Source organism: Kluyvera sp. 142486 (assembly GCF_046569695.1).
Taxonomy (GTDB): Bacteria; Pseudomonadota; Gammaproteobacteria; order Enterobacterales; family Enterobacteriaceae; genus Kluyvera.
On the sequence record NZ_JBKHUI010000002.1, the window covers coordinates 170,114 to 381,615 of the forward strand.

The following is a 211,502-nucleotide window of genomic DNA, read 5'->3' on the forward strand; positions in this document are numbered from 1 at the left end:
CGCCAGATCGATGATGTGCTCTTTGTCGTGAGAAATCAGCGGACGCAGGATCAGGGTATCAGAGACGTTATCGATAAGACGCAGGTTGGTCAGCGTCTGGCTGGAAACCTGGCCCAGCGCTTCGCCGGTCACCAGCGCCTGTACGCCGTAGCGCTCAGCCACTTGCGATGCTGCACGGACCATCATGCGTTTCAGCACGACGCCCATCTGGCCGTCTTCCACTTTCTCAAGAATTTCGCCAACCACCGGCTCGAAGTTGATCGCCACGAAACGCACGCGGTGTGAGCTACCGAAACGGTTCCACAGATAATGCGCAACCTGACGAACGCCGATTTCATGCGCAGCACCGCCGAGGTTGAAGAAGCAGTAGTGCACGCGACAGCCGCGACGCATCAGCATATAGCTGGACACGCCGGAGTCGAAGCCGCCGGAGATCAGCGACAGCACATCTTCCTGCGTACCAATCGGGAAGCCGCCAATGCCTTCGTAGCGCCCTTTCACCAGCAGCAGACGATCATTCTCGATTTCGAGGTTAACGGTCACGTCTGGATTAGTCAGCTTCACGCGCGCCGTCTCGATGTGCTGGTTCAGGCCGCCGCCAACGTAACGCTCCACTTCAATTGAGGTGAATTCGTGCTTACCGCGACGCTTAACGCGCACGCAGAAAGATTTGCCTTCCAGTGCTTCACGCCACAGCGGCAGCGTCTGCTCAAAAATATTGTGCAGCGAGGTAAACGGAACGTCTTCGACTTCCAGAATATGGTGAATACCCGGAATACGGGTCAGCGCGTCGCGAAGCACCAGACGTTTGTCTTCATCTTTGGAACGCACTTCGATGTGGTCCCAATGGCGAACGACGGCAAGCGTTTCATCGTAGTTTTTAAGAACGTTACGAATATTCCCGGTTAAAATTTTAATAAAGCGCAAACGCACAGTTTGGCTTTTGATGGTGATTTCCGGGAACAATTTAATGATAAACTTCATGGCGGCAATGGTTCGTTGGCAAGCCCGACGGGGCTTTGAGAAAAAAGATGTATCGCAGCATACCAAGGGTCGCTACGTCCAGGACGCGGAGTATACCATCATCCCGCTTACCATTGCGTGTTATTTGCTTCACACCCAGACTCCGTTACCATAGACGCAGTCGCGACATAACAAGAGCCAAACATTCACTATGCCAAAGAAAAACGAAGCCCCGGCCAGTTTCGAGACCGCTTTAACCGAGCTGGAGCAAATTGTTAACCGTCTGGAAAGCGGCTCCCTTCCTCTGGAAGAGGCGCTGAACGAATTCGAACGCGGCGTGCAGCTGGCACGTCAGGGGCAGACGAAGCTGCAGCAAGCGGAACAACGCGTGCAGATCCTGCTGGCCGATAACGAAGATTCCCCACTAGAGCCTTTCACGCCGGACGCTGAATAAATGGATTTTTCGCAACAGCTGAATGCCTGCGTTGAGCAGGCAAACGACGCGCTGCGCCGTTTCATTGCGCCACTGCCGTTTCAGAACACTCCACTGGTTGATGCCATGCAGTATGGCGCATTATTAGGCGGTAAACGCCTGCGCCCTTTCCTGGTGTACGCCACCGGCCAGATGTTCGGCGTTAGCCTTGCGACGCTGGACGCGCCCGCTGCGGCAGTCGAATGCATTCACGCCTATTCGTTGATGCATGACGATCTCCCGGCGATGGATGACGACGACCTGCGCCGTGGCCAGCCGACCTGCCATATTAAATTTGGTGAGGCGAGCGCGATTCTGGCTGGAGATGCGCTACAAACGCTGGCGTTTTCTATACTGAGTGATGCGCCGATGCACGAGGTCTCTGACCGCGATCGTCTGGCAATGCTCTCCGAGCTGGCAACCGCCAGCGGCGTGGCGGGCATGTGCGGGGGTCAAGCGCTGGATCTGGAAGCCGAAGGGCAACAGGTTAATCTGGAAATGCTGGAGCGCATCCACCGTCATAAGACCGGTGCGCTGATCCGTGCCGCCGTGCGCCTGGGCGCACTCAGCGCGGGTGAACAGGGCCGCAGGGCGCTGCCGTTGCTGGATAAGTATGCTGAAAGCATCGGTCTGGCGTTCCAGGTTCAGGATGACATTCTGGATGTGGTGGGCGATACTGCGACCCTCGGAAAGCGCCAGGGTGCCGACCAGCAGCTCGGCAAGAGCACCTATCCTGCACTACTGGGCCTTGAGCAAGCCCGGACTAAAGCCAGTGACCTTATTGCCGATGCCCGTCAGTCTCTTACCGAGCTGGCCGCACAATCACTGGATACCACAGCACTGGAAGCGCTAGCGAACTACATCATCCTGCGCGACAAATAAACTATAAATGAGTCTCAGATGAGTTTTGATATTGCCAAATACCCGACCCTGGCGCTGGTCGATTCCACTCAGGAATTGCGCCTGCTGCCAAAAGAGAGCCTGCCGAAGCTGTGTGACGAGCTACGTCGTTACCTGCTCGACAGCGTGAGCCGTTCCAGCGGACACTTCGCCTCCGGGCTTGGCACGGTGGAGCTCACCGTGGCGCTGCACTACGTCTACAACACGCCGTTCGACCAGCTTATCTGGGACGTCGGCCACCAGGCCTATCCGCACAAAATTCTGACCGGCCGTCGCGACAAGATTGACACCATTCGCCAGAAAGGTGGCCTGCACCCGTTCCCGTGGCGCGGCGAAAGCGAGTACGACGTGCTGAGCGTCGGTCACTCCTCCACCTCGATTTCCGCCGGTATTGGTATTGCAGTTGCGGCGGGCAAAGAGAACAAACAGCGTCGCACCGTCTGCGTGATTGGCGATGGCGCGATTACCGCCGGGATGGCGTTTGAAGCGATGAACCACGCGGGCGATATCAAGCCCGATATGCTGGTGGTGCTGAACGATAACGAGATGTCCATCTCTGAAAACGTCGGCGCGCTGAACAACCATCTGGCACAGCTGCTTTCCGGCAAGCTCTACTCTTCCCTGCGTGAAGGCGGTAAGAAAGTCTTCTCTGGCGTACCACCGATTAAAGAGTTGCTCAAGCGTACCGAAGAACATATCAAAGGTATGGTGGTGCCGGGCACGCTGTTTGAAGAGCTGGGCTTCAACTACATCGGGCCGGTTGACGGTCACGACGTGCTGGGGCTGGTGAATACGCTCAAGAACATGCGCGACCTCAAAGGCCCACAGTTCCTGCACATCATGACCAAAAAAGGCCGTGGCTATGAGCCGGCCGAGAAAGATCCTATTACCTTCCACGCGGTGCCGAAGTTCGATCACACCAGCGGTAAGCTGCCAAAAAGCAGCGGCGGCCTGCCGTCGTATTCGAAAATTTTTGGTGACTGGCTGTGCGAAACCGCGGCGAAAGACAGCAAGCTGATGGCGGTCACCCCGGCGATGCGCGAAGGCTCCGGCATGGTGGAGTTCTCGAAAAAATACCCTGACCAGTATTTCGACGTCGCCATTGCCGAACAGCACGCGGTGACCTTCGCGGCAGGCCTGGCGATTGGCGGCTATAAACCGATCGTGGCTATCTACTCCACCTTCCTGCAGCGCGCCTACGATCAGGTGATTCACGATGTGGCTATCCAGAAGCTGCCTGTACTGTTCGCGATTGACCGCGCGGGCATTGTTGGCGCCGATGGGCAGACGCACCAGGGGGCATTCGATATCTCCTATCTGCGCTGCATTCCGGATTTCGTCATCATGACGCCAAGCGATGAAAACGAATGTCGTCAGATGCTCTATACCGGCTACCACTACAGCAACGGCCCAAGCGCGGTGCGCTATCCGCGCGGCTGCGGTACCGGCGCTGAGCTTCAGCCGCTGGAAAAACTGCCGCTCGGCAAAGGGGTGGTGAAACGCGAAGGCGAGAAGCTGGCGATCCTCAACTTCGGCACCCTGCTAGCCGAAGCAGAAATCGTCGCCGAGAAACTCAACGCCACGCTGGTGGATATGCGCTTTGTGAAACCGCTGGATGAAAGCCTGATCCTCGAGATGGCCGCACGCCACGACTCGCTGGTGACGCTGGAAGAGAACGCCATCATCGGCGGTGCGGGCAGCGGCGTGAACGACGTGCTGATGGCGCATCGTAAACCGGTGCCGGTGCTCAGTATTGGCCTGCCTGACTTCTTCATCCCGCAGGGCACGCAGGAAGAGGCGCGCGCCGACCTCGGTCTGGATGCCGCCGGTATCGAAGCGAAGATCGCGGGCTGGCTAGCATAATCCTTCCCATCGCTCCTGCTATGCTTAAAGGTAAACCGCTTACCCGCTAGCAGGAGCTGATTCATGCAATACGATACGTTAGGACACACCGACCTTCGGGTCTCTCGTCTTTGCCTTGGCTGTATGACCTTCGGCGAACCGGATCGGGGTAAACACGCCTGGACACTTCCGGAAGACAGCAGTCGCCCCATCATCCAGCGCGCCATCGAAGGCGGCATCAACTTTTTCGACACCGCAAACAGTTACTCTGACGGCAGCAGCGAAGAGATCGTCGGCCGCGCGCTGCGAGACTTCGCTCGCCGTGATGACGTCGTAGTGGCGACTAAGGTTTACCATCAGGTGGGCGACCTGGAAGAGGGGCTGTCCCGCGCGCAAATTCTGCGCTCCATCGATGACAGCCTGAAACGCCTTGGGATGGACTACGTCGATCTGCTGCAAATTCACCGCTGGGACTATCGTACGCCGATTGAAGAGACGCTGGCAGCGCTGGATGAGGTGGTGAAATCCGGTAAGGCGCGCTTTATTGGCGCGTCGTCAATGCACGCTCGTCAGTTTGCTCACGCGCTGGCGCTGCAAAAAACCAACGGCTGGACGCCGTTCGTCACCATGCAAGATCACTACAATCTCATCTACCGGGAAGAAGAGCGCGATATGCTGCCGCTCTGCGCACAGGAAGGGGTAGCGGTAATTCCGTGGAGCCCGCTGGCGCGTGGTCGCCTGACGCGCCCGTGGGGCGAGACGACGGCAAGGCTGGTTTCCGACGAGTTCGGGCAAACGCTGTACAGCTCGACCGAAGAGAACGATGAGCAGATTGCCGGGGAGCTGGAGCGAGTCGCGCAGGAGGTTGAAGCCAGCCGGGCGCAGACGGCATTAGCATGGCTGCTGAGTAAACCCGGCGTTGCGGCACCGATTATTGGGGCGTCCCGCGAGGATCAGTTGGATGAGTTGCTGAACGCGGTGGATATTACGCTGACGCCGGAGCAGATTGCGTCGATGGAAGCGCCGTATCAGCCGCATCCGGTGGTTGGGTTTAAGTAACGAGCGGGTTGTCCCCCTCACCCTAACCCTCTCCCCGGACTGTACACCCCAAAGGGGCGAGGGAACCGTTCGCTGCGGTTTTCACCCTCTCCACCAAAAGGCGGCGAGGCGGTTTTCTCCCTCTCCCTTTTAGGGAGAGGGTAAACGCACTACAGAATGTAATGCCCCACCACAAACAATATCCCCGCTGAAATCACCCCAGCAATAATATCGTCGACCATAATCCCCATTCCACCGTGGACGTTTCGGTCGAACCAGCGAATGGGCCAGGGTTTCCACATATCAAAAATACGGAACACCACAAACCCCGCCAATACCCACCGCCAACTGATGACCGGAATCGCCATCAGCGTGATCCACATACCAATAAACTCATCCCAGACGATGCTGCCGTGGTCGTGCGTGCCCATATCACGCGCCGTGCGGCGGCAGATATAAACACCGATACAGATACCGAACATCACCACCAGTGAATAGAGCTGCAGCGGCAGAAACGTCAGCACATACCAGAAGGGAATGGCGGCAATCGAGCCAGCCGTACCCGGCATTATCGGGCTCAGGCCGCTGCCAAACCCCGTTGCCAACAGGTGCCAGGGATTGCGTAAATTAAGACGACTTTTTGCTTCGTCACGCTTAGCCAAAATGATCGTACCCCTTCCAGTCGAGCTGCACCGCTTTCCCATCCTGGGTGAAATGCAGTCCTTCAACATCGGCGCTGATTTGTCCGATGCAGGTAAACGATGTACCCAGTTGACCCAGCGCCACTTCTAGCGCGCCACGGTTCAGTTCTGGAACGGTAAAGCAGAGTTCATAGTCTTCACCGCCGGAGAGCGCCCAGCGACACGCCTGTTCCGGCTGCACGTGACGACGCAGTGCGTCGGAGTACGGCAGCAAATCAAGATCAACGCGTGCCCCAACGCCGCTGGCGTTAAGGATATGCCCCAGATCGGAAATCAGACCGTCGGAGAGATCGATAGCCGAGCTTGCCAGGTCACGCAGCGCCTGCCCTTGCAGGATACGCGGCGTCGGGCGCAAATGACGCTGACGCAGATAGGTCGCATCTTCAGGGTTATCAATCGTCAGTTGGTTCAGAATCAACGCCAGACCCGCCGCGCTGTCACCTGGCGTACCGGTCACGTAGATCCAATCCCCCGGTTTTGCCCCCGAGCGTTTCAGCGCGCGCCCTACCGGCACGTAGCCATGAATACCCAGCGTCATCGACAGCGGCCCTTTGGTGGTGTCGCCGCCGATCAACTGCATATCGTAATAGCTTAACAGTTCAAACAGTTTGTCACTGAACGCCGCCAGCCAGGCTTCATCCACCGCAGGCAGCGTCAACGCAAGCGTCAGCCAGGCCGGATCTGCACCCATTGCGGCTAAATCGCTAAGGTTTACCGCCAATGCTTTGTGGGCCAGGTCAGCCGGGTCGATATCAGGAAGGAAATGGTTGCCCACCACCAGCGTGTCGGTGCTGATAGCCAGGGTCTGTTTTTCGGGAATATTGAGTAACGCGCAGTCGTCGCCGATTCCGGTTTCTACATCAAGACGGGCGTTTCTTACTCGGTCAAAATAACGGGCAATCAGGGAGAATTCGCCGCATGCCATACGTTATGCCTCAGCAGAAGGATAAAACAAGGCCGGGATTTGCCAGAAAGAGATTCGGCAAAACCCGGCCTGAAGATTACTTTTTGTGGGGACGAATGACAGGAGCGGCTTTATCCAGCACGCCGTTGACAAACTTGTGGCTGTCTTCAGCGCCAAAGGTTTTTGCCAGTTCGATAGCTTCGTTGATAGCCACTTTGTATGGCACATCATCACGCTTCGACAGCTCGAACAGCGCGATGCGCAGTACGGCTTTCTCTACCTGACCCAGCTCTTCGAGCATACGAGACAGGTATGGCTTCATCAATCCGTCGAGGTACGCGCTGTTAGTCGCCACCCCGGACAGCAGTTCACGGAAGTACACGACGTCGACATCTTTAACGTCTTGTTCCGCCAGGAACTGGTATTCAACATCGGAGATGTCGTTCTGGGACAACTGCCAGGAGTAGAGCGCCTGGACGGCACACTCACGGGCGCGGCGACGAGCAGCAGGTTTCACGGATTTCCCCTTACAAAAATCAGGCCTTGATGGCTTTCAATACATTAATCATTTCAAGCGCGGTCAGTGCAGCTTCTGCACCTTTGTTACCGGCTTTTGTGCCAGCGCGTTCGATGGCTTGTTCAATACTTTCGGTGGTCAGAACACCAAAGGCTACCGGGATTTCGCTGTCCTGAGCGACGTGCGCCAGGCCATTGCTTGCCCCGCCAGCAACATATTCGAAGTGCGCAGTACCGCCACGGATAACTGTACCCAGCGCGATCACCGCATCGTATTTACCGGTTTTAGCCAGTGCGCCAGCCGCCAGAGGCAGTTCATAAGCACCTGGAACCCAAACAACGGTGATGTTTTCATCTTTAACCTGACCAATGCGCTTGAGGGCGTCGATAGCACCTTCCAGCAGGCTGTCATTGATAAAGTTGTTGAAACGCGCGATGGTGATGGCGACGCGAGCGTCCGGGGTAGCAACGTTAGCTTCAATAATGTTCATACTCTTCCTTTGGGTTCATTTGCCCCGCAGGGGGGCGGATTTTATCATAATATTCTGGGCGCTGCTTCCTCTAATTAGGAAAGCCTCACGCAGTGGTTAAATGCAGGCACACATCCGGGCCCACCTGGCGTATCTCGTTGAATTTGAAATGGGGGGCGTCGGCCAGTTTCTCAAGGCCTGGCAGCATACATAATCCGCGCGCATCACTTCCTAACAGTTTAGGCGCGATATAGACGATAAGCTCGTCAACCAGCCCCGCCTGAATCAACGCGCCGGCAAGCGTTGGCCCCGCCTCCACCCAAATGCTGTTAATCTGCTGTTTGCCCAGCTGCATCATCAGCAGCACCAGATCGAGATGGCCGTTGTGCCCCGGTATTTTCAGCGTTTGTACGCCCTCCGGCCAGACACGGGTATCGTCCTTCGTGCGCGCAAACAGCGTTTCACCAGGTTGCTGCACAATACGGTGCTCCGGCGTCACGCGGTTGCCGCTATCGATAACGATACGCAGCGGCTGACGCAGATTTTCCTGCGGGTAGAGCGCCTGCGTTTCGGCATTGAGCTCGTCCCAGCGCACGGTCAGTGCCGGGTCGTCTGCCAGCACCGTGGCGCTGCTGGTTAAAATGGCGTGGCTTTCCGCGCGCAGGCGCTGCACGTCGCGTCGCGCCTGCGGCGAGGTAATCCACTGGCTTTCACCGCTGGCCATCGCCGTGCGGCCGTCGAGCGACGCGCCAAGCTTCAGCTGGATATACGGGAAACCGGTACGCATCCGCTTGAGGAAGCCTTTATTCAGCGCTTCAGCTTCGCTCATCATCAGACCGTGGCTGACTTCAATACCCGCCTGCTGCAGACGATACAGCCCGCGCCCCGCGACCTGCGGGTTAGGGTCCTGCATGGCGGCAACGACGCGGGAAACGCCCGCGGCGATCAGCGCGTCACAGCATGGCGGTGTGCGGCCATGGTGACTGCACGGTTCTAGCGTCACGTAGGCGGTAGCGCCTTTGGCTTTGTCACCCGCCATGCGCAGCGCGTGCACTTCCGCATGCGGTTCACCAGCGCGATAGTGGAAACCTTCGCCGACAATCTCGCCCTGATTGACAATCACGCAGCCCACGCGCGGGTTGGGATGAGTAGTAAAGCGACCGCGTTGCGCCAGTTTTAGCGCGCGCGCCATGTACATTTCATCGTGCATAGCTTAGTCCTGTAAGCGGGCGATCTCTTCGCCAAATTCTTTAATATCTTCGAAGCTGCGGTATACCGACGCAAAGCGGATATAGGCCACTTTATCGAGCTTTTTCAGCTGTTCCATAACCAGGTTACCCAGCAGCTTGCTCGGCACTTCGCGTTCACCGGTCGCGCGCAGGTGCGATTTGATATGGTTAATCGCCATTTCCACATCATCGGAACTGACCGGACGTTTTTCCAGCGCGCGCAGCATACCGCTACGCAGCTTATCTTCATTAAACGGTTCACGCACATCGTTGCTTTTCACCACGCGCGGCATCACTAGTTCTGCCACTTCAAAGGTGGTAAAGCGCTCGTTGCACACCAGACATTGCCGGCGTCGGCGAACGGAAGAACCTTCTCCCACAAGACGGGAGTCAATGACTTTAGTATCTACGGCGAAACAGAATGGGCAGTGCATACGACGTCCTGACGATGAGGTGATGGGAATCTATTTTACCCTGAACTGCGGATACAACAAAGGCGCAGCGCTTTTTGAGACAAAGGATCGATGCCAGATGCCATATTGCGCGCTACCATTGCGTTATCCCGAAGAGAAGGAAACAGACAGCATGACAAGACGTTACCTAAGAATCGCCCTGCTGGGAAGCCTCGTCAGCCTGAGCGCCTGCGCGCAGCAGTCTGAAGTCAAGCAGATGCACCAAAGCATCAGCGCGCTCAGCACCGAGATGACGCAGCTCAATAAAGAGACGGTGAAAATCACCCAGCAAAACGCGCTGAATGCGAAATCAACGCGCGGTGTCTACCTGCTTCCCGGCGCTAACACCCCTGCCCGTTTGAACAGCCAGGTGGGCACCCTCCGCATGTCATTGCGCAATATCGCCGCTAACGCTCAGGGCACGGCGGTCACGCTGCGCATTCAGGGGGAATCGAACGAGGCGCTCCCGGCCTTCACCGGCACCGTAGAATGGGGCCAGATTCAGGGCACAACCGAGCAGTATCAAGAGGTCAACGTGCAGAATCAGCTCTTCTCCGCGCCGGCAAGCGTGCTGGCACCGAGCGACGTCAATATCCCGCTGCAGCTTAACGGTGTTACCCCCGATCAGCTCGGCTTTGTTCGTATTCACGACGTGCAGCCTGCCAACGCACAGTAACCGTTCTACAGGGGGAAGTTGTAACAATACTCCCCCTGAATTCGCCTTCTCTGTCCCCCGCCTGAAACACATTTCTCGTATGTAAACATTTGCAATAATTCACCCCATCAGTACAATCGCGGCGTCTAAACTACGCAAACGTGAACGCAATCGATTACGCGTTTGAAAAATGTGTGAACTGTGACTGATTTTCGTGAGCAAGGATTCATATAATAGGCTCGCAGAAACACGAAACATTTAGAAAAACTTCGGTGATAAAAATCACTCTCTTTCGATTTTTTTTATTAGTGGCACAAATATGAAAAAAACATTATTAGCAGCCGGTGCTGCACTGGCGCTCTCCGCATCTTTCACTGCTAACGCAGCAGGCGACTCTCAACCTCAGTATGTTTCCGACTGGTGGCATCAGAGCGTAAACGTGGTGGGTAGCTATCACACCCGCTTCTCGCCAAAGCTGAACAACGACGTATACCTGGAATATGAAGCGTTTGCCAAAAAAGACTGGCTCGACTTCTACGGCTACATCGATATTCCTAAGACCTTTGACTGGGGTAACGGCAACGATAAAGGCGTATGGTCTGACGGCTCCCCAATGTTCATGGAGATCGAACCGCGCTTCTCTATCGACAAGCTGACCGGTGCTGACCTGAGCTTTGGTCCGTTCAAAGAGTGGTACTTCGCGAACAACTACATCTACGATATGGGTGACAACAAAGCCAGCCGCCAGAGCACCTGGTATATGGGTCTGGGTACCGATATCGACACCGGCCTGCCAATGGGTCTGTCCCTGAACGTGTACGCCAAATACCAGTGGCAGAACTACGGCGCCGCGAACGAAAACGAGTGGGATGGCTACCGCTTCAAAGTGAAATACTTTGTGCCAATCAGTGACCTGTGGGGCGGTAAGCTGAGCTACATCGGCTTCACCAACTTCGACTGGGGTTCCGATCTCGGTGACGAACCGAACCGTACCAGCAACTCCATCGCGTCCAGCCACATCCTGGCGCTGAACTACGATCACTGGCACTACTCCGTGGTCGCTCGTTACTTCCATAACGGCGGTCAGTGGCAAGGTGGCAATACCCTGAACTGGGGCGAAGGCGATTTCAGCGCCAAGTCTACCGGTTGGGGTGGTTACTTTGTTGTAGGTTACAACTTCTAAGTTCGATACCGCAAAACAGGCCAGAGGTTTCCCTCTGGCCTGTTTCGGGCGCATACTGCCACGCGGGCGGCAGGGCCATCGGGGATAAAGCCCCCGCAACACTGCGCCTCACCGGGAGACCCGGCTTGCCGCTGATTCTACTCTGCTCACCACTATCTACATGACGTAAAAACAAAAAAATCCCGACCTTGCGATCGGGATTCCAGCAACGGTGTACGCGTTACAGCACGTCGGCTATTTCTTTTTGTTCAGCATCGCTTTCAGGTCAGCGAACGGGTTGTAGGTCGCCTCGCCCACGTCTTTCTGCGCATCTTCCCCGGCGACAACCGTGGAACCGTACTGGTCAGCCTCGGTGTATTTCGAGTGTTCGTGATCGTGACAGAACAAGCACAAAAGCTCCCAGTTGCTGCCATCTTCCGGGTTATTAGTGTGGTCGTGGTCCATATGGTGAACCGTCAGCTCACGCAGATTGGAGTAAACGAACTCGCGAGAACAACGCCCGCAGACCCACGGGAACAGTTTCAGCGCTTTTTCACGGTAGCCGCTTTCCAGCCGCACATAGTTTTTTGGGATGATGGCCATAATGACTCGATATGTCGTGTTCAATGTAAGGGAATACGCACAGTCTAAATGGGCAATAAAAAAGCCGCAACACCCTAAGGCGTTGCGGCTTTATTCGTGCGCTAAGTGCGGCAGGTTAAGGCAGAATTGACGGCTGATCCGCCCCTTCTTTCTCGACTTTCTGCTGCAGCATATGTTCACGCTTCATACCCAGCTTCAGCGCCAGCGCCGAGGCTACGTAGATAGACGATGCGGTACCGATGGAGACACCGATAAGCATAGTCAGCGAGAAGCCTTCCAGTACCGGGCCACCGAAGAGGTACAGCATCAGAATAACCACTAACGTGGTACCGGACGTAATCAACGTACGGTGCAACGTCTGGGTCAGCGACACGTTAAAGATTTCGTACGGCGTACCGCGACGAATCTTGCGGAAGTTTTCACGGATACGGTCAGATACCACGATACTGTCGTTCAGCGAGTAACCGATAACCGACATCAGCGATGCCACGATAGTCAGGTCAATCTCGATATGGAACAACGACAGGATCCCGAACGTAATGATAACGTCGTGCGCCAGCGCGATAACCACACCTGCCGCCAGTCGCCACTCAAAGCGGAAACCGACGTACACCAGGATAGAGATCAGCGCCACCATCAGCGCCATGGCACCTGTTTGCGCCAGATCGGCACCCACGCTTGGCCCGACGAATTCGATACGCTTCACGGCAGCATTCTGACTGGTGGATTCGTTAATCACACTCAGCACCTTGCTACCCAGCACCTGGCCACCATCCGCACCTTTGGTTGGCGGCATACGTACCATGATGTCATGGCTGCTACCGAAGTTCTGCAGAAGCGGATCAACGAAGCCCGCTTTCTCCAGCGCATCGCGCATTAAGTCCATGTCCGCCGGTTTTTCCAGCGTAATTTCAATCACCGTACCACCGGTGAAATCGAGACCCCAGTTAAACCCGCGTACGCCCATCACCACGATGGCCGCAATCAGCAGTAAACCGGAAATGCCGAAAGCCCAGTAGTCCCAGCGCATAAAGTCATAGACTTTACGGCCGTGGTTTAATTGTTCAACACTATATTCCTGTGCCACATCGCACTCCTCAGATTGACAGCTTTTTGACGCGCTTGCCGCCATACAACAGGTTTACGATGGCACGCGTACCGACAATCGCGGTAAACATCGACGTTGCCACACCGATACCGGTAGTAATCGCGAACCCTTTAATTGCCCCGGTGCCGACTGCATACAGGATCAGGACTTTAATCAGCGTCGTAATGTTCGCATCGAAGATGGAACTGAACGCGCCAGCATAGCCCTCGTTGATTGCCTGTTGTACCGAACGTCCGTTACTCAGTTCTTCTTTGATACGTTCGTTGATCAGTACGTTAGCATCGACCGCGACCGCAAGGGTTAACACAATCCCCGCGATACCCGGCATGCTCAACGTCGCGCCCGGCAGCAGTGACATGATACCGACGATCAGTACCAGGTTAGCCAGCAGTGCGCTTGTCGCGATCAGACCGAACTTCTTATAGAAGAAGAGCATGAACAGGATAGAGACCACCAGACCGGCCAGACACGCTTCCAGACCTTGCTTGATGTTCTGCATACCCAGGGTTGGGCCGATAGTACGTTCTTCAACAATCTGAATTGGCGCAATCAGCGCACCGGCACGCAGCAGCAGAGAGAGCTGACGCGCTTCGTTCGGGTTGCTGATACCGGTAATACGGAAGCTGTTGCCCAGGCGAGACTGGATGTTGGCGATGTTAATCACCTCTTCCTGTTTCACCAGAATGGCGCGACCGTTAGCATCTTTCTTACCGCTGTCTTTGTACTCCACGAACAGGGTCGCCATCGGCTTACCGATGTTGTCCTTGGTGAAGTTAGACATGATGTTACCACCCGCACTATCGAGCGAGATGTTAACCTGCGGCTGGTTGTATTCATCCTGGCTTGAAGTGGAGTCGGTGATATGGTCACCGGTCAGGATCACACGCTTGTACAGCACAACCGGCTGGCCTTCACGGGTATCTTTCACTTCAGAGTCGCCTGGCACGCGGCCAGATGCAGCAGCAGCCTGGTCAACGTTGGTGTTTACCAGACGGAATTCCAGGGTTGCAGTGGCACCCAGAATCTCTTTCGCACGCGCGGTGTCCTGAATACCTGGCAGTTCAACCACGATGCGGTCAGCACCCTGGCGCTGAACCACTGGCTCAGCAACGCCCAGTTGATTAACACGGTTACGCAGAATATTGATGTTCTGCTGAACCGCGTATTCGCGGGCTTCGCTCAGGCGAGCATCGGTCATCACCGCACGCAGCGCGGTGCTACCCTGGCTGGAAATCACCAGGTCCTGATGGCGTTTGCTCAGATAAGAGATCGCGTCATCACGCGCATTGCTATCACGGAAAGCGATGCTCAGACCGTAGTTGTCTTCTTTGCGAACGGTAGTATAAGGAATGCCTTTTTCACGCAGGTCACTGCGCAGGCTATCGATATTTTGCTCCTGGAGTTTACCCAGCGCAGTGTCCATATCCACTTCCATCAGGAAGTGCACACCACCACGCAGGTCAAGACCGAGCTTCATTGGCTCTGCGTTAATCGCAGCGAGCCAGCGCGGTGTTGCCGGAGCAAGGTTAAGCGCCACGACGTATTTGTCACCCAGCACGTTTACCAGCGCTTCACGCGCACGCAGCTGGATGTCGGTGGTGTCGAAGCGCGCAAGAATAGCGCCCTCTTCCAGTGCCACAGACTTAGCGGTAATTTTTTCTTCTTGTAACGTTTTCTGGACCTGGATCAGCGTTTGCTCACTGGCGGCGACGCCGCGCACGCCAGTGATTTGAACGGCCGGATCCTCACCATACAGGTTGGGAAGCGCATACAGCAGACCGACGACAATTACGACGATCAGCATGACATACTTCCACAAAGGATAACGGTTTAACACGGCAGTTCCCTTTGGGAAAACGAAATATTACAGCGCCTTCATGGTGCCTTTCGGCAGAACGGCAGCTACGAAGTCACGTTTGATAACCACTTCAGTGGTGTCGTTCAGTGCGATAGCAATGTAGCCAGTTTCCGCTACTTTGGTCACACGACCCACCAGGCCACCGTTAGTCAGCACTTCATCGCCTTTCGCGATGGAGCTCATCAGGTTTTTATGCTCTTTGGTACGTTTTTGCTGTGGACGCAGGATCATGAAATAGAAGATCAGGCCGAAAACCACCAGCATCAGAATCAGAGACATCGGGCTGCCCTGCGACGGAGCCCCGGTTGCTGCTACCGCATCAGAAATAAAAAAGCTCATTCAAATTCCCTCATTATTAAAATTAATCAACGTTCAAAGGTGGAACGGTACGCCCCTGGCGTTGGTAGAAATCGGTCACGAAGCTCTCTAATTTACCCTCTTCAATAGCCTTGCGTAAACCAGCCATTAAGCGCTGATAGTAGCGAAGATTATGAATGGTATTGAGGCGCGCGCCCAATATTTCGTTGCAACGGTCAAGATGATGCAAGTATGCACGCGAATAATTGCGACAGGTGTAGCAATCACACTCGGCATCAAGCGTGCTGGTATCGCTCTTATGTTTGGCATTACGGATTTTCACCACACCGTCGGTCACAAACAGATGACCGTTACGGGCGTTACGCGTTGGCATAACGCAGTCAAACATATCGATACCGCGACGAACGCCTTCAACCAGGTCCTCTGGTTTGCCAACGCCCATCAGGTAACGCGGTTTGTCAGCAGGGATCTGCGGGCAAACGTGCTCCAGGATACGGAGCATGTCTTCTTTCGGCTCACCTACCGCCAGGCCGCCGACAGCGTAGCCATCAAAGCCAATCTCCACCAGACCTTTGACGGAGATATCACGTAAATCTTCGTAAACGCTGCCCTGAATGATGCCAAACAGCGCATTTTTGTTGCCGAGGCCATCGAAACGGTCGCGGCTGCGTTTGGCCCAGCGCAGAGACATTTCCATCGAGCGCTTGGCGTAGTCCCAATCCGCCGGGTACGGCGTACACTCGTCAAAAATCATCACGATATCGGAACCGAGATCGTACTGAATTTCCATCGATTTTTCTGGATCGAGGAAGATCGGGTCGCCGTTAATTGGGTTGCGGAAGTGCACGCCCTGCTCGGTGATTTTGCGGATATCACCCAGGCTGAAGACCTGGAAACCGCCGGAATCGGTCAGAATTGGCCCTTTCCACTGCATGAAGTCGTGCAGGTCGCCGTGCAGTTTCATGATTTCCTGACCCGGGCGCAGCCACAGGTGGAAGGTGTTGCCGAGAATGATTTGTGCGCCGGTCGCTTCAACTTCTTCCGGCGTCATACCCTTAACGGTGCCGTAGGTACCTACTGGCATAAAGGCAGGCGTTTCGACTACGCCACGATCAAAAACCAGGCGGCCGCGGCGGGCGCGACCGTCTGTGGTGTCCAGTTCAAATTTCATCTTTACTCCTGCGTCAGAAAAACAGTCCGACGTTAAATTCTCATGCCGGGAACTTATTCCCCGACACGCTCAAAAATAGCCTGCGGATTGTACGTGATAAACATGGCATCACCGTAACTAAAAAAGCGATATTTTTGTTCTACAGCAGCCTTATAGGCGTTCATGGTGTGCTGATAACCGGCAAAAGCGGAAACCAGCATGATAAGCGTCGATTCCGGCAGGTGGAAGTTGGTCACCAGTGCATCAATCACCTGGTATTGGTAGCCCGGGAAAATAAAGATTTGCGTGTCGCCGAAGAACGGCGCAATCAGCTCATCTTTTGCCGCCTGCGCCGCGCTCTCAAGGGAACGAACCGAAGTCGTCCCCACCGCAATAACACGGTTGCCACGCGCTTTCGCCGCCAGCACCGCATCAACCACTTCCTGCGGCACTTCCGCGTATTCGGAGTGCATGATGTGGTCTTCAATGCTGTCCACGCGCACCGGCTGGAAGGTACCCGCGCCCACGTGCAGCGTGACAAACGCCATCTCGATGCCCTTTTCGCGAAGCTTCGCCAGCAGCGGTTCGTCGAAGTGCAGGCCCGCGGTCGGTGCCGCAACGGCGCCCGGTTTTTCGCTATATACGGTCTGATACAGCTCGCGGTCCGCGTCTTCGTCCGGGCGGTCGATGTACGGAGGCAGCGGCATGTGGCCGATAGCGTTCAGAATATCCAGCACGCTGCGCTCGTCGTCGAACTCGACTTCAAACAGCGCGTCATGGCGGGCAACCATCGTCGCCTTAATACTTTCATCATCGCCCAGCAGCAGCTCCGCACCCGGCTTCGGCGCTTTAGAGGCGCGAATATGTGCCAGAATACGTTTATCATCCAGCATACGCTCGACCAGTACTTCAATCTTGCCGCCGCTGGCTTTACGGCCAAACAGGCGCGCCGGGATCACGCGGGTATTGTTAAAGACCAGCAGATCCCCAGGGTTGAGCTTATCGAGCAAATCGGTGAAAGTACCGTGCGTCAGCGCGCCCGTCGGCCCGTCCAGAGAGAGTAAGCGACAGCTGCTACGCTCGGCTTGTGGATAGTGGGCAATCAGGGATTCGGGTAGTTCAAAGGAGAAATCGGCAACGCGCATGACTGTGACTCTGGGCTTAATAATGAGGCGGGTAGTCTAGTGCCGGGGAGACATCCCTGCAACCCTTACCCCTCTGGATAAACGTTTAACAATGAATTTTCTCGCTCACCTGCACCTCGCTCACCTGGCCGACAGCTCGCTATCGGGAAACCTATTGGCGGATTTCGTCCGCGGCAACCCGCAGCAGGATTATCCGGCCGATATCGTTGACGGTATCTATATGCATCGCCGCATTGATGTGATGACCGACAATCTGCCACAGGTAAAAGAAGCGCGCGAATGGTTCCGTCCCGAAACGCGCCGCGTCGCGCCGATTACGCTCGATGTGATGTGGGATCACTTCCTTTCACGCCACTGGGCGCAAATCTCGCCAGAAATTGCCCTACCCGAGTTCACCCGCTACGCCCGCAGCGAAGTCGCCACGATCCTTCCTGACGCTCCAGAACGCTTTCTGACGCTGAACCAGCACCTGTGGTCCGAACGCTGGTTGGAGCGCTACGGCGAGATGGATTTTATCCAGCGGGTGCTGAATGGGATGGCCAGCCGCCGCCCGAAACTGGATGCGTTGCGCGATTCATGGCATGACCTCGACGCGCACTATGATGCGCTGGAGACGCGCTTCTGGCAGTTCTATCCGCAGATGATGGCGCAGGCGAAAAACAAAGCGCTGTAGGGCTTGCATCGGGCCACGGAACGGCTATGCTTATTCCTTTGGTAAAATAATAATTGATAGGTGAATCCTATCTTATTAATCGTCATAGTCTTTTTGTGTTCCCCGCTTACCCTCCCTATACTGGCCCGCGTTGCGTTCCATTAACCTTATAAATTCAAAGGAGAACCCCATGGTTCTGGTTACTCGTCAAGCGCCTGACTTCACCGCAGCAGCGGTACTGGGCAACGGTGAAATCGTTGAGAAATTCAATTTCAAACAGCACACCCAGGGTAAAGCCACCGTTCTGTTCTTCTGGCCGATGGACTTCACCTTCGTCTGCCCGTCCGAGCTGATTGCCTTCGACAAACGTTACGAAGAGTTCCAGAAGCGCAGCGTTGAAGTGGTTGGCGTCTCTTTTGACTCCGAATTCGTTCACAACGCATGGCGTAACACCCCTGTCGACAAAGGCGGCATCGGTGCTGTGAAATACGCAATGGTTGCTGACGTTAAGCGTGAAATTCAGAAAGCTTACGGTATCGAACACCCGGACGAAGGCGTTGCGCTGCGCGGCTCCTTCCTGATCGACGCTAACGGCGTGGTTCGCCACCAGGTAGTTAACGACCTGCCGCTGGGCCGTAACATCGATGAAATGCTGCGTATGGTTGATGCGCTGCAGTTCCACGAGCAGCACGGCGAAGTGTGCCCGGCGCAGTGGGAAAAAGGGAAAGAAGGCATGAATGCGTCTCCGGACGGCGTTGCTAAGTACCTGAGCGAAAACGTATCCAGCCTGTAATCGGCTGACGTTTCGTCAAAAAAGGCTCGCATTGCGAGCCTTTTTGTTTTCCTGGAACTGGTGATACGCCACGTTATGATGCCTGCTGCACATACACCGCCCGCTTCGGCGCAAAGAAAATCATGATAATCACGCTCACCAGCAGCACCGCCGCAATGCTGTAAAGCCCTGCATTACTGTTCCCGGTCATATCCCGCGTCACGCCCATTACCCATGGTGCAAAGAAGCCGGATGACGTGGAGATCATGCTGATCATCGCAATTCCCGCCGGGGCTTTCGCCGGATCGAGATAGGTAGATGGGAAGGTCCAGGAGATCCCCGATGCACCGCTAAAGCCAAACCCGGCAACGCCCAGCAGCACCAGCTTCAGGTACATCGGCACTTCCAGATAGCCCACCGCAATCAGGCTCACGGCAGCAAGCGTCGCGCCAAAGACAAAATGCCAACGGCGTTCACGACGAATATCGGAGCTGCGGCAAATCGTAAGCTCACCGAGAATCGCCATGGCGAACGGAATCGCCCCCAACAGTGCGATAACCGCAATATTGCCAACCCCCATCTCCTTAATCATCGTCGGCAGCCAGAAGTTAAACGCATAGGCGCCGCAGTTGGTGGCAAAAATAAAGGCAATCAGCAGGAACACTTTCGGGTCAGCCAGCGCCCCCAGCATCGCTTTTTTACCGTGCATGCCATAACCCGACGTGATGCCCTGCTTTTCCCGGTCTTTCTGCATCATCTGCTGGTGCAGCGCCTTTTCCTGCGGGCTTAACCATGTCGCCTCTTCCGGCTTATCGGCGAGATTAAAATAGATAACCCCCGCGATGAAAAAGACCGGTAGCGCGTCCAGCAGGAACATCCACTGCCAGCCCTCCAGCCCGTGCCAGCCGTGCATATATTGTAAAATCACCCCGGAAACCGGGCCGCCAATCATCGGCGCGGTTAGCGTGGCGACCAGGAAGATAGCGGTGATACGCCCGCGAATATGGCTCGGGAACCAATAGGTAAAGTAAAGGATCACTCCCGGTACAAACCCAGCTTCAAAAATACCCAGCAGGATCCGCAGCGCATAAAGCTGGTTGATAGTCTGCACAAACATCGTGCAGGCGGAAAGCGTGCCCCACAGCAGCATGATGCGGGTCAGCGTTTTACGCGCGCCGATTTTATCCATCAGCATATTGCTGGGAATTTCGCATAGCGCATAGCCGATAAAAAAGATCCCCGCCGCAATCGCATATTGCGTATCGGTAAAACCAATCGCGCTCTGCATCTGCAGCTTGGCGTAGCCAATATTGACGCGGTCAAGGAAAGAGAAAAAGTAGGCGATAAACAGTACCGGCATGATTTTCCACACCACTTTCTTTAATAACCGCTGCTCTGCTTCACTGCCGGTCAGGCTGTTTAATATTGGTTTATCGGCATAAACGTGACTCATCTGGCATCCCCATTGGTACGTAAAAACGGTGACCAGCGCGATATTGCGCTTGCCTTGCTCAGTTCTGATATATACAAATCCATTGATTATTATCTAATCATTAAGATGTTAATGACATTAGAAGAGGCAGGCGCAAAGATCCAGATGGAACGCACCAATAAAGATCACAAATTTGAAATATATTGATAACAACAAGGTGGGGATCACAAGAAAAGGTGGTCATTGAACCTGACCACCTGAGAGCGGGTTAGAACGAGAAGCAAGAGCAGCCGAGTGCGCCCCAGAAGGCGCGATCGTCAGACACCGGAATGCCGGACTGACGCGCAATATCGTGCTGATGCCCGTGTACGCCGCAGCTGCCGCAGCACTGGTGCATCTGAACTACCGCGCCGATATGCTCAGAACCCGGAGGCGCGGAACGATAGTGACCCGGCACTTTCACCACCGGCGACCAATCCGGCACTACCGGAATCGACGGCGGGGCGATCGGCGTGAAGTGCCCGGCGGCGTAGACCACGCGGCCATCGACAATCGTCATCACCGACTCAATACCTTTGATCTCTTCTTCCGGCACGCTGAAGTAGTCCTTCGACAGCGCCACCAGATCCGCCAACTGCCCGGCGGCAATGCGTCCCTTTTTCCCCTGCTCGCTGGAGAACCAGGCGCTGCCTGCCGTCCACAGTTCCAGCGCGACATCGCGCGGCAGACGGTTTTCATCGTCATACATCGCCATACCGCCGACGGTACGCCCGGAAACCAGCCAGTACAATGCCGTCCACGGGTTATAGCTCGCCACGCGGGTCGCGTCCGTCCCTAAGCCAACAGGAACGCCCATTTCCAGCATTTTCGCCACCGGTGGCGTGTGTTTCACCGCATCTTTGCCGTAGCGATCGACAAAGTATTCCCCCTGGAAGGCCATACGATGCTGCACCGCAATCCCGCCGCCCAGCGCCTTCACGCGCTCAATATTACGCTCGGTAATGGTCTCCGCGTGGTCAAAGAACCAGTGCAGGCCGTTGAACGGAATATCACGGTTAACCTTCTCGAACACGTCCAGCATACGGCTGATCGACTCGTCGTAGGTGGCGTGCAGGCGGAACGGCCAGCGATGCTCGACCAGGTGACGAACCACACGCTCAAGCTCATCTTCCATACCCGGCGGCAGATCCGGACGCGGCTGCAGGAAATCTTCAAAGTCGGCCGCCGAGAAGACCAGCATCTCACCCGCACCGTTGGCACGGTAGAAGTCGGTGCCCTGCCCCGGTTTGAGCATATCCGTCCAGCGTTCAAAATCCTCAACTTCCTGCTTCGGACGCTGGGTAAACAGGTTATAGGCGATGCGGATAGTCATCTGCTTGTTGGCGTGCAGCTGCTCAATAATTTCGTAATCTTCCGGGTAGTTCTGGAAGCCACCGCCCGCATCAATGGCGCTGGTCAGTCCGAGCCGGTTCAGCTCGCGCATAAACTGGCGGGTGGAGTTGACCTGCATCTCCAGCGGCAGCTTCGGCCCTTTGGCCAGCGTCGCGTAGAGGATCATGGCGTTAGGTTTGGCAATCAGCATCCCGGTCGGGTTGCCGTTGTTATCGCGGACAATCTCGCCGCCCGCGGGGGCTGGCGTATCTTTGGTGTAGCCCACCGCCTTCAGCGCGGCGCGGTTGAGCAGTGCGCGGTCGTAGAGGTGCAGCACAAACACCGGCGTATCTGGCGCGGCGTCGTTAAGCTCCTGCAGCGTTGGCATCCGGCGTTCAGCAAACTGGAACTCGCTCCAGCCGCCCACCACGCGCACCCACTGCGGCGACGGCGTACGGTCGGCCTGCTCTTTGAGCATGCGTAGCGCATCCGCCAGCGACGGTACGCCTTCCCAGCGCAGCTCCAGGTTGTAGTTCAGCCCGCCGCGAATCAGGTGCAGGTGCGAGTCGTTAAGCCCGGGGATCACCGTGTGGCCGTGAAGGTCAACAATCTGCGTGCCTTCGCCCGCCCAGGACATCATCTGCGCGTCGCTGCCGACGGCCAGAATTTTGCCATCGGCAATGGCCACCGCGTCCACTAGCGGCTGTTGCGGGTCAAGCGTGTGAATCTGCCCCTGGGTTAAAATCAGGGTAGCGATTTGTGACATAGCGTTCTCCTCGTGCCGTTTCAGGCTTTTTTCAGCCAACCGGCAAACAGGCGGGTCACGATGGGCATCCAGAACCAGACCACCAGCGCGACCACACAGGCATCATTAATAAAATGCAGCGACAGGGTTCCCTTTAACGACGGTAGCAGCATGCCGGTAATCGCGGGCACCAGATTGGTACTGGGGAAAATCACCAGCAGCGTTATCAGAAACTGTTTCCAGCGCTTCGGCTGGCGAACGTTGGCGGCGGGCGGGGTAAACCAGAAGGCGGCTTCGGTGCGCACTTCAGTACGGTCGCCCTCCCCGAGCACCGGGGCAATCTCCTCCACCAGCTTGCGTCGCACATCAGACTGGGTCCAGGCGTAAAGGTGTTCGATGGTGTCGAAGCGGATGATGATATTCCAGGCCGTTTGCCCATCGACCGGGCGAATAACGTTGGCCCCAAGATGGCCGGGATAGTTGGCGGCGATAGGCATAATCTCCCCCAGCCAGGCTTCATACTGCGCAACGTGTTCGGGGCGAATAGCGTGGGTAATAACCAGCGTGACATGCTTTTGCGTCATGACGATAGGTTCCTTGCGCTTGCAAACCGGCGGGGTGATCACCCCACCGGATCTCTTGCCTTAGGCTTTGCGCTCAGGCGCGCCGTGCACCATGGTATAGGCATAGTCCACGCCCATCCCATACGCGCCGCTGTGCTCACGCACCAGATCCATCACCGCGTCGTAGGTCTCTTTACGCGACCAGTCACGCTGGTACTCCAGCAGCACCTGCTGCCAGGTCACCGGCACCGCACCGGCCTGCACCATGCGGTCGATAGAACGTTCGTGGGCATCCACGGAGGTACCGCCGGAAGTATCGGTCACCACGTAAACCTCGTAGCCCGCTTCCAGCGCCATCAGGGCCGGGAAGGTCAGGCAGACTTCGGTCCACAGCGCGGAGATAATCAGTTTTTTACGCCCGGTCGCTTCCACCGCTTTTACAAAAGCAGCGTCTTCCCAGGAGTTCATTGAGGTGCGTTCGATAGGCTTCACGTCAGGATGAACAGCGAGTAATTCTGGCCAGATATAACCACTAAAACTTTTCGTTTCGACGGAGGTATAAATGACCGGAACATTAAATATTTTCCCGGCTTTCGCTAACGCTACGGTATTATTTTTCAATGTCTGGCGATCAATATTCGCCACGCCGAATGACATTTGTGGCTGATGGTCAATAAAAATAAGCGCAGAGTTCTTAGGGTCAATCAGTTCCCGGATAGACATAACACACCTTCTTAATCAATAAGTTAAAAGGTAACGGTCTTAAACTGCCGTCAGCAGCAGGATCCTGAATCAGAAAGCTTGTTGAGTATAGCGGGAAATTTCTAACGAGTTATTAAAGAAAACTTACCATCCTGTGACGGTTATAAATCAGCATCAAAAAAATGCGATGCTTATATCTAATTTATTCACTGGCTTTGTTTTTCACTATTCGTTACAACGTAGTGGTTTAATTTTCAGGATATTTTCCCATTATGCGAATCAATCTGGACGTACTGCTTATTCTTGATGCTCTTGAGAAACACGGGACCTTTGCCGCCGCTGCCGATTCGCTGTTTAAAACCCCCGCCGCGCTTAGCTATATGATTCAAAAGCTGGAAAGCGATATGAACATTACGCTGCTCGACCGCTCTGGGCATCGGGCAAAATTCACCGATACCGGACGGATGATGCTGGAAAAGGGCCGTCTGCTGCTCAATGCAGCAAAAGATCTGGAAAAACAGGCGATACAGTTGACCTCAGGCTGGGAAAAAGAGCTGGCGATTGCGCTGGACGACTCGTTTCCCTTTGCCGCGCTATTGCCGACGATCGACGCATTTTATGCGCTGAATAAACAGACGCGCCTCAACTTTACCCACCACACGCTGGCTGGTTCCTGGGAAGAGCTCACCCATAACGGCGCGGATATTATTCTTGGTGCGATTAACGAACCGCCAACCTCGGCGGCCTGGTCATATCGCATGCTCGGCACGCTGGATAACGTATTTGTCGTCGCCCCGAATCATCCACTCGCAACCGCATCAGAGGGCTTAACCAATGAGCAGCTCTGTTTACATCGGGCAGTGGTGATAAGCGATAGCGCACGGGTATGCCACCCCTTGCAGACCAACCTGATGGATGAACAGCCGCAGATTCGCGTCGATGATTTTCACAGCAAGGTAACGCTGCTTCGCGCCGGGATGGGCTGCGGGTTCCTACCCCGCCATATCGCCAGCCCGTGGCTGGCGGCAGGAGAACTGGTTGAGAAAACGGTAGATTCGTTTCGCCAGAAAGATGTTGCCTATATCGCCTGGCGCAACGGCAGCGACGGGCTTGCTCAGCGCTGGTGGCGTGAAACGCTGCTCGCCAGCGCTGAGATCCGCCGTCTCTATCAGTGACCGGTCCACACCGACGCGGAGATGGCCGGTAGCGCTAGCGTCTCGCCCGCAAGCTCCGCCTCACCTTCGCGACGCTGCCAGCCTGAAACGTCCAGCAGCGGCGAATCCGGCAGCGTCACGTTGCAGGCTTCCCCGCGGTTAATCGCTACCAGCACACGCTCTGCGCCAAGCACGCGCAGGAACACTACAACGTCTCCCGCCGCATAGAGCACCTGGCAAGCGCCAAGGCGCAGCGCTGGCGTCGCTTTGCGCAATGCGGCTAAACGTTGGTAGAGCGCCAGCAGATTTTTATCCTGCTTGCTTTCATCCCACGGGAACGGCTTGCGGCAGAACGGGTCGTTATCGCCGTCCAGCCCCACTTCATCGCCGTAGTAAATACAAGGCACGCCAGGCCAGCTAAACAGCCAGACCACCGCCAGCGGCAGACGCGCGACATCACGACCCAGCAGCGATTTGAAACGCGCCGTATCATGACTATCAAGCTGGTTAAACATGCGCAGCTGCTGCTGATGCGACAGCCCGGCACGGTAATCTTCCATCCACGCGATGCAGGTCTGCGCATCAATTTTCTGCGGGTCGTAGGAGATATCGGTATTGGCGAGGAAGCCCCACAGCGGGAAGGTAAAGCCACGGTAGTTCATCGCCGCATCTTCCGCATCCTGCTGCAACCACTGGCGCGCATCACCAAAATGTTCGCCAAGTACGTAGGCGTCCGATCGCGTGGCTTTCGCCGCCTGGGTTATCGCCGCAACGTGCTGCAAGTTGTTTTTCGCACCGCCCGATTCGCCGAGCATATGCACCACATCCAGTCGCCAGCCGTCCATATTCCACGGCGCTTTCAACCAGTGACGAACGATGCTGTCTTCGCCTCGGTAGATTTCGTCAATCAGCGCCTGAGACTGGTAATCCAGCTTCGGCAGGCTGGCGTAGCCCAGCCAGTCGAGCGCTTTCCCCTCAACCGAGAAGCTGTAGTGGTCGCGCCATGGTGAATCGGGGTGATAGCAGGCTCCGCTCGTCGTGCGGCTATGGCGGTCAAACCAGGCATGGGTATCGCCGCTGTGGTTAAACACGCCGTCGAGGACGAGGCGCATTCCTTCGCGCTGGGTGTTTTGCCGCAGGCGCAGCAGCGCGTCGTTGCCGCCGAACCGCGGGTCGACCTGACGATAATCTTCAGTGTCGTACTTGTGTACGCTTGGCGCGGTAAACACCGGATTCAGGTACAGCGCGGTCACCCCAAGCGCTTTCAGGTAGGGCAGCTTTTCGCTGATACCGTCCAGATCGCCGCCGTAAAAGGTCGAGCCGCCTGCTTCAGCGGTAAGCGGTTCATCCCAGTCGCGCAGAATGATGTCGTGACCGGCCGCGTGATGATGGTAGACGTTGTCCTGCTGGTCGCTGCGCGTCGGGCTGCGGGCAAAACGGTCCGGGAAAATCTGATAGAAAACCTGTTCGGTCACCCACTGCGGGCCTGCATCCGGGCTATCAAAGGCGAAAAGCTCCAGCTTGGCTGGCGGAAAGGCGCTAAAGCCTTTTGGCGAAAACCACTGCTGGCGGTCATCCCACAGCAGTTTAAAGGCGTAGCGGCGGCGCGGCTGGCCCTCAAGCAGGCTAATTTCCGCGCGCCACTGCACAATATTATGGCTCGGCGCTTTGCCGCTGCGGCGCATCGGCACCGCCATCTCTTCGTTATCCACTTCCGAGCGCATCGTCACCCGCTGCGGCAGGTCATCGCCACGTAGCCACAGCGTGATAATGAGTTTGTCCTGCTGCTGTTTAATAAAGGGAGCAACAGGAAGGTGCCAGGCGTTCAACATCATCTATCCCCTATCCTCAAAGTGAGCCCACCTTGCCATACGACTATTGCACCCTGCTCATCTTTTGTATTTTTTTGTAGGGAGGAGGACGGGGGCGGAGAATGGAGGGTCAAAAACGTTGTAACCCGGCCGAACGATGCAACGCAGGGAAAGCCCCGGAGTCGGTGCTAGCGCACCTCGTCCGGGCTACGTGATAGAGGAGATTACTTGCTGCGACGGGTTTTAAATGCCCAGCCGACTAACAGCAGCAGGATCCACGCAAAGCCCACGTACAGAGAAATGCGGGTATCCGGGTGGTAACCAATCAGCGCGATAATAAAGACCAGGAAGACGATACCGACAATAGTCGTCGCCACGCCGCCAGGCACTTTAAACTTCAGCGCTTTGATTTCATCAGCCGACAGGCGGCGACGGAAAGCTACCTGCGAGAGCAGGATCATAATCCACACCCACACGGTGGCGAAGGTCGCCAGCGACGCAATCACCAGGAAGACGTTTTCCGGCATGATGTAGTTGAGGTACACCGCAAACAGCAGCGCGATGGTCATCACCATCACCGTCACCCACGGAATACCGCGACGGGAGGTTTTCGCGAACACCTTCGGCGCGCTGCCCTGCTCAGCCATACCGTGCAGCATACGACCCACGCCGAATACATCGGAGTTAATCGCCGACAGCGACGCGGTCAGTACCACAAAGTTGAGGATGCTGGCTGCGAAGGTGATCCCCAGATGCTGGAAGGTCATCACAAACGGGCTACCGTTAGTGCCGACCTGGTTCCACGGGTAAATGGACATAATGACGAACAGCGTACCTACGTAGAACACCAGAATTCGCATCGGCACGGAGTTGATCGCGCGTGGAATAGAGGTCTGCGGGTCTTTCGCTTCACCAGCGGTAATACCGATAATCTCGATACCGCCGTAGGCGAACATCACCATCTGTAGCGACATCACCATACCGAGCCAGCCGTTACTGAAGAATCCGCCGTTGCTCCACAGGTTATGAATCCCCGTTGGCTGCCCGCCGTTACCAATACCCCAGATAATGATGCCAAAACCGGCGACAATCATGATGATAATGGTGGCGACTTTGAAGAACGAGAACCAGAACTCCAGTTCACCGAACACCTTCACGCTCATCAGGTTGATGGCGCAGATAATCAGCACCACGCTGAGCACCCATATCCAGTGTGGTACCGCCGGGAACCAGACGCCCATGTAGATACCGAAGGCGGTGACGTCAGCTATCGCCACAATCAGGATCTCAAAGCAGTAGGTCCAGCCGGTGATGTAGCCCGCCAGCGGACCCAGGTTATCCTGCGCGTAGCGAGAGAAGGAGCTTGCAGAAGGGTTGTGCACGGACATTTCGCCCAGCGCACGCATGATGATATACGCGGCAACGCCGCCAATAATATAGGCCAGCAGAACGCTAGGCCCAGCCATCTTAATCGCATCGGCAGAGCCGTAGAACAGCCCCGTACCAATGGCCGATCCGAGGGCCATAAAGCGAATGTGTCGGGTGCTTAACCCGCGCTTCAGCTTGTTGTTTTCCATCGTTTCCAGTGCCATGTCATACCCATCATCATCGCGCCGCAACGCGAACGACTTAGGTGAAAGTACCCAAAATAAAAAACCACGGAACATCACGTTCCGTGGTTAAAACACCTTGATGCAAACGCCGATTAGTGGGCGCTTGATGTCACCTGACGACCTGCTGTACGGTCCCAGATAATCGCCAGAACCGCCATCACAACCGTCGGCATCAGCCATGCAAGGCCTTGCTCGGCCATCGGTAAACGGGCAGTCCACGCTGGCAGCACATCCGCAAAGGCAGAGGCTTTGATGCCGTCAAGGATACCAAATACCAGGCTGATAAACATCGGTGGTGCAATAACGCGGCCCGAATTATGCCACCAATTGCGGGTAAAACTCAGCACTACGAGTGCGATACATGGCGGATAAATCGCGGTCAGCACCGGAATAGAGATTTGAATCAGGTGGCTCAGCCCCAGATTCGACACCGCCATGGAGAACAGACCGAGGATAAACACCAGCGTGCGGTAAGAGAACGGCAGATACTGCGCGAAGAACTCAGCACAAGCACAGGTCAGGCCCACCGCGGTTACCAGACAGGCGATGAAGATTAAGGCCGCCAGCATAAAGCTGCCCGCACCGCCGAAGGTGTGCTGTACATAGGCATGCAGAATAGCGGCACCGTTGGCGTTCTGATCGACCAGCGTCGCGCTGTCGGAGCCCAGACGGAACAGCGCCAGGTACAGCAGCGTCAGGCCGATACCGGCCATCAAGCCAGCCCAGATGGTATAGCGGGTCAGCAGACGTGCTTCGGTCACACCGCGGGAACGCGCGGCGTTTACGATAACGATACCAAACACCATTGCGCCCAGCGTATCCATGGTCAGGTAGCCGTTAACGAAGCCGTTGGAGAACGCAGCGGTTTCATAGGCTTCCATCGCGTGGCTAATTGGGCCAGCCGGCCACATCACGGCGGCAACGGACAGCACAATCAGCGCCAGGATTTTCAGCGGCGCCAGGAAGTTACCCACGGTATCCAGCAGTTTACCCGGATAGAGCGACACCAGAATCACCAGCGCGAAATAGATAACGCTGTAGATGAACAGCGGCAGTTCACCGCTGCCAGTCAGCGGCGCGATACCGATTTCAAACGAGACGGTCGCGGTACGCGGGGTCGCAAACAGCGGACCTACCGCGAGGTAGCAGACGGTAGCAAGCAATACGCCCGCCACTTTACCAATTGGCGTGCTCAGGCTATCTACACCGCCGCCCACTTTTGCCAGCGCGACTACGGTCAGTACCGGAAGACCAACGGCGGTAATCAGGAAGCCGATAGCGGCAGTCCAGACGTGAGGACCGGCCTGCAAACCAACCATAGGAGGGAAAATGATGTTGCCTGCGCCAACGAACAACGCAAAGGTCATAAAGCCCAGAGCGATGATGTCACGCGATTTCAATTGATGGGTCATATGTAACTACTGCCTGTGGATGTGGTGTTGTAAAACAAATTTATCGTGTCGGCCCCTGTGGAATGATGCAGAGGAAACCAACAACAAACTCAGCGGGATATGCTCCCTTCGCGGCGTAGAGAAGAATAGTTTTTTGATTTACCGCGAATATACAGTCTGTTTACGACTGCATGGGGGCCAATTTAAACGCTTATAACGTTTTAAAGCAACACGGGATCGCAAAACCAGATGATTATATCGATAGTGAAAAATTAACCAGACTTATTAACTGGATTTAAGAAAAACATCCGGCTTATCATGCGAACAAAAAATAATCAGACGTTCGATAATCAGGCGACGTTAACTTGACTGCAAAGCAAACAGACCAGCCGAGGCTGGTCTGTGGAAAGTTAAGCTGACAAGCGCGAAATTACTCGCTATTTCTGGCAATTAAACGTTCCGGCAGCAGGAAACTGAAACACGAACCTTTGCCCAGCGTGCTGGTAATATCCAGCCGGCTGTCGTGATGATTAACCGCATGTTTAACAATTGCCAGCCCCAAACCGCTGCCGCCGGTCTGCCGCGAACGCGCTTTATCAACGCGATAAAAACGCTCGGTCAGCCTTGGCAGGTGCTCAGGCGCAATACCCGGACCATTATCCTCTACGCTGAACAACGCTCCGTGCGGTGCGCGCTGCCAGCGTACGGTAATCAACGTGCCTTCCGGGGTATGATTTACCGCGTTATAGACCAGGTTCGACATCGCGCTTCGCAGTTGTTCTTCGTTACCCAGCGCTTTTAGCGTCTCATCAATCTCAAAGTGGAACTGGTGCTTATGCTGGCTGAGCGTCTGCGCCTCGCGCTCCACCACCTTCAGCATCATCGGCACATCAATCTTCTCGTTCAGCGCCAGCGTCGGTGAAGCCTCGATTTTAGAGAGCGTCAGCAGCTGTCGCACCAGCCCTTCCATCCGCTGCGTTTGCTCACGCATGGTGTGGAGCGCTTTCTCACGCACATTCCCTTCCAGCACCTGCTCCTGCATCATCTCCAGGTAGCCCTGCAGCACGGTCAACGGCGTGCGCAACTCATGGCTAACGTTGGCGAAGAAGTTCCGCCGCGCTCCTTCCAGCTGATGCATCTGCGTAACGTCGCGCGCCACCATCAGCAGCTGACGGTCGGTGTACGGCATCACCCGGATCTCCAGATGGCGACCGCTGTTCAGCACCAGATGTAACGGCTTTAAGAAATCGCGCTTTTTGAGGTGTTGGGTAAATTCGGGGTAACGCAGCAGGTTGAGGATGTTCTGCCCGCTATCGTCGGGCCAGCGAAGCCCCAGCAGCTGCTGGGCCAGACCATTACACCAGAAAATGGCCCCCTCTTCGGTGGTAAGCACCACCGCATCCGGCAACGACTCAGCGCCGCTCCGAAAGCGCTTAATCAGATTACCCAGCTCGCGGCGGCGTTTTTTATTACGCAGCTGCATCTGGTTGAGCCCATAGAGCAAGGGCTCCCAGCTGCCGCGCCCCGGCGGAGGGGTCATACTTCGGTCGACCCAAAGCCACCAGGAGAGTCGCAGTAAATTCCAGAAATGCCAGATGAGCAGTCCGGTCACCGCCGCCAGTAAAAACCACGGCAGATAACCAAAAATCAGTCCCAGTATCGCGGCAGGGAGACAGCATAACAGCAGCTCCAGCACCAGCCTTTTCCATGACAGCCGTTCCAGCACGCGTCACACTCCTGTCAAAAATTAGAAACGGGCAGAGAAACGATAACCCGTGCCGCGAACGGTTTGCACCATGCGGTCATGACCACTGTGTTCCAGCGCCTTACGCAGACGACGAATATGCACGTCGACGGTACGGTCTTCAACATAAACGTTGGTTCCCCAGACGTGGTTCAGCAGCTGTTCGCGGCTATACACGCGCTCCGGGTGCGTCATAAAGAAATGCAGCAGCTTAAATTCGGTTGGCCCCATATCCAGCGGGTTTTCACCGGTCATCACGCGGTGAGAGGTCGGGTCAAGGCTCAGCCCCTGCATCTCAATGACCTCTTCCACCGCCATCGGCGAAATACGGCGCATCACCGCTTTAATACGGGCGACCAGCTCTTTTGGCGAGAACGGTTTGGTGATGTAATCGTCGGCGCCGGTTTCGAGGCCCCGCACGCGGTCTTCTTCTTCACCACGGGCGGTCAGCATCACCACCGGAATGTCACGCGTCAGCGCTTCACGTTTGATATGCTTAATAAATTGCAGTCCCGAGCCGCCCGGTAACATCCAGTCGAGCAGAATAAGGTCGGGCCAGGGTTCATTCAGTTTGCTGATAGCGGTATCGTAATCTTCTGCTTCCACCGGCTGAAAACCATTTTGCTCCAGAACGAAACAGACCATCTCGCGGATTGGCGCTTCATCTTCAACGACCAGAATACGTCTTGCCATTATTTGCCCTGTTTTTAGACATCAGTATTATATACGGCGTCATTATGCGTCAGATTTATGACAGATTTATGAAAAACATGACCGTTAGATGATCGCGGTTTACCGTTTATGACACACGCAAAACGCGCTCATCGACCTCAACGTAGGCTGATGTTTATAATCAACTTTACGCCACTTCTCACGGAACCGCTATGCGCATCATCCACACTTCGGACTGGCACCTTGGCCAGAACTTCTACAGCAAAAGCCGCGCGGCTGAACACGACGCGTTCCTGAACTGGCTGCTCACCACCGCCGAACAGGAGCAGGTGGATGCCATTATTGTGGCGGGCGATATCTTCGATACCGGCTCCCCGCCAAGCTACGCGCGCGAACTGTACAACCGATTTGTGGTCAATTTGCAGCAGACCGGCTGCCATCTTGTGGTGCTGGCGGGCAACCACGACTCCGTGGCGACGCTAAATGAATCCCGCGATATTCTCTCATTTCTGAATACCACGGTAATCGCCAGCGCCGGCCATGAACCCTTTATTCTGAACCGCCGCGACGGTACGCCCGGCGCGGTGTTCTGCCCGGTGCCGTTCCTGCGCCCGCGCGACATTATTACCAGCCAGGCGGGGCTTTCCGGCGGCGAAAAAGTCCAGCAGGTGCTGGCGAGCATTACCGATTATTACCAACAGCAATACCAGCAGGCCTGCGAACTGCGCGGCGATGCCACGCTGCCGATTATCGCCAGCGGCCATCTGACCACCGTCGGGGCCAGCAAAAGTGACGCGGTACGCGACATTTATATTGGCACACTGGACGCGTTTCCGGCGCAACACTTCCCGCCCGCCGACTATATCGCGCTGGGCCACATCCACCGGGCGCAGAAAATCGGCGGCAGCGAGCATATTCGCTACAGCGGTTCGCCTATCGCCCTCAGCTTTGATGAAACCGGCAAAGCCAAAAGCGTCAATCTGGTGAGCTTCGCCGACGGCAAGCTTGCCGAGGTCACGCCGCTTACCGTGCCCGTAACTCAGCCGCTGGCGGTGATCAAGGGCGATTTTGACGCTATCAGCGCCCAGCTCGCCGAATGGCGCGATGCCGCCGCAGAGCCGAGCACCTGGGTGGATATTGAAATCACCAGCGACGAGTACCTGCATGATATTCAACGTAAAATTCAGCTTATCACCGACGATCTGCCGGTCGACGTGCTGCTGGTGCGCCGCAGTCGTGAACAGCGCCAGCGCATTCTGGCAAGCCTTGAGCGCGAAACCTTGAGCGAGCTGAGCGTCGAAGAGGTATTTCAGCGTCGTCTGGCGCTGGAAACGCTGGAGGAGCCACAGCAGCAGCGCCTGCACGCGCTGTTTAATGACACGCTCCAGAGCCTTGGCGAGGAGGAACAACCATGAAAATTCTCAGCCTGCGCCTGAAAAACCTCAACTCGCTTAAGGGCGAGTGGAAGATTGATTTCACCCAGGAACCGTTCGCCAGCAACGGTCTGTTTGCCATTACCGGCCCTACCGGCGCAGGGAAAACCACGCTGCTGGACGCCATCTGCCTGGCGCTGTACCACAAAACGCCGCGCTTAAGTAACGTCTCCCAGTCGCAAAACGATCTGATGACCCGCGACACCGCCGAATGTCTGGCGGAGGTTGAGTTCGAGGTTCAGGGCGTGGCCTACCGCGCTTTCTGGAGCCAGAACCGCGCCCGCAACCAGCCGGATGGCAACCTACAGGCGCCGAGAGTCGAACTGGCGCGCTGCGGCGACGGGCAAATTCTGGCGGATAAAGTGAAAGACAAACTTGAGATGACCGCCTCGCTGACCGGCCTCGATTACGGTCGTTTCACCCGCTCGATGATGCTCTCACAGGGCCAGTTTGCCGCCTTCCTCAACGCCGAACCGAAAGAGCGCGCCGAGTTACTCGAAGAGCTGACCGGCACCGAAATTTATGGCCAGATTTCAGCGCAGGTCTTTGAAAAACATAAGCAGGCGCGCGGCGAGCTGGAAAAGCTTCAGGCGCAGGCCAGCGGTGTGGTGCTGCTGAGCGAAGAGCAGCAGCAGACCTTATCACAGAGTTTGCAGGCGCTTACTTCTGACGAGCAGCAGTGGCAACAGCAACAGACCGTCGCCGCGCAGCATCAGCAGTGGCTCACCCGTCAGCAGGAGCTGGAACAGGACGGGAAGATTCACCAGCAGTCGCTCAATGCCGCACGCCAGGCGCTGGAAGAGGCGCAGCCACAGCTTGCTGCACTCAACCGGGCGCAGCCTGCGGAAGCGTTACGCCCCCGCTGGACTCAGCTGCAGGAGCAGGCCGCCACGGTGGCAAAAACCCACCAGCTGGTGGAGCAAGTAAATACTCGCTTACATGATTCCCGCCGCCTTCGTGACCGTATTCGCCTAAGCGCCGAACAGCAGGCCACCACGCTCCAGCAAAGCCAAACCCAGCTTCAGCAGTGGCTGCAGGAAAACGAACACATCCAGCACTGGCTGGGGGAACTGACCGGCTGGCGTAGCGCCTTTAGCCAACAGGCCCGCGAACGCACTCAGTTGGAGACCGCTGCGCAGCGTCTGGCTGAGCTGGAAAAACAGCTCGCCCAACTGCCGCCCTCGGCGCTGACGCTGACTCAGGAAGAAGTGGCCGGGCAAATCGCCCAGCATGCGGCCAGCCGCCCGCTGCGCCAGCAGCTAAGCGCGCTGTATTCACAGTTCATACCGCTGCAAACGCGCCGCCAACAGCTTTTGCACGCGCAACAACAGCGCCAGCAACAGCTGGAGGCGCTGACCGCCGGGCTCACCCAACTCCGTCAGGTCTATAAAGAGAAAAAGCAGCAGCGAGACGACGTGAATGCCATTTGCGAGCTGGAGGCGACGATTGTGCGCCTCGAGGCAGAGCGTGCCCGTTTGCAGCCAGGCGCGCCCTGCCCGCTGTGCGGCTCGACCAGCCATCCTGCATTGGCGGAGTACCAGGCGTTAGCCCCGGATGCCAACAAAACCCGCCGCGATGCGCTGGAAAAAGAGGTTGCCCAACTGGCGGAAGAAGGCGCCACGCTGCGCGGTCAGCATGCAGCGCTGGAAAAACAGCAGCAGCAGGAAAATGCCGAGCTAGAGACGCTTTATGAGCGAGAGCAAGCACTTACATCACAGTGGCAGACGGTCATTCAGGGGTTGGATATCACGCTACAGCCTGCTGACGATATCAACGGCTGGCTGGCAGCGCAGGAAGAGGCCGAACAGCAGCGCTATCACTACAGCCAGCGCCTGACGCTCGATGCGCAGATCCGTGAGCTACGCACCCAGTACACCCTGCAGCAGGCTGAACTGGCGCAGCGTACCGCTTTGCTTACCCAGACGCTCGCCGGCTTCGGCCTTGCCCTTCCGCAGCCCGATGAAGCGCACCGCTGGCTGGCTGCTCGTGAAGCGGATACCCAGCGCTGGCAGCAGCAGCAAAAGCAGAGTCAGGAGATTCAGCAGCAGCTCGTGCAGATCCAACCGCTGCTCGACACCCTTCCTGCAGTGCAAAACCCTGAAGACACCCAACCGGTCGCGCTCGACGGCTGGCAGCAGGTGCACCATGACTGCGTGTCGCTGGAAAGCCAGTGGCACACCCTCCAGCAGCAAGAAACGCAGGAGAAACAGCGTCTGCAGCAGGCCGAACAGGCCTTCGACCAGGCGCTTGCCGAATCGCACTTTAGCGATCGCCAGGACTTCCTCAGTGCGCTGTTGGATCAGCATGAACGTCAGCGTCTGGAGCAGCTAAAACAGACGCTTGAAACGCAGCATCAGCAGCGCCAGACCTTAGCGGCACAGGCGCAAGAGGCACTACAGCGCCATCTAACCCAGCGCCCGGAAACGCTGAGCGAGGCGTTGACGCTGGCAGATGCACAGACGCAGCTCCAGCATATATCCCGCCAGCTGCGTGAAAACAGCGAACGCCAGGGCGAGCTGCGCCAGCAGTTGAAGCAGGATGAAGAGAACCGTCAGCAGCAGCAGTCGTTGTTCCTGGAGATTGAAAAAGCCAGCGCCGCGCTGGAGGACTGGGCGCATCTGAACGCGCTGATTGGCTCTAAAGAGGGTGATAAGTTCCGCAAATTTGCCCAAGGGCTGACGCTGGATAATCTGGTGTGGCTCGCCAACGAACAGCTCAGCCGCCTGCACGGTCGCTATCTACTGCAGCGTAAAGTCAGCGACGCGCTGGAGCTGGAAGTGGTCGATACCTGGCAGGCGGACGCGGTACGCGATACCCGAACCCTCTCCGGCGGCGAAAGCTTCCTCGTCAGCCTTTCGCTGGCGCTGGCGCTCTCCGACCTGGTGAGCCATAAAACGCGCATCGACTCCCTGTTCCTCGATGAAGGGTTCGGCACGCTGGATAGCGAAACGCTGGACACGGCGCTGGACGCGCTGGATACGCTCAACGCCAGCGGCAAAATCATCGGCGTGATTAGCCACGTGGAGGCGATGAAGGAGCGGATCCCGGTGCAGATTAAGGTGAAGAAGATCAACGGATTGGGTTACAGCCGGTTGGATAACATGTTTAGCGTAGCGTGAGATTTCCCTCACCCCGGCCCTCTCCCAAAGGGAGAGGGTGAAAAGTGGCGTCGCGTGGTTCGCTCTCCCTCCGGAACAAGGTGAAAAACAGCGCCGAACGGTCCCCTCTCCCTTTGAGAGAGGGTTAGGGTGAGGGGCAAATCACGCCGGCCACAGCCACGCCGCCCCACGTACCCCGCTGGAGTCCCCGTGCAGCGCCTTGCGAATCGGCGTTTCGCACTCACCGCCAAATACCCACTCTTTCACCAACTCTGGCACCGTCTGATACAACCGCTCGACGTTGCTCATTCCCCCGCCCAACACAATCACATCAGGGTCAAGAATATTGACCACGTGCGCCAGCGATTTTGCCAGCCGCTGCTCATAGCGGTGAAGCGCCTGCTCCGCCAGCGCATCGCCCTCGTCAACCAAGCGCATAATCTCATTGCCCTTCAGTGCATTACCGCTTAAACGCTGATAGTCAGTGGCAAAGCCAGTGCCGGAAATAAAGGTTTCAATACAGCCTTGCTTACCGCAATAACACGGTACTTCCGCCCGGAAGCGCAGTTCGTCGTCGTTCATCCACGGCAGCGGATTATGCCCCCACTCGCCCGCCGTGCCGTTACCGCCGATATGCGCGCGGCCGCCCAACGCTACGCCCGCGCCACAGCCGGTACCGATGATCACCGCAAACACCGTCTGCGCCCCTGCAGCCGCGCCGTCCACCGCTTCAGACACCGCCAGACAGTTAGCATCGTTCGCCAGTCGCACCTCGCGATTCAGACGACGACTCAGGTCTTTATCAAACGGCTGACCGTTGAGCCAGGTAGAGTTGGCGTTTTTTACCACCCCGGTATAGGGGGAAATTGAGCCGGGAATGCCCATGCCAACCGTGCCCGTTTGCCCGGTCGCCTCTTCGGCGAGAGCAACAAGATGCGCAATGTTCTCAATGGTTTGCTGATAATCACGCGGCGTAGGCAAGCGGTGACGATAAAGCTGCTCGCCCTGGTCGCTTAGCGCGATGACTTCGGTTTTCGTTCCACCCAGATCGATACCAATTCGCATTCATAACTCCTGTTTAAAACAATGCAAGGGCGAGGACAATTCGTTATCATTGCCCGCTGATTTAACGACAACACCGTGGAAATTATCATGCTGTGGTTCAAAAATTTAATGGTTTATCGTCTCAGCCGCGACATCTCCCTGCGCGCGGAAGAGATGGAAAAACAGCTCGCTGAGATGACCTTCACCCCATGCGGCAGCCAGGATATGGCAAAAACCGGCTGGGTACCGCCGATGGGTTCACACAGCGATGCGCTGACGCACACAGTAAATGGTCAGATCATCATTTGCGCCCGCAAAGAAGAGAAGATCCTGCCCTCTCCGGTGATTAAACAGGCGCTGGAAGCGAAGATCCAAAAGCTCGAAGCCGATCAGGGCCGCAAGCTCAAGAAAACCGAAAAAGATTCGCTGAAGGATGAAGTTCTGCACTCTCTGCTACCGCGCGCGTTCAGCCGCTTCAGCCAGACGATGATGTGGATCGACACCGTTAACGATCTGATTATGGTCGACTGCGCCAGCGCCAAAAAGGCGGAAGATACGCTAGCGCTGCTGCGTAAAAGCCTAGGCTCGCTGCCGGTGGTGCCGCTGACGCTGGAAAACCCGATCGAACTGACCCTGACCGAATGGGTACGTTCTGGCTCCGCCGCGCAAAGCTTCCAGATTCTGGATGAAGCCGAGCTGAAAGCGATCCTCGAAGACGGCGGCGTGATCCGTGCGAAGAAACAGGATCTGGTGTGCGATGAGATCGCCTGCCATATCGAAGCTGGTAAGCTGGTGACCAAGCTAGCGCTTGACTGGCAGCAGCGTATTCAGTTCGTGATGTGCGATGACGGCTCCATCAAACGTCTGAAGTTCTGCGACGAACTGCGCGATCAGAACGAAGATATCGACCGTGACGACTATGCTCAGCGTTTCGATGCAGACTTTATTCTGATGACCGGCGAGCTGGCGGCGATGATTAAAAGCCTGGTAGAAGGGTTAGGCGGCGAAGCCCAGCGCTAAGCGAGATATTCCCTTCCTGCCGCAGCAGGAAGGGAATGCATTACAGATAGCGGCACAGATAAGAGGTTGGCTCTGCAACCTGCAGGTTAAATTCACTGTGGCCCGGCACATTGAACACTTCCCCAGCGGAATAGACTTTCCATTCGATTTCACCCGGTAACAGCACGTTCAGCGCGCCGCTAATCACGGTCATCTCTTCCGGCTGCGCGGTACCAAAGGTGTATTCGCCTTCCGCCATCACGCCCACGCTGGCACGACCCGTGCTGCTGCTGGTAAAGCCAATGGATTTCACTTTTCCGTCAAAGTATTCGTTGCTCTGAAGCATAAACAGGCCCTTATTATCTCGTCGTCAAAAGACCAATATAGGGTTGCGAACAGAAACCTGTCACGCGAAATCATACGCTTAACACAATAATTCTGCCGCCAGTCTGGCCACCAGCACATTCGACAAGAGAACCGGCACATCCAGCGCCTTTTGTAGCAGGTCCCGGTGACGCTGGTGATAGCTCAGTGAGTCGAGCACCAGCACATCGGCGCCTTGATCCAGCAGCGAGTTGCCGGCTGAAATCAGGTGCTGGTCGGTATCACGAAGGGGGTTAGCCAGCGCGTAGTAAGGCAAATTGGACAGCATCTGCCACTTCTCCTGCTGGGCATCGAGAATGGCTTCCACGGGGACCAGAACCCCGACCTGATGTCCCTCAACGATAGAGGCGACCAACGGTGGAATAATACGCTGGGGTTCCAGCAGAATCGCATTGCGCGCCACCATACTGCGTAATTTAAACGTATTCAGTAGCAGAATGACGTCATAGGATTGATTGTCCAGCACCTCAATCACGCCCTGCAGGCTGTGCTCGACTTTCAGACGGGAAACTTCAGCAAACTGGTTATCATTTAACAGAACCAGCAAACGTTCTTCACCGGGTTCTGGTGCATACTCTTCCATGACTTCCACACGACTCATTTTGCCTAACAGGCTAATGTGGGTGATTTGATCTTCCCTGATGTGCTCGGTCAATAGCGGCAAAACTTCACTCACGGGCACTACCCCAATCGTAAGAATCGCCATCGTTGCACTCATGTTATCTACCTTCTGCTTCTCTTATGTTTGCTTTACACATAGCCACCTGGATGGATGAAAAATACCGCTCAAAAGCGTAGCAGTTCATCCGCCGGGCAGAATGTAAAGATTCCAGTTATTTCCAGTACTCTCCTGATAAATTTTGATTTTAACGTTTCTATAACATTAATGATAAGCCAAAAATGTGACTTACGCACAATATAACCACGAAATATAAGTGGTTATATTGGCAATCAGAAGGGGTAGCTGAAGCGGAGTAAGCGTAAAAAAAGGAGGGGAAAAGCGCCCTGCTAGCTGGCCGTTGCCAGATGCAGAGCATCAAGAATCAGCGTGACAACGTGCTCAGGCGTCGCAGAGGCATCAACAACGTAGTGGGCGGTTTCGCGGTACAGCGCATCTCGCTGCGCCAGTACTTCCGCCACTTCTTCGCTAATCGGTTTACCGGTCAGCGTTGGGCGCTGGGATTCTTCTGGAAAGGCTTCCAGACGACGCGCCAAAACCGGCACCGGAGCGTTCAAATAGATAACCACCCCGTTCTGACGCATAAATTCGCGGTTAACTGGCGCAAGAATAATGCCGCCGCCCGTTGCCACCACCGTGCTCGGTTGGGTGACCGACATCAGCGTCTGGGTCTCGCGTGCGCGAAATCCCGCCCAGCCTTCGAGGTCGACAATCTCCGCTACGCTCATACCGGACTGCTGCTGTAACGCCAGGTCAGTATCAACAAAGTGAAAATGGCAGGCATGGGTAAGCGCTTGACCTATCGTCGTTTTTCCGCAGCCTCGGGCTCCGATAAGAAAAATCGGCTGTGTCATGACCTGGAATTCCCCCTGATGACGCGTAAATGCGGGATGTGTGAATGAAGCGGCAATGATACCACCAAACTAGTACACAAGTAAGTGTAAACTTTTTATTACACAATAATGCAATATGAGACCGCTTTAGCCGCTACATACTGCCGTATAGAGCAATTTGAGCGTAAAAAAAACATGCCACAAAGCGTGTCGCTAACAGTACATGAAAGTGTCTTGTTTTGACAAGCCGGATAACGCGGCAAAAGGTAGCACATTTATGTGACAGAAATCACGTCAGCCGCGTTTTACCGCCAGCAGCCATTTGTCGAGTTCAGCGGCAAACTGCTGGCGATCGCGCTGGGAAAGCGCCGCAGGCCCGCCGGTCTGAATACCGCTAGAGCGCATGGTGTCCATAAAGTCACGCAGGGTTAAGCGCTCTTTGATGGTCGCCTCGCTGTAGCGTTCACCGCGAGGATTGAGCGCCGCGCCGCCCTTTTCCAGCACCTCAGCCGCCAGCGGAATATCGGCAGTGATCACCAGATCGCCGGGCTCGCAGAGACGGACAATTTCGTTATCGGCTACGTCGAACCCTTTTGGCACCACCATCGCGCGGATGAAACGCGACGGCGGCACGCGCAGATACTGGTTGGCGACCAGCACCAGCTCAATCTGCGTGCGGTCCGCGGCGCGAAACAGCACCTCTTTAATCACGTTCGGACAAGCGTCCGCATCAACCCAAATGGTCATCGATACTCCAGAGTGAATATTATCGCAAAGCGTGATTATACAGAGAGCTGGGATGCGTACGTAATAATTGCCGCCTGAATGATAAAAGTAGGTTACCCATCGCCGGGAATCGCCTATAACAGTAAACTACGAAAAAAACAGACAGAGGGAGAGAGAAATGGAGAAGAAGATTGGCTTCATTGGCTGCGGCAACATGGGGAAAGCCATTCTTGGTGGCCTGATTGCCAGCGGCCAGGTACTTCCTGGGCAGATTTGGGTCTATACGCCGTCACCGGATAAAGTGGCCGCGCTGCGCGACGAGTTCGGCATTAATGCGGCGCAAAGCCCGCAGGAAGTGGCTCAGGTGGCTGACATCGTGTTTGGCGCCGTGAAGCCGGGCATCATGGTGAAAGTACTGAGCGACATCGCCTCCAGCCTGAACAAAGATTCGCTGGTTGTGTCTATTGCGGCGGGCGTAACGCTGGAACAACTGGCCCGCGCGCTGGGTCATGACCGTAAAATCGTGCGCGCCATGCCGAACACGCCATCGCTGGTGAATGCCGGGATGACCTCCGTCACCCCGAACGCACTGGTGACGCCGGAAGATATCGCCGATGTGCTGAATATCTTCCGCTGCTTCGGCGCGGCTGAAGAGATTGCCGAAGCGATGATCCACCCGGTAGTGGGCGTCAGCGGTTCAGCGCCAGCCTACGTGTTTATGTTTATCGAGGCCATGGCCGATGCGGCCGTGCTCGGTGGTATGCCACGCGCTCAGGCCTATAAGTTTGCCGCGCAGGCAGTTATGGGATCAGCAAAAATGGTGCTGGAAACCGGTAAACATCCGGGTGAGCTGAAGGATATGGTCTGCTCGCCTGGCGGAACCACCATTGAAGCCGTGCGCGTACTGGAAGAGAAAGGCTTCCGCTCTGCTGTCATCGAAGCGATGGCCAAATGCATGGAAAAATCTGAGAAGATGAGTAAGTCATAAGCCGCAGGCCCGGCATCGCGCCGGGCCTGATGTTCTTGCCATAAAAAAAGCGCCCACGGCGCCGTTATTTATTTGTTTTTCAGACAGGTACTCATAAAGGTTTTACGTTCATCGCCTTTCAAGGTTTTGGTTGTCGCCTGCGCGTTACAGTCCTTCATTTTTTGCTGCTGCGGAGTGAGTTTTTTGCCATCAGCGGCCATCCCCTCCCCTTTCAAACAGCTGCTCATAAAGGTTTTACGCTCATCACCTTTCAGGGTTTTCGATGTCGCCTCGTGATTACACGTACTCATGCGCTGCTGCTGCGGCGTCATGGTTTTCTCCGGCGCGGCTGCGGTCGTTGCCGCAGACACGGCACCCGCCGTAAACAGACCACACAGTAGGGTAACCAGTAATGTTGTTTTCATTGCACCATCCTTTTGTGAGTAGAACACTGTAAGTCTGGTCGCTGGAATGAATATTACCAACCCGACGACAAAATATTGCCGTCGGGCGGGTGCCAGGGCTTAAAGCCCCAGCGCCGCTTTCATGGTGTAGTAGAGATCGGTCTGGTCGGTCAGGCCAACCACGTTCGCCGCATGCGGACCATAGGCCGCGATACGCAGTTGGGTACCAGTATGCTCCATCGACTCCTCTTCTGAGTTGCCGTAGCTCATCACCATCACCGAACCATCTTTGGTGTTCAGTGCCTGAGTCAGGCCAGGCGCTTTCGTTTCTGGTGGGATAATCTGGCTGGCGTGAGCGTGATCGGCGGTGACGATCACCAGCGTATTGCCATCTTTCCTGGCAAATTCCAGCGCTTTCTGTACCGCTTCATCAAGATCGACCGTTTCGCCAATCTGGCCGCACGGGTTTGCCGCGTGGTCCTGTTTATCAATAGAAGCACCTTCTACCTGCAGGAAGAACCCTTTTTCACTGGTGCTCAGCAGGGAGATAGCTTTATCGGTCATCTGGGCGAGAGTCGGTACGCTGGCATCGCGTTTCGGGTTAGGCGCACAAGTCACGGCAGGTTTATCCAGATTGCCGTGGAAGGAGGCTTTTGGCCCTTCCCAACGCACCGGCATATTGCCGTCAGAGAACAGACCCAGCAGCGGTTTATCCTGATTTGCCTGAGTAATGGCATCCAGAGTCGTCACATTGTCGACAAGTTGATAGCCCCTTGCCTGCGCCTGTTCACGCAGCGTTTTCCCCTGCCATTCCCCCGCGGTCGCGGTTTCCGCAAAGGTCTTCGCGCCGCCACCAAGCGTCACGTCGGCACGGGTATTGAGCAACTGCTCAGTGATGGAGCCCTTGCCGCCTTTCTCCAGCGCGTTGGTTGGGCATTTTTCACTGGTCACGCTCGGGCCGTAGCATTTACGCGAAGTCACATGCGATACCAGCGCCGCTGGGGTAGCGTCCTGCAGTTCGGCGGTAGAGACGTTGCCCGTCGCCAGACCAGCGGCTTTAGCCAGCTCTAAAATAGTTTGGTGATCTTTTTCGTGAATGTCCACGCCGAGCGCACCGTTATAGGTTTTCACCCCGGTACTCCAGGCCGTTGCAGACGCCGCAGAATCGGTTACATAGTCCGGCTTGCCGGTTTTCTTATTCAGCGCGTAGTGCGTGTACTGCCCGGTTAACGGCAACGCATCGATACCTTTGAAATAACCGCCCGCCCCTTCGGCATAGTTACGCGCAGCGGTAATTTCAGAATCACCCATCCCATCGCCAATCAGCAGAATAACGTTTTTGGCCTGTTTATTATTCAAAGAGGCGCGAATGGCTTCGGTTTGATCGGCAGATAAACGGCGGGCACCGCCAGGCTGGGTAATATCCCCTTGCGCTGCACGGTTATCAAGGACGGCAGTTGATGTGTCCGCGTGTGCGGCGGATAAACCCAGCAGAGGTAATAATGCGGCAAAAATAGCACTGTATTTCACGTTAGTTTCTCCATGTACAAATACTTTAAAAATGAAACATAGAGACTGTAAGAAAAGTGCGTGACATTTTAATGACACCCCAAATGATGTCATTACCTACTAATTTTAAGGATGCAGAAATAACCGTTTAACGTGGTTATATAAGAGTTCGCTATTATGGTCGCTGGCGTGTTCTGCAGGAGCGAGTTTATTCAACGTCTCGGCTATTTCATCCTCCAGTGCCGGGCCAGAACCCTGCTGTACATGCTGTAAAAGCGTGGTCACCACCACTTCAAGCGCATCGACCTGAATACGTAACGCGTTTGCTTCATCTTCCTTTTCGGCTAGTTTGACCAGCAGTTCTGCAATGAAATTTTTCATCGCGCGTTTTCCTTGTATGACGGCGTGGGCAGGACTCAAGCCCTGAAAAAATAAATAGGCCACAAAACCTTACGGCGCTATTCCCCCTTCAGCAACACCGAATAGAATTACAATATATTACGTATTCTGCAATAGTTCTCAGCAAAAATATAATCCTCATCAATATCATGGAATTACTTACTGATATCGCCAGCGAAACGTTTTTCTCATTAAATAATGCACGGCGCAAAGAGTAATATGAAGAGTTTAGTGTGGAAATCAGGGAATAAACACCGCAGCGTTTATTCCCCTCTCAATGTCGGTATTACTGACGTACCGGTTGAGCCCGACGCAGCATTACCGCTAATTGCCAGAGGTTAATCAGGACAATCACCGCGGTGACAATAAATACCCAGCGGAAACCGGCCATCGCCGAAATGGATGCACCTATTAACGGACCGGCCACGTTACCCAGATACATAAAGGATTGGTTATAACCAAAAATACGCCCGGTGACGCGCTCGCTAATATACTTCAGCAGCAGCGTTTGTACCGCAGGTAGCATCGCGCCATCGGCAAAGCCAAGAATAAAGCGCAGCACGCCCAGCTGGAACGGCGTGGTGACAAACGACATGGCAAAGAACAGCACCACTGCAAACGTCAGCGTTCCCAACAGTATGCGGCCCGTGCCGATACGATCGCCAAGCTTACCCAACCTTGGTGCCGAAATGAGCGCCGATACGCCGGGGACAGCGGCAATCATGCCGCTCAAGAAGGCGATATTACTGCTGTCCGGCGACATCGATTTAATAAACAGCGCCAGAATAGGGCTGATAGACCCGTTACATAGCTGGATAACCATGGTCGTGATGAACAGGCTAATCACCAGCCCCGGATAAGGCAACGTTGCAAATACCGCTTTTCCGCTGAGCTTTTCCCCTTTATTAAACTGTGGTCGCGGGCCTTCTTTAATCAAGAAAAACGTCACCAGGAAGCTCACCAACAGCAGGAACGCAGTAATGTAAAAGACCATTCTCAGGCCAACGTGGTCGGCCAGGAAGCCGCCAAGCAGCGGCCCGCCGATAACGCCAGTGATTTGCGCCGTGGACAGCGTGCTTAGCGCCCACCCGCTGCGCTCACGCGGTACCTGAGAGGCCACCAGCGCCATCGCGTTAGGAATATAGCCAGAGGTTAAGCCCATTACCGCACGCAGGAAAAAGAGCTGCCAAACGTTGGTTGCAAAAGCCTGCAGCAGGATAGCTATCGCCATCCCCAACGAAGCACGCAGCAGCATAAGCTTACGGCCTTTACGGTCGGCCAGGCTGCCCCACATAGGCGAAACGATAGCAGAAACCAGGAAGGTGACGCTGAAGGTTAACCCGGACCACATGGAGAGAGATTCATGGGAGGTGACGCCCAGCTGCGCGACGTAAAGCGGTAAAAACGGTAAGATCTGGCTGATAGCCAACCCGGTGAAAAAACAACCGAGCCAAACAGAAATAAGGTTAACCTTCCAGGATTCCATAACTACACGTATTCGTTTTTTTTGCGGGGACAAGTGAACAGGTTAGCAAGTTGCGCTTTGCGCCGTATTGTCAGAGATGCTTAATCCATTATTTCAGAACAATATCAGCCACTCAGCGCTTTTGTGTGATAAATATCACGCTTCAGGCGCTATTATGCAGTCACTTATTCTTAAGCCTTGCCTGCGATTTACGCACTTTGGTATGGAAAAGGCAGATGCCTCCCCACACCCGTGGTATGTTATGTGCTTTGCGTTTGGAATGGATGGAATTTGAGATGGCAAAGTTGCGGGTTGGGATTGTTTTTGGCGGCAAATCAGCGGAGCACGAAGTCTCCCTACAGTCTGCTAAAAATATCGTAGAAGCGATTGATAAGACGCGTTTTGAGGTCGTTCTGCTGGGGATCGATAAACAGGGTCAGTGGCACATCAGCGATGCGCAAAACTACCTGTTAAACGCCCACGATCCAGCCCATATCGCGCTACGCCCTTCCGATATCACGCTGGCCCATATCCCTGGCAAAGAGCATCAGCAGATGATCAATGCTGCAAGCGGCCAACCGCTGGATGCCATCGATGTGATTTTCCCGATTGTTCACGGCACCCTGGGTGAAGACGGCTCCCTGCAGGGCATGCTGCGCATGGCAAACCTGCCGTTCGTTGGCTCTGACGTTCTGGGTTCCGCCGCCTGTATGGATAAAGATGTCACCAAACGTCTGCTGCGCGACGCTGGCCTTTCTATCGCTCCGTTTGTGACGTTAACCAGTCGCACTCGTGACAGCTTCTCGTTCGATGAGATTAAAGCGAAGCTCGGTCTGCCGCTGTTCGTTAAACCGGCAAACCAGGGGTCGTCCGTCGGCGTCAGCAAAGTGAACAGCGCCGAGCAGTATCAGCAGGCCGTGGCGCTGGCCTTTGAATTTGACCACAAAGTGGTGGTTGAACAGGGCATTAAAGGGCGTGAAATTGAGTGTGCGGTGCTCGGCAATGATGACCCGCAGGCCAGCACCTGTGGCGAAATCGTCCTGAACAGCGAGTTCTACGCCTACGACACCAAGTATATTGACGATAACGGCGCGAAAGTGGTGGTACCGGCGGCGATTTCCGCCGAAGTGAACGACAAAATTCGTCACGTTGCGATTGAAGCCTACCAAACCTTAGGCTGCAGCGGGATGGCGCGTGTTGACGTGTTCCTGACCGAAAATAACGACGTGGTGATTAACGAAATCAACACGCTACCGGGCTTCACCAATATCAGCATGTATCCAAAATTGTGGCAGGCCAGCGGTCTGGATTACACCTCGCTGATTACGCGTTTGATTGAACTCGCGCTGGAGCGTCATCAGGCCGATAAGGCGCTGAAAACGTCGATGAACGGGTAAGGATTTTCCCCGACGTCGCTGCGCCGGCCGGGCTAACGGTCGTGCGGCGACGTCAAAAATGCATTTGTAGAATGAATTACTCTTCCCGACGGCGAATGATAAAACTGGCCAGCCAGAAGCTAATCACCCAGGTCACCATCCCCACGGCATAGGTTTGCCAGCCCTTAGCCTCGAACCCAAGTAGCCCAACAATCCCGTTCAGAATAAAGATAAGACCAATGGCGAAGGCATAGTAATGCCAGTCGCGGCGAATTTTTGCAGGCAGGTTCATAGCGGCTCCAGCATAAAAAATCGATGATGCCATAAACCCGCGCCAGCGTCTGTGGTGTAAACAACAATTCGCAGATGTTAAATCAATTAACGTCAAGCCGGAAACGGATAATCAATAAACCAGAGTGATAAACCAGGACTATTCCTGCTCAAAATTTACCATAAATCCGATATTGACAATCCCTTTCTGCTGCCACACTCACCCCAGCATCACGAAACGATCGGCATTTACGTTATCCTGGAGGTCTCAATGACAGATTTCACCTTGTCAAAACTCATGTTCAGTGGGAAAAAGAGGGACTCCTCCGCCTCAGGCAATCTGGCCTACGCGCTTTTCGTTCTGCTCTGCTTTTCGGTCGGCGCGCAGCTATTAACTCTGGTGGTTCACGCACCCGGTGTCTATGAGCATCTGATGCAAATGCAGGACAGTGGTCGCCCGCGCGTTGAAATTGGCCTTGGCGTGAGTACGCTATTTGGCGTGGTGCCGTTCCTGGCAGGCTGCGCTATTCTGGGCGTTGTCTCCCTCGTGCGCCGCCTGCGTCATCACGATTAATTGATAGCCATACATTTGGCCCGACGCTCATCCACCCGTTTTGCAAACCACGCTGTGGTTAACTTACGGGTGATCTTCGGGCTCTCAAGCTGAATGCCTGGCAGCATTTCTCTCGCCAGCGGTTTACCTGCCTTCTGTTCCGCAATTTTATAAACGCCTTTGTAGAGCGCCGTGGTCTCAAACGCCTGGCTATCGCCTTTTTGTAGCTGACGGTGGATGTCACCGTTGCTCAGCGATAGCTGATTAGCCAGCTTTCTGACCGCCATTTCCGTGCTGCCCGGTTCATCGCTTCCGTAAAGAATCACGTCACCGTCGAGGGCCAGCTTAGCCCCGGTCGCCTTGCTGACCGCATACTGGAACGCCGCATTGCGACTGGCGTACCAGCCTGCGTTAAAATCAGCAAAGCGATAAATCGACGCCGTGTAGTTGGCCGGGTAGTTCAGCAGATGATAAGTGCCAAACCACAGGCCACCGCGCAGGGTAAAGACCTCCTGACGCACGGTGCCGTCCATCTTCCACGGATAGCCGTTCTGGTGCTGCTCGGCAAAGGCAATGCTGACCTGCATCGGCCCTCCGGTGTGTACCGGGTTGAGCGAGCCAAACAGCTTCTGCCCCATTGGCACCATCCCGATAAAGTCATCAAAAATAGCGCTGAGCTGTTTTTCTGTTTTGACCGTATCCAGCCGTTCGCTGTAGCTCTTACCGGTAGGAGAGTTAATCTTCAGCGCCGTGTGCACCAGGAAGACTGGGATATGCATCTTCTCGGCACGACGATCGATCTCCTGCCAGGCAATTTTGCTTAGTCCCGGCACCGCCGGGTCTGCCTGGTAGTTAGACTCCTGCTGAGCCACCGCCAGCACCGAACAGATATTCTCTTCGGTTGGCGCAAGCTTCTGGCTTTCGAACGTTTTCGCCAGCGCCTGCGCCCAGGCATCACGGTCCTTCACGCTGGCCGGCATTTTTTGCCGCACGACGCTTGCCACATCTACCGGTTTTTCTCCCGCCTTCATCGTAGGTGCCTGCTGGCTGGTACAGGCGCTGAGCAGTACCGCCAGTAAAGGCACAGGGAGCGCAAGGTAGCGCGATGCGGCAATCGCCATGAGATATCCTTATAAAATGAAAGCGTTGTTATTAAACCTGCGGTTGAGCGATTTCATCTGGTCGTTCTTTGTCATCCAGTTCTCGTTCAAAGCTGCGCAGACGTTTGTAGATGGACATCAGTTCCACCAGCGTCGTCCAGGAGTTAATGAGGTACTGGAAAGAGCTGCGAACCTGGTCAAAAACGTTACTGATCTGGGTCATTAAGCCCAGCGTAATCGTACCGGCAACAATCGATGGGAACAGCAGGAACAAACCGAAAACGGCATCCGCCTGAATATAAATAATACGGGCGATATTAAAATAGGTGTAATGGAAATAGAGCTTGAAGTAGTTACGACGCACGGCGCTAAAGAGCTCTTTTACCGTTGGCGGCGTGGCGCGTTCAGCATCGTCTTCCCCATATACCAATTCTTTACGGTAGGCCGCTTCCACACGCTGGTTCTTAAAGTTCAGACCAGGGAGTTTGATCCCCACTACGGCTAATAAACCGGTTCCCAACAATGACCACACGATAGCGGCAATCACCAGACCATATGGTACATAGCCCACAATCGGCAACTCACGGACATGCGGGGAGAGCGCGACCAGAACCGGTAAAAACGCAATCAGCTTCATCACGGCGTTAAGCAAGCTAACGCCCATATCTTCGAGAGTAGAGGCAAAGCGCATGGTATCTTCCTGCACACGCTGAGCGGCACCTTCAATATGGCGCAGATGCTGCCAGTGGACCATGTAGTATTCGTTCATCGCCGTACGCCAGCGGAAGACATAGTGGCTGATAAAGAAATTACTCATGACGCCCACAATCACGGCAATAAGCGCAATCCCCAGGAAGATACCTACTTCATGGTAAAACTGCGATATCGTCGTTTTATGCGGTGCCGAGAGGGCTGATTGGATCAGATCGTAAAACGGTGCGTACCAGGCGTTAATCGCCACGCTAACTTCGACCTGGAACCAAGTGACGAAAATGATCAACGCGGTTCCCAATATTGACCACAGCTGCCAGCGGTGTGGGCTACAAATAAACCAGTAAGCCGCGAATAGCCCAACGCACGCCACATAGTAGGCGTAAAAGACCATAAAATTCGGCGACCAGAAGCGCGACGCGCTGATTGGTACATCACGACTTGCCCCGGTCACGTGCAGCAACCAGCTGCCGCCACCCACCTGCCAGAAAATGACCGTTATTAATGCCCAAATAAATGCCGAGAGAAAAAATGGACCCGGCTTAGGGAAAAAAGACTTAAACATAGTGCTCTCCTGCTAACTTCTTATGATTCTGCTTTGTGCTGTGACAACAGAATACCGCTACGGATCATTTTTACCGTAAAGAGGTATTAGGCGATGTAACTGTGCAATCAGACCGGAAAATGGCGATAGAGTTCGCCAGACGGCATCGTATGTATCATACGCGCCGGATCACAAAAGTGCGTATCCACCTCAATGAATAATCACTGCATTTACGCTCGGTTACGTTTTTCCCGCTATCATACCGTTTAATGGCGCTGCGCCAGATGCCGATTCATTGTATTTTTAGTATAAATACGCATTACTTCCCCATTTCTATTTATGGATGCCTCCGTTGAAACGTAGTCTGCTTTTTTCTGCCGCGCTCTGTGTGGCGTCATTGACCTCGGTGCAGGCCGCACAGCCTCTTACCACCCCCGCATTTGCGTCCGATATTGTTGACCGCTACGCCAATCATATTTATTACGGCAGCGGTGCGACCGGCATGGCACTGGTGGTTATCGATGGCAATCAGCGGGTGTTCAGAAGCTTTGGCGAGACGCGCCCAGGCAACAACGTGCATCCCCAGCTCGATTCCGTTATCCGTATTGCCTCACTGAGTAAGCTAATGACCAGCGAGATGCTGGTAAAACTGCTCGACCAGGGCGTGGTGAAGCTTAACGATCCGCTCAGCAAATATGCCCCGCCGGGTGCACGCGTTCCAACCTATAACGGCACGCCGATAACGCTGGTCAATCTGGCAACTCATACCAGCAGCCTGCCACGCGAAATGCCAGGCGGTGCGGCTAATCGCCCGGTCTTCGTCTGGCCAACGCAGTCTCAGCGCTGGAGCTATCTCTCCACGGCAAAACTGCACGCTGCGCCAGGCTCACAGGCGAGCTATTCGAACCTGGCGTTTGACCTGCTGGCCGACGCGCTAGGCAACGCCACGCATAAACCTTATCCACAGTTGTTTGAAGAGCAAATTGCCCGTCCGCTGGGCATGAAGGACACCACCTTTACCCCCTCACCGGATCAATGCGGTCGTCTGATGGTGGCGGAAAAAGGGGCAAGTCCGTGCAATAACACGCTCGCGGCAATGGGCAGCGGCGGTGTTTATTCCACGCCGGGCGATATGATGCGCTGGATGCAGCAGTATCTTTCATCTGATTTCTATCATCGCAGCAGTCAGGCAGATCGCATGCAAACCTTGGTTTACAAGCGTAATCAACTCACTCGCGTGGTGGGGATGGACGTTCCGGGTCATGCTGATGCGTTAGGGTTAGGTTGGGTCTATATGGCGCCGAAAAATGGCCGACCGGGTATTATCCAGAAAACCGGCGGTGGCGGCGGTTTTATCACCTATATGGCGATGATTCCTCAGGCTAACGTAGGCGCATTTGTGGTGGTCACGCGTTCTCCGCTTACCCGTTTTGTGAATATGAGCGACGGTATCAACGAGCTGGTGACCGAACTGAGCGGCAACAAAGCTGCCGTCATTCCGGCATCTTAGTAGTGAGTAGGCAAGCGCGTGATGCTAACGAGTTTGCCTTTATCCATTTCGATATACTCCCCTTTGCGTAACGCGGAGAGCACTTCGGCTATGACTGAACGTGAGATTCGCGTGCGCTGCTGAATATAGTTCAGCACCCCCATTCGCGAACGGATATCTTCATCCCAGTCGATCATCGTCAGCAGCGTCGAGCGGATCTGCTGGTAATGGTTGGTGCCAATGAGTTGTCTGTCACGCATTTCTAGCATCCGGGTTTGCCATGTCATCCAGTAAAATGCTTCTCGCCATAGCTGATAGCGTTCCAGACACTTGAGCGTTTCCCCTGACGGAAGATAGTAACCACGGCAGTCGCTCTCTGCGACCATCGTGTAGCTATTACGGATAGTATTCGCTGCAGCACCCAGCCCAAAAATCGATGGGCTTTGCAGAATGCCACAAAGAACATGGCCTTCGTTTCGATGCAACGACACCACACCCTGCTGAATGACAACAGTGACATCGTTCAGAGTACAATTGGCTGGGAGTAGCATTTCCCCTGGAGAGACCTGAAAATGCGTTGCCGTGTGTGAGAGTTTTTTATCAAGAGCCATAAATTCACGGAGCGGCTTGCTTGAATGAGGCATGTTATGCAATCCCTGCAAAAAAGCCCGTCATCATGACGGGCGTTGAATAAAGCGTAAAACACCGGGAAGTCTCCTTCCCGGTGTGATGAGGATTACCAGGTGTATTTCACACCGGCATTAGCCGCACAATCCTGATCGCCAACCTTCATCTTGTTGCTCAGACGATAGCTATCACCAGATTGGAACAGACCAGAAATCGCACCGTATGGAATCAGGTAGCCCGACTCATTATTCTGCCAGTCATAGCCCAGTTTCAGACCAAAGCCAAATGCATCAGAAGCGCTATTGCCATCTACATAAGCGCCATTACTCATGGTTGCGCTCAGGTCGTTGGTGAAGTGGCTGTAGCTCAGGTTGCCATCCAGGAAGACATTGTTGGCAAAACGCGCTGAAGGTCGCGGTAGTGTTAGCATCCCACACATAGATAAGCTCTTTACCTTTGTAGTCAGCAATGTTGCCTGCGCCGGTAGAGTTGTTGATACGAACGTTGTAGTTACCAGATGCAGCATTTACGTTGTCTTCCGCATCATGTTGGTCCATCAATTAACAATTGCAATAAAACATTTCTTTGTATGGGGAGAGGATTATGTGACGCGCATGACAAATGGTTCAATCATAGTTTATGCATAATTCTAATTCGGACGCATTAAATATAAAACAACATTCACAAAGTAAAAGCAAAAGCAATAAAATCAATAAGATAAAAAATAAATGCAAAACCAAAACGAATAAATAAAACAAGAAAAATTCAATTAATAAATAAATGACCGCTCATGAAAATCGCGCACAACAGATTTTTTAAAAATAAAAAATACAAATAAAACAAAAACCAAATAAATAATATATATCTTATAAGGCATTAAACAAGGATAAACATTATTTATTCTGATTGCTGTTGAGTTATATCTTATACTCCCTCCACATCTCTGCCGTTCGCATAACCCCCACTTTGGTAAAACATCCTCGCCCTGATTCGGTTACAATAGCGCCCCTTGTTTCACAAACATCAGGCATACCATGACAGACTTACTCCATCGCCCCCGTCGCCTGCGCAAATCTCCTGCGCTGCGCGCTATGTTTGAAGAGACAACACTGAGCTTAAATGACCTGGTGTTGCCGATTTTTGTTGAAGAAGAAATCAACGATTACAAAGCCATCGAGGCTATGCCGGGCGTGATGCGCATTCCAGAGAAGCATCTGGCACGCGAAATTGAACGCATCGCCAACGCCGGTATCCGCTCGGTGATGACTTTTGGTATCTCTCACCACACCGACGACACCGGCAGCGATGCCTGGAAAGAAGACGGCCTGGTGGCACGTATGTCTCGCATCTGCAAGCAGACCGTACCGGAGATGATCGTCATGTCCGATACCTGCTTCTGCGAATACACCTCTCACGGCCACTGCGGCGTACTGTGCGACCACGGCGTTGATAACGACCTGACCCTTGCCAACCTCGGCAAACAGGCCGTCGTTGCCGCAGCGGCAGGCGCAGACTTTATCGCACCTTCCGCGGCAATGGACGGTCAGGTACAGGCCATTCGCCAGGCGCTCGACGCGGCAGGCTTCACCGATACCGCCATCATGTCCTACTCCACCAAATTCGCCTCCTCCTTCTACGGCCCGTTCCGTGAAGCTGCTGGCACCGCGCTGAAGGGCGATCGTAAAACCTATCAGATGAACCCGATGAACCGCCGCGAGGCGATTCGCGAGTCGCTTCTGGACGAAGCTCAGGGCGCCGACTGTCTGATGGTGAAACCGGCGGGCGCGTACCTCGATATTCTGCGTGATATCCGCGAACGTACAGAACTGCCGATTGGCGCTTACCAGGTGAGCGGTGAATACGCGATGATTAAATTCGCCGCGCAGGCCGGCGCAATTGATGAAGAGAAAGTGGTTCTGGAAAGCCTGGGCGCCATTAAACGCGCGGGCGCGGACCTTATCTTCAGCTACTTCGCGCTCGACTTAGCCGAGAAGAAAATCCTGCGTTAATCACGCGCTGGGTTTCCCGGCGGCGCTATGCCTGGACGGGCTACGCTTGTGTAGGTAGCCCGGACGAAGCGTTTACGCCGACGCTTGGCCGGGCTACGTTTCAACGCCCCTCAAAACGTCACCAAACCGCCATACAACCGACACATCCCCCTTCTACTGTCACAGCAGGACAGAGGAGGAGCCGCTATGTTTAGTCTCGACAATGTCATCGACGACCTATGGCCTCAGGCGAGGCCCGCCCCCTGGCAAAAAAAAGTACTGAAGAAGCTGCTGCATGAAGAAGAATTTCAACAGTTTGCCGCACGCCATCGCCACCTGAAAGGGTTAGATACCGTCGAACAGGTGCTGGAACATCTCAATATTGACTGCGCGGTTCCGGTTCGCTGCCTGGAACAAATCCCTGAAAATGGCCCACTGGTCATCGTCGCCAACCACCCTACCGGCACGCTCGATGGTCTGGCCCTGCTCTACGCTGTCTCCCGCGTACGTCGCGATGTGAAAGTCGTCACCAACCGTATGTTGACCCACCTTGAACCGCTCAGCTCGCTGTTTATTCCGGTTGATAACATCAACGGCCGCACCTCAAAAGCGGCGCTCCAGCAGATGGACGCGCAGTTGCAAAATGGCGGTGTACTGATTTTCTTCCCGGCAGGCGAAGTGTCACGGCTGACGCGTAGGGGGATCCGCGATAAAAAATGGCATTCCGGCTTTATTAAGCTCGCAGCCAAATACCGTGCGCCGCTGCTACCGGCATGGATAGACGGTCGTAATAGCGCACTGTTCTACGCCAGCACGTTGATATCTCAACATCTGCCGCTGCTGCTGTTGATGCAGCAGATGTTCCGCCGCCGTAACGGCAGCCTGCCGGTAACCATTGGCGAGCAGATCGCCTGGTCCGCGTGGTTTAACCCGCAGTCCACGCCGCGTGAAATGACCGAGAAGTGCTATCGCCACCTTCATCTGTTGGGTAAAGGACTACCGGGAATTTTCAAAACCGAAAGCGCCATCGCCCGCCCGGAGGCCCGCGCCTTACTGAAGCGCGAGCTGAGCCAGGCCGAATGTCTGGGGCGCACGGCTGACGGCAAAGTCATTTATCTGTGGCAGCGTAACGGCCAGGAGGACGCGCCACTGCTGCGTGAACTGGGCCGCCTGCGTGAAATTGCCTTCCGGGCCGTGGGCGAAGGGAGCGGTAAGCGTCGCGATGTCGATGGCTATGATGATGATTATTTGCATCTGATCCTCTGGGATGAAGAGGATTTAGAAATCGTCGGCGCCTATCGTTTTATGCCTACCGCTATGCAGTTAGAAAAGCGCGGACTGGATGGCATTTACAGCTACAGCCTGTTCCACTACGACGCGCGCATGGACGATATTCTGCAACACGGGATTGAGCTGGGACGCAGCTTTATTCAGCCGCGCTACTGGGGCCGTCGTGGGCTGGACTATCTGTGGTCCGGTATTGGTGCCTATCTGGCACGCTATCCGCACTATCGTTACCTGTTTGGCCCGGTCTCGATTTCAGGCGGACTGCCGCCGTCGGCACGGGATCTACTGGTCGCCTTCTACCGTCTGTGGTTCCCGGCCACGCATCCGCTGGCGGAGTCACGTCGCCCGTATCCGGCCTCGTTGCCCGATGTGCTGGCGCAGTTTGGCGGTGAGGATTACAGCGAAGACCTGACGCGGCTCAAATCGCTGCTCGGCAACCTTGGCTGCGGTATTCCACCGCTCTACAAGCAGTATTCGGAAGTCTGCGAACCCGGCGGCGTGCAGTTTATCGATTTTGGCAGCGACCCGGAGTTTAACAACTGCGTGGATGGGCTGGTGTTGGTGGATTTAACCTATCTGAAGGCGAATCGGTATCAGCGGTATATCGGGGCGCATTTAGGTTTGTAGGCCGGATAAGGCGTTTACGCCGCCATCCGGCACGGTGCCGCATCGTGCCGGATGGCGCTACGCTTATCCGGCCTACAATCGGCACCCGTCGGGATTTCATGGCGCACGATAAAACGGCTTATCCCCCAGAATCGTCGCCCGATGCATAATCCGTCGCTGCGGCAGATAATCGGCATTCGCGTAGTGCTGCGTTACCCGGTTATCCCAAATCGCCACATCGTTCGGCTGCCAGCGCCAGCGCACCTGAAACTCTGGCCTGGTGACGTGGTTAAACAGGAAGCTCAGCAGCGCCTCGCTCTCTTTCTCCGTCACGTCGACAATGCGGGTGGTAAATCCTTCGTTAACAAACAGCGCCTGCTTGCCGGTCACCGGATGGGTACGCACCACCGGGTGCAGCAGCGGTGGATTTTTGGCGACCGCCTCCTGCCAGCGCTGATGCTCCTCTTCGGTTTTGCGGTACTTGTACTCCTGGAACGATTTACGGAAATCGTGCTCTGCACGCAGGCCGCTCAGCAGCGCTTTAAACGGTTCGGAAAGTGCATCATAGGCCGCAATGCCGCTGGTCCACAGCGTATCGCCACCGGTAGACGGCAGCTCTTTCGCCGCCAGAATCGCCCCGGCAGGCGGCGTCTCAATAAAGGTGACATCGGTATGCCAGTTGTCGTTATCCGGCGGATTATTGTCGTGCGTATCCAGCACGATAATCTCGTCCACGCCCGGCGCATGCGGGTAAACCGGGTGGATATGCAGATCGCCAAAGCGCAGCGCCAGTTCGCGCTGTTGCTCCGGGGTGATCAACTGTTCACGCAGGAACACCACCTGATGGCGAAGCACCGCGTGATACAGCTGTTCAAACTGGTTATCGCTCAGCGGGCGGGTCAGGTCCGCGCCGGAAATCTGCGCGCCAATATATGGCCCCAGCGGGGTAATTGCCAGACGTTCACTCATTGTATTTCTCCATGCCAGGGGGTCAGACGGCGCTGAAGCGCACGCAGCCCGAGTTCCAGACTAAAAGCGATAATCGCGATCACCGCGATGCCAGCCAGCACCACGTCAGTGGCTAAAAACTCCCCGGCGGACTGCACCATAAAACCTAAACCTCGGGTCGCCGCGATAAGCTCGGCAGCCACCAGCGTCGACCAGCCCACACCTAATCCAATGCGCAGCCCGGTGAGAATCTCCGGCAGCGCGCCGGGTAAAATCACCAGCCACAGCACCTGAGCACGTTTAGCACCGAGCGACTGAGCGGCGCGAATACGCACCTGCTGCGCGCTTTTCACCCCCGCCAGGGTCGACATCGCCACCGGGGCGAAAATCGCCAGGTAGATCAGCAGGATCTTCGAGGTTTCGCCGATCCCAAACCAGATAACCATCAGCGGCAGATAGGCCAGCGGCGGCACCGGGCGGTAAAGTTCAATTAATGGATCGAGAACACCGCGCACCGTTGGGCTCAGGCCCATGGCGATCCCCACCGGAATACCGATTATTGTCGCCGCCAACAGCGCCACGACAATACGTCCAAGACTCGCCGCCAGATGCTGCCACAGCGTGGCATCCATAAATCCCTGCGGGCCGGCAATAGTCAGCAGCTTATTCAGCACCTGCCCCGGCGCGGGTAAAAACAGCGGGCTAACCCAGTGCGCGGCCGCGACCGCCCACCAGATAACCAGCAGCACCGCCAGCGTGACAAGGCTCAGCGTCAGATGGCGCGAGAACGGCCAGCGCAGCTTCAGCGTGCGCGTCCGCGGTTTATCGTTAATCACCACGCTCATGAGAAGGCCTCCCGTTGCTCAAACACTCGGCTCAGCACGTATTCGCGCTGGGCAATAAACTGCGGGTCAGACTTAATGCTGCGACACGACTCACCGGCCACAAACCGACGGGCAAAATCGAGGGATAAACGCTCCAGCACGCGGCCAGGCCCCGGAGACAGCAGCACCAGTTCGGTCGCCATAAACACCGCTTCTTCGATGTCATGGGTAATCAGCAGCACCTTTTTGCCCGTTTCATGCCACAGCTTGAGCAGCAGGGTTTGCATCTGCTCGCGGGTAAAGGCATCGAGCGCGCCGAACGGCTCATCCAGCAGCAGCAACTGCGGGTTGGCCGCCAGTGCGCGGGCAATGCCAACCCGCTGGCGCTGGCCGCCGGAGAGCTGCCAGATAAAGCGCCTCTCAGCCCCCTCCAGCCCGACCTTTTTCAGCATCAGCGCGGCAATATCCCGACGCTCGGTTTTGTTTACCCCGGCCAGTTGCAGTCCCAGCGCGACGTTATCCTGCACGTTGCGCCACGGCAGTAGCCCTTCATTCTGAAAGACCACGCCGCGCTCGGCCCCCGGGCCATCAACATGTTTTCCATCGAGGATGATGCTGCCGTGCTGATACGGCACAAATCCGGCGATCAGGTTCAGCAGCGTGGTTTTACCGCAGCCAGAAGGCCCCAGCACCACCAGCAGTTCACCGCTGTCCAACGTGAGATTGATATCCGCCAGCGCAGGTTTACCGCCGTAGTCAGCGGAAAGATGCGAGATTTGCAGCATCATGGCCCCCTTATTTCACGAAACGGTCGGTAACGTACTGGCTGTAGTCGGTCGCCACCGCCGGGACTTTGCCCTGCTCTTTGAGGAACTGCGCGGTGTCGACAATTGCCTTATTCACCGGGCCATTAAGTTCCTGCGCCTGCTGTTCGGCGGTGAGATAGGTGTTGCCCTTCACCAGCCCCGGAACGTCCGCTTCCGGTACGCCGCTCAGGCGCGCCAGCTTGCTGATGTTCTCGGGTTGAGCCAGCCATTTATCCGGGTTATCGATATAGCCGCGCTGGGCATCAATCGCGCTTTTGGCGAAGGCTTTCACCACCTCAGGATGTTTGTCGGCGAAGTCTTTACGCACCACCCACACGTCGAGCGTTGGCGCCCCCCACTCGCCCACTTTGGACGAGTCGGTCAGTACGGTGCCGTCTTTTTCCAGCTCGTTCACCGCCGGTGCCCACACGTAAGCACCGTCAATATCACCGCGTTGCCAGGCGGCAATAATTGCCGGTGGCTGCAGGTTCAGGATCTGCACCTGACCCGGCTTAATGCCCCAATGTTTGAGCGCCGCCAGCAGGCTGTAGTGGGTAGTGGAGATAAACGGTACGGCAATGCGTTTACCAATCAGGTCTTCAGGTTTGGTGATGGCTTTTTTCACCACCAGCGCTTCGGAGTTACCGAGCTTTGAGGCCAGCAGGAAAACTTCAATCGGCACCTGCTGGCTGGCGGCCACCGCCAACGGGCTGGAACCGAGGTTGCCAATCTGAACATCGCCAGAGGCCAGTGCGCGGACGATGCTCGCGCCGCTGTCAAACTTGCGCCAGTCCGGTTTTGCTCCGCTCAGCTTTTCGAAGGTATTGTCCGCCTGCGCCACCTTGGCGGGCTCGGCGGAGGTTTGGTAGGCGATGGTGACGTCCACGGCCTGTGCCTGGAATGCCAACAGTGCCAACGTAGCGGCGATAAGGGTGAAACGCGATGCGATTGCCATAATGTCCTGCTCCCATGTCTTGTTATGGAGGCAGTATTTCCGGCGCGGGGTATTTGATAAAGGAATTAAAAATGCTTGTTAATTCCAATTCGTTTTTAGAAGAAAAGTGGCAAAAGATAGTTGGGGAGTGGGATTTCCCCGGAAAAGTCCCGGGGAGATCGTAGGCCTGATAAGCGAAGCGCCATCAGGCAGTCCGGCGCACTTTGCCGGATGGCGGCGTCGCCTTATCCGGCCTACAGGTACCCCCAGGAATACTCAGGTTCAGCAGTGCGCCTTCAGTGCCGCAATATCCTTCGGCGTGGTCCTGCAGCAGCCGCCAATCAGCTTCGCCCCGGCCGCCAGCCACTGCGGCAGATAGCCTTCCAGCGTCGCGCAGGCCTCACCGTGGTGATGCCAGGTTTTGCTGACCGCATCGTAATGCTCACCAGAGTTAGGATAAACCACCAGCGGCAGCGGCGTCAGGCCGTGCAGATATTCCAGCGCCTCAACGGTATTTTCCAGCACGATACAGTTAATGCCCACCGCCAGAATCTGCGGATAGTCCGCCAGCAGCGCCAGCACATCACGCAGCGGCGTGCCGTCGCTCAGGTGCTGAGCATCGCGCAGGGTAAACGAGAACCACGCCTGTGCCACCGGGTAGGCTTCCAGCAGTTGCGCCAGCGCGCGAATTTCATCAAACGACGGCAGGGTTTCGCAGGCCAACAGGTCAACGCCCGCCTCCAGCAAGGCTTCAACGCGTGGGCGATGGAAATCCTGAAACACCTGCGCGCTGCGCTGGTAGTCGCCGCGATATTCCGAACCGTCCGCCAGGTAAGCCCCATACGGCCCCACGGAACCGGCAATCAGCAGCCCCTTCGCCGCCGGGTTTTCTGCGTAGTACGAGTCACGAGCCTGCTTCGCCAGCTCCACGCTTTTGGCAATCAGCGAGCGGGCCTGCGCTTCATTGAGCCCACGCGCGGCAAAGCCGTCCGGGGTCGCCTGATAGCTGGCGGTGATCGCCACCTGCGCCCCGGCGCGGAAGTAGTCGAGATGCACGTCGTAAATCAGCTGTGGGTTTTCCATCAGCACTTTCGCCGACCACAGGCTGTCGGCCAGGTCGCAGCCGCGCGCCTCAAGCTCGGTCGCCATCGCGCCGTCGAGCAGTACAAAGGGATGGTCAGTCAGAATTGTGGTTAAGGGATTATTCTGCGGCATGCTGCGGCGCCTCCTCGGTCAGGCGTGAACGTGTGAGATAGTAGGCACCATAACACAGCGCCACAAACGGGATCCCGCACCACAGCGCAATCCGCTGCGAAGGGTCAAACGCCAGGCCAAGACAGGCCACCAGGCAGAGCACAAAGCCCAGCACCGGCACCAGCGGATACCATGGCGCGCGATAGTGCAGTTCGCTCAGCGCTTTCCCCTGCTGCAAATGACGACGGCGGAACATAAAGTGCGAGGCGCAGATGCTAATCCACACCGCCACCACCGCAAAACCAGAAATCGCCGACAGCGCGACAAACACGGTATCCGGCGCGACGATGCTGGAAAACAGCGCCAACAGCCCGCCGAGCATACTCACCGACAGCGCCACCAGCGGCACGCCGTTTTTGGTCAGCTGCGAGAAGCAGCGCGGCAGCGTACGTTCGTTGGAAAGCGACCATAACATGCGGCCAGAGGCATACAGCCCGGAGTTCGCCGCCGACAGAATCGCCGTCAGGATCACGAAGTTGAAAATGTCCGCCGCGTACGGAATCCCGACTTTCTCAAACACCAGCACGAACGGGCTCTTTTCCACCCCCGCCTGCTGCATCGGGATCAGCGCTGCCAGCACAAACACGGTGCCGATAAAGAAGATAATCAGCCGCGCAATGGTGGTACGAATGGCAACCGGGATCACCTTGTGCGGATTCTCGGTTTCACCGGCGGCAATGCCGATAAGTTCGGTGCCGGAAAACGCAAAGTTCACCGCCACCATGGTCATCAGAATTGGCAGTCCGCCGTGCGGGAACCAGCCCTCGGCGGTAATGTTCGACAGCCCCGGCGCGGGCGAGCCGTCCTGCATCGGGATAAAGCCAAAGATAGCCGCGCCGCCCAGGATAATAAACGCGATGATGGTTATCACCTTCACCAGCGAGAACCAGAACTCCCCTTCGGCAAAGAAGCGGGTCGAAATAACGTTGAGGCCGAAAATAAGTACGCAGAACAGCAGGCACCAGATCCACACCGGTACCTGCGGGAACCAGTACTGCATACAGAACCCGGCGGCGGTAAAGCTCGAGCCGAGCGCCACCGTCCAGGTGAGCCAGTAGAGCCACGCCACGGTGTAGCCGGTCGCCGGGCCAAGATAGCGAGAGGCGTAAAGATGGAACGCGCCGGTTTCCGGCATCGCCACCGACAGCTCGCCAAGACACTGCATCACCAGCCAGACAACCAGCGCGCCAATCAGATAGGCCAGCAGCGTACCCGCCGCGCCGGTGGTGGAGATGATATAGCCGGTATTGAAAAACAGCCCTGTGCCAATAACACCACCCAGCGACAGCATAATCAGGTGGCGGGTTTTCATGGTGCGCTTTAACTGCCCACCTTGTTGTTGTGTTGTGTTTTGCATTATTACCTTCTAAACGTATGGACATCTAAACATCCAAATAAGAAGGAGGTTATACAACGATTGTGAATGAATTGCAAAACGGGGGGATCACCAGAAATGAGGGAGAGTGCGGGGGTTCCCCCTCTCCCCAAAGGGACGAGGGAACCGATCGCATCGTTGGTGAGGCTGGTTTTCCCCCTCTCCCTTTCAGGGAGAGGGCCGGGGTGAGGGTACAACGCGCACCCTCACCGCTTACTCGTCAAAGAACCAGTACCCCTGATTAATCAACGCCGTCAGTTCCACCACAAACGCAGGATTATGCAGCGCTTCGCCAAGCAACGTGCTATCCACTTCGGTATAGCGGCTCAGCACGTCCAGCGCCTGCGGCGCACAGGTTTCTACCCGTTCGCTGTTAATAAAGAAACAGCCGCCAATATTCAGCACCCGCAGGCCGTTCAGACGACGCAGGGTTTCCCCACCTTCCAGCGCGGCAGCAACCTCTTCCGGCTCGTACGGCGGCTCGGCTGGCGCAAGATCCAGCTCATGACGCGGCGTGCTGATAAAGCTGCCGAACCACTGCTTGAAATCATCCGGCTTACGGATCATATCGATCATCATGGTGCGCAGACGCTCCAGTTCATGATCTTCCACTTTACCCGCATGTTCCCGACAGGTGAGATCAGGGTCGGTGTAGTACTTCTCGCCCAGATCGTTTTCCAGCGCATAATCGGCAAAGCTGCTGATCAGATCGCGACCGTTCGGCCCACGGAAGCCAACGGAGTAGTTCAGCGTGGCTTCGAAGGTGTAGCCATCGTGCGGGAATCCTGGCGGAATATAGAGAATATCGCCCGGCTCCATTTCCACTTCGATAATCGGTGTAAAGGGCTCAACGTGCAGCAGCGCCGGGTGCGGGCAGTGCTGTTTTAACGTCAAGGCATCGCCTACGCGCCAGCGGCGGCGGCCCATACCCTGGATAATAAATACGTCATACGGGTCGATATGCGGCCCCACGCCGCCGCCCGGCACCGAGAAGGAGATCATCAGATCATCCAGCCGCCAGTCCGGCAGCACGCGGAATGGACGTACCAGTTCGGCGGAAGGTTCATGCCAGTGGTTCACCGCCTGCGCCAGCAGCGACCAGTTTTCCTCACCCAGATGGTCAAAATCTTCGAACGGGCCGTTGCTGGCCTGCCATTTACCGTCGGCGTGGCTAACCAGGCGGCTGTCGACTTCCATCTCCATCGCCAGACCGGCCAGTTCATCCGGGGTAATCGGGTCAACGAAGTTCGGGAAGGCGTTCTTCAGGACGACCGGTTGCTTCTGCCAGTATTTTTCTAAAAATTCCGGCCAGTTGAGGTTCAGTTGATAAGCCATGTTTCTTTACCATCACAGTAGAGGAGTAGGCCCGATTATAAAGAGGCCAGCGATTGGCCTCTTTGTGGTGAATCAATTGCCGAACGTTCCGCTTACACCGCCACGACGCGATTACGCCCCTGCTGTTTGGCACGATAGAGCGCCGCATCGCTGCTATGGATAAGCTCGGCGCCAATATCCGCCGGGCTCTGGATGCTGCAAACGTACAGCGGCGCATCCCAGGTCATCACGCCAAGGCTGATGGTCAGCACGCCGCCAAGCGGGTTGGTTTCATGTTCAATATTCAGATCCATCACCCGTTCGCGCAGACGCTCGGCCACCGTTCGTGCCCCCTCTGCCCCGGTGTCCGGCAGCATAATTAAAAACTCTTCGCCGCCGTAGCGGCTGACGCTATCGTCCGGCCTCAGCCCTCCCCTCAGCGCGTCCGCCACCGCCTTCAGCACGCGGTCGCCCGCCTGATGGCCATAGGTATCGTTATAGCGTTTGAAAAAGTCGAGGTCGGCCATGCACAGTGAGAGTGATGCCCCTTCACGCTGGGCGCGGGTGATCTCATAGTTCAGCCGTTCGTCCATATAACGGCGGTTGAACAATCCGGTCAGATGGTCCCGCTCGGCGTACTGCAGCAGTACCTGGTTGGCGCTGGCGAGCTGCTGCTCCGCCAGCTTGCGGTCGGTAATATCCATCCACGCGGAGGAGATCCCCGCCACGTTTCCGCCCGCGTCATACACTGGCATTGGCTTAATGTAGAAGTAACGTCCGTAGAGAAAAACCTCTTTGCTAGCGATCTCTTCTCCGGCATCAAGACGAATAAAATCCTGCTGAAACAACAAATTCCATTCCGGCATGATATCTCGCAGGCACTGACCAATCAGCACATCTTCCGGCTGACCAAGCAGTTCGCCCATCGCTTTATTCGCTTTCGTGAGCTGCCCAAAACGGTTAATCACGCACAGCGCCAGCGGCGTGTTCTGGTAGATAGACTCCAGCTGCAACACCCGTTCGCCAAGCTGCGAGATGTCGCGGTCGATACCGCGATACCCGATTAACTCTCCCTGGGCATCAAAAAGCGGAATACCGCTGGTTTCGATGATCACCGCGCTGCCATCTGCCCGACGGTTGCGGTTAATCATGCCGTTGAAGGGCTGCCGGGAAGCCAGCACCTCGCCAAAGCATTTCTGCACCCGCTCCGATTCTGCCGGTTCCATAAACTCAAACGGCGCGCGGCCAAGCACCTCTTCAGCCGAGTAGCCCAGCAGGTTATTCACCACGTTGGATACCCACACGTAGCGCCCCTGAGCGTCTACCTCCCAGATCCAATCCGTGTTGTGGTTAATAAGATCCGCGAGCTTATCGGCTTCGCTCGTACTCCCCTGCGCAAATTGCTTATCCATTGCTTTCCCGTCCTTTTCCGTTAGCGCTCCGCTTGCTTTAACTGTGCGGTTAAAAAACAACCACTTTGTCAACCAACACATAATGAGCGGCTATTTAATAATCATAAATGCTTTAACAATATGTGCTATTGAACTATTTTATGGCAAGAATAAAGGAGGCCGGTTTGTGATTTTAATAAAATATTTATGCCCTAAATGTAACCATACAACAGAAATTACTGATGTTGAAAAAATAACGAACTCCGCTGATGAATATCCTTTATGCTGCCCCGCCTGTGGTCAGCATTTTAGTAAAACGACGCTGGCAAAATTTGCCCGTCAGCGGGCGGAAGAGATGATAAATGACGCATTATCGCGATTAAAAAAACAGACCTCGCAATAACATCGCCGTACGCGTTTAGACTGATTAATAGCACTAATTAATTACTCATTGAGATAAATAACGTCAGGCTAATACAGAATACGGCTGAATTATTTCGGTAATCCAGAATTATTAATCTATTCAATATTAAAAATACGTCCCCTGCCCGCCATTCATTCCCTCACCACACATTGCCAGCCCAACCACGGTCGACATCGAAAGTCGTCTCCCCGTCCGATCCAACAAAATTTGATCCGCGATCGCATTTCTAAATTATACATATGCAAAACAATTGATCACTATCAAACCCATTGCTAGCTTGCATGACAACTGACCAGAAAATGGCCGTCGGTGGTAAACGGAGAATGTCATGTCAAATGCTAAAGAATTTCGCTGTGATGTAGTGGTGGTGGGCACGGGTGCGGCGGGGATGTCTGCCGCCGTAACCGCGGCGCATCAGGGGCTCGATGTACTGATGATTGAAAAACGTGACCGCTTCGGCGGCACGGCGGCGCGGTCAGGCGGATGGCTGTGGATCCCCTGCACGAAGCTGGCGCACGCCTACGGCCACGATGATTCACCGGAGGCGGTGAAAACCTATCTGCGCCACGAAGGCGGGGCGAGCTACAACGATGCCCGCGTCTCAGCCTTCTTGCAGCACGGCCCGCAGGCGGTGGACTTCTTCTTACAAAATACGGCGGTCGATTTTGAAATGCCGCTGACCTTCCCCGACTATCATGCGGAAGCGCCGGGGGCGATGCAGGGCGGGCGCTCGATGGTGGCAAAACCGTTCGATGCCCGTGAACTGGGCGACAACCTCAAGCACCTGGAGCCCGCGCTGCCTGAACTGACGGTATTCGGTATGATGATTGGCTCCGGCAAAGATATTCGCCATCTGATGAACGCCACTCGCTCGCTGCAGTCGGCGGTCTACGCCGCAAAGCGCCTGTCGAAGCATTTCTGGGAAACCCTGACGTTAGGCCGCGGGATGCTGTTGACCAACGGCAATGCGCTGATGGGACGTCTGGCAAAATCAGCATTGGATAAAAACATCCCTATCTGGCGCAACTCACCGATTCAGGAACTGCTCTATGAAAACGGGCGCGTAGTCGGGGCAAAGGTTAAAAAAGAGAATGAAATCATTACCGTCTACGCCGACAGAGGGGTCGTGCTGGCCGCCGGTGGGTTCTCGCATGACGTCGAGCGCCGTAAAGCCAACTATCGCCACGCGCCTACTGGCAAAGAGCACTGGAGCCCAACGGTGGAGTCTAACACCGGCGATACCTTCAGGCTGTTTGAGGCGCTCGGCGGCAAGATTGATAGCCATCTGGCGAATGCCGCCGCGTGGTCTCCGGTCTCGCTGACGACCCGCGCCGACGGCAGCCAGGGCGTGATGCCGCACTTTATTGACCGCGCCAAGCCCGGCGTGATTGCAGTCACCGCCAGGGGTCAGCGTTTTACCAACGAGGCCAACTCTTACCACGACTACGTGCAGGCGATGATCAACGCCTGTGAAGGGGAAAGCGAAACCTGCTCGTGGCTTATCTGCGATCACCCGACCCTGCGCCGCTACGGTTTAGGCAGCGTCGCCCCGTTCCCGCTGCCAATAGGCCGCCATCTCAAATCAGGCTATCTGCTGAAAGGGGCAACGCTGGAAGCGCTGGCAAATAAGGCCGGAATTGACCCACAGGGTCTAACCCAAACGGTCACCGTCTTTAACCAGGGCGCCATCAGCGGTCATGATCCAGCGTTCGGTAAAGGCTCGAAAGCCTACAACCGCTATCAGGGCGATGCTCTGCACCAGCCAAACCCGTGCCTGAAGGCTATCGAACGGGGGCCGTTCTATGCGGTGAAAATTCATCCAGGGGATATCGGCACCTACAACGGAATTCCGGTTGATGAACACTGCCGGGCGCTGGCCGAAGACGGTACGCCTATCGACGGGCTGTATGCCATCGGCAACGACGCCACCAGCATTATGGGCGGCAACTATCCCGGCGCCGGGATCACCCTCGGCCCGGCATTAACCTTTGGCTACGCCGTCGCGAAGTATATTGCCGGGCAGACGGTTGCCGGTGCAGACCCCCTCATCAAAAAAGCGTCATAGCCCTGGAGCAAAAAAGATGAATAGCGAATTTAGTCTGAACGATAAGCTGGTATTAATTACCGGCGCGGCGCGCGGTAACGGTGCGGCGATGGCGGAAGGAATGGCGAAGGCCGGCGCGCGCGTGCTGCTGGTCGACGTGGATAGCGCGGCAGTCGAAGAGACGGCGGCGGCACTGCGTCATCAGGGTGCGAAGGTCTGGAGCTTTGGCGTAGACGTCAGCGATATTGAGAGCTGCGAAGCGCTGGCCGAAGAGGTGACGGCCAATATTGGTCACCTCGATGTGCTGGTGAATAACGCCGGAATTTTAAAGCGCATCCCATTTGATTCTGACGACGCCCACGAGGCGCTGCACCTGACGCTGTCGGTGAACGTGCTCGGGCCGTTTAATATGTGCAAGGCGTTCTTATCGTCGCTGATTGCCAGCAAAGGGAATATTATCAACGTCGCCTCGATTCAGTCCTTCGTGGCGGCCCCTACTGCGTTTTCTTACGCCGTTTCCAAAGGCGGCCTGGCGCAGCTGACCCGCACGCTAGCGGCGGAACTGGCCGAGCACGGCATTCGCGTAAACGCCATCGCGCCGGGGGTCGTGAATACCGATATGACTACCGCCACACGGGAAAATAAAAGCACGCTTGAAAGTTATTTAACCCACATCCCGCTGCGGCGCGTGGCGTCGCCGCAGGAACTTGTGGGGCCGGTGACCTTCCTTGCTTCCAGCGCTGCAAGCTATGTTACTGGTGTGGTGCTGCCGGTGGATGGAGGCTATCTGGTTAGCTAACGAGCCCTCCCGGCGTCGCGTCACTCGGCCGGGCTACGGGCCCGAGCGACGCGACGCCGGGAAATTCCCCCCTCTCCGATGACTATGCTAGAGTACCTATCCTCTTCTTTCAGAAGCCAATCTGGAGCGCAGCGTCATCATGAAGTCGGAACAACGAGGGATTCAGAGCGTTGAGGTCGCCGGGCACATTCTGCGGATGATGGTCGAACAGTCCGCACCGATGAGCCTGACCGAAATCGCCGAACGGGTCGACTCCGCCCCCGCCCAAATTTTCAGCTATCTGGTGAGTCTGGAACGCACCGGCATGCTCAAGCGCGACCCGGTGACGCAAAAGTACGAGCCCGGTTCGCTGTCGCTGCGTCTGGGGATCAACGCGCTGTACGCCGCGCCAAAAGTGAAAGCCGCGATTGCCGCCGTCGAACGTCTGGGCCAGCAGCACCAGTTGAACGTTTTTGTCGCCGTCTGGACGCGCTTTGGCCCGGTGGTCATTTTCTACCGCGAATACGGCATGGTGATGAACCTCGGCTTTAAACAGGGCTCCGCCCTCTCTCTCACCCGCACCGCCACCGGCAAGCTGTTTGCCGCCCTGATGCCTGAAGCGGCGTGCAACGAGATTATCCAGGCGCAAACCTTCACCCGCGATGACCGCCAGCTGTTTAGCCACGACGACTTCCAGCAGGCGCTGGCGCATATCCGCGAGCAGGGCCTGTCGATTTCCCGCAGCGTACCTACGCCCTCCGTCTCGGCGCTCTCGGCCCCGGTGCTGGACGGAGACGGTAACCTGCAGCTGGCAATCAGCGCCTTCTCGGCCTCCCATCAACTGGATGAACAGAAACTCGTAACGATCGGCAACCTGCTAAAAGCGGAAGCCCTGGCCCTGAGCGGAGATTGCCAATGAGCGAAAAATCACAGCGTCGGGTACAGTCGGTGGAAGTCGCCGCCGATATTCTGGAATCGCTTATCGCCAGCGGTACTCACAAAAGCCTCAAAGAGATTGCCAGCACCGCACAGATGAGCTCGGCCAAAGTCTTCCCCTACCTGATTAGCCTGGTGCGCGCGGGTCTGGTGAGCAAAGACGAGCAGAGCGGTCTGTACAGCGCAGGTTCACTGTCGCAGGAGCTGGGGATTTTAGGGCTGCACTATCTGAATCTGCAGCGCGAAGGGGAACGCGTCACCCGACTGCTTGCTGAAAGCACCGGGCACGGCGTGGCCTTAAGCGTGTGGGGCAACCATGGCCCGACGGTGATTAGCTTTACCGAGCCGCGCCATACCCTGTATAGCGAAATTCGTCTTGGGTCAGTGATGTCGCTAGCGTCGTCGTCCATCGGGCGCACCTTCTGCGCCTGGATGCCTGACGATATCATCGCTAACGCCTATAAAAACGCGACCGGTCAGGCGCTGAGTAAGGCGAAACGTGAAGAGTTTCCGCAGATCCGCGCGCTCGGCCTGGATATGCAGCATGACGCGCCGGTGCCTGGCATTAGCTCGGTCAGCGCACCGGTGTTTGAACTGAGCGGCGCAATCTATTTTGCGCTCACGCTGTTTGATGAGACGCAGATACTGAACCTCGATGCCGACAGCCCTACCCTTGCCCTGCTTCGCCAGCAGGCGGCGGCGCTTTCAGAAAGCCTCGGCTTTAAACCGTAAGTTGTAGGCCGGATAAGGTGTTTACGCCGCCATCCGGCAATCGGCACCGAATTGCCTGATGGCGCTACGCTTATCAGGCCTACAAGACCCGTATCTGTAACCGACTCCACGGAGCCCTCAAGCCAGGGCTTCCGCTTCCATCATCACCGGATGAAAACGGCGTTTAAAATAGATAAGCCCGTGGCTCTCCGCTTCCCCCAATGCAATGTTCTGAATCTCCACCAGATAGACCAGATGACTACCAATGGTCTGCACCTGACGAATTTCGCCTTCCAGACTTGCCAGCGACCCTTTCAGCACCGGCTGTTCCAGCGCGCCGCGCTGCCAGCCAGAAAGCCCGAAGCGCTCGTCCATCGCCATACCGGTCATCCCGGCGAAATGGCGAGCCATGATCTCCTGCTCGTGGTTGAGCACGTTGATGCACAGCTTGCCGTTGCCCTGGAATACCGGGTTCATGGCGCTGTTGGCGTTGATACAGACCATCACCGATGGCGGTGAATCCGTGACCGAACAGACAGCGGTGGCGGTGATGCCGCAGCGGCCCGCTTCCCCTTCGGTGGTGACGACGTTAACGGCGGCCGACAGGCTGGCCATGGCATCGCGAAAACGCAGACGTTGTTCATCTAATTGCATTGTGACCTCCCGCTGCGAATTACTTCAGCAGCTTATCCAGCAGATTAATATCAGCGTTGTTGTGCAGGTGTGGCACCGTCCAGCCGTTCTGGTCGTATTCCGACAGGCAGCGATCGACCATCGCCATCATTTTGTCCATGTTGCCGGAGGTCTGCGCCTGACGCAGACACTGCAGGCGAATTTCATCCTGGCTACCGGAGTAGTTAATTTCATACAGTTCGTGACGGCCGCCGAACTCGCTGCCGATGGCGTCCCACATCAGTTTTAAGATCTTGATACGCTCAACGTGATCCATCCCGTTGGAGCCACGCACGTATTTCGCCAGATACTGGTCGATCTGCGGATTATTGAGATCGCGGGCACTCGACGGCAGATAGATCAGGCCGCTGGTGACGTTACGTTCAATGATGTTTTTGATCTTGGCGTAGGCCATCGGCGCCATCACGCGGTAAGTTTGCAGCGCCGCGTGGTCCGGCAGGTACGCGCCATTAACCCACGGGGTCGCTTCGGAGCACATCGAGTCGCTCAGCGCCCAGAACATGTTGCGCCACGCCACCACTTCACCCAGATCCGCCTGCACGCCGCGGAACTCAGAGGTACCGGTACACTCCAGCGATTTCTTCAGCAGGCCGGTAATAAAGTCGAGCTTCACCGCCAGACGTACGCACGCCTGCAACGGATACATACGGGCGAAACCGCCTTCCATCGTCCAGCGACGGCAGCGATCGAAATCGCGGTAGATCAGTACGTTTTCCCACGGGATCAGCACTTTATCCATCACCAGGATCGCGTCGTTCTCGTCAAAGCGGCTGGAGAGCGGATAGTCGTACGGCGAGCCGGTTGCGCCCGCCACCAGCTCATAGGAAGCGCGGGAAATCAGCTTCACGCCTTCGGCATCCATCGGCGCGACGAACATCAGCGCGAAGTCCGGATTTTCCCCCATCACCTGCGCGGAGCCGAAACCAATCATGTTGTAGTGGGTCAGCGCCGAGTTGGTCGCCACCACCTTCGCACCGCTGACGATAATCCCGGCATCGGTCTCTTTTTCCAGCTTGATGTAGACGTCTTTCACTTCATCGGCCGGCTTGTGACGGTCAATTGGCGGGTTAACGATCGCGTGGTTGAAGTACAGGCCGGTTTCCTGAATGCGCGAGTACCAGTTGCGGGCGTTCTGCTCAAACTGGCCGTAGAACGCCGGGTTTGCGCCCAGCGCGCTGCCGAAGGCCGCTTTGTAGTCCGGGGTGCGCCCCATCCAGCCGTAGGAGAGACGTGACCACTCGGCGATGGCGTCGCGCTGCTGACGCAGGTCGTCGGCACTTTTCGCCACGCGGAAGAATTTATGGGTGTAGCCGCCGCTGCCGGTATCGGTGTTCCAGCACAGCTTGTCCTGCATTTCCGGTTTGTGCAGCGCATCGTACAGCTGGCCCACGGACGCCGCCGCGTTGCGGAACGCAGGGTGGGTGGTGACATCCTTGACGCGCTCGCCGTAGATGTAGATCTCACGGCCATCCTGCAGGCTTTTCAGGTACTCTTCACCGGTTAACGGGCGTTTGGTGTCTGCGCGGAAATCTTCAGGTTTCATTCGGGTACACTCCAGTATTCATCGGATTTGTTAAATTTATGTTTTGTTCTTGTTTCGTAATTGAAGCGTTTAAAGGGCAGACGGTGAAGAGACTTTTGGGTCAACGGCTGGTACTTTTCGGGCGAGGGGTGGATCTGTGATCTGGGTAGGGTTTGGTGCCGTTCCCGGCGGCGCTTCGCTTGGCCGGGCTACATCGGGTTTGGTGTGCGATGGCCCCTCACCCCGGCCCTCTCCCCAAAGGGGCGAGGGAGAAAAACAAAACGGCGGCGCTGTAGGTGGAAACCGCACGGTCGGTCCCCTCTCCCCAATGGGGAGAGGGAGAAAAACAAAACGGCGGCGCTGTAGGTGAAAACCGCACGGTCGGTCCCCTCTCCCCAAAGGGGCGAGGGAGAAAAACAAAACGGCGGCGCTGTAGGTGAAAACCGCACGGTCGGTCCCCTCTCCCCAATGGGGAGAGGGTTAGGGTGAGGGGGAACTACGACACCGGTACTTTCTGCGCGCGAAACGCGCTCGGCGAACACCCCACTAAGCGGTTAAAAAAGCGGGCAAAATAGGCCGGGTCCTTAAACCCAAGCTGCCAGGCAATCTCATTCACCGCGCTGTCGGAAAACAGCAGCAGCCGCTTGGCCTCGCGCAGTTGCCTATCGAAAATCAGCTTTTTCGGCGGGCGGTTGGCGAAGCGGCGGCAGATATCCGTCAACCTGGACTCGGTCAGGTGCAGCTCGCTGGCGTAATCCGGCACCGTCCAGTGACGGTGATAGTGGTTATCAATCATCTGGTTAAAGCGCTGGAACAGCTTCAACTCACCGCGCACGCCGCTGGCCGCATGGTCATCCAGCGGCGCGTTGCGCAGCAGCAGCGTGAACACCGCCTGCGCCAGCAGCACCAGCGTGTGCTCGCGCCCTGGCAGCTCGGAGGTCGACTCGCGCTCAATCAGCCGCCAGTAGTGCGCCAGCGCCGCCAGCTCATCGGGCTTGTCCGCCAACGACAGGCACATCCCCGGCAGGCCGAACGCCTCGCGAGTGCCGGGGTACAGCACCTCCAGCAGCGGCCAGACCAAATCTTCCCGCACCGTCAGTACGTGGCCGTCGCTGTCCGACTGGGTAATAAACGCGTGCGGTACCGACGGCGGCGTCAACACAAACAGCGGTGCCTGCACCGAATAACGGTGATCGTCGAGCTGCAGCTCAATCTGCCCGGTATCAAGAAAGTGCATCTGGAAAAACTGATCGTGTCGATGCGCCTGCATATCACGGCCAAAAAACGCCGCCATACGGGCAAACGACTGATAGTGCACATCTTTGCTGCCGAGGCTCTCTTCATACTCGGTACTGATGTCGATATTGGTAATCGCACGCTGACACATCGCGACGGCTCCTTACGGCGTGGCGCGCGGGCGCGAGGACTTCATCGGGATCGCCCAGATAATCACCGCCCCAACCACCAGCAGCGCCGCGACAAACCATAATCCGCTGTTAAAGCTGCCGGTCACATCTTTCAACCAGCCGATCATAAACGGACTCAGCGCCGATCCGATGTTGCCGGTGGCGTTGATCACCGCAATGCCGATCGCCCTCGCCCGCAGGCTGATGGACTGATCCGGCGTGGTCCAGAAGATCGCCATCGCGCTAAAGGAACCGGTCGACGCCATCACGATCCCCAACAGTTGGATCAGGCTATGGTCGGTCGCCGACGCCAGCAGCCAGCCGGCGGCGGCAAACAAGAACGGCAGCGCCGTGTGGTGCTTACGCTCCTGGTACTTGTCCGAGTGGCGGCTCCAGTAAATCATACCCAGAATAGTGCACACCTGCGGGATAGCCGCTAGCAGGCCGATGGTGATGTTGCTACTGCCCTCGTTAAAGCTCTTGAGGATCTGCGGCGTCCAGATGCTGATCGCACTCAGGGTATTGGTCAGGCAGAAGTAGGCCAGCGTGTACATCAGGACGATCGGCGTAAACACTTCGCGCCACAGGCTGCGCTGCTGCATGGCGCTGTGGCTAATCGCGCCCTCCGGCTGCACCAGGGTCAGATGGTCTTTATCCATCATCTCCTGCAGGCATTTTTTATCCTCATCGGTCAGCCACTTGGCCTTCGCCGGGGAGTCATCAAGCCAGTACCAAACCATCACGCCGAGCAGCACCGCCGGGAAGCCTTCCAGCAGGAACAGCCACTGCCAGCCGTGCATGTTCAGCAGGCCGTCCATCGACAGAATATAGCCCGAGACAATCGAGCCCAGCGCGGTGGTTACCGGCATGGCAATCATAAACAGGGCATTGGCGCGGGCGCGGAAAAACGCCGGGAACCAATAGGTTAAGTACAGCAGAATGCCGGGCAGGAACCCGGCTTCAGTGATACCCACCAGCATACGCAGCACGTACAGACTTTTTGGCCCGACGGCGAACATGGTAGCGGTAGAGGCGATGCCCCACAGCACCATAATGGTGGCAATCCAGCGCCGCGCGCCGACGATGCTCAGCATAATGTTGCTGGGGATGCCGAAAATCACGTAGGTGGCGTAAAACAGCGTGGTGGCGAGGCCGAACATGGTGGCGTTGAGGCCGAGATCCGCCCCCATCGTCAGCCCGGCAAAGCCGATATTAATACGGTCTAAGAATGAGAAGATAAACAGCACAAACAAAAACAGAACCAGACGACGAAACAGTTTGTTGATAACCGATTGTTGGCCCGCCGTCAGCTGCTTGTGCTGGTCGGCCGGGTTGAGTTGCTCCGGGATTGCAGGTGATGTGTCGCTCATTATCCTTTCCTCTGATGGGAATTTGCGTAGGGTGAAGCAGGTTTTGCCCGGGCGCTGCGCTTGCCGGGCCTACGGTAGGCCGGATAAGCGCAGCGCCATCCGGCAGGGGTCAATACACGCCGGACGAGCCCAGCGAGGTTTTCTCCGCGCCAAAGCGCGCCGCCAGCGCTTCTGCGCCACGGGCCAGCAGCGTGGTATCGACGCCGACGGCGACAAACAGCGCCCCCAGTTCCAGATAGCGCTTCGCCAACTGTTCGTTAGCCATCAGAATGCCCGGCGCTTTCCCCGCCGCACGAATCTGCCCGATGGCCTTTTCAATCGTCGCCTGCACTTCCGGGTGCTGCGGATTACCGGCAAAGCCCATATCAGCGCTGAGATCCGCCGGGCCAATAAACACGCCGTCTACGCCGTCAACGTCGAGGATCTGCGCCAGGTTACTGACCGCTTCGCGGGTTTCAATCTGCACCAGCACGCACATCGCGTCGTTGGCCTGATGGAGATAGTCCGGCATACGGTTCCAGCGGGACGCACGCGCCAGCGCGCTGCCCACGCCGCGAATGCCCTGCGGCGGGTAGCGGGTCGCGGCAACGGCGGCCCGCGCTTCATCGGCGTTCTGCACCATCGGCACCAGCAGGGTCTGCGCCCCCACGTCGAGCAGCTGTTTAATTTGCACCGCATCGTTCCACGACGGGCGCACCACCGGCTGGCTTGGGTATGGGGCAATCGCCTGCAGTTGGGTCAGCACGGTCTGGACGTTGTTCGGTGCGTGTTCGCCGTCAATCAGCAGCCAGTCGAAGCCCGCCCCTGCCAGCAGTTCGGCGCTGTAGCTGCTGGAAAGCCCCAGCCACAGGCCCATCTGCGGCTGGCCGGCTTTCAGCGCGTCTTTAAAACTGTTCTTCATCATCGTTTTTTCCTTTATACGAACCGGCAGGTGATCGCGCCCATGTTGCCGTAGTCGACGTGGAAGGTGTCGCCCTTACGCGCCGGAACCGGACGGGTGAACGAGCCGCCGAGAATAATCTGCCCCGCTTCCAGCTGAACGTCGTACGGTGCCAGTTTGTTCGCCAGCCACGCCACGCCGTTGGCCGGGTGGTTAAGCACGCCCGCGGCGACGCCGGTCTCTTCAATCACACCGTTGCGATAGAGCAGCGCGGAGATCCAGCGCAGGTCCAGTTCGTCGGGCTTAATCGGGCGACCGCCGAGGATCACGCCCGCATTGGCGGCGTTGTCGGAGATGGTGTCGAACACCTTGCGTGGGCGCTGGGTTACCGGGTCCACGTTGTGGCTACGGGCGTCAATCAGCTCCAGCGCCGGGATCACGTAGTCGGTGGCGTTATAGACATCAAACAGCGTGCAGTTCGGTCCGCGCAGCGGTTTCGCCAGCACGAACGCCAGCTCTACTTCAATGCGGGGGACGATAAAGCGATCGGTTGGAATGTCGCTGCCGTCATGGAAGAACATGTCGTCGAGCAGCGCGCCGTAGTCCGGTTCGCTAATCTGCGAGCTGGCCTGCATCGCTTTGGAGGTCAGGCCGATTTTGTGGCCTTTGAGCGTGCGCCCTTCGGCAATCTTCATTTCCACCCATTCGCGCTGTACGGCGTAGGCGTCTTCGATGGTGATGTCCGGGTAATCCAGCGACACGGCGCGGATCTGCTCACGCTGTTTTTCGGCCTGATTCAGCCGCTGGGCAATCAGGGTACGGGTTTGTTTATCGAGCATAGTGATTCCTGTGGCTGTGTTTTCTCCCTCTCCCTGTGGGAGAGGGCCGGGGTGAGGGCATCAGGCCGCGGAGGTCTCCCCCCTCACCCTAACCCTCTCCCCAAAGGGGCGAGGGGACCGACCGTGCCGATGTCTTATTTAAATAACGCGTGCACGTTGTTCTGTTTGTAATTCAGCGTCGGGTGCAGTTCGTCTATCTCAAACGACAGCGCCAGATAGCGGCTGTCCATCAGCGTGGCGAAGTGGGCTTTAATCAACCCAAACAACATCTCCCCCACCTCCTGACGGCTCTCCAGGCTGCGCCCGGTGCCGATTTTCAGCGTCATATGCACAAACGCGTAGTCGTGCTTCCCGTCGGCCATCTGCCAGGTATCCAGCCAGTGGGCGCGGCTGCGGATGCCGCCTGTCGGGAAAACTCCGGTGGCGGCCAGCGCCTCGTTCACCTTGCTGAACAGGCCCGGTAAATCAGCCTGTTCGCGGATGTTGGTGGTGCATTCAGCAATAAAGTGCGGCATGGTTGTTCCTCACGCAGGCAGCGGGAATACAGCGTTCACCTGCCCGGTACCGGAGCTGGCGAACAGGTCGGTGATGAACTCCACCTTGCCGTCGAACTTATCCCAGCCCAGCATCCCCAGCAGCATCACGGTGTCGTGCATATTGCCTTCGCCGTAGCAGTAATCGGCGTACTCCGGCAGCATGGTGCAGAACTCCTTGAACTTGCCTTCGCGCCACAGCTTGACCACGCGCTCGTCCATCTGGTGGTCGAACTCGCGGGTGTAGCTGTTCATCCCCTCTTCCGCGCGCTGGTCGTCGATAAAGCGGTGCGACAGCGAGCCGCTGGCAAACACCGCCACCGTCCCATCGTATTTCTCGATGGCTTTCAGAATGGCTTCGCCCAACCTGCGGCTGTCGGCAAAGTCGTGCACGGTGCAGAACGCCGAGATAGAGACCACTTTGAAGTGCTTATCGGCGTTCATATAGCGCATCGGCACCAGCGTGCCGTACTCCAGCTTCAGGCTCGGAATGTTGTGCGCTTTGGCGCGCACGCCCAGCGCCACGGCTTCGTCGGCAATCAGCTGACCCAGTTCCGGGTTACCGTCATAGTCGTAGGTCATGTCGCGGATAAAGTGCGGCAGCTCGTTGCTGGTGTAGATGCCCTTAAAGCTCTCCGCGCAGTTGATGTGATAGGCGCTGTTCACCAGCCAGTGGGTATCGAACACGATAATGGTGTCGACGCCCATCTCGCGGCAGCGCTTGCCAATCTCTTTATGCCCATCAATCGCCGCCTGACGGCAACCGAAGTTTTTCCCCGGAATTTCAGAAAGATACATCGACGGCACGTGCGTGATTTTTGCTGCTAACGCTAACTTACCCATATCAAACTCCCCATTTCGGGATTGGATGGTCGCCCATTGAGATGCAGACGTTTTTCATCTCCGCGAACACTTCAAAGCTGTACTCGCCGCCTTCGCGGCCGGTGCCGGAGGCCTTCACGCCGCCGAACGGCTGGCGCAGGTCGCGAACGTTCTGGGTGTTGACGAACACCATCCCGGCCTCAATGCCGCGCGCCAGGCGCAGCACTTTGCTGATGTCCTGGGTCCAGATATAAGAGGCCAGGCCGTACTCAATGTCGTTCGCCAGACGCAGCCCTTCCGCTTCATCTTTGAACGGCAGCAGGCAGGCGACCGGGCCAAAAATCTCTTCCTGGGCGACGCGCATGCGGTTGTCGACGTCCGCCAGCACCGTTGGGCGCAGGAAGTTGCCGCCACGCAGATGCGCCGGCAGATCGGTCGGTTTTTCCGGGCCGCCGGCCAGCAGGGTCGCGCCCTCTTCAATGCCGAGGCGGATATAGCCGGAGACTTTTTCCCAATGCTGCTGGCTAATCAGCGCGCCAACCTGAGTATTTGGGTCGTTCGGGTCGCCGACGCGTAGACGGTTGGCGCGTTCGGCAAAGCGTTTGACGAACTCCGGGTAGATGCTCTGCTGGATAAAGATGCGCGAACCGGCGGTGCAGCGTTCGCCGTTGATGGAGAAGATGGTGAACAGCGCGGCGTCCAGCGCGCGTTCAATGTCGGCATCTTCAAAAATCAGCACCGGCGATTTGCCGCCCAGCTCCATCGAGTATTTCTTCAGACCGGCGTTTTTCATGATGTTGCGCCCGGTGGCGGTGCCGCCGGTAAAGGAGACGGCGCGTACATCATGATGGCGCACCAGCGCATCACCGGCGCTGGCGCCGTAGCCCTGCACCACGTTCAGCACGCCCGCCGGAATGCCCGCTTCCAGCGCCAGCTCGCCCAGACGGTCGGCGGTCAGCGGCGACAGTTCGGACATCTTCAGCACCGCGGTGTTGCCCAGCGCCAGACACGGCGCGACCTTCCAGGTGGCGGTCATAAACGGCACGTTCCACGGCGACACCAGCGCACACACCCCCACCGGCTGCACGAGGGTGTAGTTGAGCATCTTGTCGTCAACCGGGTAGGTTTTGCCGTTCATCTGCTGGCACACTTCGGCGAAGAACTCGAAGTTATGCGACGCGCGTGGGATCAGCACGTTTTTGGTCTGGTGAATCGGCAGGCCGGTGTCGGCGGTTTCCATCGCCGCGATTTCCGGCACGTTCTGGTCAATCAGGTCGCCCAGACGGCGCATCAGGCGCGCGCGCTCTTTCATCGGCAGGTTAGCCCACTTCGGGAAAGCCTCTTTCGCTGCCGCCACCGCCTGGTTCACTTCCGCTTCACCGCCGGAGGCCACTTCCGCCAGCACTTCACCGGTCGCCGGGTTGGTGGTGTGGAAATAGTCCTGACCGGCGACGTTTTTGCCGTTGATCCAATGGTTAATCTTTTTCATTTTGCAGACTCCTCGCTGACAATCCGGTTCACCAGGCGACCCACGCCCTCGACTTCCACCACCACTTCATCACCCGGTACCACGTCGGACAGCCCTTTCGGCGTGCCGGTGGCGATCATGTCGCCCGGTTGCAGGGTCATAAATTCGCTGAGGTAGGAGACCAGGAACGGCACGCTGAAAATGAGATCTGCGGTGGTGCCTTCCTGACGCAGCTCGCCGTTAACGTAGGTGCGCAGGGTTAAGTTGTGTGGATCGGGAATCGCCGCTTTTGGCACAACGTTAGGGGAAATCGGCGTCAGCCCATCGCGGCTTTTTACCCGCAGGTTCGGGCGGTAGTAGTTTTCCAGGTAGTCGCGGATGGCGTAGTCGTTGCAGACCGTGTAGCCCGCGACATAGTCCATCGCATCGGCTTCGCTCACCTTGCGCGCGGTTTTGCCAATCACCACCACCAGCTCAGACTCGTAGTGCATGTACTCGACGTTATCCGGGCGCACCGAAGTCTGGTTGTCGCCGTTGAAGGTGTTCGACGCTTTGATAAACACCAGCGGCTCTTCCGGCGGCTTAAAGTCCAGCTCGCTAGCGTGGTCGGCGTAGTTCAGCCCCAACGCAAACAGCGTGCCGTGGTCATGCGGGCGCGATATCGGGCGGGCGTCCGCTTCGGCAACCACCGGGTTTTCCAGCGGCGGGAAGCCTTCCGCCAGCACTCGCACCTGGTCGCCTGGGCGCAGTGCAACACGGCTGTGCGGAGTGCCAATCAGAATGGCATCGCCGGGGTTCAGGGTGGCGAAATCACTCAGAGCGCTCAGTAGCTCGGCGGCGCTACGCGTGAGGTCGGCGGTGCTCCACTGGTCAGCGTGACGACCGTTAATTTCGGTAATGATGGTCAGGTTGTCGACGTTATCAACGCTCACCACCTCGCCCAGCGGGCAGAAGCCGTCGCGGCATTTGGCTTTAATTGCCGGGCGGTAGAAGCTCTCTTCCGGCAGGCTGACTTCGTTCGCCAGCGCGTAACCAGCGATATAGTCTGCCGCCTCTTCCACGCGGACTTTACGGGCCGTTTTGCCCACCACCAGCGCCACCGTTGCGCCGCTTAATACCGTTTCCCCCTCTGGGAACGGAATCGGCTGACCGCCTTCAGTGACGGTATTGTGCGGTTTGATAAACCAGACGGCGGTTTTAGGCGGTGCCTTGTAGGGGGCCTGCTCGAACGCGTCGCGCCAGGCATCAAGCTGGCTGCGGTGGTTGAGCGCCACGGCGAAAACGGTACCTTTCATTTACAGCTCCTCAGAGACGACGAACACTTCATTAATATGTTAATGATCTGTTTTATTCCTCCATCGACTATTTAGCAAACGAATGTCATTTTTTTGTGACTTGATTAACAATAATTTCACATTAAATTAATTTAATCATTATTTATCAATGAATTATAAAACGCCGTTGCGTTAAGGGCTGGTTTTAGGTAAAAATCATCTGTTGATAAAAGCAACATTGCTATATTGTTCATATATTAATAATGAGAAGGCTGGAGAGGCAGAATGCACGATTCTTTAACCATCGCCCTGATGCAGGCGCGGGAAGTGGCGATGACCTATTTTCGGCCGATCGTAAAGCAGCACAACCTGACAGAGCAGCAGTGGCGCATTGTCCGCGTACTGGTCGATAACCCGTCGATGGATTTCCACGACCTGGCCGCCGCCACCTGTATTTTGCGCCCGAGCCTGACGGGAATTTTGACCCGCATGGAACGCGATGGTCTGGTGCTGCGTTTGAAGCCGGTGAACGATCAGCGCAAGCTGTACGTCTCGCTAACCAAAGAGGGGTATGCGCTTTACGAGCGCGCGCAGGCAAAAGTGGAAGAGGCCTATCAACAGATTGAAAAACAGTTCACGCCTGAAAAAATGAAGCAGCTCACCGCCCTGCTGCACGAATTCATCTCCCTGCAAAAATAGTTTCCAAAATCTGCCTGTTTATTGATGTAAATCAGGCAGCATCCCACTCTCTTCACGCCTCATTACGCCGTTACTTACCTTGATACACTTAGGTGGTATGCCATCTTAATAATTTTGAATTGGATCACAAAAATTTCTGAAACATGAGTTTAGTATTCGGAAAAAATGTGACACGGATTCACTAAATCTCATAAATGGACCGCAGTGCGTTGCTCCCGCCTCTTTTTGGCCCAGCAAATTATCTTCTCTCTGTATGACCGTAGTTGTGCCTGTCGACCCAGCACAGGCCGTTTCACATTCTAAGAAGTAAAGGAAAGTTTTATGCGCACCACTGGTCATAAGCGCTGGTTTATGGTGGCTCTTGTCACGCTTGGCACAATCCTGTGTTATTTAACCCGCAATACTATTTCGGCCGCCGCGCCTACGCTGCAGAGCAATCTCCACATCACGACCCAGCAATATTCCTGGATTGTGGCAACCTTCTCCGCTTGTTACACCATCGCACAGCCTATTGCCGGCTATGTGCTGGATACCCTTGGCACCAAAGTCGGCTACACCCTGTTTGGTGGTATGTGGGCCATCTTCTGTATTGGCGCCGCCTTCACCAACAGCTGGCAGGGTCTGGCGCTGTTCCGCGGCCTGGGCGGCTTCGCCGAGAGTGCGATGATCCCAGCGGGTCTGAAATCCGTAACCGAATGGTTCCCGGATAACGAGCGTTCCGTTGCCGTCGGCTATTTTAACGTCGGCTCCTCCATGGGGGCGATTATTGCGCCGCCGCTGGTCGCATGGGCCATCTTCATTCACAGCTGGCGTCTGGCGTTTATCATCGTCGGGGTTGCCAGCATGGTCTGGGCGCTGGGTTGGTACCTGGTTTATAACCGCCCGGGGCAGTGCAAAAGCCTGAGCAAAGAGGAATTCGACTACATCACCGACGGCCAGCCGGAGCGCAAGGTGGTGGATAAGGTGCATATCGGCCAGTTGCTGCGTCAACGTAAATTCTGGGGTATCGCCCTGCCGCGCTTCCTGGCTGAACCGGCATGGGGGACGTTCAACGCGTGGATCCCGCTGTTTATGGTGCACACCTACGGCTTTAACCTGAAAGATATCGCCATGTTCGCGTGGATCCCGATGCTGTTTGCCGATATGGGCTGCATCATCGGTGGCTATCTGCCGGGGATCTTCCAGCGCATCTTTGGCGTGAATATCGTGGTGTCCCGTAAACTGGTAGTGACCATGGGCGCGGCGCTGATGATCCTGCCGGGCATGGTCGGCCTGTTCAGCAGCCCGTTCGTGGCTATCGCCCTGCTGTGCGTCGGCGGCTTTGCCCACCAGTCGCTGTCCGGTGCGCTGATTACGCTCTCTTCCGATATGTTCGATCCGGGCGAAGTAGCCACCGCCAACGGTTTTACCGGCATGGCAGCCTGGACGGCGAGCACGCTGTTCGCGCTCGTGGTTGGCGCACTGGCCGACACCTTAGGCTTCAGCCCGCTGTTCGCGGTGCTGGCGGCGTTTGACGTGATTGGTGCAATTATTCTGTGGGCGCTGCTGCGTTCGCCGGAGCCTGAGCTGGAAATGAACCCGGCCAGCTGACCTAACCCCCCGGCGGCGCTACGCTTAGCCGGGCTACCGTTCATGTAGCCCGGGCGAGGCGCTAGCCAACCCCGGGGTGGTTCGAAAACTTATCCCATAATGGTCGCGACACCCATATGCGTGAAGGAGGATTTCACCGTCTGACCGCTGCTGACGCTTTTCACCACGGCATAGGCTCCGGTGGTATCGTAATCCGTGTCTGTGATCCCAATACCATTATCGTCGTAGAATGCGCTTTGCGGTGCATTCATGGTAATCGGATGACCTACTTCGCTCGCGGTCACCGTGTGGACCGAAGAGGTCCAGGTCTGGCTACGTGGGTTATAGGACGGGCCACCATCATCGCCGTATACCTGGAAGTGCAGCACAATCTGGTCCCCTTCCTTCATCCCCTCATAAGGCGTTATCTGGAAATCAACGCCGCCGCTGGATTCATTGATATTGACAACATCATCCGATCCGATGCCAGTAGGAATCGGCCCATCAACTTGACCAATAGATTCAGCGGTAAAGTTCGATGTAAAACTCCTTTGGTGCTTGCCGACTTTCACCTGCACCTGTACGTCTTCTGCCGATGTGTCCGCTAAGCTGACATACGCATTACCCTTCGCATCCGTCACCGTTGTCGAACGTTTAATCTCGGCCTTAGAAGACGGCGACACCAGCGACCAGCTCACTGTTTCACCGACTGCTGGTTCGTGCTGACCATTTTCAACCGATACCTGCACGACATTCTGGTGAACGCCATCGGCAATAACGCCATTTTTCACGGCAGACATCTCAACGTTGGTAATAATCTGCGAGCCCTGAATAAACGTTACGCTGCCGGAACCGCTGATATCATCCATTTTCGCCGTTACCGTCACTTTCTCCGGAACGGTATCCGTTAAGGCAAAGAGCGCGACGCCGCTATCATTGGTCGTGGTTTCCGTTTTATTGCCCTGCGCCGTATTCGAGCTATCAGACCATGACACGGTCTGATGACTCATCGGCTTACCGTTTTCATCGGTGACGACCGCTTTCAGTACACCGCGATCCTGGCCATCAGCGCTTGCAGCCCCCCTCACCGTGCTGACCACGATGTGCTTGGTCTTATCACCACCGCTTCCCTCAACAAACGTGGCTTTCGAGGTCTTCGTTTGCTGTTCTACGGTCGCGGTCACGTCCACCGTTTCTGCGACCCCATCAGTTAAGCCCACGGTAGCAAGACCGTTGCTATCCGTTATGCTGGACGCTCGGGCCAGCTTCGCAGAACCGCTAACAGACCAGTTAACGGTTACGTTTGCCATCGGCGTACCGTCAGAATCGGTGACCCGCGCCACGGCGATATCTTTGGTCGTACCATCAGAATCCACCCCGTTACGTACGATTTGTATTGCTAAAGTCGTGGTCGTCACGTCTGGCGTTGGTTTTTCCTGCTTGCGGTAATCCAGTACAATTTCGTTATTACGATCGACCAGATCGTAACGGCTGCCTGCAAGGCTTCGACGATACGCCACCTGATCGCCCGACAACTGTGATGACAATGATTGTCCCAGCACGTAGTGGAAGGCTAAGGAGAACTGGGTGTCATCCACCGAATCCTCACCGCGTTTATAGTCAATGCCTGCGGTCACCAGCGGAATCGGCGTATAGTTCAGACCAACAGTGACCGCAGATGGATCTTTTTGCAGGTGGTCGGTATCAAATAGCGCCACGTTATCGCCGTAATACTGCTCGTACATGAGCTTTGCGCCAAGCTGCGGATAAGTCGGTAAATAACCTTCAGCACGAACATCAAAACCATCTGCCGGTTTTTCATCGTAATCATCAAAATCACGTGAACTGTGCCAATCGGTAATACCGACATAGCCGTTTGCCGATAGTTTTAAATCATCGGTCCAGGCTTCGCCACCAAATCCAGCACGACGGTTACCACCAGTAAAGTCATCATCAATAAAGCTGTTAATACCAAACATCCAGTTGGATGAATTAAATGTTCTGACACCAAAACCAAGGTTTCCGGTAAAACGGTCGTCCGGTGCACGCATCCCCAATTGAGTGAAGATCACCGTTTTTTTGTTATCGTAAAATGGCAGCAGAAAATCAAATGCGCTATCGTCCCAGTTACCATTGTCATCCACATTCAACTGCACGCGGGCAGTACCGAACTGCGAAAGCCAACCTTCCACGGAGGAAGAAGCATAGCTTGATGCGACGGACGACGCAGCCGCTGCGCCACCATTTGAATCGGTTGATGCCAGCGCGGAAGCCGTCTTGCTCAGCGTATCACTAAAAGGATTAACGTCAGCATTTTCCGTCGTTGGCACATCTGCCATCGATTGCAGCGGGATCAGTAACAACAACGGAGATAATACACGCTGAGCCTGCTTCAATTGAGCTAAAGAATAAGACACGCCATAACGACATAATAAATATAATTTATTCATTTTATACAGTATTAATTTTAGAAATGATAAAAAATAGAGCATCAAGAGATACTCCGCAGTTTATTAAATTATTTCCATTTATTTTAAATACAAAGATCCAACCGAAAGGAATATCGGATATATAAAAAGCAACAATAATTGTCGCTGAATAATATTATTTATAACAAAAGTTATTTAGCCGTTATTTTATCAACTTTAGTACAAATTGGCTCTATATTTAGGTATCCAATTCTGGACCCATTTCGAAATATAAAAAAACGAGGCAGAACAGTCGGTAAGGTAATACTCGAAAAGAAAGAGATGCTTAAGGCGGCGTTTGACGTGATTGGGGCGATTATTCTGCAGGCGCTGCTGCGCTCGCCGGAGCCTGAGCGGGAAGTGATGCGTTTATCTGAATGTGAGGGGCTTTCTGCCCGCACATTCGGTCCCCTCTCCCCTGAGGGGAGAGGGTTAGGGTGAGGGGTAACCCTACTCAAGATTCAACAACTGACTCACCAACGCAATATGGGTCTTAATCCCCACCGCCAGCGCATCTTCATCAATGCGGAAATGCGGGTTATGCACGTTCCACGTCGCCCCTTTCTCCTTATTACCGCAGCCGATAAACAGGAACGTCCCCGGAATTTTCTCCTGATATGAGGAGAAATCCTCGCTGCCGAACAGCGCCTTATCTTCCAGCTTCAGCGTGCCCGCCGGGAAGTGGCGGTCAATCGCTTCGCGGGCAATAATGTTGGTCGCCTCGTGGTTATTGCCCACCGCGTAGCCTTTCTGCCACTGGATATCGCAGCCCGCGCCGTGCGCTGCCGCAATACCGTTCACAATGCGCGACATCAGCCCCGGCACTGCTTCTCGTACCTGCTGATTGTGGGTGCGAAGCGTGCCCGCCAGGCGCGCGCTGTCAGGGATAACGTTATAGCTATCGCCCGCCTGGAAGGTGGCGATGGTCAGCACCGGCGCGGTGCCGGGGTCGATATTGCGGGCCACAATCTGCTGTAATGCGCCGACCATTTCAGCGCCGATGGTCACCGGGTCGATACAGTGCTGCGGCATCGAACCGTGGCCGCCTTTACCGCGAATGGTGATATCAAAGTTGTCGCTGGAGGCCACATAAACGCCCTCTTTTAAGGCGATCGTCCCCACCGGGCTGGTTGGGAAAACGTGCAGACCAAAAATATGCTCCACATCGTCCACCACGCCCAGCTCCACCAGTTCGCGCGCGCCGCCCGGCGGCACCTCTTCGGCAGGCTGGAAAATAAACTTAATACTGCCATGCAGCCGGTCGCGCAGCTGGCAGAGCACTTTGACCGCCCCCATCAGCATCGCCGCATGGGCATCGTGGCCGCAGGCGTGCATCACGCCGGGCACGGTTGAACAGAAGCTTTCACCGCTCTCTTCCTGTAGCGGCAGCGCGTCGATATCGGCGCGCAGCGCCCACATCGGCCCCGGATGCGCGCCGCGCAGCACGGCAATCACGCTGTTTTCCACCGGGCGGCTGATCTCCAGACCAGCAAACGACGCCAGTTCGCGGGCGATATAGTCCGCCGTTGGCTTCTCCTGAAACGATAAATCCGGATGGGCGTGAATATGGCGACGCCAGCGCAGCGCATCTTCAAAGGCCGCAGAGATTAACTGTTCAGTGGTGTGATTCATCAGATTTTCCTTCTACTCAACAACAGGCAGGCTGGCGACGGTACGGCGCTTCATCAGCGGCAGCACCGCCAGGGCGGAGCAGACCATCGCCAGTGACAGAAACGTAAACGCGCTGGCGTAACCGTGGGTGTTCTCCACCAGGTAGCCAATCACGATAGGTGAGACAAAGCCGCCCAGCGTGCCGCCGGTATTGATCAAGCCAATCGCCGAGCCCATCATATTTTCCGGCAGCCGCTTCATCGGCAGCGTAAAAGCGGTGACAAACGTCGCCATCAGGAAGACCTCACCGACGAACAGCAGCAGGCTGGCAGCCAGCGGCGTGGTGGCATGGAAGATGGCGAAAATCGCCACCGCGCTCAGCACCGCGCTGATGGCAATCACCAGCGGTTCGCGGTTGAGGAAATATTTGCCCACCAGCCAGCCGGTGCCGAGTGAGGAGATCCAGATCCCTAATCCTCCCGCCGCCACCACATAGCCGGAAGCCGACAGCGACATCCCCATATGCTGGACGAAGAATTTCGGCAGCCACGCCATCAGGCCATAGCTGGGGATGTTGACGCAGAAAATCGACAGAAACAGCAGGATAACCGTTGGGTTACGCCACAGCGCCGCGCCGGAAACGGACTGCTTTTTCACGCTCGGCATCACCTGCTGGCGCGGAACGCGCAGGGCAATCAGCGCGGCAATCACGCAGACCATCACCCCCAGTACGGTAAACGAGGTGTGCCAGCCCATCATCGCTAGCGCGTTCACCGCGATAATCGGCCCGATGGTCATCGCCAGCCCCGCAGAAGAGAGCAAAATCGACTGGGCGAAGGTGCGCTTCTCGACGCTGAAATTACTGACCACCGCCTTGGCGCACGAGCACGGGTAGCCGGAATGGCCCACTCCCGCCAGAAAACGAAACAGCAGCAGCAGGCCGAAACTCGCGCCCAGCGCGCCGAAGCAGAGTGCGAAAATACCCAGCGCCGCCAGCGACAGCACCAGCATGGTTTTGTAGCCAATTCGGTCGTTCAGCCAGCCGGCAGGCACCTGAAACAGGGAATAGGCGAGGAAGAAGATCCCGGTGATATAGCCCAACTGTTCGGCGTTAAGGCCAAACTCTTTTTCGATCGGCAATAACGCAAAACCGGTCACGGTCTTGTCGATGTAGACAAATACGTAGCCAATAAACAGCAAAAAGATCATTTGAGACTGACTTTTCATTATTTTTCCGCCTTGTGTCTCATGAAGATAGATGTTGTGTGAGGACGATTGCCCCTACGTATCCTGGCGCTTTACCCGAAAGGCGGGAAGATGTAATTTTTCTATAGGTGATGCTTTTTTCTGATAGGGGTAAGCGGTGAAATATTTACCAAAAGTGAACCAGCTGCAGGCGCTAAAGCAGGTGGCGCGCAGCGGCAGCATCCGTGCGGCCGCCCGCGAACTGGGGCAGTCTCAGCCCGCGCTTAGCCGCACGTTGCGTGAGCTGGAGCAAACCCTGGGGACGCAACTTTTACTGCGCAGCAAAGAAGGCATCACCCTGACCGAAGCAGGCTGCGCCTTTTCGCAGCGCGCGGAGTGGGTGCTGGAGGAGCTGCGTCGCGCCGCCGATGAGGTGGAGCAGATAAACCATGCCACTCACGGACGGCTGACCATCGGCTACTCGTCGCTCATTGCGCTAACGGTGTTTCCCGCCGTCGCCGACGCCTTTAAGCAGGCGCTGCCGCAGGTGGCGCTCACCCTCAAAGAGGGGCAGCTCTCTTCGCTGCTGCCCGGCGTGCGTAGCGGTGAGATAGACCTGGCCGTCGGTTCCATCGACCCGATGCACCCGCCGGAAGGGGTGATGATTGAGCCGCTGTTCACCACCCCGTTTTGCGTGGTGGCGCGCCACAGGCATCCGCTGGCGAATGAAGGAGATTTGATGGCGCTGCGGCGGGCAAAATGGCTGCTGCCGGAGTCGCCGATGGGCTACTACCAGCAGCTACAGAACGAGCTCGCCCACTTTTATCGCCAGTTGGCGATTGCGCCGCTGCGTACCGATTCGGTAATAACCGGGCTGAATATGGTGCTGGAATCCGACTACCTGACCATCGTCGCTCGCGCTATGAGCCAGCCGCTTAAGCTCGAAGGAAAAATCGTCACGCTGCCGGTCTCCACCCTGCCCGCCGCGCAGTATTGCGCGGTCTGGTCGCAGAAATCGGCGCTTACGGCCAACGCCCAGCAGTTTTTATCGCGGCTGCGCGGGGCGTGTCAGGGGTATAGCTGGTAGGGCTGATAAGCGTAGCGCCATCAGGCCATTCGGCGCACATTGCCGGATGGCGGCGTTGCCTTATCTGGCCTACCACGGCCCCACCGTTATATCGCCACCAACTGACGCACGCCCTGCGCTTCCATCTCTTCACCGCGCCCGCGCTGCACGATGGTGCCGCGCGACATCACCAGATAGCTGTCCGCTAGCTCGGCGGCGAAATCATAAAACTGCTCCACCAACAGGATCGCCATATCGCCGCGGTTGGCGAGGCTGCGAATCACCGCGCCGATCTCTTTGATCACCGACGGCTGGATCCCTTCAGTTGGCTCGTCGAGGATCAGAAGCTGCGGCTTGCACGCCAGCGCCCGGCCGATCGCCAGCTGCTGCTGTTGCCCGCCAGACAGATCCCCACCCCGCCGCTGCTTCATTTCGCGCAGCACCGGAAACAGTTCGTAAATCTCCTCCGGCACGCTTTTGGCCTGCGAGCCGGAAAAACGCGATAGCCCCATCAGCAGGTTTTCCTCGACCGTTAGCCGTGGAAAAATCTCGCGCCCCTGCGGCACGTAGGCAATCCCCTGCTGCACCCGCTGGTGCGGCTTGTAGTGGTTAATCAACTTACCCTGCCAGTGCAGCGTGCCGGATTTCGCCGGGATGATGCCCATCAGGCATTTCAGCAGCGTGGTTTTACCCACGCCGTTGCGTCCCAGCAGGCAGGTAATCTCGCCCGGCGTGGTCTCAAACGACAGGCCGCGCAGAATATGGCTGCCGCCGTAATACTGATTTAAATCACTCACCTGTAACATATTAGCGCCCCAGATAGACGTCGATAACCTGCTCGTTGGCCTGCACCTCGCGCAGCGAGCCCTCGGCCAACACCTGCCCCTGATGCAGCACGGTAACGTGGTCGGCAATGGTCTCAACAAAACCCATATCGTGCTCCACCACCATCAGCGAGTGCTTGCCCGCCAGCCCGCGAAACAGCTCGGCAATATAGTCCGTTTCGGCGTCGGTCAGACCGGCGGCGGGTTCATCAAGCAGCAGCAGATGCGGCTCCTGCACCAGCAGCATGCCGATTTCCAGAAACTGCTTTTGCCCGTGGGAAAGCAGCCCGGACGGGCGATGGCGATGGGCGGTCAGCCGCAGCAACTCCAGCACTTCGTCAATACGATCCCGCTGGCTGCCGTTGAGCGTGGCGCGCAGGCAGGTCCAGACCGATTTATCCATCTTCAGGGCGATTTCGAGGTTTTCCATCACGCTCAGCGCTTCAAACACCGTCGGCTTCTGGAATTTGCGACCAATGCCCGCGCGGGCAATCTCCACCGACGACAGCCCCATCAGGTCAACGTTTTGGTCGTAGGTGACCTTACCGCTGTCCGGCCGCGTTTTACCGGTGATCACATCCATCAGCGTGGTTTTCCCCGCGCCGTTGGGGCCAATCACGCAGCGCAGTTCGCCGACGCCAATCGACAGCGACAGGTCGGTCAGCGCGCGAAACGAGTCGAAGCTGACGTTGATATTTTCCAGCTGCAGCACCGGGTCGGTGGTCTCGCGGTAGCGGTCCTGGGGCTGCGGCTGGGTGAACAGGGAATCAGTCATGCTTTCTCCTTTTGAGCAGGCCAATCACGCCGCGCGGCAGGAACAGGGTGACGAGAATAAACATCAGGCCGAGGAAAAAGAGCCAGAAGTCCGGGAAGGCGACGGTGAAGAAGCTTTTCGCCCCGTTGACGATCCCCGCGCCGAGGATCGGGCCAATCAGCGTGCCGCGCCCGCCGAGCGCCACCCAGATAGCGGCCTCAATCGAGTTGGTTGGCGACATTTCGCTGGGGTTGATAATCCCCACCTGCGGCACGTACAGCGCCCCCGCCAGCCCGCACAGCACCGCGGAGAGCGTCCAGACAAACAGCTTGAAGCCTTTTGGGTCGTAGCCGCAGAACATCAGGCGGTTTTCCGCATCACGTACCGCGGTTAATACCCGGCCAAACTTGCTGCGGGTGAGGATCAGGCCAATCGCCAGCGAGCCCGCCAGCAGCAGCACGGTGGCGACAAACAGCGCGATGCGCGTACCGGTCGCCGACACCGGGAAGCCCAGCAGCGTGGTGAAACCGGTAAAGCCGTTGTTGCCGCCAAAGCCCGTTTCATTGCGGAAAAACAGCAGCATTCCGGCGTAGGTCAGCGCCTGGGTCATGATTGAGAAGTAGACGTCCTTAATGCGCGAGCGGAAGGCGAAGTAGCCGAACACCAGCGCCAGCAGGCCGGGGACGAGGATAATCAGGCACAGCGCCCAGGCAAAATGTTGGGTGCCGGCCCAGAACCACGGCAGCTCGGTCCACGACAGGAACGACATAAACGCTGGCAGGCCGTCGCCCGATGCCTGACGCATCAGGTACATGCCCATCGCGTAGCCGCCGAGGGCAAAGAACAGCCCGTGACCCAGCGACAGCAGCCCGGCGTAGCCCCAGACCAGATCCAGCGCCACCGCCACCACCGCGTAACACAGAATTTTACCCAGCAGCGTCAGCGTGTAGGTGGAGATAGCCAGCGGATTCTCCGCCGGTAGCAGCGCCAGAAACGGCAGCACCAGCAAAACCACCAGCGCCAGCGCCGCCAGCGAGCAGGTCAATCGCGGCGCACGCCGCGCGAGAGTTAACGTAATAGGTTGGCTCATCAGTCAATTACCCGCCCTTTGAATGCGAACAACCCCTGCGGCCGTTTCTGAATAAACAGCACGATCAGGACCAGAATGGCAATTTTGCCCAGCACCGCGCCTATCTGCGGCTCCAGCACTTTGTTCAGCACGCCCAGCCCCAGCGCGGCCACCACGGTGCCTGCCAGTTGCCCCACGCCGCCGGTCACCACCACCAGGAAGGAGTCGATGATGTACCCCTGCCCCAGCTCCGGGCCGACGTTGCCAAGCTGCGACAGCGCCACGCCGCCCAGCCCGGCAATGCCGGAACCAAGGCCAAACGCCAGCATATCCACGCGCCCGGTGGGCACCCCGCAGCAGTCCGCCATACGGCGGTTTTGCGTCACCGCCCGCACGTTCATGCCAAGACGGGTTTTGTTGAGCAGCAGCCAGGTCAGCGCCAACACGCCAATCACGAAGAGGATCACCGCAATGCGGTTGTACGGCAGCACCAGGTTTGGCAGCACGTTCCAGCCGCCGGAGAGCCAGGCGGGGTTCGCCACTTCGAGGTTCTGCGTGCCGAACAGCACGCGCACCAGCTGGATAAGCATCAGGCTGATGCCCCAGGTTGCCAGCAGCGTCTCCAGCGGGCGGCCGTAGAGGTGGCGGATGATGGTCCGTTCCAGCAGCATCCCGACCGCCGCGGTCATAAAGAAAGCCACCGGTAGCGCCACCAGCGGATACAGCGCCAGCCACTCGGGCGCCAGGCGTTGAAACGCGTCCTGCACCATCCAGGTGGCGTAGGCGCCAAGCATCAGCATCTCGCCGTGGGCCATATTGATAACCCCCAGCAGGCCGTAGGTGATCGCCAGCCCCAGCGCAGCAAGCAGCAAAATGGAGCCGAGCGAAATGCCGCTAAACGCCTGCCCCAGCCAGTCGCCCCACTTCAGGCGTTGCTGCACCTGCTTAAGGCTTTCGGCGGCGGCGGCGCGCACCGCCGGGTCGGGTTCATTTTGCGGCTGCGTCAGTCGGCTGAGGCTCGCCTGCACCTGCGGGTCGCTGGCTTCACCGAGCAATTTCACGGCGTTGAGACGCTGCGCCGCACGGCTATCGGAGAGCTGTAAATTGGCGACGGCAATCGCCAGCGCGGTATGTACACCGGCATCGGCTTCCACCGACAAACGCTGGCTAAGCATCGGCAGCTGGTCCTGTTGCGCGCTATTTTGCAAGGTGAGCGCCGCGTTCAGGCGCACCTTCACGTCGTTGCTGACCAGTTGATGCGAGGCCAGCGCGCTAGCCACCAGTCCGCGAATGCGGTTATTCATAAACACTTTTTTGGTGCTGCCAGCAGGCATTGCACTCCCTTCCAGCGGCGTTAGCTGACCATTTTTTTCCGTAAACAGCTGGCCCTCGGCATCGCTGACCACCGTTTCCTGGCTTAGCGCCTGCAATAGCGGCAGACGGTCAGCCTGCGGGGCGGCGGCCCACGCCTGAAGCAGCTGTGCCTGCTCGGCGCGGCTGGCATGACCGTAATCGGCCGCCGCACCGGCCCGCGCCGGAAGGCTGGTTAACAGGCCGCTTAGAAAGAGAAAGAGCAAGGCGGGGAAGTACAGCGCCGCGCGTTGTCTCATCATTATATTCATCGTTGAATTCCTGTTGGTATACAAGATGGAATTCAATTAGCAATGCCCATGCCAAATATATAAACAACTGATTTTAATCATATTAAAATAAAAACAATATCATCATTAAATATTCTATCGCACCGCCACAGCACATCCGCGCACGGTAATAGCGCAGTTCGTCATAGGGAAAATAAATAGATCTAATGACGGGTCAAAATAATTATTTATGCCCACACCATGGCTTATTCCACGTTATTACCATGGTTATTTCAGAGCGAAAAAAAATAAATCAAAGTGTGAAGAAATTAGCAACTATCAAAATCAGTTATTGATAATGAGAAACGTTATCTACAAAATTCCCATTTTCATTTTTTACCTCACTTGCTGCGTTCCGATCTTTCCCGCTATCGGCGCGGTTGCACCAGTCTCAGGCGATCGCCGTTCCCATCGAACGCCGTGCTCGCCGGGAAACATGCAGCATCACGCTGCTTCTTTAACTCACTACGCGCATCTTTGGGCCGATCGTTGTCTGCCCGTGCGCAGGAATGATGATGATTAATAAGAAATATACTCTCTGGGCGCTTAACCCCTTGCTGCTTGCCATGATGGCGCCCGCCGTCGCCCAACAAAGCGATGACGAAAATATGGTGGTATCTGCCAGCCGTAATAACCGCACCGTGGCCGAGATGGCGCAAACCACCTGGGTTATCGAAAATGCCGAACTGGAACAACAGATTCAGGGCGGTAAAGAGCTGAAAGACGCGCTGGCCCAGCTGATTCCCGGCCTGGACGTCAGCAGTCAGAGCCGCACCAACTACGGTATGAACGTGCGCGGTCGCCCGCTGGTGGTGCTGATTGACGGTGTGCGCCTCAACTCCTCGCGCACCGACAGCCGCCAGCTCGACTCCATCGACCCATTCAACATCGAACACATTGAAGTGATCTCCGGCGCGACCTCGCTGTACGGCGGCGGCAGCACCGGCGGGCTTATCAATATCGTGACCAAAAAAGGCCAGCCGGAAACCCAGGTCGAGTTTGAAGCGGGTACGAAGAGCGGCTTCAACAGCAGTAAAGATCACGACGAGCGTATTGCCAGCGCCGTCTCCGGCGGTAACGAACATATCTCCGGGCGCATGTCGGTGGCTTATCAGAAGTTTGGCGGCTGGTACGACGGCAACGGCGACGCCACCCTGCTCGACAACACCCAGACCGGGCTACAGTATTCCGACCGTCTGGATCTTATGGGCACCGGGACGCTGAATATTGATGAAAACCAGCAGCTGCAACTGGTCAGCCAATATTATAAAAGTCAGGGCGATGATGATTATGGCCTGAATCTGGGGAAAGATTTTTCGGCGCTGAACGGCACATCTAAGCCGTACGTCAGCAGTGGGCTGAACTCAGATCGTATTCCTGGCACCGAGCGTCACCTGATAAGCCTGCAATATTCCAACAGTGACTTCCTCGGCCAGGAATTAGTCGGTCAGGTTTACTATCGTGATGAGTCGTTGAAGTTCTATCCTTTCCCGACTGTCACAAAGGTCAACGATATCAACACGCTGTCGAGCTTCTCTGCTTCGCAGCAAAAGACCAACCAGTACGGTGCCAAGCTCACGCTGAACAGTACGCCGCTGGACGGCTGGCAGCTTACCTACGGACTGGATGCCGATCACGAGCGCTTTACCTCAAACCAGATGTATTTCGATAAAGGTCTGGCGAACGCTTCCGGCGGGATGAACAACCAGCAAATTTACACCACCGGGCGTTACCCTTCCTACGACATCAGCAACCTGGCGGCATTTTTACAGTCAAGCTACGACATCAACGAGATCTTCACCCTCAGCGGCGGCGTGCGTTACCAGTACACCGAGAATAAGATCGATGATTTTGTCGGTTATTCCGAGCAGCAGAAGATTGCCGACGGTACGGCCACTTCTGCCGATGCGATACCGGGCGGGTCTACCGATTACGACAACTTCCTGTTTAACGCCGGGCTACTGATGCACATCACCGAGCGACAGCAGACGTGGTTTAACTTCTCTCAGGGCGTGGAGTTACCCGATCCGGGGAAATACTATGGCCGAGGGAAATATGGCCCAGCGGTCAACGGGCATCTGCCGCTCGTCAATAGCGTTAACGTCGATGACAGCAAGCTGGAGGGGATCAAGGTCAACTCTTATGAGCTTGGCTGGCGCTACACCGGCGACAACCTGCGTACCCAAATCGCGGCCTACTACTCGCTGTCTGATAAAAACGTAAAGGCGAATAAAGATCTGACCATCAGCGTGGTGGACGACAAACGCCGCATTTACGGCGTGGAAGGCGCGGTGGACTACTTTATTCCGGACACTAACTGGAGCACCGGCGGTAACTTCAACGTGCTGAAAACCGAGTCGAAGGTCAACGGCAGCTGGGAAAAATATGACGTGAAGGTTGCCAGCCCGTCGAAAGCCACCGCCTATATCGGCTGGGCGCCGGACCCGTGGAGCCTGCGCGTGCAGAGCACCACGTCGTTTAAGCTGCGTGACGAAGCGGGCAATGAGATTGACGGTTACACCACTATCGACCTGCTCGGCAGCTACGCCCTTCCGGTGGGTAAGCTGAGCTTTAGCGTCGAGAACCTCTTCGACCGTGACTACACCACCGTGTGGGGTCAGCGTGCGCCGATGTACTACAGCCCTGGCTATGGCCCGGCGTCGCTGTATGACTATAAAGGCCGTGGGCGGACGTTTGGGTTGAACTATTCGGTGCTGTTCTGATAGTTGCACCGTGCATCAACCCTCACCCCAACCCTCTCCCTTAAAAAGGGAGAGGGAGTAGATTGTGCCAGAACAAAAATGGTGCACCTAACGGTTCCCTCTCCCCCTTGGGGAGAGGGCTAGGGTGAGGGGGTATTGCCCCTCACCCACAATCAAACCTTACTTCCCACCCGTTTTCACCGGCGTATCCGGCTTCTTATCATTCCCCGGAATATACGGGCTCCACGGCTGCGCACGCACCGGCTTATCGGTGTTCCACACCACGTTAAACTGACCGTTCTCTTCAATTTCACCAATCATCACCGGCTTATGCAGATGGTGGTTGGTCGCGTCCATGGTCAGCGTAAAGCCGCTCGGCGCTGCAAAGGTCTGCCCGGCCATCGCCGCACGCACTTTATCCACATCGGTGGTTCCCGCTTTCTCAACCGCCTGCGCCCACATATGAATACCCACATAGGTCGCTTCCATCGGGTCGTTGGTCACCACGGTATCGGCGTTCGGCAGCTTGTGCGCTTTAGCGTAAGCGCGGTAGTCCGCAACAAACTTCTCGTTCACCGGGTTGCTCACCGACTCAAAATAGTTCCACGCCGCCAGATGCCCCACCAGCGGTTTGGTATCAATACCGCGCAGTTCCTCTTCGCCAACGGAGAACGCCACCACCGGCACATCGGTAGCTTTAATGCCCTGGTTCGCCAGCTCTTTATAGAACGGCACGTTAGAGTCGCCGTTGATGGTGGAGATCACCGCCGTTTTACCGCCAGCGGAGAATTTTTTGATGTTAGCCACGATGGTCTGATAGTCGCTGTAGCCAAACGGCGTGTAGACCTCTTCGATATCTTTATCCTGAACCCCTTTCGAGTGCAGGAAGGCGCGCAGGATCTTGTTGGTGGTGCGCGGGTAGACGTAGTCGGTGCCGAGCAGGAAGAAGCGCTTCGCGCTGCCGCCGTCTTCGCTCATCATATATTCCACCGCCGGAATCGCCTGCTGGTTTGGCGCCGCGCCGGTGTAGAAGACGTTTGGCGACATCTCTTCACCTTCATACTGCACCGGGTAGAACAGCAGGCCGTTCAGCTCTTCAAACACCGGCAGCACGGATTTACGCGATACCGAGGTCCAACAGCCAAACACCGCCGCCACTTTATCCTGGGTCAGCAGCTGGCGCGCTTTCTCGGCGAACAGCGGCCAGTTGGAGGCCGGGTCAACCACCACCGGCTCGAGCTTTTTGCCCAGCACGCCGCCCTTGGCGTTGATCTCATCGATGGTCATCAGCGCCACATCCTTCAGCGGCGTTTCGGAGATCGCCATGGTGCCGGAGAGCGAATGCATAATGCCGATTTTAATGGTGTCTGCTGCGTATGCCTGCAAAGAGAAGCCCATGCTCAAAAAGGTGGCCGACAGGGCAAATGCTTTCAGTAAAGAACGTCTTTTCATGACCAAAACCCCTAAACGATATTGAGTGATAAAAGTTCCCCACCAGGATGGGGCGGATGCCACAACTACGGTGAAACGGGTTGTAAACGGGCCTGCTGTAGCCGATGTAGGGTTATTTTTCTGACCTCGGCCTTACTCTGTGAAATATGCGCAGTGAGGACCCGCTGCGCCTCTTCAGTTTGCTGCTGCACAATGGCGCGAAGCACCTGCGCATGTTCGCTGTAGGTCGCATCCACACGGTCCTCGCGGGTGAAGTCGAGGTGGCGAATAATGCGCATTTTTTCCGTCAGATCGACGTGCACGCGCGCCATCTCGCCGTTGCCGGTGGCGCTCACCAGCGCGGTGTGAAACGCCTCATCGTGACGAGAGAGTTCCTTGCCCGGCGGCATCTGCGGCGCGTCGCACCAGAAAGCGAGCAGCGGCGCGAGGTGGGCCACGCGCTCCTGCGACGGCATGGCGCACAGGCGTTTCACCGCCTCCATTTCCAGCACGATGCGAAAGTCGTACAGCGCTTCGAAATAGGTGAAGTCGAACGGTTTAACCTGCCAGCCGCTGCGTGAATAAACCTGCACATAGCCTTCATGCTCGAGCCAGAACAGCGCCTGACGCACCGGCGTGCGGCTGGCCGCCATGCGCTCGGAGATCTCGTTTTCACTAAAGTGTTCGCCGGGCATCAGGCGGAAATCAAAAATGTCGTTTTTCAGCGCCAGATAGATGCGCTCCGCCAACCCCGCCGCGCGCTTTTTGCCGTTCGTTTCCGTCATACGCCGCTCCCTATTCCATCCACAGCAGTGCGTCGCCCGGGCTCACCGGGCGGCCCGGCTGGCAGCCGATGCGTTTAACGATGCCCGCCTGCGGGGCGTGAATCGCCAGCTCCATTTTCATCGCTTCCACGATGATGAGCGGTTGACCGGCCTCCACCGCCTCACCCGGCGCGACCAGCACTTTCCAGATATTGCCGTTCATATCGGCGGTAACCGGCAGCGCACCATCGTCGATGACCTCTTCCTGCATCGGCAGCAGGCTTTCAACGTCAGCCTCCTGGTCGTCCAGATGCCAGCGCTCCACCTCCGCTTCAAACGCCGCAGACTGCAGTTGACGGAAACGGGCGATATCAGCAGCGTTGTCATCGAGGAACTGCAGGTGCTCGGCAAAGTCGAACACCGTCTCTTCAATGCGCACCGCCGCGCGGCCTTCGCGGAAATCATCACGTAGCTGAGTCAGCTCCGCTTCGCTCACCGGGTAGAAACGCACCTGGTCGAAGAAGCGCAGCAGCCACGGCTCGCCGTCGTTGAACTGCGCGTTTTTAAGGAATTTGTTCCAGATGGGCAGCGTGCGCCCCACCAGCTGATAGCCGCCCGGTGAGTCCATGCCGTAGATGCACATGTACATGCCGCCAATGCCCACCGTGCCTTCGGCGGTAAAGGTGCGCGCCGGGTTGTACTTGGAACTTAATAGGCGGTGACGTGGATCAACCGGCACTGCGCACGGCGCGCCGAGGTAGACGTCGCCCAGCCCCAGAATCAGATAGCTGGCGTCAAACAGGGTCTCCATTACCGCTTCACGGGTCGGCAGGCCGTTAATACGTTGGATAAAATCGACGTTGTTCGGCAGCCACGGCGCGGTCGCACGCACGGTATCGGCGTAGCGGCTGACGGCGTCCAGCGTGGCGCTGTCTTCAAAGGCCATTGGCAGATGGACGATGCGCGACGGCACCTTCATGCGGGAAACGTCGCCAATACGCGCCTCCTGCTCCAGCAGCAGTGCCACCAGCGCGGGCTGGCTGATTTCACGGCTGTCGTAACGTACCTGCAGCGAACGCACGCCGGGAGAAAGCTCTTTAATCCCCGGATGCGCCCGTTCGCGCAGCTGCTCCATCAGCACGTGAACGCGCAGGCGCAGCGCCAGATCCAACACGTTTTCGCCGTACTCAATCAGGATGTAGTTGTCGCCCGCCTGGCGATAAACAATCGCCGGGGTGCTGAAGGTTGCTGGCAGCGACACCAGCCCGGCGGCGGAAACGCCGTCGCGGTCGGCAAGTGACGGCATGGCAAACTCTGGCAGCGCGGTGGTTTGCAGGGTTTCCACACTGCGGTCCTGGGCGTTTTCCCGCGCCACCGCATCTTCCACGCTAATCGGGTAGAAGCGAATGCGGTCGCCCGGCTTCACCTGCCCCACTTTCCACAATTCCGCTTTGGCGATGGTCACCGGGCAGACAAAGCCGCCGAGGCTTGGGCCGTCGCGGGTGAGGATCACCGGGAAGTCGCCGGTAAAGTTGATCGCGCCAATGGCATATTCGCAGTCATGAACGTTTGACGGATGCAGCCCCGCCTCACCGCCGTTCGGGCGGGTCCAGCTCGGTTTGGGGCCGACTAAACGTACGCCAAGGCGGTTGGAGTTGTAGTGCACCTGCCAGTCGCTGGCGAAGAACTCGTCGATAGCTTCCTGGGTGAAGAAGTCCGGCGCGCCGTGCGGCCCGTAGAGCACGCCAATGCGCCAGACGTCGCCATATTCCGGGATCAGCGCCGTCGAGAGCGCCTTCGGCTCAGAAATGGGCGCAGGCGTAGTGCAGGCCGCCAGCTCAGGACGTGAGATGGGCAGCAGGTCCGCGACCTTCAGCGTGCGCCCCGCGTGGCCGCCAAACTGCCCCAGCGCGAAGGTAGAACGGCTGCCAAGATAGACCGGCACATCGAGGCCGTTACGCACCGCCAGATAACCACGACAGCCGCTTTGGGCACGCCCCAGGCTCAGGGTTTGCCCTGCTTTCACCGCTACCGGTTGCCACATCGGCACGCCTTCATCGTCCAGCTTCGCCTGACAATCTGCCCCGGTCAGGGCAATCAGCGCGTCGGCGTGGAACTGCAGCACCGGCCCCTGCAAGGTGAACTCCAGCCCGGCCGCCGATTCGTGGTTGCCGACAATGCGGTTCGCCAGGCGGAAGGCGAAATCATCCATCGGGCCGGACGGCGGCACGCCAATATCCCAGTAGCCCTGACGGCCCGGATAATCCTGCACGCTGCTCCAGGTGCCGGGCTGCAATACTTCAATCACCGGCGACTGCGCCACCACGCTATCAAGCATGCGCGTCCAGGCGGTGCCGCTGACAAAGGCTTCACTGGCGGTAATCTGCCGCAGGTAGTCGAGGTTGGTGGCGATACCGTGCAGCCGCGTGGCGTCGAGCGCCGTCGCCAGTTTTGCCAGCGCCGCCGCGCGGGTTGGTGCATGGACAATCAGCTTGGCGATCATCGGGTCGTAAAACGCAGAAACCTCGCTGCCGGTGGTGACGCCGGTATCAATACGCACATCGTCCGGGAAAACCACTTCGCTCAGTACGCCGGGGCTCGGCTGGAAGTTTTTCAGCGGGCTTTCGGCATAAATGCGCACTTCAATCGCCGCCCCCTGCGGCGCTCTTGCCAGACGCGTCCAGTCGATAGGTTCATCGGCCGCCACGCGCAACATGCACTCCACCAGATCCAGCCCGGTCACACATTCGGTTACCGGGTGTTCAACCTGGAGACGAGTATTCACCTCGAGGAAATAAAACGCGTCCAGCGCCGCATCGTAGATAAACTCCACCGTCCCGGCGCTGCGGTAGTTCACCAGCTTACCGAGCTGCACCGCGGCATCAAGAATCGCTTTGCGGGTCGCCGCCGGAAGATTTGGCGCAGGCGTCTCTTCCACCACCTTCTGGTTGCGGCGCTGGAGCGAACAGTCGCGCTCGCCGAGCGCCACCACGTTGCCTTTGCCATCGCCAAAAATCTGCACTTCGATATGGCGCGCGCGGTCCACGCAGCGCTCGACAAACACGCCGGCATCGCTGAAGAACTGCTCGCCCAGACGGCGCACGCTCTCCCAGCCCTGCGCCAGCGCCTGTGCGTCGGCGCAGCGCGTCAGGCCAATCCCGCCGCCGCCCGCCGTGCTTTTCAGCATCACCGGGTAACCAATGTTCTGCGCCGCTGCCAGCGCGTCGTCGAGGGAATTGAGCAGTCCGGTCCCCGGCGTCATCGGTACGCCCGCTTCGGCGGCCAGTTCACGAGCGCGGTGCTTCAGGCCAAATTCGCCAATCTGCTGCGCAGTGGGGCCGATAAACACGATACCCGCCTTGTCGCAGGCATCGGCAAACGGCAGGCTTTCTGAGAGAAAACCGTAGCCGGGCCAGATGGCCTGCGCGCCGCTTTCCCGCGCGGCGGAAATAATCGCGTCAATCTTCAGGTAGCTGTCGCTGGCCTTTTCGCCGCCCAGCGCCAGCGCGATATCGGCCTGCTTAACGTGTTCGGCGTTTTTATCGGCGTCGGAGTAGACCGCGACGCTGGTGATGCCCAGACGTTTCAGGGTTCGGATCGCGCGGCAGGCAATTTCGCCACGGTTGGCAATCAGCACGGTGTTAAACATGGTGGTTCTCCTTACGGGCAACCCAGTGCCGCCAGCCCTTAAATTCGGTAATGTCCACGGCGTCGTTCAGCGCCGCCGGTTCACAGATAAAGCCTTTCACCCAGCGGCCATCGCAGAGTTCCAGCGAGCCAATGCCCAGCGGCGACGGAATTTCCGCCACGAACTCGCCAAAGCGCGCCAGCGGGATATCCCACAGCTCCACCTCAATCGCCGCGCCGGAGGCATCACGCGCCAGCCCCGGCTTTTGCGGCTGGGTATTGGCCAGCGCGTACAGGCGGTAGGTCGCCGCCGTCTGCGTGGCTTCAACGAAGACCGCGTTGCGGGTGGTGAGCTGGAAGTTGAGCGGCATACCGCGCAGGTGCGCACCGACCACGGCAATGCGCGCGTGGTGCGGCGATGGCGGCAGCGTGGCGGCGCTTTGCATGAACGCCAGCCCGGTCGCCCCTAATGGCAGCGCCAGCTGTTGCTGCCAGCGTTGACCAAAGTCCGCCAGCGCCCGGTCGTGCCACGCGGGGGCGAGAAGTGTGATACCTGCTGGCAAGCCATCGGCGCGGAACGGCGCGGGTAGCGCCAGCGCGCTGAGATCGGCTAGGTTGGTGAAGTTGGTGTAGGTCCCGAACTGGGAGTTGAAGCGAATGGGTTCCTGTTCCATCTCCGCCAGGGTGTGGATGGTTGGCGACGTTGGCACCACCAGCGCGTCAACCTCGCTCAGCGCCTGCTGGATTTTTTGCGCCAGCTCGGCGCGCAGGTACTCGGCGTTATAGGCATCGACCGCGCTGTAGTTGAGGCCCGCAGAGACGATGGTGTAAACGGTCGGGTCCATCTGCTCGGGGTGCTGGAGCATATCGCCCACCGCCGCCGTGCGCTCGGCTACCCACGGCCCCTGATACAGCTGTTCGGCAAGCTGAGTAAACGCGGAAAAGTCGATAGGTTTCAGCGTGACGCCGCTTTCACACAGCGCATCGATAGCCTGTTCCCAGGCCGCCTGCGCCTGCACGTCGCCGAAGAAGTTCAGCGTTTCCGGCACGGCAAAGGTTGGGTTCGCCGCAAGCGTAGCGGGTGCCGTCGCCGGGTTGGCGCGCGAGTAGGCATCTTCGCTATCAACGCCACCCGCCAGCGAGGCGATATAAAAGGCATCGTCTACCGTCAGAGCAAACACCGACAGCGTGTCGTTGAGGCGACAGGCCGGAACCACGCCTTTGGCAGAGAGCCAGCCTTTGGTCGGTTTGAGGCCGACGATATTGTTAAACCCGGCGGGCACGCGCCCGGAACCGGCGGTGTCGGTACCAAAGGCGAACGGCACCAGGCCACGCGCCACCACCGAGGCCGAACCGGAGCTGGAGCCGCCGCTGACGTAGTCGGAGTTGAAAGTATTGACCACCGCGCCGTACGGAGAACGGGTACCCACCAGCCCGGTGGCGAACTGATCGAGGTTGGTTTTACCCACCACAATCGCCCCGGCAGCTTTTAGCTGGGCCACCGCCGTCGCATCCTGTTCGGCAATATATTCAAACGCCGGGCAGGCTGCGGTGGTCGGCCATCCCGCCACATCCACGTTGTCTTTGACCGCAAACGGAATGCCAAATAATGGCAGGGCTTGCGGGTTATTTTGATACAGCGGAATTAACGCGGCTAATTGTGCCTTCAACTGCGCTTCGCTGGCGATGGTCAGCCACGCGTTATCCTCTGCAGAGAAGGTATTAACATGTTCAATTAAAAGCGTAAGAACGGAGTCGCTGTCCTGACTGATTTGCTGACGCCATGCGGCCAGCGTTTGTCCTGTCATTAATGCCATCGTTGAATTCCTGTTGGTATACAAGATGGAATTCAATTAGCAAGGCACGTGCCAGATATTTAACAATATGTTTTTATAGAGTTTTTAAATTAAGAAAGGAAATGACAATAATATTATCACGCACCGTAAAAGCACATCAGGCGCAATAATAGTGCAGCAGGTCATAGGAAAAATAAATATCAGAAAGGTGGGGTCAGAATTATCTATTATGAAAATGACCGCATTAATAACAATGTTATTAATGCGGCTAGCTATTTTTATTTTACGATAAATTATGCGCCCTGACGGGTCGCCGCCAGCACAATTTCACGGATACAAACGTACTGCGGCTGGGAATAGGCGTACTCAATAGCATGCGCCACGTCTTCCGGGCTCAGCACTTTACCGCCCATATCCTGCTTCCAGCTCTGATAACCGGCTTTAATATCGTCGCTGGTGGTGTGGCTCAGCAGTTCGGTTTCCACCGCACCCGGTGCAATCACCACCACGCGCACGTTGTGCGGCGACAGCTCTTCACGCAGGTTTTCGGACAGGCCGTGCACCGCAAACTTGGTGCCAACGTAGACCACGTGGTTCGGGAAGGTTTTGCGCCCGGCAATAGAGCTAATGTTGATGATGGTGCCCGCTTTGCGCTCAATCATCCCTTTGGTCACCGCATGAACGCCGTTCAGCAGCCCTTTGACGTTCACGTCGATCATCTGCTCCCACTCGTCCGGGTTTTGATCGTCGATATTGCCCAGCAGCATCACGCCCGCGTTGTTGACCATCGCATCAACCGGCCCAAACTGCTGTTCCGCTTCGGCAATGGCATCGGCCACCGCCTGACGGTTGGTGACATCAACCGAACGGCACAGGGTGCGCGGCAGATTCAGCGCCGTCATACGATCCACACGACGCGCCAGCAGCAGCAGCGCATGTCCACGTTCTGACAGCAGTTTTGCAGTGGCCAGGCCAATCCCGGAGCTGGCGCCGGTAATCACGACTAATGGTTTAGATGCAGCGTTCATTGGTATTCCTCATAAATAAAATTGATGGCGCTACTTTAAATCGGGATGAGAATGGTGAAAAATGGTTTGTTTTTTTCACAGCCATAAAATAAATCTATGGATAAGCGACAGCTCAGCGCCTTCATCTGCGTATTTGAAGAGCGCAACATTACCCGTGCAGCCGAACAATTAAGTCTGACACAGCCTGCGCTCTCTGCCACCGTGAAAGCGCTGGAAGAGGAACTCGGTACGCAACTCTTTGTACGTAAACCCCGCGGCGTGGAGGTGACGGAAGATGCGCGTGCGCTCTATCCGCACGCCTGCCGTATGCTCCAGGAGATGGCAACCCTCACCTCGCGCTTTCGTAAACGCCAGGACCGCGCGCCGCTAAATATCGGCGTCGAGCAGGACATCGCCTCGCCGTGTCTGGCCTCACTGCTACAGCGCATTCGTCTTGAGATGCCGGATACGCTGGTCACGCTCGACCCTGGCTGTACCGGGGATATTCGTCTCGGCTGCGAGAGCCTGCGCTGCGAAGACGAGCTGTTTATGCCACTGTTCGATGAGCACTATATGCTGGCGTTCCCCAGTGACCATCCGCTGGCGCAGGTGGCGGAGCTTACGCTGGAGCAGCTCTATAGCTACCCTTGGGTGATGTATCCGGCCCACGATTCTCATCAACGCTTCCTGCCGTTTTACGGCACGGCAGCCGGTGCGCCCAGCGCCAATGCGGGCAGCTTTACGCTGGCGCTGGATCTGGTCGAGGCGGGGTTTGGTCTGGCGATTGCGCCACACTCGCTGATAGCGGCCCGCTGCGACCTCAGCGCCCGGGCGCTGCCGGGGTATCCGCTGCTGCGGCGGATTGGCATTTGCTATGCGGTTCAGGCGGTGGAGAACCCGGCGGTCAATCAGCTGCTGGAGCAGCTCAACGAGACGGCAGAGCCAGCAGGATAAAGCGCGGATAATTACGCGGAAACCTTGATTCCGGTCATAGTGGGTTTTGTGATCCCGCTCTAATTTATTCGCCTTCCCGATAAGAGACCACCCTAATGTTCATACCTTCTATTGGTGCAACGGCGTTCGTTGCGTCTATTGCCACGCTCGGCATTTTGTCTCCCGGCCCGGACTTCTTTATGGTGATTAAAAACGCCGCGCGCTATCGCCGACTGCCCGCCATGATGACTGCCTTTGGCATCACCTGCGGCGTGCTGACGCATATGTCTTACTGCGTAGCCGGCCTGGCGGTGGTGATCACCACCACTCCGTGGCTGTTCGATATTCTGAAGTACGCGGGGGCCGCCTATCTTATCTGGGTAGGTCTGCTGGCACTGCTGGCACGCGGGCATAAAAGCATGGACATGACCGGGGTGGTACAGCAAGAAACCACGCTGAAAAAAGCATTTCTGCAGGGCTATCTGTGTAACCTGCTGAACCCTAAGGCCACGCTGTTCTTCCTCTCGATTTTTACTCAGGTACTGAACGTGAAATCTGGTTTTCCGGAAAAACTGTGGTACGCCGGGGTGATCCTCACCGTTTCCGTCATCTGGTGGCCGATGCTGGTGGTACTGATCCAGAGCGCGCCGGTACGTCGTGGGCTGGCGAAGGCACAGAAGATTATTGATAAGATGCTGGGTGGGCTACTGATTGCACTGGGAATTAAGGTCGCGCTGAGCTGATTACCTGCTTTTGAAGATGCGCGACCTCACTGACAGTTTATTTCGCTGATTTAGCTTTCTGATTAAACTGATATTTAATAAGGGTGTAAGGGAATACACCTTCAGGAAGCTGATCCGGAGGATAAACATCGGATGCCATACAGTACACGATGATTTCTCCTCCGCGCCCTGCCAGCGTCAGGGCCTGCTCTATCACATACGGAAGTTTGTTATCCACAGTGACAGACACGCCTTTTTCGTTATTCAGCGTTTTCCCTTTCACGACCGACTCGGTCATGTCGAATCGCACCGTTTCTCCCGAAGCCACTTTCCCGTTGCCCTTACGCGTCTGAACAAAAAAGAGGGTGCCATTACGCTTAATCAGCGCCTTCCCGCTAGCCAGTTTCTCCAGCTGTTTCACCCCCTCACTGTATTTTTCCTTTTCACGCTTTGCCAACTCGGTTATCAGAGCACGATAGCTGTCCTGCAACGTCGTGCTGTCGAGTCGAACCTTGCTATTGACGCCATCGGACAGCCCGGCAATCAGCAACGCCGCAGATAAATCAGCCCCCAGATCCCGGTGTAACATGAGGGTTCGCTGGAAGTTGCCGGCTAATATTGCACCGCTGGCATACGCCTGCTTTTGCCTCTCGGTTTTCAATTCTGGCACAGCACTGGCGGGCTGATTCGCCTTCTCCTGGCGCTGACTTTCTACCAGCGCCGTATGCTGCCCTGTCAGTTCTGTCAGCTGTTTACGGAGATCGTCTCTTTCCGCGGTGAGCGTTTTCAGCAGAGCCTCTGTCTGGCCCGACTTTTCCACCTGCGTGGCGGTTTTCAGGGCTGCGTTCTCCTGTTGCAGGGATTTTACCTGCGCCAGTGCCCCCGCCTCGGTAGCAAGCGATTTATTCAGATTGCCGTCTATTTGCACCAGCTCTTTTTGCAGACTCTCTCGCGTACTGTTGAGCTCGTTAATCTGCTGTTGCAGGGCGTTAATCTGCTGCTTCGCACTGCCCTGAGCGGTTTGACTGTTTTCCTGCAGTGCCGACAGCGCCTGCTGCGACTGCGTTAACTTCTGTTGTAAGCTGTCACGCTGACGCCTCAGCTCAGTCACCTCAGCCTGCATGGGCTTACCCTGCTGTGCTACAGTTTTCAGGGCCGCACTCTCCTGTTGCAGAGATTTTACCTGCGCCAGCGCGGCCTCCCCCGAGGCAACCAACTGCTGCTGGCGAGCATTCGCCTGTTCAAGCTGTTTCTTCAGGTCATCACGCGTACTGGCGAGTGCAGTTATCTGTTTGTGCAGGTCGTCGCTCTCGGACTGCGCCTTCTTGAGCTCTCGCAGCGCCTTTTCCCTCTCAGCCAGAAGTGTGGAAGCCGCTGGCTGAGCGGGAACCGGAGCGTGTAGGGCCGCTCGCTGCAGGTCAGCCACCTTCTGCTCAGCTGCCACCCGGATGGTTGTCTGCTGCTTTAGTTGTCGTTCCAGAGCAGATAACGCCTGCCTCAGCGCAGTCTGCTCTCGTACCGATAGCTCATTTTTCTTACGCAGTATGTTGTTCTGGCGGGCAAGACTGGCTTTTAGCTTTTCATTCTCATTTCTCAGCAACTGCAGCGTCTTGTCTTGAGAGACCGCCATTGGGGCGGCGGCGGGCGGCACAGCACGCTTATTCTCCACTGGCGCGGCTGAAGGCGGGACATCCACGTCCGCTATTACGGATAAAAAATCATCGGATGCCGGTTCCCGACTCTGTGCGGGAGTGATATACCCAAGTCCGGCAACCACCAGACTCATCATGCTGAGACGGAATATCCGCTTCCTGTTCATTTGTCATTATCTCCCGACACTCTCGCCATGCTTGAGTTCCGCCAGCAATAGTTGCGATACCGTGTTACAGGCATCATTAACTTTAAACTGGTACATCGGGGTCAGCGTATCCGTATTACCGGTGCTCAGATTCGATGATACCGAGGCATAATACTTTGCGGCTCGGATATATTGATACAGTGTATCCACCGGCTGGTTATACTTCTGCTGATTGAATTTAAGCAGCAGTTTTGCCTCAAACAGGCAGGTCGTCAGCTGCTTTTTCGTCATATCGTCCGTCGGCGCCTTTAGCTGTGCGTCCTGACTACTGCTTAACACAGGCTGGCCCTGTGCGGGGGTCACCGTTGTTTTTTTAACGCCCTGACACCCGCCGAGGACAAGAAGTATGGATAACCAAACCATTTTTTTATATGTGTTCATAATATCCCTGGTGTATATTTCACTGATTAGAAGTTACGAGAATCGCCCAGAACCAGGACATGCAGTCAGGAAAAGTGCCTCCCGGTTTCGAAGACAATAATTAAACCGGGCCAATTCCTATCGTGCTGTGAGAATGACGTCCTGAATATATTCCCGCATTCACTGACAATAGAAAACATCATCATCCTTAAATTAAGGTCGACATCATAGTCATTTATTCACACCTGAGCAATCTGATATTATTTCAATAATATGCCGAATACATTGCCGCTATAAATATACATTTTAATTATAATTCCAGCCGCGTAATCGCGTTAACACTGACGAGTAAAGCATGCTCCAACGGCCCCCCTCATCAGCCCAGCGTCTGGCTGAATTACCCGTCCGGTGGTGTTGACTCGAATCTACTGGATACCGCTGGCACAGCATCTCTTCCTGGTTTGCACATCGCGCGCTCATTAAATTATTTAGGTGAAAACTAAACGCCTATATTTAATTAACGAGATCTTAAATTAATAATTACATTTGCAATGCTATCATCTGGTAATTGTTGTAAAAAAAAACCTATCCTGAATGAAAACGGTATCGATTTATTCAATTATCTGGCCACTCAGAAAATTAACTGTTTTTATTGATACATCGCACCTCTGGTGACGACATTAAAAAAGCCCCGACGCAGGGACCGATAGCGGGTTGCTTATAACCAGGCCGCTTGATCTGCGTTGGACGTCGGCCCTAACGCCATCCGACCACGCCACGCAACAGAGGGCGGACAACAAGAAAGCAGATCTGTGAGCATCAACACAAAACACTGCCCATGAAACTTTTTACAACACAAAACAAAAGAAACCGATTTCACAACCAAAACGAACACCCAAAAAATGAGCAAAAAACCATAGTTAAATAAATGTTAATTATGATAACGACCTGTAATATATAATTTTATAATTAATAACTAATACGTATCTTTCAGAACAATCACGGAAAAAAAATGTGATACTCGGCATTCTTTAATAAAGATAATGGTTCATTTAAAATTTAAGTTGATAAATTACACATTAAATTTAAGTCATTTATTGACCGTTAATCACCCGATAATTGCTTGAAAGTTCGCCAGATGGTGATTATTAACGACGCCCAAAAAAGGTCATCGTTATCGCCATAAAATATTTTTATCCCCCCATCATTTTTTGACAAAAATCAGAACAACACGCTATAAGAAAAACAACAACCGATTGATATATAACAATTTTATTAAAAAACCATAAAGCACAATAATTCACCAAAAGGTAATTTGTGAGTGCTCGCACAAATCACCGACCTATTAATTTGTTACACTTATTTCCGTCAACAAAGTAATTAACACGGATTGTTATGAACACATTTATTCTCCCTAAAATACAGAATCTGGTGGTCTTTCAGGAAGTGATCCGTAGTGGTTCTATTGGTTCTGCGGCTAAAGAGTTGGGATTAACGCAGCCAGCAGTCAGTAAAATCATAAACGATATTGAAGCTTACTTTGGTGCCGAGCTTATCGTTCGGAAGAATACCGGCGTCACGCTGACTCACCCAGGCCAGGTGCTGCTCTCCTGGTCGGAATCCATCACCCGTGAGATGACCAACATGGTGAATGAGATGAACAGCATGACCGACGATGCAACGGTAGACGTCTCGTTCGGCTTTCCGTCACTGATTGGCTTCACCTTTATGTCTGACATGATTCAAAAGTTTAAAGAGGTGTTCCCGAAGGTACAGATCTCGATGTTCGAAGCGCAGCTCTCCTCGTTCCTGCCTGCCCTGCGCGATGGTCGCCTGGATTTCGCGATTGGCACCTTAAGCGATGAGATGAAACTGCAGGACCTGCACGTGGAGCCGCTTTTTGAGTCAGAGTTTGTGGTGGTGGCGAATAAGTCACGAACATGCAGCGGTAACCCCACGCTGGCTTCGCTGAAAGACGCACAGTGGGTGTTACCACAAACCAATATGGGCTACTACAGCGAACTGCTTATTACGCTACAACGAAATGGCATCAGCATTGAAAACATTGTTAAGACCGACTCGGTGGTCACTATTTATAATCTTGTTCTCAATGCCGATTTTCTGACGGTGATTCCTTGCGATATGACCGCACCTTTTGGCTCCGACCAGTTTATTACGCTCGAGGTTGAAGAAGCACTGCCCGTGGCGCGCTACGCTGCCGTATGGTCAAAGAATTATCGAATTAAAAAAGCCGCATCAATTCTGGTGCAATTAGCAAAGGAATACTCGGCCTGCAATGGACGCAGGCGAAAACAAATAATAAACACTAAATAAGCCAGTAATTTAAATACCTAATATCTATGCCGCCGATCGCGCTATCGGTCTGCGGCAACCAATATCTATTACCCTAACATTTTGGTTATGAGGTTATAATGCATATTACATACGATCTCCCGGTTGCCATTGAAGATATTATTGAAGCCAAACAACGCCTGGCTGGTAAGATTTATAAAACCGGCATGCCTCGCTCAAACTATTTTAGCGAGCAGTGCAAAGGCGATATTTTCCTGAAGTTCGAAAATATGCAGCGCACCGGTTCATTTAAAATCCGCGGCGCTTTTAATAAGCTCAGTTCATTGACCGAAGCCGAAAGACGCAAAGGCGTGGTGGCCTGCTCGGCGGGCAACCATGCGCAGGGCGTTTCGCTTTCCTGCGCAATGCTGGGCATTGACGGCAAAGTGGTGATGCCAAAAGGCGCGCCGAAGTCTAAAGTGGCGGCCACCTGCGACTACTCCGCTGAAGTGGTACTGCACGGCGATAACTTCAACGACACCATCGCTAAGGTAAGCGAGATTGTTGAAATGGAAGGCCGTATTTTTATCCCGCCGTATGACGACCCGAAAGTCATTGCTGGGCAAGGCACTATTGGTCTGGAAATTCTTGAAGACCTGTACGATGTCGATAACGTGATTGTGCCTATTGGTGGCGGCGGTTTAATTGCTGGTATTGCCATCGCCATTAAATCAATTAACCCAACCATCAAAGTGATTGGCGTACAGTCGGAAAACGTTCACGGTATGGCGGCCTCTTATTATGCCGGTCATGTGACCACGCACCGAACGACCGGCACCCTGGCGGACGGCTGTGACGTCTCTCGCCCGGGTAATTTAACCTACGAAATCGTTCGTGACCTCGTCGATGATATTGTTCTGGTCAACGAAGATGAAATCCGCAAAAGCATGATTGCCTTAATTCAGCGTAATAAAGTCGTGACCGAAGGCGCTGGTGCGCTGGCCTGTGCCGCATTATTAAGCGGCAAATTAGATAGCTATATCAAAAACCGAAAAACGGTCAGCATTATTTCTGGTGGGAATATCGATTTATCTCGCGTATCGCAAATTACCGGTTTAGTTGACGCTTAATTTCATCATTAATTTCTCGTTGAGGATAGGATATGAGTACTACTGAAAGCATTATATCCAGCCAGACCAAACAATCGACCTGGCGTAAATCAGATACAACGTGGACGCTGGGTTTATTTGGCACCGCTATCGGCGCTGGGGTATTGTTCTTCCCGATTCGCGCCGGGTTTGGTGGGCTGATCCCCATTCTCCTGATGCTGCTGCTGGCTTACCCTATCGCCTTCTACTGCCACCGCGCGCTGGCGCGTCTGTGCCTGTCGGGGTCTAACCCTTCCGGCAACATCACCGAAACGGTAGAGGAGCATTTTGGTAAGACGGGCGGCGTGGTGATCACCTTCCTGTACTTCTTCGCCATCTGCCCGCTGCTGTGGATTTATGGCGTTACCATTACCAACACCTTTATGACCTTCTGGGAAAACCAGCTGCAGATGCCGGCGCTGAACCGTGGCTTTGTCGCCCTGTTCCTGCTGCTGCTGATGGCGTTCGTTATCTGGTTTGGTAAAGACCTGATGGTGAAAGTGATGAGCTACCTGGTCTGGCCGTTCATTGCCTGCCTGGTGCTGATTTCGCTGTCGCTGATCCCTTACTGGAACTCTGCCGCTATCGATCAGGTGGACCTCAGCAATATCGCGATGACCGGGCACGACGGTATCCTGGTGACCGTATGGCTGGGCATCTCCATCATGGTGTTCTCCTTTAACTTCTCGCCAATCGTCTCTTCCTTCGTGGTCTCCAAGCGCGAAGAGTATGAGAAGGACTTCGGTCGTGAATTCACCGAGCAGAAATGTTCGCAGATTATCTCCCGTGCCAGCGTGCTGATGGTTGCCGTGGTGATGTTCTTCGCCTTCAGCTGCCTGTTTACGCTCTCCCCGCAGAACATGGCGGAAGCTAAAGCACAGAACATTCCGGTGCTCTCTTACCTGGCAAACCACTTTGCCTCTATGTCTGGTTCGAAGTCGACCTTCGCCACCACGCTGGAGTACGGTGCGTCTATCATCGCCCTGGTCGCTATCTTCAAATCCTTCTTCGGCCACTACCTCGGCACGCTGGAAGGGCTGAACGGCCTGGTGCTGAAGTTTGGCTATAAAGGCGATAAAACCAAAGTCTCCTCTGGGAAACTGAACACCATCAGCATGATCTTCATCATGGGCTCCACCTGGGTCGTCGCTTACGCCAACCCGAACATTCTGGACCTGATTGAAGCCATGGGTGCGCCAATTATCGCTTCCCTGCTGTGCCTGTTACCGATGTACGCCATCCGTAAAGCGCCGTCGCTGGCGAAATACCGTGGTCGTCTGGATAACGTGTTTGTCACCATCATTGGTCTGCTGACCATTCTCAACATCGTGTACAAACTGTTTTAATCTGTAAGCTCAGGATGAGTCGTAAAATGAATGAATTCCCGGTCGTATTAGTGATTAACTGTGGATCATCTTCAATTAAGTTTTCAGTACTGGATGCAACCAACTGCGATGTATTAATGGCGGGGATTGCTGACGGTATTAACACTGAAAATGCGTTCTTATCCGTAAATGGAGGTGAGCCAGCTACGCTGGCTCACCACAGCTACGAAGGCGCATTAAAGGCGATTGCCTTTGAACTCGAAAAGCGTGATTTAAATGACAGCGTGGCCTTAATTGGCCACCGTATTGCCCACGGCGGAAATATCTTTACTGAATCAGCCATTATTACTGATGAAGTCATTGAGAATATCCGCAGAGTATCCCCACTGGCCCCGCTGCATAATTATGCCAACCTCAGCGGTATTGAGTCTGCGCAGCAGCTGTTCCCCGGCGTCACGCAGGTGGCGGTGTTTGATACCAGTTTCCACCAGACGCTGCCGCCAGAAGCGTATCTCTACGGCCTGCCGTGGAAATATTTCGAAGAGCTGGGCGTGCGCCGCTACGGCTTCCACGGCACTTCGCATCGCTACGTTTCGCAACGCGCTCATGACCTGCTTAACCTGACAGAGCAGGACTCCGGCCTGGTAGTCGCCCACCTCGGCAACGGCGCCTCTATCTGTGCGGTGCGTAATGGCCAGAGCGTGGATACCTCCATGGGCATGACCCCGCTCGAAGGGCTGATGATGGGCACCCGCAGCGGCGACGTCGACTTCGGCGCCATGGCGTGGGTCGCCAGTGAAACCCAGCAGACGCTCGCCGACCTGGAGCGGGTGGTGAATAAAGAGTCCGGCCTGCTCGGCATTTCCGGCCTCTCCTCCGACCTACGGGTACTGGAAAAAGCGTGGCATGAAGGCCATGAACGCGCCCAACTGGCGATTAAAACCTTCGTCCACCGCATCGCCCGCCATATTGCCGGGCACGCGGCTTCGCTGCATCGCCTCGATGGGATTATTTTCACCGGCGGTATCGGTGAGAACTCGGTATTAATTCGCCGTCTGGTGATTGAGCATCTCGCCGTGCTGGGGGTGAATATCGACAGCGAGCGAAATAATTTACCCAACGCCTACGGCGAGCGAATTATTTCTACCCACGATGCCCGCGTGGTGTGCAGCGTTATTCCAACCAATGAAGAAAAGATGATTGCCCTCGATGCGATTCATTTAGGCGAAATCAGCGCCAGCGTCGAATACGCGTAATTAACGGTTAGTCAGCAGAGAGAATTTCCATGAAGGTAAATATCGATATCGGCGATAAACTGTACGCCGACGCATGGCAGGGATTTAACGGCACGGACTGGAAAGAGTGTATTAACGTCCGCGATTTTATTCAGCATAACTACACGCCGTATGAAGGCGATGAATCCTTCCTGGCTGAAGCAACGTCAGCCACCCTCGCCCTCTGGGAGAAGGTGATGGCGGGCATTCGCATCGAAAACGCCACGCACGCGCCGGTCGACTTCGACACTAACGTTGCCACCACCATTACCGCTCACGACGCAGGCTATATCGACCAGAGCCTGGAAAAGATCGTCGGCCTACAAACCGACAAGCCGCTTAAGCGCGCGCTGCACCCTTACGGCGGCGTGAATATGATCAAAAGCTCGTTCGATGCTTACGGTCGTGAGATGGACCCGAACTTCGAATACCTGTTCACCGAGCTGCGTAAAACCCACAACCAGGGCGTATTTGATGCCTACTCACCGGATATGCTGCGCTGCCGTAAATCCGGCGTGCTGACCGGCTTACCGGACGGATATGGCCGTGGGCGTATCATCGGTGACTACCGTCGCGTGGCGCTGTACGGCATTCAGTATTTGGTGCGCGAACGCGAACAGCAGTTCGCCGACCTCCAGTCTAACCTGCAACGCGGTCAGAACCTCGAAGCCACCATTCGCCTGCGCGAAGAGCTGTCGGAGCACCGCCGGGCGCTGCTGCAAATGCAGGAGATGGCGGCGAAGTACGGCTGCGATATCTCCCGCCCGGCGCGTAACGCCCAGGAAGCGGTGCAGTGGCTCTACTTTGCCTACCTCGCCGCGGTGAAGTCGCAGAACGGCGGCGCAATGTCGCTCGGCCGTACCGCGTCGTTCCTCGACGTCTATATTGAGCGCGACTTCAAGGCCGGTTTGCTGACCGAAGAGCAGGCGCAGGAGCTGATTGACCACTTCATTATGAAGATCCGCATGGTGCGCTTCCTGCGTACACCGGAATTCGACACGCTGTTCTCCGGCGACCCTATCTGGGCCACCGAAGTCATCGGCGGGATGGGGATGGACGGGCGCACGCTGGTCACCAAAAACGCGTTCCGCTATCTGCATACCCTGCACACCATGGGGCCAGCGCCGGAGCCAAACCTGACGGTGCTGTGGTCAGAAGCGCTGCCGGTGGCCTTTAAAAAATATGCCGCCCAGGTGTCTATCGTCACCTCTTCCTTGCAGTACGAGAACGACGACCTGATGCGCGCCGACTTTAACAGCGACGATTACGCCATTGCCTGCTGCGTGAGCCCGATGGTCATCGGTAAGCAGATGCAGTTCTTCGGTGCGCGCGCCAACCTCGCCAAAACCCTGTTGTACGCAATTAACGGCGGCGTGGATGAGAAGCTGAAGATTCAGGTCGGCCCGAAAACGGCACCGCTGATGGATGAGGTGCTCGACTACGATACGGTGATGGAGAGCCTCGACCACTTTATGGACTGGCTGGCGGTGCAGTACATCAGCGCGCTGAATATCATCCACTTCATGCACGACAAATACAGCTACGAAGCCTCGCTGATGGCGCTGCACGACCGCGATGTTTATCGCACCATGGCCTGCGGTATTGCCGGGCTGTCGGTGGCGGCAGACTCCCTTTCGGCTATCAAATACGCGCAGGTGAAACCGGTGCGCGACCATACCGGGCTGGCGGTCGACTTTGTGATTGAAGGGGAATATCCGCAGTACGGCAACAACGATGAGCGCGTGGACAGCATTGCCTGCGATTTGGTTGAGCGCTTTATGAAGAAAATCCAGGTGCTGCCAACCTATCGCGACGCCGTGCCGACGCAGTCCATTCTGACCATCACCTCTAACGTGGTCTACGGCCAGAAAACCGGTAACACGCCGGATGGTCGCCGTGGCGGCACGCCGTTTGCGCCAGGGGCTAACCCTATGCACGGCCGTGACCGCAAAGGCGCCGTCGCCTCGTTGACCTCAGTCGCGAAGTTGCCGTTCACCTACGCCAAAGATGGGATCTCCTACACCTTCTCTATCGTACCGGCGGCGCTGGGCAAAGAGGATGGCGTGCGGAAAACTAACCTCGTGGGGCTGCTCGACGGTTACTTCCACCACGAGGCGCACGTCGAGGGCGGGCAGCATCTGAACGTTAACGTGCTGAATCGGGAGATGCTGCTGGATGCCATTCAGCATCCGGAGAACTATCCAAACCTGACGATCCGCGTTTCTGGCTATGCGGTGCGCTTTAACGCGCTGACCCGCGAGCAGCAGCAGGATGTGATTTCGCGGACGTTCACCCAGGCGCTTTAGCGCTGGAAGCCCCGTGAAATAGCATGGCTGGCCGCGCGGGAACGCGCGGCCAGTTAAGCGATGTGTTGTTGACAAAAAAGTGTGTTTGTCTCTCCTTTGGTGCACGGTTGTGCACCTTTTTTGGGAGGCCAGATTTCCGATATGGCTTTTGTATTGAATAATACCGTTTCAGCGCTAATGTATCGCTTTCCAGAAATGAACCTTGTTACTCCAAAAGCAGACTTAGCGCCCCTTCCGACAAAACCTTCACGGTGAAAATAATCGACGCCCATTCGAATAGCGACTACTTTTTCACAGGACACGTGTTTAGGCTGCAGGTAAACGCTGTAGCAAACCACCATTTCTAATAGTTGAATAACGTTCAGCCAGCTAATATCTATATTACATTACTTTCCCGCACCCCTAAATTTAATAGTTCACAAACTGAAGTAAAGGAAGGTGCCATGCATATATGATATAAATACAAAGATATTATCTAAAAAGAACTGAAAACACTCAACCTTATAATAAGTGCAAATTTAGATTAAGTGACATCTAAAGTGTTTTTCTTTCTTAAATTACCATATGCTCTTATTTATGCATTTAGAGGAAAGGAACAATGAAATACAAGTTCGCCCTGTTATGTGCTTCGGCCATCGCGCTCAGTGGCTGTAACAAAAATGACATCGATTGTGGAGATTCATCAGTTCAGAATGACCTCATCAATCGACTAATTTCAGCTATGGTGCTGGAAGGTGGCGGCGATAGAAGTACCCCAGATCTGCTAAAACAACTCAAAGTAACGTTTAAAGACTTCACACAGGATAATGAACGCGCAACAGAGACCTCTGCACAATGTACCGCTACGGCCACGATTGTCGATTCGCAACAATCAGGACAGGCGATGGCGGGCTCTTTCCATTACGAACTGAATAAGGGAGCCGATGGTAAAGTTAAGCTTGATGCTGACTCCGTGCGTCTTGGCTTAAACCTTGATAACTTCAAAGCGATAAAGATTGATGAAACGCCAGAACAAAAGGAATGGCGTGAAGCACAGGAAAAAGCCAAAGCAGAACAAGCCCGTCAGGAAGAGGCGCGTAAAGCTGAAGAAGCGGCCAAAAAAGCAGAAGCAGAGAAACAAATTGCAGCAGCTCAGGCGATTCCAGATAGCGACTTTAAGGCCATCAATGCGGATGACCTGATGTTACTGTTCCTGGCTAATTCTGGACGCAAAGTGACCGATGACGAGAAGTTAGGTTTACTCAGCAATCGCTGGAATGCGGAAAACGATCCCTTTAAACGAAATGATATGAAGCAAGACGAGTTGGCTAAAGCCGATGAGGAGATCGCTAAGTTTAAAGGTGTTAAATATATTAAGGTAAGCAAAATGCTATCCCGTCTGAACAGGCGACAAGATAGCGTCAAAAAAGGGATCATCACTGATGCTTACCTTAGCATTAGTAAGCCACAAGGTTATGATTTCACAAGTAAAACATTCCCGATAGACGTCGCAGGATGCGGGTCATCACTGGAATTTGGTCCAGCCACATTCTATCGCTCGCGTCAGAATATCAGCATCATGATGGAGAAAAGCATCATTCAGTGCAAAATTACTCCAGCAAATGAGGATGAAGCTCGAAGCATTTCAGCCGCACTGTCGAGCATCCCTGATAATAACTTCGGTGCCGAAGGTACGGCTTATCTGATGGTGACAGGCTATGAGCCGAATAAGGCTCACGTTAATACCGTATTAGTCCGCGAGGATATCTCTATATTCCGGTATGCGGTTGATGCCTTAAATGATAAATCACCACTACTAAACTTCACTTTAAAATAGATGTTCAGTGATGGCGTTTTGCTTTGAGCAAGACGCCATTGTACAAAATGGCATTGATGAGAACGGTAAATGAAACTTTTCACTAGAATGTTTATTCTTGCTATCGTCACGGCAACGCTTGCCGGATGTAACAGCGAGCCATCTGAAAGTGACATTCAGAAAGCACTGCAAAATAAGCTTGATGAAGGTAATGCCCGAGCAAGTCAGATGATGGGAAGATATGGCGTAAATACTGATGGTATGCTGACAACGCTAAACTCGATACGAAAAATATCCTGTGATGAGTCCGGTAATAACAAGCAATACAACTGTAAAGTCGAGGTCGATATCACCTCTCCGCTTATTGGGCGTAATAAAAGCGTCACGACGATTAACGTCATCAATGACAGCGGAAAATGGTTGGTGATGGAGTAATCCAGCCTCCCAGAGTTATCTGGCACAAGCTGGGTCAACGCTTTGCGTGTAGCCCACGAGCATGCCCGCAGTGAGTTGCGGGCATATTATTAAACGAAGGGTGCAGCAGCGGTGAAATGCAGCAGGGAGGCGGCGCGCTTTACCCCAACCGCTTATTCAGCGCCAGATACTGCAGCAGCATAATGGTCTTAGCATCCATAATCTCACCGCTGACCACTGCCTGCAGTGCGCGTTCCAGCGGCCACTCCAGCACCTCAATATCTTCGCCCTCTTCTTCTACGCCACCGCCGCGGCTGACGCGATCCTCATCCTGGTACTCCGCGATAAAGAACCACAGCTTTTCGGTCACCGAGCCGGGGCTCATAAAGGCCCTGAATACCGGCTCGATTTGCGTAATGCGAAAGCCGGTTTCCTCTTCCGCTTCGGCGATGATACGCGCCTCCGGAGAGGCGTTGTCCAGCAGTCCCGCCGCCGCCTCGATGAGCATCCCGCAGCCGTCATGAAGGTATACCGGCATCCTGAACTGGCGGGTAAGCACCACCGTTTGCTTACGGCGGTTGTACAGCAGCACCACCGCGCCGTGGCCGCGATCGTAGGCTTCGCGACTCTGCCGTTGCCATATGCCGTCGCGGCGGCGCAGGTCGAAGGTGTATTTTTTCAGGGTATACCAGTCGTCAGAAAGCAGCTGCGACTGAATATTTTTCACTAACGGCTCAATAGCGCTCATTTTTTCTCTCCTGTCGATGACATTTTGCAAACTATCACGCATAATCGTGCGACATCAAGAAAAAACACGCATGAGAAAAAACATGTTAGCCAGCCAACGAAAGCAGCAGATCCTGGCGATTCTCGCCCGGGATAAACAGGTGCACTCCACCGAGTTAAGCCAGCAGTTTCAGGTTTCGGAAGACTCTATTCGCCGCGACCTCAGGGAGCTCGCCGCCGCCGGGTTACTCCAGCGCGTCCACGGTGGCGCGCTGCCGGTCTCTGCCGCCATTGCCCCGTTTGAAGCAAGAAAAAACGTGCAAATATCCGCAAAGCAAACCATCGCCCAGAAAGCCGTTTCGCTGATCGGCGCAGGTCAGGTGGTCATGATCGACGGGGGAACCACCACCAGCGAAATGATCAAGCTGCTGCCGGTCGATCTGCCCTTTACCGTGGTCACCCACAGCCCGAGCATTGCCGTCGGGCTGATTGATTACCCGGCAATTGAGGTGATTTTGCTGGGCGGCACGCTGTTTAAGCACTCCGTCGTCACCACCGGTTCCGCCATGAGCGAAGCGGCCAGCCGTATTAACGCGGATCTATTTTTTATGGGCGTGACCGGGGTGCATTACCGCGCTGGCTTTACCACCGGCAGCTTTGAAGAGGCGGCCGTCAAGCGCCTGCTCAGCGAGCGGGCCTCAGAGACCATCGTGATGGCATCGCAGGAGAAAATTAACGCCGCTTCCGCCTTTGCGATTGGTGGGCTGAATCTCGCCAGCACCCTGATTGTCGACGGCGAACTGGATGCTTCGCTGACGGCGGCGTTAGTCAGCAACGACGTGTCGGTTATCGCCTAGCACGGCTGTTTTCCATTTCACTCTGAGGTTGTCATGCTGGATATCACCAATCTGTGGCTGTTTAGCCTGTCAGTTCTGCTGCTCTCCATCACGCCGGGGCCAGATATGGCCTATGTCGTCGGCCAGAGCGTCGTTAACGGGCGCCGCGCGGGCGTTATCTCCGCCAGCGGCGTCGCGCTGGGCAGTTGTACCCATGCGATCGCCAGCGTGGTTGGGCTGACGGCGCTTATCAGCGCCTCGCCGCTGATGTTTACCCTCGTGAAATACATGGGCGCGGTTTACCTGATGTACCTCGGCGGAAAGATGCTGCTCGGCTCATTTACCGCCAATGCGGCGAAGGACGATGCTCCCGCACCGCGCAGCATGCAAGCAGACCTGCGCAGCCTGCTGTCGAAAGGGTTTATCACCACGCTGACCAACCCGAAGGTTATTCTGTTCTTTATCTCGTTCTTCCCGCAGTTCGTCACGCCAAACGGTGAGCATCATGCCGCATCGTTCCTGATCCTCGGCATGGTGTACGCGCTGATTGGTTTTATGACCGATGCAACCTTTGCCATTCTGGCCGGCGGTGCGGCGGGCGCGGTATCGCAAAACAGAATGCTGCAACGGCTGTTGGATCGTATCGTCGGCACGGCGTTTATTGGTTTAGGGATTCGTCTGGCATTGACCCGGAGAATGTAGGTAGCTCACAACTCTGCGGTCGCTCGATAACGGTTCGTATTTTCGCATGATAGGCTTTTTGGATGACTCCTTTCGGCACTGGCCGCGGCGAACCGTATGACGCTCCGATTGACCTTTCAGATGAAGCTGTTTCTGTCGCTGCTGGCATTCTCCTGCCTGCTGCTGGCGTTGCTTGGTGCGCTGCTGTTTCATTTTATCGACCGCCAGTTGCATCATGATTTGGGCCAGCGCGCCCGGATTCAGGCCAGCGAGATTGCGCTGATGCCGGGGCTTGCGGCCATGGTCGAGCAGCGGGATATTCCCGGCATTGCGCGGCTGATCCAGCCGCTACGCGCCGAAAGCGATGCCAGCTATATCGTGGTAGGCGACGCCCACGAGCAGCACCTCTACCATTCGGAATCGCCGGAGCGCCTGAACCTGCCGATGATCGGCGGTGATAACGCCGAAGTGCTGCAGGGCAAAACCATTATCTCAATACGCAAAGGCGGGATTGGCGTGTCGCTGCGCAGCAAGGCACCGATTTTTGATAGACAGCATCGGGTTATCGGTATTGTCTCCGTCGGCTACCTCACCTCCTACATCGCCAATATCAACGCCCGCCTGTTATGGCGCACCGGGCTGTACGGCATTGCCCTGTTGCTGCTGCTGTTTATCTTCTCCTGGGTACTGGCCCGCACGCTAAAAAAGCAGATGTTCGGCCTCGAGCCGAAGGATATCGCCCAACTGGTACTCCAGCAAAAAGCGCTGCTTGAGGCGATGTACGAAGGGGTATTTGCGGTCAATGCCGATAAACAGCTGATCCTTATCAACCGCGCCGCCAGGGAGATGCTCAATATTCAGCAGAGCGAACAGGCGCTGCTCGGCAAGCCGCTCGATGAGGTTATTCAGCTGCCGCCGTCGTTCTTTGCGCCAGGCAATACTGCGTACGATAGTCGTCATCACGATCACATCACCGTGCTGAATCATCGGGAGACCATCGTTAACCGCGTCGCCATTGAAGTGGAGCCGGGAACCCAAAGCGGCTGGGTATTCAGCTTCCGCGACAGAAACGATATCACAACGCTTAGCCACCAGCTCAGCCAGGTGACCCGCTATGCCGATAACCTACGCATCATGCGCCACGAGCAGCTTAACTGGACCGCAACGCTGGTCGGCCTGCTGCAGATGCAGCGCTATGACGATGCCCTGCGCTATATCCGGGTGCATTCGGAAGGCGCCCAGCAGGTGCTGGATTTCCTCTCAACGCAGTTTGCCTCTCCGGCGCTGTGCGGCCTGCTGCTAGGGAAATACGTTAGCGCGCGCGAAAAAGGCGTGGAGCTGACGTTCGACCCGGCCTGCCGAGTGTCGCGGCTGCCGGAAGGGCTGAGCGAAACCGAACTGATGTCGGTCATTGGCAACCTGGTGGACAACGCCGTTGATGCCACGCTGAATACCACCCCCCGCACCGCGCCGGTGGAAATCTATATTTCTGACCGCAACCACGAGCTGGTTATCGAGGTCGCGGACCGGGGCTGCGGCGTGGATGAAGCGATGAAGCCTCATATCTTTGAACAAGGGTTTACCAGCAAACCCGCCGACGGCAGCGAGTTCACCGGCTCAGAGCACGGCATTGGCCTCTACCTGGTCGCTGGCTATGTGCGCCGGGCCGGCGGCAGCATCGAAATTAGCGATAACGTTCCGCAAGGTACCGTATTTTCCGTTTTCATCCCGTTCCAGACCGCGCTTGCTACAGGACCTTCCCATGACTGATACCCGCCCGCTTGAGGTTGTTATTATTGAAGATGAGCCGCATCTGGCGCAGCTGCATCGGGAGTTTATTGAGCAAAACTTCCGTCTGCGCGTGGTGGGGATCGCCAGCACGCTGGCGCAGGCGCATGAGCTAATCCTCCAGCATCGACCGCGCCTGGTGCTGCTGGATAACTATTTGCCGGACGGCCAGGGCGTTGAGCTTATTGGCAGCCCGCTGCTAAAGCAGTTTGAGTGCTCGGTAATTTTCATTACCGCCGCCAGCGATATGCAGACCTGTAGCCACGCTATGCGCAGCGGAGCCTTTGATTATCTGATTAAGCCGGTTTTCTCCCACCGCCTGCAGGCGTCGCTTGAACGTTTTATGCTGCTGGAACACACCCTGAGGCAGGTGAAGGTGGTGGACCAGAATGCGCTCGATAAGCTGTTCAATCTGCCCGCCGGGGAGGCGTCGGGGCAGCCTTCCACCAAGGGGATTGAGCCTGCGACGCTGGCGCGGGTGCAGCGGATTTTTAGCGAGCATCCTGAGGTGAACTGGTCAGTTGAGCAGGTGGTTGAGGAGGCGGGGATCAGTAAGACGACGGGGCGCCGGTATCTGGAGTACTGCGTGGAGATTGGGTTTATTGTGATTGAAATTCAGTATGGGAGTATTGGGCATCCAAGGCGGTTGTACCGGAAGGCGGAGCTGGAGTGAGCGTTGGTGCGGGGCGACCGTTGCACCCGCGTTGCGCGTTGCTAAGCATGGCGCTTCTGCATCAGTGAACGGGTCATGCTCCCCTTAGCACGCCTCTCGGGGGAGCAGGACGTTCAGTCACGCTGGTTTATGCTATTCGCCAAAAGACCCCAGCGCTTGCAAGATGTCATGATGGCCTAATTTGTACATATGCAATTTCTTCCCGCATCCTTCGCGTTATAAAGATAGTGATCGGCTTTAGCAATCGTATCATCAAGATGCTCGCCCTTCTGCCAGACAACCAGTCCACCGCTAAATGATGTTTTTAATGCAGGCTCGCGCCATTCTTTATTACAAACACTCAAACGCCATTGATTCAGAAGTTCTAAACAAGAACGTAGACTCTTTCCAGGGAAAATCACTATAAGTTCCTCACCGCCAAATCGGTATATTGGGTTCTCATCTCCTAGTATTCTCTTTCCTTCCCTTGCGACAAATTTCAGAACGTCATCACCAATAATATGCCCGAAAGTATCATTAATCATTTTAAAATGATCGAGATCGATTATTGCCAGATTAAACGAAATACCTTTCGCTACCATTGATACATAATCTTCCTCAAGCTTCTTTCTATTATATAAATGAGTTAATTCATCTACCAGAATATCATGCTGGATCTGCTCATACCTTATTCTATGTTTAGTAATCTCATTACTAAGATTGTTAATGTTGAATGATTGCATGTTGACATCAACACCATTAATATCAAGATATAGCTTTCCAACCACCTGTTTATTATATGTAATATATAAAAACAGCAGCGTCATCAGGATCACAAAACACACCAGAACGGTAAGATAAAATACATACATAGACTTGTTATAGTATGCTTTTATACTTGCTTTATCGGCATAGGTGAAAGCAATCCAGGAGGGTTTTGAATATAATTTATAGAAGACCAGATTGCCCTCAGCATCATGAAATGAACCATGGGGGTTTATCGCTTTCTCCAACCATTCCTGAGGCACTTTTTTTCTTAAAATATCATTGGGGTTGGGTGCATTAATCACCTGACCATCAGAAGTTGTTACCAGAAACGTACCATTTAGTGGGATCAATTTGTCGCGTAACGTACTAGACAAATGTTTTAGATCTAAATCAGCAGCGATAACACCGAGGATTTTTCGTTCTTCATTCATTATGGAGGTGCTAGCAGTAATACCCCATTTATTGGAAGTATTGATATTATTAGGATTATCCTGATTATCGCTTTCATAGGGCAATGAATAAGATATTTTACCGGATGAACTCAATATAAACCACGGGCGAGTCAACGGATTGAAATCTTTTTTGAATGTAAGGTGCTCTGGATATGTTTTATATTCACCGCTTTGTACTTTTACGATCATAACGCTATTAAGATATGAATATGAATTCATGATGGCAGCAATTTTGTTATTGAATGGACTGCGCTCAGAGGATATATATTTATCAATTCTATCTTCGGCTGATAAAATACCCGCCATATTAATTAATGTTTGGTTTATCTCTGCAATTGGGATATCAATGCTATCAAATGAAGTATTCACATTGAATCGATATAACATTTCATCCACAGTGCTCTCTGTCTGATAATTAATATACATTAAAAATGACAATGTCATTACTGCCAGCGGCAGTATGACCATACTGAATAGAATATATTGTAGATTTTTCCCAGAAATACTCTTCATTATGCTTCCATCAAAAATGATAACCAATTGTTAAATTTATAATACAAAGAACGGCAAAGCTGACATTTTTAAGATATACAACATATTACAGAAAACAATTGATCGTTAAAACAGGTCGATAAACAAATTAAGATAGGAGATATCTATCAAGATATGCCATGCCGATGGCTTTAAACAATCATCCACTTATCATACTTAAATTTTTCTTATGTTAATTAATTGATAATTAAAAATATAATTACCTTCATTGTTTTTATATTTAACTGAAACTTTAAGAATAATCAGACATGATAGCATGCTAATAAAAAGCATGATTAAGATTAATCCAACCGCCATTTTGTTTTAAGTACATGGTGATTAAATTATGCTAAAGAGAGATGGAGAACTAAACCGACTAAAATCAATTCAAATTTTATTTCTAAAATGATAACTCGATGAGGACCAACTCTATGTTTGTTAAATTGAATGGTATCATTTGTCCAGTGCAGGTTAAGTCACATTGTGCCGCCGTGGTCAGCTGTTCTCCGTTGTGTCTACGAACGTTATATAGCAAGAACTGAGAGAGAACGTCATGGCGCACTTAGCCCGATAGCTCCCCTATTTCACCAATAAACAATTCCCCGAGCTCGCGGTTTCTATGGTGTTAATTACCGAAACAACGCCAACAATCACATTTCCACCAGCCCGTTATCTTCCCCCTCTTGTCACCCTCCTCCTATCCGCTATGTTGATTTTTAGTTCTTCAAACGTAACTAAAAGGTTAATAATAATGTCGAACACATTCCGTATCTCCCTACTCTCTGCTACCGTTTTCATGTCGTTCTCCGCCCTGTCCGCGCTGCCTCAGGGCTACCCGGCCGACTACCAAAAGGTCGTCGATGCGGCGACCAAAGAAGGCAAAGTGGTGATCTACTCCACCACCGATACCAAAGCAGCCGGGCCGCTGATTCAGGGCTTTGAGGCCGCCTATCCGGGCATCAAAGTTGAATACAACGATATGAACAGCACCGAACTGTACAACCGCTTCATCAGCGAGCAGGCCTCCGGCGGCGGCAGCGGTGATGTGGTCTGGAGTTCCTCCATGGACACCGCGATGAAGCTCGCGACCGACTACGCCATGGAGTACGTTTCCGCTGAACAAAAACAGCTGCCGAAATGGGCGGTCTGGCACAACAAAGCTTACGGCACCACCTATGAGCCAGTGGTCTTTATCTACAACAAGCGCCTGATCCCGGCAGCTGACGTGCCGGACTCACACGCCGCGCTGGCGAAGCTGGTTGCCGGCCAGGTCGATAAATTCAAAAGCAAAGTCACCACCTACGATATCGAAAAATCCGGCGTTGGTTTTATGCTGTCGGTGATGGATTACAAAGCCGATCCTAACTACTTCAAGACGCTGGCCGACGTGGCAAAAGGCGGCCTGGCGGTGCAGTCCTCCACCGGCACGATGATGGAAAGGGTCTCTTCGGGCGAAAACCTGATCGGCTACAACATCCTCGGTTCCTATGCCGAAGCGCGCGCTAAAAACGACCCATCGCTGGGTATCTCCTATCCGAAGGATTACACCCTGGTACTGTCGCGCGTCTCCTTCATCAGCCAGCAGGCCGAGCACAGCAACGCCGCTAAGCTGTGGATGGACTACGTGCTGTCTGAAAAAGGGCAGAGCATCCTGGCCAATCAGGCGGATATCCCCTCTATCCGTAACGATATCGAAGGCAAAAACGACATCGACGGCATGACAAAAATGCTGGGCAACGCGCTGAAGCCAATCCCGGTTGATGAGTCATTGCTGGAATACCTGCAGCCGAAAAAACGTCTGGACTACATCAAACAGTGGCGTGAAGCCGCGGCCAAATAAGCGCCTGAATCACGCGCGCCTTCACAGGCGCGCTGTGTTCTCGCTTCCTGAATTCGTGTTATCGGATCTCTTTGCTTATGAACGCATTACGTAGAAAGTGGCAGAGCCTGCCGCGCGGCGTCGTCGTGCTGATAACCGCGCTGGCTATCTACACGCCGCTGTCGTTTATCGTGATCCAAAGTTTCCTGTCCGCGCCGTTTTTCTCCCCGGCAAAGGCCTGGAGCCTTGAATCCTTTGGCTTTATTTTTACCGACCCTGACTTCTATAAGGCGCTGAAAAGCGGCTTTATTCTCGCCTTCGGCCTGGTCATTATCGCCATCCCACTGGGCGGCATTCTGGCCTTCCTGATGGTGCGTACCGACCTGCCCGGCAGACGCTTGATTGAGCCGCTGATCCTGGTGCCTATTTTTGTTTCGCCGATGGTGCTGGCGTTTGGCTACGTGGTCGCCGCCGGGCCGGTGGGCTTCTTGTCGCTATGGGCGCAGTCGCTGATTGGCTTCGTGCCGTGGAATATCTACGACATGTCGAGCATCGTGGTGATTGCCGGTCTGACTCACGTGCCGCACGCCTATCTCTATATCTCGTCGGCGCTGCGCAGCGTCAGCTCGGACGTCGAAGAAGCCGCGCGTATTTCCGGCGCTTCCCCGCTACAGGTGATGACCTCGGTGAGCCTGCCGATGGTGCGGCCTTCGATTCTCTACGCTGTGGTACTGCTGTTTTTCCTCGGGCTGGAAGTATTCGGCCTGATGCTGGTACTGGGCGACCCGGAAGGCAACATGGTGCTGGCGACCTACCTGTACCAGCTCACCAACAAGCTCGGCACACCGTCGTACCACCTGATGGCGGCAGTCGCCGTGGTGCTGATTTGCCTGACCATCCCGCTGGTGATGCTACAACGCCGCCTGATGCGTACCGCCAACCGTTTCGTCACCATGAAGGGCAAAGCCTCCCAGGCCCGCGCGCTGCCGCTTGGCAAATGGCGCTGGATAGCAGGCGCCGTGGTGGCGTTCTGGCTGACCATCACCATCGGCGTGCCGCTGATGGGCGTGGTGCTGCGCGCCTTTATCTCCAACTGGGGCGTGGGGGTTTCGCTGTGGGATGAGCTGTCGCTCAGCACCTTCCGCACCATCTGGGATCAGCCGAACCTGCTGCGCGCTATCGTCAACTCGATGGCGATTGGCGTGATCGGCGGCGCGCTGGCGGTGGGCTGCTATCTGTTTATCGGCATCGCCATGCACCGTAAGCCGGACAACACCACTCGATTCCTCGATTACAGCGTGCTGGTCCCCCGCGCGGTGCCCGGCCTGCTTGCCGGCCTGGCGTTCCTGTGGGTGTTCCTGTTCTTACCGATGTGGCTCGATAACGCGCTGAAATCCGGCTGGCTCTCCGGCATGCCGTGGTCGCAGTGGCTGCGCGATAACCTGATTGTCTGGCTGCGCTCGTTGCGCAGCACCATGTTCAGCGTCTGGCTGGCCTACACCGTGGTGTGGATGGCCTACGGCCTGCGCCTTATCTCCTCAACCCTGCTGCAGGTAGGACCTGAGCTGGAAGAAGCCGCACGCAGCACCGGCGCGACGCGCGGACAGATCACCCGCCACGTCACGATTCCGCTGTCGCGCTACGGGCTGATTGGCTCCTGGCTGCTGATGTTCCTTATCTTTGAGCGCGAGTACTCAACGGGTGTCTATCTGCTGTCGCCGGGCACGGAGACCATCGGCTCGATGCTGGTTTCTCTGTGGGCGGCGGGCGCTATCGACATCGTCGCGGCGCTGTCGTTTATCAACATTGTGTTGGTGGTGATTGGCCTGGGGATTGCCCTTCGTTTTGGAGTGAAATTACATGATTGAATTATCGGTCGAGAACCTGCACTTAACCTACGGCGATAACCCGGTGTTAAAAGGCGTGACCATGAACCTCAAGCGCGGTGAAGTGGTCTCGCTGCTGGGGCCATCCGGCAGCGGCAAAACCACCCTGCTGCGCGCGGTCGCGGGATTAGAAAAACCGACGCAGGGGTCGATTACTATCGGCAACAATAAGGTCTACGACGGCACCCCGCGCAGCGAAATCCCCGCCGAGGAGCGCAACCTGGGGCTGGTATTCCAGTCCTACGCCCTATGGCCGCATAAAACCGTGTTCGAGAACGTGGCCTACCCGCTGAAGCTGCGTAAAGTCCCCGCAGCGGAGATCAACCAGCGAGTACAAGGCGTGCTGGATCAGCTGGGTCTTGGGCACCTTGGCAAACGTCACCCGCACCAGCTTTCCGGCGGCCAGCAGCAGCGCGTGGCGATTGGCCGCGCGCTGGTCTATAACCCACCGGTGATTCTGCTTGATGAGCCGCTGTCCAACCTCGACGCCAAGCTGCGTGAAGAGGCGCGCGTGTTCCTGCGCGAGCTTATTATCAAGCTCGGCCTTTCGGCGCTGATGGTGACGCACGATCAGAACGAAGCGATGTCGATCTCCGACCGTATCCTGCTGCTCAACAACGGCAAAATTGAGCAACAGGGTACACCGCAGGAGATGTACGGCTCGCCAAAAACGCTGTTCACCGCCGAGTTTATGGGCAGCAACAACCGCCTGCACGGCAAAGTGACTGAAATCCGCGACGGCAAAGCGCGCGTGGAGGGCAGCGGCTGGGCGCTGTGGGGCCAGGCGGGAGAAGGCGTGCAGGTTGGTAACGACGGCACGGCGGTGATCCGCGTCGAGCGCGTGGCGCTGGTCGATGGTCCGGGCGACAACCAGCTTGAGCTGCCGCTGGTCACCAGCATGTACCTCGGCGACCGCTGGGAGTATCTGTTCCGCACAGCCGGGGATGATTTTGCTATCCGCGCCTACGGCAACGAGGTGCGCGACCCGCAGCACTGCCACCTGTCGCTGCCGGAAAAACACGTCTGGGTATTCCCTAAATCCTGATGATTCAGGGGGCGGCGCTGGCCGCTCCCTTATTCTTGCTGATTTATAGCGCTCTCAGCCGCTGTACGTTCAAGCTTTCCAGCTTGCCATCCAGGATCGCCAAAAAATCATCGTGATAGGACATGGCGACATGCTTTTTCAAATCATCCTCTGATTTCCAGCGTTCAATAAACACGAACGACACCTTGCCTTCGTTTGCCAGCACGCGCACATCCGCAATCGCCCTGCTTTCGTGGAGATCGTACTGCAGACATCCGGCTTCCTGATGGGTGAGCGGCACCATGGCCTTCGCGGCATTGCGGACGGCGTCGAGGTGTTCTGGGAGAGGCGTGAGTGTGGCGACTATCTTAACTTCGCTCATGGGGGAAGGCCTTGTGTGAGTGAATGACATCATAGAGCGTAGATGGGGAAAGGCGGTGTAGCCAGCCGATCTCGCCCCAGCTTTCTCAGCGTCTGCTCATCGCCAGCTTCACGGCAAACAGAAGAAACAGGCACCCGGTAGTACGATCCATCCATTTCACCACGGCAGGCTTTTTCAGCACCCCGGAGGCGTAGCGAGTGGCTGTAATCAACGTCAGCGACCAGAGTGTGCCGATCAGCACATGGATAGTGACCAACAGGAACGTCCAGCCGATGGGGGAATGCCCAGCCGGAATAAACTGCGGCAAAAAGGAGACGTAAAAGATGCCCATTTTAGGGTTCAGCACGTTTCCCAGCATCCCGCGCAGGAACCAGTTGTTTGACGAGTTCGTCTCCCCTTGGTTCAGGCTGAACTGCTGACGCGGGCGTAAGAGTAGCTGAACGCCTAACCAGCAAAGGTATGCCGCGCCGCAATATTTCAGCAGCGTGTAGGCGAATTCAGAAACCGCCAGCAAAGCACCTAGCCCAAAGGCCACCAGCGCTCCCCAGATAAAACATCCCGCATCAATGCCTAATGCAGCATGGAGCGCTTTTCGACCACCTTCAACGGTTGCGGTACGCAGAATCAGTGCGGTATCAAGGCCTGGAGTTAAGGTCAGGAGGGTTGCGGCAAGGGTGTAGGCAAGGAGTGCATCGGTGACGGACATGTTGTGGCTCCGAAAGAGATGAGGTTACTGGAGGAGAGGCTGTTTTGCAACGGAGCAAAAAAATGGTGCTGGCAGATGAACAATATCGGCGTTCAAACGGCAAGCAGACCGAGTAACGTTTTCCTAACCAGGTCACACTTTTCCATCTTGCAGATACCCATAAAAAAACTACGTGTTACCATTCACCACGTAAATACCTTTCAACTCAACCCGAGGCTTTGATGCTGGAGAATGTAATCATCCGATAATCAGCTTCCCGACCTTTTCAGGCCGGACTGATTATCAATGCGCCGAAATCGAATGCGGACACCGCGGTGTGTTTGCACGTTTTGCACATGATGATTAAACAGGTTCTTCAGCATGAATTTATCCCGTCAGGAACAACGTACCTTACACGTTCTCGCCAAAGGTGGCCGAATCGCGCACGTCCGCGATGCATCAGGCCGCGTCACCGCCGTTGAATGCTACACCCGAGAAGGGCTGTTGCTCACCGACTGCACCCTCGCCACCTTCAAAAAACTCAAAACCAAAAAGCTCATCAAGTCCGTCAACGGTCAGCCCTATCGGATCAACACCACCGGGCTGAATAACGTTCGCGCTCAACTCGATAACCGCTAAGGAGAGCTTCTATGACATTACGCCCTTTCACAGGCCTAACCCAATAACAGGAATTCACACATGGATATCCCACGTATTTTTACGATTAGCGAAAGCGAGCACCGTATTCATAACCCCTTTACGGCTGAAAAGTACGCCACGCTGGGCCGAGTATTGCGTATGAAATCGGGGACAAAAATCCTCGACCTTGGCAGCGGCTCGGGGGAGATGCTCTGCACCTGGGCACACGATCATGGCATTACGGGCACTGGCATCGATATGAGCCCACTCTTCACCGCGCAGGCAATACAACGTGCAGAAGAACTGGGCGTCAGCGAGCGGGTTCAGTTCATTCATAACGACGCCACCGGGTATGTGGCAGAAGATAAATGCGATGTGGCCGCCTGCATCGGTGCCACCTGGGTTGCCGGTGGATTTGCCGGGACCGCCGCACTGCTGGCGCAAAGCCTTAAACCGGGCGGGATCATGCTTATCGGTGAACCTTACTGGCGTCAGCTACCCGCATCGGGCGAAATAGCCCAGGCTTGTGGCGTCAGTTCGCTTGCCGATTTTCTGACGCTGCCAGGGCTGGTCAGCGCGTTCGATAACCTCGGCTATGACGTGGTGGAAATGGTACTCGCTGACCAGGAAGGATGGGACCGGTATGAAGCGGCGAAATGGTTGACCATGCGCCGCTGGCTGGAAGCTAACCCTGACGATGACTTTGCAGCGGAAGTGAGGGCTGAGCTTACCCTCTCGGCGAAACGGCACGTCACGTACACGCGGGAATACTTTGGCTGGGGCGTGTTCGCGCTTATCGCCAGATAACAACAGGTTCCCGGCATCTCTGACACAGGATGCCGGGCACACAAGATTTCGCCTTAGCGTTGATCTGATGCATCACCTGCACAAGACATATTCAGTATATTTATTAATCAATGCATCACCATAAGGAGCATCCTATGTCACAACATGAAGAGTTCTGTCAGGCTTGCGGAATGCCGATGTCGGCGCCCGATGCACAAAGTGCCAGTGATAAATACTGCGCGTACTGTAGCGACAGCAACGGCAATCTTAAATCCTGGGAAGAGGCGGTATCAGGCCTGGCGAGTTTCCTCGACTCCTGGCAAAAGGTCGGCCCGGAAGAAGCACAAAAGCGGGCTAAGCGCTATCTGACGGCAATGCCTGCCTGGGCGCATAAAGCGGACGAGTGAAGACCGAAGCCTGGATGATTTGGGGTGATTATCTTCGGCGACTGGAGCCATATAGGGATGCTTATAGTGCTTGTAAGTGTCCCATTTCGCTTTTAGAAATCTTCCAACATACTGATTATGTCCATGGAAGAAATCGCCATGCGTAAAGCACACCCGATCATTGCAGCACGGGTACGCACCGTACCTATTCTCTTGCTTTCCCACGTTCGCCTTTCACCGATATTGCTGTTGTGACTAAACGTTATTCCTGCCGTCATTATCAAAATCCAAATACCAGCAATACAAATGCAAATATCATATTTGCGCCCTGTTCACCGCCTCTGTAATTTGTGTTTCATATAAACGAAATAATTTCAGGGCGCTATTGTTTCATATGATAAGACTAGAAAACATAAACAAAACGTACCCTGGCAGTACGCACGCCGCGATCGGCAAATTAAATATTGTGATCAATGAAGGTGAATTCTGCACATTTGTTGGCCCCAGCGGCTGCGGAAAAACCACGATACTACGTATGATTAATCAACTGGATATCCCGGATGCCGGTTCGGTATATGTCCAGGGTATTAAAATAGCCAATGCCGATATTATTCAGGTACGGCGAAAAATCGGTTTTGTGATGCAAAGTGCCGCGTTATTCCCGCACCGGACCGTTTCTCAGAATATCGCAACCGTCCCGCGCCTTCTTGGCTGGAATAAAGAGCATATTCAGGCACGTATCGATGAACTGGTTGAGATCATGTCCCTCGACCCGAGTCTGCTTGCGCGCTACCCCCACCAGCTTTCGGGCGGGCAGCAAGGTCGGGTGGCGATTGCCCGCGCGCTGGCGGCCGATCCCCCTATTTTGTTAATGGATGAACCCTTTGCGGCCATCGACCCGGTCGTACGAGAAAAGCTCCAGGACGAGCTGTTGCAGCTCCAGCAGCGCCTGCACAAAACTATCGTGCTCGTCACCCATGACATCAATGAAGCCATTCGCCTGGGCGATAAAATGGCCATCTTTCAGGAAGGTGGCATCCTGGCTCAGTTTGATACGCCCGATCATATCCTCGCCCAGCCGGCCAGCGAGTTCGTGGCGCGATTCATCGGGCCGGAGCCTAACTTAAAACGCCTTGCCAGGCTTCAGGTTGGGCAGCTTCCGCGTCACGATGTGCCCCTGGTGGACGAGGCGCTAACCCCTATTTCCAGCCAGCATCCGGTGGTTGCCAGCCCGCTGCGGCTGGTGCTCGATAAACAGCTGCGCCCGTTGTACTGGCTAGACCCTGAGCGGCGCACCACCCTGCCCGTTTCGCTCACCCTGAAGGCGCTTCACTCCCTTCGTTTCGCCTACAGCGCACTTCTGGATGCGCCGGGTGGAGTGCTGGTGCATGTCAACGGAGACGGTCAGTATCAGGGAAGTATTTCCCACGGGCTGCTCCAGCGCGTGCTGGACGGGCATGTGGATGTTCGCCGCTATGATTGACTGGCAATGGATTGTGGATAATCAGGGGCCGATTGCCGACCTGCTCTGGCAGCACACACTGCTGGTGGCAGTATCGCTCTTTTTCGGCACGGCGCTCACCGGAGTGTTGATTGGCCTGACTCTGCGCTGGCCCGCCTCGGCGCCGGCACTACTCGGTCTGTGTGGGGTGCTGTTTACCATCCCCTCGCTGGCGCTATTTATTCTGTTGATCCCATTTACCGGCCTGTCGCTCACCACGTCAGTGATTGGCTTAACGCTCTATTCATTGCTGATCCTGCTACGTAACGTGGTCGCTGGAATAGAAAAACTGCCGTCGGACGTACTCGAATCCGCCCGCGCGCTGGGTTACACACGCTGGTACCGGTTTGTCGACGTTGAGCTGCACCTGATTATGCCGTCGTTGTTTGCCGGGCTGCGTATTGCTTCGGTCACGCTAGTGGGGCTGGTGACGGTCACGGCGCTGATTGGTCAGGGCGGTCTTGGGCAACTGCTGCTGTCGGGCTTTAACCAGGATTTCCTTACGCCGATTGTGGTGAGCGTGGTGCTGAGCCTGGTGCTGTCGTTTATTTTTGACTCTCTGATAGCGCGTCTGGGCTATTGGGTTACGCCGTGGGCACGCTAATGGACATCTTAACGACAACCTGGCATTGGTTAATTCAGCCAGACCACTGGCTCGGCAATGCGGGGATCCTGCTGCGCTTACGCGAGCATCTCTGGTATGTGCTGGTAAGCATGATTATCGCCTCGGCCATTGCGTTACCTCTGGGAGTGGCGCTGGGCTACTGGCGCAAAGGGGCTTTCCTGGTCATCAACCTGTTCAACATTGGCCGGGCGATTCCGTCTCTTGGCCTGATTTTATTGTGCATTATTCTTTTTGGTTTCAATGATGTGCCGGTGTTTCTTGCGCTAATCGCGTTATCTATCCCACCGATCCTGACCAATACCTGGGTGGGGATTTATCACGCCGACCGCACCCTTTGCGACGCCGCCACCGCACTTGGCATGACGCCTGTACAGAGCCTGTGGCAGCTGCGCATCCCGCTGGCAATGCCGTTGATCTTTGCCGGAATGCGTACCGCGCTATTGCAGCTTATCGCCACGGCGGTGGTCGCCGCCTATGCCGGGCTGGGGGGGCTGGGCCGCTTCCTGATTGATGGTCTTGGGCAGCGCGATATACCGCAGGTCATTTCCGGCTCCCTTGTGGTGACGCTGCTGGCACTTGCCTGCGAGGGAATATTTTCACTTATCAACAACGTGTTATTTCCGTCAAAGGCTACCCCTGCAATAACGGAATCATGATAAAAACCACCTGCAAAAAAAGAGGCACTATGAAGCAATCATTATGGCAAGCATTTAACCGCCGTGGATTTAAATTATCCCTGCTGGCGGCAGGATTATTCAGCTTGAGTTTTACTACTCTGGCAGAAACCGTCACCATCGGCGGGGCAAACTTTACCGAAAGCTCAATTCTTGCCAATATTTACGCCAGCGCATTAAAGAAAAATAATATTGATGTTAAAACGCGGCTTAATCTGGGTAACCGCGAAATTATTATTCCAGCCCTGAAAAGCGGCGAAATAGATATTGTTCCGGAATATCTCGGCGCATTGCTGAATTATTATGACACTAAAACGCTGGCGACGACCCAGAGCGACGTCAGCGCCGGGCTAGCAAAAGTGCTGCCGGCAGAATTCACGCTGCTCACCCCCTCTCCCGCCAGCTCGGTCACGGCCTGGGCCGTCCGCGCCGACACGGCCAAAAAATACGGGTTAACCAAACTCTCCGATCTGACGCCTGTTGCACACGAGTTGGTGATCGGCGGCCCGCCGGAGTTTCCGGTTCGCGCTCTCGGTTTACCGGGCCTGAAGCGCGTCTACGGCCTGGAGTTTAAAGAGGTGAAATCCCTCGACATGGGCGGGCCGCTGTCCCGCCTGGCGCTGAACTCCGGCAAAATTGACGTGGCAACGGTGGTATCCACCCAGGGTTCGCTCGCCAAAGAGAACTGGGTGGTACTGGAAGATGATAAACACGAACAGCCAAGCCAGAACGTTGTCCCGCTGGTACGCAAAGCGGCGCTAACGCCAAAAATCGACGCCGTTCTCAATCAGGTGTCTCACAAACTGGATAACACCGCCCTGGTCGAGCTGAACAAGCAGGTCGACCTTCAGCACAAAGATCCTGCCGCCGTAGCAGAGCAATGGGTCAACACCAACCTTTAACGCGTTTAATTATTCAATGGCCAGGGATCGGCCACAACCTGACACAGGCCCCACAATGTCGCACAACACCATGATCCTGAACCTGTTCTTTTTCAATCCACAGGGTGATTACCGGTTTTCATGGCGTCACCCGGACGCTCCTGAACACGAGGTTTTCACCCTCAGCTACTACACCGCCCTTGCCCGCAAGGCCGAAGCTGCCACGCTTGACGCCCTGTTCATTGCCGACCATACCGGGATCTGGGACAGCGGCCTTGCCCATTATGCCAATGCCCGGCTTGAACCGCTGACGCTGCTCTCGGCGCTGGCAGCCGTAACGGACAATATTGGCCTGATGGCAACGGCTTCAACGTCTTACACCGAACCCTATAACCTGGCGCGCTACTTCGCCTCACTCGATTTCCTGAGTAACGGGCGCGCAAGCTGGAATATTGTGACCTCCTGGCTGGAAGAGGAAGCCGCCAATTTCGGTCTGGATCAGATCCCGCAGCACGGTAATCGTTACCAGCGCGCCGGGGAATTTATCGATGTGGTCACCCATCTGTGGGACTCATGGGAAGACGGTGCGCTTCTGTTTGATAAACAGCGCGGCCTGTTTGCCGATGCAGACAAAGTGCATCATCTTAACCATCACGGCGATTTCTTTAAGGTGCGTGGCCCGCTTAATGTGCCACGTCCGCCGCAGGGGCATCCTGTTCTTGTGCAGGCAGGCTCTTCTGAAGCCGGAAAGCAGCTCGCAGCCAGCAGAGCGGATATGCACTTTGTGTTTATCAAGTCCATCGAGCAGGGAAAAGCCTACCGCGAAGAGATGAATCAGCGCCTGAAAGCACTTGGTCGTTCGCCTGAAGCTTTTAAAATCATCGCCGGAGTGTTGCCGGTGGTGGTGAATTCCGAGGCCGAAAAAACCGAACGCCGGCAGCTTAACGCGCAGTTGATGAGCGACAAGATGGCTATCGATCTGCTGTCGGCTTATCTGAAGCTGGATCTTAGCCCTTATCCCTACGATAAACCGCTGCCGCCGCTGCCGGACGAAGCACACTTCGATGGTATTCGCACCGTTCTGCAACTCATCCGGGATTATGACCCCGCCCTGACCATTCTGGAGCTGGGTCGTCTGTTGCTACAAAGCTCCGACAGCTGGCTGGTTATTGGCAGTGCGCAGGAAGTTGCCGACACGCTGGCGGAAATCTACCTTTCCGGGGCCGCAGACGGCTTTAACCTGATGTTCCCGCTGTTGCCGGGCGATTTTGATCGCTTCGCTGAACAGGTTGTCCCTATTCTAAAAGCCAAAGGGGTGATGAAAGCCGAATATGCGGCGGGTACCCTGCGGGAAAAACTTGGCCTTCCACTGGCCTGACTAGCTACAGCCGGGTGAACCCGGCTGTTTGCGCTGCCTTGCGCCAGTCCAGTAACTGCGAATAAGGTTGGCGCGTCACCTCGCTAAACCCGCCAATCAGCAGCGCGGCACAAACTTCCCGGTATTCCGCCGCACTCACCAGCGTATGAAGCGCCTCACGTAGCACAGCAAGCATGTCGGCAGAGGTTTCCCCCGCAGTGATGAGCGGTAACCCAGGCGCCAGCGGGCTTTGGTCGATAATCGCCAGTCCATCCAGCAACGTGGGGTCATGACGTTGTAATAGTGCCCAGGTTACGCAGTCGATGGCCGCGATATCCCCTGCACCGTGCTTCACATCGTGAAGCGACTGACGATGGCTGCCGCTCAGGACAACGCGCGAGAAAAAGCGCCCGTTTATCGCCAGTGGCGTCACCATTTTCATGAGTACGTTGTAACCTGACTGCGAATCGGTGGAATTGCACACCACCGCTCGGCCGCGAAAATCAGCAAAGGTTTGCTGTTTATCCTCTTCGCGCACCACCAGCACGCTGCGGTAATAGATGTTCTCGCAGCCCGGCGCGGTATAGTGAAAACAACCAACCACCTGAACGTCCAAAAGCTGCGTCACAAGCGGATAACCGCAGGTCTGGCTCAGGATCAGCTGCGGATTTTGCCAGTGTGCTACCAGCGCCTCCTCCGGCAACACTGGCGTGAGGTTCCCTACCGGCACGCCCCGGGCAACCAGCAGTTTTTGAACTGCCAGCCACAGAGCATCGTTGTCGCGGCGGTTAACGGCGTACATCGGGAATGCCAGCGGGTCACTCATGACCGTCTCCTTTATGAATACCCGGATGCACCGTCACATCCACCGGCTTCCCCCAGAAATGACGTAACCATTCACCATATCCCTTCACCAGAAAACCATGGTTGCGCTGCTGATAAGCATCGCGATTGTGCAGGTAAACTGCCTTCAGCCCATACCAGGGCACACCAGGTAGATCGTGATGTACAGAATGATAGTTAAGATTTAAAAACAGGACCCGCCAGAACAGCCCGGCTTCGTTGATTACCGAACGCGCCAGCGGATCGTCCGCCGCCCGGTGCTCAAAAAAGGATCGCACTTTGGTCAGCGCCAGCGCGGGGTAACTCACCGCCAGAACAAACCACAGAGGAGAGAAGCCAAGGTGCAACATCCAGCTAAAAAGCACGGCAAGTAAGGCCCCGTGGATGACCCACATCAGCATGGCAGCAACCTGAACGTGGTGAAAGGCGGACCAGGCACTGCCCAACGTCTGCACGATATCTATCAGCGGTGCCAGCAACAGCCGTCCAATAAAGGTGTTTCGCAGATGAATCACCCGCTTCTGCCACGGGCGAAACCGCGCCCAGCTTTCATCGCTAAAGTAATAAGACTCAGGATCGTCCACCGGTACGGTAAGGTGGTCATTACGGTGATGCGCCAGATGAGAGTCGCGGTATAGGCCATAGGGATACCAGACCGCCAGAGGCAGCGTGCCAAAAAGCTGGTTCAGCCGGGAAAATCGCGTGGGATGTCCGTGGATCAACTCATGCTGCAGCGACATGTACCAGGCGGTAAACCCGATAAGCAGCACGGTGGCGGGATATAAACCCAGCGCCTGCCAGTTCGCCAGGGTCGCAAACCAGCCGCCATAAATAGCTATCATGATTAGCCAGGTCGGGAGTTCGCTGCGCCACAGGATGCTGGTTGAAAGCTGGTGAATATGTTCTCGTTGTTGTTGGTGCAAATAGAGGGAGTTTCGTTTACCCATTCCTTCAGACGCTCTTTCCGCCAGTGAATATATGGCATGAAGATCCGGGATAACGCCTGAAATAACAAAGAACTTAAATCGCTATGCTTTGCCAGAAAAACAGGGGCAGCAGCGCGTGACATCAGATTAGCTAGCTGACGATAATCATCGTACGAGCACAAGCGCCAGCATCTTTTCGTTTTATAGAAACCTGCGTCAAACTCAGATAGCCGATTATTTACCCGTTTTGAATTTGGCTTGTAACGGCAATAGGTGGATAACGCCGGGCGAATAAAACAGCCAACACCACGAAAAATAAGGGAAAATGGAGAATCGAGGATGATACGGGAAGAAAAAATGGTGCGGTAATAGGAACAAAATCATCAACACAAAGGCATTGATTTTTAATCACTTTACTTAATTCGATCTTTTAACATACCCCCATAAGTACCCCCAAATGTTTGCATGTATGACTTAATTGCAGATCAGAACAACAAGATCAATCACTGCAATCGGCTCTGATTTAGTGCCTTATCTACAAAGGATGCTATTCAGTCCTTTTTTTAGTAGCGCTCAAAAGTATCAGGTATCAGCCTCATAGCCGAGCTCATTCACTGTAATGAAGGCCGCACTAGTAGATCTGGGTTTATTTTAAATGACACTAAACGCCTTTTACTATGCTGGCGCATTTCAGTCCACTTCGGAATGGTTCGATTGACCGACGTTGCACTGCTCGCACATAACCTGCAGGTTAGACAGTTTTTAACACCAGAGACGGGTATTTGCTACGTGGCTTGATATGACGTTGGTCGTAGTTGCTTTCAGAAGTAAGTCACGCTTGAAATATTAGACTGCCGCTTGCCAGGAACGCAGTCAGGTGTTCAAATTTTATGCGGCAGTGTCGACTTCCATATAAGCCGTCAGAAATATCGTCCAACGTTCGTCCAAGTTGGTGGAGTTAATCGGCTTAACTGTCTTGATAGTCTTACCTTCATAAGCAGCCAGATCAGGATCGCTTTCCAAGATGGTGAGACTAAAATGTATTGTCATGGCCAGCGGATCAATCGCGCACATTCCAGCGTCAAACAAAGTATGCAAGTCGGCACGGAGCAGCAGGCCGTTTTTAAAGCTCGCACCACCTTTGCGGGCGTGCGCCAACAGGTGAGCCGCTTCGCAACGCATCAGGCTTGCACCGGAAATCACGCAGCGTTCAAAACAGTTCAACGCCACGTCAGCACGGAATTGTGCCTGTGTACGGCGGCGCATACCGTAAAACGGTATATCGCCTTTAGCGTCGCGTTCCACCAGCTGACGAATTCGCGATTTACGTGGTTTGCGTACTCCCGATTTGCGCTGTTTTGACTGGCTTGGCTCTTCTTCTTTTGGACTTGAAATAACGACATCAGGCGCTGTTTCGGTAACTAATACCGCTTTTGTTGTATCAGAAACACCCTCAACTGGATCGGCACCGTAAATTTTGTTGTAAAACGGTTTTGTATATTCCAGCTCGTTCTCCAATTCAGGTTTAGGATCCGACTCAGGCACTAGCAGAACCAGTTTAGGCGTGGCCAGCAGAAGGAATTCAGGCATTGGAGCGAACATTTGCGCCACCGCTAGCAACTCATCCTCGGTTAACGATGCAGTAGCTAAAAAAAGCGCTATGCGTTCTTTCTCGGGAATTCTGTTGAGTTTCTTATGGTTCATCCCTACCCAGCGGCGATACGATAGCACTCTCATATGTGGGAGGCCTTGAGCAATTTCCAATGGGTATTTTGGATAAAGCATCTGCGGTAAATTTTTCGCTGAAACTGATGTAATTTTCTCTTCTGTAAGAGTTGTGTCTTTACGCATTAGTTTTGCTGTACGTGCAACCGCGGCTGCACGCTTTGCCTGTAATGCCTCAGATTCTGCCTTTTGCTTATTGATCTTCGCTATCTTGCGATCTGCGTCAGCGTTACCATATAGCTCCAACTGTTTGAGAGTGGCGATCACCTTGCTCTTATCCATCCCACGAGTGAAGGTATATGTCTTACCCTTCCAGTTAAAGCGCACGTTATGCTGTTCAATGTGCACAATCGCATCACCCTGATCAGTTTTTTCAAAGAAAAATTGAAACTCGGCGCGGCTTATCTTCATGATTTCGCATGCTGCTACCGTGGCCTGTGAGTGAGCTAGCGTGTACGTAGAATCACGCGGACCGCAATGAACGGTGTTCCAACAACCCGGAGTCCAATTTCCGAAAGCGTAGTGATTTGCCTTCCAAACTCGTCGAGTATAATTAGCACGACTAATGACGTGCTTATAACCGTTGTGTTCACGAATAATCATTTCATTTCCCCGCTCGGCACGGCGATATTTTGGCCTGCCAGCTGTTGTCAACTTCCGCGCAAACGGCGTTATATTAACGGCGAACGGCCTTACAAGTACTTATGTAGTCTTCCAGTTCTCGCGAGGCTATCAGTTCGCAGCCTTCCAAATCACGGTGTTGGCTTCAAACGGTAAGCTTCGTACCAGGAGCTGACTTTCAACGCCGCAAATCACGGCAGACAAAAGTTACATTGCGAGGTCCGAGCAGCGCAGCTTTTTGGCTGTCCGTGTGCTTAAGTCGCCAATAGCGTTTTCCATTAGGGTTGACCAAAAGGTAAAGTCCCCCGCCATCTGAGAGTTTGTAAGGTTTATCTTTTGGCTTTGCGGTATCAACCTGGCGGGCGTTAAGTTTCACTGGGGGTATCTCCATAAGACCGAACAGCACATACCCCCGAATGTACCCCCATGTGCATGTAGATTTTGGGGTATGTCAGTAGACGTCAGAATACAAGCGAGAGCTGAAAGATGCCGATTATAAGGGGGTTTAGTGAACTTGAGTAGACTTTGAAAAATGCAAAATGGTGCGATAATAGGAACATAACAAAACCCATTCACCCATTGATAAATATAAATATTTTCTTGTTTCATCTTTATAAATGCCCCCTTTTGTGCCCCCACCTTGTTTTTCATGGGACTCGATGAGCCTTTCATCGAGTCGCCAATATCACCAATTTCGTTACAGACCGTGCAAATCTTCTCGACTCTTGGAGCTCTCCTCACTGCCGTGATCGGCTAAGAACAATATTACTTACTTCCCGATACGAACAGCTGTTCATTAATCCGCATGCTCTCCTGGCATGAAGGATATCTGTCACAGTCAAATATGGCGCTTGTTCCTGTGAGGTAAATCCTGTGCGATCGCTACGTACTAACTCATGCTTTTCTACAAGAAAGTTAACGGCATTAGCCAGAGTGATACCGGCATCGATATGTTCCTGTATAACGGTTTGATCCCAGAACGGCGTATCGTTCAGGGTCAGACCATAGTGTTTTTCCAGTAGCCGTGTAAGAAGCATTTGCCAGACTGCAACGGGCGACAGACAAGGCTTCGCCGCCCGCGAAATTGTAGCAGGTAGAGTTTTCATGTTTGCTCTCGTGAAATTCGTTAGCGTTGAGTGGGATAAATGGCGATATATACGTAGCCGCAACTACCAAGGGTATCGGCTTCGCAGGTAAAACCGTTGTGGTACAGAGTGACACAGTGGGCATGGCGAGGATTCATTTCACCAGTAGTCAGCATTGATTCCATCTGACTGATAAAATGCGGGAATGCGACATCCAACTTCAGGCATTTGGCATCACTAAACTTACCGGTGATACTTGCTCGATCAGCCAGATAGTGCAGCCGGTTGCCCTCCTGCACTAGACGTGCTCCCAGGCGTGGCGTAATATCCCGCTGCAGGCCCCATGTGATGTTGCTCATTTATAACCTCCTTTATTGTCAGTTCAGGGTAATACTCATCAGGCAGGCATACGGTCCGTTGCGGTCCTGGCGACGTTCTGCGTATACCGCCAGCACGCCGGGAATGTCAGGAACTACCTGACCGGTGTAATGACAGACACTGCCGCGCCACTGGTATCTGCCGGTGCAGTAGCGAAAAATACGGGAGGCCGGATGTTGACGGTAAATCGTCATCGCCCGGCGTTTACTGATAATTTTCATGTCATACCTCAAAGCAAACCGTGTTCAGCGAATGAATAGATTTGCCTGCCACCGACAATCAGATGGTCAGGGACGCGGATATCAACCAACTGAAGTACCTGAACCAGTCGCTGCGTAAGGGCTTTGTCAGCCTGGCTGGGCGTCGTCTCGCCGGAAGGATGGTTATGCGTCAGTATTACCGCCGCCGCGTTGAAATACAGGGCGCGCTTGACCACCTCACGGGGATGGACCTCGGTGCGGTTAATCGTGCCGCTAAAGAGCGTCTCATGGGCGATAAGCTGGTTTTGGTTATCCAGATACATTACCCGGAACTCTTCCCGTTCAAGTGTGGCCATATGCAGCCGCAACCACTCCCGGACGGCATGAGTGGAGGTGAAGGCTACCCCAGGCTCATGCAGGTGCCGGTCCAGAGCCCTGAGAGCACGCTGGATGAGGCGCCGGTCCTGTGGCGTTATCTCGCCAGGTAAAAAGGAAAGTTGTTTCATTCGTTGTTCCTCCGGTCAGTCGATGATGCGCAGAATGGCGTGGGCCTCTGGATGCTGCAGGGCATAGTCCCTCAGGCGGTAATAGTGCACGGTCATTGCGTCACACTCTGTACGGCAGGCGTGATGGCTGTATTCAATCAGGCAGACAGCGATACCGGCGGCTTCCGCGCTCATTTGCGCATCATTGCCGTTCATGCTGTTGAGCAGATGCCATTTATCGTCACTGTCAGCATCGGGAGCCATAAACGCGCCGCCATTGCTGAGCGTGTAAAAGGACCAGATGCCACCGTTGTACTCATCACAGAAGCGGTCCATCCCGGCGAAAATACGGGGTTCCAGCGTTATCCACTGCGGGATAGTGCCAAAGTGCTGCGGCCAGAAATCGAGACGCTGTTCGTCGGGTACCTGCGTTACGGTCAGTTCAAATTCAGATCCGTTAGCAGCAGATGCGAGGTTGTTTTGTGTCGCTATTGTCACGGGTATGTCTCCGTTAATAAAAAACGCCAGCGGCGATGGCTGGCGTATGAGGTAATAAAGCGTGTTCGGGAAGGTGAAATGTTGCTGGTAAATGATTCGGCGTCAGCGGGGGAAGGTGTCAGTGCAGATGCCTGACCTGCGGATATAGTGGTTAAGACCTTCACCGGCATCCGGTTCAAAATTCCATGCCCGCCAGACCATGCAGCCATCATCGTCACGTACAACCAGACAAAAATGCGTGTTCTGGTCATCTTCGATGGTGACGTTGTGGTTCCGACTGATAATGGCTTCGGCCTGCTGCCGGGTGAACGGCCCCGGTGGCAGTAAGTGAGATTCAGGCATGACGCGCTCCTTAAATGCAAAAAGCCCCTGCTGGCTGAGCAACAGGGGCTGTGAGAACTGCTGATACCACTCAAGTCAGAGTGGCCGGATTATCAGAAGGCGACGTTCAGTGTAGCCTGACCGTTGTAACCGTCAGCACTGTTGCCGCTGACGCTGCGGGTATAGCCTCCCTGTACACCCAGCGTCACGTTCTGGCGGACACGCGCTTCAATACCTGCCTGCAGGTCAAGCGAGGTGCCATCCTGAGACGGGGTGAAGCTGACATTGCTGCCTGCAGCCGCCGTGCCCATGCTCATATCGCCGTCTGAACTGAAGGTACGGATGACCGACGGACGCACCCACCAGTTCACCGGCAGCTCGCTTGCGCTGCGCTTGATGCTGTCAGCAAACCCTGCGACTGCAGAGGTGCCCTGGCCGAAGTCCATTTCAGACGAACTGCCGAAACGAATACCAACGCGGACATGTTGCGCACTGCCGTCACCAAAGTTCACGTAACCGCCGTTGTCATGCCCGTTATCCAGAGACAGTCTCTGCCAGACGTACTGCAGCTGTGGCTCCAGCACCAGTCCCTGACTGATGTTAAACGGCAGACCGGTTTCCACAGAGGCCAGCCAGCCGGTGCCGTCAGTTTCAAAACGGTTATCCGCAGAGCTGGCCTTCAGGCTGTGACGGGAGCCCTGTGCCACTACATCGGCCCACAGCCCGCTGGTATCATGAACTGCCGTCAGATACCCGCCGAGGCTGTACACGGTGTCGCGCACACTGCCTGCCGCAGAGCGGTCATCGTTTTTCACATCCACCAGCGACTGGCCTGCCGCGCCATACAGGCCACTGGTCAGGGAAAGCGAGCCGTTATCACGCTTCAGCAGGTCTCCGCCGAGCTGGATGAAGCCGTAGCTGCCGCTGCTTTCCGGAGTGTCGCCCCGGGCAATACCTCCGTTACCGTCATGCCCGGTATGCCCGCCCTGAATACGCCCCCAGAGCCCCTGGTCGTTCACCGCACTGCTGCGCTGGCTATATGTTCCGGCCAGCGCCCGGTCGTAATCCATGCTCTGCGCAAACAAAGAGGCGTACAGTGCCACTTCGGCACGGTAGCCCGCTTCACTGGACAGATACCAGTTTTCATCGGCACTGCCGTGGCTCAGAGTGTAGTTGTACGCCCCGGCCTGCAGTTTGCGGCCCAGCGCAAAGGCTCCGGCTTCGGTGGTGGCTCCATTAATCGCCTCCACCACTTTGATACCGCTGCCGGTTGTCGCCAGCCCCAGCCCGGCATCACCGGTATTGGTGAAGTTCAGCCAGGTTTTACCGGTTGCCTGCCCGCCGTCAATGACCAGCATATCGGTCGGGAAGGCCGGGTCATCAAGACGAATAGACAGGTTAAGGGTGCCGTTGCGGCCCGTCAGATTCTTGACCGTCAGCGTTTCAGGGACAAACGAACCGTTTGCCGGTGCAGGCGAAAAGCTGATGGTTCCGGCGTTATCCAGGTTATCAAGCACCGATTTCACCGCTGCACCGCGCTGAATATTCCAGCTTGCACCGCTGTCGAGTGAGACGTCAGTCGGGTCAATCGCCCCGTTCATCACGGAGTTGCCGGTCAGGCGGACCTGCGTACCGGACTGCGCAATGATATCGCTGTTGATAATGGCATTGTTCAGCGCCAGCGTACCCTGATTCAGGTTTACCTGTGACTGGGACAGTGTGCCGTTGCTGACCGTCAGGATGCCGTCACCGTCCTTGAGTAGCTGCCCGTCACCGCTTACCGAACCGCTGATGACCGCGTTCTGACCGTTACCCGTGCTGAAGTGCAGTTGTCCGCTGTTGGTGGCGTCCCCCGTCAGCGATGCACCGTCGCCAAATGAGGTGGTGCCGGTGAGCGTTCCGCCCTGTGCCACTTTCAGCGTGCTGCCTGCCCCGATGGTGGTGTTATCCGCACTGCCATTACCCAGTACCGTGAACTGACTGCCATTATCAAGACGCAGGTTACTGGCTTTACCAGTTGCACCGTCAATGCCGAATGCGCCAGAGGTGTTTGTGCCGCTGACCGTTGCGCCGGTATCGGCAATCAGTACACCCCCGTCATGCATCACGATGTTCTGCGCCTTACCGCCGGAGGAGACTGCCAGAATACCGCCCTGATTAACCGTAGTGGTATCGGCGCTGCCGTTACCCAGCACATCAAGACGCCCGCCGTTTTCCAGCAGCACGTTAGTGGCACTGGCAGTCGCGGCATCGACGCTGAAGTTACCCAAACTGTTGGTCCCGGACACGGTGGCACTGGTGTTCGTCACCAGTGCGCCCCCGGCATTCTGGGTAACGTTCGTGGCATTGCCTCCGGCACTCACCTGCAGTTTGCCGTCTGTGTTGACCGTGGTGTTGTCCGCTGTCGCACCGCTTTTCACCACCTGCCAGCCGCCTGCATTGATTACCGTATCAGTTGCGGATGCACCGGCATGCACGTACTGATTACCGCCATCCAGGCGGGTATGGGTTGCCGAACCGTGCACACTCTGGTCGCCACCCGCTTTTATCACTGTGCCGGTGGCAAGCCCACCAGCGGCAATAATCTGACGACCATTCGCACTGATGGTGGTATCGGTGGCGGTGCCAGATACAAACATTCCGTCACTGTTTTCCGCATCCGGGCCACCCTGTGCACCGGTGTTGACCACGGTACCGGTCGCCTGCGCCCCGGCCTTGACCAGCTGATATCCACCTTCATTAATGACGGTACCTGCTACGCTGCCACCACTGTGTACCCACTGCGCCCCGCCATTGAGTACCGTATCTGATGCCTGACCATGTACGCTCTGACCGCCGCCGCTGTTGACGGTGGTGTCCGTGGCGCTGCCGCCTGCCAGTACACCCTGCAGACCATTACCGTTAATGGTCGTCTGGTTTGCCATACCCCCGGCCTGAACAAACTGACCACCGCTGTTGGCCTCGTCGTCATCGCCGTATTCCTGACCGGTGCTGATGACCGTGTTGTTTGCCGTACCGGATACCAGCTGGGTGTCATGGTTGCTGATAACAGTGTTGCTCGCCACGTCTCCGGCAGCGACAGTGCTGATATTACCCGGTGCATCGCCGGCCAGTGCGGCAGGACTTGCCACCAGTCCGGCAACTGCCAGCGCCAGAACGGCAGTGCTGCGCTTTCCTTTTGCTTTTGCCAGCTCTGAGACAATAACAAATGCTCCCAGAACCTCGCTCCATACCAGCCGGTAGCTGGTGTTCAGGTTTCGCTTCATCATTAGTACCTTGTTGTGTGTAAATAATAAAAAGGTCTGCATCCGCCTAGCGGATGCAGACCGGTAAAACTCAGGGTGAAGACAGACTGTTGAGCGACTGCAGGACGACATTAAAGTGCGGCAGTGCCCGGATAAAACGTAAATCCTCCGTCAGACGGTAAAGGCGCTCGTTGCGTCTGAAGCTCTCCATAAGGGGCTGCACAAGATGAATATCACTGAGCGCAAATACCGCCGGATGGTTGTTGTGCTCCGCAATCAGGTACCAGTGGCCCTGCTGCACAATCAACCGGTAAGGGGCCAGTCTTTCGCAACGTTTTCCGTCAGCCAGCAGCGTGACGCGCTGGCAGGTGGTAATAGCCTGTATCAGCCGGTAAAAGGACAGTGGGGTCGCGGGTGAGCCTACAGAAACGGCATCCCCGGTCAGGCAGGGTGCACCCTCGCAGTTCAGCAGCAGGCTCACCAGCCGACGGTCCAGCCCCGGAAAGAGACCGGCGATGCCGGTACGGTGGGCAAAGCTCAGGACGTCCAGCTCGCCCTGCGGCCCGGCCCCTGTCCGCAGGCGATAGCAGCCCTGATGACATTCGAGGTCCAGATAAATCAGCCGCTCACGAAAATCCCGGTAAAGGGTGCGAACTGACACATCAAACTCGGTTGAGAGCTTTTGCATGTCCAGCGTTTCACCCGCCACGAGGCGGCTGATAATCAGCGACAGCCTGACCGCCAGTCTGTCGTAGCGGCGCTCTGCCAGTGGCATGATGGATTCTCCGTGCAGGTTAACCGGTTGAAAGGCATGCGATTCTAAAGGAGGGGGTTGACAGGATATGTCTGCGGGAGCGGCTATTTTGAGGAAGGCCTGAAGCCTGTATCTGTCAGGCCTGCGCCATTTTCCGGTGAATTAACCGGCAAACATCCCCGCCAGAAATGACAGGAAGTGTCATTTATTAACATTGCCGTAACGTTATTTAATGCAAAGTGTGAACTCACGCAGGGAGGAGACCACTGAGCATTGCTTCCGCCATCACCCACAGTGCCCGGTTAAGCTTCACATCACCGTCTATGCCGCGTACCGCACGGGTATGCGTGCGCCCGCCTTTTGCGCTACGACCACTGAGCCCACCCTTAATCAGGTTCTCCTGAATTCGCTGATAAGTGGTCCACAGGTCATTACTTTCATCCTGCCAGCGCCGGGGGGAGAGTACCAGTGACGGCGCAACCGGCTGGTGGTCCTCCCCAAAGCGGTACGTCAGCGCGGCTTTTGCCAGTGCCTGCTGCGCAGGTGGCGGTAAGAGCAACGACTGCATGGCATCCCGCTTTTCTTCCACACGGTCAAAAATCCCCAGCACCTCATAGGCCCCCTCAATCACCTGACTCACCACATCCCCCTTGTGTGGCACCCTTACCTCGCCAAACGACTCACCGCAGACAAGACCGTTTTGACACACAGCCCTGAACAGGCCAGGCAACATCTGGTACGAGCTGGTGCCATCATGGGAGTTGAGGAGGATAATTTCCGGCACCTGCTTACCGGTAATTTGCCCCTCCCGACGCAGGCGCAGCATGTGCTTCGTATGTTCACGACGACCAGGGTCACGCACGCGGGTCTGGCAGGCAAAGAATGGCCGGAAGCCTTCCCGCTGCAGGCTGTCCAGCAAAGAGATGGTGGGTATATATGTGTATCTTTCACTACGGGATTCGTGTTTGTCCTCGCTGAATACGCTGGGCACCACGTGAAACAGCTCCTCACGAGTTAACGGGCGGTCACGACGGATAAGGTTTGCAGCGCCAAAGCGCGAAGCCAGACGGGTCATAAGCAGACTCCTAATAACGGGAAATAATAAATGAAAGCCCCGTCGCACAGGCGTCGGGGCTCAGGAAAGAATTAGCCGAATTAAATACTCAGAAGAAGAAATTCCAGACGCTACGGGCAACCGACACCACTGTATCGCGTACCGCCCTGATAACTGCCCGCACCGGAGCCGGTATCAACGGCAGGGCACTCACCGTATCCAGCGCCGCCCCGACGGTTTCACCAAAATCGTCACGCGCTTTTTCATGGACTGCTGCTGTGCGAAAGGGAGCCTGCAGTTGTGCCACCACGGGACTGCTGGCCTCGCGAGGAAGGCACTTAATCATTCGTTCAGCCATCACCCGCAGTCCCCACTGCAGCCGGACCGACACCGCACACACGGGATGCACGGGCTGAAACAGTTCATGCAACAGACAGCTTTTGCGACTGATATTCTGCTTCTGCTCCATGGACAACTGCCCCCCACCACTGGTGGGTTCGGCCTTGTCCGACTGGCTGATAACAAACAGTACTTTATGCCGGTATGCTTCACCAATCACCTGACGGTAAAAGAGTTCATCCACCGCCAGCGCCCGGTCATCGGCCTTAATCAGCCACAATACCAGATCAAGCCGGGGAAGTTGGTTGCGATACAACGCAGTATATTCAGCATCGCGAATGCTACTTTCCCCCACGCCAGGCAGGTCAACTATCGTCATGGCTCGTTCACCGAGTTGCAGATGCAGGTGAAGGGGCGCACGGGTGCAGGCAGCGACATCACTGACCGGTGATACCTCACCAGCAAACAGGGCATTACACAGACTGCTTTTCCCTGAGCCGGTTTTTCCCATAATACCTATTACCGGCCTGTATTCTGATATCTGTCGTATCTGTTGCATTAAGCGCTCAGTCACCCATTCAGGTAATCCTGATATGGGCTTAAGCAACGAGGAATAACCACTTTCAGTATTCATACCATCATCCCGAATTGATAATAAAAAAGCAGTCTGAAAGAGACTGCTTTGCCATGTGATTCATCAGGATAATATCTATCTGAAATAATATTTAGTGTGGATTTGTTTTTTGCTTCCATGCCAAGTTTATCGCATACTCAATGACTCTGGCATTTGAAATTCCTTCACGGGTACAGATATCCCGTATTTTGTCATGCGTTTCCTGTGATACCGTCACGTTAAGGACTTTATTATTACCTGTGCGTTTCTTTTCTCTGCTTTTTTGCGTACTCAATGCACTTTTGAATTTTTTAACAAACAAATCTTTTTCTGCCTGACCAATCATCAGGTTTTCTCGCCAGAGAAAATAGGATGCATAACAGTAAGCAATTTTCTCATCAGTACTTTCAGCATGCCGGTACCATTGCAGTGCAACACTATTATCCTGCAGGTATTTCAGTAACCACTCAACAGTGACACCTGTTTTTCCGTTGACATCAGAAAATAGGTTATCCTTTGTAATTAACTCAACCCATTCTTTATGCCAGTTCAGTATAACGTCTCTGGTTGGCCCAACGGGAATTGTTTTAATTATTTTCTCTTTCAGGAACTGCATCCTGGCCTCATGCGTCGGAGGAAGATTAAACCCGTAAACAGACGGTTCCTTCAAAAGCGAATTCTCACTCTGACCAGGAAGAGGTCCGGTATCAAAGGTAAAACCTATCTCAGTTTTATCTACTTTACATAGTAACCAGTAACTTGCGCGAGGATCTTCTGTGAACCACTCCAGCTCCTCTTCGGAAGGGATCGCCTTTTTAGCCTCAACCCGGATATTGTTAATGAGAGTATCTACAACTGCCTCAGTGACATTATTATTTTTCAACAAAAACGCCCGAACTTTTCTTTCATAATTGCGGATATTTGTTTCTGATGATTCAGGAGTGATGTCTGCTCCTCTCTCCTTCAATTTGAAGTATAAGTAAAGAATTGCATTCCTCTCATCGCTAAATCCGTTCATACAGCACCCCCTGTCACTATGTGATTTTATGTCCAAAAATTTCATTTTTAGTTCATAAACTCAATGTGTTGTTGTTGATAACGTGTATACGGTCACGGAAATGGCATTCCTGTTGCTCTGGGTAAGAGTCTCAACAGGCGAAGAGCGGATGATTTCTATCCGGGCATGAGTGTCAGTAAATTATAAAAAGTACAGATAAATAGCAAGGAGTTCATATCCTAATCCCGGGGATGACAACAACGATACTGCTATTGCATACGTATAGAGGCATTACCTTAAATTCATTCTTTCCTTAAACCGCACATTTTATTTTTTACATGACAACCGGTTGTTATGCCAGAACGGAAAGTCAATTGCAGACTACAACTCTGGCCTCACCCATAGCAACCGGAGAATCTAGCATGACAACTGAAAAACTATTAACTGAAGATAAATTGGTGGATATGACCTTTATTACCACACTAACTGGGTTGACAGATAAATGGTTCTATAAACTCATTAAAGACGGTGCTTTTCCAAAGCCTATTAAGCTAGGACGAAGTTCTCGTTGGTTACAGAGTGAAGTTGAAAAATGGTTAAGGGAACGAATTAACGCCTCTAGAAGCTAAAATGAAAAAAACATCGTCACACATACCCTCCCGATGATTTAAAGGAACCAACAAAACCTCTTAAGAACTAATGTCATTATATGATACACAACTAACTTCGGAGTAATAAAAAATAAAATTAGCAAACGGAGTCACCTCCTGTACAGGCTATCAACAAACTAATATTGCCGGATTGTTAATATATATTTACCAGAATGCTAATTAATACAATGTTACATACCCTACACTATGGTCATATAACTCTATTACCAGGAGGCTATACATTCATAACAGGCACCCTGTATACCCACACTCATGTAAATGCATATCCATTGCATATATACGTCTTTCTAAAATATTAGCCTCACGCACACCCATTGCTTACAAATAAAACCAATAGCATTCAGCTTAAAAATATACACTCCATCTGAAGCCCCCTCTCCTGAACGCTATTCAAACAACAGGATTATATAATGATTGATGATATTAATCTCGACCAACGTCATGCCCCGTTCAATACAAGGTATCTGCAACGGATACTTCGTGTAATAACTCAGGCCACTACGCAACACCCACGGACGATGGCTGTCCGTATCGATCTCAGACTTCCTGATAAACACTTCAACATCAGGACCGGCCTTTTATCGCGATTTATAGAATCTCTCGACGCAAAGATAGAAGCGCGATATCGAAAAAAAATAAAGCAGGGGATTCGTAGTTACCCGTGTCACTTACGTTACGCCTGGGTACGGGAGGTGGGGGAGGTGAACGAGAAGTCACATTACCATCTAGTACTCTTTGTGAACAAAGATACCTTCAATGGTCTGGGAGGATACGGGGAAGAGGGAACGGGGTTAGCCAGCCTGATACGCGAGGCCTGGCTGAGCGCTTTACAACTGAGCACATGCCCTGAATACCGAGCGCTGGTCCACATCCCGGATAATCCACTGTATTATCTGGATGTAAACGCCCAAGACTATGGTGCAGTTTACGATAAACTCACTTTTCGTCTGAGTTACTTTGCAAAAGAGCGCACCAAGTCCTATAGCCCTGATGAACGCTCATTTGGCTGCAGCCAGTCATGAGATGAAACTAGTGAGATTCAGGGGGAATTTATTATGCCAGGGTTCTATTTCTGACTGGAGCAGGATTTTAGGTTCATGGTTGTTCAGATCTCAAGCAAAACCGGAGATGGTAGAATTTATATCAATAATATTGATATTGAAAATGAGTATTTTGCCAAATTACAATTGCACATCAATGTGTGCACTTCGTGGCTTGACTCGTAAAAATCCACTAGCGATTTTAGCTTACACCAGGCTTCCTGGCTCCCCCTATCCTGGAGAAAACCTCGCGTATGGCGAAACTCGGCACAATCGATTTTGACGACTGTATTCTTGACGCTTTACGGGATGGCCGACTCGTTGTCTTCGCTGGGGCTGGCGTTTCAATGGGCTCGCCATCGAACCTCTCTAGTTTCTGGAATCTGGCATCCGACATCGCCCAAGGCACCGGATTTGTTCCCAGTGAACCGCTGGATCGGTTTCTGGGGAAACTGCAACATAGAAACGTTAACGTTCATGAACGTGCTGCGCATCTCCTCTCACCTGCAGATAGTATCCCAAACGCTCTTCATTACGACTTGTTGCGATTGTTTCGGACAGCTGATCGCGTCAGATTAGTAACCACAAATTTTGATTTACATTTCGAGGCCGCAGCCGATGAATTATGGGGAGATATTCCCGATGTTTATAAAGCCCCCGCTTTACCACGAGGTTATGATTTTTCTGGGATAGTTCACGTTCATGGTGCCCTGCCAAAAGCACAGGATTTAGTGCTAACGGACTCAGATTTTGGTCGCGCTTATCTGACTGAGGGTTGGGCTCGACAATTTCTTGTGGATGTTTTTCGCCAATATACGGTGTTATTCGTAGGCTACAGTCACAACGATGTCGTTATGAATTATCTGGCCCGTGCGCTGCCTGCGGACAGTGTTGCGGGCAGATTCGCTTTAACAGAAGAGGATGGAAGCTGGGAGCTGCTGGATATTACTCCCATTCGCTTTACGAAAGGCTCCAGCGAAGATCCATTTAGAGAACTCTATGATGGTGTCCAGCGACTCTCCGAGCGTAATATGCGGGGAGCGCTGGACTGGCAGTCACGTCTTGCTGAACTGGGTAGCCGTACTCCGCCAACAGACGAAGAAGCGATCAGTGAGGTCGAACAGGCACTGCGCGAAGTGTACACTACACGTTTTCTACTAAGCGTTGCGCGCGATCCGGAATGGCTGCGGTGGCTGGATGCGCGCAAGCATCTTGATGCACTATTTGGCAATTCTGTTCTCAATGAGCGGGATAAACTGCTTGTTCAGTGGCTGACACAACATTTTGTAATCGAGCACTCACACGAAGTTCTGGATATTGTTGCAGCGCAAAGATTGCAGATGAGTCCAGAACTCTGGTGGGCTGTTGGCCGTGAGCTCGGCATCAGTGATAAATACCTAGAAACGTCGGCGCTTAAGCGCTGGGCCTCTATCATGCTGGCAACTGCGCCCAATAATAATGCGGATCACCACGTATTTATGTGGCTGGCTGAACGATGTGCAGGCCAGGAATGTATTGAAATGACGCTGGCGATGTTCATGGCTATGAGCGAGTATCGGCTTATCGTTAAACAGAGCGTTGCATTTTCTAATGATGAGGGGCCTGAAAGCCGCCGTCTTGATGCAGAGTGTCCATTGCAAGCTGATCACTGGTCACTGAATGAAGTTTGGACGAAGCATCTGAAGCCGCATCTACCACGTATAGCTCAGTCCGTCTTATCGCGGGTTGTTCTGCGCCTGGAAATGATGCACGTTGAATTAACTGCTTGGGATAAAGCCGCGCCAGTGTGGGACCCCATCAGCTATGGGCGTTCGGCCATAGAACCGCATGAACAGGATAAGTATCCGAAGGCTATTGACGTCCTGATTGACGCCGCGCGCGATGCGCTAGAGTGGTTCGCAACAGATTGCCCTGCACTGCTAGGTGCATGGATCGAGAGTTTGGTGAGCTCGAGTATTCCGCTACTGCGTCGCCTGGCTATACACTCAATAACGGCTTATCCCGAGTGGTCACCTGAAGAGCGTCTTAAGTGGTTGCTGGGCCGTACAGGACTCCATCAAAGTACCGAACATCACGAAATCCGCCGCGCTGTAGCAATGAATTATCCAGCTGCGACAGAGCCTGCACGTAAAGCCATTGTTGATGCAATTTTAGCGCACAGTCTGGAGGAATATAATGACTGGCCTGCTGAGAAGGTAACGGCTTACTCTCACTTCGACTGGTTATCCTGGTTGCTCCAGTCAAAACCTGATTGCGAGATTGCTGGTGCAGCTTTGGCACCTATCAGGATGCAGTATCCGGAATGGTGTCCGTCTGAACATTCAGACTTCACTCACTGGATGGGATCAATAAGCTGGGTGGAATCAGAGAGTCCTTGGTCAGTCGAGCAACTTCTTTCACAAGAACCTCGTGAACAACTCGATGAATTGCTAAGTTTCAAGCGCAATGTCTTCGAAGGACCAAATCGGGGAGGTTTGTTGACTAATTGCCTGGAAGCATGCAGGCAGAACACCAGTTGGGCTTTTGCACTTGGCCACACCTTGGTCGATCAGGCTCTATGGTCATCTGATCTTTGGCCAGTGCTGATTCAGGGACTGCAGGAAAGCAAACTTTCTGCAGAAGGCTGGCAAGACTTGCTAACCTTGGTATCTAAACAGGAATTACAGTCAGCACATACTTACGACATCGCAAATCTACTATTTAGCTTAGTGAAAGATGGCGGCAAGCCATTTGCGCTGGACTTAATGGAGCAAGCTAACTCTATAGCACTACCAGTTTGGCAAGCCCTGGAAAACGACGCTCAGGACGAAAATATTACCGACTGGCTGGGCCGAGCCATCAACCACCCTGCGGGAGTTATTACAAATTTCTGGATCAATGGACTGTCGTTAATTATACGTAGTGAAGCAGGGTCCGAGCGGGTTATGTCTGACCGTTACCGCCATTGGTTTACAATGGTACTGCAAGACGCTACTTCAAAGGGAGGGATGGGACGATGTTTGCTGGCCAGTCAAACTGCATTCTTTTATGGAGTGGATGAAGCATGGACTCGCCAATACATTATTCCACTGTTCAGCGATCCAGATCAGCAGAAGTTTGTGCAGGTATGGGATGGTTTCCTTATGTGGGGACGTTTATATCCAGCTCTTATTGAAGCCTTGTTGCCAGCTTTTGTTACCGCTATACCGAGACTCACTGTCGATCTGGGCGAACGTCGCCAACGATTTGTTGAATTCTATACTTTTCTCATCGTATTCCATGTCTCAGATCCGATGCTTCAATTATTACCGACGCTGTTTCAATATGGTTCTTTGGACGACCGATTAACATTCGTATCCCATATCGGAAATATCCTGCGTCAGATGCAACAGCCAGCCAAACAGCAATTGTGGGACGGTTGGTTACGTCGCTATTGGGAGGGCCGGTTACAGGGAGTGCTCGCTGTTCTGGATGAAGCAGAGATCTGTAAAATGCTGGAGTGGCTACCTCACCTTGGAGATGTTTTCCCTAATGCAGTAGCCTTTGTGGTCCGCTGCCCTGCAATTCGAATAGAGCACAGCCATATTTTTTACGAATTGTGTGACAGTGAACTGGTAACACGATTTCCGACAGAAACAGCTGAACTGCTTATTTATCTTTCTAGCTGCACTATTGGCTACCATACGAGGGACTTATCCAAAATAGAGGCACGTCTGTCCCAAGTACCTAGCTATGTCCGTAGTAGACTCGATGAGGCATTAGCACGTGCTGGAGTGATGAACCAGTAAAATTAAAAGTTATTATTTAATGATCCATTTGCTGCCCCATCCGGGCAGCTATATCCTGGACAGAACTTAGTTTTGATGAAAGCACGCTTTTTAGCGATAATCTTAGCGCTCCAGTATTAACGAACATTAAATATTAATAATTATTTTTTGTGTTCCATTATGCTGCAGAACTCTATACTTTCACCGGTCAGTACTTTTAGCTTTGGCAGGCCCTGAGCCTTGTAAAATAGCAATACATAATCATTCAGTATATCAGTTTCAGTACCCGTTATCTGCAAGGGCAGGTGTTATGTATAATGGATAATGACTACAACCAAGCATTTTATCCCACCAGCTAAGGTAGCAAGTGCTGAATATCGATTATCGTCTTATTCCTGTCCGAGAAGTGGGTGTTTTTTCTATTCAGTTCCTGAGTCTGCTGGTGTAAGAGCGGTTTATCCAGCCGTAGATTTTTTCTCCATCAACATCGACCTGAACGTAAAGCCATTGTCTGCCCTGCGTATCCATGATCGCAACCACCGTCCCTTTATTAAGCATTTCAATAGTTTCGCTGTTCATTGTCGGCGAGAGTCTGAGCCTGACATTCGTACCAGTGATAAGGCGGAAGTGATTCAGCTGCTCCCAGTTGAAGTCCGGATGAGAGGCAACAATAGTACTTTTGCGTAATATCTTTGGCTTCGCAGGGGATGTGAATTCAGTTTTCACTTCATTAATTCCATCAAGCACAGCTGCTTTTATACTGTCCTCAACCATGCTGACAATTACCTGATAAAAGAACCAGCAAATGAATGCCTGGAGAGGGACAGGTAATTTTTTGAATCCGTCGACCAATGCCTGTGTGCTGAGAAGACTCAAAAAACCGGCTGTCGGGGATTGTTCCTGAGAAGAACCTCCGTTGTCATATGAGGATAGGATTTCAGTCCGATGCGAAGGCGCGTTATCCTCAGCTTGCTGTGCGAGCCGTGAAAATGCCTCTTCCCAGTACTGGAACGCCAGTTCGTATTGGGATGGTTCCAGTTTCCCTTGCTCGATAACATCCCTGAAAATGTTATTCAGCGGTAGAGCTCGCTGGTTTATTTTTTGCAATTGCTCTGCGAACTGTCTAGTGCGTTGACCTGAGGCAGAGGCGGGCCAGGAGTTAAAAAGATAGTTGATTCGGGATTCAATCCGGTAATCTCGTGCTATCCGGTTTAGTACATCCATGGCAGGAATTGCCTGCCTCGCAAGTGATTTGAAGGTGCGGTCGTAATAGAGGGTGAAAGTGTTAATTCTATCGATGATCCTGGATGCTTGTGAATTGGCTACCACATTCATTACCTCGGGTAACTTAATCGCATTCAGCATTGTTTGTTGTTTGTTTATTGCCTGAAAGAAAGGAGATTTGTTCAGCTCTGCCAGTGACGTAAAGATTGGGGAACGGGCAGATGATAATTTTTCCAGTTGATTTAGAGCCCTAAATAGTGGCGTGTCAATGGCTGCAGCAGGATTGAAAGTGTGGGTTTGATGCCCGGTCTGGGGAGTATTCTCTGAATAAGTATTACCTTCATGCTCTTCCGACGGCAAAACTGGGTTTACAGGAACGTTGTCGTTATTGTTCATTTCATCTTTCCCGGCGTTCGTACAGATGTAGATGTGTACTAGAGATTTTGACTAAGGATCAACTGTATATGATTTGATAGTCTAAACGCTATTGATAAGCCCTTGAGTTTTGTAATTTTCACTCATTTTTGTATACAAAACATACCGGTTAAAATAACAGGGTTATACGCCCCCTTTAAAACATCAAAAAGCAAGAGGCATGCAGGATATGCAGGATATAAAAACGAGGTGTGTAACGTTACGGGTGATTCCTCCATAGTTAATTTGCTAAGTCTCAGAAAAGTATGAACTAGCGTTGCTCCAGGGCAAGTTGGGCTCTGGTTCAAGCCGGGCTTGAACGCGCCAAGGGTATTTCCAGTAAGAACTCGGAAGAGCTTTGTATTTCCACTTTCAACAGGTGCTGCATGAGATCTCGACAATGGAATGGTAACTCACGGTTGTCTGCTGCTATTCCATACTCACTAAATTCATTAGTGCTTTCGGTTTTCAATACTGGGCTGAGACTGCATAGCCAACAGCAAGCCGAAAACAACACGGGGGCCGGTATCCCTTGATTTAAAACTAGCAGATCGCGTAACGGTATGGGCAGATCCGTTTCATTAGGTTAAAATTTTCCATTCCCCGCTTATGATTTTTTCGAAACGATAAGCGTTAGTCTATGGAATGGTCACAATTAAAACACGCCAAAAAACGGGCATTCTCCCCCCGAAACTCTTCGCAAAATAGTCTGACTGGACTAAGATTACACTAATGGTTTAAATAAAAAACACATATATAATTTTTTGAATTAATAGAAATATATGGGCCTATAAATAGGCCCCACATACATTAACTACTTATGATCATATTCTTTCCATTTTTCTTAGCATTGTATAGAGCTTTATCTGCCCGTGAAATTAAGTCAGTAAGATAGTCACCATATTCATAAATAGTTATTCCTCCGCTAAATGACACTTTTAGTGACGGTTCTTTCCATTGTCTCTCATTTACCTGCAATCGCCATGCATTAAGTAATGATATGCATGTTTGAAGGTCTTTATCTGAAAAAATAACTATAATTTCTTCACCACCTACTCGATATAATGGATTTTCTACCCCCAGAATTCTTTTTCCTTCTCTTGCCACAAATTTCAGAACATCATCTCCAATAAGATGCCCAAAAGAATCGTTAATCAACTTAAAATCATCTAGGTCAATCATTGCAAAACAGAATTCTTTTCGTTCAGAAATTAATAGACTTATATCATCGTCGAGCTTTTTTCGATTAAATAGTTGAGTCATGCTGTCCGTAACCGTTTCATGCTTCACTATATTTAACTTGGTACGGTGTTTTGATATTTCCGATTCTAAGCTATCAAAATTAAATGAACTAGATGAAACATCAAAGCCATTTAAACCTAAATAGAATTTTCCAAATAATCTTTTGCTATACGAAATATACAAAAAATATAAAACCCCTAGTATTAATAAAGATATCACAGAAGTGATATAAAATAATAGATATGAACTCTCATAATATTTTTCTTGTTTTTCTTTATCTACCGATGTGAAAGCAACCCAGTCCGGATTAGAATAAATCTTATAAAAAACAATGGAATTTTTTTTGTCATAAAAATGCCCATGCGTACCATTTATTTTCTCAACCCATTCCTGAGGTATTCTATTTTTTAATGCTTCCCTGACATTAGGTGATACAACCACCCTACCGTCATACGTTGATATTAAGAAGTCACCATCAAAAGGTATTTTCTTTTCTTTAAGCATGGAGGATATCTTATTCAAATCTAAATTTGCAGCAATTACTCCAAGCATCTCTCCGTCGCTACCTATAATTGTTACACCACTTGCTACAGCAAATTTTTTATTCTCTAAAGAACTTTGGTCATAAGTCTCATATGGATCAGTATATTTTATTTTACTCTATTGAGTGAGATGGTACCAAGGTCTCAACTTTGGGTTAAACCCTTCATCAAATCGAATATTTTCAGGATAAGTTTTGTAAGCCGCACTTTTATCACTAACAACGATAACATCATCAAGATACGAATATGAATTCATTATAGCTGCTATTTTTTTATTAAACTCATCAGTATCAGGAGATATAAAATTTTCGATTCGCTCAGGGTCAGATAAAATCTCAGCCATATTTTTTAATGTTCTATTAACATCTAACACTGGAATATTGATACTATCTAAAGCTGTATTTTCATTAAATCTATATAATTGCTCTTTTAAGTTTTGAGATGATGTTGTTTTGATATTAAAAAAGAACGACACTGCTAATATAGTTAAAGGTAGCAACAACATCATGAGCATTATAATTTGTAATCTTTTCCCAGAGACTCTTTCCATAATTTATTCCAGTAAATAACAAAATTATCACCCCTATCATTTAATAATAAATGATTAGGCCTTTAGGCTTTCTAATTAATATTTTACTGCAAATGCAATGATCGGCACAACAGATAGTTACTTAATTAACAATAGGTAAAACCTATCAAAACAATTGAATTGATCATTGAAACCGTTCTAGTTATGCCAATGCTCCCGACTTTTATAATTATAATAAAAAATAATTAATGATTTTCTTTTTGTAATTCTGGATTTAACTTTGAAATGGAAAATAAAGCATTATCCCAAACAACCAAGATAAATAAAAAAAACACAAAAATCAAACAATTACAACAAAGAGAACATACAAAAATAAATTAAATAATTGTTGAAATAAAAAAACAAACATCAAGATAAATTAAAGTATTACTATACTGGCAACATAAAATAACCATGGCATAACAAATGCGCAATAGTAAGTTTTATCGATTAATATACTCGAATAATCCATAAGAACGCTCAGGCTTAATACTGCTTACCATCACAGTAATAATGTAATTTATTGCTCTAATAACTTTTGGTTCAAAATATAAATTTTTATACGTTTGAATTTCTCACATAAATTACAATCGATGTTATGTTCATTGACATGAGGTAGATAGTTTTAAGAAGTTGTCTCTTCGTAATTTGCCACATTAGAGACTATGTGTATTCAGCGGACTAGTCTACCAGTGTAAGAATAATACAACTTTAGGCCTGATTTTTTCTACTGACTCGTGAGGCTCCCCGCGGACGTAATGAAGCCCGCGTAGGCTGGTTATTTATACTGTCACTCAGCCTGAAACTGGTCGCGGAATCAGAGATTACCCCTATGAAAATGCAGGTGAAAGTGCCGTCTGAAGAGGCCAAGTTTAGAGCATACGGTTAATATGCAAACCAGCCGTTTCACCTAGCTGATGAAGTAGCTGGTTGATGTGGTGCACTGGTATTAAGTTTCCCCCCTGATTAATACTCCACGCGTTATCATTAATTTTTATGCACGTTAGATGGACAGCAGGACGTAAGCAGCGGCGTCAGATGAAGTCAGAAAGCTCTTATATTACCCTGTTAACTTAAGGGTTAATTTTCAGCGAAAAATGACCGATAGGACCTAAGATGAAAAAAGTAATGATGATAGCTCTATCACTTTTGCCGCTCTCTGCGTTTGCCGCCTCACCGCAGCCGTTCAACTTTATCTGTGCCAGTGCAGGTGGGGCATACAGCGACGGTCAGGGTGGGGTCTGGCTGCAGGGGCAACCGGCAACCGTTAAGCAAATGAGTGATAACTATTGGGAAGCCCGACAGGGCAAAGTGGTGTTAAGCATCACCCGCCAGAGTGACGGCAACCCGGATATCTCCTTTACCGGACCTGGCCGCGCCCATGGTGCATGCCTCCCAGAAGATAATCGTAGCTTTGCCCCCGCAGCGCAGGGGCCCTCTTTCTCCTGCAAAGGGGTCAGTGCGAGCAGCATGGAAGAGCGCATCTGCAAGAGTCCGGAACTGTCCGCCCTCGATCGTAAGATGGCCAAAACCTGGCGTGCGGCCCTGGATAAATCGGGCAATGACACTACGCTGAAGGCAACGCAACGGGGCTGGATCAAAGGCCGGGATGAGTGCTGGAAAGAGACGGATCACGATGCCTGCATTAAAACCCAGTATCAGCAGCGCCTCGGCGAGTTGCAAAAAACCTATGGATTGAATTAACCCGGTTGAGTGAGCCAGAGGGTGAAGGCCGCACATAGCCGAAGTCTGTGCGGCTTTTTTGAGATCCCCCGAGCAGTAACCGGCCCTTCTGCAGGTTAGCGCTAGCCCCGTTAGCGCTTGCCTGGAATGAAATTATGGTTCTTGCGCGGACTATTGTCCTGTAATCCTTACAATTTAAATGGGATTATTTCTTTTATCGATAAAAATAACCTTAAATATCCGACAGATATATTTCTTTCATTCGAAATTAATTGATGGTAGCAATCATGGCTTATGAAAATGGTATTCCACACCCGGAAGTGCAGATCTCAGATATTGCTGCCCCTCTCCCCTTCCCGTTAATGACTATTGTTAATAAAAAAAATGAAATTGTTAAGCAGCCTGACCATATTCAGGCACAAATTAACGAACTGTCGAAAAGGTTGCTTAATTTAAATAACACCGCCCTTGATAATTTAGCTAACGAACTTAACACCATTTCTACCCGCTTTGAGACGTTCCGGGCAAGCTTACTCATATGTACTGGTGAACCCGATAAAAAATAGACGGGTTGTATCCAGTCTCCCCCTCCGGTGCCATTTAGACCAGGATAAATGCCGGTGGCGATAGGCCCTAAGCGGGCAGTGGGTTGTCCGCCCGACACGTCACGCACAATCTGTCTGGAATGGCTGAAGCGTTAATCGTTAATTTGAGCTGAAATATGAAAACAAAAACGTTATTTGCTGCTGTTGCGGCAGCACTAATACTGTCTGCCTGCGCCCCAAAGACCACTGCACGTAATTGCGATCAGGCGGTTGAGGTGGCGTACCATTTTACTGAACGCGCAATTTCACTGCGCCCGGATCTGGCTTTTTCCCCAGTGCGTAATGAAACCGACGATGCTTTATTCTGGCTTGCCTGTCGGGATGGTGTACGCAAAGGAAAGACGCATGATGAAACACGTCTTGTCGCCTTACAGGAATATATTACCGAGGCCGCAGAGCAGCCGGATTTAACACCTGAGGATGGCCGCTATCTGGTTGGCAATATGGCGATGTATCTCGCTCACCTCTACGGCTTTGAATCCGTGAATAGCTAACCCCTTGGCAAGTGGGGAAATAGAATAGGGCATAAAAGATTCGGCCCTTCCTTTCGGGGGGAGGCCAAAAGGAGAGTGTTGGTACTTGATTGAGTAGATGCGCCTTGCGCGCCCTCCCTGGTTCCTGTCTTCGGGGAGGGCACTTTTTCTCATTCTCATTATGTGTACGGGAATGTATAGCCCTCCCACCGTTACGCTGACGGGTGCGGTATGAACCTTTCAACGCCCGGCTAAACCCACAGATAAAACGGATTCAGACTTTCGTTGCCAGACGTTTTTGCTGCCGCTGTACCCGCACAAGGGAAATCAGTATGCTCATGAAGAAGTTGGTTTCCATCAGGATCGGGGGTGTGCGCAAGGATGTTATTGGCAATTCAGAACAGGTTCCCCTAAAGGGTGAACAATCGCAGCCGCTGTCGTTGTTCTGGAACGCCGCAAAGGTGAGAATGAGACTACCGCCTAGGGGCAGGAGATCGACCATGCCTTGCCAGGTAAACGCGCAACTTGTCATTGCTGCGAAGAGGAAGAAATACACTAGGCTCGATTAGTACTACGCGTAGCCACGAGAAACCGAATACAGGCCAGCAGCATCATGGCTGCAGGCCTGTGCTTATCTAGTAATATAAAATGAAGTGACAACATGAACGTCGAAAAGCCAAAGCACGTAAAACGTAGACGCATTTTGGCAGATAAAACGCTATCAGAGCAGAAAGGGATTACTGCAAAATCTGCGAGAGAACAAAAGCAGTCATGATCGCCCGGGCTTTTTGAAGGGTTAAGTGGGTGTAATATATCCGATGTACTATATCTTCAAAGAGCTTTTCGCTGGAAATTGGCGGGGAACACCGCAATGAAACCTTACGTTCTGGCGGATACCTTATTTTCAGCCAAAAACAGTAAATCCTTGTCCAATTCGTGATAAGACCCCATATAGCATCAGAATACAGCTCATTAAAGACACAACGAAAAACATATTCAGTAAGATTGTGTGCCTTCGATATTGGATTATACCTCCCCCCTCTATGCTACCGACGAGACTAGCTCCACTCTTTCCTAGGGCATAAATGAACACGCCTATCAGAACGAACATTGAACCAACAATTACACTTACCATGGGTACCGCGGGTTTGGTCACCCGAAAAACATCATTGCAAGCAATAACCAAACCGGTACTGATAAACAAAATCGCTGATGCTCTACTTAACAATCTTAAGGGACACATAATCTGACCATCACTATGAACGAGCTGTGACTTTAACACGGCGGAACTATCAAGCTCACGCGCCGATGAGTTAGGTAATGATCTTTGATGAAGTGGGGCCACTTGATACCAAAGGACTGAGTTCCACAAATCCTCATGGCTTAGCTCTCTTTGCCTTGAATCATAAGCCCCCTGAAGGACAAGTTAGTTCTCTAGACAGCTCAATTCTCGGTGCAGCGTTGACAAGCAGAGGAAGTCACACAACAACAGCACCGCGACAAGCGTTATTAAACTCTTATTAGTCAGGAGAACGGAAAGGACGTTTAACTGCTGAAAAAGTGGATTGCATCGCAGGAATAAAGCACTTTGCCTTCTGCTGCTTCCTGAGTATATGTGCCAGATACCGCATGAGCATATTGCTCGCCCTGCTTTTCCAGCCCATCCATTGGGCCAAGACAGGAAGCACCATCCGGGTTACTCTCAATTAAGCTACTCTGTGCACCGGGAAGCTGGAGAAGGCGAATTGTATGACCCGTCGGCGCTGTATCAAAAATGATTTGATCGAAGCGGGTCAGCAGGGAAGCGTCTGTTAGCAAGCCAGTAAATTCATCGAACGCCGCAATCTTAATCGTACAGGGGGTCAGCTTGGAAAACGGAAAATATCCTACGTTAAGCCTGTTTCTTTAGCTGGCATTACAAAAAGCGAGCGTCTGCATGGTACAAACAGACGCCCGAATACGATAAAAATGAGACGAAAAAAACAGGTTACTTAACCCGCTTCCCCGTTTCGTCAATGACCCTTTCGCCGTCCTCTTTGGTAAACGCTCCTTTCTGACCTTCAGGTAGAATATCCAGCACTATTTCTGAAGGGCGGCAAAGACGAGTGCCAAGCGGCGTAACGACTACCGGCCGATTAATCAGGATCGGATGTTGAAGCATAAAATCAATCAACTGCTCATCACTGAATTTCTCTTCATCAAGGCCCAGGTGTTCATAAGGCTCAACATTCTTACGCAGCAATGCACGCACCGTAATTCCCATATCTGAAATAAGATTAATCAGCTCATCACGGGTCGGTGGCGTATCGAGATAATAAATAATGGTCGGTTCGTTACCGCTGTTACGGATCATCTCCAGCGTGTTGCGTGAAGTGCCGCAGGCCGGGTTGTGATAGATGGTAATGTTGCTCATATCTTTATCTCATTACAAAGTGATAGAAAGCCGCAACGCCAGCGCGGCCAGAGTGACAAACAGCACGGGCAGAGTCATGATAATGCCGGTGCGGAAGTAATAACCCCAGGCGATCGTTATATTTTTCTGGGCAAGCACATGCAGCCAAAGCAGAGTTGCCAGACTACCAATCGGGGTGATTTTCGGGCCTAAATCGCAGCCAATCACGTAGGCATAAATCATTGCCTCTTTGACGACGCCAGTCGCCGTAGTCCCGTCAACCGACAGCGCGCCAATCAGCACCGTCGGCATATTGTTCATCACCGACGACAGGAACGCGGTCAGGAAGCCGGTGCCGAACGTTGCTGCCCATAACCCCTTTTCTGCCAGCAGGTTCAGTACACCAGACAGATACTCCGTGAGCCCGGCATTGCGCAGGCCATAGACCACCAGGTACATGCCCAGCGAAAAAATCACGATCTGCCATGGCGCACTGCGCAGGACTTTCCCTGTGTTGATGCCATGACCTCTTTTCGCCACGATAAACAGTACTGCTGCGCCAGCAGCTGCTATCGCGCTGACAGGGATCCCCAGCGGCTCCAGAACGAAGAAACCGACAAGCAGCAATAACAGGACAATCCAGCCCGCCCTGAACGTTGCCGGATCCTTTATCACACTGGCAGGCGTCCTCAGCAGCGAAACGTCATACGTTGCCGGAATATCCCTGCGGAAGAAGAGATGCAGCATGATCAGCGTGGCAACAATGGCTGCAATATCAACCGGCACCATGACCGACGCATATTCAGTGAAACCCAGACCAAAGAAGTCTGCCGAAACGATATTCACCAGGTTCGACACGATAAGCGGCAGGCTGGCAGTATCGGCAATAAATCCGGCGGCCATGACGAAGGCCAGCGTAGTGCCTTTGCTGAATCCTAATGCCAGCAGCATGGCAATAACGATTGGTGTCAGAATTAACGCCGCGCCATCGTTGGCAAACAGTGCAGCCACCGCAGCACCGAGCAAGACGATGTAGGTAAACAGCAGACGACCACGACCATTGCCCCAACGGGAAACGTGCAGCGCCGCCCATTCGAAAAAGCCAGATTCATCGAGCAGCAGGCTGATAATAATCACGGCAATAAACGTTGCCGTCGCATTCCAGACGATATTCCACACCACCGGAATATCGCCCACATGCACAACGCCAGATATAAGAGCCAGTCCCGCGCCCAACATTGCTCTCCAGCCGATCCCTAATCCCTTTGGTTGCCAGATAACCAAAACAATGGTCAGGACAAAAATAGCGCCTGCCAGTAACATAAAACCTCCTGACAGAGCGACTTTGCCGCCCTGTATATGCCAAAAAATTAACTCATCAACTCTCTGAGCTTTTCAATACCAGCGGGCTCTGACGCCAGCCCCGGAACAAGCGCTATACGGTTAGCGTGCTGATTCTTAACAGCCTCAATCTGAGGCAGTTCCTGATGAGCGCGCTGGCAAAGCAACGGAGAACGCGTATCCGCAATGGAAAGGCTGTTATTGATAGTCCAGCCCCACGGATGAATCCCCGCTCTTTCAAGGTCAGCCTGCAGGTTTGCCGCTTCCAGCACCGGTGTGGTTTCAGGAAGCGTAACAAGCAGAACTTTGGTTCTATCCGGGTCCTGAAGCTGCATCATTGGGGTAGTAAAATGCCCTTTACTCCCCATTTTTTTGGCAATCTCTCAGTGGTAAGCCCCCGTCGCATCCAGCAGCAACAGCGTGTGTCCCGTAGGGGCGGTAGTATTGCCAATAGACTGATCGAAAACCTGACCGACATTAGACGCCGGATAAGTACTGACAAGCAGGACGCGCTTACCTTGTTCTGCCAGGCGTATAGCCGTCGCGCAGGAAATAGAAGTTTTTCCTACACCACCCTTGCCGGTAAAAAACAGGTAAGGCGGGATATTCTGTAAGAATTTCATATGTCCTCCTGACATACTCAGCAACAGGAAGTATTCCCACCACAGCAGCTGGTGGGAGCTAACCCTACCCTCTCCAGCGGTATACCAAACCAGCGAGCTATCTCAGCACGTTTTGGGTATCGCCCTGCCATCACCGTTTCGCCATCCAACAGCAGTAGCGGAAGCTCTTCTGCCCCAGATGCTTCTAGGAATGCTTTCGCTTTCTCGTTCTGAACAAAGCTCATAGGCTGCTGAGCCAGATTGTAACGTTCAACCTGTACGCCACGTCCTTTCAGCCACTGCACATCAGCAGAGAAATCAACCAGAACCTGATCGACATCTGAGCCACATACGCCGGTACTGCAGCACATTGCCGGGTCAAACACCGTTAACGTCTTCATTCTGAATTCATCACATTCGTAAAATCATATATGTTCAGGCAAATTTTTTAGATGCAAACAGCCTTACCGCTACCAGAGCAGTTTGCCGATGCCAGCTTACGGGCGATGGCCTGTACGTCGTCCTATTGGCTTAACCAGGCCTGCTCAATCACCTGAGCGGCCCAGGAAGGAATATGCGGGGATAAGCGGTAGTGAACCCACTTACCCTGTTTACGGTCCAGCAATAGACCACTTTCCCGGAGCATTGCCAGATGACGGGAAATCTTGGGCTGCGACTGCTCCAGTGCCGTGCAAAGATCGCACACGCACAGCTCCCCCCTCTCCCTGAGTAGCAGCACGATGCCCAGGCGGGTTTCATCGGAGAGGATTTTGAAGAGTTGTAATGCTGTAAAAATCATAGTCGTTCCCCTACCTATCTGGCTCTATGGTACTCGACGATAGGTTCCTTGCAAGATCATATACGAAAAATCAAATGTATAGCATAAATAGCGAACGCACACACTTGTGCGTTCGCTATTAACTAAAGTAATCATTCAGTAAGCCGACAAGTATCGACAAAAATATCGAGGTTTAAATCCAAAGGTTTTGATAAAAATGTTCTCTCATGCTTCCCATCACCAATAAAGAATAAATTAGTACCATCAGGGAAGTATCGATTTTTAATATCTTTAACCTTGGCTCTTCGGAATGCACTTATCTCTTTACCATCTTTCAAGAGATTATCTTCAGCATACTCAGACATTGATATAAATGATTGAGTATCAGTCGGAAGATTTTTTCCCACAAACGACAGTATGAGATCAAAATTTCTGTCATCGATATCTTCCTTAAGAATTGCGTCAAGCATAAATGGAAGTCGATGTATATTGTCTGTTTTTCTTATTACAGAATTTAATGCAAAATGATATGACATTACAGTTTTATGAAGCTCTACCCCTTGAAAAGGAAATGAATTTATTTTATAAAGTTCTGTATATCTAGGTTCTGTTACATTGAACAGCTGCATATCATTAAGGTATTTTTTAAATATATCCTTGAAATCTTTTTCTTTGTTAAACCGCTCGATAAAAAGAGACTGCTCCTCTCCCATCCCGTCAATTAATCCTTTAATTTCATCATACCTTTTTGTATGTTCTTCTATCTCTTCATGAATATTGTCTAACAGACGTATGTTTGCTTTATTATCGATCCATGTGTTAACAGATAAATTTTGTGATTTTTTCTCAAGAAAATATGAATACTTTGAAGATATATCAATTTCTAACTTTTTAATCTTCGCAAGTGAACTATTAATATCAGACTGTATTTTTTGTATTTTATTATTTATTTGCTCCGATAGTTTATCAGTATCATTGATGTTTTGATAATAACCATATAACCCTTCTAAGGAATAAGGAAGTATTTGCGTACATGCAGGACAACGATCAATATTGTTATAGTTTTGGTTTGTAATATTTCTTTTAGTTCTTCTTAGTATCTTGACATGATTTTTAGTTAAGGATAATTTATTACATAAACTAGTATATACATCACGTTCTTCGTCTAATGATGCGACTAATTGTACATAACCATCTATATACTTCTGAGCCTCATCACCGAACTCTTCATCCAGTAATTTAGAAACAACAAAGTGAGGCTCGGCGCTATATTTATTCAATGAGGAGATCTTCGACTGAAGTTGCGCTCGCTCTTTTGTTAATTTATAAAAATATTCTTTATCAAAAGAATTCTCTATGCCAAGATAATAATCAAGATACGTGTCTTTAAAGTCTTTATAAAAACCAAGATTAGAGAATGACTCTCTTAAATAAACCCACCCTACAGATTGAGAAATATAATAAGGCAGGAACATGCATTCTATCGATGCTTTTTTTAGCTCGCCCTTCTGTTCTAAAAGCATGTTAAAATCAAATAATTGAGATAACATCTCCTTAAGCTTCACATGTTCAACTCGAACATCAGAGTCAATTCCATGAAAACTAAAAACATTTCCCCCATCCCCTTTTAAATATATGCTACCAAGCTCTCTTACTATTATATATTTTTTATCTACGCCTCCTTTAGTGATGCTGAAATCCAATCTGAACGTAGGGTTGTATCGAATAATTTCGCTCAAGCCATCTTTAACATCATTAATTCCAAAGGTAAATAAAATACTCTGTATTAAAGTACTTTTACCTGAGGTATTACACCCACTTATTATGTTTATTCCATTTGAAAACTTTTGGTCGAAATATAAATTATGACTTTCAGAGACAACAAACAATCTATCAAACTTTATAATTGTCTTCATGGTTTACCTTAATCGTAGCACTCAACGTATGAACACAGAACTGCAAAAAATGTATCAATATTATCTAGGTTTATAGAATGAGATTTTCTAACATTATCAACATATGCAGTTAATGCGTCTTGAAGAGAAAAATATTGAGTTGTGTAATCATTATTTCTAACAAAGTCTTTAATAATTTGATAGTCGTAATTACTCATATCCTTGAGTAGTTCAAAAGAGTTAAGTATGTAGCTTTCATGATTTTTCTGTATGTTAAGTGGTATTTTAAATTCCATTGAGAATTGCTGAGCTGCGGCACGCCAATAGTCGAATGCTTTTTGCTGTGAATCAATCATATTCATAACTTTTTTAATATCTTCGCCTTCAACCCTCTTTGTTGGATCAAGTAGGCGTATTTCCTGCCCTTGGTTATATACAGTCTCTACATCCCTAAATAGAGTAAGTATCACATCAACAGCTGCTTTCGAATCAGCTATATGAGGGAATTTTCTAACCATAAGTCCAATAAGCGATTCTTTTTGTTTAGCCGCAGTTCTTGGGAAATCTACCCACTGAATATTTAAGTTACTTAGCTCTTGCCGATGAAAAACAGAAGATTCCTCATTGCAAATTTCTGTTATTTTCTTTTCAATTTTAACTTTAATATTTTCATGTAATTTATCATATACACAGGTCGAGTTTTGCTCATTTATCTTTACTATCTGCTCAGTAGTGCCTTCGTCTTTTAACTTCTTCAGAGGCGAGTATTTTAATTCCATTTCTGTATTTGATATAAATGTTAACTGATGCCTATAATTCTCACTTTTTTCGAAAGAATCATTTTTTAGATTATCCCCTACCAATAGAATTTTAGATACCATCTCAGAAAACCTAGAATCGATAGTCCATATTTTCCCGCTAAGTTTCTTTGCCTGATAGGCATGTATCTCGTTTATATAACTTAAGCAATCAGTCTTATAACAAAATAGAAAATCATCGTGATGTTCAATACAAATAAAGAATTCTTTATTGATAAAAGAATTGAAATTATCTAACAAAAGATACAATGCACAGTTTCTTTGAAACTCAAAACCTGTTAACGCATCAACCCCAGCGTTTGCCGCTTTATTTTTAGCCACCCTGCTCTCCTACAACAGCTAAAAATTTCCATCATCATCCAGTGATGGATGTGGATGCAAATTAAACCATTTAAGGCGATGTGTATCACGAAAATCAAAAAAAATAAATTTATAAGATCATTTTTAGTGATCTAATGCACTGTTTTATATACTGTTTTTTTATACAGCTGAAAGATAGTACTTCTAGGGAAAACTTTTAAAACTCGTTTTCCCTATTTACAGACTTATATAACCTTAGTTAAAGATGCTTCAATATAATCCGCATACCACTGCATCATCTCCCTTCGCCCTTCCAGATACAACGCATGGTTGTACGTCCCGCGAATCGCATTCTTATCGACATGCGCAAGTTGAGTCTCAATCCATGCCGTATTGAACCCTTCCTCATGCAAAATTGTACTCATCGTGTGGCGGAAGCCATGCCCCGTTACCTTCCCCGTGTATCCAATCCGCTTGAACACCTGATTAATACTCGCTTCACTCATCGTCTTGCGGGGATCATTTCGCCCTGGGAATACCAGTGGATATTGCCCAGTCATCACTTTGAGCTGCTGTACGATTTCCAGCGCTTGGGTAGAAAGGGGGACAAGATGGGGCCGTTTCATCTTCATACGCTCGGCTGGTATTTCCCACACCGCTTTTTCAAGATCAAACTCACTCCAGAAAGCACCTCGGAGTTCGCCAGTGCGAACTCCCGTGATGATCAGCAGACGTGCCGCAAGAACAACTAACGGGCTCCCTGTGTAGCCTGCGAGAGCTTTAAAGAAGTCTGGTAACTCCTCAACAGTAAGGAAGGGATAATGCTTCGATTCATGCCCTGACATCGCGCTGGTTAGATCCGCTGCAGGATTGTATTCCGCACGACCGGTAACGATGGCGTAACGAAAGACTTCACTGCAACGCTGGCGAACCTTCTTGGCCTTCTCTGTCGCGCCACGGCTTTCCATTCGACGCAGCACATTCAGCAGAACCAGCGGTTTGATTTCATTCACCGGCTGCTGGCCGATATAGGGGAAAATATCTTTATTGAAAGCTTCGATAATGTCGGAGGCATAGCCTTCTGACCACCGGCTCACCTTCGTACCGTGCCACTCAAGTGCCACAGCCTGAAACGTGTTGTTGAGCTGCACATCACGAACCAGCTTTTCTTCTTTCTTGGCGAATGACGGATCGATGCCCTCGGCCAGCTTTTTCTTGGCTTCATCACGTAGCGCCCTCGCTTGTGCAAGGGACACTGCTGGATAGACACCAAAAGCCATACGCTTCTCTTTTCCATTGAAGCGATACTTCATCCGCCAGTATCGAGAACCAGAGGGAACGACTTCAAGATACAAACCAGCACCATCTGCCAGCTTATAGGCTTTCTCTCTGGGTTTAGCTGCATCTACCTGTCGCGCATTAAGCTTCATTGGGGGCATCTCCCTGGACCGAACATAGAATGCCCCCACTTATGCCCCCAACTGTAACTTGATTCCGGTTGAGTCCAGTTGATAACAGGAGATAAAATACGGGCCATAAACCGCAGTATACGGGCTTTAAGTTGATTTCGGTAGACTTGGAAAGAGTTTGAAATGGTGCCGATAATAGGAGTCGAACCTACGACCTTCGCATTACGAATGCGCTGCTCTACCAACTGAGCTATATCGGCCCTGCAAGACGTGTTCACGAACGTGAATCACGGGACAAAAGGTTAAAACTAACCGGGCGATGCGTCAATAGTCAGGTTAATCAACCGCCTATTTTTGCATCGCCCGCTATCAATTACGCACGAATGGTATCGTCACCGAAGCCGATCCACTTGTAGGTGGTCAGTGCTTCAAGACCCATCGGGCCGCGCGCGTGCAGTTTCTGCGTGCTCACCGCCACTTCCGCGCCCAGGCCGAACTGGCCGCCGTCGGTGAAGCGGGTGGAGGCGTTGACGTACACCGCTGAGGAGTCCACTTCGTTGATGAAGCGGTTGGCGTTGCTCAGGGTGCGGGTCAGGATCGCATCGGAGTGCTGGGTGCCATGCTGACGGATATGCGCGATGGCGCTATCAATGTCAGCAACCAGAACCACATTCAGATCCAGCGACAGATACTCGTTATCAAGCTCTTCAGCCTTCAGCGCAACTACCTTCGCCGGGCCTTGCAGCTTGCGCATCACAGTGTCGTCGCCGTGCAGCGTAATGCCGCTTTCGGCCATCTGCTGGCTCAGCGCAGGCAGGAAGCGGTCGGCGATGGACTGATTCACCAGCAGCGTTTCCACGCTATTACAGGCGCTCGGGCGTTGAGCTTTCGCATTGACGATAATCTTCAGCGCCGCTTCAATCTCTGCGCTGTCATCAATATAAATATGACAAACGCCGATACCACCGGTGATAACTGGAATCGTCGACTGCTCGCGGCACAGCTTGTGCAGGCCAGCACCGCCGCGAGGGATCAGCATATCGATATACTTATCCATTCGCAGCATCTCGCTCACCAGCGCACGATCCGGGTTGTCGATGGCCTGAACGGCCGCTTCTGGCAGACCGCACTCTTTCAGCGCGCGTTGGATAACGCCAACGGTGGCGGCGTTGGTGCGGTAGGTCTCTTTCCCACCGCGCAGAATGGCGGCGTTGCCGGTTTTCAGGCACAGCGCCGCTACGTCAACGGTGACGTTCGGGCGGGCTTCATATATCACGCCGATTACGCCCAGCGGGACGCGGCGACGTTCGATGCGTAAGCCGCTGTCGAGCAGACCGCCGTCAATCACCTGCCCTACCGGGTCGGCCAGCACGCAGACCTGGCGGACGTCGTTCGCAATCGCCGTCAGACGGGCTGGGGTCAGCGCCAGGCGATCGAGCATGGCTTCGCTCAGGCCGTTTTCACGCGCCTGGGCTAAATCTTCAGCGTTAGCCACAAGAATCTCTTCACTCTGAGATTCCAGATGATCGGCAATAGTTTCCAGAACCCGGTTTTTCTCACGGCAGGATAACTGCGCCAGCGTATAGGAGGCCTGCCTCGCGGCAATGCCCATTTGTTCCAGCATGTTGAACTCCTTAGCGGGTAATCATGTCGTCGCGATGCACGGCAACCGGGCCGTACTCGTAGCCGAGAATGGCGTCAATTTCCTGCGAGTGGTGCCCGGCGATAAGGCGCAGCGCATCGCTGTTGTAACGGCTTACGCCGTGGGCGATGTCGCGGCCAGCAAGGCTACGGATGCGGATCACTTCACCACGAGAGAAGTTGCCTGTCACGTTTTTAATGCCTTTTGGAAGTAATGAACTTCCACGCTCCAGAATCGCCGAGGTGGCACCTTCATCCACAATCAGTTCACCGGCCGGCGGTGCGCCAAAGATCCAGCGCTTGCGGTTTTCCAGCGGGGTATCCTGCGCGTGGAAACGGGTGCCGACGGAGACATTCGCCATCACATCGCCAATCACGCCCGGCAGGCTACCGGCAGCAATAATAGTGTCGATACCAGCGCGGCAGGCGACGTCAGCGGCCTGCAGCTTGGTGCCCATGCCGCCCGTGCCCAGGCCCGATACGCTATCACCAGCGACGGCGCGAAGCTCATCATCAATGCCGTAGACGTCTTTAATCAGCTCGGCGTCCGGGTTGCTACGCGGGTCGGCGGTAAACAGCCCTTGCTGATCGGTCAGCAGCAGCAGCTTATCAGCACCAGCCAGAATCGCCGCCAGCGCGGAGAGGTTGTCGTTATCGCCAACCTTAATCTCTGCAGTCGCCACCGCATCGTTTTCGTTAATCACCGGAACGATGTTGTTATCAAGCAGCGCGCGCATGGTATCGCGGGCGTTGAGGAAGCGTTCACGGTCTTCCATATCGGCGCGGGTTAACAGCATCTGGCCGACGTGAATACCATAAATGGAGAAGAGCTGTTCCCAGAGCTGAATTAAGCGGCTCTGGCCAACGGCAGCCAGCAGTTGCTTGGAAGCAATAGTCGCGGGCAGTTCAGGGTAACCCAGATGCTCACGCCCGGCGGCAATTGCTCCTGACGTTACGATGACAATTCGATGCCCAGCTGCATGGAGCTGAGCGCACTGGCGAACCAGTTCGACAATATGCGCGCGATTCAGGCGGCGCGATCCGCCCGTTAAAACACTGGTGCCCAGTTTGACCACCAGCGTCTGACTATCACTCATGATTCTCTGCCGTTAAAAATATGAAATATCAATACCAGACCAACGTTGTAGCAGGTGTCAGGCCGCTTGCCAACAGGCAGCGCAGAAAGCGAGGGGTTTTGTTGCGCGGGATCAGGCAGCCTAGTGGAGAATATTGACATTTTTATGACAGAAAAACTTAATCATACTTTTTTATATTTAATCTGACATTGTCATAAATTTTTAATACGGGAAGGATAAAAACGTTCCTGTTTTTTCACAGTGGTCTTTCACAGCAAATTTTAAAGCTAAAAAATCGGGATTGAGAAATGCAAAAAACAACTCTGGCATTAACGATGATGGGTATTATTGCTTCTTCTTCAGCTATGGCAGCAGAAGTTTATAACAAGGATAGTAATAAACTTGATGTTTACGGCAAAGTAAGAGCAATGCACTACATGAGCGATGATTCCAGCTCCGATGGCGATAAAACATACGTTCGTTTCGGCATTAAAGGCGAAACCAAAATTAACGACCAGCTGACCGGTTATGGTCGCTGGGAATCTGAGTTTGCTGGTAATAAAGAAGAAAGCAGCAGCTCCTCTACACAGAAAACTCGTCTGGCATTTGCCGGTCTGAAATTAAAAGACTTCGGTTCTTTCGACTACGGTCGTAACCTGGGCGCCCTGTACGACGTTGAAGCCTGGACCGATATGTTCCCGGAATTCGGCGGTGACTCCACCGGCAAAACCGACAACTTCATGACCAAGCGCTCCAGCGGCCTGGCCACCTACCGCAACACCGACTTCTTTGGCGTGGTCGATGGTCTCGACTTAACCCTGCAGTATCAGGGTAAAAATGACCGCGCCTACGATACCGCGAACGGTGACGGCTTCGGTACCTCTGTTGCCTATGACTTCGGCGGCAGCGATTTCGCTATCAGCGCAGCGTACACCAACTCTGACCGTACCAACGTTCAGCAGGCAAAATCTCTGGCTAACGGCGGTAAAAACGCAGAGTCCTGGGGCACTGGCCTGAAATACGATGCCAACAACATTTACCTGGCAATGGTTTATACCGAAACCCGTAATATGACCCCTATTAAAGGTCTGGTTGCGGCGGATCAGGGCTTTGCTAATAAAGCACAGAACTTCGAAGCGGTAGCACAATACCAGTTCGATTTCGGTCTGCGTCCATCTCTGGGCTACGTGCAGATGAAAGGTAAAAACCTGGAAAACGGTATCGGCGATCAGGACCTGATGAAATATGTTGATGTGGGCGCGACCTACTATTTCAACAAAAACATGTCCACCTTTGTTGATTATAAAATCAACCTGGTTGATGAAACTGCGGTCACTAAACGCCTGGCTATTATGACTGATAACGTCGTAGCCGTTGGTATGACCTACCAGTTCTAAGGCAGAAAATAATAACGCCAGACAACTGGCGTTATTTGCTTATTAATATAAAAGGCCAGCAAAGTTTGCTGGCCTTTTATATTTGACGTTGCCGGATGGCGGCTTTGCCTTATCCGGCCTACAGAACGAGCGGTAGGCCGGATAAGCGTAGCGCCATCAGGCATGCACTACGCGGTACGCTTCACCGCTTCATTGGCAAACCCATCGGCGGGTTCCAGCGCCAAATCCAGCGTCGCCAGCAGATCTTTTGCCCGCTCATGGAAGCCGCGCAGCGTTTGCTGCAGACGTTCAACGACCTCAGGGTCTTTGATCGCGACGGCCTGCCAATGGCCCTCTTTATCGAACAGGCCGAACTGGTAGCTGTAGGTAAAGCGGCGTTCTTCCGCTTCCATCTCCATCCACCAACCCCAGAATTCACGCTTCTCCGGCGCAGGCTTCACGTTTACACATACCGCCAGACAGTCGAAAAAAAAGCGGTTATCTTCGCACTGTTCTTCGCGGATATAGGGGCCAAGCGCAGTGAATTTCTTGATCAATCTACTCTTCGGGTGTCCACTCGGTAACGTCATTGCGATCTCCTTTAGTGATGCAACTGTTTTACCAAATCAATAGAATTTAGCAATATATTAACAAAATCTATTATTGATCCACCCGGCAATTTCTTTCAGCGCACGATCGAAATTACGGTACACCGGGTTAAACGGGATCGGCATCAGTTTGCCCTGCGCAGATGACGAAACAATTAACCGCGACTCCTCTTCCGGGCTGAACGGATCGTTATCCCAGTAGCCCGATAACATCGGCGTTGGGCAGCGTCGGCCCAGCAGCCCCTGCGTCTTCAGCGAGTAGCGATTAAGCTCAACGCGCAACGCTTCGTCCGAGGCATCGTGCATGCCCAGGCGTGAAGCCAGCACGTCAAGATACATCTCCGGCACGCGACCCTGATGCAGCGGGTCGTTGAGCAGGCCGTGTACCACCGGGCCAAGGCAGGCAACGGCTTTCAGCCGCGGCGCTTCCAGGTAGGCCAGGCGCACGGCGATGTTCGCGCCGAAGCGGAAGCCAAACGCTGCCACACGGGTATGGTCAACCCACGGAATATCCGGCAGCGCGCGCAGCGCGTGCTGGTGCAGCATACTGGAGTCCTGGGTCAGCTTCCATTTAGAGGAGAAGCCAATCGACGGCATATCCAGCGTCAGCATCGCAATGCCGAGCGGCGCGAAGTAGTGCTCATAAAGGCTGTAGTAATCGGTTTGCAGGCCATCCAGCCCGCCGCACATCAGCACCGTTGGGAACGGGCCGTTGCCTTTCGGCATATGCAGGAACCCGGTTACCGGCGAACCGCCGGGAATGGCAAACTCCAGCTCGCGTATTTCGCCAGGCAAGCGCTGCGCCGCCTCTTCATAGGCACGGTTTGCCAGCGCCTGCGCCTGTTCGGCGAGATCGTCACCCTTCAGGTGCGGATAGGCGGCAATGCTGTAAAGGTTTGAGGCGTGCAGCCAGTGGCGGCCGCTGAGGGCTTCGTCCTGCTCCTGGGAGGCCTTCTGCTGCCAGAGCATGGCCTGAGAAGACCACTCGTAAATCCAGTTACCGCCGCGATAACCCACCACGGTGTCATACAGCTCTTCGTCGGTGCGTTCGGCTTTACTCATCACGATACGCGCCTGCACGTCGAGAATTTCCTGCGGAGTTACACCGCGCCAGATCCACATCAGGCGGTTAATCATGCGGTACCAGTGCGGTACGTTATTGCCGCTGAGCGCCGATTGCATATGGGAGGTACTACCATTGTTGAACCGGCGTACCAGCGTTGACGTTTCAGGGTGTTTAAAGCGCGGCTTGAATAGCGTTTCGCTGAGATTAGCTTCTGGCATCACAAAACCTCCATAGATACTTTCCTGGATGTATTGTAACGCGTGGGGCGTTAAAAAAAACAACGCCCGGCATAACCGGGCGTTGGAAGCGCATTAATTGACTGAATTAACGGCCAGAGATTGGCGGTACGAATACCACGCCCATGTCCCAAGGCTGTTCGATCCAGGTATCTTGCGGGATATCAACAACATAATCGTCAACCAGCGGGCGACCTGCTGGTTTAGCGAAGATGGTAACGAAGTGAGCTTTCGGGTACATATCGCGAATCGCCACCGCGGTGCCGCCGGTGTCTACCAGATCGTCAATAACAATAAAGCCTTCGCCATCGCCTTCAGCGCGTTTCAGAACTTTCAGTTCACGCTGGTTGTCGTGGTCATAGCTGGAGATGCATACGGTGTCGACGTGACGAATGCCCAGTTCACGTGCCAGCAGTGCGCCTGGAACCAGGCCACCGCGGCTAACGGCGATAATGCCTTTCCACTGTTCAGAAGGCATCAGGCGTGCAGCCAGTTTGCGTGCGTGAATCTGCAACATGTCCCAGGTGACGACGTATTTTTCGCTCATGTGAAGTTGTCCCAGCCTATGTTATACGGCTTAAAAAATGTTCAAGGGGGAAATGGGTTGCGCGAGATTATAGAGATCTGACGCACTAAAAACCAGTGTTAAGCGGAATCCCACGCGCTTTTTACGTGGTTTGTTCTACCGGAAGAGGCAGAAAGTGGTATTCTCAACGCCATCGCGCAAGCCATGCTTGTGGTGTATGTATGTGCTAACCCTTTACCTGCAAGCGACTTTTGCAGAACGCCGTAAGGAGACTCATCGTGTCTGAACTGTCTCAATTATCCCCGCAGCCGCTGTGGGATATTTTTGCCAAAATCTGTTCTATTCCGCACCCTTCTCATCATGAAGAGCAGCTCGCCGCGCATATCGTTGGCTGGGCGAAAGAAAAAGGGCTGCACGCCGAGCGTGACCAGGTTGGCAACATTCTGATTCGCAAAGCCGCGACCCCGGGTATGGAAAACCGTAAACCGGTTGTACTGCAGGCTCACCTCGATATGGTGCCGCAGAAAAACAATGATACCGTTCATGACTTTGCCAAAGATCCTATTCAGCCGTACATCGACGGTGAGTGGGTAAAAGCACGCGGTACCACCCTGGGTGCCGATAACGGTATCGGTATGGCTTCCGCGCTGGCGGTGCTGTCCGATGAGTCCGTTGAGCACGGTCCGCTGGAAGTGCTGCTGACCATGACCGAAGAGACCGGTATGGACGGCGCGTTCGGTCTGCAACCAAACTGGCTGCAGGGCGACATCCTGATCAACACCGACTCTGAAGAAGAGGGTGAAATCTACATGGGTTGTGCCGGTGGTATCGACTTCACCAGCAACCTGCCGCTGACTCGCGAGGCGATTCCTGCGGGCTTCCAGGGCTTTAAGTTGACGCTGAAAGGCCTGAAAGGCGGCCATTCCGGCGGTGATATTCACCTCGGCCTCGGTAACGCCAACAAACTGCTGGCCCGTTTCCTGGTGGCTCACGCGAGCGAGCTGGATCTGCGTCTGGTCGACTTCACCGGCGGTACCCTGCGTAACGCGATTCCACGTGAAGCCTCTGCGGCGCTGGCGATCCCGGCTGATAAAGCTGATGCGCTGAAAGCCCTGGTAGAAACCTACCTGCACATTCTGCAAAACGAACTGTCGGCGAAAGAGAAAAACCTGACGCTGGTTCTGGAAACCCAGACCGTTGACGGTAAAGCGCTGACTGCCGTCTCTCGCGATGCGTTTATTCAGCTGCTGAATGCGACCCCGAACGGCGTGATTCGTAACTCCGACGTAGCGAAAGGCGTGGTGGAAACCTCTCTGAACGTGGGCGTGGTGTCCATGACTGAAGATACCGCCACCATTCACTGCCTGATTCGTTCCCTGCTCGACAGCGGTAAAGATTACGTGGTGAGCATGCTGGAATCTCTGGGCGCGCTGGCGGGTGCACAAACCCAGCCGAAAGGCGGCTACCCAGGCTGGCAGCCGGACGCTAACTCTCCGGTTATGCACCTGGTGCGTGAAACCTATCAGCGTCTGTTCAACAAGGTTCCGAACATTCAGATTATCCACGCCGGTCTGGAATGTGGTCTGTTCAAGAAGCCGTATCCAGACATGGATATGGTCTCCATTGGGCCAACCATCACCGGGCCGCACTCTCCGGATGAGCAGGTTCATATCGAAAGCGTTGGCCAGTACTGGCAGCTGCTGACGGAACTGCTGAAAGCAATTCCGGCGAAGTAAGTTTTGAGCCGTTCCCGGCGGCGCTTCGCCTGGCCGGGCTACATTCGACGTAGCCCGGCCGAGTGCAACGACGCCGGGCATATCACCGCCCTACCTGACCTTCTCCATTTGATAGTTCACAAAGCGCTCCCCGCGCGCTTCCACCTCTTGTTCCGCTACCACCACAAACCCCTGCCGTTCAAAACACGTTCGGGCCGTGATGCTCGCCTCTACCATTAGCGTTCCCGTCGGTATTCTGGCGAACAGCGCTTTCAACAATGCGCTGGCGATACCCCGTCGCGAATACGCCGGGTCAACAAACAGCAGGTCAATATAAAGCTCAATGGCGGTGACAAAGCCTACCGGCACGTCATCAATCGTCGCCACCAGTACCAAAGCGTCGGCCATTTTTTGCCGCCAGCGGGCTTCATCTACCTGCGCCCAGGCGTTTATCTGGGCAGTTGAGTAGTGCTGGCTGGCGGTTTCCCGTACCGCACGCTGAAAAATCTGGCACAGCGCGGAAAAATCACCGTCACGGTATTCACGAATCAGCATGGTTATATCCCTAAAAGAAGTTGCCTTTCCAGCTGCGGGTCAAGCAGCGTAACGTGCAGGCCAACCAGGCGCACCCCGCGCCCGGCACGGCGTTCCTGCCACGACTGATAGGCCGTGGCAAGCAGGTCGTCTTTGGTCAGCTTCGGCCAGACGTGCTCCTGGGTGGTTTGCTGAAAATCATTAAACTTGAGTTTTATCCCCTGCCGGGCGATGCGCAGGTCGGGCCGGACTTTCGCCAACCGCCGTTCCAGTTCGGGGTAGAGACGCTCGACGATCGCTTCACAGTCAGCCCATTCATGGATGTCCTCTTCCAGCGTGCGCTCAACGCCGATCGACTTTCGCTGGCGATCGTTGTGGATCTCACGCTCGTCGATCCCATGGCTACGTTCCCAGAGGATCCGCCCGAATTTACCAAAGCGCTTGAGCAGCATGGCAAGGTCGCTGTTTTGTACGTCTTCGCAGGTACGCAACCCCATGCTTTCAAGCTTAGCGGCCGACACCTTGCCCACGCCGGGAATTTTACCGAGCGGTAGGGTTTTGAGGAAACCGGGAACCTCGTCGGGGGTCAGCACAAACTGGCCGTTAGGTTTATTGAGGTCAGAGGCGATTTTGGCGAGAAACTTCACCGGCGCTACCCCCGCCGATGCGGTCAGCGAGAGTTCGTTAAAGATAGTCTGGCGGATCTCCTGGGCCATCAGCGTAGCCGATCCATAACAATGAGGGCTGGCGCTAACGTCCAGATAGGCTTCATCCAGCGACAGCGGTTCGATAAGCGAGGTATAGCGGGAGAAAATTTCCCGAATATGGTTCGAGGCTTCACGATAGGCTTCAAAACGCCCCGGCAGCAGCGTGAGATGCGGGCAGAGCTTCAGCGCCATTCCGGTCGGCATGGCGCTGCGCACGCCAAATTTACGCGCCGGATAGTTGGCCGTGCTTATCACCCCACGCTGTACCCGACTGCCGCCGATAGCGATAGGAATATCGCGCAGCGCCGGGTTGTCGCGCATTTCCACCGCGGCAAAGAAGCAGTCCATATCGATATGGATTATTTTGCGCATCAGGCTCCCCTCACAAATACCTGTTTAAGTATACAGTATATTTATAAGGGGAGGAAAGGCAGCGCGGCGATATTTCCGGCAAAGACGAGGAAGGGTTACGGTTTCACTACGGCTCCCCGGCGTAGCGATGTGGTCTGCTGTTTATCTAACTGTTTGACCAGCGGCTGCACGATTTTTTCACCGTGCTGACCAAAGTACTGATACAGCGTGTCCGAGGCGCTCTGGGTCAGCACCATAATCTCAATACGGCGGTTGCCCGCGCTCTCGGGATTTTTACTGTCCAGCAGCATCTGGTCCGCCATCGCGCTGACCTGCATCACCTTACCCTGCGGCATCCCGGCCTGCTCCAGCACGCGACGCGCAGAGAGCGCCCGGTCGCCGGAAAGGTTCCAGTTGTTGTAGGCGTCACTTTTATAGGCCATCGCATCGGTGTGGCCGGTGATAATTATCTTGTTATCCAGCGAGTCAAAGACCGGCGCCAATTCCACCAGCAGCGATTTGAAAAACGGCATGATCTTCGCGCTGCCGCGCTCAAACATATTCCGGTTCTGATCGTCTTTAATCAGTACGCGCAACCCCTGGGGCACAATCTCCATTTCGAGGTTGGTTTCCATATGCGCATTACGGGCGATGGCGCTGATGTCGGTCGCCAGTTCACCCAGTTCACGGGCCGATTTCTGCTTCAGCAGCACCGTTTTATCATTCACATCCTTCGCTTTTTTGGCATTCTCTTCGCTGATTTTCGCCAGTTCTTCCGGGCTCATCGTCGTGCGTTTGGCAACTTTCGTCGCCGGACCCGGCTTCGCTATCTTACTAAGCGATGTCAGGCCGCCGCCGTTAAAGATAGACTGACCGTGCAGCGCGGCGACGATATTCTCACGTTCGGATTTACTGACGCTGTTGACTATCAACTTCATCGTGGTGACCAAAGGGGCCGAGCGTATTTCCGAAGTCTCCGCCCGCTTCACCCTCGATGCGATGCCGGGCAAGCAGATGGCTATCGACGCCGACCTCAACGCCGGACTTATCAATCAGGCGCAGGCCCAGACACGGCGTAAAGACGTGGCGGGCGAAGCGGACTTCTACGGCGCGATGGACGGGGCGTCGAAATTCGTGCGCGGTGACGCCATCGCCGGGATGATGATCCTCGCCATCAACCTTATCGGCGGCGTGTGCATCGGGATCTTCAAATACGATTTAAGCGCAGAAGCGGCCTTCCAGCAGTACGTCCTGATGACCATTGGTGACGGTCTGGTCGCCCAGATCCCTTCTCTGCTGCTCTCTACCGCCGCGGCGATCATCGTGACTCGCGTCAGCGATAACGGCGATATCGCCACCGACGTGCGTACCCAGCTACTGGCGACGCCGTCGATTCTCTATACCGCCACCAGCATCATGTTCGTGCTGGCGATTGTTCCGGGTATGCCGCACTTCCCGTTCCTCGCCTTCAGCGCCCTGCTGGGGTTCACCGCCTGGCGCTTGAGCCATCGACCGAAGGCCGCCGAACAGGAGGAAAAAAGCCTCGAAACGCTGACCAAAACCATTAGCGAAAACGCCGAACAGGTGGTCAGTTGGGAAACCATTCCGCTGATTGAACCCATCAGCCTGAGCCTCGGCTACAAGCTGGTTTCTTTGGTGGATAAATCAAAGGGCAACCCGCTCACCCAGCGTATTCGCGGGGTAAGACAGGTTATCTCTGACACCAACGGCGTGCTGTTGCCGGAGATTCGTATCCGCGAAAACTTCCGCCTCAAGGCCAGCCAGTACGCGATTTACATCAACGGTATTAAAGCCGATGAGGCCGATATTCCTGCCGATAAGCTGATGGCGCTGCCCTCCAGCGAAACCTACGGCGAAATCGACGGCGTGCTGGGGAGTGACCCGGCCTATGGGATGCCGGTCACCTGGATCCAGCCGGCGCAAAAAGCAAAAGCGCTGAATATGGGGTATCAGGTGATCGACAGCGCCAGCGTTATCGCCACCCATGTGAACAAGATTATCCGCCGCCATATCCCGGATCTGTTCAACTACGATGACATCACGCAGTTGCATAACCGTCTCTCCTCCATGGCGCCACGGCTCGCCGAAGATCTTAGCGCTGCGCTGAACTACAGCCAGCTGCTGAAGGTGTATCGCGCACTATTGGTTGAAGGCGTTCCCGTCCGCGATATCGTCACCATCGCCACGGTGCTGGTCGCCAGCAGCGCAACCACCAAAGATCCGATTCTGCTGGTTGCCGATGTACGGCTGGCGCTGCGTCGCAGCATTACCCATCCGCTGGTTCGCAAGCAGGAGTTGTCGGTTTACACCCTGAATAATGAGCTGGAAAACCTGCTGTCGAACGTGGTGAATCAGGCGCAGCAGAGCGGAAAAGTGATGCTCGATAGCGTTCCGGTTGACCCGAATATGCTCAACCAATTCCAGACTCATATGCCGCAGGTGAAAGAGCAGATGAAAGCGGCGGGGAAAGAACCAGTGCTGCTGGTTGCGCCACAGCTGCGCCCGCTGCTGGCGCGCTATGCTCGCCTTTTTGCTCCGGGCCTTCACGTGCTCTCCTATAACGAAGTTCCCGATGAGCTGGAATTAAAAATCATGGGGGCATTAAGCTAAAGAAATAGATTTGGCGGCAGTTAAGTTCCCCTTAATTTTTGCCGCTTTATAGCTGCGAGTGTGCCAGGAAGGCATTTTTTAGATAATTGATTTATTGCCAGAGATATCACCCGATGAGAGATGAAAAAGTAAAATGGAATTTTGCTTACCGCTCAGGGCACTATTCTCGACGCGACTACTCCCCAAGCTTTATGGAATTTGTGCATCGTCAGGAGGAGCGTCAGGAACACGACGATCAGCAGATAAAGAAGCTCACCCTCAACGGTACATCAATACCGGCAGATACACCCGGAAAGCGCACCGTTGAGCGTCCTTCAGTACCGCTGCTTAGCCTTGCCGATTTGCTGTTGGCGGGTACGCTGATGTTTCTTTTTATCACCCTGCTTTTGCTTATTATGAACTAAAGAACGGTATTTTCTGTCAGGATCCGCCGTGCGCCAAGGTAGTGATCCTGCCAGAATATATCCGCTAAATGGCTGACGCGGATAGTTTCTCCCGTACGCGGAGATTCAATAAAATCACCGTTGCCCAGATAAACACCCATATGGTCCGCTATTTCTTTACTGTGAATATGGAAGAAGAGTAGATCACCACGGCGTAGATCGTTATTTGAGACGATCGTTGCTCGGCGGTAGTGATACATTTCATTAGCCGTGCGCGGTAATTTCGCCGCGAGGATCTTATTGTAGGCGTAAAATATCAGCCCGCTGCAATCAAACCCCCGATCGGGATTCACCCCGCCCCAGACATACGGTTTACCCAGCTGCTGTTCAAGGCGATGAATCGCGACTTCAGTCATGTTGTGCAGATGGTCGCTACTGAGAAAATGCGGGTTCTCAGCCAGCGCCTGCCAGCGGCGATCGCTGGCTTTCAGCGGCCCCGGGAACCATTCCGGATGCTGTTTAATCAACAGGCGATTTTGCTGACGCAGCGCTCTCTTGCTGTCCGCGTCACCCACCACAATATAGCTGGCCTGCTTTTTCAGCGTCGAATGATACTTCCCCCACAGCTTTTCCCGGTTACGCATGCGCAGCGTCGCCCCATAGCTGAGAGAAGTACTGACAATAGGCTTGCGGGTATGCGCAAAAGTGAGCGGACTCAGCACCATACCGATCAACAGTACGGCAGGAAGAAGACGGGCGAATGTAGAGGGGGAAGACATGGAAACCTTTCGACTGTGATGCGTCGAAACAGTTTACTGTGGCCTGGTTAACGCCAGGATTAAATCTCGATTATTAATCAATTAATACTTATATTTCATTGCGTTAAACAACCCGGCATAAGGACATCATGCCGGGTTATCCGTCGACCTACAGAATACGATTCTGCTGGCGCTGCGCTTCCTTCGCCATGCGCTTTTTACGCGCATCGCAGGGTTCAGGGCAGTTACACACTTTCTCCATCCCCAGCGTAGAAATCCCACCGCAGCTGCCCTGCAGGCTTTTGCGCTTCACGATATAGCCCAGCGACATGCCGAAAATCACCAGCACAAAAATGCAGAATGTCGCCAGAAAGACCGTTAACATCATCAGCCTCCAAAGTCGTCGAGCATGATGTTCTCATCCTCTACGCCCAAATCTTTGAGCATTTTGATAACCGCAGCGTTCATCATTGGCGGCCCACACATATAGAACTCGCAGTCTTCCGGCGCCGGGTGGTCACGCAGGTAGTTTTCATACAGAACGTTATGAATAAAGCCAGTATAGCCCGTCCAGTTATCCTCCGGCAGCGCGTCGGAAAGCGCGATGTGGAAGGTAAAGTTCAGGTTTTCCTGCGCCAGCTTTTCAAACTCTTCCTGATAGAACATTTCGCGCAGCGAGCGCGCGCCGTACCAGAAACTGATTTTACGGTTGCTATGCAGCCGCTTAAGCTGGTCGAAGATGTGCGAGCGCATCGGCGCCATCCCGGCGCCACCGCCGATAAACACCATTTCCGCCTCGGTCTCTTTGGCAAAGAATTCGCCAAACGGCCCGGAGATCGTCACTTTATCGCCCGCTTTCAGCGACCAGATGTAAGAGGACATAATCCCCGGCGGTACGTCAGGCGCGGACGGCGGTGGCGTAGCGATACGCACGTTGAGCATGATAATGCCCTTCTCGTCCGGATAGTTCGCCATCGAGTAGGCTCGCAGGGTCGGCTCTTTCACGTCGGAAACATAGCGGAAGAGGTTGAATTTATCCCAGTCGCCACGGTATTCATCCGGCACGTCAAAGTCGGCGTAAGCCACTTTATGCGGCGGGCATTCAATCTGAATATAGCCCCCGGCGCGGAACGGCACGCTTTCTCCTGCCGGAATGGCAAGCTTCAGCTCTTTAATAAACGTGGCTTTGTTATCGTTAGAGATAACTTCACATTCCCACTTCTTCACGCCGAACACCTCGTCCGGCAGTTCAATTTTCATATCCTGACGCACGGCAACCTGGCAGGCCAGACGACAGCCCTCTTTGGCTTCGCGCTTGGTGATATGCGAAAGCTCGGTTGGCAGAATATCGCCGCCCCCCTCTTTCACCTTCACCCGGCACTGGCCACAGGAACCACCGCCACCGCAGGCAGATGAGATAAAGATGCCGTTGCTGGAGAGGGTATTCAGCAGCTTGTCGCCGGCCGGCGTTTTGATCTGCTTGTCCGCTTCGTTATTGATTTCAATCACCACATCACCGGCATTTACCAGCTTCGATTTGGCAAACAGAATCAGTACCGACAGCACCAGCACAATCAGCGTAAACATCACTACGCCAAGTAATATTTCCATGATTAACGGCCCTTATAGCTGCACACCGGAGAACGACATAAAACCTAATGCCATCAATCCAGTGGTGATAAAGGTGATCCCTAAGCCGCGCAGTCCCGCGGGCACGTTTGAATACTTCATCTTCTCGCGAATACCGGCCATCGCGACAATGGCTAACATCCAGCCAATGCCGGAGCCAAAGCCATAGACGATGGATTCACCGAAGTTGTAGTCGCGCTGCACCATGAACGATACACCGCCGAAGATGGCGCAGTTCACCGCAATCAGCGGCAGGAATATGCCCAGCGCGGTGTAGAGTGACGGGAAGTATTTATCGAGGATCATCTCGAGGATCTGCACCAGCGCCGCAATCACCCCGATAAAGGTGATGAAGTTCAGGAAGCTGAGATCCACGCCGTCAACCAGCGCGCCGTCGCGCAGCACCAGGTTATAGACCAGGTTATTAATTGGCACGGCAAGGCCGAGCACAACCGTTACCGCCACGCCGAGGCCGAAGGCAGTAGAGACTTTCTTCGATACGGCGAGGAAGGTACACATCCCCAGGAAGAAGGCCAGCGCCATGTTTTCAACAAACACCGCGCGAACAAACAGGCTAATGTAATGAGCCATAATCGGTTACTCCTTTTCCTGCTGTTCCGGCTTCCAGCTTCGCAGCGCCCAGATCAGCAAACCGATAATGAAAAATGCGCTCGGCGCGAGCAGGAACAGACCGTTTGGCTGATACCAGCCGCCGTTCTGCACGGTTTCCAGCACCGTGATGCCAAACAGCTTGCCACTGCCGATAAGCTCACGCAGGAAGCCAACGATCAGCAGGATGGCGCCGTAGCCCAGCCCGTTGCCGATGCCGTCCATAAAGCTCGCTAGCGGCGGAGACTTCATGGCGTAGGCTTCCGCACGCCCCATCACGATACAGTTGGTGATGATAAGCCCCACAAAAACCGACAGCTGTTTAGAGGTTTCGTAGGCAAACGCGCGCAGCAGCTGATCGACGACGATAACCAGCGAGGCGATAATCGCCATCTGCACGATAATGCGCACGCTGTTCGGGATGTGGTGGCGGATCATCGAGATAAACATGCTCGAGAATGCCGTTACCAGCGTCACCGCTATGGTCATCACAAAGGCCGTTTCAAGCTTGGTGGTCACCGCCAGCGCTGAACAGACGCCAAGCACCTGTAACGCAATGGGGTTATTGGCGATAAGCGGGCCAACGAGTACCCGCTTCATCTCTTTCATATCACCCTGCTCAGCCATGATTCAGCCCTCCTTCACGCACCTGCTTCAGGAACGGGCCAAAGCCCATTTCACCCATCCAGAACTCAAAGCTATGCTGCACCCCGTTCGAGGTGAGCGTGGCCCCGGAGAGACCGTCAACGGCATAGAGATCGCCCTGCGGTGCCGCGCCTTTCATCACGCGCAGCGCCGGTTTGCCGTTATCGTCCACCACCCGTTTACCGACAAACTGCGCTCGCCAGTTCGGGTTTTCAATTTCACCGCCGAGGCCCGGGGTTTCCCCCTGGTCGTAGTAGGTTATGCCGCGAATAGTGCGCCCGTCGGTGTCCAGCGCGACGAAAGCGTACATCATCGACCACAGGCCGTTGCCGTATACCGGCAGGACAACTTCCTGCACCTTCTGCTGTTCGTCTTTAATCAGGTAGATTTCCACCACGTTACTGCGGCGGCGAATTCCGGCTGGGTCTTCGCTGGAGGCCAGCGCGACGCTTTGCGCTGGGTCTTTCAGCGCCTGGCTTTGGTTAAACTTTGCCGGATCTTTGTCGAGAATTTCGCCGCTTTTTAAATCCACCAAACGCGGTACAACGCGGGCCGCGTAGATCTCGGCAACCTCATCGGCGGACATTTTGTCGTGCATTAACCCGGCAACCGCCAGGATATTGCGCTGTTTATCCAGCGCGCGCTGCTCCTGCTGGAGAGGCTTAAGCCCAACGGCGGAGCCCGCCACTACGATGGAGCAGACCAGGCAAAGCACCAGCACCACCAGCAGCGTTTTGCCGATGCTATCGTTACTTTTATTTTCAGCCACGCGACTTCCTCCGCTTAATGTTGGCCTGCACCACCAGGTAGTCAAACAGCGGCGCAAAGAGGTTGGCGAACAGAATCGCCAGCATCATCCCTTCCGGATAGGCTGGGTTAACCACGCGGATTAACACGCACATCACGCCAATCAGCGCGCCATAACACCATTTGCCTTTATCGGTAAACGAGGCGGAGACCGGGTCCGTTGCCATAAACATCATGCCGAAGGCAAAGCCGCCCAGCACCAGGTGCCAGTACCACGGCATGGCGAACATTGGGTTAGTGTCGGAGCCAATCAGATTAAACAGCGTGGCGCAGGCGATCATGCCGATCATCACCCCGGCGACGATGCGCCACGAGGCCACGCGACCAAAGATAATCAGCGCTCCACCAAGCAGAATCATCAGCGTTGAGACTTCGCCAATCGAACCGGGGATATTGCCGATAAAAGCATCCATCCAGCTTACCGGCTGACCGGTCACAACGTTAACCAGCGACTCGCCGCCATGGCTCGCCCACTGGGAGAGCGGCGTTGCGCCGGAGAAACCGTCGGCCGCCGTCCAGACTAAATCACCGGAGATTTGCGCCGGATAGGCGAAGAACAGGAAAGCGCGACCAGCCAGTGCCGGGTTAAGGAAGTTACGCCCGGTACCGCCGAATATCTCTTTGGCAATGACGACACCAAACGAGATCCCCAGCGCCGCCTGCCACAGCGGCATGGTTGGTGGAACAATCAGCGCGAACAGAATCGAGGTGACGAAGAAGCCTTCGTTGATCTCATGCTTACGCACGATGGAAAACAGCACTTCCCAGAAGCCGCCCACCAGAAAGACCACGGCGTAGATAGGCACGAAGAACACCGCGCCAAGCATCATCATGCTGAGCCAGCCTGCGTCCGGGGCGAAACTCACGCCCAGCGCCTGCGCTACGCTGTAGTGCCAATTGCTGGCGATCACCTGTTGGAGTTGGTCAGCGCCGTAGAGTTTGTGCAGCGCCGGAATGGTCTGCTGACCGACGTTGTACATCCCCCAGAACATCGCCGGGAACACCGCGAACCAGACGAGAATCATCATACGTTTCAGGTCGATAGCATCACGAACGTGCGCTGCCCCCTTCGTCACATGACCCGGCGTGTAGAGCAGCGTTGCCGTTGCTTCATACAGTGGGTAGTACTTTTCCAGCTTGCCGCCCTGCGTGAAGTGCGGCTCAACTTTTTCTATTAGCTGTTTTAAGCCCATCACTTAGCCTTCCTGCTCAATTTGCGTTAATACGCGGCGTAATACCGGCCCGTATTCGTATTTTCCTGGGCAAACATAGGTGCACAGCGCCAGATCTTCCTCATCAAGCTCCAGACAGCCGAGCGCCTGCGCGCTGTCGGTATCGCCCGCCAGCAGGTCACGCAGCAGGACGGTTGGCAGGATATCCAGCGGCATTACCCGCTCGTAGCTGCCGATCGGGACCATTGCGCGTTCGCCGCCGTGGGTATCGGTGGAGAGGTTGAACAGCTTTTTCTTGAAGAAGTGGCCCAGCGTGGTGCGGGTAATAGAGAACTTATCCCGCCCCGGCGCAACCCAGCCCAGCAGTTCTTTGTCGCGCCCTTCTTTCAGCACGCTGACCTGCAGGTGGAAACGCCCCAGGAAGGCGTGTGGCCCAACGGCCTGCGTGCCGTTCAGCACGGAACCGGAGAGAACGCGGTTTTCACCGTCATGGAGTTCCCCCACCAGCATGGCGTCAAGATCCGCGCCGAGGCAGGTGCGAAGCAGACGCGGCTGTTTCACCTGCGGGCCGCCGAGCGCAATAATGCGCTCGGTCCACAGCACGCCGTCGAGGAACAGCTTGCCATAAGCGATAACATCCTGATAGTTCAGGTGCCACACCTGCTTGTTCAGGCTCACCGGCTCAAGGAAATGAATGTGAGTCCCCACTAGCCCTGCGGGATGCGGGCCAGCAAACTGGTTGAAGGTCACCTGCCCCTGCGGGTGCCCGCCGAGTTTGCCGTTGCTGGCCTGGCAGACGTGGACTTTGCCGTCGGTCAGGCGCGTCAGGACTGTCAGACCGGCGTTGAAGGCATCGCGCTGGGCGAGAATAATCGGCTGCGGGTCAGCTGCCAGCGGATTGGTGTCCATGGCGGTGATGAATATCGCCGCGGGCTCGGTGCCCGGCGCTGGCGTCTTGCTAAAAGGACGGGTACGCATCGCGGTCCACAGGCCGGATTCAATCAGCTGTGCGGCAACCGTTTCACGCGGCAGCGTCGCCAGCTCATCGGGCGCGTAGGCGTTAAACGTCACGGCATCATCGCCGTCGATATCAATCACCACCGATTGCAGCACCCGGCGCTCGCCGCGATGGATGGCGCTGACGATACCGCTGGCTGGGGCGGTAAAACGCACGCCGGGAATCTTTTTATCTTCAAAAAGCAGCTGCCCTTTGGCGACTCTGTCGCCCTCTTTGACAACCATTGATGGGCGAAGCCCGATATATTCTTCACCTTTCACCGCGACACGCGTGACCGTCACATCATCAATGCGTTGCCCGTCGGGCAGGCCAGCTATAGGCAGATCGAGGCCTTTGGTTATTTTAATCATACTGTTCGCAGGTATCCGTTAACGACGACGTCAGATCGAGACTGAAGCCAGCGTTTTGGTTAACGAAACAAAAGAAAGGAGTAAAACCTGAAACCCAATGACCATCCGTGATTGGGCATATGAGAGATTGAAGCATCCTTTCTTACGCAGTTCTGAGAGTTAAATACATTCATCATTCAAATGAAAAGTGAGTCACTCAATTTCATCTCGAATGATTCAGTAACGAAAGTTTACCATTTTCTCTTTCACTGATGCAGCAGTTCCGCCTTTGAAGCCGCTAAATTGCGAGCCGATACGCAAAGTGAGCGCGATTCAGACAAAGATAGCTAGTGAATCATCGGCTTATCCTACACTCTCTTTCGCTAGTGTTGCCAGGCGGTGAAACAGCACAACGCACCGGGTTCAAGCGGGATTGCGCTATGAAATGATAAACGCCTGCTGCCCCTCTTGCGAAAAAATGCGGTGGTGCTAAGGTGAGCGCACAAAAAACAGATTTGTCTGCTTTTTTCTCCTGATTGCCTTCCTGGCATGTTGTTATCTTTTATCAAGGAACAAGTAGTATGCGCAAAATCGCATTTGTTATTGCGATGCTTTTAATGCCATGCGTTTCGTTTGCTGGGTTATTAAGCAGCAATACGCCAACGACGCCTGTCAGCAAAGAATATAAGCAGCAAATGATGGGCTCCCCGGTCTATATCCAGATTTTCAAAGAGGAGCGCACGCTCGATCTCTTCGTCAAGATGGGTGAAACCTACCAACTCCTCGATAGCTATAAGATCTGCAACTACTCAGGCGGCCTGGGGCCGAAGCAGCGTCAGGGCGATTTCAAAAGTCCGGAAGGCTTTTACTCGGTGCAGCGCAGCCAGCTGAAGCCGGATAGCCGCTTTTATAAAGCGATTAATATTGGTTTCCCAAACGCCTATGACCGTGCTCACGGTTATGAAGGGAAATATTTGATGATTCACGGTGCCTGCGTCTCGATTGGCTGCTACGCCATGACCGATTCCGGTATTGATGAAATCTTCCAGTTCGTGACCGCCGCGTTAGTCTTCGGTCAGTCAAGCGTTGAAGTCAGCATCTATCCGTTCCGCATGACAGATGCCAACATGCAGCGCCACAAATACTCGTACTTCAACGATTTCTGGCAGCAGCTTAAGCCGGGCTACGACTACTTCCAGCAGACGCATAAACCGCCGATGGTGTCCGTGGTTGATGGGCGTTATGTCGTGAGCAAGCCGCTGAGCCACGAAGTGGTCCAGCCGCAGCTGGCATCAAACTATACGCTCCCCGAGACAAAATAAGCGCCACTCGCCTGGCATAATCTTGTGCCAGGTTTCATTCCCCGTCAGCGGTTGGGTTGCTATCACGGTAACCACATCGTTGGCGGTGGTCTCCTGCTGAAAATCGATTTCCACGTCCCTATCCAGAAGCTTCGCCACGCCAAACGGCGCACGGCGGGTGATCCAGTACAGGTTGGTTGAGCAGAACGCCATCACGTAGCGACCATCCGACAGCAGCATGTTAAACACACCCTTCTCGCGCAACTGATCCGCCAGCGAAGCAATATATTTAAAGACCGCCTGCATGTTGCCCGGCGTGCGCGGATAGCGCTCGGTGAGCTTATGCAACAGCCAGCAGAAAGCTTTTTCGCTGTCGGTTTCACCGACTGGACGGAACTGCCCCGTTTCCAGTGATTTGTAGCCAGAAAGCTGCCCGTTATGGGCGTAGGTCCAGTTGCGTCCCCAGAGCTCGCGGGTAAACGGGTGGGTATTTTCCAGCGCCACCATTCCGCGATTCGCCTGGCGAATATGCGCGATGACGGAGCAGGACTTAATGGGATAGTCCTGCACCAGCCTGGCAATTGGAGATTGATAGCTGGGCTGCGGATCTTTGAACGTGCGACAGCCTTTGCCTTCGTAGAAGGTAATTCCCCAGCCGTCTTTATGCGGCCCGGTGCCCCCACCGCGCTGGACCAGCCCGGTAAAACTAAAGCAAATATCGGTTGGCACATTGGCGCTCATCCCGAGCAGTTCGCACATATCACACCCCCACAGCTATCGGGGCCAGAGCCCCGAAAATCTTAAGCTTTAACCATCTCTTTTTCGATCAGCATGATCAGGATATGAATCACTTTAATGTGAATTTCCTGAACACGGTCCGCGTAGCCAAAGTGCGGTACGCGGATTTCGATATCCGCAGAGCCGGCCATTTTGCCGCCGTCTTTGCCGGTCAGGGTGATCACTTTCATTCCCTGCGCACGCGCCGCTTCGATGGCTTTGATCACGTTTGCAGAATTACCGGAGGTGGAGATCCCCAGCAGCACGTCACCCGCACGGCCGACAGACTCAACGTAGCGGGAGAACACATATTCATAGCCGAAATCATTACTCACGCAGGAGAGGTGGCTGACGTCGGAAATCGCAATCGCCGGGTAGCCCGGACGGTTTTCACGATAGCGGCCAGTCAGCTCTTCCGCGAAGTGCATAGCATCGCAATGAGAACCACCGTTACCGCAGGAGAGCACTTTGCCACCGGCTTTGAAGCTGTCTGCCAGCAGGACTGCTGCGCGCTGAATGGCGTGGATGTTGGCTTCATCTTTAAGGAAGTTTGCCAGCGTATCGGCCGCTTCATTCAGTTCGTTACGAATAAGATCCTGGTACATGAGGATAATCCTTCAGCATTAATAAAATTGTCATCGCTAGTGTACCGGATAGCGCCAGTACAGAGAAGCAAGCGCGAATCTATTCACCCGATGTTTGGATTTTTAGTGCGCTAAAAAGCAGCAACAATGTGAGCGAGGTTGTAATTATTTTGTAAACACATTGCTAAATAAAAACGCTTCAACTACAACCATATCATCACAAGTGGTCAGACCTCCTACAAGACAGGGGCATTTCTCTATGATGATTTTGAGTATTGTTTTAACCATTGCCGTACTCGGTGCACTCTTCTATCACCGTATTAGTTTGACGCTCGGCAGCGTGATTCTGCTGGCCTGGACCGCCGCTCTCGGCGCGATTGGCCTGTGGAACCTGTGGCTGTTGGTGCCGCTGGCCATTATTCTGGTGCCGTTCAACTTTACGCCGATGCGTAAAGCGCTGATCTCAACGCCGGTTTTCCGTATGTTCAGCAAAGTGATGCCACCGATGTCGCGTACTGAGAAAGAAGCGATTGATGCCGGTACTACCTGGTGGGAAGGCGATCTGTTCCGCGGCAACCCGGACTGGAAAAAGCTGCACAACTACCCGCGTCCACAGCTGACTGCCGAAGAGCAGGCGTTTATTGATGGCCCGGTTGAAGAAGCGTGCCGCATGGCTAACGACTTTGCGATCACCCACGAGATGGCAGACCTGCCGCCGGAGCTGTGGGCCTACCTGAAAGAGCACCGCTTCTTCGCGATGATCATTAAGAAAGAGTACGGCGGTCTGGAGTTTTCCGCTTATGCGCAGGCTCGCGTGCTGCAAAAGCTCTCTGGCGTTTCCGGCATTCTGGCGATTACCGTCGGCGTTCCAAACTCTTTAGGGCCGGGCGAACTGCTGCAGCACTACGGTACTGAAGAACAGAAAGATCATTATCTGCCACGCCTGGCGCGTGGTCAGGAAATTCCATGCTTCGCGCTGACCAGCCCAGAAGCAGGCTCTGATGCTGGGGCAATTCCGGATACTGGCGTCGTCTGCATGGGCGAATGGCAGGGCGAGCAGGTTCTGGGTATGCGTTTAACCTGGAACAAGCGTTATATCACCCTCGCACCGATTGCGACGGTACTGGGCCTCGCCTTCAAGCTGTCGGACCCGGATAAACTGCTGGGCGGTGCGGAAGATTTAGGTATCACCTGTGCGCTGATCCCAACCAACACCCCAGGGGTTGAAATTGGTCGTCGCCACTTCCCGCTGAACGTTCCGTTCCAGAACGGCCCAACGCGCGGTCAGGATATCTTCGTGCCAATCGACTACATCATTGGCGGGCCGAAAATGGCCGGTCAGGGCTGGCGTATGCTGGTTGAATGTCTGTCCGTTGGCCGCGGTATTACCCTGCCGTCCAACTCAACCGGGGGCGTGAAATCCGTTGCGCTGGCGACCGGTGCCTATGCGCACATTCGCCGCCAGTTCAAAGTGTCGATTGGTAAAATGGAAGGGATTGAAGAGCCACTGGCGCGCATCGCGGGCAACGCCTACGTGATGGACGCAGCGGCAACATTAATTACCTACGGTATTATGCTCGGTGAAAAACCGGCGGTACTGTCGGCTATCGTGAAGTACCACTGTACCCACCGCGGCCAGCAGTCCATCGTTGACGCCATGGATATTGCCGGCGGGAAAGGCATTATGCTTGGCGAAGGTAACTTCCTGGCGCGTGCTTACCAGGGGGCGCCTATCGCTATCACCGTTGAAGGCGCGAACATTCTGACTCGTAGCATGATGATCTTCGGTCAGGGCGCTATTCGTTGCCATCCGTACGTACTGGAAGAGATGGCCGCGGCGCAGAACAAAGACGCCGATGCATTCGATAAACTGCTGTTTAAACACATCGGCCATGTCGGTAGCAACAAAGTGCGCAGCTTCTGGTTGGGTATCACCCGCGGCTTAACCAGCCCAACCCCAACCCGCGATGCCACCAAGCGCTACTATCAGCATCTGAACCGTTTGAGCGCCAACCTGGCTCTGCTGTCGGATGTGTCGATGGCGGTACTGGGCGGCAGCCTGAAACGTCGTGAGCGCATCTCCGCCCGTCTGGGTGATGTGCTGAGCCAGCTGTACCTCGCCTCTTCCGTCCTGAAGCGCTATGACGATGAAGGGCGTAACGAAGCGGATTTACCGCTGGTGCACTGGGGCGTTCAGGATGCGCTGCATCAGGCAGAACAGGCGATTGACGACCTGCTGAAGAACTTCCCGAACCGCTTTGTCGCAGGGGCAATGCGCGTGGTTATCTTCCCGACCGGTCGCCATTACAACGCGCCGTCCGATAAGCTGGACCACAGCGTCGCAAAAATTCTGCAGACACCGAGCGCCACCCGTTCACGCATCGGCCGCGGTCAGTATCTGACCCCAAGCGAGCACAACCCGGTTGGCCTGTTGGAAGAAGCGCTGGTTGACGTTATGGCAGCCGACCCTATCCACCAGCGGATCTGCAAAGAAATTGGCAAGAACCTGCCGTTTACCCGCCTGGATGAACTGGCGCGTAACGCGCTGGCTAAAGGCCTGATTGACCAGGAAGAAGCGGCCATTCTGACCAAAGCAGAAGTTAGCCGACTGCGTAGCATCAACGTTGATGACTTTGCACCGGACGAGCTGGCGACCAAGCCGGTAAAGTTGCCGGACAACGTGCGCAAGGTTGAAGCCGCGTAACGTTTTCGATTCGTTATCCTCAAAGCGGAGCCTGGCTCCGCTTTTTTTTATGCAAACTGTCCTCAGCAAAGCTGCAGCCTGATAAGGTGTTACAGTTAGGTTTACGTCCTGCAACAGAGGAGTATCACCATGTCTGGCTTGAAGATTACCCTTTTACAACAGCCACTCGTGTGGATGGACGGCCCCGCAAACCTGCGCCACTTTACGCGGCAGATGGAAGGCATTACCGGGCGTGACGTGATAGTCCTGCCGGAAATGTTTACCACTGGCTTTGCCATGGAAGCTGCTGAACAATCGTTGTCGGAAGATGAGGTCGTGGCCTGGATGCAGGAGCAGGCAGTGCGCACTAATGCACTGATTGCCGGCAGCGCGGCGCTGCAGACGGGCATTGGCGCTGTGAACCGCTTTCTGCTCGTCGAGCCGGAAGGCCGCGTGCATCGCTACGATAAACGGCATCTTTTCCGCATGGCGAATGAACATCAGCACTATATTGCTGGTGATAAGCGCGTGGTGTTGACGTGGCGTGGCTGGCGTATTCTGCCGCTGGTGTGCTACGACCTGCGTTTCCCGGTGTGGTCGCGAAATCGTAATGACTACGATCTGGCGCTCTATGTCGCCAACTGGCCTGCGCCACGCTCTTTGCACTGGCAGGCGTTGTTGACGGCACGAGCGATAGAGAATCAGGCTTATGTGGTGGGATGCAACCGCGTCGGCACCGATGGCAACGGCCATCACTATCGTGGTGACAGCCGGATTATTACCCCGCCAGGGGAGATTCTGGCCACCGCCGAACCGCATCAGGCCACGCGAATCGACGGTGAGCTCTCACTTTCAGCCCTACGGGAATATCGCGAGAAATTCCCGGCATGGCAGGATGCCGATCCCTTTGCGCTAGGGGGATAGCCTTAAACAAACATCCGCACCGCGCAGTAAATCAATAATGCCGCCAGCACCCAGTTAAGCTGGCGGCCATAACGCTGGAATACCCGCTGAAAAAGATGCCCCGCCAGCGCCCAGCAGACGTTGCCAAATATCCCGATCGCCGCCAGTAAAATGCTCACCCCCACAACCCAATGCCACTCTCGCGTATAGGGCAGCACAAAAGTCGACAGTGCCGTAATGCCATAAAGAATAATTTTCACATTCACAAACTGTAGCCCGCAGCCGGCCCAGAAACTAACCGGTGGCAGGCTGGCATCACTACCACCCGGTGCGCTCATGGCGATACGCCAGGCAAGCCAGACGATATACGCGGCGCCGATAATGCTCAGCCAGTGCGTCATCGCTGGGTCGAGCCTGACCAGGGAAAAGGTCAGCCCCGCGCACAGCAGCATAATGGTTAAAAAGCCCGTTCCCATTCCAGCCAGCACTCGTGAGCTCTGTCGAAAACCGTGAGTAGTAACGGCGTTAAGCGCCAGGATATTGTTCGGTCCAGGGGTCAGTGCGGTGATCAGGGTATAGGTAAAAAAGGCACTTATCAGGGTTGAAGTCACTTGTTATCTCCTTAGTTTTGCCTGACAGTACTCGAAGCCAATTATTTAAAAAAATGAATATTTTCCAATTTAGAATTCGAATTTATCGATATATGAGGTCATGATGGATTTACGCCGCTTTATTACGCTGAAAACCGTTGTGGAAGAGGGTTCGTTTCTCCGCGCGTCGCAAAAACTCTGCGGCACCCAGTCGACCGTTACCTTTCATATTCAGCAGCTTGAACAAGAGCTGTCGATGCAGCTATTTGAGAAAATTGGTCGTCGGATGTGCCTGACAACCGCCGGTAAAAACATCCTGCCGCACGTCTATGAACTGACCAACGTTATCTCTTCTATTCGCCAGGCGGCCCATCAGGACGCCGAGCCGACGGGTGAACTGCGTGTGGCGACCGGCGAGACCCTGCTGGCCTATAAAATGCCGCGGGTGCTACAGCGCTTTAAGCAGCTAGCGCCGCAGGTGAACCTGTCGCTGCAATCGCTGAACTGCTACGTCATTCGCGATGCGCTGCTGGATGATAAGGTTGACCTCGGGGTCTTTTATCGGGTTGGGAACGATCGGGCCTTAACGATACGTCATTTCGGCGAGCAACCACTGGTACTGGTGGCATCCCCCGAATTTCATGGCTACGACTTCACCCGCCAGGATCAGCACATTCCGGTGAGCTTTGTGATTAACGAGCCTCAGTGTATTTTTCGGCAGATATTTGAAAGTACGCTGCGCCAGCGGGCGATCACCATGGGAAATACCATTGAGCTGTGGAGTATTGAGAGCATTAAACAGTGTGTGGCGGGAAATCTGGGCGTGTCGTTTCTACCGCGTTTTACCGTCGAGCGAGAACTGGCAAGCGGTGCTCTTCAGGAACTCCCGTTTAGCCCAACGCCAATGACGATTAACGCCCTTTGCGCGCACCATGCAGGGAAAGCCGTTAGCCCTGCCATGCAGGTGTTTATGGAGTGTATGGTGGAAATGCTGGGCGAAGAATAAAAGTGAGGAGCTGGAAATGACGAAAGCCCGAATCATTGCTGATTCGGGCTTCCTGAAAGTGGCGGAACGGACGGGACTCGAACCCGCGACCCCCTGCGTGACAGGCAGGTATTCTAACCGACTGAACTACCGCTCCGCTGTGTTCCCTTGGGAACGAGGCGAATATTACGGATTCCCCAGCAAACCGTCAACGCTTTTTCTCTGGTTTTGAATCGTTTGCTGTAAAAATCGCCCACACGCTTATTTTCCCAGCAAAAACAGCCGTTTTACGACCGCCAGAGGCAGCTTCCACCTTTTTTCTGCACCAGGTCGAGGCGGGATTCATGATTCGCCAGCTCTTCATCAGTCGCATAAACCACGCGTAGCTTACTTGCCGCACGTACAATACGCTGAATACCTGCATCTCCCGCCTGCTGCTGCGCTTCACCTTCCATCGCGAATTTGATCGAGGTCTGCCCACCGGTCATGGTCAGATAGACATCCGCCAGAATCTGGGCATCGAGCAGTGCGCCGTGCAGCGTACGCTTGGTATTGTCTATCTCATAACGTGAGCAGAGCGCATCGAGGCTGTTACGCTTGCCGGGGAACATTTTCCTCGCCAGCGCCAGGCTATCGGTAACTTTGCAGAAGGTATTGGTTTTTGGAATACCGCGGTTGAGCTTACTAAACTCATAGTCCATAAAGCCGATATCGAACGAGGCGTTATGGATGACCAGTTCCGCGCCGCGGATGTAGTCCATAAACTCATCGGCCACGTCGGCAAAGGTTGGTTTATCCAGCAAGAACTCATCGGCAATACCGTGAACGCCGAAGGCTTCAGGATCCACCAGCCGATCGGGTTTGAGGTAAACATGGAAGTTGTTGCCGGTTAAACGACGGTTTATCACCTCGACGGCACCGATCTCGATGATCTTGTGGCCTTCATAGTGGGCACCGATCTGGTTCATACCGGTGGTTTCGGTATCCAGAACGATCTGTCGTGTAATTGCAGTGCTCATATCAGTCATTTATGTCAGACTTGCCGTTTAACTTTGATTGCAGATACAGGAAGTCTACCAGAGATGCTTAAACAGGTAGAAATTTTCACCGATGGCTCTTGCCTCGGTAACCCAGGTCCGGGTGGTTATGGTGCCATTCTACGCTACCAGCAGCGGGAGAAAACCTTCAGTGAAGGTTACCGTCTGACCACCAATAACCGTATGGAAATGATGGCGGCAATTATGGCGCTTGAAGCGCTGAAAGAGCCGTGCAGCGTGGTTCTGAGCACTGACAGCCAGTATGTTCGTCAGGGGATCACCCAGTGGATCCACAACTGGAAAAAACGCGGCTGGAAAACGGCGGATAAAAAGCCGGTGAAAAACGTCGATCTCTGGAAACGCCTGGACACGGCCCTCGGCAAACATGAAATTCGCTGGGAGTGGGTTAAAGGCCATGCAGGCCACCCGGAAAACGAACGTTGCGATGAGCTGGCACGTACGGCCGCCAACTCACCAACGCACGACGATGTTGGGTATCAGCCGGAAGCTTAAGCGTCCGGTTTACGATACTGCCGCGTCGCGCCTACGGCCTGCTGAATGCGGTTTTTGGCTTTATTCTGCCGCATCGGGTTAAGCGTAAGCGGAAATGTCCGTTTACGCGCCACGATCACCTGCAGACAGCCCAACGCCGGTAAATGAGTGCTGAGCAGCGCCCCGCCCTGTTTAGCCCAGGGGAGTACCTGGAACCGGCTTTGGTGCATCACTTCAAAATTCAGTAGCGCAAGCCAATCCAGTTGACGCATCAGAGTAAACATCCGGCTATTGTAGGGCATCGATTTTCGCAGCACGGGAACCAGTTTACGCAGCCCCATCAGGCTCATTGGGTTAAAGCTGGTGATAATCAGCCAGCCATCATCGATAAGCACACGGTCAGCTTCACGCAGCAGGCGATGAGGGTCGCTGCACCACGGCAGCGTGTGCGATAGCAGGCAGGCATCAACGGATTTCTCCGCAAATGGCAAATGCAGAGGGTCAGCCTTCACCTGCATCGGGTTGCCTTCCAGCGAAATATTGACCTGATGAGAGATAGCGCAGGCTTCGGTATTGATCTCTGCGCTGAGGTTTCCAACCTTAAGCAGGTGAAAACCGTACAGCTTGCCCAACCAGGGTTTCAGTTGACGATCAATAGCCTCGCGATAATATTCACCCCAGGGCATTTGCGCCCACGAGACAGGCGCTGAGACTGTTTGAGGTATCCTTGCCGGTTTCATCACAACCTTCCCTACGCGTTTAAGAGGTAACAAATGAATCTTAACAGTATTCCGGCCTTTCAGGACAACTACATCTGGGTTCTTAATGATGAAACGGGCCGTTGTTTGATCGTCGATCCGGGCGATGCCGCGCCGGTACTTGAGGCGATCAAGGCGAATAACTGGCATCCCGAGGCGATCCTGCTAACCCATCATCACAACGATCATGTCGGCGGCGTTGGCTGTCTCGTTAAGTCTTATCCGAATATTGATGTTTATGGCCCCGAAGAGACTCGCAACAAAGGGGCAACAAAAATAGTGACCGATGGCGACCGTATTCACATCCTCAACCAGGATTTTCACGTTTTCGCCACGCCGGGCCACACTTTAGGACATGTCTGTTTCTATAGCGCCCCGTGGCTTTTTTGCGGCGACACCCTGTTTTCCGGGGGCTGCGGGCGTCTTTTTGAAGGCTCGCCAACCCAGATGTATCAGTCGTTGCAGAGAATTAACATGCTGCCCGAAGAGACGCTGATTTGTTGCGCCCATGAATATACGCTCTCCAATATGACCTTCGCGCTGAGCGTTTTACCGCATGATTTGTTCATTAACGAATACTATCGAGAAGTGAAGGAGTTACGTGCGAAAAAACAAATAACACTCCCCACAACTCTGAAAAAAGAGCGCCAGATTAATCTCTTTTTAAGAACGGATGACATTGATTTAATTAATGAAATAGAGAAAGAAACAAAGTTGCTACAATCTGAGCAGCGTTTTGCCTGGTTACGGGCAAAGAAAGATAACTTCTGATACTTCCGGGTTGCGTTTTCGAAAGTTCGTCGTTATCATCGGTCGTCTTTTAAGCAACTATTGACACACACATGAAGGCAAAAGCGATATTACTCGCCTCTGTCCTGCTCGTGGGTTGCCAGGCTTCACAGCAGGGTAACGTCCAACAGCACGCACAGAGCCTTTCTGCGGCTAGTCAAGGGGAAGCAGGTAAGTTCGCAAATCAGGCACGTTGGATGGACGATGGGACATTCGACATGCAGAACCAGGATTTGTGGGCTTACATTGGCGACGAGCTAAAGATGGGAATCCCGGATAACGCCCGGGTTCGCGAACAGAAACAGAAGTACTTACGAAATAAGAGCTATCTCCACGATGTAACTTTACGGGCAGAGCCGTATATGTACTGGATAGCCGGGCAAGTTAAGAAACGTAACATGCCGATGGAACTGGTATTACTACCCATAGTGGAGAGCGCTTTTGACCCGCACGCAACGTCTGGTGCTAATGCCGCAGGCATTTGGCAGATCATTCCGAGCACAGGGCGAAATTACGGTCTGAAACAGACCCGCAGTTATGACGCACGTCGTGATGTTGTTGCTTCCACAACGGCAGCACTGGATATGATGCAGCGTCTGAACAAAATGTTCGACGGCGACTGGTTATTAACCGTGGCGGCGTATAACAGCGGCGAAGGCCGTGTAATGAAAGCGATGAAAGTGAACAAGGCCCGTGGCAAACCCACCGACTTCTGGTCACTGCCGTTGCCTCAGGAAACGAAATTATACGTACCGAAGATGCTGGCTTTGAGCGACATCCTCAAAAACAGCAAACGCTATGGCGTTCGTCTGCCTACCGCAGATGAAAGCCGTGCACTGGCGCGAGTACGCATTGATAGCCCGGTGGAGATCTCACAGCTGGCCGATATGGCAGGTATGCCCGTCAGCAAGCTGAAGACCTTTAATGCGGGCGTCAAAGGCTCTACGCTCGGCGCTAGCGGCCCGAAGTACGTTATGGTGCCACAGAAGCATGCGGATCAGCTGCGTGAATCCCTGGCCTCCGGTGAGATTGCCGACCTCCAGCCTACGCTGGTTGCTGACAACACGCCGATGACCAGCCGTAGCTATAAAGTGCGTTCAGGCGACACGCTGTCAGGTATTGCTTCACGCTTAGGCGTGAACGCGAAAGATCTACAACAGTGGAATAACCTGCGTGGCAGCAGTCTGAAAGTCGGTCAGAGCTTAACGGTAGGTGCGGGCAGCAGCGCTGCGCGCCTTGCCGATAACAGCAGTATTACGTACCGCGTACGCAAAGGTGATTCGCTCTCGAGCATTGCCAAGCGCCACGGCGTGAACATCAAAGATGTGATGCGCTGGAACCGCGATACTGACAATCTGCAGCCGGGCGATCAGCTGACGTTGTTTGTAAAAAACAACGACCGTCCTGATTCCTGACAGGCAACCATTAAAAAAGGCACCGTTTCCCCCCGGTGCCTTTTTCATTTCTCTCGCCCTATTTAGCCGGGCTAAATTCCACAATCAGCGGATTATGATCGGAAGCTTTAGTGACCAGAACCGAGGCATCCGCCACGCTTAGCCCACGATAGAAGACAAAGTCTAAGGGGCGGCCAAACGCGCGACGGCGCTGGTCATCATCAAACCGAACGGGGCGCAGCGACATATCGCGAGCAAACCGGTATAGCGCATTCATACGCGGACGGCTCCAGGCGTTAAAATCTCCCGCCATAATCACCGGGCCAGTATGCTGGGCAATCTGTTCACCAATAGGCATCAGCTGTTTACTATAAACATCCACGCCAAGGCTAAAGTTAACCGCATGGATATTGACGACCATCAGCAGGCGCGCGTCGGGAAGTGGGTAAACAGTCACTAACGCCGATTTTGCTAACCGCAGTATCGGCTCGCGTTCGCGCAATGGGCAGCAGTATATAGGATGGGCTGCGGACAGCGTCATCACTCCTGAGGGATGATGCGGCAGCGCAAACGCGGGAACCTGATCGGCGGCAAGATAGTTAGTAGTCGCAAACTTCACCAGCTCAGGCGTCGTCTGTGCTTCCTGTAATAGGACCAGATGGGCATCTTTACCGAACTTGTTCAGCACCGACAGCCATTCAGCACGCTGCTGTTTAAAGATGTTCCACACAAGGATGCGAATGTTCTCTTCCGTGCTTAACGGCTTACCCACCGAGAGTGCCTGGCTAATGCTGGTATAAGCGCCGGGAGGAGGCAGAATTCGCTCCACTGGCTGTCCGGCAATATAGCGCATGGCGTAGGTATTTTTTCGCACTTTCTTTTATAACCTCAATAACGAAAGAACCCGCCTGATTCCAGGAAGGTTCTTCTGTTATAGGGGCTTTTGCCCACGGTTTCAACGCTATTTGTGATAAAGCTGCGTGAACTTCTGTAAGCGCTCGCTTACCCTTAAGCCTTAGCCGAGTGCGACGCGTACAGGCCTATCCAGGCGACCACTCAGGCCAGTCAGCAGTAGAGCACCCACCACAATCAGCGCACCAATCCACGGCGTTTGCGCCAGGCCATAATGCTCTACCGTCTGGCCACCTACCACGGAACCGATGGCAATCCCGACGTTAAAGGCGGCGATATTCAAACCAGAGGCTACGTCTACTGCGGCCGGGGTGTATTGCTCTGCTTTCTGCACTACATATACTTGTAAACCCGGTACGTTACCGAAGGCAAAAACACCCATCACAAGGATGGTGGCAAGCGCCGCGTACTGAATTGATGCCGTGAATTGAAACACTAACAGCAGTGCTGCCAGCGCCGCGAAGATAAACTTCAGTGCCGGTACTGCGCCGTGTTTATCCGCCAGTTTACCGCCCCAGATGTTCCCAATCGCTACCGCCACGCCGTAGCCCAGCAGGATCCAACTCACCGCGTTCGGCGTAAAGCCAGCCAGGTCCTGCATCATCGGTGCCAGGAAGGTAAAGGCAGTAAAGACGCCGCCATAGCCTAACGCTGTAATGGCGTAAATCATCAGCAAGCGCGGGTGAGTCAGTACTTTCACCTGGTCTGCAAGACTTGCTGGCGCACGTCCTGGGATGTTACGCGGGATCAGCACCGCGCTGGCAATCAACGCAATCACGCCGAGCAGAGAAACGGCGAGGAAGGTTTCACGCCAGCCGAAGTGCTGACCAATGAACGTCCCCATCGGTACACCGGTCACCAGGGCAACAGTCAGACCGCCGAACATAATGGCTATCGCCGATGCCGCCTTCTCTTTAGGCACCAGGCTAGTTGCAATCGTCGACCCAATGGAGAAGAAGACGCCGTGAGCGAGGCCGGTCAGCAAGCGTGCGACGACCAGAGTGGCATACCCTGGCGCCTGCCAGGCCAGCAGGTTACCGATGGTAAACAGCACCATCAGCGCCAGCAGCAGCTGTTTACGCGGCAGTTTGCCCGTCAGCGCGGTCAGGACCGGCGCGCCGATGGCTACGCCCAAGGCATAAATAGAGACCAGCATCCCTGCGGAAGGCAGAGAGATAGCAAGTTGTTCAGCAATCGTCGGCACCAGGCCGACAATGACAAATTCGGTTGTGCCAATTGCGAAGGCACTGATCGTTAAGGCTAGAAGCGCCAGCGGCATAATTTACTCCACATCATCAGTATTAAGATGACACGTAGTATGCCGGGGTGTTTAAATAACAAAAATATTCAAAATCTCAATAGAATTTTGCTTCAGGTGCAATAATGAGAGCAACATCAGAAGAAATTGCCATTTTCGTGGCGGTAGTGGAAAGCGGCAGCTTCAGCCGTGCCGCTGAGCAACTCGGGCAGGCCAACTCTGCGGTAAGCCGGGCGGTGAAGAAGCTGGAGTCAAAGCTCGGCGTGAGCCTGCTTAACCGCACCACGCGTCAGCTGAGCCTGACCGAAGAGGGAGAGCGTTATTTCCGCCGCATGCAGGTTGTGCTGCAGGAGATGGCAGCGGCCGAGAACGAACTGCTGGACACGCGTAACACACCGCGGGGTTTATTACGCGTGGATGCCGCCACGCCGGTGATGCTGCACTTCCTGATGCCGTTGGTTAAGCCTTTCCGTGAACGTTACCCGGAAATGACGCTTTCACTGGTCTCTTCCGAAACCTTTATCAATTTGATAGAGCGTAAAGTGGATGTCGCAATCCGCGCTGGAACCTTAACGGATTCCAGTCTGCGTGCCCGTCCACTGTTTAGTAGCTATAGAAAGATTATTGCCTCGCCGGAGTATATCGCCCGCTACGGTAAGCCAGAGAACGTTGTCGACCTCAAAGAGCATCTTTGCCTGGGCTTTACGGAACCATCCTCGCTGAATACCTGGCCCGTTTACTGCTGTGACGGCCAGTTTATGGAGATTAGCGGTGGAATTTCGTCAAACAGCGGTGAGACGCTTAAACAGCTGTGTTTACACGGTAACGGTATCGCCTGTCTGTCGGACTATATGGTGGATAAAGAAATTGCTAGCGGAGAGTTTGTTGAGCTGCTGGCCGATAAACGGTTGCCGGTAGAGATGCCGTTTAGCGCAGTGTACTACAGTGACCGTGCGGTAAGTACGCGTATCAGGGCGTTTATTGATTTTCTTAGCGAGTACGTGAAAGACAACCGGTAATGCGGCAATGGGGAGATCCCGGAGTCGGCGTAAACGCCTCGGCCGGGCTACCAGAGGGTTGCGCCCGGCCGAGTTATGTTACCCCATTCGGACTACTTGAGGGTTGTAGCCCGTAACACTGGGTTTATCACGTAGTTAATCCCACTCAGGAGCCAGACCTTCAGGGCTTACCAGGCGGTCGTTGCAATCCAGTGCAGCGATTGCTTTTTTATCGTCAGCATCTAATTTCAGATCCAGCGCCAGCAGGTTGCTCGCCAGGTTTTCACGCTTGGTTGAAGATGGGATCACCGCATAGCCTTCACCCATTGCCCAGGCCAGAATAACCTGCGCTGGCGTTGCATTGTGCTTCTTCGCAATTTGAGCAATCACTTCATCTTTCAGTGCCTTACCGTAAGCCAACGTCATATATGAAGTGATGTGGATACCCTGCTCTGTCGCCCAATCCACCACCTTACGGTTCTGCAGGTACGGGGACAGCTCAATCTGGTTGGTCGCAATATTTTCAACGCCAACGGCAGCAATAGCGCGCTCCATCAGCGGAATCGTGAAGTTGGAGATACCAATCTGGCGCGTCAGGCCCTGCTGTTTTGCTTCCAGCAGCGCAGCCATGAATTCTTCAACCGCCACGGCGTCATTTGGGGATGGCCAGTGGATCAGCGTCAGGTCAACGTAATCGGTGCGCAGCTTCTGCAGGCTCTCTTCGAGGCTAGCGATCAGCTTGTCTTTGCTCAGGTTTTCGATCCAGATCTTGGTGGTGATGAACAGTTCATCACGCGCGACGCCACTTTCCGCAATCGCCTGACCAACGGCCGCTTCATTGTCGTAGATCTGTGCGGTATCGATGGTGCGGTAGCCCAACTCAAGAGCGGTTTTAACGGACGCGATAACAACATCGTCTTTCAGGCGGAAAGTGCCGAGACCAAATGCAGGGATTGTCATGATTTTCCTCTTTATTTATCAATATTGGCTAACTAAAACCATTATGACCAGTAAGAGGATCGAGAAAAAGATCGTTAAACGCAGAGGATTTTTGCTAAAAAAGCAATAATTAAACAACAAAGCAAAAAAAAGCCCTGAGCAATAATGCTCAGGGCTCTTAATAAGTGGCGGAACGGACGGGACTCGAACCCGCGACCCCCTGCGTGACAGGCAGGTATTCTAACCGACTGAACTACCGCTCCACCGAATTTCTTTGTCACTACCCGGATTATTCATCCCGGTTTACTGCAATTTGATGCCTGGCAGTTCCCTACTCTCGCATGGGGAGACCCCACACTACCATCGGCGCTACGGCGTTTCACTTCTGAGTTCGGCATGGGGTCAGGTGGGACCACCGCGCTACAGCCGCCAGGCAAATTCTGTTTATCAGACCGCTTTGTGCGTTCTGATGTCATCTGTAATCAAGCTGAATGTCAATCTCTCTTCGCCAAAACATCTTCGGCGTTGTAAGGTTAAGCCTCACGGTTCATTAGTACTGGTTAGCTCAACGTATCGCTACGCTTACACACCCAGC

General features: G+C 54.0%; 187 protein-coding genes, 3 tRNA genes, 1 rRNA gene and 7 pseudogenes (1 of these 198 cut by a window edge). 70 read left to right on the forward strand and 128 right to left on the reverse strand.

Translation table 11 applies throughout. The annotated features are described in order from the left end of the window. A protein-coding gene (thiI, locus tag ACLGE8_RS03060) for a tRNA uracil 4-sulfurtransferase ThiI (RefSeq protein WP_410996336.1) crosses the window boundary here: on the reverse strand, positions 1-984 show its 5' portion. It extends 465 nt beyond the left edge of the window; 984 of the gene's 1,449 nt are visible here — the first part of the coding sequence; it begins with the start codon at positions 982-984; the stop codon falls past the left edge of the window. 190 nt (positions 985-1,174) lie between these two features. Here thiI and xseB point away from each other — a divergent pair, with 190 nt between their 5' ends. The 4 genes from xseB (at position 1,175) to ACLGE8_RS03080 (ending at position 5,236) form a co-directional block, all read left to right on the forward strand. Then, entirely contained in the window at positions 1,175-1,417 is a 243-nt protein-coding gene (gene xseB, locus ACLGE8_RS03065; protein ID WP_035894270.1) for an exodeoxyribonuclease VII small subunit, read from the forward strand. Beyond that, positions 1,418-2,317: a (2E,6E)-farnesyl diphosphate synthase gene (gene ispA / locus ACLGE8_RS03070; RefSeq protein ID WP_410996338.1), complete on the forward strand. Its 900-nt coding sequence runs from the start codon at positions 1,418-1,420 to the stop codon at positions 2,315-2,317. It abuts the gene before it with no gap. An 18-nt stretch (positions 2,318-2,335) separates the two neighbouring features. Continuing rightward, the gene (dxs, locus tag ACLGE8_RS03075; RefSeq protein WP_410996340.1) at positions 2,336-4,198 is read left to right on the forward strand and encodes a 1-deoxy-D-xylulose-5-phosphate synthase; all 1,863 of its coding nucleotides are present in this window, start codon (positions 2,336-2,338) and stop codon (positions 4,196-4,198) included. Between the two features lie 63 nt (positions 4,199-4,261). Further along, positions 4,262-5,236: an aldo/keto reductase gene (locus ACLGE8_RS03080; protein ID WP_410996342.1), complete on the forward strand. Its 975-nt coding sequence runs from the start codon at positions 4,262-4,264 to the stop codon at positions 5,234-5,236. A gap of 149 nt (positions 5,237-5,385) precedes the next feature. On the opposite strand, the gene pgpA is transcribed toward ACLGE8_RS03080, so the two are convergent. The 6 genes from pgpA to nrdR all read right to left on the reverse strand — a co-directional run bounded on the left by pgpA (position 5,386) and on the right by nrdR (position 9,469). After that, positions 5,386-5,919, reverse strand: coding sequence for a phosphatidylglycerophosphatase A (gene pgpA, locus ACLGE8_RS03085; RefSeq protein WP_410996344.1), 534 nt, complete (start codon positions 5,917-5,919; stop codon positions 5,386-5,388). Next, on the reverse strand, positions 5,870-6,841 hold the full coding sequence (gene thiL / locus ACLGE8_RS03090) for a thiamine-phosphate kinase (protein ID WP_410996346.1): 972 nt from the start codon (positions 6,839-6,841) through the stop codon (positions 5,870-5,872). Before thiL ends, pgpA begins: the two co-directional genes overlap by 50 nt. Positions 6,842-6,917: 76 nt before the next feature. Then, the gene (gene nusB, locus ACLGE8_RS03095; protein ID WP_123650001.1) at positions 6,918-7,337 is read right to left on the reverse strand and encodes a transcription antitermination factor NusB; all 420 of its coding nucleotides are present in this window, start codon (positions 7,335-7,337) and stop codon (positions 6,918-6,920) included. 19 nt (positions 7,338-7,356) lie between these two features. Continuing rightward, positions 7,357-7,827 carry a 6,7-dimethyl-8-ribityllumazine synthase gene (ribE, locus tag ACLGE8_RS03100; protein WP_001021161.1) on the reverse strand — a complete coding sequence of 157 codons (471 nt, stop codon included), beginning with the start codon at positions 7,825-7,827 and terminating at the stop codon, positions 7,357-7,359. 85 nt (positions 7,828-7,912) lie between these two features. Then, positions 7,913-9,016 (reverse strand): bifunctional diaminohydroxyphosphoribosylaminopyrimidine deaminase/5-amino-6-(5-phosphoribosylamino)uracil reductase RibD, encoded by a 1,104-nt coding sequence (gene ribD / locus ACLGE8_RS03105; RefSeq protein ID WP_410996348.1) that lies wholly within the window; start codon positions 9,014-9,016, stop codon positions 7,913-7,915. A 3-nt stretch (positions 9,017-9,019) separates the two neighbouring features. Next, positions 9,020-9,469, reverse strand: a complete 450-nt coding sequence (nrdR, locus tag ACLGE8_RS03110) for a transcriptional regulator NrdR (RefSeq protein WP_052283888.1) — start codon at positions 9,467-9,469, stop codon at positions 9,020-9,022. A gap of 151 nt (positions 9,470-9,620) precedes the next feature. Here nrdR and ACLGE8_RS03115 point away from each other — a divergent pair, with 151 nt between their 5' ends. Next, complete coding sequence (locus ACLGE8_RS03115) at positions 9,621-10,163, forward strand: DUF3251 domain-containing protein (RefSeq protein ID WP_410996350.1); 543 nt, start codon at positions 9,621-9,623, stop codon at positions 10,161-10,163. Positions 10,164-10,461: 298 nt separating this feature from the next. Continuing rightward, positions 10,462-11,325 carry a nucleoside-specific channel-forming protein Tsx gene (locus ACLGE8_RS03120; protein ID WP_410996352.1) on the forward strand — a complete coding sequence of 288 codons (864 nt, stop codon included), beginning with the start codon at positions 10,462-10,464 and terminating at the stop codon, positions 11,323-11,325. A gap of 234 nt (positions 11,326-11,559) precedes the next feature. Here ACLGE8_RS03120 and yajD read toward each other — a convergent pair whose 3' ends face one another. From yajD to queA, 6 genes are all read right to left on the reverse strand, one after another. Further along, entirely contained in the window at positions 11,560-11,907 is a 348-nt protein-coding gene (gene yajD / locus ACLGE8_RS03125; protein WP_035895149.1) for an HNH nuclease YajD, read from the reverse strand. Between the two features lie 115 nt (positions 11,908-12,022). Continuing rightward, positions 12,023-12,994: a protein translocase subunit SecF gene (gene secF / locus ACLGE8_RS03130; protein WP_410996354.1), complete on the reverse strand. Its 972-nt coding sequence runs from the start codon at positions 12,992-12,994 to the stop codon at positions 12,023-12,025. A gap of 10 nt (positions 12,995-13,004) precedes the next feature. After that, positions 13,005-14,852 (reverse strand): protein translocase subunit SecD, encoded by a 1,848-nt coding sequence (secD, locus tag ACLGE8_RS03135; protein WP_410996356.1) that lies wholly within the window; start codon positions 14,850-14,852, stop codon positions 13,005-13,007. Between the two features lie 27 nt (positions 14,853-14,879). Beyond that, positions 14,880-15,212: a preprotein translocase subunit YajC gene (gene yajC, locus ACLGE8_RS03140; RefSeq protein WP_123649994.1), complete on the reverse strand. Its 333-nt coding sequence runs from the start codon at positions 15,210-15,212 to the stop codon at positions 14,880-14,882. 22 nt (positions 15,213-15,234) lie between these two features. Beyond that, the gene (gene tgt, locus ACLGE8_RS03145) at positions 15,235-16,362 is read right to left on the reverse strand and encodes a tRNA guanosine(34) transglycosylase Tgt (RefSeq protein ID WP_410996358.1); all 1,128 of its coding nucleotides are present in this window, start codon (positions 16,360-16,362) and stop codon (positions 15,235-15,237) included. Positions 16,363-16,415: 53 nt separating this feature from the next. Continuing rightward, positions 16,416-17,486: a tRNA preQ1(34) S-adenosylmethionine ribosyltransferase-isomerase QueA gene (queA, locus tag ACLGE8_RS03150; protein WP_410996360.1), complete on the reverse strand. Its 1,071-nt coding sequence runs from the start codon at positions 17,484-17,486 to the stop codon at positions 16,416-16,418. 91 nt (positions 17,487-17,577) lie between these two features. Between queA and acpH the strand changes: the two genes are divergently transcribed. Continuing rightward, positions 17,578-18,159 carry an ACP phosphodiesterase gene (gene acpH, locus ACLGE8_RS03155; protein ID WP_410996362.1) on the forward strand — a complete coding sequence of 194 codons (582 nt, stop codon included), beginning with the start codon at positions 17,578-17,580 and terminating at the stop codon, positions 18,157-18,159. 169 nt (positions 18,160-18,328) lie between these two features. Continuing rightward, positions 18,329-18,931 carry a peroxiredoxin C gene (locus ACLGE8_RS03160; RefSeq protein WP_410996364.1) on the forward strand — a complete coding sequence of 201 codons (603 nt, stop codon included), beginning with the start codon at positions 18,329-18,331 and terminating at the stop codon, positions 18,929-18,931. A 73-nt stretch (positions 18,932-19,004) separates the two neighbouring features. On the opposite strand, the gene ACLGE8_RS03165 is transcribed toward ACLGE8_RS03160, so the two are convergent. The 4 genes from ACLGE8_RS03165 to ACLGE8_RS03180 all read right to left on the reverse strand — a co-directional run bounded on the left by ACLGE8_RS03165 (position 19,005) and on the right by ACLGE8_RS03180 (position 23,744). After that, entirely contained in the window at positions 19,005-20,363 is a 1,359-nt protein-coding gene (locus tag ACLGE8_RS03165; protein WP_410996366.1) for an MFS transporter, read from the reverse strand. A gap of 247 nt (positions 20,364-20,610) precedes the next feature. Next, positions 20,611-22,479, reverse strand: a complete 1,869-nt coding sequence (locus ACLGE8_RS03170) for an amidohydrolase (protein WP_410996369.1) — start codon at positions 22,477-22,479, stop codon at positions 20,611-20,613. Positions 22,480-22,499: 20 nt separating this feature from the next. Then, complete coding sequence (locus tag ACLGE8_RS03175; RefSeq protein ID WP_333495180.1) at positions 22,500-23,042, reverse strand: antibiotic biosynthesis monooxygenase; 543 nt, start codon at positions 23,040-23,042, stop codon at positions 22,500-22,502. 60 nt (positions 23,043-23,102) lie between these two features. Beyond that, positions 23,103-23,744: a hydrolase gene (locus ACLGE8_RS03180; RefSeq protein ID WP_185667181.1), complete on the reverse strand. Its 642-nt coding sequence runs from the start codon at positions 23,742-23,744 to the stop codon at positions 23,103-23,105. A gap of 251 nt (positions 23,745-23,995) precedes the next feature. Here ACLGE8_RS03180 and ACLGE8_RS03185 point away from each other — a divergent pair, with 251 nt between their 5' ends. Beyond that, positions 23,996-24,898 (forward strand): LysR family transcriptional regulator, encoded by a 903-nt coding sequence (locus tag ACLGE8_RS03185; protein WP_410996372.1) that lies wholly within the window; start codon positions 23,996-23,998, stop codon positions 24,896-24,898. Here the strand turns inward: ACLGE8_RS03185 and malZ are convergent. From malZ to phoB, 5 genes are all read right to left on the reverse strand, one after another. Next, on the reverse strand, positions 24,892-26,712 hold the full coding sequence (malZ, locus tag ACLGE8_RS03190) for a maltodextrin glucosidase (protein WP_410996374.1): 1,821 nt from the start codon (positions 26,710-26,712) through the stop codon (positions 24,892-24,894). The genes ACLGE8_RS03185 and malZ overlap by 7 nt on opposite strands. 200 nt (positions 26,713-26,912) lie before the next feature. Continuing rightward, positions 26,913-28,265 carry a proline-specific permease ProY gene (gene proY / locus ACLGE8_RS03195; RefSeq protein WP_333499053.1) on the reverse strand — a complete coding sequence of 451 codons (1,353 nt, stop codon included), beginning with the start codon at positions 28,263-28,265 and terminating at the stop codon, positions 26,913-26,915. Between the two features lie 128 nt (positions 28,266-28,393). Further along, the gene (brnQ, locus tag ACLGE8_RS03200; RefSeq protein ID WP_410996376.1) at positions 28,394-29,713 is read right to left on the reverse strand and encodes a branched-chain amino acid transporter carrier protein BrnQ; all 1,320 of its coding nucleotides are present in this window, start codon (positions 29,711-29,713) and stop codon (positions 28,394-28,396) included. A gap of 409 nt (positions 29,714-30,122) precedes the next feature. Continuing rightward, complete coding sequence (gene phoR / locus ACLGE8_RS03205; RefSeq protein WP_410996378.1) at positions 30,123-31,418, reverse strand: phosphate regulon sensor histidine kinase PhoR; 1,296 nt, start codon at positions 31,416-31,418, stop codon at positions 30,123-30,125. A gap of 21 nt (positions 31,419-31,439) precedes the next feature. After that, positions 31,440-32,129, reverse strand: coding sequence for a phosphate response regulator transcription factor PhoB (phoB, locus tag ACLGE8_RS03210; protein ID WP_185667191.1), 690 nt, complete (start codon positions 32,127-32,129; stop codon positions 31,440-31,442). A 191-nt stretch (positions 32,130-32,320) separates the two neighbouring features. On the opposite strand from phoB, the gene sbcD reads away from it, so the two are divergent. Then, positions 32,321-33,523: an exonuclease subunit SbcD gene (gene sbcD / locus ACLGE8_RS03215; RefSeq protein ID WP_410996380.1), complete on the forward strand. Its 1,203-nt coding sequence runs from the start codon at positions 32,321-32,323 to the stop codon at positions 33,521-33,523. Continuing rightward, on the forward strand, positions 33,520-36,660 hold the full coding sequence (gene sbcC, locus ACLGE8_RS03220; RefSeq protein ID WP_410996382.1) for an exonuclease subunit SbcC: 3,141 nt from the start codon (positions 33,520-33,522) through the stop codon (positions 36,658-36,660). The genes sbcD and sbcC overlap by 4 nt, the downstream gene beginning before the upstream one ends. Before the next feature lie 141 nt (positions 36,661-36,801). On the opposite strand, the gene mak is transcribed toward sbcC, so the two are convergent. Beyond that, positions 36,802-37,704, reverse strand: a complete 903-nt coding sequence (gene mak / locus ACLGE8_RS03225; RefSeq protein ID WP_410996384.1) for a fructokinase — start codon at positions 37,702-37,704, stop codon at positions 36,802-36,804. A gap of 87 nt (positions 37,705-37,791) precedes the next feature. On the opposite strand from mak, the gene rdgC reads away from it, so the two are divergent. Further along, on the forward strand, positions 37,792-38,703 hold the full coding sequence (gene rdgC, locus ACLGE8_RS03230) for a recombination-associated protein RdgC (protein ID WP_123649988.1): 912 nt from the start codon (positions 37,792-37,794) through the stop codon (positions 38,701-38,703). A 40-nt stretch (positions 38,704-38,743) separates the two neighbouring features. Here rdgC and ppnP read toward each other — a convergent pair whose 3' ends face one another. The 4 genes from ppnP to ACLGE8_RS03250 form a co-directional block, all read right to left on the reverse strand. Next, complete coding sequence (gene ppnP / locus ACLGE8_RS03235) at positions 38,744-39,028, reverse strand: pyrimidine/purine nucleoside phosphorylase (protein ID WP_333495188.1); 285 nt, start codon at positions 39,026-39,028, stop codon at positions 38,744-38,746. Positions 39,029-39,106: 78 nt separating this feature from the next. Further along, a complete protein-coding gene (locus ACLGE8_RS03240; RefSeq protein WP_410996387.1) occupies positions 39,107-39,784 on the reverse strand; it encodes an AroM family protein in 678 nt (225 codons plus the stop codon). 290 nt (positions 39,785-40,074) lie between these two features. Beyond that, positions 40,075-40,599, reverse strand: a complete 525-nt coding sequence (gene aroL, locus ACLGE8_RS03245) for a shikimate kinase AroL (RefSeq protein WP_410996389.1) — start codon at positions 40,597-40,599, stop codon at positions 40,075-40,077. A gap of 273 nt (positions 40,600-40,872) precedes the next feature. Further along, positions 40,873-41,325 carry a YaiI/YqxD family protein gene (locus ACLGE8_RS03250; RefSeq protein WP_220440106.1) on the reverse strand — a complete coding sequence of 151 codons (453 nt, stop codon included), beginning with the start codon at positions 41,323-41,325 and terminating at the stop codon, positions 40,873-40,875. Positions 41,326-41,482: 157 nt separating this feature from the next. Between ACLGE8_RS03250 and proC the strand changes: the two genes are divergently transcribed. Then, positions 41,483-42,292: a pyrroline-5-carboxylate reductase gene (gene proC / locus ACLGE8_RS03255; RefSeq protein WP_185667198.1), complete on the forward strand. Its 810-nt coding sequence runs from the start codon at positions 41,483-41,485 to the stop codon at positions 42,290-42,292. A gap of 68 nt (positions 42,293-42,360) precedes the next feature. On the opposite strand, the gene ACLGE8_RS03260 is transcribed toward proC, so the two are convergent. From ACLGE8_RS03260 to ACLGE8_RS03275, 4 genes are all read right to left on the reverse strand, one after another. Then, positions 42,361-42,696: a PsiF family protein gene (locus tag ACLGE8_RS03260; protein ID WP_410996391.1), complete on the reverse strand. Its 336-nt coding sequence runs from the start codon at positions 42,694-42,696 to the stop codon at positions 42,361-42,363. A gap of 99 nt (positions 42,697-42,795) precedes the next feature. Then, on the reverse strand, positions 42,796-44,205 hold the full coding sequence (phoA, locus tag ACLGE8_RS03265) for an alkaline phosphatase (RefSeq protein WP_410996393.1): 1,410 nt from the start codon (positions 44,203-44,205) through the stop codon (positions 42,796-42,798). 105 nt (positions 44,206-44,310) lie between these two features. Continuing rightward, positions 44,311-44,565, reverse strand: a complete 255-nt coding sequence (locus ACLGE8_RS03270; RefSeq protein ID WP_410996395.1) for a sigma-S stabilization anti-adapter protein IraP — start codon at positions 44,563-44,565, stop codon at positions 44,311-44,313. 304 nt (positions 44,566-44,869) lie between these two features. Then, the gene (locus ACLGE8_RS03275; RefSeq protein ID WP_410996397.1) at positions 44,870-46,069 is read right to left on the reverse strand and encodes a multidrug efflux MFS transporter; all 1,200 of its coding nucleotides are present in this window, start codon (positions 46,067-46,069) and stop codon (positions 44,870-44,872) included. Positions 46,070-46,344: 275 nt separating this feature from the next. On the opposite strand from ACLGE8_RS03275, the gene ddlA reads away from it, so the two are divergent. Beyond that, positions 46,345-47,445, forward strand: a complete 1,101-nt coding sequence (gene ddlA, locus ACLGE8_RS03280; protein WP_410996399.1) for a D-alanine--D-alanine ligase — start codon at positions 46,345-46,347, stop codon at positions 47,443-47,445. Positions 47,446-47,521: 76 nt separating this feature from the next. Here the strand turns inward: ddlA and ACLGE8_RS03285 are convergent, their stop codons facing one another. Beyond that, complete coding sequence (locus ACLGE8_RS03285) at positions 47,522-47,716, reverse strand: DUF2754 family protein (protein WP_410996401.1); 195 nt, start codon at positions 47,714-47,716, stop codon at positions 47,522-47,524. Between the two features lie 249 nt (positions 47,717-47,965). Here ACLGE8_RS03285 and ACLGE8_RS03290 point away from each other — a divergent pair, with 249 nt between their 5' ends. Beyond that, entirely contained in the window at positions 47,966-48,268 is a 303-nt protein-coding gene (locus ACLGE8_RS03290; RefSeq protein WP_185667205.1) for a DUF2755 family protein, read from the forward strand. Here ACLGE8_RS03290 and ACLGE8_RS03295 read toward each other — a convergent pair. Both ACLGE8_RS03295 and sbmA read right to left on the reverse strand, forming a co-directional pair. Then, positions 48,265-49,368, reverse strand: coding sequence for a DUF1615 domain-containing protein (locus ACLGE8_RS03295; protein ID WP_410996403.1), 1,104 nt, complete (start codon positions 49,366-49,368; stop codon positions 48,265-48,267). The genes ACLGE8_RS03290 and ACLGE8_RS03295 overlap by 4 nt on opposite strands. Positions 49,369-49,399: 31 nt before the next feature. Then, positions 49,400-50,623, reverse strand: coding sequence for a peptide antibiotic transporter SbmA (gene sbmA, locus ACLGE8_RS03300; protein WP_410996405.1), 1,224 nt, complete (start codon positions 50,621-50,623; stop codon positions 49,400-49,402). Positions 50,624-50,954: 331 nt separating this feature from the next. Between sbmA and ampH the strand changes: the two genes are divergently transcribed. Further along, positions 50,955-52,112, forward strand: a complete 1,158-nt coding sequence (gene ampH / locus ACLGE8_RS03305) for a D-alanyl-D-alanine-carboxypeptidase/endopeptidase AmpH (protein WP_410996407.1) — start codon at positions 50,955-50,957, stop codon at positions 52,110-52,112. On the opposite strand, the gene ACLGE8_RS03310 is transcribed toward ampH, so the two are convergent. Both ACLGE8_RS03310 and ACLGE8_RS03315 read right to left on the reverse strand, forming a co-directional pair. Then, positions 52,109-52,735, reverse strand: coding sequence for a helix-turn-helix domain-containing protein (locus ACLGE8_RS03310; protein WP_410996409.1), 627 nt, complete (start codon positions 52,733-52,735; stop codon positions 52,109-52,111). The two genes, ampH and ACLGE8_RS03310, sit on opposite strands and share 4 nt — an antisense overlap. A gap of 95 nt (positions 52,736-52,830) precedes the next feature. After that, positions 52,831-53,127, reverse strand: a pseudogene (locus ACLGE8_RS03315) (autotransporter outer membrane beta-barrel domain-containing protein); the annotation flags it as partial. Between the two features lie 625 nt (positions 53,128-53,752). Between ACLGE8_RS03315 and hemB the strand changes: the two are divergent. Both hemB and ACLGE8_RS03325 read left to right on the forward strand, forming a co-directional pair. Further along, positions 53,753-54,727 carry a porphobilinogen synthase gene (gene hemB / locus ACLGE8_RS03320; RefSeq protein ID WP_035895610.1) on the forward strand — a complete coding sequence of 325 codons (975 nt, stop codon included), beginning with the start codon at positions 53,753-53,755 and terminating at the stop codon, positions 54,725-54,727. 186 nt (positions 54,728-54,913) lie between these two features. Next, positions 54,914-56,620 carry a lysophospholipid acyltransferase family protein gene (locus ACLGE8_RS03325; RefSeq protein WP_410996411.1) on the forward strand — a complete coding sequence of 569 codons (1,707 nt, stop codon included), beginning with the start codon at positions 54,914-54,916 and terminating at the stop codon, positions 56,618-56,620. 96 nt (positions 56,621-56,716) lie between these two features. Here the strand turns inward: ACLGE8_RS03325 and tauD are convergent, their stop codons facing one another. The 8 genes from tauD to ACLGE8_RS03365 all read right to left on the reverse strand — a co-directional run bounded on the left by tauD (position 56,717) and on the right by ACLGE8_RS03365 (position 65,466). Then, positions 56,717-57,568 carry a taurine dioxygenase gene (gene tauD, locus ACLGE8_RS03330; RefSeq protein ID WP_410996413.1) on the reverse strand — a complete coding sequence of 284 codons (852 nt, stop codon included), beginning with the start codon at positions 57,566-57,568 and terminating at the stop codon, positions 56,717-56,719. Beyond that, positions 57,565-58,392: a taurine ABC transporter permease TauC gene (tauC, locus tag ACLGE8_RS03335; RefSeq protein ID WP_410996415.1), complete on the reverse strand. Its 828-nt coding sequence runs from the start codon at positions 58,390-58,392 to the stop codon at positions 57,565-57,567. The genes tauD and tauC overlap by 4 nt, the downstream gene beginning before the upstream one ends. Continuing rightward, positions 58,389-59,156: a taurine ABC transporter ATP-binding subunit gene (gene tauB / locus ACLGE8_RS03340; protein ID WP_410996627.1), complete on the reverse strand. Its 768-nt coding sequence runs from the start codon at positions 59,154-59,156 to the stop codon at positions 58,389-58,391. The genes tauC and tauB overlap by 4 nt, the downstream gene beginning before the upstream one ends. A gap of 10 nt (positions 59,157-59,166) precedes the next feature. Continuing rightward, positions 59,167-60,132, reverse strand: coding sequence for a taurine ABC transporter substrate-binding protein (tauA, locus tag ACLGE8_RS03345; protein ID WP_410996417.1), 966 nt, complete (start codon positions 60,130-60,132; stop codon positions 59,167-59,169). Between the two features lie 261 nt (positions 60,133-60,393). Further along, positions 60,394-61,326 (reverse strand): homocysteine S-methyltransferase, encoded by a 933-nt coding sequence (gene mmuM, locus ACLGE8_RS03350; protein WP_410996419.1) that lies wholly within the window; start codon positions 61,324-61,326, stop codon positions 60,394-60,396. Continuing rightward, the gene (gene mmuP / locus ACLGE8_RS03355; RefSeq protein WP_410996421.1) at positions 61,313-62,722 is read right to left on the reverse strand and encodes an S-methylmethionine permease; all 1,410 of its coding nucleotides are present in this window, start codon (positions 62,720-62,722) and stop codon (positions 61,313-61,315) included. Before mmuP ends, mmuM begins: the two co-directional genes overlap by 14 nt. Positions 62,723-62,953: 231 nt before the next feature. Then, positions 62,954-64,075, reverse strand: a complete 1,122-nt coding sequence (locus tag ACLGE8_RS03360) for a JmjC domain-containing protein (protein ID WP_410996423.1) — start codon at positions 64,073-64,075, stop codon at positions 62,954-62,956. 92 nt (positions 64,076-64,167) lie between these two features. Further along, entirely contained in the window at positions 64,168-65,466 is a 1,299-nt protein-coding gene (locus ACLGE8_RS03365; RefSeq protein WP_410996425.1) for a diguanylate cyclase, read from the reverse strand. A 166-nt stretch (positions 65,467-65,632) separates the two neighbouring features. On the opposite strand from ACLGE8_RS03365, the gene ACLGE8_RS03370 reads away from it, so the two are divergent. The 5 genes from ACLGE8_RS03370 (at position 65,633) to ACLGE8_RS03390 (ending at position 70,359) form a co-directional block, all read left to right on the forward strand. After that, positions 65,633-65,848 (forward strand): ECs_2282 family putative zinc-binding protein, encoded by a 216-nt coding sequence (locus ACLGE8_RS03370; protein ID WP_410996427.1) that lies wholly within the window; start codon positions 65,633-65,635, stop codon positions 65,846-65,848. A gap of 349 nt (positions 65,849-66,197) precedes the next feature. Further along, a complete protein-coding gene (locus ACLGE8_RS03375) occupies positions 66,198-67,934 on the forward strand; it encodes an FAD-dependent oxidoreductase (protein WP_410996429.1) in 1,737 nt (578 codons plus the stop codon). Between the two features lie 16 nt (positions 67,935-67,950). Next, entirely contained in the window at positions 67,951-68,712 is a 762-nt protein-coding gene (locus tag ACLGE8_RS03380) for an SDR family NAD(P)-dependent oxidoreductase (RefSeq protein WP_410996431.1), read from the forward strand. A gap of 139 nt (positions 68,713-68,851) precedes the next feature. Further along, on the forward strand, positions 68,852-69,610 hold the full coding sequence (locus ACLGE8_RS03385; protein ID WP_410996433.1) for an IclR family transcriptional regulator: 759 nt from the start codon (positions 68,852-68,854) through the stop codon (positions 69,608-69,610). Beyond that, the gene (locus ACLGE8_RS03390; protein ID WP_410996435.1) at positions 69,607-70,359 is read left to right on the forward strand and encodes an IclR family transcriptional regulator; all 753 of its coding nucleotides are present in this window, start codon (positions 69,607-69,609) and stop codon (positions 70,357-70,359) included. Before ACLGE8_RS03385 ends, ACLGE8_RS03390 begins: the two co-directional genes overlap by 4 nt. A gap of 117 nt (positions 70,360-70,476) precedes the next feature. Here the strand turns inward: ACLGE8_RS03390 and ACLGE8_RS03395 are convergent, their stop codons facing one another. The 10 genes from ACLGE8_RS03395 to hpaG all read right to left on the reverse strand — a co-directional run bounded on the left by ACLGE8_RS03395 (position 70,477) and on the right by hpaG (position 81,166). Beyond that, complete coding sequence (locus ACLGE8_RS03395) at positions 70,477-70,992, reverse strand: 4-hydroxyphenylacetate 3-monooxygenase reductase subunit (protein ID WP_410996437.1); 516 nt, start codon at positions 70,990-70,992, stop codon at positions 70,477-70,479. 19 nt (positions 70,993-71,011) lie between these two features. Next, a complete protein-coding gene (hpaB, locus tag ACLGE8_RS03400) occupies positions 71,012-72,574 on the reverse strand; it encodes a 4-hydroxyphenylacetate 3-monooxygenase, oxygenase component (RefSeq protein WP_410996439.1) in 1,563 nt (520 codons plus the stop codon). Positions 72,575-73,049: 475 nt separating this feature from the next. Then, positions 73,050-73,940: a 4-hydroxyphenylacetate catabolism regulatory protein HpaA gene (hpaA, locus tag ACLGE8_RS03405; protein ID WP_410996441.1), complete on the reverse strand. Its 891-nt coding sequence runs from the start codon at positions 73,938-73,940 to the stop codon at positions 73,050-73,052. A 12-nt stretch (positions 73,941-73,952) separates the two neighbouring features. Continuing rightward, positions 73,953-75,329, reverse strand: coding sequence for a 4-hydroxyphenylacetate permease (gene hpaX / locus ACLGE8_RS03410; protein WP_410996443.1), 1,377 nt, complete (start codon positions 75,327-75,329; stop codon positions 73,953-73,955). Positions 75,330-75,438: 109 nt separating this feature from the next. Further along, positions 75,439-76,230: a 4-hydroxy-2-oxoheptanedioate aldolase gene (hpaI, locus tag ACLGE8_RS03415; protein ID WP_410996629.1), complete on the reverse strand. Its 792-nt coding sequence runs from the start codon at positions 76,228-76,230 to the stop codon at positions 75,439-75,441. A 14-nt stretch (positions 76,231-76,244) separates the two neighbouring features. Beyond that, the gene (hpaH, locus tag ACLGE8_RS03420; protein WP_220440524.1) at positions 76,245-77,048 is read right to left on the reverse strand and encodes a 2-oxo-hept-4-ene-1,7-dioate hydratase; all 804 of its coding nucleotides are present in this window, start codon (positions 77,046-77,048) and stop codon (positions 76,245-76,247) included. Between the two features lie 134 nt (positions 77,049-77,182). Further along, positions 77,183-77,563, reverse strand: a complete 381-nt coding sequence (locus tag ACLGE8_RS03425) for a 5-carboxymethyl-2-hydroxymuconate Delta-isomerase (protein ID WP_410996445.1) — start codon at positions 77,561-77,563, stop codon at positions 77,183-77,185. A 9-nt stretch (positions 77,564-77,572) separates the two neighbouring features. Further along, positions 77,573-78,424, reverse strand: coding sequence for a 3,4-dihydroxyphenylacetate 2,3-dioxygenase (gene hpaD / locus ACLGE8_RS03430; RefSeq protein WP_410996447.1), 852 nt, complete (start codon positions 78,422-78,424; stop codon positions 77,573-77,575). Between the two features lies 1 nt (position 78,425). After that, a complete protein-coding gene (gene hpaE, locus ACLGE8_RS03435; protein ID WP_410996449.1) occupies positions 78,426-79,892 on the reverse strand; it encodes a 5-carboxymethyl-2-hydroxymuconate semialdehyde dehydrogenase in 1,467 nt (488 codons plus the stop codon). Beyond that, positions 79,889-81,166 (reverse strand): 4-hydroxyphenylacetate degradation bifunctional isomerase/decarboxylase, encoded by a 1,278-nt coding sequence (hpaG, locus tag ACLGE8_RS03440; RefSeq protein ID WP_410996451.1) that lies wholly within the window; start codon positions 81,164-81,166, stop codon positions 79,889-79,891. Before hpaG ends, hpaE begins: the two co-directional genes overlap by 4 nt. A 264-nt stretch (positions 81,167-81,430) precedes the next feature. On the opposite strand from hpaG, the gene hpaR reads away from it, so the two are divergent. Further along, on the forward strand, positions 81,431-81,844 hold the full coding sequence (gene hpaR, locus ACLGE8_RS03445; protein WP_185667227.1) for a homoprotocatechuate degradation operon regulator HpaR: 414 nt from the start codon (positions 81,431-81,433) through the stop codon (positions 81,842-81,844). A 321-nt stretch (positions 81,845-82,165) separates the two neighbouring features. Continuing rightward, on the forward strand, positions 82,166-83,434 hold the full coding sequence (locus ACLGE8_RS03450; RefSeq protein WP_410996453.1) for an MFS transporter: 1,269 nt from the start codon (positions 82,166-82,168) through the stop codon (positions 83,432-83,434). An 89-nt stretch (positions 83,435-83,523) separates the two neighbouring features. Here the strand turns inward: ACLGE8_RS03450 and ACLGE8_RS03455 are convergent, their stop codons facing one another. Beyond that, positions 83,524-85,905, reverse strand: coding sequence for an inverse autotransporter beta domain-containing protein (locus ACLGE8_RS03455; RefSeq protein WP_410996455.1), 2,382 nt, complete (start codon positions 85,903-85,905; stop codon positions 83,524-83,526). A 96-nt stretch (positions 85,906-86,001) separates the two neighbouring features. Between ACLGE8_RS03455 and ACLGE8_RS03460 the strand changes: the two genes are divergently transcribed. Continuing rightward, positions 86,002-86,322: a hypothetical protein gene (locus ACLGE8_RS03460; protein ID WP_410996457.1), complete on the forward strand. Its 321-nt coding sequence runs from the start codon at positions 86,002-86,004 to the stop codon at positions 86,320-86,322. Positions 86,323-86,331: 9 nt separating this feature from the next. Here the strand turns inward: ACLGE8_RS03460 and ACLGE8_RS03465 are convergent, their stop codons facing one another. Both ACLGE8_RS03465 and ACLGE8_RS03470 read right to left on the reverse strand, forming a co-directional pair. Beyond that, on the reverse strand, positions 86,332-87,513 hold the full coding sequence (locus tag ACLGE8_RS03465) for an amidohydrolase (RefSeq protein WP_410996459.1): 1,182 nt from the start codon (positions 87,511-87,513) through the stop codon (positions 86,332-86,334). 12 nt (positions 87,514-87,525) lie between these two features. Continuing rightward, a complete protein-coding gene (locus ACLGE8_RS03470; protein ID WP_410996461.1) occupies positions 87,526-88,719 on the reverse strand; it encodes an MFS transporter in 1,194 nt (397 codons plus the stop codon). 136 nt (positions 88,720-88,855) lie between these two features. Between ACLGE8_RS03470 and ACLGE8_RS03475 the strand changes: the two genes are divergently transcribed. Then, positions 88,856-89,764: a LysR substrate-binding domain-containing protein gene (locus ACLGE8_RS03475; RefSeq protein ID WP_410996463.1), complete on the forward strand. Its 909-nt coding sequence runs from the start codon at positions 88,856-88,858 to the stop codon at positions 89,762-89,764. Between the two features lie 86 nt (positions 89,765-89,850). Here the strand turns inward: ACLGE8_RS03475 and urtE are convergent, their stop codons facing one another. The 4 genes from urtE to urtB are packed head-to-tail and all read right to left on the reverse strand — an operon-like array spanning position 89,851 to position 94,003. Beyond that, positions 89,851-90,549 (reverse strand): urea ABC transporter ATP-binding subunit UrtE, encoded by a 699-nt coding sequence (gene urtE, locus ACLGE8_RS03480; protein WP_410996465.1) that lies wholly within the window; start codon positions 90,547-90,549, stop codon positions 89,851-89,853. 1 nt (position 90,550) lies between these two features. Next, positions 90,551-91,342, reverse strand: a complete 792-nt coding sequence (gene urtD / locus ACLGE8_RS03485; RefSeq protein WP_410996467.1) for an urea ABC transporter ATP-binding protein UrtD — start codon at positions 91,340-91,342, stop codon at positions 90,551-90,553. Continuing rightward, complete coding sequence (urtC, locus tag ACLGE8_RS03490) at positions 91,335-92,411, reverse strand: urea ABC transporter permease subunit UrtC (protein ID WP_410996469.1); 1,077 nt, start codon at positions 92,409-92,411, stop codon at positions 91,335-91,337. Before urtC ends, urtD begins: the two co-directional genes overlap by 8 nt. Continuing rightward, positions 92,411-94,003: an urea ABC transporter permease subunit UrtB gene (urtB, locus tag ACLGE8_RS03495; RefSeq protein WP_410996471.1), complete on the reverse strand. Its 1,593-nt coding sequence runs from the start codon at positions 94,001-94,003 to the stop codon at positions 92,411-92,413. Before urtB ends, urtC begins: the two co-directional genes overlap by 1 nt. Positions 94,004-94,542: 539 nt before the next feature. Between urtB and iutA the strand changes: the two genes are divergently transcribed. Further along, positions 94,543-96,753 carry a ferric aerobactin receptor IutA gene (gene iutA / locus ACLGE8_RS03500; protein WP_410996631.1) on the forward strand — a complete coding sequence of 737 codons (2,211 nt, stop codon included), beginning with the start codon at positions 94,543-94,545 and terminating at the stop codon, positions 96,751-96,753. A 159-nt stretch (positions 96,754-96,912) separates the two neighbouring features. Here the strand turns inward: iutA and urtA are convergent, their stop codons facing one another. From urtA to ACLGE8_RS03525, 5 genes are all read right to left on the reverse strand, one after another. Beyond that, on the reverse strand, positions 96,913-98,184 hold the full coding sequence (gene urtA, locus ACLGE8_RS03505) for an urea ABC transporter substrate-binding protein (protein ID WP_185667235.1): 1,272 nt from the start codon (positions 98,182-98,184) through the stop codon (positions 96,913-96,915). Between the two features lie 65 nt (positions 98,185-98,249). Next, positions 98,250-98,948 carry a GntR family transcriptional regulator gene (locus tag ACLGE8_RS03510; RefSeq protein ID WP_410996473.1) on the reverse strand — a complete coding sequence of 233 codons (699 nt, stop codon included), beginning with the start codon at positions 98,946-98,948 and terminating at the stop codon, positions 98,250-98,252. Positions 98,949-98,958: 10 nt separating this feature from the next. Next, positions 98,959-102,576, reverse strand: coding sequence for an urea carboxylase (gene uca, locus ACLGE8_RS03515; protein ID WP_410996475.1), 3,618 nt, complete (start codon positions 102,574-102,576; stop codon positions 98,959-98,961). Then, positions 102,569-104,371 carry an allophanate hydrolase gene (gene atzF / locus ACLGE8_RS03520; RefSeq protein WP_410996477.1) on the reverse strand — a complete coding sequence of 601 codons (1,803 nt, stop codon included), beginning with the start codon at positions 104,369-104,371 and terminating at the stop codon, positions 102,569-102,571. The genes uca and atzF overlap by 8 nt, the downstream gene beginning before the upstream one ends. Before the next feature lie 272 nt (positions 104,372-104,643). Beyond that, entirely contained in the window at positions 104,644-105,378 is a 735-nt protein-coding gene (locus tag ACLGE8_RS03525) for an SDR family oxidoreductase (protein WP_185667239.1), read from the reverse strand. A 96-nt stretch (positions 105,379-105,474) separates the two neighbouring features. Here ACLGE8_RS03525 and ACLGE8_RS03530 point away from each other — a divergent pair, with 96 nt between their 5' ends. Further along, positions 105,475-106,311 (forward strand): LysR family transcriptional regulator, encoded by an 837-nt coding sequence (locus tag ACLGE8_RS03530; RefSeq protein WP_410996479.1) that lies wholly within the window; start codon positions 105,475-105,477, stop codon positions 106,309-106,311. A gap of 95 nt (positions 106,312-106,406) precedes the next feature. After that, positions 106,407-107,033 (forward strand): LysE family transporter, encoded by a 627-nt coding sequence (locus ACLGE8_RS03535; RefSeq protein ID WP_185667241.1) that lies wholly within the window; start codon positions 106,407-106,409, stop codon positions 107,031-107,033. A 37-nt stretch (positions 107,034-107,070) separates the two neighbouring features. Here ACLGE8_RS03535 and ACLGE8_RS03540 read toward each other — a convergent pair whose 3' ends face one another. Beyond that, on the reverse strand, positions 107,071-108,801 hold the full coding sequence (locus ACLGE8_RS03540) for a hypothetical protein (protein ID WP_410996481.1): 1,731 nt from the start codon (positions 108,799-108,801) through the stop codon (positions 107,071-107,073). Between the two features lie 36 nt (positions 108,802-108,837). After that, entirely contained in the window at positions 108,838-109,251 is a 414-nt protein-coding gene (locus tag ACLGE8_RS03545) for a hypothetical protein (RefSeq protein ID WP_410996482.1), read from the reverse strand. A 1,374-nt stretch (positions 109,252-110,625) separates the two neighbouring features. On the opposite strand from ACLGE8_RS03545, the gene tdcA reads away from it, so the two are divergent. The 7 genes from tdcA (at position 110,626) to ACLGE8_RS03580 (ending at position 119,805) form a co-directional block, all read left to right on the forward strand. Beyond that, complete coding sequence (gene tdcA / locus ACLGE8_RS03550; RefSeq protein ID WP_410996484.1) at positions 110,626-111,564, forward strand: transcriptional regulator TdcA; 939 nt, start codon at positions 110,626-110,628, stop codon at positions 111,562-111,564. A 98-nt stretch (positions 111,565-111,662) separates the two neighbouring features. Beyond that, positions 111,663-112,652, forward strand: coding sequence for a bifunctional threonine ammonia-lyase/L-serine ammonia-lyase TdcB (gene tdcB, locus ACLGE8_RS03555; RefSeq protein WP_410996486.1), 990 nt, complete (start codon positions 111,663-111,665; stop codon positions 112,650-112,652). A 32-nt stretch (positions 112,653-112,684) separates the two neighbouring features. Continuing rightward, positions 112,685-114,016 (forward strand): threonine/serine transporter TdcC, encoded by a 1,332-nt coding sequence (tdcC, locus tag ACLGE8_RS03560; RefSeq protein WP_410996488.1) that lies wholly within the window; start codon positions 112,685-112,687, stop codon positions 114,014-114,016. Positions 114,017-114,042: 26 nt separating this feature from the next. Next, entirely contained in the window at positions 114,043-115,251 is a 1,209-nt protein-coding gene (gene tdcD / locus ACLGE8_RS03565) for a propionate kinase (RefSeq protein ID WP_410996490.1), read from the forward strand. Positions 115,252-115,280: 29 nt separating this feature from the next. Beyond that, positions 115,281-117,575 carry a formate C-acetyltransferase gene (pflB, locus tag ACLGE8_RS03570; RefSeq protein WP_410996492.1) on the forward strand — a complete coding sequence of 765 codons (2,295 nt, stop codon included), beginning with the start codon at positions 115,281-115,283 and terminating at the stop codon, positions 117,573-117,575. A gap of 598 nt (positions 117,576-118,173) precedes the next feature. Beyond that, positions 118,174-119,391 carry a hypothetical protein gene (locus tag ACLGE8_RS03575; RefSeq protein WP_410996494.1) on the forward strand — a complete coding sequence of 406 codons (1,218 nt, stop codon included), beginning with the start codon at positions 118,174-118,176 and terminating at the stop codon, positions 119,389-119,391. A gap of 69 nt (positions 119,392-119,460) precedes the next feature. Beyond that, a complete protein-coding gene (locus tag ACLGE8_RS03580) occupies positions 119,461-119,805 on the forward strand; it encodes a hypothetical protein (protein WP_410996496.1) in 345 nt (114 codons plus the stop codon). A gap of 139 nt (positions 119,806-119,944) precedes the next feature. Here the strand turns inward: ACLGE8_RS03580 and ACLGE8_RS03585 are convergent, their stop codons facing one another. Further along, positions 119,945-120,532, reverse strand: a complete 588-nt coding sequence (locus tag ACLGE8_RS03585; protein ID WP_410996498.1) for an NUDIX domain-containing protein — start codon at positions 120,530-120,532, stop codon at positions 119,945-119,947. A gap of 82 nt (positions 120,533-120,614) precedes the next feature. On the opposite strand from ACLGE8_RS03585, the gene ACLGE8_RS03590 reads away from it, so the two are divergent. From ACLGE8_RS03590 to ACLGE8_RS03605, 4 genes are all read left to right on the forward strand, one after another. Next, on the forward strand, positions 120,615-121,367 hold the full coding sequence (locus tag ACLGE8_RS03590) for a DeoR/GlpR family DNA-binding transcription regulator (RefSeq protein ID WP_410996500.1): 753 nt from the start codon (positions 120,615-120,617) through the stop codon (positions 121,365-121,367). Positions 121,368-121,400: 33 nt separating this feature from the next. Next, complete coding sequence (locus ACLGE8_RS03595) at positions 121,401-122,048, forward strand: LysE family translocator (RefSeq protein WP_410996502.1); 648 nt, start codon at positions 121,401-121,403, stop codon at positions 122,046-122,048. A 96-nt stretch (positions 122,049-122,144) separates the two neighbouring features. Continuing rightward, the gene (locus ACLGE8_RS03600) at positions 122,145-123,797 is read left to right on the forward strand and encodes an ATP-binding protein (RefSeq protein ID WP_410996504.1); all 1,653 of its coding nucleotides are present in this window, start codon (positions 122,145-122,147) and stop codon (positions 123,795-123,797) included. Continuing rightward, the gene (locus ACLGE8_RS03605) at positions 123,790-124,488 is read left to right on the forward strand and encodes a response regulator (protein WP_410996506.1); all 699 of its coding nucleotides are present in this window, start codon (positions 123,790-123,792) and stop codon (positions 124,486-124,488) included. Before ACLGE8_RS03600 ends, ACLGE8_RS03605 begins: the two co-directional genes overlap by 8 nt. A gap of 176 nt (positions 124,489-124,664) precedes the next feature. Here ACLGE8_RS03605 and ACLGE8_RS03610 read toward each other — a convergent pair whose 3' ends face one another. Continuing rightward, on the reverse strand, positions 124,665-126,200 hold the full coding sequence (locus tag ACLGE8_RS03610; protein ID WP_410996508.1) for a diguanylate cyclase: 1,536 nt from the start codon (positions 126,198-126,200) through the stop codon (positions 124,665-124,667). A 769-nt stretch (positions 126,201-126,969) separates the two neighbouring features. On the opposite strand from ACLGE8_RS03610, the gene ACLGE8_RS03615 reads away from it, so the two are divergent. The 3 genes from ACLGE8_RS03615 (at position 126,970) to ACLGE8_RS03625 (ending at position 130,968) form a co-directional block, all read left to right on the forward strand. Continuing rightward, positions 126,970-128,058 (forward strand): ABC transporter substrate-binding protein, encoded by a 1,089-nt coding sequence (locus ACLGE8_RS03615; RefSeq protein WP_410996510.1) that lies wholly within the window; start codon positions 126,970-126,972, stop codon positions 128,056-128,058. A 77-nt stretch (positions 128,059-128,135) separates the two neighbouring features. Beyond that, positions 128,136-129,905: an ABC transporter permease gene (locus tag ACLGE8_RS03620; RefSeq protein WP_410996511.1), complete on the forward strand. Its 1,770-nt coding sequence runs from the start codon at positions 128,136-128,138 to the stop codon at positions 129,903-129,905. Then, a complete protein-coding gene (locus ACLGE8_RS03625) occupies positions 129,898-130,968 on the forward strand; it encodes an ABC transporter ATP-binding protein (RefSeq protein WP_410996513.1) in 1,071 nt (356 codons plus the stop codon). Before ACLGE8_RS03620 ends, ACLGE8_RS03625 begins: the two co-directional genes overlap by 8 nt. 43 nt (positions 130,969-131,011) lie before the next feature. Here the strand turns inward: ACLGE8_RS03625 and ACLGE8_RS03630 are convergent, their stop codons facing one another. Both ACLGE8_RS03630 and ACLGE8_RS03635 read right to left on the reverse strand, forming a co-directional pair. Then, a complete protein-coding gene (locus ACLGE8_RS03630; RefSeq protein WP_410996515.1) occupies positions 131,012-131,329 on the reverse strand; it encodes a putative quinol monooxygenase in 318 nt (105 codons plus the stop codon). Positions 131,330-131,414: 85 nt separating this feature from the next. Continuing rightward, on the reverse strand, positions 131,415-132,035 hold the full coding sequence (locus ACLGE8_RS03635) for a LysE family translocator (RefSeq protein ID WP_410996517.1): 621 nt from the start codon (positions 132,033-132,035) through the stop codon (positions 131,415-131,417). A gap of 360 nt (positions 132,036-132,395) precedes the next feature. On the opposite strand from ACLGE8_RS03635, the gene ACLGE8_RS03640 reads away from it, so the two are divergent. The 8 genes from ACLGE8_RS03640 to ACLGE8_RS03675 all read left to right on the forward strand — a co-directional run bounded on the left by ACLGE8_RS03640 (position 132,396) and on the right by ACLGE8_RS03675 (position 138,884). Next, the gene (locus ACLGE8_RS03640) at positions 132,396-132,653 is read left to right on the forward strand and encodes a YjhX family toxin (RefSeq protein WP_004131894.1); all 258 of its coding nucleotides are present in this window, start codon (positions 132,396-132,398) and stop codon (positions 132,651-132,653) included. Positions 132,654-132,713: 60 nt separating this feature from the next. Continuing rightward, positions 132,714-133,460, forward strand: coding sequence for an SAM-dependent methyltransferase (locus ACLGE8_RS03645; protein ID WP_410996519.1), 747 nt, complete (start codon positions 132,714-132,716; stop codon positions 133,458-133,460). Between the two features lie 134 nt (positions 133,461-133,594). Further along, complete coding sequence (locus tag ACLGE8_RS03650; RefSeq protein WP_410996520.1) at positions 133,595-133,846, forward strand: zinc ribbon domain-containing protein; 252 nt, start codon at positions 133,595-133,597, stop codon at positions 133,844-133,846. A gap of 373 nt (positions 133,847-134,219) precedes the next feature. After that, positions 134,220-135,308 (forward strand): ABC transporter ATP-binding protein, encoded by a 1,089-nt coding sequence (locus ACLGE8_RS03655; protein WP_410996521.1) that lies wholly within the window; start codon positions 134,220-134,222, stop codon positions 135,306-135,308. Further along, positions 135,301-135,930: an ABC transporter permease gene (locus tag ACLGE8_RS03660; RefSeq protein WP_410996522.1), complete on the forward strand. Its 630-nt coding sequence runs from the start codon at positions 135,301-135,303 to the stop codon at positions 135,928-135,930. The genes ACLGE8_RS03655 and ACLGE8_RS03660 overlap by 8 nt, the downstream gene beginning before the upstream one ends. Next, positions 135,930-136,607: an ABC transporter permease gene (locus tag ACLGE8_RS03665; RefSeq protein WP_410996523.1), complete on the forward strand. Its 678-nt coding sequence runs from the start codon at positions 135,930-135,932 to the stop codon at positions 136,605-136,607. The genes ACLGE8_RS03660 and ACLGE8_RS03665 overlap by 1 nt, the downstream gene beginning before the upstream one ends. Positions 136,608-136,636: 29 nt before the next feature. Continuing rightward, entirely contained in the window at positions 136,637-137,527 is an 891-nt protein-coding gene (locus tag ACLGE8_RS03670) for an ABC transporter substrate-binding protein (RefSeq protein WP_410996524.1), read from the forward strand. A gap of 55 nt (positions 137,528-137,582) precedes the next feature. Next, positions 137,583-138,884, forward strand: a complete 1,302-nt coding sequence (locus ACLGE8_RS03675) for an LLM class flavin-dependent oxidoreductase (protein ID WP_410996525.1) — start codon at positions 137,583-137,585, stop codon at positions 138,882-138,884. Positions 138,885-138,888: 4 nt separating this feature from the next. Here ACLGE8_RS03675 and ACLGE8_RS03680 read toward each other — a convergent pair whose 3' ends face one another. From ACLGE8_RS03680 to ACLGE8_RS03750, 15 genes and pseudogenes are all read right to left on the reverse strand, one after another. Further along, positions 138,889-139,689 carry a phosphate/phosphite/phosphonate ABC transporter substrate-binding protein gene (locus ACLGE8_RS03680; protein WP_410996526.1) on the reverse strand — a complete coding sequence of 267 codons (801 nt, stop codon included), beginning with the start codon at positions 139,687-139,689 and terminating at the stop codon, positions 138,889-138,891. Beyond that, positions 139,682-140,653 (reverse strand): fatty acid desaturase, encoded by a 972-nt coding sequence (locus ACLGE8_RS03685; RefSeq protein WP_410996528.1) that lies wholly within the window; start codon positions 140,651-140,653, stop codon positions 139,682-139,684. Before ACLGE8_RS03685 ends, ACLGE8_RS03680 begins: the two co-directional genes overlap by 8 nt. 867 nt (positions 140,654-141,520) lie before the next feature. Next, complete coding sequence (locus ACLGE8_RS03690) at positions 141,521-142,768, reverse strand: HNH endonuclease (RefSeq protein ID WP_410996530.1); 1,248 nt, start codon at positions 142,766-142,768, stop codon at positions 141,521-141,523. A gap of 433 nt (positions 142,769-143,201) precedes the next feature. After that, positions 143,202-143,354: pseudogene (locus ACLGE8_RS03695) on the reverse strand (Arm DNA-binding domain-containing protein); the annotation flags it as partial. Between the two features lie 361 nt (positions 143,355-143,715). Then, positions 143,716-144,084: a TA system toxin CbtA family protein gene (locus ACLGE8_RS03700; protein WP_410996532.1), complete on the reverse strand. Its 369-nt coding sequence runs from the start codon at positions 144,082-144,084 to the stop codon at positions 143,716-143,718. A gap of 20 nt (positions 144,085-144,104) precedes the next feature. Beyond that, entirely contained in the window at positions 144,105-144,422 is a 318-nt protein-coding gene (locus ACLGE8_RS03705) for a type IV toxin-antitoxin system YeeU family antitoxin (RefSeq protein WP_410996534.1), read from the reverse strand. 18 nt (positions 144,423-144,440) lie between these two features. Beyond that, entirely contained in the window at positions 144,441-144,662 is a 222-nt protein-coding gene (locus tag ACLGE8_RS03710; RefSeq protein ID WP_008783823.1) for a DUF987 domain-containing protein, read from the reverse strand. 8 nt (positions 144,663-144,670) lie between these two features. Beyond that, a complete protein-coding gene (locus tag ACLGE8_RS03715; RefSeq protein WP_410996536.1) occupies positions 144,671-145,147 on the reverse strand; it encodes a JAB domain-containing protein in 477 nt (158 codons plus the stop codon). Between the two features lie 15 nt (positions 145,148-145,162). Next, a complete protein-coding gene (locus tag ACLGE8_RS03720; protein ID WP_410996538.1) occupies positions 145,163-145,624 on the reverse strand; it encodes an antirestriction protein in 462 nt (153 codons plus the stop codon). Positions 145,625-145,726: 102 nt separating this feature from the next. Beyond that, complete coding sequence (locus ACLGE8_RS03725; RefSeq protein ID WP_410996540.1) at positions 145,727-145,966, reverse strand: DUF905 domain-containing protein; 240 nt, start codon at positions 145,964-145,966, stop codon at positions 145,727-145,729. A 92-nt stretch (positions 145,967-146,058) separates the two neighbouring features. Next, the gene (locus tag ACLGE8_RS03730; RefSeq protein ID WP_410996633.1) at positions 146,059-149,211 is read right to left on the reverse strand and encodes an AIDA repeat-containing protein; all 3,153 of its coding nucleotides are present in this window, start codon (positions 149,209-149,211) and stop codon (positions 146,059-146,061) included. A gap of 70 nt (positions 149,212-149,281) precedes the next feature. Next, positions 149,282-149,965 carry a helix-turn-helix transcriptional regulator gene (locus ACLGE8_RS03735; RefSeq protein WP_410996542.1) on the reverse strand — a complete coding sequence of 228 codons (684 nt, stop codon included), beginning with the start codon at positions 149,963-149,965 and terminating at the stop codon, positions 149,282-149,284. Positions 149,966-150,191: 226 nt separating this feature from the next. After that, positions 150,192-151,019, reverse strand: a complete 828-nt coding sequence (locus ACLGE8_RS03740; protein WP_410996544.1) for a DUF932 domain-containing protein — start codon at positions 151,017-151,019, stop codon at positions 150,192-150,194. Positions 151,020-151,107: 88 nt separating this feature from the next. Next, the gene (locus tag ACLGE8_RS03745; protein WP_410996545.1) at positions 151,108-151,971 is read right to left on the reverse strand and encodes a GTPase family protein; all 864 of its coding nucleotides are present in this window, start codon (positions 151,969-151,971) and stop codon (positions 151,108-151,110) included. Positions 151,972-152,062: 91 nt separating this feature from the next. After that, on the reverse strand, positions 152,063-152,968 hold the full coding sequence (locus tag ACLGE8_RS03750) for a hypothetical protein (RefSeq protein ID WP_410996546.1): 906 nt from the start codon (positions 152,966-152,968) through the stop codon (positions 152,063-152,065). Between the two features lie 401 nt (positions 152,969-153,369). On the opposite strand from ACLGE8_RS03750, the gene ACLGE8_RS03755 reads away from it, so the two are divergent. From ACLGE8_RS03755 to ACLGE8_RS03765, 3 genes are all read left to right on the forward strand, one after another. Continuing rightward, positions 153,370-153,576 carry a helix-turn-helix transcriptional regulator gene (locus ACLGE8_RS03755; RefSeq protein ID WP_410996548.1) on the forward strand — a complete coding sequence of 69 codons (207 nt, stop codon included), beginning with the start codon at positions 153,370-153,372 and terminating at the stop codon, positions 153,574-153,576. A gap of 452 nt (positions 153,577-154,028) precedes the next feature. Beyond that, on the forward strand, positions 154,029-154,640 hold the full coding sequence (locus tag ACLGE8_RS03760; protein WP_410996550.1) for an inovirus Gp2 family protein: 612 nt from the start codon (positions 154,029-154,031) through the stop codon (positions 154,638-154,640). A 272-nt stretch (positions 154,641-154,912) separates the two neighbouring features. Further along, positions 154,913-158,425: a DUF4020 domain-containing protein gene (locus tag ACLGE8_RS03765; RefSeq protein ID WP_410996552.1), complete on the forward strand. Its 3,513-nt coding sequence runs from the start codon at positions 154,913-154,915 to the stop codon at positions 158,423-158,425. Between the two features lie 402 nt (positions 158,426-158,827). Here ACLGE8_RS03765 and ACLGE8_RS03770 read toward each other — a convergent pair whose 3' ends face one another. From ACLGE8_RS03770 to ACLGE8_RS03780, 3 genes are all read right to left on the reverse strand, one after another. After that, positions 158,828-160,024 (reverse strand): SH3 domain-containing protein, encoded by a 1,197-nt coding sequence (locus tag ACLGE8_RS03770; protein WP_410996554.1) that lies wholly within the window; start codon positions 160,022-160,024, stop codon positions 158,828-158,830. A gap of 828 nt (positions 160,025-160,852) precedes the next feature. Beyond that, complete coding sequence (locus ACLGE8_RS03775; protein ID WP_410996556.1) at positions 160,853-161,836, reverse strand: diguanylate cyclase; 984 nt, start codon at positions 161,834-161,836, stop codon at positions 160,853-160,855. 108 nt (positions 161,837-161,944) lie between these two features. Continuing rightward, positions 161,945-162,376: a hypothetical protein gene (locus tag ACLGE8_RS03780; protein ID WP_410996558.1), complete on the reverse strand. Its 432-nt coding sequence runs from the start codon at positions 162,374-162,376 to the stop codon at positions 161,945-161,947. A 1,134-nt stretch (positions 162,377-163,510) separates the two neighbouring features. Between ACLGE8_RS03780 and ACLGE8_RS03785 the strand changes: the two genes are divergently transcribed. The 3 genes from ACLGE8_RS03785 (at position 163,511) to ACLGE8_RS03795 (ending at position 165,176) form a co-directional block, all read left to right on the forward strand. Continuing rightward, on the forward strand, positions 163,511-164,098 hold the full coding sequence (locus tag ACLGE8_RS03785; RefSeq protein WP_410996560.1) for a lysozyme inhibitor LprI family protein: 588 nt from the start codon (positions 163,511-163,513) through the stop codon (positions 164,096-164,098). A gap of 266 nt (positions 164,099-164,364) precedes the next feature. Continuing rightward, positions 164,365-164,643: a hypothetical protein gene (locus tag ACLGE8_RS03790; RefSeq protein ID WP_410996561.1), complete on the forward strand. Its 279-nt coding sequence runs from the start codon at positions 164,365-164,367 to the stop codon at positions 164,641-164,643. A gap of 155 nt (positions 164,644-164,798) precedes the next feature. Further along, on the forward strand, positions 164,799-165,176 hold the full coding sequence (locus tag ACLGE8_RS03795; RefSeq protein ID WP_410996563.1) for a hypothetical protein: 378 nt from the start codon (positions 164,799-164,801) through the stop codon (positions 165,174-165,176). A gap of 253 nt (positions 165,177-165,429) precedes the next feature. On the opposite strand, the gene ACLGE8_RS03800 is transcribed toward ACLGE8_RS03795, so the two are convergent. The 13 genes and pseudogenes from ACLGE8_RS03800 to proB form a co-directional block, all read right to left on the reverse strand. Further along, positions 165,430-165,711: a YgjV family protein gene (locus tag ACLGE8_RS03800; protein WP_410996565.1), complete on the reverse strand. Its 282-nt coding sequence runs from the start codon at positions 165,709-165,711 to the stop codon at positions 165,430-165,432. A gap of 1,067 nt (positions 165,712-166,778) precedes the next feature. Continuing rightward, positions 166,779-167,012, reverse strand: a pseudogene (locus ACLGE8_RS03805) (ArsA-related P-loop ATPase); the annotation flags it as partial. 130 nt (positions 167,013-167,142) lie between these two features. Beyond that, positions 167,143-167,568, reverse strand: a complete 426-nt coding sequence (gene arsC / locus ACLGE8_RS03810) for a glutaredoxin-dependent arsenate reductase (RefSeq protein WP_410996567.1) — start codon at positions 167,566-167,568, stop codon at positions 167,143-167,145. 12 nt (positions 167,569-167,580) lie between these two features. Continuing rightward, positions 167,581-168,870 (reverse strand): arsenic transporter, encoded by a 1,290-nt coding sequence (locus ACLGE8_RS03815; RefSeq protein ID WP_410996569.1) that lies wholly within the window; start codon positions 168,868-168,870, stop codon positions 167,581-167,583. A gap of 47 nt (positions 168,871-168,917) precedes the next feature. Next, positions 168,918-169,532: pseudogene (locus ACLGE8_RS03820) on the reverse strand (ArsA-related P-loop ATPase); the annotation flags it as partial. Beyond that, positions 169,529-169,891 carry an arsenite efflux transporter metallochaperone ArsD gene (arsD, locus tag ACLGE8_RS03825; RefSeq protein ID WP_410996571.1) on the reverse strand — a complete coding sequence of 121 codons (363 nt, stop codon included), beginning with the start codon at positions 169,889-169,891 and terminating at the stop codon, positions 169,529-169,531. The pseudogene ACLGE8_RS03820 and the gene arsD, both read right to left, overlap by 4 nt. Before the next feature lie 47 nt (positions 169,892-169,938). Next, a pseudogene (gene arsR, locus ACLGE8_RS03830) lies at positions 169,939-170,289 on the reverse strand (As(III)-sensing metalloregulatory transcriptional repressor ArsR). Positions 170,290-170,420: 131 nt separating this feature from the next. Beyond that, positions 170,421-172,184 (reverse strand): hypothetical protein, encoded by a 1,764-nt coding sequence (locus ACLGE8_RS03835; RefSeq protein ID WP_410996573.1) that lies wholly within the window; start codon positions 172,182-172,184, stop codon positions 170,421-170,423. Between the two features lie 8 nt (positions 172,185-172,192). After that, positions 172,193-173,302: a dsDNA nuclease domain-containing protein gene (locus ACLGE8_RS03840; protein WP_410996575.1), complete on the reverse strand. Its 1,110-nt coding sequence runs from the start codon at positions 173,300-173,302 to the stop codon at positions 172,193-172,195. Between the two features lie 224 nt (positions 173,303-173,526). After that, positions 173,527-174,711 carry a tyrosine-type recombinase/integrase gene (locus ACLGE8_RS03845; RefSeq protein ID WP_410996577.1) on the reverse strand — a complete coding sequence of 395 codons (1,185 nt, stop codon included), beginning with the start codon at positions 174,709-174,711 and terminating at the stop codon, positions 173,527-173,529. Between the two features lie 163 nt (positions 174,712-174,874). Beyond that, positions 174,875-174,950, reverse strand: a tRNA-Thr gene (locus ACLGE8_RS03850). Between the two features lie 113 nt (positions 174,951-175,063). Then, positions 175,064-176,314 carry a glutamate-5-semialdehyde dehydrogenase gene (gene proA, locus ACLGE8_RS03855; RefSeq protein WP_410996579.1) on the reverse strand — a complete coding sequence of 417 codons (1,251 nt, stop codon included), beginning with the start codon at positions 176,312-176,314 and terminating at the stop codon, positions 175,064-175,066. A gap of 10 nt (positions 176,315-176,324) precedes the next feature. Beyond that, positions 176,325-177,428 carry a glutamate 5-kinase gene (gene proB, locus ACLGE8_RS03860; protein ID WP_185669662.1) on the reverse strand — a complete coding sequence of 368 codons (1,104 nt, stop codon included), beginning with the start codon at positions 177,426-177,428 and terminating at the stop codon, positions 176,325-176,327. Positions 177,429-177,715: 287 nt separating this feature from the next. Here proB and phoE point away from each other — a divergent pair, with 287 nt between their 5' ends. Then, positions 177,716-178,804, forward strand: a complete 1,089-nt coding sequence (gene phoE, locus ACLGE8_RS03865; RefSeq protein WP_410996581.1) for a phosphoporin PhoE — start codon at positions 177,716-177,718, stop codon at positions 178,802-178,804. 167 nt (positions 178,805-178,971) lie between these two features. Here the strand turns inward: phoE and crl are convergent, their stop codons facing one another. The 3 genes from crl to gpt all read right to left on the reverse strand — a co-directional run bounded on the left by crl (position 178,972) and on the right by gpt (position 181,240). Continuing rightward, positions 178,972-179,373: a sigma factor-binding protein Crl gene (gene crl / locus ACLGE8_RS03870; protein ID WP_185669664.1), complete on the reverse strand. Its 402-nt coding sequence runs from the start codon at positions 179,371-179,373 to the stop codon at positions 178,972-178,974. Positions 179,374-179,430: 57 nt separating this feature from the next. Next, complete coding sequence (gene frsA / locus ACLGE8_RS03875; RefSeq protein ID WP_410996583.1) at positions 179,431-180,675, reverse strand: esterase FrsA; 1,245 nt, start codon at positions 180,673-180,675, stop codon at positions 179,431-179,433. 106 nt (positions 180,676-180,781) lie between these two features. Next, the gene (gpt, locus tag ACLGE8_RS03880) at positions 180,782-181,240 is read right to left on the reverse strand and encodes a xanthine phosphoribosyltransferase (RefSeq protein WP_035894440.1); all 459 of its coding nucleotides are present in this window, start codon (positions 181,238-181,240) and stop codon (positions 180,782-180,784) included. Between the two features lie 257 nt (positions 181,241-181,497). Between gpt and pepD the strand changes: the two genes are divergently transcribed. Further along, positions 181,498-182,955, forward strand: a complete 1,458-nt coding sequence (gene pepD / locus ACLGE8_RS03885; RefSeq protein WP_410996585.1) for a cytosol nonspecific dipeptidase — start codon at positions 181,498-181,500, stop codon at positions 182,953-182,955. A 90-nt stretch (positions 182,956-183,045) separates the two neighbouring features. Here pepD and ACLGE8_RS03890 read toward each other — a convergent pair whose 3' ends face one another. The 3 genes from ACLGE8_RS03890 to lafU all read right to left on the reverse strand — a co-directional run bounded on the left by ACLGE8_RS03890 (position 183,046) and on the right by lafU (position 185,464). Then, on the reverse strand, positions 183,046-183,489 hold the full coding sequence (locus ACLGE8_RS03890; RefSeq protein WP_410996587.1) for a GNAT family N-acetyltransferase: 444 nt from the start codon (positions 183,487-183,489) through the stop codon (positions 183,046-183,048). A gap of 2 nt (positions 183,490-183,491) precedes the next feature. After that, a complete protein-coding gene (gene dinB / locus ACLGE8_RS03895; protein WP_410996589.1) occupies positions 183,492-184,547 on the reverse strand; it encodes a DNA polymerase IV in 1,056 nt (351 codons plus the stop codon). Between the two features lie 95 nt (positions 184,548-184,642). Next, positions 184,643-185,464: a putative lateral flagellar export/assembly protein LafU gene (gene lafU, locus ACLGE8_RS03900; RefSeq protein WP_410996591.1), complete on the reverse strand. Its 822-nt coding sequence runs from the start codon at positions 185,462-185,464 to the stop codon at positions 184,643-184,645. On the opposite strand from lafU, the pseudogene ACLGE8_RS03905 reads away from it, so the two are divergent. Beyond that, positions 185,439-187,157, forward strand: a pseudogene (locus ACLGE8_RS03905) (flagellar biosynthesis protein FlhA); the annotation flags it as partial. The gene lafU and the pseudogene ACLGE8_RS03905 overlap by 26 nt on opposite strands. A 113-nt stretch (positions 187,158-187,270) precedes the next feature. Then, positions 187,271-187,561, forward strand: coding sequence for a hypothetical protein (locus tag ACLGE8_RS03910; protein WP_410996593.1), 291 nt, complete (start codon positions 187,271-187,273; stop codon positions 187,559-187,561). Here ACLGE8_RS03910 and ACLGE8_RS03915 read toward each other — a convergent pair. The 8 genes from ACLGE8_RS03915 to ACLGE8_RS03950 all read right to left on the reverse strand — a co-directional run bounded on the left by ACLGE8_RS03915 (position 187,558) and on the right by ACLGE8_RS03950 (position 194,528). Beyond that, complete coding sequence (locus tag ACLGE8_RS03915) at positions 187,558-188,319, reverse strand: C40 family peptidase (protein ID WP_410996595.1); 762 nt, start codon at positions 188,317-188,319, stop codon at positions 187,558-187,560. The genes ACLGE8_RS03910 and ACLGE8_RS03915 overlap by 4 nt on opposite strands. Positions 188,320-188,467: 148 nt before the next feature. Beyond that, positions 188,468-188,683 (reverse strand): (Na+)-NQR maturation NqrM, encoded by a 216-nt coding sequence (gene nqrM, locus ACLGE8_RS03920; RefSeq protein WP_410996635.1) that lies wholly within the window; start codon positions 188,681-188,683, stop codon positions 188,468-188,470. A 2-nt stretch (positions 188,684-188,685) separates the two neighbouring features. After that, a complete protein-coding gene (nqrF, locus tag ACLGE8_RS03925; RefSeq protein ID WP_410996597.1) occupies positions 188,686-189,909 on the reverse strand; it encodes an NADH:ubiquinone reductase (Na(+)-transporting) subunit F in 1,224 nt (407 codons plus the stop codon). 12 nt (positions 189,910-189,921) lie between these two features. Beyond that, positions 189,922-190,518, reverse strand: coding sequence for an NADH:ubiquinone reductase (Na(+)-transporting) subunit E (gene nqrE / locus ACLGE8_RS03930; RefSeq protein WP_185669670.1), 597 nt, complete (start codon positions 190,516-190,518; stop codon positions 189,922-189,924). 6 nt (positions 190,519-190,524) lie between these two features. Next, a complete protein-coding gene (locus tag ACLGE8_RS03935; protein ID WP_035894452.1) occupies positions 190,525-191,163 on the reverse strand; it encodes an NADH:ubiquinone reductase (Na(+)-transporting) subunit D in 639 nt (212 codons plus the stop codon). Beyond that, entirely contained in the window at positions 191,156-191,950 is a 795-nt protein-coding gene (locus tag ACLGE8_RS03940; RefSeq protein ID WP_410996599.1) for a Na(+)-translocating NADH-quinone reductase subunit C, read from the reverse strand. Before ACLGE8_RS03940 ends, ACLGE8_RS03935 begins: the two co-directional genes overlap by 8 nt. Continuing rightward, positions 191,943-193,181: an NADH:ubiquinone reductase (Na(+)-transporting) subunit B gene (locus ACLGE8_RS03945; RefSeq protein WP_410996637.1), complete on the reverse strand. Its 1,239-nt coding sequence runs from the start codon at positions 193,179-193,181 to the stop codon at positions 191,943-191,945. The genes ACLGE8_RS03940 and ACLGE8_RS03945 overlap by 8 nt, the downstream gene beginning before the upstream one ends. Before the next feature lie 3 nt (positions 193,182-193,184). Beyond that, positions 193,185-194,528: a Na(+)-translocating NADH-quinone reductase subunit A gene (locus tag ACLGE8_RS03950; RefSeq protein WP_410996601.1), complete on the reverse strand. Its 1,344-nt coding sequence runs from the start codon at positions 194,526-194,528 to the stop codon at positions 193,185-193,187. Positions 194,529-195,088: 560 nt separating this feature from the next. Here ACLGE8_RS03950 and dpaA point away from each other — a divergent pair. Next, entirely contained in the window at positions 195,089-195,829 is a 741-nt protein-coding gene (dpaA, locus tag ACLGE8_RS03955) for a peptidoglycan meso-diaminopimelic acid protein amidase (RefSeq protein WP_333495306.1), read from the forward strand. Here dpaA and ACLGE8_RS03960 read toward each other — a convergent pair. Together ACLGE8_RS03960 and lpcA are read right to left on the reverse strand one after the other, a co-directional pair. Then, on the reverse strand, positions 195,800-196,567 hold the full coding sequence (locus ACLGE8_RS03960; protein WP_410996603.1) for a class II glutamine amidotransferase: 768 nt from the start codon (positions 196,565-196,567) through the stop codon (positions 195,800-195,802). The two genes, dpaA and ACLGE8_RS03960, sit on opposite strands and share 30 nt — an antisense overlap. Positions 196,568-196,608: 41 nt before the next feature. Beyond that, positions 196,609-197,190, reverse strand: coding sequence for a D-sedoheptulose 7-phosphate isomerase (gene lpcA, locus ACLGE8_RS03965; RefSeq protein ID WP_035894459.1), 582 nt, complete (start codon positions 197,188-197,190; stop codon positions 196,609-196,611). A gap of 238 nt (positions 197,191-197,428) precedes the next feature. Between lpcA and fadE the strand changes: the two genes are divergently transcribed. After that, positions 197,429-199,873: an acyl-CoA dehydrogenase FadE gene (gene fadE, locus ACLGE8_RS03970; RefSeq protein ID WP_410996606.1), complete on the forward strand. Its 2,445-nt coding sequence runs from the start codon at positions 197,429-197,431 to the stop codon at positions 199,871-199,873. 129 nt (positions 199,874-200,002) lie between these two features. Next, the gene (locus tag ACLGE8_RS03975) at positions 200,003-200,776 is read left to right on the forward strand and encodes an amidohydrolase (protein WP_410996608.1); all 774 of its coding nucleotides are present in this window, start codon (positions 200,003-200,005) and stop codon (positions 200,774-200,776) included. Positions 200,777-200,778: 2 nt separating this feature from the next. Here ACLGE8_RS03975 and eamB read toward each other — a convergent pair whose 3' ends face one another. Beyond that, positions 200,779-201,366 carry a cysteine/O-acetylserine transporter gene (eamB, locus tag ACLGE8_RS03980; RefSeq protein ID WP_410996610.1) on the reverse strand — a complete coding sequence of 196 codons (588 nt, stop codon included), beginning with the start codon at positions 201,364-201,366 and terminating at the stop codon, positions 200,779-200,781. A gap of 103 nt (positions 201,367-201,469) precedes the next feature. On the opposite strand from eamB, the gene ACLGE8_RS03985 reads away from it, so the two are divergent. Next, positions 201,470-202,351: a LysR family transcriptional regulator gene (locus ACLGE8_RS03985; protein ID WP_410996639.1), complete on the forward strand. Its 882-nt coding sequence runs from the start codon at positions 201,470-201,472 to the stop codon at positions 202,349-202,351. A gap of 59 nt (positions 202,352-202,410) precedes the next feature. On the opposite strand, the gene ACLGE8_RS03990 is transcribed toward ACLGE8_RS03985, so the two are convergent. Together ACLGE8_RS03990 and dnaQ are read right to left on the reverse strand one after the other, a co-directional pair. Further along, positions 202,411-202,487 (reverse strand) — tRNA-Asp (locus ACLGE8_RS03990). Positions 202,488-202,617: 130 nt separating this feature from the next. Further along, on the reverse strand, positions 202,618-203,349 hold the full coding sequence (gene dnaQ, locus ACLGE8_RS03995) for a DNA polymerase III subunit epsilon (protein ID WP_220438188.1): 732 nt from the start codon (positions 203,347-203,349) through the stop codon (positions 202,618-202,620). Between dnaQ and rnhA the strand changes: the two are divergent. Then, positions 203,303-203,880: pseudogene (rnhA, locus tag ACLGE8_RS04000) on the forward strand (ribonuclease HI). The gene dnaQ and the pseudogene rnhA sit on opposite strands and share 47 nt — an antisense overlap. Here rnhA and ACLGE8_RS04005 read toward each other — a convergent pair. After that, complete coding sequence (locus tag ACLGE8_RS04005) at positions 203,877-204,599, reverse strand: class I SAM-dependent methyltransferase (RefSeq protein WP_410996612.1); 723 nt, start codon at positions 204,597-204,599, stop codon at positions 203,877-203,879. The pseudogene rnhA and the gene ACLGE8_RS04005 overlap by 4 nt on opposite strands. A 33-nt stretch (positions 204,600-204,632) precedes the next feature. Between ACLGE8_RS04005 and gloB the strand changes: the two genes are divergently transcribed. Together gloB and mltD are read left to right on the forward strand one after the other, a co-directional pair. After that, positions 204,633-205,388, forward strand: a complete 756-nt coding sequence (gene gloB / locus ACLGE8_RS04010; RefSeq protein WP_410996614.1) for a hydroxyacylglutathione hydrolase — start codon at positions 204,633-204,635, stop codon at positions 205,386-205,388. A gap of 71 nt (positions 205,389-205,459) precedes the next feature. Next, a complete protein-coding gene (gene mltD, locus ACLGE8_RS04015; protein ID WP_410996616.1) occupies positions 205,460-206,821 on the forward strand; it encodes a murein transglycosylase D in 1,362 nt (453 codons plus the stop codon). Between the two features lie 58 nt (positions 206,822-206,879). Here mltD and ACLGE8_RS04020 read toward each other — a convergent pair whose 3' ends face one another. Continuing rightward, on the reverse strand, positions 206,880-207,674 hold the full coding sequence (locus tag ACLGE8_RS04020; protein WP_410996617.1) for an endonuclease/exonuclease/phosphatase family protein: 795 nt from the start codon (positions 207,672-207,674) through the stop codon (positions 206,880-206,882). A 141-nt stretch (positions 207,675-207,815) separates the two neighbouring features. After that, on the reverse strand, positions 207,816-208,991 hold the full coding sequence (locus ACLGE8_RS04025; protein ID WP_410996618.1) for an MFS transporter: 1,176 nt from the start codon (positions 208,989-208,991) through the stop codon (positions 207,816-207,818). Positions 208,992-209,095: 104 nt separating this feature from the next. Between ACLGE8_RS04025 and yafC the strand changes: the two genes are divergently transcribed. Continuing rightward, entirely contained in the window at positions 209,096-209,989 is an 894-nt protein-coding gene (gene yafC, locus ACLGE8_RS04030; RefSeq protein ID WP_410996619.1) for a DNA-binding transcriptional regulator YafC, read from the forward strand. Between the two features lie 135 nt (positions 209,990-210,124). On the opposite strand, the gene dkgB is transcribed toward yafC, so the two are convergent. The 3 genes from dkgB to rrf form a co-directional block, all read right to left on the reverse strand. Next, positions 210,125-210,928: a 2,5-didehydrogluconate reductase DkgB gene (gene dkgB, locus ACLGE8_RS04035; RefSeq protein WP_410996620.1), complete on the reverse strand. Its 804-nt coding sequence runs from the start codon at positions 210,926-210,928 to the stop codon at positions 210,125-210,127. Positions 210,929-211,093: 165 nt separating this feature from the next. Next, positions 211,094-211,170: transfer RNA gene (locus tag ACLGE8_RS04040), tRNA-Asp, on the reverse strand. A 55-nt stretch (positions 211,171-211,225) separates the two neighbouring features. Beyond that, positions 211,226-211,341: ribosomal RNA gene (gene rrf, locus ACLGE8_RS04045) — 5S ribosomal RNA — on the reverse strand. Positions 211,342-211,502 lie beyond the last annotated feature (161 nt).

Bases quoted from the DNA above. Each gene is read 5' to 3' on its own strand.
- xseB (WP_035894270.1), top strand. From the start codon at position 1,175: ATGCCAAAGAAAAACGAAGCCCCGGCCAGTTTCGAGACCGCTTTAACC.
- ispA (WP_410996338.1), top strand. From the start codon at position 1,418: ATGGATTTTTCGCAACAGCTGAATGCCTGCGTTGAGCAGGCAAACGAC.
- dxs (WP_410996340.1), top strand. From the start codon at position 2,336: ATGAGTTTTGATATTGCCAAATACCCGACCCTGGCGCTGGTCGATTCC.
- ACLGE8_RS03080 (WP_410996342.1), top strand. From the start codon at position 4,262: ATGCAATACGATACGTTAGGACACACCGACCTTCGGGTCTCTCGTCTT.
- pgpA (WP_410996344.1), bottom strand. From the start codon at position 5,919: ATGGGAAAGCGGTGCAGCTCGACTGGAAGGGGTACGATCATTTTGGCT.
- thiL (WP_410996346.1), bottom strand. From the start codon at position 6,841: ATGGCATGCGGCGAATTCTCCCTGATTGCCCGTTATTTTGACCGAGTA.
- ribE (WP_001021161.1), bottom strand. From the start codon at position 7,827: ATGAACATTATTGAAGCTAACGTTGCTACCCCGGACGCTCGCGTCGCC.
- ribD (WP_410996348.1), bottom strand. From the start codon at position 9,016: ATGCACGATGAAATGTACATGGCGCGCGCGCTAAAACTGGCGCAACGC.
- nrdR (WP_052283888.1), bottom strand. From the start codon at position 9,469: ATGCACTGCCCATTCTGTTTCGCCGTAGATACTAAAGTCATTGACTCC.
- ACLGE8_RS03115 (WP_410996350.1), top strand. From the start codon at position 9,621: ATGACAAGACGTTACCTAAGAATCGCCCTGCTGGGAAGCCTCGTCAGC.
- ACLGE8_RS03120 (WP_410996352.1), top strand. From the start codon at position 10,462: ATGAAAAAAACATTATTAGCAGCCGGTGCTGCACTGGCGCTCTCCGCA.
- yajD (WP_035895149.1), bottom strand. From the start codon at position 11,907: ATGGCCATCATCCCAAAAAACTATGTGCGGCTGGAAAGCGGCTACCGT.
- yajC (WP_123649994.1), bottom strand. From the start codon at position 15,212: ATGAGCTTTTTTATTTCTGATGCGGTAGCAGCAACCGGGGCTCCGTCG.
- tgt (WP_410996358.1), bottom strand. From the start codon at position 16,362: ATGAAATTTGAACTGGACACCACAGACGGTCGCGCCCGCCGCGGCCGC.
- queA (WP_410996360.1), bottom strand. From the start codon at position 17,486: ATGCGCGTTGCCGATTTCTCCTTTGAACTACCCGAATCCCTGATTGCC.
- acpH (WP_410996362.1), top strand. From the start codon at position 17,578: ATGAATTTTCTCGCTCACCTGCACCTCGCTCACCTGGCCGACAGCTCG.
- ACLGE8_RS03160 (WP_410996364.1), top strand. From the start codon at position 18,329: ATGGTTCTGGTTACTCGTCAAGCGCCTGACTTCACCGCAGCAGCGGTA.
- ACLGE8_RS03165 (WP_410996366.1), bottom strand. From the start codon at position 20,363: ATGAGTCACGTTTATGCCGATAAACCAATATTAAACAGCCTGACCGGC.
- ACLGE8_RS03170 (WP_410996369.1), bottom strand. From the start codon at position 22,479: ATGTCACAAATCGCTACCCTGATTTTAACCCAGGGGCAGATTCACACG.
- ACLGE8_RS03175 (WP_333495180.1), bottom strand. From the start codon at position 23,042: ATGACGCAAAAGCATGTCACGCTGGTTATTACCCACGCTATTCGCCCC.
- ACLGE8_RS03180 (WP_185667181.1), bottom strand. From the start codon at position 23,744: ATGTCTATCCGGGAACTGATTGACCCTAAGAACTCTGCGCTTATTTTT.
- ACLGE8_RS03185 (WP_410996372.1), top strand. From the start codon at position 23,996: ATGCGAATCAATCTGGACGTACTGCTTATTCTTGATGCTCTTGAGAAA.
- malZ (WP_410996374.1), bottom strand. From the start codon at position 26,712: ATGATGTTGAACGCCTGGCACCTTCCTGTTGCTCCCTTTATTAAACAG.
- proY (WP_333499053.1), bottom strand. From the start codon at position 28,265: ATGGAAAACAACAAGCTGAAGCGCGGGTTAAGCACCCGACACATTCGC.
- brnQ (WP_410996376.1), bottom strand. From the start codon at position 29,713: ATGACCCATCAATTGAAATCGCGTGACATCATCGCTCTGGGCTTTATG.
- phoB (WP_185667191.1), bottom strand. From the start codon at position 32,129: ATGGCAAGACGTATTCTGGTCGTTGAAGATGAAGCGCCAATCCGCGAG.
- sbcD (WP_410996380.1), top strand. From the start codon at position 32,321: ATGCGCATCATCCACACTTCGGACTGGCACCTTGGCCAGAACTTCTAC.
- sbcC (WP_410996382.1), top strand. From the start codon at position 33,520: ATGAAAATTCTCAGCCTGCGCCTGAAAAACCTCAACTCGCTTAAGGGC.
- mak (WP_410996384.1), bottom strand. From the start codon at position 37,704: ATGCGAATTGGTATCGATCTGGGTGGAACGAAAACCGAAGTCATCGCG.
- rdgC (WP_123649988.1), top strand. From the start codon at position 37,792: ATGCTGTGGTTCAAAAATTTAATGGTTTATCGTCTCAGCCGCGACATC.
- ppnP (WP_333495188.1), bottom strand. From the start codon at position 39,028: ATGCTTCAGAGCAACGAATACTTTGACGGAAAAGTGAAATCCATTGGC.
- ACLGE8_RS03240 (WP_410996387.1), bottom strand. From the start codon at position 39,784: ATGAGTGCAACGATGGCGATTCTTACGATTGGGGTAGTGCCCGTGAGT.
- aroL (WP_410996389.1), bottom strand. From the start codon at position 40,599: ATGACACAGCCGATTTTTCTTATCGGAGCCCGAGGCTGCGGAAAAACG.
- ACLGE8_RS03250 (WP_220440106.1), bottom strand. From the start codon at position 41,325: ATGACCATTTGGGTTGATGCGGACGCTTGTCCGAACGTGATTAAAGAG.
- proC (WP_185667198.1), top strand. From the start codon at position 41,483: ATGGAGAAGAAGATTGGCTTCATTGGCTGCGGCAACATGGGGAAAGCC.
- ACLGE8_RS03260 (WP_410996391.1), bottom strand. From the start codon at position 42,696: ATGAAAACAACATTACTGGTTACCCTACTGTGTGGTCTGTTTACGGCG.
- ACLGE8_RS03270 (WP_410996395.1), bottom strand. From the start codon at position 44,565: ATGAAAAATTTCATTGCAGAACTGCTGGTCAAACTAGCCGAAAAGGAA.
- ACLGE8_RS03275 (WP_410996397.1), bottom strand. From the start codon at position 46,069: ATGGAATCCTGGAAGGTTAACCTTATTTCTGTTTGGCTCGGTTGTTTT.
- ddlA (WP_410996399.1), top strand. From the start codon at position 46,345: ATGGCAAAGTTGCGGGTTGGGATTGTTTTTGGCGGCAAATCAGCGGAG.
- ACLGE8_RS03285 (WP_410996401.1), bottom strand. From the start codon at position 47,716: ATGAACCTGCCTGCAAAAATTCGCCGCGACTGGCATTACTATGCCTTC.
- ACLGE8_RS03290 (WP_185667205.1), top strand. From the start codon at position 47,966: ATGACAGATTTCACCTTGTCAAAACTCATGTTCAGTGGGAAAAAGAGG.
- ACLGE8_RS03295 (WP_410996403.1), bottom strand. From the start codon at position 49,368: ATGGCGATTGCCGCATCGCGCTACCTTGCGCTCCCTGTGCCTTTACTG.
- sbmA (WP_410996405.1), bottom strand. From the start codon at position 50,623: ATGTTTAAGTCTTTTTTCCCTAAGCCGGGTCCATTTTTTCTCTCGGCA.
- ACLGE8_RS03310 (WP_410996409.1), bottom strand. From the start codon at position 52,735: ATGCCTCATTCAAGCAAGCCGCTCCGTGAATTTATGGCTCTTGATAAA.
- hemB (WP_035895610.1), top strand. From the start codon at position 53,753: ATGACAGACTTACTCCATCGCCCCCGTCGCCTGCGCAAATCTCCTGCG.
- ACLGE8_RS03325 (WP_410996411.1), top strand. From the start codon at position 54,914: ATGTTTAGTCTCGACAATGTCATCGACGACCTATGGCCTCAGGCGAGG.
- tauD (WP_410996413.1), bottom strand. From the start codon at position 57,568: ATGAGTGAACGTCTGGCAATTACCCCGCTGGGGCCATATATTGGCGCG.
- tauC (WP_410996415.1), bottom strand. From the start codon at position 58,392: ATGAGCGTGGTGATTAACGATAAACCGCGGACGCGCACGCTGAAGCTG.
- tauB (WP_410996627.1), bottom strand. From the start codon at position 59,156: ATGCTGCAAATCTCGCATCTTTCCGCTGACTACGGCGGTAAACCTGCG.
- tauA (WP_410996417.1), bottom strand. From the start codon at position 60,132: ATGGCAATCGCATCGCGTTTCACCCTTATCGCCGCTACGTTGGCACTG.
- mmuM (WP_410996419.1), bottom strand. From the start codon at position 61,326: ATGCCGCAGAATAATCCCTTAACCACAATTCTGACTGACCATCCCTTT.
- mmuP (WP_410996421.1), bottom strand. From the start codon at position 62,722: ATGCAAAACACAACACAACAACAAGGTGGGCAGTTAAAGCGCACCATG.
- ACLGE8_RS03360 (WP_410996423.1), bottom strand. From the start codon at position 64,075: ATGGCTTATCAACTGAACCTCAACTGGCCGGAATTTTTAGAAAAATAC.
- ACLGE8_RS03365 (WP_410996425.1), bottom strand. From the start codon at position 65,466: ATGGATAAGCAATTTGCGCAGGGGAGTACGAGCGAAGCCGATAAGCTC.
- ACLGE8_RS03375 (WP_410996429.1), top strand. From the start codon at position 66,198: ATGTCAAATGCTAAAGAATTTCGCTGTGATGTAGTGGTGGTGGGCACG.
- ACLGE8_RS03380 (WP_410996431.1), top strand. From the start codon at position 67,951: ATGAATAGCGAATTTAGTCTGAACGATAAGCTGGTATTAATTACCGGC.
- ACLGE8_RS03385 (WP_410996433.1), top strand. From the start codon at position 68,852: ATGAAGTCGGAACAACGAGGGATTCAGAGCGTTGAGGTCGCCGGGCAC.
- ACLGE8_RS03390 (WP_410996435.1), top strand. From the start codon at position 69,607: ATGAGCGAAAAATCACAGCGTCGGGTACAGTCGGTGGAAGTCGCCGCC.
- ACLGE8_RS03395 (WP_410996437.1), bottom strand. From the start codon at position 70,992: ATGCAATTAGATGAACAACGTCTGCGTTTTCGCGATGCCATGGCCAGC.
- hpaB (WP_410996439.1), bottom strand. From the start codon at position 72,574: ATGAAACCTGAAGATTTCCGCGCAGACACCAAACGCCCGTTAACCGGT.
- hpaA (WP_410996441.1), bottom strand. From the start codon at position 73,940: ATGTGTCAGCGTGCGATTACCAATATCGACATCAGTACCGAGTATGAA.
- hpaX (WP_410996443.1), bottom strand. From the start codon at position 75,329: ATGAGCGACACATCACCTGCAATCCCGGAGCAACTCAACCCGGCCGAC.
- hpaI (WP_410996629.1), bottom strand. From the start codon at position 76,230: ATGAAGAACAGTTTTAAAGACGCGCTGAAAGCCGGCCAGCCGCAGATG.
- hpaH (WP_220440524.1), bottom strand. From the start codon at position 77,048: ATGCTCGATAAACAAACCCGTACCCTGATTGCCCAGCGGCTGAATCAG.
- ACLGE8_RS03425 (WP_410996445.1), bottom strand. From the start codon at position 77,563: ATGCCGCACTTTATTGCTGAATGCACCACCAACATCCGCGAACAGGCT.
- hpaD (WP_410996447.1), bottom strand. From the start codon at position 78,424: ATGGGTAAGTTAGCGTTAGCAGCAAAAATCACGCACGTGCCGTCGATG.
- hpaE (WP_410996449.1), bottom strand. From the start codon at position 79,892: ATGAAAAAGATTAACCATTGGATCAACGGCAAAAACGTCGCCGGTCAG.
- hpaG (WP_410996451.1), bottom strand. From the start codon at position 81,166: ATGAAAGGTACCGTTTTCGCCGTGGCGCTCAACCACCGCAGCCAGCTT.
- hpaR (WP_185667227.1), top strand. From the start codon at position 81,431: ATGCACGATTCTTTAACCATCGCCCTGATGCAGGCGCGGGAAGTGGCG.
- ACLGE8_RS03450 (WP_410996453.1), top strand. From the start codon at position 82,166: ATGCGCACCACTGGTCATAAGCGCTGGTTTATGGTGGCTCTTGTCACG.
- ACLGE8_RS03455 (WP_410996455.1), bottom strand. From the start codon at position 85,905: ATGCTCTATTTTTTATCATTTCTAAAATTAATACTGTATAAAATGAAT.
- ACLGE8_RS03465 (WP_410996459.1), bottom strand. From the start codon at position 87,513: ATGAATCACACCACTGAACAGTTAATCTCTGCGGCCTTTGAAGATGCG.
- ACLGE8_RS03470 (WP_410996461.1), bottom strand. From the start codon at position 88,719: ATGAAAAGTCAGTCTCAAATGATCTTTTTGCTGTTTATTGGCTACGTA.
- urtE (WP_410996465.1), bottom strand. From the start codon at position 90,549: ATGTTACAGGTGAGTGATTTAAATCAGTATTACGGCGGCAGCCATATT.
- urtD (WP_410996467.1), bottom strand. From the start codon at position 91,342: ATGACTGATTCCCTGTTCACCCAGCCGCAGCCCCAGGACCGCTACCGC.
- urtC (WP_410996469.1), bottom strand. From the start codon at position 92,411: ATGAGCCAACCTATTACGTTAACTCTCGCGCGGCGTGCGCCGCGATTG.
- urtB (WP_410996471.1), bottom strand. From the start codon at position 94,003: ATGATGAGACAACGCGCGGCGCTGTACTTCCCCGCCTTGCTCTTTCTC.
- iutA (WP_410996631.1), top strand. From the start codon at position 94,543: ATGATGATTAATAAGAAATATACTCTCTGGGCGCTTAACCCCTTGCTG.
- urtA (WP_185667235.1), bottom strand. From the start codon at position 98,184: ATGAAAAGACGTTCTTTACTGAAAGCATTTGCCCTGTCGGCCACCTTT.
- ACLGE8_RS03510 (WP_410996473.1), bottom strand. From the start codon at position 98,948: ATGACGGAAACGAACGGCAAAAAGCGCGCGGCGGGGTTGGCGGAGCGC.
- uca (WP_410996475.1), bottom strand. From the start codon at position 102,576: ATGTTTAACACCGTGCTGATTGCCAACCGTGGCGAAATTGCCTGCCGC.
- atzF (WP_410996477.1), bottom strand. From the start codon at position 104,371: ATGGCATTAATGACAGGACAAACGCTGGCCGCATGGCGTCAGCAAATC.
- ACLGE8_RS03525 (WP_185667239.1), bottom strand. From the start codon at position 105,378: ATGAACGCTGCATCTAAACCATTAGTCGTGATTACCGGCGCCAGCTCC.
- ACLGE8_RS03530 (WP_410996479.1), top strand. From the start codon at position 105,475: ATGGATAAGCGACAGCTCAGCGCCTTCATCTGCGTATTTGAAGAGCGC.
- ACLGE8_RS03535 (WP_185667241.1), top strand. From the start codon at position 106,407: ATGTTCATACCTTCTATTGGTGCAACGGCGTTCGTTGCGTCTATTGCC.
- ACLGE8_RS03540 (WP_410996481.1), bottom strand. From the start codon at position 108,801: ATGATGAGTCTGGTGGTTGCCGGACTTGGGTATATCACTCCCGCACAG.
- ACLGE8_RS03545 (WP_410996482.1), bottom strand. From the start codon at position 109,251: ATGAACACATATAAAAAAATGGTTTGGTTATCCATACTTCTTGTCCTC.
- tdcA (WP_410996484.1), top strand. From the start codon at position 110,626: ATGAACACATTTATTCTCCCTAAAATACAGAATCTGGTGGTCTTTCAG.
- tdcB (WP_410996486.1), top strand. From the start codon at position 111,663: ATGCATATTACATACGATCTCCCGGTTGCCATTGAAGATATTATTGAA.
- tdcC (WP_410996488.1), top strand. From the start codon at position 112,685: ATGAGTACTACTGAAAGCATTATATCCAGCCAGACCAAACAATCGACC.
- tdcD (WP_410996490.1), top strand. From the start codon at position 114,043: ATGAATGAATTCCCGGTCGTATTAGTGATTAACTGTGGATCATCTTCA.
- pflB (WP_410996492.1), top strand. From the start codon at position 115,281: ATGAAGGTAAATATCGATATCGGCGATAAACTGTACGCCGACGCATGG.
- ACLGE8_RS03575 (WP_410996494.1), top strand. From the start codon at position 118,174: ATGAAATACAAGTTCGCCCTGTTATGTGCTTCGGCCATCGCGCTCAGT.
- ACLGE8_RS03580 (WP_410996496.1), top strand. From the start codon at position 119,461: ATGAAACTTTTCACTAGAATGTTTATTCTTGCTATCGTCACGGCAACG.
- ACLGE8_RS03585 (WP_410996498.1), bottom strand. From the start codon at position 120,532: ATGAGCGCTATTGAGCCGTTAGTGAAAAATATTCAGTCGCAGCTGCTT.
- ACLGE8_RS03590 (WP_410996500.1), top strand. From the start codon at position 120,615: ATGTTAGCCAGCCAACGAAAGCAGCAGATCCTGGCGATTCTCGCCCGG.
- ACLGE8_RS03595 (WP_410996502.1), top strand. From the start codon at position 121,401: ATGCTGGATATCACCAATCTGTGGCTGTTTAGCCTGTCAGTTCTGCTG.
- ACLGE8_RS03600 (WP_410996504.1), top strand. From the start codon at position 122,145: ATGACGCTCCGATTGACCTTTCAGATGAAGCTGTTTCTGTCGCTGCTG.
- ACLGE8_RS03605 (WP_410996506.1), top strand. From the start codon at position 123,790: ATGACTGATACCCGCCCGCTTGAGGTTGTTATTATTGAAGATGAGCCG.
- ACLGE8_RS03610 (WP_410996508.1), bottom strand. From the start codon at position 126,200: ATGAAGAGTATTTCTGGGAAAAATCTACAATATATTCTATTCAGTATG.
- ACLGE8_RS03615 (WP_410996510.1), top strand. From the start codon at position 126,970: ATGTCGAACACATTCCGTATCTCCCTACTCTCTGCTACCGTTTTCATG.
- ACLGE8_RS03620 (WP_410996511.1), top strand. From the start codon at position 128,136: ATGAACGCATTACGTAGAAAGTGGCAGAGCCTGCCGCGCGGCGTCGTC.
- ACLGE8_RS03625 (WP_410996513.1), top strand. From the start codon at position 129,898: ATGATTGAATTATCGGTCGAGAACCTGCACTTAACCTACGGCGATAAC.
- ACLGE8_RS03630 (WP_410996515.1), bottom strand. From the start codon at position 131,329: ATGAGCGAAGTTAAGATAGTCGCCACACTCACGCCTCTCCCAGAACAC.
- ACLGE8_RS03635 (WP_410996517.1), bottom strand. From the start codon at position 132,035: ATGTCCGTCACCGATGCACTCCTTGCCTACACCCTTGCCGCAACCCTC.
- ACLGE8_RS03640 (WP_004131894.1), top strand. From the start codon at position 132,396: ATGAATTTATCCCGTCAGGAACAACGTACCTTACACGTTCTCGCCAAA.
- ACLGE8_RS03645 (WP_410996519.1), top strand. From the start codon at position 132,714: ATGGATATCCCACGTATTTTTACGATTAGCGAAAGCGAGCACCGTATT.
- ACLGE8_RS03650 (WP_410996520.1), top strand. From the start codon at position 133,595: ATGTCACAACATGAAGAGTTCTGTCAGGCTTGCGGAATGCCGATGTCG.
- ACLGE8_RS03655 (WP_410996521.1), top strand. From the start codon at position 134,220: ATGATAAGACTAGAAAACATAAACAAAACGTACCCTGGCAGTACGCAC.
- ACLGE8_RS03660 (WP_410996522.1), top strand. From the start codon at position 135,301: ATGATTGACTGGCAATGGATTGTGGATAATCAGGGGCCGATTGCCGAC.
- ACLGE8_RS03665 (WP_410996523.1), top strand. From the start codon at position 135,930: ATGGACATCTTAACGACAACCTGGCATTGGTTAATTCAGCCAGACCAC.
- ACLGE8_RS03670 (WP_410996524.1), top strand. From the start codon at position 136,637: ATGAAGCAATCATTATGGCAAGCATTTAACCGCCGTGGATTTAAATTA.
- ACLGE8_RS03675 (WP_410996525.1), top strand. From the start codon at position 137,583: ATGTCGCACAACACCATGATCCTGAACCTGTTCTTTTTCAATCCACAG.
- ACLGE8_RS03680 (WP_410996526.1), bottom strand. From the start codon at position 139,689: ATGAGTGACCCGCTGGCATTCCCGATGTACGCCGTTAACCGCCGCGAC.
- ACLGE8_RS03685 (WP_410996528.1), bottom strand. From the start codon at position 140,653: ATGGGTAAACGAAACTCCCTCTATTTGCACCAACAACAACGAGAACAT.
- ACLGE8_RS03690 (WP_410996530.1), bottom strand. From the start codon at position 142,768: ATGAAGATAAGCCGCGCCGAGTTTCAATTTTTCTTTGAAAAAACTGAT.
- ACLGE8_RS03700 (WP_410996532.1), bottom strand. From the start codon at position 144,084: ATGAAAACTCTACCTGCTACAATTTCGCGGGCGGCGAAGCCTTGTCTG.
- ACLGE8_RS03705 (WP_410996534.1), bottom strand. From the start codon at position 144,422: ATGAGCAACATCACATGGGGCCTGCAGCGGGATATTACGCCACGCCTG.
- ACLGE8_RS03710 (WP_008783823.1), bottom strand. From the start codon at position 144,662: ATGAAAATTATCAGTAAACGCCGGGCGATGACGATTTACCGTCAACAT.
- ACLGE8_RS03715 (WP_410996536.1), bottom strand. From the start codon at position 145,147: ATGAAACAACTTTCCTTTTTACCTGGCGAGATAACGCCACAGGACCGG.
- ACLGE8_RS03725 (WP_410996540.1), bottom strand. From the start codon at position 145,966: ATGCCTGAATCTCACTTACTGCCACCGGGGCCGTTCACCCGGCAGCAG.
- ACLGE8_RS03730 (WP_410996633.1), bottom strand. From the start codon at position 149,211: ATGAAGCGAAACCTGAACACCAGCTACCGGCTGGTATGGAGCGAGGTT.
- ACLGE8_RS03735 (WP_410996542.1), bottom strand. From the start codon at position 149,965: ATGCCACTGGCAGAGCGCCGCTACGACAGACTGGCGGTCAGGCTGTCG.
- ACLGE8_RS03740 (WP_410996544.1), bottom strand. From the start codon at position 151,019: ATGACCCGTCTGGCTTCGCGCTTTGGCGCTGCAAACCTTATCCGTCGT.
- ACLGE8_RS03745 (WP_410996545.1), bottom strand. From the start codon at position 151,971: ATGAATACTGAAAGTGGTTATTCCTCGTTGCTTAAGCCCATATCAGGA.
- ACLGE8_RS03750 (WP_410996546.1), bottom strand. From the start codon at position 152,968: ATGAACGGATTTAGCGATGAGAGGAATGCAATTCTTTACTTATACTTC.
- ACLGE8_RS03755 (WP_410996548.1), top strand. From the start codon at position 153,370: ATGACAACTGAAAAACTATTAACTGAAGATAAATTGGTGGATATGACC.
- ACLGE8_RS03760 (WP_410996550.1), top strand. From the start codon at position 154,029: ATGATTGATGATATTAATCTCGACCAACGTCATGCCCCGTTCAATACA.
- ACLGE8_RS03765 (WP_410996552.1), top strand. From the start codon at position 154,913: ATGGCGAAACTCGGCACAATCGATTTTGACGACTGTATTCTTGACGCT.
- ACLGE8_RS03770 (WP_410996554.1), bottom strand. From the start codon at position 160,024: ATGAACAATAACGACAACGTTCCTGTAAACCCAGTTTTGCCGTCGGAA.
- ACLGE8_RS03775 (WP_410996556.1), bottom strand. From the start codon at position 161,836: ATGCTTGGAGTAATTGCTGCAAATTTAGATTTGAATAAGATATCCTCC.
- ACLGE8_RS03780 (WP_410996558.1), bottom strand. From the start codon at position 162,376: ATGGAAAGAGTCTCTGGGAAAAGATTACAAATTATAATGCTCATGATG.
- ACLGE8_RS03785 (WP_410996560.1), top strand. From the start codon at position 163,511: ATGAAAAAAGTAATGATGATAGCTCTATCACTTTTGCCGCTCTCTGCG.
- ACLGE8_RS03790 (WP_410996561.1), top strand. From the start codon at position 164,365: ATGGCTTATGAAAATGGTATTCCACACCCGGAAGTGCAGATCTCAGAT.
- ACLGE8_RS03795 (WP_410996563.1), top strand. From the start codon at position 164,799: ATGAAAACAAAAACGTTATTTGCTGCTGTTGCGGCAGCACTAATACTG.
- arsC (WP_410996567.1), bottom strand. From the start codon at position 167,568: ATGAGCAACATTACCATCTATCACAACCCGGCCTGCGGCACTTCACGC.
- ACLGE8_RS03815 (WP_410996569.1), bottom strand. From the start codon at position 168,870: ATGTTACTGGCAGGCGCTATTTTTGTCCTGACCATTGTTTTGGTTATC.
- arsD (WP_410996571.1), bottom strand. From the start codon at position 169,891: ATGAAGACGTTAACGGTGTTTGACCCGGCAATGTGCTGCAGTACCGGC.
- ACLGE8_RS03835 (WP_410996573.1), bottom strand. From the start codon at position 172,184: ATGAAGACAATTATAAAGTTTGATAGATTGTTTGTTGTCTCTGAAAGT.
- ACLGE8_RS03845 (WP_410996577.1), bottom strand. From the start codon at position 174,711: ATGAAGCTTAATGCGCGACAGGTAGATGCAGCTAAACCCAGAGAGAAA.
- proA (WP_410996579.1), bottom strand. From the start codon at position 176,314: ATGCTGGAACAAATGGGCATTGCCGCGAGGCAGGCCTCCTATACGCTG.
- proB (WP_185669662.1), bottom strand. From the start codon at position 177,428: ATGAGTGATAGTCAGACGCTGGTGGTCAAACTGGGCACCAGTGTTTTA.
- phoE (WP_410996581.1), top strand. From the start codon at position 177,716: ATGCAAAAAACAACTCTGGCATTAACGATGATGGGTATTATTGCTTCT.
- crl (WP_185669664.1), bottom strand. From the start codon at position 179,373: ATGACGTTACCGAGTGGACACCCGAAGAGTAGATTGATCAAGAAATTC.
- frsA (WP_410996583.1), bottom strand. From the start codon at position 180,675: ATGCCAGAAGCTAATCTCAGCGAAACGCTATTCAAGCCGCGCTTTAAA.
- gpt (WP_035894440.1), bottom strand. From the start codon at position 181,240: ATGAGCGAAAAATACGTCGTCACCTGGGACATGTTGCAGATTCACGCA.
- ACLGE8_RS03890 (WP_410996587.1), bottom strand. From the start codon at position 183,489: ATGCTGATTCGTGAATACCGTGACGGTGATTTTTCCGCGCTGTGCCAG.
- dinB (WP_410996589.1), bottom strand. From the start codon at position 184,547: ATGCGCAAAATAATCCATATCGATATGGACTGCTTCTTTGCCGCGGTG.
- lafU (WP_410996591.1), bottom strand. From the start codon at position 185,464: ATGAAGTTGATAGTCAACAGCGTCAGTAAATCCGAACGTGAGAATATC.
- ACLGE8_RS03910 (WP_410996593.1), top strand. From the start codon at position 187,271: ATGAGAGATGAAAAAGTAAAATGGAATTTTGCTTACCGCTCAGGGCAC.
- ACLGE8_RS03915 (WP_410996595.1), bottom strand. From the start codon at position 188,319: ATGTCTTCCCCCTCTACATTCGCCCGTCTTCTTCCTGCCGTACTGTTG.
- nqrM (WP_410996635.1), bottom strand. From the start codon at position 188,683: ATGTTAACGGTCTTTCTGGCGACATTCTGCATTTTTGTGCTGGTGATT.
- nqrF (WP_410996597.1), bottom strand. From the start codon at position 189,909: ATGGAAATATTACTTGGCGTAGTGATGTTTACGCTGATTGTGCTGGTG.
- nqrE (WP_185669670.1), bottom strand. From the start codon at position 190,518: ATGGCTCATTACATTAGCCTGTTTGTTCGCGCGGTGTTTGTTGAAAAC.
- ACLGE8_RS03935 (WP_035894452.1), bottom strand. From the start codon at position 191,163: ATGGCTGAGCAGGGTGATATGAAAGAGATGAAGCGGGTACTCGTTGGC.
- ACLGE8_RS03945 (WP_410996637.1), bottom strand. From the start codon at position 193,181: ATGGGCTTAAAACAGCTAATAGAAAAAGTTGAGCCGCACTTCACGCAG.
- ACLGE8_RS03950 (WP_410996601.1), bottom strand. From the start codon at position 194,528: ATGATTAAAATAACCAAAGGCCTCGATCTGCCTATAGCTGGCCTGCCC.
- dpaA (WP_333495306.1), top strand. From the start codon at position 195,089: ATGCGCAAAATCGCATTTGTTATTGCGATGCTTTTAATGCCATGCGTT.
- ACLGE8_RS03960 (WP_410996603.1), bottom strand. From the start codon at position 196,567: ATGTGCGAACTGCTCGGGATGAGCGCCAATGTGCCAACCGATATTTGC.
- lpcA (WP_035894459.1), bottom strand. From the start codon at position 197,190: ATGTACCAGGATCTTATTCGTAACGAACTGAATGAAGCGGCCGATACG.
- fadE (WP_410996606.1), top strand. From the start codon at position 197,429: ATGATGATTTTGAGTATTGTTTTAACCATTGCCGTACTCGGTGCACTC.
- ACLGE8_RS03975 (WP_410996608.1), top strand. From the start codon at position 200,003: ATGTCTGGCTTGAAGATTACCCTTTTACAACAGCCACTCGTGTGGATG.
- ACLGE8_RS03985 (WP_410996639.1), top strand. From the start codon at position 201,470: ATGGATTTACGCCGCTTTATTACGCTGAAAACCGTTGTGGAAGAGGGT.
- dnaQ (WP_220438188.1), bottom strand. From the start codon at position 203,349: ATGAGCACTGCAATTACACGACAGATCGTTCTGGATACCGAAACCACC.
- ACLGE8_RS04005 (WP_410996612.1), bottom strand. From the start codon at position 204,599: ATGAAACCGGCAAGGATACCTCAAACAGTCTCAGCGCCTGTCTCGTGG.
- gloB (WP_410996614.1), top strand. From the start codon at position 204,633: ATGAATCTTAACAGTATTCCGGCCTTTCAGGACAACTACATCTGGGTT.
- mltD (WP_410996616.1), top strand. From the start codon at position 205,460: ATGAAGGCAAAAGCGATATTACTCGCCTCTGTCCTGCTCGTGGGTTGC.
- ACLGE8_RS04025 (WP_410996618.1), bottom strand. From the start codon at position 208,991: ATGCCGCTGGCGCTTCTAGCCTTAACGATCAGTGCCTTCGCAATTGGC.
- yafC (WP_410996619.1), top strand. From the start codon at position 209,096: ATGAGAGCAACATCAGAAGAAATTGCCATTTTCGTGGCGGTAGTGGAA.
- dkgB (WP_410996620.1), bottom strand. From the start codon at position 210,928: ATGACAATCCCTGCATTTGGTCTCGGCACTTTCCGCCTGAAAGACGAT.